At 60.5% G+C, this 227,883-nt stretch carries 204 protein-coding genes and 1 riboswitch (2 of these 205 cut by a window edge); of the genes, 108 read left to right on the top strand and 96 right to left on the bottom strand.

The window, feature by feature from the left end; translation table 11 throughout:
* On the bottom strand, positions 1–615 hold the beginning of the coding sequence (locus ACQZ5N_RS04810; protein ID WP_003519920.1) for a dicarboxylate/amino acid:cation symporter. It extends 732 nt beyond the left edge of the window; the window shows 615 of its 1,347 coding nt (coding positions 1–615); the start codon lies at positions 613–615; the stop codon falls past the left edge of the window.
* Between the two features lie 236 nt (positions 616–851).
* Here ACQZ5N_RS04810 and ACQZ5N_RS04805 point away from each other — a divergent pair, with 236 nt between their 5' ends.
* The gene (locus ACQZ5N_RS04805) at positions 852–2,693 is read left to right on the top strand and encodes a sensor histidine kinase (RefSeq protein WP_448732262.1); all 1,842 of its coding nucleotides are present in this window, start codon (positions 852–854) and stop codon (positions 2,691–2,693) included.
* Position 2,694: 1 nt separating this feature from the next.
* A complete protein-coding gene (locus ACQZ5N_RS04800) occupies positions 2,695–4,059 on the top strand; it encodes a sigma-54-dependent transcriptional regulator (protein WP_448732261.1) in 1,365 nt (454 codons plus the stop codon).
* 221 nt (positions 4,060–4,280) lie between these two features.
* Here the strand turns inward: ACQZ5N_RS04800 and ACQZ5N_RS04795 are convergent, their stop codons facing one another.
* Positions 4,281–4,757 carry a BA14K family protein gene (locus tag ACQZ5N_RS04795; protein ID WP_448732260.1) on the bottom strand — a complete coding sequence of 159 codons (477 nt, stop codon included), beginning with the start codon at positions 4,755–4,757 and terminating at the stop codon, positions 4,281–4,283.
* A gap of 179 nt (positions 4,758–4,936) precedes the next feature.
* Here ACQZ5N_RS04795 and ACQZ5N_RS04790 point away from each other — a divergent pair, with 179 nt between their 5' ends.
* Entirely contained in the window at positions 4,937–5,647 is a 711-nt protein-coding gene (locus tag ACQZ5N_RS04790; protein ID WP_448732259.1) for a GntR family transcriptional regulator, read from the top strand.
* A 48-nt stretch (positions 5,648–5,695) separates the two neighbouring features.
* Here the strand turns inward: ACQZ5N_RS04790 and ACQZ5N_RS04785 are convergent, their stop codons facing one another.
* The gene (locus ACQZ5N_RS04785; RefSeq protein WP_065655608.1) at positions 5,696–6,952 is read right to left on the bottom strand and encodes a D-amino acid dehydrogenase; all 1,257 of its coding nucleotides are present in this window, start codon (positions 6,950–6,952) and stop codon (positions 5,696–5,698) included.
* 7 nt (positions 6,953–6,959) lie between these two features.
* Positions 6,960–8,126 (bottom strand): alanine racemase, encoded by a 1,167-nt coding sequence (alr, locus tag ACQZ5N_RS04780; protein ID WP_448732258.1) that lies wholly within the window; start codon positions 8,124–8,126, stop codon positions 6,960–6,962.
* Positions 8,127–8,253: 127 nt separating this feature from the next.
* Between alr and ACQZ5N_RS04775 the strand changes: the two genes are divergently transcribed.
* Positions 8,254–8,712 (top strand): Lrp/AsnC family transcriptional regulator, encoded by a 459-nt coding sequence (locus ACQZ5N_RS04775; protein ID WP_003500727.1) that lies wholly within the window; start codon positions 8,254–8,256, stop codon positions 8,710–8,712.
* Between the two features lie 230 nt (positions 8,713–8,942).
* On the opposite strand, the gene thiD is transcribed toward ACQZ5N_RS04775, so the two are convergent.
* From thiD to ACQZ5N_RS04750, 5 genes are read right to left on the bottom strand one after another with little or no spacing between them, the layout of a single operon-like run.
* Positions 8,943–9,740 (bottom strand): bifunctional hydroxymethylpyrimidine kinase/phosphomethylpyrimidine kinase, encoded by a 798-nt coding sequence (gene thiD / locus ACQZ5N_RS04770; protein ID WP_448732257.1) that lies wholly within the window; start codon positions 9,738–9,740, stop codon positions 8,943–8,945.
* Positions 9,737–10,399 carry a thiamine phosphate synthase gene (thiE, locus tag ACQZ5N_RS04765; RefSeq protein WP_448732256.1) on the bottom strand — a complete coding sequence of 221 codons (663 nt, stop codon included), beginning with the start codon at positions 10,397–10,399 and terminating at the stop codon, positions 9,737–9,739. Before thiE ends, thiD begins: the two co-directional genes overlap by 4 nt.
* A complete protein-coding gene (locus ACQZ5N_RS04760; protein ID WP_448732255.1) occupies positions 10,386–11,126 on the bottom strand; it encodes a hydroxyethylthiazole kinase in 741 nt (246 codons plus the stop codon). Before ACQZ5N_RS04760 ends, thiE begins: the two co-directional genes overlap by 14 nt.
* The gene (locus ACQZ5N_RS04755) at positions 11,123–12,073 is read right to left on the bottom strand and encodes an ABC transporter substrate-binding protein (protein WP_448732254.1); all 951 of its coding nucleotides are present in this window, start codon (positions 12,071–12,073) and stop codon (positions 11,123–11,125) included. The genes ACQZ5N_RS04760 and ACQZ5N_RS04755 overlap by 4 nt, the downstream gene beginning before the upstream one ends.
* Positions 12,070–12,855 carry an ABC transporter permease gene (locus tag ACQZ5N_RS04750; RefSeq protein ID WP_448732253.1) on the bottom strand — a complete coding sequence of 262 codons (786 nt, stop codon included), beginning with the start codon at positions 12,853–12,855 and terminating at the stop codon, positions 12,070–12,072. The genes ACQZ5N_RS04755 and ACQZ5N_RS04750 overlap by 4 nt, the downstream gene beginning before the upstream one ends.
* Before the next feature lie 124 nt (positions 12,856–12,979).
* A riboswitch (TPP riboswitch) is annotated at positions 12,980–13,082 on the bottom strand.
* Between the two features lie 219 nt (positions 13,083–13,301).
* On the opposite strand from ACQZ5N_RS04750, the gene ACQZ5N_RS04745 reads away from it, so the two are divergent.
* A complete protein-coding gene (locus ACQZ5N_RS04745) occupies positions 13,302–14,591 on the top strand; it encodes a pilus assembly protein TadG-related protein (RefSeq protein ID WP_196379055.1) in 1,290 nt (429 codons plus the stop codon).
* 22 nt (positions 14,592–14,613) lie between these two features.
* On the opposite strand, the gene ACQZ5N_RS04740 is transcribed toward ACQZ5N_RS04745, so the two are convergent.
* The 6 genes from ACQZ5N_RS04740 to ACQZ5N_RS04715 form a co-directional block, all read right to left on the bottom strand.
* Positions 14,614–16,608: an alpha-glucosidase gene (locus ACQZ5N_RS04740; RefSeq protein ID WP_448732252.1), complete on the bottom strand. Its 1,995-nt coding sequence runs from the start codon at positions 16,606–16,608 to the stop codon at positions 14,614–14,616.
* A 12-nt stretch (positions 16,609–16,620) separates the two neighbouring features.
* The gene (locus ACQZ5N_RS04735; RefSeq protein ID WP_003519886.1) at positions 16,621–17,475 is read right to left on the bottom strand and encodes a carbohydrate ABC transporter permease; all 855 of its coding nucleotides are present in this window, start codon (positions 17,473–17,475) and stop codon (positions 16,621–16,623) included.
* Positions 17,476–17,479: 4 nt separating this feature from the next.
* Positions 17,480–18,391, bottom strand: coding sequence for a carbohydrate ABC transporter permease (locus tag ACQZ5N_RS04730; protein ID WP_020810525.1), 912 nt, complete (start codon positions 18,389–18,391; stop codon positions 17,480–17,482).
* Between the two features lie 174 nt (positions 18,392–18,565).
* Entirely contained in the window at positions 18,566–19,831 is a 1,266-nt protein-coding gene (locus ACQZ5N_RS04725; RefSeq protein ID WP_448732251.1) for an ABC transporter substrate-binding protein, read from the bottom strand.
* Between the two features lie 50 nt (positions 19,832–19,881).
* Positions 19,882–20,958, bottom strand: a complete 1,077-nt coding sequence (locus tag ACQZ5N_RS04720) for an ABC transporter ATP-binding protein (protein WP_448732250.1) — start codon at positions 20,956–20,958, stop codon at positions 19,882–19,884.
* A 335-nt stretch (positions 20,959–21,293) separates the two neighbouring features.
* Complete coding sequence (locus ACQZ5N_RS04715; protein ID WP_448732249.1) at positions 21,294–21,998, bottom strand: GntR family transcriptional regulator; 705 nt, start codon at positions 21,996–21,998, stop codon at positions 21,294–21,296.
* 100 nt (positions 21,999–22,098) lie between these two features.
* On the opposite strand from ACQZ5N_RS04715, the gene ACQZ5N_RS04710 reads away from it, so the two are divergent.
* The 5 genes from ACQZ5N_RS04710 (at position 22,099) to ACQZ5N_RS04690 (ending at position 29,602) form a co-directional block, all read left to right on the top strand.
* Entirely contained in the window at positions 22,099–23,256 is a 1,158-nt protein-coding gene (locus ACQZ5N_RS04710) for an LLM class flavin-dependent oxidoreductase (RefSeq protein WP_003519880.1), read from the top strand.
* Complete coding sequence (locus ACQZ5N_RS04705; RefSeq protein ID WP_065655621.1) at positions 23,256–24,149, top strand: aldo/keto reductase; 894 nt, start codon at positions 23,256–23,258, stop codon at positions 24,147–24,149. The genes ACQZ5N_RS04710 and ACQZ5N_RS04705 overlap by 1 nt, the downstream gene beginning before the upstream one ends.
* The gene (locus tag ACQZ5N_RS04700) at positions 24,149–24,673 is read left to right on the top strand and encodes a flavin reductase family protein (protein ID WP_059758197.1); all 525 of its coding nucleotides are present in this window, start codon (positions 24,149–24,151) and stop codon (positions 24,671–24,673) included. Before ACQZ5N_RS04705 ends, ACQZ5N_RS04700 begins: the two co-directional genes overlap by 1 nt.
* 475 nt (positions 24,674–25,148) lie before the next feature.
* Positions 25,149–29,042: an autotransporter domain-containing protein gene (locus ACQZ5N_RS04695; protein WP_448732248.1), complete on the top strand. Its 3,894-nt coding sequence runs from the start codon at positions 25,149–25,151 to the stop codon at positions 29,040–29,042.
* On the top strand, positions 29,042–29,602 hold the full coding sequence (locus ACQZ5N_RS04690; RefSeq protein ID WP_448732247.1) for an invasion associated locus B family protein: 561 nt from the start codon (positions 29,042–29,044) through the stop codon (positions 29,600–29,602). Before ACQZ5N_RS04695 ends, ACQZ5N_RS04690 begins: the two co-directional genes overlap by 1 nt.
* On the opposite strand, the gene ACQZ5N_RS04685 is transcribed toward ACQZ5N_RS04690, so the two are convergent.
* From ACQZ5N_RS04685 to ACQZ5N_RS04665, 5 genes are all read right to left on the bottom strand, one after another.
* Entirely contained in the window at positions 29,599–32,739 is a 3,141-nt protein-coding gene (locus ACQZ5N_RS04685) for an efflux RND transporter permease subunit (RefSeq protein ID WP_448732246.1), read from the bottom strand. The two genes, ACQZ5N_RS04690 and ACQZ5N_RS04685, sit on opposite strands and share 4 nt — an antisense overlap.
* A complete protein-coding gene (locus ACQZ5N_RS04680; protein WP_448732245.1) occupies positions 32,736–34,013 on the bottom strand; it encodes an efflux RND transporter periplasmic adaptor subunit in 1,278 nt (425 codons plus the stop codon). Before ACQZ5N_RS04680 ends, ACQZ5N_RS04685 begins: the two co-directional genes overlap by 4 nt.
* Positions 34,014–34,302: 289 nt before the next feature.
* A complete protein-coding gene (locus tag ACQZ5N_RS04675) occupies positions 34,303–35,499 on the bottom strand; it encodes a polysaccharide biosynthesis/export family protein (RefSeq protein ID WP_003519875.1) in 1,197 nt (398 codons plus the stop codon).
* 522 nt (positions 35,500–36,021) lie between these two features.
* Entirely contained in the window at positions 36,022–37,029 is a 1,008-nt protein-coding gene (locus ACQZ5N_RS04670) for an acyltransferase family protein (RefSeq protein WP_448732244.1), read from the bottom strand.
* Positions 37,030–37,084: 55 nt separating this feature from the next.
* A complete protein-coding gene (locus tag ACQZ5N_RS04665) occupies positions 37,085–38,209 on the bottom strand; it encodes a glycosyltransferase family 4 protein (protein ID WP_448732243.1) in 1,125 nt (374 codons plus the stop codon).
* Positions 38,210–38,712: 503 nt separating this feature from the next.
* Between ACQZ5N_RS04665 and ACQZ5N_RS04660 the strand changes: the two genes are divergently transcribed.
* The 5 genes from ACQZ5N_RS04660 to ACQZ5N_RS04640 all read left to right on the top strand — a co-directional run bounded on the left by ACQZ5N_RS04660 (position 38,713) and on the right by ACQZ5N_RS04640 (position 44,099).
* Positions 38,713–40,239: an ABC transporter substrate-binding protein gene (locus tag ACQZ5N_RS04660; RefSeq protein WP_448732242.1), complete on the top strand. Its 1,527-nt coding sequence runs from the start codon at positions 38,713–38,715 to the stop codon at positions 40,237–40,239.
* A 235-nt stretch (positions 40,240–40,474) separates the two neighbouring features.
* Positions 40,475–41,416, top strand: coding sequence for an ABC transporter permease (locus ACQZ5N_RS04655; RefSeq protein ID WP_035220817.1), 942 nt, complete (start codon positions 40,475–40,477; stop codon positions 41,414–41,416).
* The gene (locus tag ACQZ5N_RS04650) at positions 41,416–42,291 is read left to right on the top strand and encodes an ABC transporter permease (RefSeq protein ID WP_080837379.1); all 876 of its coding nucleotides are present in this window, start codon (positions 41,416–41,418) and stop codon (positions 42,289–42,291) included. The genes ACQZ5N_RS04655 and ACQZ5N_RS04650 overlap by 1 nt, the downstream gene beginning before the upstream one ends.
* Before the next feature lies 1 nt (position 42,292).
* Positions 42,293–43,516 carry an amidohydrolase/deacetylase family metallohydrolase gene (locus tag ACQZ5N_RS04645; RefSeq protein ID WP_448732241.1) on the top strand — a complete coding sequence of 408 codons (1,224 nt, stop codon included), beginning with the start codon at positions 42,293–42,295 and terminating at the stop codon, positions 43,514–43,516.
* A gap of 88 nt (positions 43,517–43,604) precedes the next feature.
* Entirely contained in the window at positions 43,605–44,099 is a 495-nt protein-coding gene (locus tag ACQZ5N_RS04640) for a RidA family protein (RefSeq protein ID WP_003519868.1), read from the top strand.
* Between the two features lie 6 nt (positions 44,100–44,105).
* On the opposite strand, the gene ACQZ5N_RS04635 is transcribed toward ACQZ5N_RS04640, so the two are convergent.
* Positions 44,106–44,942, bottom strand: coding sequence for an IclR family transcriptional regulator (locus ACQZ5N_RS04635; RefSeq protein WP_448732240.1), 837 nt, complete (start codon positions 44,940–44,942; stop codon positions 44,106–44,108).
* A gap of 88 nt (positions 44,943–45,030) precedes the next feature.
* Here ACQZ5N_RS04635 and ACQZ5N_RS04630 point away from each other — a divergent pair, with 88 nt between their 5' ends.
* Together ACQZ5N_RS04630 and ACQZ5N_RS04625 are read left to right on the top strand one after the other, a co-directional pair.
* On the top strand, positions 45,031–46,227 hold the full coding sequence (locus tag ACQZ5N_RS04630) for an aminotransferase class V-fold PLP-dependent enzyme (RefSeq protein WP_448732239.1): 1,197 nt from the start codon (positions 45,031–45,033) through the stop codon (positions 46,225–46,227).
* Between the two features lie 209 nt (positions 46,228–46,436).
* A complete protein-coding gene (locus ACQZ5N_RS04625; RefSeq protein ID WP_448732238.1) occupies positions 46,437–48,272 on the top strand; it encodes an ABC transporter ATP-binding protein in 1,836 nt (611 codons plus the stop codon).
* 6 nt (positions 48,273–48,278) lie between these two features.
* Here ACQZ5N_RS04625 and ACQZ5N_RS04620 read toward each other — a convergent pair whose 3' ends face one another.
* Positions 48,279–48,908: a glutathione S-transferase family protein gene (locus tag ACQZ5N_RS04620; protein WP_448732237.1), complete on the bottom strand. Its 630-nt coding sequence runs from the start codon at positions 48,906–48,908 to the stop codon at positions 48,279–48,281.
* Position 48,909: 1 nt separating this feature from the next.
* The gene (locus ACQZ5N_RS04615) at positions 48,910–49,275 is read right to left on the bottom strand and encodes an ArsR/SmtB family transcription factor (RefSeq protein WP_448732236.1); all 366 of its coding nucleotides are present in this window, start codon (positions 49,273–49,275) and stop codon (positions 48,910–48,912) included.
* 211 nt (positions 49,276–49,486) lie between these two features.
* Between ACQZ5N_RS04615 and ACQZ5N_RS04610 the strand changes: the two genes are divergently transcribed.
* The 4 genes from ACQZ5N_RS04610 to ACQZ5N_RS04595 are packed head-to-tail and all read left to right on the top strand — an operon-like array spanning position 49,487 to position 54,338.
* Positions 49,487–50,338 carry an ABC transporter substrate-binding protein gene (locus ACQZ5N_RS04610; RefSeq protein WP_448732235.1) on the top strand — a complete coding sequence of 284 codons (852 nt, stop codon included), beginning with the start codon at positions 49,487–49,489 and terminating at the stop codon, positions 50,336–50,338.
* On the top strand, positions 50,335–51,462 hold the full coding sequence (locus tag ACQZ5N_RS04605) for an LLM class flavin-dependent oxidoreductase (RefSeq protein ID WP_448732234.1): 1,128 nt from the start codon (positions 50,335–50,337) through the stop codon (positions 51,460–51,462). Before ACQZ5N_RS04610 ends, ACQZ5N_RS04605 begins: the two co-directional genes overlap by 4 nt.
* A 28-nt stretch (positions 51,463–51,490) precedes the next feature.
* Positions 51,491–53,323, top strand: a complete 1,833-nt coding sequence (locus ACQZ5N_RS04600) for a TRAP transporter large permease (protein WP_448732233.1) — start codon at positions 51,491–51,493, stop codon at positions 53,321–53,323.
* A gap of 16 nt (positions 53,324–53,339) precedes the next feature.
* A complete protein-coding gene (locus ACQZ5N_RS04595; protein ID WP_448732232.1) occupies positions 53,340–54,338 on the top strand; it encodes a TRAP transporter substrate-binding protein in 999 nt (332 codons plus the stop codon).
* 67 nt (positions 54,339–54,405) lie between these two features.
* On the opposite strand, the gene aztD is transcribed toward ACQZ5N_RS04595, so the two are convergent.
* Together aztD and ACQZ5N_RS04585 are read right to left on the bottom strand one after the other, a co-directional pair.
* A complete protein-coding gene (aztD, locus tag ACQZ5N_RS04590; RefSeq protein ID WP_448732231.1) occupies positions 54,406–55,656 on the bottom strand; it encodes a zinc metallochaperone AztD in 1,251 nt (416 codons plus the stop codon).
* Between the two features lie 278 nt (positions 55,657–55,934).
* Positions 55,935–57,446 (bottom strand): aldehyde dehydrogenase (NADP(+)), encoded by a 1,512-nt coding sequence (locus ACQZ5N_RS04585; RefSeq protein WP_174057735.1) that lies wholly within the window; start codon positions 57,444–57,446, stop codon positions 55,935–55,937.
* 244 nt (positions 57,447–57,690) lie between these two features.
* Between ACQZ5N_RS04585 and ACQZ5N_RS04580 the strand changes: the two genes are divergently transcribed.
* Positions 57,691–58,044, top strand: coding sequence for an antibiotic resistance protein VanZ (locus tag ACQZ5N_RS04580; protein WP_162936101.1), 354 nt, complete (start codon positions 57,691–57,693; stop codon positions 58,042–58,044).
* Positions 58,045–58,072: 28 nt separating this feature from the next.
* On the opposite strand, the gene uxuA is transcribed toward ACQZ5N_RS04580, so the two are convergent.
* From uxuA to ACQZ5N_RS04545, 7 genes are all read right to left on the bottom strand, one after another.
* Entirely contained in the window at positions 58,073–59,281 is a 1,209-nt protein-coding gene (uxuA, locus tag ACQZ5N_RS04575) for a mannonate dehydratase (RefSeq protein ID WP_448732230.1), read from the bottom strand.
* Between the two features lie 16 nt (positions 59,282–59,297).
* Complete coding sequence (locus tag ACQZ5N_RS04570; protein WP_448732229.1) at positions 59,298–60,344, bottom strand: L-idonate 5-dehydrogenase; 1,047 nt, start codon at positions 60,342–60,344, stop codon at positions 59,298–59,300.
* A 70-nt stretch (positions 60,345–60,414) separates the two neighbouring features.
* Complete coding sequence (locus tag ACQZ5N_RS04565) at positions 60,415–61,821, bottom strand: TRAP transporter large permease (protein ID WP_448732228.1); 1,407 nt, start codon at positions 61,819–61,821, stop codon at positions 60,415–60,417.
* Positions 61,822–61,825: 4 nt separating this feature from the next.
* Positions 61,826–62,398 (bottom strand): TRAP transporter small permease, encoded by a 573-nt coding sequence (locus tag ACQZ5N_RS04560; RefSeq protein WP_059758143.1) that lies wholly within the window; start codon positions 62,396–62,398, stop codon positions 61,826–61,828.
* A gap of 60 nt (positions 62,399–62,458) precedes the next feature.
* Positions 62,459–63,433: a sialic acid TRAP transporter substrate-binding protein SiaP gene (locus ACQZ5N_RS04555; protein ID WP_003519848.1), complete on the bottom strand. Its 975-nt coding sequence runs from the start codon at positions 63,431–63,433 to the stop codon at positions 62,459–62,461.
* A gap of 62 nt (positions 63,434–63,495) precedes the next feature.
* Positions 63,496–64,212, bottom strand: a complete 717-nt coding sequence (locus tag ACQZ5N_RS04550; protein WP_020809475.1) for a FadR/GntR family transcriptional regulator — start codon at positions 64,210–64,212, stop codon at positions 63,496–63,498.
* Positions 64,213–64,510: 298 nt separating this feature from the next.
* Complete coding sequence (locus ACQZ5N_RS04545) at positions 64,511–65,197, bottom strand: HAD family hydrolase (protein ID WP_448732227.1); 687 nt, start codon at positions 65,195–65,197, stop codon at positions 64,511–64,513.
* Positions 65,198–65,603: 406 nt separating this feature from the next.
* On the opposite strand from ACQZ5N_RS04545, the gene minC reads away from it, so the two are divergent.
* From minC to minE, 3 genes are read left to right on the top strand one after another with little or no spacing between them, the layout of a single operon-like run.
* Positions 65,604–66,332, top strand: coding sequence for a septum site-determining protein MinC (gene minC, locus ACQZ5N_RS04540; protein WP_003506496.1), 729 nt, complete (start codon positions 65,604–65,606; stop codon positions 66,330–66,332).
* A 34-nt stretch (positions 66,333–66,366) separates the two neighbouring features.
* Positions 66,367–67,182, top strand: a complete 816-nt coding sequence (minD, locus tag ACQZ5N_RS04535; RefSeq protein WP_003506498.1) for a septum site-determining protein MinD — start codon at positions 66,367–66,369, stop codon at positions 67,180–67,182.
* A complete protein-coding gene (gene minE / locus ACQZ5N_RS04530) occupies positions 67,179–67,439 on the top strand; it encodes a cell division topological specificity factor MinE (RefSeq protein WP_020809474.1) in 261 nt (86 codons plus the stop codon). Before minD ends, minE begins: the two co-directional genes overlap by 4 nt.
* Before the next feature lie 41 nt (positions 67,440–67,480).
* Here the strand turns inward: minE and ACQZ5N_RS04525 are convergent, their stop codons facing one another.
* The 3 genes from ACQZ5N_RS04525 to ACQZ5N_RS04515 all read right to left on the bottom strand — a co-directional run bounded on the left by ACQZ5N_RS04525 (position 67,481) and on the right by ACQZ5N_RS04515 (position 71,697).
* Positions 67,481–68,383, bottom strand: a complete 903-nt coding sequence (locus tag ACQZ5N_RS04525) for an amino acid ABC transporter substrate-binding protein (RefSeq protein WP_448732226.1) — start codon at positions 68,381–68,383, stop codon at positions 67,481–67,483.
* Between the two features lie 71 nt (positions 68,384–68,454).
* A complete protein-coding gene (locus ACQZ5N_RS04520) occupies positions 68,455–69,348 on the bottom strand; it encodes an amino acid ABC transporter substrate-binding protein (RefSeq protein ID WP_020809472.1) in 894 nt (297 codons plus the stop codon).
* Between the two features lie 30 nt (positions 69,349–69,378).
* The gene (locus ACQZ5N_RS04515) at positions 69,379–71,697 is read right to left on the bottom strand and encodes an EAL domain-containing protein (protein WP_269832128.1); all 2,319 of its coding nucleotides are present in this window, start codon (positions 71,695–71,697) and stop codon (positions 69,379–69,381) included.
* 343 nt (positions 71,698–72,040) lie between these two features.
* On the opposite strand from ACQZ5N_RS04515, the gene ACQZ5N_RS04510 reads away from it, so the two are divergent.
* A complete protein-coding gene (locus tag ACQZ5N_RS04510; RefSeq protein ID WP_448732225.1) occupies positions 72,041–73,399 on the top strand; it encodes an amidase in 1,359 nt (452 codons plus the stop codon).
* A 173-nt stretch (positions 73,400–73,572) separates the two neighbouring features.
* On the opposite strand, the gene ACQZ5N_RS04505 is transcribed toward ACQZ5N_RS04510, so the two are convergent.
* The 3 genes from ACQZ5N_RS04505 to ACQZ5N_RS04495 are packed head-to-tail and all read right to left on the bottom strand — an operon-like array spanning position 73,573 to position 76,585.
* Entirely contained in the window at positions 73,573–74,214 is a 642-nt protein-coding gene (locus ACQZ5N_RS04505) for a ThuA domain-containing protein (RefSeq protein ID WP_448732224.1), read from the bottom strand.
* 16 nt (positions 74,215–74,230) lie between these two features.
* Positions 74,231–75,331 (bottom strand): Gfo/Idh/MocA family protein, encoded by a 1,101-nt coding sequence (locus tag ACQZ5N_RS04500; protein ID WP_448732223.1) that lies wholly within the window; start codon positions 75,329–75,331, stop codon positions 74,231–74,233.
* A 54-nt stretch (positions 75,332–75,385) separates the two neighbouring features.
* On the bottom strand, positions 75,386–76,585 hold the full coding sequence (locus ACQZ5N_RS04495; RefSeq protein WP_196379089.1) for an ROK family transcriptional regulator: 1,200 nt from the start codon (positions 76,583–76,585) through the stop codon (positions 75,386–75,388).
* Positions 76,586–76,782: 197 nt separating this feature from the next.
* Here ACQZ5N_RS04495 and ACQZ5N_RS04490 point away from each other — a divergent pair, with 197 nt between their 5' ends.
* The 6 genes from ACQZ5N_RS04490 to ACQZ5N_RS04465 all read left to right on the top strand — a co-directional run bounded on the left by ACQZ5N_RS04490 (position 76,783) and on the right by ACQZ5N_RS04465 (position 83,429).
* Positions 76,783–78,084, top strand: coding sequence for an ABC transporter substrate-binding protein (locus ACQZ5N_RS04490; RefSeq protein WP_448732222.1), 1,302 nt, complete (start codon positions 76,783–76,785; stop codon positions 78,082–78,084).
* A gap of 68 nt (positions 78,085–78,152) precedes the next feature.
* Positions 78,153–79,091 carry a carbohydrate ABC transporter permease gene (locus tag ACQZ5N_RS04485; RefSeq protein ID WP_448732221.1) on the top strand — a complete coding sequence of 313 codons (939 nt, stop codon included), beginning with the start codon at positions 78,153–78,155 and terminating at the stop codon, positions 79,089–79,091.
* Positions 79,084–79,932, top strand: a complete 849-nt coding sequence (locus ACQZ5N_RS04480; RefSeq protein ID WP_448732220.1) for a carbohydrate ABC transporter permease — start codon at positions 79,084–79,086, stop codon at positions 79,930–79,932. Before ACQZ5N_RS04485 ends, ACQZ5N_RS04480 begins: the two co-directional genes overlap by 8 nt.
* A 17-nt stretch (positions 79,933–79,949) precedes the next feature.
* Positions 79,950–81,023 (top strand): ABC transporter ATP-binding protein, encoded by a 1,074-nt coding sequence (locus tag ACQZ5N_RS04475; RefSeq protein WP_448732219.1) that lies wholly within the window; start codon positions 79,950–79,952, stop codon positions 81,021–81,023.
* 144 nt (positions 81,024–81,167) lie between these two features.
* On the top strand, positions 81,168–82,220 hold the full coding sequence (locus ACQZ5N_RS04470) for a sugar phosphate isomerase/epimerase family protein (RefSeq protein ID WP_059757362.1): 1,053 nt from the start codon (positions 81,168–81,170) through the stop codon (positions 82,218–82,220).
* A 21-nt stretch (positions 82,221–82,241) separates the two neighbouring features.
* Complete coding sequence (locus ACQZ5N_RS04465; protein WP_448732218.1) at positions 82,242–83,429, top strand: Gfo/Idh/MocA family protein; 1,188 nt, start codon at positions 82,242–82,244, stop codon at positions 83,427–83,429.
* Between the two features lie 261 nt (positions 83,430–83,690).
* Here the strand turns inward: ACQZ5N_RS04465 and ACQZ5N_RS04460 are convergent, their stop codons facing one another.
* From ACQZ5N_RS04460 to ACQZ5N_RS04450, 3 genes are all read right to left on the bottom strand, one after another.
* Positions 83,691–83,939 carry a hypothetical protein gene (locus ACQZ5N_RS04460; protein ID WP_059757328.1) on the bottom strand — a complete coding sequence of 83 codons (249 nt, stop codon included), beginning with the start codon at positions 83,937–83,939 and terminating at the stop codon, positions 83,691–83,693.
* Between the two features lie 118 nt (positions 83,940–84,057).
* Positions 84,058–85,344 (bottom strand): glycerate kinase type-2 family protein, encoded by a 1,287-nt coding sequence (locus ACQZ5N_RS04455; protein WP_448732217.1) that lies wholly within the window; start codon positions 85,342–85,344, stop codon positions 84,058–84,060.
* Between the two features lie 4 nt (positions 85,345–85,348).
* Entirely contained in the window at positions 85,349–85,702 is a 354-nt protein-coding gene (locus tag ACQZ5N_RS04450; RefSeq protein ID WP_003523762.1) for a DUF1304 domain-containing protein, read from the bottom strand.
* Positions 85,703–85,930: 228 nt separating this feature from the next.
* On the opposite strand from ACQZ5N_RS04450, the gene ACQZ5N_RS04445 reads away from it, so the two are divergent.
* The 3 genes from ACQZ5N_RS04445 to ACQZ5N_RS04435 are packed head-to-tail and all read left to right on the top strand — an operon-like array spanning position 85,931 to position 91,399.
* Entirely contained in the window at positions 85,931–86,695 is a 765-nt protein-coding gene (locus ACQZ5N_RS04445) for an ImuA family protein (RefSeq protein WP_448732216.1), read from the top strand.
* On the top strand, positions 86,610–88,127 hold the full coding sequence (locus ACQZ5N_RS04440; RefSeq protein ID WP_448732215.1) for a Y-family DNA polymerase: 1,518 nt from the start codon (positions 86,610–86,612) through the stop codon (positions 88,125–88,127). Before ACQZ5N_RS04445 ends, ACQZ5N_RS04440 begins: the two co-directional genes overlap by 86 nt.
* On the top strand, positions 88,124–91,399 hold the full coding sequence (locus ACQZ5N_RS04435; protein ID WP_448732214.1) for an error-prone DNA polymerase: 3,276 nt from the start codon (positions 88,124–88,126) through the stop codon (positions 91,397–91,399). Before ACQZ5N_RS04440 ends, ACQZ5N_RS04435 begins: the two co-directional genes overlap by 4 nt.
* A gap of 14 nt (positions 91,400–91,413) precedes the next feature.
* Here the strand turns inward: ACQZ5N_RS04435 and ACQZ5N_RS04430 are convergent, their stop codons facing one another.
* Both ACQZ5N_RS04430 and ACQZ5N_RS04425 read right to left on the bottom strand, forming a co-directional pair.
* Positions 91,414–92,052, bottom strand: coding sequence for a class I SAM-dependent methyltransferase (locus tag ACQZ5N_RS04430; RefSeq protein WP_448732213.1), 639 nt, complete (start codon positions 92,050–92,052; stop codon positions 91,414–91,416).
* A gap of 83 nt (positions 92,053–92,135) precedes the next feature.
* Positions 92,136–93,074: an AraC family transcriptional regulator gene (locus ACQZ5N_RS04425; RefSeq protein WP_080854619.1), complete on the bottom strand. Its 939-nt coding sequence runs from the start codon at positions 93,072–93,074 to the stop codon at positions 92,136–92,138.
* A gap of 182 nt (positions 93,075–93,256) precedes the next feature.
* Between ACQZ5N_RS04425 and ACQZ5N_RS04420 the strand changes: the two genes are divergently transcribed.
* On the top strand, positions 93,257–94,474 hold the full coding sequence (locus tag ACQZ5N_RS04420; RefSeq protein WP_269829478.1) for an MFS transporter: 1,218 nt from the start codon (positions 93,257–93,259) through the stop codon (positions 94,472–94,474).
* 46 nt (positions 94,475–94,520) lie between these two features.
* Here ACQZ5N_RS04420 and ACQZ5N_RS04415 read toward each other — a convergent pair whose 3' ends face one another.
* From ACQZ5N_RS04415 to ytfQ, 5 genes are all read right to left on the bottom strand, one after another.
* Complete coding sequence (locus ACQZ5N_RS04415) at positions 94,521–95,255, bottom strand: FadR/GntR family transcriptional regulator (protein WP_003523755.1); 735 nt, start codon at positions 95,253–95,255, stop codon at positions 94,521–94,523.
* 18 nt (positions 95,256–95,273) lie between these two features.
* Positions 95,274–96,254, bottom strand: a complete 981-nt coding sequence (gene yjfF, locus ACQZ5N_RS04410; protein ID WP_080854620.1) for a galactofuranose ABC transporter, permease protein YjfF — start codon at positions 96,252–96,254, stop codon at positions 95,274–95,276.
* Positions 96,251–97,294 (bottom strand): ABC transporter permease, encoded by a 1,044-nt coding sequence (locus ACQZ5N_RS04405; protein ID WP_448732212.1) that lies wholly within the window; start codon positions 97,292–97,294, stop codon positions 96,251–96,253. Before ACQZ5N_RS04405 ends, yjfF begins: the two co-directional genes overlap by 4 nt.
* Positions 97,294–98,817, bottom strand: a complete 1,524-nt coding sequence (locus ACQZ5N_RS04400; protein WP_448732211.1) for a sugar ABC transporter ATP-binding protein — start codon at positions 98,815–98,817, stop codon at positions 97,294–97,296. Before ACQZ5N_RS04400 ends, ACQZ5N_RS04405 begins: the two co-directional genes overlap by 1 nt.
* Before the next feature lie 75 nt (positions 98,818–98,892).
* Positions 98,893–99,852: a galactofuranose ABC transporter, galactofuranose-binding protein YtfQ gene (ytfQ, locus tag ACQZ5N_RS04395; protein ID WP_020809449.1), complete on the bottom strand. Its 960-nt coding sequence runs from the start codon at positions 99,850–99,852 to the stop codon at positions 98,893–98,895.
* 521 nt (positions 99,853–100,373) lie between these two features.
* Between ytfQ and ACQZ5N_RS04390 the strand changes: the two genes are divergently transcribed.
* On the top strand, positions 100,374–102,194 hold the full coding sequence (locus ACQZ5N_RS04390) for an IlvD/Edd family dehydratase (RefSeq protein ID WP_065655500.1): 1,821 nt from the start codon (positions 100,374–100,376) through the stop codon (positions 102,192–102,194).
* Between the two features lie 139 nt (positions 102,195–102,333).
* On the opposite strand, the gene ACQZ5N_RS04385 is transcribed toward ACQZ5N_RS04390, so the two are convergent.
* From ACQZ5N_RS04385 to ACQZ5N_RS04340, 10 genes are all read right to left on the bottom strand, one after another.
* A complete protein-coding gene (locus ACQZ5N_RS04385; protein ID WP_448732370.1) occupies positions 102,334–102,543 on the bottom strand; it encodes a hypothetical protein in 210 nt (69 codons plus the stop codon).
* Between the two features lie 56 nt (positions 102,544–102,599).
* Entirely contained in the window at positions 102,600–103,004 is a 405-nt protein-coding gene (locus tag ACQZ5N_RS04380) for a VOC family protein (RefSeq protein ID WP_003523747.1), read from the bottom strand.
* 14 nt (positions 103,005–103,018) lie between these two features.
* Positions 103,019–103,507: a helix-turn-helix domain-containing protein gene (locus tag ACQZ5N_RS04375; protein WP_448732210.1), complete on the bottom strand. Its 489-nt coding sequence runs from the start codon at positions 103,505–103,507 to the stop codon at positions 103,019–103,021.
* 66 nt (positions 103,508–103,573) lie between these two features.
* Complete coding sequence (locus tag ACQZ5N_RS04370) at positions 103,574–103,768, bottom strand: hypothetical protein (protein WP_003523745.1); 195 nt, start codon at positions 103,766–103,768, stop codon at positions 103,574–103,576.
* 158 nt (positions 103,769–103,926) lie between these two features.
* Complete coding sequence (locus ACQZ5N_RS04365) at positions 103,927–105,045, bottom strand: pyridoxal-phosphate-dependent aminotransferase family protein (RefSeq protein WP_448732209.1); 1,119 nt, start codon at positions 105,043–105,045, stop codon at positions 103,927–103,929.
* Positions 105,046–105,054: 9 nt separating this feature from the next.
* Positions 105,055–105,834: an ABC transporter ATP-binding protein gene (locus ACQZ5N_RS04360; protein WP_448732208.1), complete on the bottom strand. Its 780-nt coding sequence runs from the start codon at positions 105,832–105,834 to the stop codon at positions 105,055–105,057.
* Positions 105,831–106,634 carry an ABC transporter ATP-binding protein gene (locus ACQZ5N_RS04355; protein WP_448732207.1) on the bottom strand — a complete coding sequence of 268 codons (804 nt, stop codon included), beginning with the start codon at positions 106,632–106,634 and terminating at the stop codon, positions 105,831–105,833. Before ACQZ5N_RS04355 ends, ACQZ5N_RS04360 begins: the two co-directional genes overlap by 4 nt.
* Complete coding sequence (locus ACQZ5N_RS04350) at positions 106,631–107,461, bottom strand: ABC transporter permease (protein ID WP_448732206.1); 831 nt, start codon at positions 107,459–107,461, stop codon at positions 106,631–106,633. Before ACQZ5N_RS04350 ends, ACQZ5N_RS04355 begins: the two co-directional genes overlap by 4 nt.
* The gene (locus ACQZ5N_RS04345; RefSeq protein WP_448732205.1) at positions 107,458–108,447 is read right to left on the bottom strand and encodes an ABC transporter permease; all 990 of its coding nucleotides are present in this window, start codon (positions 108,445–108,447) and stop codon (positions 107,458–107,460) included. The genes ACQZ5N_RS04350 and ACQZ5N_RS04345 overlap by 4 nt, the downstream gene beginning before the upstream one ends.
* A 9-nt stretch (positions 108,448–108,456) precedes the next feature.
* Positions 108,457–110,067, bottom strand: coding sequence for an ABC transporter substrate-binding protein (locus ACQZ5N_RS04340; protein ID WP_448732204.1), 1,611 nt, complete (start codon positions 110,065–110,067; stop codon positions 108,457–108,459).
* A 374-nt stretch (positions 110,068–110,441) separates the two neighbouring features.
* Between ACQZ5N_RS04340 and ACQZ5N_RS04335 the strand changes: the two genes are divergently transcribed.
* Together ACQZ5N_RS04335 and ACQZ5N_RS04330 are read left to right on the top strand one after the other, a co-directional pair.
* The gene (locus ACQZ5N_RS04335) at positions 110,442–113,135 is read left to right on the top strand and encodes a DNA translocase FtsK (RefSeq protein WP_448732203.1); all 2,694 of its coding nucleotides are present in this window, start codon (positions 110,442–110,444) and stop codon (positions 113,133–113,135) included.
* Positions 113,136–113,225: 90 nt separating this feature from the next.
* On the top strand, positions 113,226–114,302 hold the full coding sequence (locus ACQZ5N_RS04330) for an Ldh family oxidoreductase (RefSeq protein ID WP_448732202.1): 1,077 nt from the start codon (positions 113,226–113,228) through the stop codon (positions 114,300–114,302).
* A gap of 43 nt (positions 114,303–114,345) precedes the next feature.
* Here the strand turns inward: ACQZ5N_RS04330 and ACQZ5N_RS04325 are convergent, their stop codons facing one another.
* On the bottom strand, positions 114,346–116,340 hold the full coding sequence (locus ACQZ5N_RS04325; RefSeq protein WP_059757281.1) for a putative bifunctional diguanylate cyclase/phosphodiesterase: 1,995 nt from the start codon (positions 116,338–116,340) through the stop codon (positions 114,346–114,348).
* Positions 116,341–116,656: 316 nt separating this feature from the next.
* On the opposite strand from ACQZ5N_RS04325, the gene ACQZ5N_RS04320 reads away from it, so the two are divergent.
* The 9 genes from ACQZ5N_RS04320 to ACQZ5N_RS04280 all read left to right on the top strand — a co-directional run bounded on the left by ACQZ5N_RS04320 (position 116,657) and on the right by ACQZ5N_RS04280 (position 129,582).
* Positions 116,657–117,703 carry a class I SAM-dependent methyltransferase gene (locus ACQZ5N_RS04320; RefSeq protein WP_448732201.1) on the top strand — a complete coding sequence of 349 codons (1,047 nt, stop codon included), beginning with the start codon at positions 116,657–116,659 and terminating at the stop codon, positions 117,701–117,703.
* Positions 117,704–117,795: 92 nt separating this feature from the next.
* Positions 117,796–118,620 (top strand): bifunctional allantoicase/(S)-ureidoglycine aminohydrolase, encoded by an 825-nt coding sequence (locus ACQZ5N_RS04315; protein ID WP_448732200.1) that lies wholly within the window; start codon positions 117,796–117,798, stop codon positions 118,618–118,620.
* 166 nt (positions 118,621–118,786) lie between these two features.
* A complete protein-coding gene (locus ACQZ5N_RS04310; protein ID WP_448732199.1) occupies positions 118,787–120,292 on the top strand; it encodes a diguanylate cyclase domain-containing protein in 1,506 nt (501 codons plus the stop codon).
* A 419-nt stretch (positions 120,293–120,711) separates the two neighbouring features.
* Positions 120,712–121,902, top strand: a complete 1,191-nt coding sequence (locus ACQZ5N_RS04305; protein ID WP_448732198.1) for an efflux RND transporter periplasmic adaptor subunit — start codon at positions 120,712–120,714, stop codon at positions 121,900–121,902.
* Between the two features lie 11 nt (positions 121,903–121,913).
* Complete coding sequence (locus ACQZ5N_RS04300; RefSeq protein ID WP_448732197.1) at positions 121,914–125,048, top strand: multidrug efflux RND transporter permease subunit; 3,135 nt, start codon at positions 121,914–121,916, stop codon at positions 125,046–125,048.
* Positions 125,049–125,166: 118 nt separating this feature from the next.
* Positions 125,167–125,787 (top strand): TetR family transcriptional regulator, encoded by a 621-nt coding sequence (locus ACQZ5N_RS04295; protein WP_020810857.1) that lies wholly within the window; start codon positions 125,167–125,169, stop codon positions 125,785–125,787.
* A gap of 193 nt (positions 125,788–125,980) precedes the next feature.
* On the top strand, positions 125,981–127,504 hold the full coding sequence (locus tag ACQZ5N_RS04290; protein WP_448732196.1) for a sugar ABC transporter ATP-binding protein: 1,524 nt from the start codon (positions 125,981–125,983) through the stop codon (positions 127,502–127,504).
* A 50-nt stretch (positions 127,505–127,554) separates the two neighbouring features.
* A complete protein-coding gene (locus ACQZ5N_RS04285) occupies positions 127,555–128,556 on the top strand; it encodes an ABC transporter permease (RefSeq protein ID WP_020810859.1) in 1,002 nt (333 codons plus the stop codon).
* 72 nt (positions 128,557–128,628) lie between these two features.
* The gene (locus tag ACQZ5N_RS04280) at positions 128,629–129,582 is read left to right on the top strand and encodes a substrate-binding domain-containing protein (RefSeq protein WP_020810860.1); all 954 of its coding nucleotides are present in this window, start codon (positions 128,629–128,631) and stop codon (positions 129,580–129,582) included.
* Between the two features lie 165 nt (positions 129,583–129,747).
* On the opposite strand, the gene ACQZ5N_RS04275 is transcribed toward ACQZ5N_RS04280, so the two are convergent.
* A complete protein-coding gene (locus tag ACQZ5N_RS04275) occupies positions 129,748–130,641 on the bottom strand; it encodes a LysR family transcriptional regulator (protein ID WP_003523361.1) in 894 nt (297 codons plus the stop codon).
* Between the two features lie 537 nt (positions 130,642–131,178).
* Here ACQZ5N_RS04275 and odc2 point away from each other — a divergent pair.
* From odc2 to ACQZ5N_RS04240, 7 genes are all read left to right on the top strand, one after another.
* Positions 131,179–132,312, top strand: a complete 1,134-nt coding sequence (odc2, locus tag ACQZ5N_RS04270) for an ornithine/lysine decarboxylase (protein ID WP_035261035.1) — start codon at positions 131,179–131,181, stop codon at positions 132,310–132,312.
* 249 nt (positions 132,313–132,561) lie between these two features.
* A complete protein-coding gene (locus ACQZ5N_RS04265; protein WP_448732195.1) occupies positions 132,562–133,131 on the top strand; it encodes a GNAT family N-acetyltransferase in 570 nt (189 codons plus the stop codon).
* A gap of 203 nt (positions 133,132–133,334) precedes the next feature.
* Positions 133,335–134,576: an MFS transporter gene (locus tag ACQZ5N_RS04260; protein ID WP_448732194.1), complete on the top strand. Its 1,242-nt coding sequence runs from the start codon at positions 133,335–133,337 to the stop codon at positions 134,574–134,576.
* 95 nt (positions 134,577–134,671) lie between these two features.
* Positions 134,672–135,073 carry a MarR family winged helix-turn-helix transcriptional regulator gene (locus ACQZ5N_RS04255; RefSeq protein WP_020813347.1) on the top strand — a complete coding sequence of 134 codons (402 nt, stop codon included), beginning with the start codon at positions 134,672–134,674 and terminating at the stop codon, positions 135,071–135,073.
* A gap of 89 nt (positions 135,074–135,162) precedes the next feature.
* On the top strand, positions 135,163–136,458 hold the full coding sequence (locus ACQZ5N_RS04250; RefSeq protein ID WP_080820717.1) for an MFS transporter: 1,296 nt from the start codon (positions 135,163–135,165) through the stop codon (positions 136,456–136,458).
* Between the two features lie 310 nt (positions 136,459–136,768).
* Entirely contained in the window at positions 136,769–137,467 is a 699-nt protein-coding gene (locus ACQZ5N_RS04245) for an OmpW/AlkL family protein (RefSeq protein ID WP_448732193.1), read from the top strand.
* 209 nt (positions 137,468–137,676) lie between these two features.
* Positions 137,677–138,120, top strand: a complete 444-nt coding sequence (locus ACQZ5N_RS04240) for a glyoxalase superfamily protein (protein ID WP_077984241.1) — start codon at positions 137,677–137,679, stop codon at positions 138,118–138,120.
* 72 nt (positions 138,121–138,192) lie between these two features.
* On the opposite strand, the gene ACQZ5N_RS04235 is transcribed toward ACQZ5N_RS04240, so the two are convergent.
* The 4 genes from ACQZ5N_RS04235 to ugpB form a co-directional block, all read right to left on the bottom strand.
* On the bottom strand, positions 138,193–139,254 hold the full coding sequence (locus ACQZ5N_RS04235; RefSeq protein ID WP_448732192.1) for a sn-glycerol-3-phosphate import ATP-binding protein UgpC: 1,062 nt from the start codon (positions 139,252–139,254) through the stop codon (positions 138,193–138,195).
* Positions 139,254–140,102, bottom strand: a complete 849-nt coding sequence (gene ugpE, locus ACQZ5N_RS04230; protein WP_448732191.1) for a sn-glycerol-3-phosphate ABC transporter permease UgpE — start codon at positions 140,100–140,102, stop codon at positions 139,254–139,256. Before ugpE ends, ACQZ5N_RS04235 begins: the two co-directional genes overlap by 1 nt.
* A 10-nt stretch (positions 140,103–140,112) precedes the next feature.
* A complete protein-coding gene (gene ugpA, locus ACQZ5N_RS04225; protein WP_003523346.1) occupies positions 140,113–140,994 on the bottom strand; it encodes a sn-glycerol-3-phosphate ABC transporter permease UgpA in 882 nt (293 codons plus the stop codon).
* Positions 140,995–141,063: 69 nt separating this feature from the next.
* Complete coding sequence (ugpB, locus tag ACQZ5N_RS04220) at positions 141,064–142,374, bottom strand: sn-glycerol-3-phosphate ABC transporter substrate-binding protein UgpB (protein WP_003523344.1); 1,311 nt, start codon at positions 142,372–142,374, stop codon at positions 141,064–141,066.
* 338 nt (positions 142,375–142,712) lie between these two features.
* Between ugpB and ACQZ5N_RS04215 the strand changes: the two genes are divergently transcribed.
* From ACQZ5N_RS04215 to ACQZ5N_RS04205, 3 genes are all read left to right on the top strand, one after another.
* On the top strand, positions 142,713–143,819 hold the full coding sequence (locus ACQZ5N_RS04215) for a CobW family GTP-binding protein (protein ID WP_448732190.1): 1,107 nt from the start codon (positions 142,713–142,715) through the stop codon (positions 143,817–143,819).
* Positions 143,816–144,085 (top strand): hypothetical protein, encoded by a 270-nt coding sequence (locus ACQZ5N_RS04210; protein WP_448732189.1) that lies wholly within the window; start codon positions 143,816–143,818, stop codon positions 144,083–144,085. The genes ACQZ5N_RS04215 and ACQZ5N_RS04210 overlap by 4 nt, the downstream gene beginning before the upstream one ends.
* Before the next feature lie 96 nt (positions 144,086–144,181).
* Entirely contained in the window at positions 144,182–144,619 is a 438-nt protein-coding gene (locus tag ACQZ5N_RS04205) for a YqaA family protein (RefSeq protein ID WP_448732369.1), read from the top strand.
* Between the two features lie 192 nt (positions 144,620–144,811).
* Here ACQZ5N_RS04205 and zigA read toward each other — a convergent pair whose 3' ends face one another.
* Complete coding sequence (gene zigA, locus ACQZ5N_RS04200; RefSeq protein ID WP_448732188.1) at positions 144,812–146,017, bottom strand: zinc metallochaperone GTPase ZigA; 1,206 nt, start codon at positions 146,015–146,017, stop codon at positions 144,812–144,814.
* Positions 146,018–146,313: 296 nt separating this feature from the next.
* Between zigA and aztA the strand changes: the two genes are divergently transcribed.
* From aztA to ACQZ5N_RS04150, 10 genes are all read left to right on the top strand, one after another.
* Positions 146,314–147,141, top strand: a complete 828-nt coding sequence (gene aztA, locus ACQZ5N_RS04195; RefSeq protein ID WP_448732187.1) for a zinc ABC transporter ATP-binding protein AztA — start codon at positions 146,314–146,316, stop codon at positions 147,139–147,141.
* On the top strand, positions 147,134–148,000 hold the full coding sequence (aztB, locus tag ACQZ5N_RS04190; protein ID WP_003525097.1) for a zinc ABC transporter permease AztB: 867 nt from the start codon (positions 147,134–147,136) through the stop codon (positions 147,998–148,000). Before aztA ends, aztB begins: the two co-directional genes overlap by 8 nt.
* 28 nt (positions 148,001–148,028) lie before the next feature.
* The gene (gene aztC, locus ACQZ5N_RS04185) at positions 148,029–149,054 is read left to right on the top strand and encodes a zinc ABC transporter substrate-binding protein AztC (protein ID WP_448732186.1); all 1,026 of its coding nucleotides are present in this window, start codon (positions 148,029–148,031) and stop codon (positions 149,052–149,054) included.
* Between the two features lie 124 nt (positions 149,055–149,178).
* Entirely contained in the window at positions 149,179–149,652 is a 474-nt protein-coding gene (locus ACQZ5N_RS04180; RefSeq protein WP_448732185.1) for a ribonuclease H family protein, read from the top strand.
* A 229-nt stretch (positions 149,653–149,881) separates the two neighbouring features.
* Positions 149,882–150,574 carry a FadR/GntR family transcriptional regulator gene (locus ACQZ5N_RS04175; protein ID WP_269829550.1) on the top strand — a complete coding sequence of 231 codons (693 nt, stop codon included), beginning with the start codon at positions 149,882–149,884 and terminating at the stop codon, positions 150,572–150,574.
* Positions 150,571–151,743, top strand: a complete 1,173-nt coding sequence (locus tag ACQZ5N_RS04170; protein WP_448732184.1) for a PLP-dependent transferase — start codon at positions 150,571–150,573, stop codon at positions 151,741–151,743. Before ACQZ5N_RS04175 ends, ACQZ5N_RS04170 begins: the two co-directional genes overlap by 4 nt.
* A gap of 38 nt (positions 151,744–151,781) precedes the next feature.
* Positions 151,782–153,041 carry an ABC transporter substrate-binding protein gene (locus ACQZ5N_RS04165; RefSeq protein WP_142780347.1) on the top strand — a complete coding sequence of 420 codons (1,260 nt, stop codon included), beginning with the start codon at positions 151,782–151,784 and terminating at the stop codon, positions 153,039–153,041.
* Between the two features lie 151 nt (positions 153,042–153,192).
* Entirely contained in the window at positions 153,193–154,137 is a 945-nt protein-coding gene (locus tag ACQZ5N_RS04160; RefSeq protein ID WP_003525091.1) for a carbohydrate ABC transporter permease, read from the top strand.
* A gap of 3 nt (positions 154,138–154,140) precedes the next feature.
* On the top strand, positions 154,141–154,971 hold the full coding sequence (locus ACQZ5N_RS04155) for a carbohydrate ABC transporter permease (protein ID WP_035228147.1): 831 nt from the start codon (positions 154,141–154,143) through the stop codon (positions 154,969–154,971).
* 4 nt (positions 154,972–154,975) lie between these two features.
* Positions 154,976–156,052, top strand: a complete 1,077-nt coding sequence (locus ACQZ5N_RS04150; RefSeq protein ID WP_135399187.1) for an ABC transporter ATP-binding protein — start codon at positions 154,976–154,978, stop codon at positions 156,050–156,052.
* 440 nt (positions 156,053–156,492) lie between these two features.
* Here ACQZ5N_RS04150 and ACQZ5N_RS04145 read toward each other — a convergent pair whose 3' ends face one another.
* From ACQZ5N_RS04145 to ACQZ5N_RS04125, 5 genes are all read right to left on the bottom strand, one after another.
* Entirely contained in the window at positions 156,493–157,491 is a 999-nt protein-coding gene (locus ACQZ5N_RS04145; RefSeq protein WP_448732183.1) for an ABC transporter ATP-binding protein, read from the bottom strand.
* A gap of 12 nt (positions 157,492–157,503) precedes the next feature.
* Complete coding sequence (locus tag ACQZ5N_RS04140) at positions 157,504–158,328, bottom strand: carbohydrate ABC transporter permease (protein ID WP_269830278.1); 825 nt, start codon at positions 158,326–158,328, stop codon at positions 157,504–157,506.
* Positions 158,329–158,340: 12 nt separating this feature from the next.
* The gene (locus tag ACQZ5N_RS04135) at positions 158,341–159,213 is read right to left on the bottom strand and encodes a carbohydrate ABC transporter permease (RefSeq protein WP_082184903.1); all 873 of its coding nucleotides are present in this window, start codon (positions 159,211–159,213) and stop codon (positions 158,341–158,343) included.
* A 67-nt stretch (positions 159,214–159,280) separates the two neighbouring features.
* Positions 159,281–160,558 carry a D-tagatose-bisphosphate aldolase, class II, non-catalytic subunit gene (locus ACQZ5N_RS04130; protein WP_448732182.1) on the bottom strand — a complete coding sequence of 426 codons (1,278 nt, stop codon included), beginning with the start codon at positions 160,556–160,558 and terminating at the stop codon, positions 159,281–159,283.
* Positions 160,555–161,562 carry a tagatose kinase gene (locus tag ACQZ5N_RS04125; RefSeq protein WP_448732181.1) on the bottom strand — a complete coding sequence of 336 codons (1,008 nt, stop codon included), beginning with the start codon at positions 161,560–161,562 and terminating at the stop codon, positions 160,555–160,557. Before ACQZ5N_RS04125 ends, ACQZ5N_RS04130 begins: the two co-directional genes overlap by 4 nt.
* Positions 161,563–161,874: 312 nt before the next feature.
* On the opposite strand from ACQZ5N_RS04125, the gene ACQZ5N_RS04120 reads away from it, so the two are divergent.
* From ACQZ5N_RS04120 to ACQZ5N_RS04075, 10 genes are all read left to right on the top strand, one after another.
* Positions 161,875–163,188 (top strand): ABC transporter substrate-binding protein, encoded by a 1,314-nt coding sequence (locus tag ACQZ5N_RS04120; protein WP_448732180.1) that lies wholly within the window; start codon positions 161,875–161,877, stop codon positions 163,186–163,188.
* Between the two features lie 328 nt (positions 163,189–163,516).
* The gene (locus tag ACQZ5N_RS04115) at positions 163,517–164,287 is read left to right on the top strand and encodes a galactitol 2-dehydrogenase (protein ID WP_448732179.1); all 771 of its coding nucleotides are present in this window, start codon (positions 163,517–163,519) and stop codon (positions 164,285–164,287) included.
* Between the two features lie 16 nt (positions 164,288–164,303).
* Complete coding sequence (locus ACQZ5N_RS04110) at positions 164,304–165,314, top strand: D-altritol 5-dehydrogenase (RefSeq protein ID WP_448732178.1); 1,011 nt, start codon at positions 164,304–164,306, stop codon at positions 165,312–165,314.
* Between the two features lie 116 nt (positions 165,315–165,430).
* Positions 165,431–166,444 carry a LacI family DNA-binding transcriptional regulator gene (locus ACQZ5N_RS04105; protein ID WP_003522707.1) on the top strand — a complete coding sequence of 338 codons (1,014 nt, stop codon included), beginning with the start codon at positions 165,431–165,433 and terminating at the stop codon, positions 166,442–166,444.
* Positions 166,445–166,706: 262 nt separating this feature from the next.
* The gene (locus ACQZ5N_RS04100) at positions 166,707–168,065 is read left to right on the top strand and encodes an NAD(P)H-dependent oxidoreductase (protein WP_448732177.1); all 1,359 of its coding nucleotides are present in this window, start codon (positions 166,707–166,709) and stop codon (positions 168,063–168,065) included.
* 17 nt (positions 168,066–168,082) lie between these two features.
* Entirely contained in the window at positions 168,083–168,385 is a 303-nt protein-coding gene (locus ACQZ5N_RS04095) for a putative quinol monooxygenase (protein ID WP_448732176.1), read from the top strand.
* 12 nt (positions 168,386–168,397) lie between these two features.
* Positions 168,398–169,300 carry an NAD(P)-dependent oxidoreductase gene (locus ACQZ5N_RS04090; protein ID WP_448732175.1) on the top strand — a complete coding sequence of 301 codons (903 nt, stop codon included), beginning with the start codon at positions 168,398–168,400 and terminating at the stop codon, positions 169,298–169,300.
* A gap of 22 nt (positions 169,301–169,322) precedes the next feature.
* Positions 169,323–170,318: a DctP family TRAP transporter solute-binding subunit gene (locus tag ACQZ5N_RS04085; RefSeq protein WP_448732174.1), complete on the top strand. Its 996-nt coding sequence runs from the start codon at positions 169,323–169,325 to the stop codon at positions 170,316–170,318.
* Positions 170,319–170,448: 130 nt separating this feature from the next.
* Positions 170,449–171,000 carry a TRAP transporter small permease gene (locus ACQZ5N_RS04080; protein ID WP_080854702.1) on the top strand — a complete coding sequence of 184 codons (552 nt, stop codon included), beginning with the start codon at positions 170,449–170,451 and terminating at the stop codon, positions 170,998–171,000.
* A 3-nt stretch (positions 171,001–171,003) separates the two neighbouring features.
* The gene (locus tag ACQZ5N_RS04075; protein WP_020812270.1) at positions 171,004–172,284 is read left to right on the top strand and encodes a TRAP transporter large permease; all 1,281 of its coding nucleotides are present in this window, start codon (positions 171,004–171,006) and stop codon (positions 172,282–172,284) included.
* A gap of 24 nt (positions 172,285–172,308) precedes the next feature.
* On the opposite strand, the gene ACQZ5N_RS04070 is transcribed toward ACQZ5N_RS04075, so the two are convergent.
* Together ACQZ5N_RS04070 and ACQZ5N_RS04065 are read right to left on the bottom strand one after the other, a co-directional pair.
* On the bottom strand, positions 172,309–173,205 hold the full coding sequence (locus ACQZ5N_RS04070; protein ID WP_448732173.1) for a LysR substrate-binding domain-containing protein: 897 nt from the start codon (positions 173,203–173,205) through the stop codon (positions 172,309–172,311).
* An 86-nt stretch (positions 173,206–173,291) separates the two neighbouring features.
* Positions 173,292–174,500, bottom strand: a complete 1,209-nt coding sequence (locus ACQZ5N_RS04065) for an MFS transporter (protein WP_448732172.1) — start codon at positions 174,498–174,500, stop codon at positions 173,292–173,294.
* 123 nt (positions 174,501–174,623) lie between these two features.
* On the opposite strand from ACQZ5N_RS04065, the gene ACQZ5N_RS04060 reads away from it, so the two are divergent.
* Entirely contained in the window at positions 174,624–175,469 is an 846-nt protein-coding gene (locus ACQZ5N_RS04060; RefSeq protein WP_448732171.1) for an AraC family transcriptional regulator, read from the top strand.
* Here ACQZ5N_RS04060 and ACQZ5N_RS04055 read toward each other — a convergent pair.
* Positions 175,466–176,362: a helix-turn-helix domain-containing protein gene (locus ACQZ5N_RS04055; RefSeq protein ID WP_269829813.1), complete on the bottom strand. Its 897-nt coding sequence runs from the start codon at positions 176,360–176,362 to the stop codon at positions 175,466–175,468. The genes ACQZ5N_RS04060 and ACQZ5N_RS04055 overlap by 4 nt on opposite strands.
* Positions 176,363–176,448: 86 nt before the next feature.
* Between ACQZ5N_RS04055 and ACQZ5N_RS04050 the strand changes: the two genes are divergently transcribed.
* The 6 genes from ACQZ5N_RS04050 to ACQZ5N_RS04025 all read left to right on the top strand — a co-directional run bounded on the left by ACQZ5N_RS04050 (position 176,449) and on the right by ACQZ5N_RS04025 (position 184,378).
* On the top strand, positions 176,449–177,720 hold the full coding sequence (locus ACQZ5N_RS04050; RefSeq protein WP_304983414.1) for an ABC transporter substrate-binding protein: 1,272 nt from the start codon (positions 176,449–176,451) through the stop codon (positions 177,718–177,720).
* 255 nt (positions 177,721–177,975) lie between these two features.
* Positions 177,976–178,836, top strand: coding sequence for a carbohydrate ABC transporter permease (locus tag ACQZ5N_RS04045; protein ID WP_003523586.1), 861 nt, complete (start codon positions 177,976–177,978; stop codon positions 178,834–178,836).
* Positions 178,833–179,669: a carbohydrate ABC transporter permease gene (locus tag ACQZ5N_RS04040; protein ID WP_174057661.1), complete on the top strand. Its 837-nt coding sequence runs from the start codon at positions 178,833–178,835 to the stop codon at positions 179,667–179,669. The genes ACQZ5N_RS04045 and ACQZ5N_RS04040 overlap by 4 nt, the downstream gene beginning before the upstream one ends.
* Before the next feature lie 11 nt (positions 179,670–179,680).
* A complete protein-coding gene (locus ACQZ5N_RS04035; RefSeq protein WP_448732170.1) occupies positions 179,681–180,766 on the top strand; it encodes an ABC transporter ATP-binding protein in 1,086 nt (361 codons plus the stop codon).
* A 45-nt stretch (positions 180,767–180,811) separates the two neighbouring features.
* Positions 180,812–182,815 carry an aldo/keto reductase gene (locus ACQZ5N_RS04030; RefSeq protein WP_448732169.1) on the top strand — a complete coding sequence of 668 codons (2,004 nt, stop codon included), beginning with the start codon at positions 180,812–180,814 and terminating at the stop codon, positions 182,813–182,815.
* A gap of 330 nt (positions 182,816–183,145) precedes the next feature.
* Positions 183,146–184,378 (top strand): M24 family metallopeptidase, encoded by a 1,233-nt coding sequence (locus ACQZ5N_RS04025; protein ID WP_448732168.1) that lies wholly within the window; start codon positions 183,146–183,148, stop codon positions 184,376–184,378.
* An 8-nt stretch (positions 184,379–184,386) separates the two neighbouring features.
* Here ACQZ5N_RS04025 and ACQZ5N_RS04020 read toward each other — a convergent pair whose 3' ends face one another.
* The 3 genes from ACQZ5N_RS04020 to ACQZ5N_RS04010 all read right to left on the bottom strand — a co-directional run bounded on the left by ACQZ5N_RS04020 (position 184,387) and on the right by ACQZ5N_RS04010 (position 186,391).
* Positions 184,387–184,704: a cupin domain-containing protein gene (locus ACQZ5N_RS04020; protein ID WP_003522691.1), complete on the bottom strand. Its 318-nt coding sequence runs from the start codon at positions 184,702–184,704 to the stop codon at positions 184,387–184,389.
* A 42-nt stretch (positions 184,705–184,746) separates the two neighbouring features.
* On the bottom strand, positions 184,747–185,484 hold the full coding sequence (locus ACQZ5N_RS04015) for a FadR/GntR family transcriptional regulator (protein WP_020812260.1): 738 nt from the start codon (positions 185,482–185,484) through the stop codon (positions 184,747–184,749).
* Positions 185,485–185,593: 109 nt separating this feature from the next.
* Positions 185,594–186,391 (bottom strand): NAD-dependent epimerase/dehydratase family protein, encoded by a 798-nt coding sequence (locus ACQZ5N_RS04010; RefSeq protein WP_448732167.1) that lies wholly within the window; start codon positions 186,389–186,391, stop codon positions 185,594–185,596.
* Positions 186,392–186,529: 138 nt separating this feature from the next.
* Between ACQZ5N_RS04010 and kduI the strand changes: the two genes are divergently transcribed.
* The 8 genes from kduI to ACQZ5N_RS03970 all read left to right on the top strand — a co-directional run bounded on the left by kduI (position 186,530) and on the right by ACQZ5N_RS03970 (position 194,161).
* Positions 186,530–187,354 carry a 5-dehydro-4-deoxy-D-glucuronate isomerase gene (kduI, locus tag ACQZ5N_RS04005; RefSeq protein ID WP_080820777.1) on the top strand — a complete coding sequence of 275 codons (825 nt, stop codon included), beginning with the start codon at positions 186,530–186,532 and terminating at the stop codon, positions 187,352–187,354.
* Positions 187,351–188,094: a 2-dehydro-3-deoxy-D-gluconate 5-dehydrogenase KduD gene (gene kduD / locus ACQZ5N_RS04000; protein WP_078053632.1), complete on the top strand. Its 744-nt coding sequence runs from the start codon at positions 187,351–187,353 to the stop codon at positions 188,092–188,094. Before kduI ends, kduD begins: the two co-directional genes overlap by 4 nt.
* 114 nt (positions 188,095–188,208) lie before the next feature.
* Entirely contained in the window at positions 188,209–189,120 is a 912-nt protein-coding gene (gene kdgD / locus ACQZ5N_RS03995; RefSeq protein WP_003522686.1) for a 5-dehydro-4-deoxyglucarate dehydratase, read from the top strand.
* Positions 189,121–189,156: 36 nt separating this feature from the next.
* Positions 189,157–190,293 (top strand): D-galactarolactone cycloisomerase, encoded by a 1,137-nt coding sequence (locus ACQZ5N_RS03990; RefSeq protein WP_448732166.1) that lies wholly within the window; start codon positions 189,157–189,159, stop codon positions 190,291–190,293.
* Entirely contained in the window at positions 190,290–191,168 is an 879-nt protein-coding gene (locus ACQZ5N_RS03985) for an amidohydrolase family protein (protein WP_448732165.1), read from the top strand. The genes ACQZ5N_RS03990 and ACQZ5N_RS03985 overlap by 4 nt, the downstream gene beginning before the upstream one ends.
* A gap of 143 nt (positions 191,169–191,311) precedes the next feature.
* Complete coding sequence (locus tag ACQZ5N_RS03980) at positions 191,312–192,289, top strand: TRAP transporter substrate-binding protein (RefSeq protein WP_196379846.1); 978 nt, start codon at positions 191,312–191,314, stop codon at positions 192,287–192,289.
* 69 nt (positions 192,290–192,358) lie between these two features.
* Entirely contained in the window at positions 192,359–192,880 is a 522-nt protein-coding gene (locus ACQZ5N_RS03975) for a TRAP transporter small permease (RefSeq protein ID WP_003522682.1), read from the top strand.
* Positions 192,881–194,161: a TRAP transporter large permease gene (locus ACQZ5N_RS03970; protein WP_059757073.1), complete on the top strand. Its 1,281-nt coding sequence runs from the start codon at positions 192,881–192,883 to the stop codon at positions 194,159–194,161.
* Positions 194,162–194,190: 29 nt separating this feature from the next.
* Here ACQZ5N_RS03970 and ACQZ5N_RS03965 read toward each other — a convergent pair whose 3' ends face one another.
* On the bottom strand, positions 194,191–195,117 hold the full coding sequence (locus tag ACQZ5N_RS03965) for an AraC family transcriptional regulator (RefSeq protein ID WP_080854714.1): 927 nt from the start codon (positions 195,115–195,117) through the stop codon (positions 194,191–194,193).
* Between the two features lie 212 nt (positions 195,118–195,329).
* On the opposite strand from ACQZ5N_RS03965, the gene ACQZ5N_RS03960 reads away from it, so the two are divergent.
* The 6 genes from ACQZ5N_RS03960 to ACQZ5N_RS03935 all read left to right on the top strand — a co-directional run bounded on the left by ACQZ5N_RS03960 (position 195,330) and on the right by ACQZ5N_RS03935 (position 202,314).
* Positions 195,330–196,211 (top strand): carbohydrate ABC transporter permease, encoded by an 882-nt coding sequence (locus tag ACQZ5N_RS03960; RefSeq protein ID WP_448732164.1) that lies wholly within the window; start codon positions 195,330–195,332, stop codon positions 196,209–196,211.
* A gap of 4 nt (positions 196,212–196,215) precedes the next feature.
* Positions 196,216–197,100 (top strand): carbohydrate ABC transporter permease, encoded by an 885-nt coding sequence (locus tag ACQZ5N_RS03955; protein WP_448732163.1) that lies wholly within the window; start codon positions 196,216–196,218, stop codon positions 197,098–197,100.
* Positions 197,101–197,102: 2 nt separating this feature from the next.
* On the top strand, positions 197,103–198,203 hold the full coding sequence (locus ACQZ5N_RS03950) for an ABC transporter ATP-binding protein (RefSeq protein ID WP_448732162.1): 1,101 nt from the start codon (positions 197,103–197,105) through the stop codon (positions 198,201–198,203).
* Positions 198,204–198,246: 43 nt separating this feature from the next.
* Positions 198,247–199,515: an ABC transporter substrate-binding protein gene (locus ACQZ5N_RS03945; RefSeq protein WP_020809390.1), complete on the top strand. Its 1,269-nt coding sequence runs from the start codon at positions 198,247–198,249 to the stop codon at positions 199,513–199,515.
* A 112-nt stretch (positions 199,516–199,627) separates the two neighbouring features.
* Positions 199,628–201,181: a polygalacturonase PglA gene (gene pglA, locus ACQZ5N_RS03940; RefSeq protein ID WP_448732161.1), complete on the top strand. Its 1,554-nt coding sequence runs from the start codon at positions 199,628–199,630 to the stop codon at positions 201,179–201,181.
* A gap of 8 nt (positions 201,182–201,189) precedes the next feature.
* Complete coding sequence (locus ACQZ5N_RS03935) at positions 201,190–202,314, top strand: glycoside hydrolase family 88/105 protein (RefSeq protein WP_448732160.1); 1,125 nt, start codon at positions 201,190–201,192, stop codon at positions 202,312–202,314.
* 2 nt (positions 202,315–202,316) lie between these two features.
* On the opposite strand, the gene ACQZ5N_RS03930 is transcribed toward ACQZ5N_RS03935, so the two are convergent.
* Both ACQZ5N_RS03930 and ACQZ5N_RS03925 read right to left on the bottom strand, forming a co-directional pair.
* Complete coding sequence (locus tag ACQZ5N_RS03930; protein WP_448732159.1) at positions 202,317–203,579, bottom strand: ATP-binding protein; 1,263 nt, start codon at positions 203,577–203,579, stop codon at positions 202,317–202,319.
* Positions 203,576–204,307, bottom strand: a complete 732-nt coding sequence (locus ACQZ5N_RS03925) for a response regulator (RefSeq protein WP_448732158.1) — start codon at positions 204,305–204,307, stop codon at positions 203,576–203,578. Before ACQZ5N_RS03925 ends, ACQZ5N_RS03930 begins: the two co-directional genes overlap by 4 nt.
* A gap of 202 nt (positions 204,308–204,509) precedes the next feature.
* Here ACQZ5N_RS03925 and ACQZ5N_RS03920 point away from each other — a divergent pair, with 202 nt between their 5' ends.
* The 4 genes from ACQZ5N_RS03920 to ACQZ5N_RS03905 all read left to right on the top strand — a co-directional run bounded on the left by ACQZ5N_RS03920 (position 204,510) and on the right by ACQZ5N_RS03905 (position 208,783).
* On the top strand, positions 204,510–205,151 hold the full coding sequence (locus ACQZ5N_RS03920) for a hypothetical protein (RefSeq protein WP_448732157.1): 642 nt from the start codon (positions 204,510–204,512) through the stop codon (positions 205,149–205,151).
* Positions 205,152–205,278: 127 nt separating this feature from the next.
* Complete coding sequence (locus ACQZ5N_RS03915) at positions 205,279–205,575, top strand: hypothetical protein (protein ID WP_059757103.1); 297 nt, start codon at positions 205,279–205,281, stop codon at positions 205,573–205,575.
* 22 nt (positions 205,576–205,597) lie between these two features.
* Positions 205,598–206,821 (top strand): efflux RND transporter periplasmic adaptor subunit, encoded by a 1,224-nt coding sequence (locus ACQZ5N_RS03910; RefSeq protein WP_448732156.1) that lies wholly within the window; start codon positions 205,598–205,600, stop codon positions 206,819–206,821.
* 3 nt (positions 206,822–206,824) lie between these two features.
* The gene (locus ACQZ5N_RS03905; protein ID WP_448732155.1) at positions 206,825–208,783 is read left to right on the top strand and encodes a MacB family efflux pump subunit; all 1,959 of its coding nucleotides are present in this window, start codon (positions 206,825–206,827) and stop codon (positions 208,781–208,783) included.
* Between the two features lie 13 nt (positions 208,784–208,796).
* On the opposite strand, the gene ACQZ5N_RS03900 is transcribed toward ACQZ5N_RS03905, so the two are convergent.
* Positions 208,797–209,033: an acyl carrier protein gene (locus tag ACQZ5N_RS03900; protein WP_003520197.1), complete on the bottom strand. Its 237-nt coding sequence runs from the start codon at positions 209,031–209,033 to the stop codon at positions 208,797–208,799.
* Between the two features lie 312 nt (positions 209,034–209,345).
* Here ACQZ5N_RS03900 and ACQZ5N_RS03895 point away from each other — a divergent pair, with 312 nt between their 5' ends.
* Positions 209,346–210,443 carry an acyltransferase family protein gene (locus tag ACQZ5N_RS03895; RefSeq protein WP_448732154.1) on the top strand — a complete coding sequence of 366 codons (1,098 nt, stop codon included), beginning with the start codon at positions 209,346–209,348 and terminating at the stop codon, positions 210,441–210,443.
* 369 nt (positions 210,444–210,812) lie between these two features.
* Here the strand turns inward: ACQZ5N_RS03895 and ACQZ5N_RS03890 are convergent, their stop codons facing one another.
* The 10 genes from ACQZ5N_RS03890 to ACQZ5N_RS03845 all read right to left on the bottom strand — a co-directional run bounded on the left by ACQZ5N_RS03890 (position 210,813) and on the right by ACQZ5N_RS03845 (position 218,720).
* Complete coding sequence (locus ACQZ5N_RS03890; protein ID WP_080854724.1) at positions 210,813–211,100, bottom strand: hypothetical protein; 288 nt, start codon at positions 211,098–211,100, stop codon at positions 210,813–210,815.
* A gap of 548 nt (positions 211,101–211,648) precedes the next feature.
* Positions 211,649–211,786, bottom strand: coding sequence for a hypothetical protein (locus ACQZ5N_RS03885; RefSeq protein WP_020809401.1), 138 nt, complete (start codon positions 211,784–211,786; stop codon positions 211,649–211,651).
* A 95-nt stretch (positions 211,787–211,881) separates the two neighbouring features.
* The gene (locus ACQZ5N_RS03880; protein WP_125146371.1) at positions 211,882–212,097 is read right to left on the bottom strand and encodes a hypothetical protein; all 216 of its coding nucleotides are present in this window, start codon (positions 212,095–212,097) and stop codon (positions 211,882–211,884) included.
* A gap of 253 nt (positions 212,098–212,350) precedes the next feature.
* A complete protein-coding gene (locus ACQZ5N_RS03875) occupies positions 212,351–212,560 on the bottom strand; it encodes a cold-shock protein (RefSeq protein WP_003520191.1) in 210 nt (69 codons plus the stop codon).
* A 281-nt stretch (positions 212,561–212,841) separates the two neighbouring features.
* A complete protein-coding gene (locus ACQZ5N_RS03870) occupies positions 212,842–213,012 on the bottom strand; it encodes a hypothetical protein (RefSeq protein WP_020809249.1) in 171 nt (56 codons plus the stop codon).
* A gap of 335 nt (positions 213,013–213,347) precedes the next feature.
* Entirely contained in the window at positions 213,348–214,583 is a 1,236-nt protein-coding gene (locus ACQZ5N_RS03865) for a Gfo/Idh/MocA family protein (RefSeq protein ID WP_174000102.1), read from the bottom strand.
* Positions 214,584–214,601: 18 nt separating this feature from the next.
* Positions 214,602–215,423, bottom strand: coding sequence for a sugar phosphate isomerase/epimerase family protein (locus tag ACQZ5N_RS03860; RefSeq protein WP_448732153.1), 822 nt, complete (start codon positions 215,421–215,423; stop codon positions 214,602–214,604).
* A gap of 24 nt (positions 215,424–215,447) precedes the next feature.
* Complete coding sequence (locus tag ACQZ5N_RS03855) at positions 215,448–216,611, bottom strand: dihydrodipicolinate synthase family protein (protein WP_448732152.1); 1,164 nt, start codon at positions 216,609–216,611, stop codon at positions 215,448–215,450.
* 10 nt (positions 216,612–216,621) lie between these two features.
* Positions 216,622–217,764: a Gfo/Idh/MocA family protein gene (locus tag ACQZ5N_RS03850; protein WP_448732151.1), complete on the bottom strand. Its 1,143-nt coding sequence runs from the start codon at positions 217,762–217,764 to the stop codon at positions 216,622–216,624.
* Between the two features lie 245 nt (positions 217,765–218,009).
* Positions 218,010–218,720: a TetR/AcrR family transcriptional regulator gene (locus tag ACQZ5N_RS03845; protein ID WP_448732150.1), complete on the bottom strand. Its 711-nt coding sequence runs from the start codon at positions 218,718–218,720 to the stop codon at positions 218,010–218,012.
* A 117-nt stretch (positions 218,721–218,837) separates the two neighbouring features.
* Between ACQZ5N_RS03845 and ACQZ5N_RS03840 the strand changes: the two genes are divergently transcribed.
* The 4 genes from ACQZ5N_RS03840 to ACQZ5N_RS03825 all read left to right on the top strand — a co-directional run bounded on the left by ACQZ5N_RS03840 (position 218,838) and on the right by ACQZ5N_RS03825 (position 223,115).
* Complete coding sequence (locus ACQZ5N_RS03840; RefSeq protein WP_080854729.1) at positions 218,838–220,127, top strand: ABC transporter substrate-binding protein; 1,290 nt, start codon at positions 218,838–218,840, stop codon at positions 220,125–220,127.
* Between the two features lie 6 nt (positions 220,128–220,133).
* Entirely contained in the window at positions 220,134–221,087 is a 954-nt protein-coding gene (locus ACQZ5N_RS03835; protein ID WP_003520181.1) for a carbohydrate ABC transporter permease, read from the top strand.
* Positions 221,080–221,955 (top strand): carbohydrate ABC transporter permease, encoded by an 876-nt coding sequence (locus tag ACQZ5N_RS03830; protein WP_020809242.1) that lies wholly within the window; start codon positions 221,080–221,082, stop codon positions 221,953–221,955. Before ACQZ5N_RS03835 ends, ACQZ5N_RS03830 begins: the two co-directional genes overlap by 8 nt.
* Before the next feature lie 86 nt (positions 221,956–222,041).
* Positions 222,042–223,115 (top strand): ABC transporter ATP-binding protein, encoded by a 1,074-nt coding sequence (locus tag ACQZ5N_RS03825; RefSeq protein WP_059757139.1) that lies wholly within the window; start codon positions 222,042–222,044, stop codon positions 223,113–223,115.
* Between the two features lie 22 nt (positions 223,116–223,137).
* On the opposite strand, the gene ACQZ5N_RS03820 is transcribed toward ACQZ5N_RS03825, so the two are convergent.
* The 6 genes from ACQZ5N_RS03820 to ACQZ5N_RS03795 form a co-directional block, all read right to left on the bottom strand.
* Entirely contained in the window at positions 223,138–223,617 is a 480-nt protein-coding gene (locus ACQZ5N_RS03820) for a hypothetical protein (RefSeq protein ID WP_448732149.1), read from the bottom strand.
* A complete protein-coding gene (locus tag ACQZ5N_RS03815) occupies positions 223,614–223,874 on the bottom strand; it encodes a DUF4160 domain-containing protein (protein WP_448732148.1) in 261 nt (86 codons plus the stop codon). The genes ACQZ5N_RS03820 and ACQZ5N_RS03815 overlap by 4 nt, the downstream gene beginning before the upstream one ends.
* 101 nt (positions 223,875–223,975) lie before the next feature.
* Positions 223,976–224,752, bottom strand: a complete 777-nt coding sequence (locus ACQZ5N_RS03810; protein ID WP_448732147.1) for a sugar phosphate isomerase/epimerase family protein — start codon at positions 224,750–224,752, stop codon at positions 223,976–223,978.
* Positions 224,749–225,765: a hydroxyacid dehydrogenase gene (locus tag ACQZ5N_RS03805; RefSeq protein ID WP_448732146.1), complete on the bottom strand. Its 1,017-nt coding sequence runs from the start codon at positions 225,763–225,765 to the stop codon at positions 224,749–224,751. Before ACQZ5N_RS03805 ends, ACQZ5N_RS03810 begins: the two co-directional genes overlap by 4 nt.
* Positions 225,762–227,639: a DUF2264 domain-containing protein gene (locus tag ACQZ5N_RS03800; RefSeq protein WP_448732145.1), complete on the bottom strand. Its 1,878-nt coding sequence runs from the start codon at positions 227,637–227,639 to the stop codon at positions 225,762–225,764. The genes ACQZ5N_RS03805 and ACQZ5N_RS03800 overlap by 4 nt, the downstream gene beginning before the upstream one ends.
* A protein-coding gene (locus ACQZ5N_RS03795; protein ID WP_142844520.1) for a LacI family DNA-binding transcriptional regulator crosses the window boundary here: on the bottom strand, positions 227,632–227,883 show its 3' end. It continues 813 nt past the right edge of the window; the window shows 252 of its 1,065 coding nt (coding positions 814–1,065); the start codon falls outside the window, past its right edge; its stop codon occupies positions 227,632–227,634. Before ACQZ5N_RS03795 ends, ACQZ5N_RS03800 begins: the two co-directional genes overlap by 8 nt.

Raw genomic sequence — 227,883 nt, 5'->3', positions numbered from 1 at the left:
CTTCATCAGGATCGCGACCAGCTTGAAGATCGGATACATCAGGGCGTGCATGAAATCGGTGACGGGCTTGCCCTTTTCGCCGACGATGCCGAGCGCGATACCGAACAGAACCGAGAAGAACAGCACCTGCAGGATATCGCCGCTGGCGAAAGCGCCGACGATAGTGGTCGGGATGATGTTCATCAGGAAGCCGGTGATGGTCTGCTCATGGGCCTTGTCGGCGTAGGTCGCGACGGCCTTGGCATCCAGCGTGGCCGGATCGATGTTCATGCCGGCGCCCGGCTGCACGGTGTTGGCGACGATGAGGCCAACGATGAGCGCGAGCGTGGAGAATACGAGGAAGTAGATCATGGCCTTGCCGGCCACGCGGCCCACCTTCTTCATGTCGTTCATGCCGGCGATGCCGGTTGCGACGGTGAGGAAGATGACGGGAGCGATGATCATCTTGACGAGGCGGATGAAGCCGTCGCCGAGCGGCTTCAGCTGTTCGCCGAAGGCCGGATAGAAATGGCCGAGCGCGATACCGGCGATGATGGCCACCAGAACCTGGAAATACAGGTGCTTGTAGAATGGCTGCTTGGCGTGGCCTGCGGCCACGGCTGTCGTATCGATCATGTTTTTTCCTCCTCGGCCTCACCCTGCCTTTATTGGCCTCCCGGGATCGCCGTGACGTTGACGGCTTCGCGCCGATTGCGGAGTCATGTGCAATACGCATGCCAGACTTGCTTATTTGGTGTAACTGGCTGATTTCAAAAGTAGTTTTTATTGGCGCTTCATCGGCCGACATGCATTTGTGCGGAATTCCGGACAAAATCTCTTGCGGTCTGTGTGTAAATCCGCACAATTGTCGCATGACCTATCAGGATCAGGCATCTCATTCCCATGCGAAGCGGCGGGCGCAATGGCTGGCGCTGGCGGGCCTGTGGCTGCTCGTCAGTCTTGGCGTTCTGCTGGTGGCCGATGAGTTCGCCCGCAATCAGGCGCTGCGCATGGCCGGTTCCGAAGCCGCTACGGATGCCGAACTGAAGATTGCGCTCCTGAATGTCGCGCTGGAGCGGCCGCGCGCCATTCCGCTTGTCCTCTCCGGAGATCCCGATCTTGCCGCCGCGCTGGATGGCGGCGGTGCTCCTGCCCTCGACCGGTTGAACCGCAAGCTGGAGGGGCTGATTGAAGGCACACAATCCTCGGTGATCTATGTGACCGGGCCGACCGGATTGACCATCGCGTCGAGCAACTGGCGGCAGGACGACAGCTTTGTCGGCTCCAATTATGCTTTCCGCGAATATTTCCAGGCGGCGATGAAGACAGGCATGTCCGAACATTATGCTCTCGGCAATGTCAGCCGTCGGCCGGGTCTTTATATCTCCCGCCGCATCGATGCCGCCGATGGGCGGCCGCTTGGCGTCGTCATTGCCAAGGTCGAGTTCAATCGGCTGGAGACAGACTGGAACATCGGCGGCAAGCCGGTCTATGTGGTCGACAGAAACGGCGTCGTGCTGATGACCAGCGTGCCGGAATGGCGCTTCAAGACTGTTGCGCCGATCGATGAGGCGCGGCGGAAAATCATTTCCGAGAGCCTGCAATTCGGCAATGAGGCGCTTTCAACGCTGCCGTTTCGCGCGGCGCGGCGCGCGAGCGAGGGTGTTCCGCTCATTCATGTCGATGAGCCGGGGAGGGAACGCGGCGATTATCTGCGGCTGGAAGTGCCGGTGCCAACCACTTCATGGACGCTGCACTATCTCCAACCGGTCGCGCCGGCGCTGAACGCGGCCATCCGCGAGGGCAGGGTGGTGGCGCTGGCGACGCTGATGCCGCTGATGGCGCTGTCGGCCCTGTGGCTCTGGCGCAGGCACAAAGCGCTCAAGGAAAAGGAAGAGGAGCAGCGCGCCCGCGCTGAGCTGGAAATGAAGGTGCAGGAGCGGACCCGCGATCTGACCAAGACCCGCGATCATCTGCAGGCCGAAATCGCCCTGCATGAAAAGACCTCGGGCGAGTTGCGTAATGTGCAGCACGAACTGGTGCAGGCCAACCGCCTTTCCATTCTGGGGCAGGTGGCGGCGGGCGTGGCGCACGAAATCAACCAGCCAGTCGCGACGATCCGCGCCTTTGCCGACAATGCCCGCACGCTACTGAAGCGCGACCGCATGTCCGAGGCCAACGAAAATCTCGAAAACATCGCGGCACTGACCGAGCGCATCGGCACGATTACCGGCGACCTGAAGATATTGGCGCGCAAGGGCCGCACCGCCGCCGAGCCTGTCAGTGTCCGACTGGTTATCGAAGGTGCGGTCATGCTGTTGCGCAGCCGCTTCTCCGGGCAGATGGATGCGCTGGATATCGTGTTGCCGGATCAGGACCTGAAAGTGCTCGGCAGCCGTATCCGGCTGGAGCAGATCCTCATCAATCTTCTGCAAAACGCGCTGGAAGCCACGGAAGAGACCGGGGCGGCCCGTGTCGAAGTTCGGGTGCGCGAGGAAGGCGACATGGTCGTGCTTTCCGTCAGCGACAATGGCACGGGCATTGCCGAAGCCATCCGCGCCCAGCTTTTTTCGCCCTTCAATACCTCCAAGGAAAGCGGCCTCGGCCTCGGTCTCGTCATCTCCAACGATATTGCTTCGGATTATGGCGGGCGTATCGAGGTGGCGAGCAGCAAGGCGGGCACATGTTTTTCCGTATTTCTGAAGCGAGCATGACATGAGGGTGGATGGAACCATATTCCTGGTGGACGACGACTCCCAGCTGCGCAAGGCGATGGTGCAGACGCTGGAACTCGATGGATTGCCGGTCACGTCGTTTTCCCGCGCAGAACAGGCGCTTGCGGCCTTGAACGAGGATTTCGACGGCGTCGTCATCACCGATGTGCGCATGCCCGGCATGACCGGGCTCGAATTTTTCGACCATGTCCGCAAGATCGATGCTGATCTGCCGGTTATCCTCATCACCGGCCATGGCGATGTGCCGATGGCGGTCGATGCGCTTCACAATGGCGCCTATGATTTCATCGCCAAGCCATTTCCCGCTGAACGCATGGTGGAAAGCGCCCGCCGGGCGCTGGAAAAACGCCGCCTCGTGCTGGAAAACCGGGCGCTTCGCCGGGCGGCGGGACAGGCTGAGGACGATCTGCCGCTGATCGGCCAGACGCCCGCCATGGAGCGCCTGCGCACCACGCTGCGGCACATTGCCGATACGGATGTGGATGTACTGGTGGCGGGCGAGACGGGCAGCGGCAAGGAAGTGGTGGCGACGGCCCTTCACCGCTGGAGCAAGAAACGCTCAAAGGGTAATTTCGTGGCGTTGAATTGCGGGGCGCTGCCGGAAACGGTGATCGAGAGCGAGCTTTTCGGCCATGAGCCGGGGGCTTTCACCGGCGCGCAGAAAAAGCGCGTCGGCCGCATCGAACATTCGAGCGGCGGCACCCTGTTTCTGGACGAGATCGAAAGCATGCCTCTTGCGGTGCAGGTGAAGATGCTGCGTGTGCTGGAAATGCGCGAGGTCTCGCCGCTTGGGTCGAATGAGGAGCGGCCGGTCGATATTCGCGTGGTCGCGGCGGCCAAGGTCGATCTTGGCGATCCGTCCGAGCGCGGCACGTTTCGCGAGGACCTCTATTACCGGCTGAATGTGGTGACGCTGTCCATTCCGCCGCTGCGCGAACGCAAGGCGGATATTCCGCTCTTGTTTTCCCATTTCGTCACCAAGGCCGCCAACCGTTTTAACATGGCGGTGCCGCAGATCAGCGCCGGCATTTCCCGCCGCCTCAATGACCACGACTGGCCGGGCAATGTGCGCGAACTCGGGCATTTCGCCGAAAGAGTAGTGCTGGGGCTGGAGACGGAACCAGCGGAGCCGCCCGCATTACGATCCGTGATACCCGCCTCCGGCACCTTGCCGGAACGCATGGACGAGATCGAGGCGCGCATCATCCGCGAAACGCTGGAACAATCGAATGGCGACGTGGCCGAAACGATTGCCACCCTCGGCATCGCCCGCAAGACCTTTTACGACAAGCTGCAGCGCCACGGCATCAACCGGGCGGATTATGTGAAGAACGGTGTGGCGTGAAATGGTGCAAGGCGGGACTTATGGCGACGGCCTAGACTCTTGATCGTCATGCTCGGGCCTGTCCCGAGCATCTGCAACTTTTGATTTTACGGACGCGAGTGGATCCTCGGCACAGGGCCGAGGATGACGCAGAGTTCGGGGCGGCTCTCACTGAAAAGCCGCAGACTTTTCCGTCTGCGGCCTGACAATAACAGCTACAAGTGTGCTCAATGGCTGGCGGATCAACCCGCTACGCAGAAATGGCGCTGGCCGTCATAATCCGTATAGGTGCCGGTGCGGGTGTTGAAGCTCCGGTAACGCTGCGAGCAATAGTCGTACCAGGCGTTTGTCCAGGGCTCGATGGTGCGATAGGTGCGGCGCTGGTTGTAGACCGGGCGGCTGTCGTAAACCGGCTGGGCGCGATAGACAGGCGCGGGGCGGTAAATCGGCTGCGGTGCTGCGCGATAATAACGGTAATCCGGCTCTTCATCGACATAGCTCGGCTCGTCGACATAGACGCGCTCGTCGTAGGCTGGAGCCGGACGCGACATTGCGGAGCCGACGGCGACACCGGCGGCAAGGCCGAGCACGCCACCCAGAATGGCAGCATCGCGACGGTCGCGGCGGTCCCAGTCGCCAGCGGATGCGCTGTTGAAGGGCACAATGGTGGCGGCGGCGAGGGCGACAGCCAGAACGGTTTTAGCTGCAAAGGACGACATGGTGTGTTCTTCCATCCAGGTGGCAGGGCGCTGCCAGTTGCAAATTCGATGGTTAAGGAAATACAGCCCGGCTGCTGAACGGGCGCTGAATGAATTGTGGCAGACCGGCGGCGGCCCGCAATTCCTGTTTGCGCGCGACGCACTTCGCGCTAGAACTCAAGAACAAACAGGACGCACCGATGAGCCTTTCCCAGATAACCGTCAATTCCGACACCTCGCATGAAGACCGTGCCCAGGCCATTCGCGATACGCTGCGTGACGCCATTGTCGACCGGCGGCTGGCGCCAGGAACCAAACTGTCGGAATCGGAAGTGGGAACGCTGTTCGATGTCAGCCGCACGGTGGTGCGCGCCGCACTTCAGATGCTGGCCTATGAGGGGTTGGTGAAGGCCGAACGCAACCGGGGCGCCTTCGTCTCCAATCCCACGCCGGATGAAGCGCGGCAGGTGTTCGCGTCGCGCCGGCTGATCGAACCCGGCGTCGTGGATGCCGCAATCGAAAAAATCACGCCGGCGGCGGTGAAGCGGCTGCGTGAGCATCTGGTGCAGGAAAGCCGCCACCAGCATGAGCGCGGCCCGAGCGCCAGACGCGCGGAAATCAAGGCATCGGGCGATTTCCACCTGATGCTGGCCTCGCTTGCCGGCAACGCCATTCTGGAAAAATTCATGGACGAGCTGGTCGCCCGCTCGTCGCTGGTCATTGCGCTTTACGGCCGCTCGGGTGTTTCAAGCTGCGGCCACAACGATCACGCCGATCTCCTGGACGCGCTTGAGGTGAAAGATACGGCAAAGGCGCGTGCGCTGATGTTGCAGCATCTCGACCATATCGAGGCCGATCTCGACCTGCGCATGATGGAAGGTCTGGCGCTGAAGGATGCACTGGCGCTCTGATTGACCGCCATCCCCGTCCCGGGACGGGAATGGCGGGTTGATTGCGTGTCAGGCGGCGTAACGGCTGATCGCCAGATCGTGCGTGTCGATCTCCGGCTTGTTGCCGCTGATGAGATCGGCAAGCACCCGGGCGGAGCCGCAGGACATGGTCCAGCCAAGCGTGCCGTGGCCGGTGTTGAGATAAAGATTGCTGTAGCGGGTGGCGCCGATGACAGGCGTGCCGTCCGGCGTCATCGGGCGCAGGCCGCACCAGAATTTCGCCTGGGTCTGGTCGCCCGCGCCGCCGAACAGGTCTTCCACCGAGTGGGCCAGCGTTTCCTGGCGAGCGGCGGGCAAATCCTTGCTGAAACCGGCGATTTCCGCCATGCCGCCGGCGCGAATGCGTGAGCCGAGCCGGGTAATCGCCACCTTGAACGTCTCGTCCATGACCGTGGAAACGGGTGCGCGCTCCTCTTTCACGATCGGAACCGTAATGGAGTAACCCTTGACAGGGTAAACCGGCAGCGTAAGGCCAAGCTGGCGCACGAACTGCGGCGAATAGCTGCCGAGTGCCGCCACGAAAATATCGGCCTCCACCAGCCCACGGGTGGTCTCCACAGCCTTGACGCGTCCTGCCTCGACGATGGGGCGCATGATGCCGGTATCGTAAAGGAAGGTAACGCCCGCCTCTTCGGCCATACGGGCAAGTTCTGTCGTGAACATGAAGCAGTCGCCGGTTTCATCGCCGGGCAGGCGCAGGCCACCGACGATCTTCTCCTTCGAAGGGGAAAGACCGGGTTCGATGGCGGCGCAGCCGTCGCGGTCGAGAATCTCGAAAGGCACGCCGCCTGCCGTCAGCACGTCGACATCCTTGCCGATGGCATCGAACTGCTTCTGGGTGCGGAACACCTCCAGCGTGCCCTGCATGCGCTGGTCATATTCGATGCCGGTCTCTTCGCGAAGCGCCATCAGGCAATCGCGGCTATATTCGGCAACGCGCACCATGCGGCTCTTGTTGATGGCGTAACGCGCCGAGGTGCAGTTGCGCAGCATCTGGCTCATCCAGCGCCATGCGGCCGGATCTGCCGTCGGGCGGATGATGAGAGGCGCGTGTTTCATGAACAGCCATTTCATCGCCTTGACCGGAATACCGGGGGCGGCCCATGGCGACGAATAGCCGGGCGAAACCTCGCCGGCATTGGCGAAGCTGGTTTCGAGCGCTGCGGCCGGCTGGCGGTCGATCACCGTCACCTTGTGTCCGGCTTTGGCCAGATACCAGGCGGAGGTCACGCCGACGACGCCGGCTCCGAGGATAGTGACGTTCATGATCGTCTCACTTGTGATTGACTGATGTTGAAGCGGCTGCCGGGGTTTCTCCCGGCTGAATATAATTACGACGATAACGGCGTCCGAGGCCGGTCAGGATTTCGTAGGCGATCGTGCCCGCATCCTCGGCAATGTCTTCCAGCGTCTGGTCCGGACCGATCATCTGCACAAGACTGCCCTGGGTCAATGTTCCCTCGGGCAGGGCGGATATGTCGAGAATGATGCTGTCCATCGAAACGCGGCCCGCAATCGGCAGGCGCACGCCGTTATACCACGCCGCGCCGCGATTGCTGAGCGAACGCGGCAGGCCGTCAGCGTAACCGGCGGCGATGGTCGCCAGACGCGTGGGCCCGGCGGCTTCGAACGAGCCGCCGTAACCGACCAGCGAACCGGCGGGAACGGTGCGGGTCTGGATGACGGCCAGATCGAGGCGAACGACCGGCTTCATCGGGTTGGGGCGTGCAACGGAGGGTGCGCCACCATAAAGTGCGATGCCAGGGCGCAGCAGGTGGTTGTGGTAATCATTACCCAGAAAGATGCCGCCGGAATTCGAAAAGCAGACGGGCGCTTCAGGAAAGGCAATGGCGGCTTTGCGCATCACCGCAAGCTGCGCGGCATTGGCGGCATGGTCCGGTTCGTCGGCGCAGGCGAGGTGGCTCATGACGAAGGCGATGTCGATACCATCGAGCAATTGCGGCCGGAAGGCGAGGATTTCGAGCTCTTCGGGAGAGAGGCCGAGACGGCACATGCCGGTATCGATCTGCACGGCGGCGGTGAGCGTCTTGCCAAGCTTTTTGGCGTGGGCCGACCATTGGGCGATTTGCTCCAGCGAATTCAGAACCGGGGTGACGGCCATGGCGGCGCAGGAGGTCTCATTGCCGGGCTGAAGACCGTTAAGGACGAAAATCCGCGCTTCTGCCGAAAGCCGCAGTCGCAACGCCAAGGCTTCATCGATATGGGCAACGAAGAAATTGCGGCAACCCGCCTCGAACAGGACTTGTGAGACGATATCCGCGCCGAGACCATATGCATCGGCCTTGACGACCGCTGCTGTCTGCGATGCGGGCGCCATGGCGGCAAGGGTCAGATAATTGTCGCGCAATGCGCCGAGATCGACGGTTAAATGGCCGCTTGCACCACCGGCGGCCTGCTGGCGGCTGATCTGCATGTCCATGGTCGTTCACCCTCATTTTTATCCCATGAGGGTATTGCAACGATTGTCGAATTTCTTGGCGATTGTTCGAAGAAAATGCGATATAATTCGCAATTGCGCAATTTTCTTTTGCAAATTGGAATCTTCTATGTCGTCACTCGATGCGACCGACCGCCACATCATCCGCCTGCTTCGGCTCAATGCCCGCATCAGCAATGCGAAACTGGCAGCAGAAGTCGGGCTTTCCGCATCCGCCTGCCTTCGCCGGGTCGATATTCTCGAGCGGGAAGGGATTATCAGGGGATATACGGCGCTGACCAGCGGCCTTGCCGGCGGCGAGGTGATTTCGGTTATCGTGCAGATCACGCTCGATCGCCAGACGGAGGATTTTCTCAACCGTTTCGAAAATGCGGTGCGGCGATATCCGGAAATCCGCGAATGTTATCTGATGACGGGCGGTTCGGATTATTTCCTGCGCTGCGAGGCGGAAAGTGCTGGGGATTTCGAGCGGATTCACAAGGAGATTCTGTCGAAGCTGCCGGGGGTTTCGCGTATTCATTCGAGTTTTGCGATCCGGAATGTGTTGGCGACGCCGAAGGCGAGGTAGTCGCATTTTACGAGCGGCGGAATATGCGGCCACCCCCCTCTGTCCTGCCGGACATCTCCCCCTCAAGGGGGGAGATCGGATGGAGCGCCCGCTCGTCCCCCTCGTAGCCATCTTATCAATAAAGTGACGTTGCTGAATGTGGTGGGCAAGCCACTTGTCGATCTCCCCCCTTGAGGGGGAGATGTCCGGCAGGACAGAGGGGGGTAAACCCCACACTCAACGCATTGATGTCACCCCCACCACCGATAAAAATGATGCACCGGCCCCCGCCCGTGCCCCACTGCAAGCCCCCGCCCGGCATCGAGCGCCCCATTCAGATAGTCCTTCGCAAGCCCAACCGCCTCCCGCAACTCACAACCCTTTGCAAGATGAGCCGTAATCGCTGCCGCCAGTGTGCAGCCGGTGCCGTGGTCGTTCTTCGTCTTCACCCGTGGCGCGGAAAGCGTCTGCATAGCGCCATCCGCAAACAGATAGTCCGTGCTCTCCGGCCCATCGCCATGGCCGCCCTTGATGAGCACGGCTTTCGCGCCCGCCTTCAGGATCAGCTCCGCCTGGCGGGCGATCTCTGTCTCCGTCTTCGCCAGCGAAGTGCCGGTCAACAGCGCCGCTTCCGGCAGGTTCGGCGTGACGATGGTGGCGAGCGGCAGCAAGTCGCGCCGCAATGTCTCGATGGCGTCTTCATGCAGCAGCCTGTCACCGGAGGTCGCGACCATGACCGGGTCCAGCACCACCGGCTGCGATTGCCGCCGAAGCCGTTCCGCAATGGCGGCGATGGTTTCGATCCGCGAGACCATGCCGATCTTCACCGCATTGACGGCGAGATCGGAGAATACCGCATCCATCTGCGCGATAATGGTCGCGACCGAAATATCCTCCACCGCCGTCACGCCTTTGGTGTTCTGGGCGGTGATGGCGGTGATGACGCTGGCGGCATAGGCGCCAAGCGCGGAGAAGGTCTTGATGTCCGCCTGAATACCCGCGCCGCCGCCGCTGTCGGAGCCGGCAATGGTCAATGCAATTGATGTCATGGCTGTCTCGCTTTCAGCGTGGCGTCAATTGCGGCGCGGAAGCCCTTGGTCGCGCTGGCAATATCGCCCGCGCGGAAAATGGCGGAAATCACCGCGACACCATCCGCGCCGGCGGCAATGACGGGTGGCACGCGGGCAAGATCGATGCCGGCGATAGCGCCGACCGGCATATCCGGCTTCCACGCCTTCAGCAGGGCGCGCAGCGTGGTAAAACCGTCGATACCGACCGGCTTGTCCGGATTGACCTTCGAAACGGTTTCGAACACGCCGCCAATGCAGGCGTAGTCGACGGGCATCGAGGCCGCCCGTTCGGCATCGGGGCGGTTCTTGACGGTGAGGCCGATGATCGCCTTTTCGCCGAGAATGCGCCTTGCGGTTTTGGCGTCCATGTCGTCGGCGCCGAGATGCACCCCGTCTGCGCCCGAGGCGAGGGCCACATCCACCCGGTCGTTGATGACCAGCGGCACGCCGGTGCCGGCGATGGCCTCGTGAATGGCGCGGGCGTTTTCGATCATCTCGCGCGTCGAGCCGTGCTTGTCGCGATATTGCAGAATGGTCGCGCCGTTGAGTGCGGCGGCCAGAGCAAGCTCCGGCAGGGGCGCAACATCGCCAAGGCTCGCATCGACCAGCGCATTGAGGCGGTAATCAACCTTGTTCATGCTCTATCCTTGCGTGATTTGTGATGTCCTCACCGGAAATTTCGGAAAGCGCATCCAGAAACGCCGGTTCGAAGGTGCCGGGGCCTCTTGCGTGCTTGGCTGCGAGTTCGGCGGAAACGCCGGTGACGGCAAGGGCGGAGGCCGCCGCCGTCAGCGCGTCTTTTTCCACTGCCATGAAGGCGGCGATGACGCCGCCCGAAAGGCACCCCGTTCCCGTCACCTTCGCCATCCACGGATGACCGTTGACGATCCTGACGCTGCGGGTGGCATCGCGCAGATGATCGACCGGCCCGGTCTCAATCCGTACAGCATCCGGCACGTCACCGATCAAGCTCATTTCGGCGCGATTGCCACGCACGATCGTCGGGGAAAGTGCGATGAGTTCGCGCGCGAATTCCAGACGCGACGGCGAATAGTCGCAATGCACAGGGTCGACGATCCACGGCTTGCCGGATGCATTGGCGATTTCGATCGCCAGCCGGATAACCTTGCGCCGCTCGGCATCCAGCGTGCCGAGATTGACGGTCAGCGCATCCGCCTTCGTCACGAAGCTCTCGATTTCCTCGAGCGAGGTGGTCATGGAGGGAATTCCGCCGACGACGGTGATGCCGTCTGCGGTGAATTTCTGCACCACGGTGTTCATCAGGCAATGTACGCGCGGGCGCGTTTTGCGCACGCGCTCCAGAATCTCGGCGGCGATTGCCGCTGTCGGAAAAGTCGTGGTCATGGCTGCTGCAGCTCCACGGCGATGTCGTCCGCCGCCGGCGCCTGCTTGATCAGCTGCATTTCCTGCATGAAAGCGCCGAAACGGGCATAGCGCGCGCGGTCGAGTGCAGCCGGGCGCTTGGCGAAGCGCGGCAGCGTGTCGAAGAAGGCCTGCTTGTTCAGCGCATCGTCAAGGTTCGGATAGGCCTTGATGAAAAGCTGCCAGGATTCCTGAGGATGATTGGTAATGAAGATCGCGGCTTGCTCCACGGCGGAGAGGAAACGCGGCAGCCGGCTGTCCTTTGCGAGATCGCGGTGGGTGACGAAGATCAGCTCGTCATAGGCCGGCACGCCGTGTTCCTCCGGGAAGAAGGAGCGGCCTTCATGTCCCTCGAGCCTCATCTGCGTCAGCTCGAAATTGCGGAAGCCGCCAAGCGTCGCATCCACCTTGCCGGCGATCAGGGACGGCGAGAGAGAGAAATTGACGTTGATGAGTTCGACATCGTCCTTCGTCAGGCCGTCCTTTTCCAGCATGCGCTTCAGCATCGCATCCTCGAAGCCGGAAACGGAAAAGCCGACCTTCTTGCCCTTCAGGTCCTTCAGGCTCTTGATCGGCCCGTCGGCCAGAACGGTGACAGTGTTGAGCGGGGTTTCGACCAGTGTACCGAAACGCACGAGCGGCAGGCCGGCATCGTGATCGAGATAGAGGTTCGGCTGGTAATGCACGCCGATATCGGCCTGTTTGGCCGAGACGAGGCGCGGCACGGCGGAGGGGTCTGCGGGCGGAACCAGTTCCACCTCCAGCCCCACATCGGCAAACAGGCCGCGTTCCCTGGCGATCACCATCGGCGCATGATCGGGGTTCACGAACCACTCGAGCAACACGGTCAGCTTGTCTGCCGCATGCGATTGCATGGGTGAAAGCACGCTTGCTGCCGCGACGACGAGGGAAAGAAGAGTTCGTTTCATGGTGCCGAAAGTCTCCGTAAAGATCTGAAAGGAATGGTGTGTTCTGTTTCCTTGGCCCAGGGGGCCATATTGGCGGTCGCCCGGTCGACGATGAGCCGCAGCAGCACCGCCATGATGGCGAGAATGGCCATGGCGGCGAACATGGTGTCGGTCTGCATGCGGGCATTGGACTGGATCATCACAAACCCAAGCCCGGCCGATGCGCCCACCCATTCGCCGATGACGGCGCCGAGCGGGGCAAGTGGCGCCGCCACCCTCAAGCCCGAAATCAGCGATGGCAACGCCAGCGGCACACGCAACCGGGTGAGGACCTGCCAGTGGCTCGCCTCAGTCAGCGAGGCGGCGTCAAGGATGGCGCGATCGGTGCGGTTGAGGCCATCCGTGAAAGCGGAGGCAACGGGGAAGAAGATGATGATCGCCGTCATGACCACTTTCGAAGCCATGCCGAAACCGAACCAGAGGACGAGGATGGGGGCGAGCACGAAAACCGGAAAGGCCTGCAGCACCAGCACCATCGGCCAGACGAGGCGGCCGAGGCGCGGGATGGCGGCAATCGTGAAAGCGACGAGAATGCCGGCGGCGATGCCCGCCGCAAGCCCGAGCGCCATTTCACCAAGCGTTACCAGTGCCTGCCCGAACAGGAAGCCCGGCTGGCGCCAGAAAGCGCCGGCAACATCGGCGGGCGATGGCAGGATATAGCGGGGCGGCGAAAACAGCCACGTTCCCGCCTGCCAGAAAACCAGCAGAAGACCGACACCGTTCAGCGCATGGGTGGCACGCATGAGCCGGACCTCAGACGCAGACGCACCGTGTGCGAAGGGCGGAAGGTTTCAGCATCATCATTCGTCTCCAGATGTGACAATCTCGGAGATCAGGCAAAGCGGAGAAGAGAAAGGGCAGCGCCTCTTGGCGCGACAGTTCCGTTCCTACGCCGGCATGACCCGGATCAGGTTCAAGGGTCCGGCTCATCGCCATCTCAGCACCGTTCGGTGCTCCCCTCGGAAGAGTTTGTTTTGTAGGTCAAGTTTCATAAATGTCAACGTCCCGCCAGCGATCCGTCGTCAGGCGTGATCGTGAATGCCTGAACGGGTTTGCGCTGATGCGCATCTCCAATTGGCGTATTAGTTATTGAGGAAATTAGATTTATCGAAAATTAGTTATCTCTTGAAACTGCCTTTCAATATTATTCGGCTAACTTTCCCTCCGGGGAAAGGTTCCGGGGGCGAATTTGAAGAACATCTGGCAGGATAAATCGGGAAATTTCGGCATTCTCAGCGCCCTGTTGATGGTGCCGCTGATCGGGGCGGCCGGCGTGGCACTCGATGTGACGCATGGCATGGCTGTCAAATCGGACCTGCAGATGGCGGCGGATGCCGCGGCGCTTGCAGTGGTTGCCGATACGTCGTCGAGCGTTCACAAGGCAAAGGAAATGTCGGGCGACGGTGTCATTTCGCTTGGCACTGATGAAGCCTCCGCATTTTTTGAAAGCAATGAGCGGGCCAATCCCGATTATAAGCTCCTGTCTCTTGATGTGTCGGTGATCAAACACGGTAACGCCATCGAATCCTCGGTCAGCTTCAAGGCATCGGTCGGCACGACGCTTTCACGGATACTCGGAGAGGATCTCATCACCGTTTCGGGCAAGGCGACCGCCAAATACGAGACGGAAACATTCAGCGACTTCTATGTCCTGCTGGATAACACCCCTTCGATGGGCGTTGGCGCGACGCCGACCGACGTTGCTACCATGGTTGCCAATACGAGCGACAAATGTGCTTTCGCCTGTCACATCGTGAAAAACGGGGTGGTCGATACAAACAGCTATTACTACAAAGCCAAAAGCCTCGGGGTCACTACACGCATCAATGTGGTGGCGCAGGCTACGGCAAGCCTGATGGATACGGCAAAGTCCACGCGGAAAAGCAGCAATCAATATCGCATGGCTGTCTATACCTTCGGAGAGAAGGCGGAAGATACGAAGCTGCTCGAAGTCGTTCCCCTGACCTCGGATCTGGCGACCGCGAAGAAAAAAGCGGGCGAAATCGATCTGATGTCCATTCCTTATCAGGGTTATAATAACGACCAGCAGACCGATTTCGACCGGGCGCTGACCCAGATTGGAGACAGGATCGGCTCTTCGGGCACCGGTGCGAGTTCGGCGAGCCCGGAGAAGATCGTTTTCTTCGTGTCAGATGGCGTCGGCGACAGCTACAAGCCATCCTCCTGTACCAAAAAAACGACCAGCGGCCGCTGTCAGGAACCGATCGATATCAAATATTGCACGAAGCTGAAGGAAAAGGGTTTTCGCATCGCCGTGCTTTATACCACCTATCTGCCGCTGCCGACCAATGGCTGGTACAATAGCTGGATCGCGCCCTTTCAGCCGGAAATCGGCGCACGTATGCAGCAATGCGCTTCGCCGGGCCTGTTCTTCGAAGTCAGCCCGTCGCAGGGCATCAGCGATGCGATGACCGCCCTTTTCAAAAAGGCCATCACATCACCCCGCCTGACGGGGTGATGGCAGGGACGAACCCACTAGTTCAGCCGATGGTGCGAAGCTGTTCAAACAGCGAACGATGGCTGCTATCGGCACGATAGAACACCGCCGGCTCGCCGAGCGGCGCTTCGACGGTGACGTCCTGTCCGCCGGGATAATGCGCGCCGCTCCACAGGTGCACCCATTCACCGTCGCCCGGAAGATAGAGCGAGCGTTGCGTTTCGCCCGCTTTCCAGACGGGTGCGACAAGCATGTCCGCGCCGTAGAGATAGCAGTCCTGAATGGTATAGGTCTGCCAGTCATTCTCGTAGTGCAGGAAGAGCGGACGCTGCACCGGCAGGCCCGTCCTGGCCGCTTCCGCCGAGAGCGATTTCAGATAGGGGGCCAGCGCGACATAGATGGATGTCATGCGGGCGAAATGGGCAAGAACCGCCTCATCCTGATCGATCTGGAGATTGTCGCGCGGCCGGTTGCCCTCATGGGTACGCATGACCGGCGTGAAAGCGGCCATCTCCGTCCAGCGCATGATGAGCTCTGCGGTTCTGACATTGCCGAACAGGCTGGTGTAACCGCCAATATCGGAATGGTGATAGGCATTGCCCATGAGGCCGGAGGAGAGCGCCCCGCAGATGACGGTGACCAGACCGTCGTGACGGGAGAAGTCGACAGACTGGTCGCCGCCCCAGATGAGCGGGCAATGGGCCTGCACACCGGTGAAGCCGGCGCGCATGAAGAACAGCGCTTCGCCGGTCTTGCCGCGACTTTCGACGGCCTTGGCGTTGACCTCGGCCCAGAGCGTTGGCCAGGCATTGTGCATCAGCTTGGCGTCGACGCCATTGGAAAGCGTGATGTCGATCGGTAGATATTCGCCGAAATCTGCCATCCAGCCGGAAACGCCGAAATCGAGCATGTTCCTGCCGATGATCTCTTCGGCAAACCAGTCGGCCGCAGCCGGATTGGTGAAATCGACCACGCCGCAATCGAACTCGCCGAAATCCACCAGCGCCGTCTTACCCTCGGCGTCGGTGGCGAAATAACCGGCTTCTTCGGCAACCGGAAAGAGCGGGCCATCGACGCAGAGGTAGGGGTTCACATAACCCAGGAAGCGGATGCCCTGATCGGCAAGCTCGGCGATCTTCTGGCGCAGATGCGGATAACGCGTATCATTCGCCTGCCAGTCCCAGAACAGGCGCGCGCCGAAGGATGTCTGGCGCAGACCCACCCAGTCTTCGCACCAGAGGCCTGAAACCCTGGTGCCTGCCGCACGGATTTTCTCCAGCCGCGCAAAGGAGTTGACGCCGTCCTTTAACCCGATGATCGCGCCGCCATAGATCCATTCCGGCAGTTCCGGCTGGCGTCCGAACCGCAGCGACAGGGCGGAAACGATGTCGGTGAAATGATCGCCGGCGAAGAATTCGATCTTTTCGGGGATGGCCCAGATTTCGATCTCATGGAAATCGCCGTTGCGGAAATCGAAGACCGAATAGGCGCTTGTCTCCACATGGAGGGCGTATCTGCGCGACGACAGGTAAGTCGGCTGCGGGTAGTTGGTGTTGTAGTAATCACCACCCGCCTTGCCGCTCACATCGGCCTTGAAGGTGATCTCCGAGGTCTTGTCGCGGCCGACGCCGGGTTCAGAAGTCCAGAGCGGGAAACGCCGGCCGCGCATGTCGAAATAGGACATCTGCTCGCCGCCGCCCCAGACGTGCTCGCCCGTTTCCGCAACGATGCGCAGCCACAGGCGGTTGATGGTTTCATCCAGCGCCGTCAGCCTGATGGCGTTGCCGTCCAGCGTCAGGCGCAGGCGTGGAGCCTGTCCGGGTGCCGAGGAAAGCGTAACGCTGTCGCCATTCAACTCGGCGTGGCGCAGTGCGGTTCGCTCGATGACATAGTCTTCGATATCGAAATTGCCGCGATACATGTCCATCCGCTCCTTGCCGAAACCGGCGAAGAAGGCCGGGTTTTCGGGGGAATGGGAAAGGATGGTGCGGCCGCCGATGGCGAGTGCGAAGCCGTCTTTGGTCTTTTCGAAATGCATGACTGTACCTGTTTAGCCCTTGAGACCGCCGGCGGTGAGGCCGGAGACAACCCGTTCCTGAAAGATGACGATCAGGATGGCGACCGGCACGATACCTACCACCAGCGCCGCCGAAATGACCGGCCAGGGGAAGGCGAATTCACCCTGATAAAGCTGGATGCCAACGGGAAGCGTGCGGAGCGCCGGATTGGAATTGAAGGACAGCGCCAGCAGGAACTCATCCCAGGCATTCACGAAGGCAAGGATGCCGGCGGTGAAGACGCCCGGCGCGCAGAGCGGCACGACGACCTTGAACAGCGCGCCGATGCGGGTGCAGCCGTCGATCATGGCGGCGTTTTCGAGATCGCGCGGAATGCTTTCGAAGAAGGAGACCAGCATCAGCGTGCAGACCGGCAGCGAAAGCACCGTGTAGGGCAGGATCAGCGCCGTCCAGCTGTTGAGCAGGTTCAAGGCGCGCATGATTTCGAACAGCGGCACCAGAAGCGTGACAAGGGGGAAGGTGGAGACGGCGATGATGAGCGAAAGGATCAGCGCGCGATATTTGAGGTTCAGCCGCGCCAGCGCGTAAGCCGCCAGCACCGAAATCAGGATGGTGAGCGCGGTCGAAAGCAGCGCCACCATGAAGCTGTTGAACAGGAAGAGATGCAGCGGCTGGTCGGAAAAGGCCTGCATGTAATTGGCCAGCGTCGGCGCGTGCGGAAACCAGGTGATCGGCTTGACCGTCAGTTCCGCTTCGGTCTTCAGCGAGGTGAAAAGGATCCAGATCGCCGGAAACAGGCCGTTGACCAGAAGAATGGAGGCCGCGATGAAGCGCAGCGGCTTGCCGGAAAAGAAGGAGGACAGACCGGAATTCGCAACGGTGCTCATGGGATCAGTCCTTCGTCCTGATGATGCGGAGATAAACGGCAGTAACGCACATGGAGAGGGCAAACATCATGACCGCCAAGGCCGAACCGTAACCGAGATCGAGGAAGGAAACGGTGTTCTGGTGGATATACATGGCAAGCGTCGTGGTGGATGTGCCGGGGCCGCCGCCGGTCATCATGTAAGGAATATCAAAAGTCTGCAGCGCCGTGATCGTGCGGAAGATGAGGGCGACGACAATCGAGGGTTTGAGAAGCGGCAGGGTGATTTCGAAGAACTGCCGGATTTTGCCGGCGCCATCCACATCCGCCGCCTCGTAGAGCGAACGCGGAATGGTCTGCAGGCCGGCGAGGATCATCAGCGCCATGAAGGAGGATGTCTTCCAGATGATCGTCAGGCAGATGGCCGCAAAAGCCCAGTTCGGTGAATTGAACCAGATGATGCCTTCGAATCCGAAACGGTTCAGCACATCGTTGACGACGCCATATTCGTAATGGAAGAACCATGCGAAGATGAGACCGGCGAAAGACAACGGCAGCGCCCATGGGATCAGCAGCGAAAGCCGCATCGGCCACTGCATGGAAAAAGGCAGGTTGGCGAGCAGCGCGAGGCCAAGGCCCATGATGAGCGCGCCGGGCACGGTGATCAGCGTGATCAGCACCGTATTCCAGGTCGTTTCCCAGAAGATCGGGTCGTCGAACATCGCCGTATAGTTTTCAAAGCCGATGAATTCCGCCGGCAGGCCGGATGTCAGCGACAGGCTGAAAAACGAGGTGTAGACGAGCCGCGCCACCGGATAGACGATGATGAGCGACAGCAGGATCGCCGCCGGTGCCAGCAGAAGCACGGCCAGCGGCCGGTCGCCGAGATCGAGCCACCGCGTCCAGCGCGGCTGCGGTTTCTCGTCCACCCGAACCATGGTTCTTTCCGGCATTGTCACGTCTGCCACTCCCGCAACTGGATTCACGTCGTCGTCTCCCGATCGGACCGGTTCTTATCCGGCCCGTTTATCGCGCCCTTCAGGCGGCTTTATTCCTGTCAGTCGAAGCGGCCGGAAAGGGCATGGCAGGCATGCCGCTTTCCGGCCCAAAGCTTAGCGCAGAACGCGCCGCAGACGGCTTTCCATCTGCTTTGCGCCATCCTCCGGCGTCATGACGCCGGCAAGCACGCCGTTGACGGTGGTGCGGATCGTCTCGCTGACCTCGTTGTAACGCGGCGTCACGGGGCGGGCCTTGGCGGTCTCGACGACGGGCAGGGCATCCGCGAACCACGGGATCGCCTTGGTCACATCCGCATCCTTGTAGAGAGCGGCATAGGTCGGCAGCAGCGTGGCATTGATGGCCATGAACTTCGAAACATCCTGACCGGAGAGATATTCCACAAGCTTCTTGGCTTCCTCCTGCTGCTTGGAATAGGCCGAAACACCGAATTCCCAGCCGCCGAGGCAGGTCGTCTGCTCGCCGCCCTTGACGGCCGGCAGGCGGGCGACGCCAACCTTGTCATTCACCTGCGATTCCTTGCCCTGGAAATGAGTCCAGGCGTAGGACCAGTTGACGGCGAAGAGCACCTTGCCGGCTTGGAATTCCTTGCGGGTGTCGTCGGTCGCCACTTCGGAAATATTCTTCTTGGAAATGCCTTCATCGACAAAGCTCTTCCAGAGCTTCAGCGAATCCACGGCTGCCTGATTATCGAAGTTCAGCTTGCCGTTTTCGACCAGCGACTTGCCTTCGCTCCAATAGGGCAGGAGGAAGGTGCAGACCGCGCCTTCGATCGCCTTGCCCTGGAAGGACAGGCCCTGAAGCTCGGGATTCTTTTCGCCTTCCATCACCTTCTTGGAGGCTTCCTTCAGCTCGTCCCAGGTGGTTGGCGGCTTGATGCCGTATTTGTCGAGCAGGTCCTTGCGGTAATAAAGGAACATGGAATCGGCAAAGGCAGGCAGCGCCACGATCTTGCCGTCCACGGTGTTGGCTTCCGCATAGGTCGGCAGATAGGCGGACATGTCCTTGCCGGAAAAATCGCTGGTCCAGCCAGCCGTGGCGAATTGCGCCGGGCGGATGACGTCGAGCATCAGCACGTCAAGGCTCGAATCCTTGGCCGACATCACTGTGTTGAGATATTGCGCCTGCATTTCCGAGGTGTTGCCGCCGGTCTCGATGACCACCTTCACACCCGGCGTCTTGGCCTCATATTGATCCAGCGCCTTGCGCCAGACATCGGGCTGATGCTGGCTGGAAACGAAGATCTTCAGTTCGGCATCGGCAAAGGCCTGTCCCGAAAAGGCGAGCATGGTTGCGCAGAGCGTTGCACCCATGAGGGCTTTGCCCCGGATAGATTTGCCCCCGATAGCTTTGAATGTCATGTGTTCCTCCCGTTATTAAATACTTGGCCGCAGCGTTTCTCGCCCGGCAATCAGTGGATCGAGCGTTCCGTTGCTGCATCGAAAAGATGGACCTTGGACGGATCGACGCCGATCTTCAGTTCCTCATTCGGCGCAGGCCGCAGATGCGGCGGCATGCGTGCGGTCAGCGCCGCATCGCCAAGGCTGAAATGGACGAGCGTGTCCGAGCCCAGCGGTTCCACCACCTGCACCTTGACCGCAAGCTGCGTGTCGAAGCCCTCGACGGGGCCGAAATGTTCCGGACGAATGCCGACGATGACTTCACGCCCGTCGAGCCCCGTTTCGCGGGATGACCGGATTGCGGCCATCGGCAAGGAATTGCCGTCAGAAAATGCCAGCCGGTCGCCGCTCACCTTTGCGCGGGCGAAATTCATCGCCGGAGCGCCGACGAAACCGCCGACGAAGACGCTTTCCGGACGGTTATAGACCTCGTCCGGCGTGCCGACCTGCTCGATATCGCCGCCGCGCAGGATGACGATACGGTCCGCCAGCGTCATGGCCTCCACCTGATCGTGGGTAACGTAGATGATGGTCGTGCCGAGCTGCTGGTGCAGCCGCTTGATTTCCGTGCGCACCTGCCCGCGCAGCTTGGCGTCGAGGTTGGAAAGCGGTTCGTCGAACAGAAACACCTGCGGGCGGCGCACGATGGCGCGGCCCATCGCCACGCGCTGGCGCTGGCCGCCGGAAAGCTGGCCGGGCCGACGGTCGAGCAGGTGCTCGATGCCGAGCATCTTCGCCGCTTCATCGATGCTGGCATTGGCCTGCGAGGCGTTGACCCCGCGCACCTTCAGGCTGAAACCCATGTTCTCACGCACCGTCTTGTGCGGATAAAGCGCATAGTCCTGAAACACCATGGCGATGTCACGCTCGCGCGGCGGCAGCCGGTTGACGACGCGGTCGCCGATCTTCACTTCGCCGCCGGTAATGCTCTCCAGCCCCGCGACCATGCGCAGCGTTGTCGATTTGCCGCAGCCGGAAGGGCCGACGAACACGACGAATTCGCCATCGTTGATTTCAAGGTCTATGCCCTTGACGATGCGAAGCGCACCGTAACTCTTGTCCAGCTTGCGCAGGCTGACCGAAGCCATATTTTCCTCCTCACGACCGGCGCGTCCAGAATTCGGATGGACGCCATTGCCGGTATCAACCTTCAAGTTCCACGCATCGCATCGTCGAAAATCGATCCCGATTGTCTGGCGATATCGTGGGATGGCGAAACGCCTGTCTCCCTGAGGACGTGATATTACCTTTCAAAAAAAGGAAATCAATAGTGTATCAATTTTATTTCTGACAGAAATCAAAAACTATTAAGTCATTGATTTAAAGAAATATAGTCGCAAAACTGCCCGCAGGACAGGCCGCTGCTTGCTTGCCTCCCGTCAAATTTCTCCATTCATCTGCATCACGCGAATTTTGCGCAGTCTCAACGTATGCGAGAAACGTATCGGGCAACGCTATGGTCGAACCAGGTCCATGAAACTTCGGCCACCGCACCATCTTGCGCCTGGCTGAGACGCAACACCCGCGGCACCAGCGCGCCTGATTTCTGACCGAAGACCTCGGGTGTCCATTCGGGTACTTCGCCGAGATCGATGCGATCCTCCGCCTTCAATATCCAGAGGTTGAGGCGGGTGCGGTAATAGAGATAGAGGGATTCCGACATGTTCTCGATGGCGATGGTGTCGACGTAAGAACCGTCCAGCCAGATTTCTTCGATGGCCGCCGGTTTGCCGGCAATGCGCCGCAGGCGGCGAATCCTGTGCCCTTCGGCCGATGTGCCGAAGGCGGGCAGGTCGGCGGGCTTGGCAAGACGCGCCACATCCAGAACCTCCGCCGTCGGCAGGCCGCCGCCCTCGATCAGTTCAAGCCGGAAGAAGGCGTAGACGCTTTGCGGATCGCTTACGGCGCGAATGTAATTACCTGAGCCCTGCACCCGCTCCAGAAGGCCGCGCTCCTGCAATTCGGCGAGCGACTTGCGAAGCGTGCCGACGGCGATGCCGAGATCGGCCGCCATGTCGCGCTCCGGCGCGAGCTTCTCGCCATCGATCAGCCGGCCCGCCGCCACCTCGCGCACCAGCATCTCCGCGATCTGCATATACATTGGCAGGCTGCCGCCAGTGTGTTTCATATGCCGTTTCCTCCCCCGAAACAAAAATTGATACATCATTGATTTACATATTTCTTGATGTTATGCAAGAAAAACGAGAGCGGCCCTGAGGAGGAATTGCATGACCGTCGTACCCGTTACATCCGCTGATCTCGATGCTGCCGAGGTCTCCTGGTTTTCCGCTTTGTGTTCCGATGACTACGCCTATCTCGGCGTGCCGGATGGCAGCCTGCGCTCCAGTTTCGAACATTGTTCCGATATCGTCAAAAAGGCCGAGGAACTGGGCTTCCGCAACATTCTCTGCCCCTCATCCTATCAGGTGGGGCAGGATACGCTGAGCTTCGTCGCCGGCTGTGCGCCGATCAGCGACCGCATCAATTTTCTTGCTGCTATCCGTTGCGGCGAGATGCAGCCGATCATGCTGGCGCGCACGGTGGCGACGCTCGACCACATGCTGAAGGGCCGCCTGACGCTCAACGTCATCAGCTCCGATTTCCCCGGCGAAGTGGCCGATAGCGCCTTTCGCTACAAGCGCAGCCATGAGGTGGTTGAGATTCTGCGCCAGGCCTGGACGCGCGACACCATCGACCATGACGGCGAAATCTACCAGTTCAAGGGCGTCTCCACCGAGCCGGCAAGACCCTACCAGCAGAATGGCGGACCGCTCCTTTATTTCGGTGGCTACTCGCCGGATGCGCTGGAGCTCTGTGGCGCGCAATGCGACGTCTATCTGATGTGGCCGGAAACGAAGGACCAGCTTGCGGACCGCATGCGTGCCGCAAATGAGCGCGCCGCCGCCCATGGCCGCACGCTGGATTACGGCCTGCGCGTCCATATGGTGGTGCGCGATACCGAACAGGAAGCCCGCGAATATGCCGAACATCTTGTTTCGAAGCTCGATGACGAATATGGGCAGCTGATCCGCAACCGCGCGCATGACAGCGGCTCGCTCGGCGTGTCGCATCAGGCGCGTGCCCGCGAACTCGCCGATAAGTTCGGTTATGTCGAACCCAATCTGTGGACCGGCATCGGCCGGGCGCGTTCGGGCTGCGGTGCGGCGCTGGTCGGTTCCACCGACAAGGTGCTTTCGGCGCTGGAGGAATACCAGAAGATGGGCATTCGCGCCTTCATCCTTTCCGGTTATCCGCATCTCGATGAGGCGGAGCACTTCGGCACCAAGGTTCTGCCGCAGATGAAAACCTGCTCCCTGCCGCATGCCTATGGCCGGGTGCCTTCTGAAACGCCGGCCACGCCGCTCGGCAACGGGGAACGCCACTGATGGAACGTATCGCTCTTTCCGACAAACTCGAACTCAGCCGCATCGTCTACGGCATGTGGCGCATCGGTGACGATGCCGATACCTCGCCCGCCCACGTGCAGGCCAAGATCGAGGCTTGCCTCGCGCAGGGCATCACCACCATGGATCAGGCCGATATTTACGGCGGATACACGGCGGAGGCCATTCTGGGTGCCGGCCTGAAAGCCGCGCCGGGGCTGCGTGACAGAATAGAAATCGTCACCAAATGCGGCATCGTTGCACCTGCCGGACGTCACGCCGCAGCCCGTGTCAAACATTACGACACGACGGCCGGCCACATCAACGCCTCGGTCGAGGCGTCGCTTCGCGACATGGGTACGGATCACGTCGACCTGCTGCTCATTCACCGTCCCGATCCGTTGATCGATGCGGAAGAAACCGGCAAGGCGCTCGATGCGCTGGTGGCATCCGGCAAGGTCAAGGCCGTCGGCGTCTCCAACTTCCGCCCGTGGGATTTCTCCCTTCTGCAATCGGCGATGAGCAACCGGCTCGTGACCAACCAGATCGAAATGAGCCTTCTTGCCACGGATTGCTTCACCAATGGCGATCTGGCCTTCCTGCAGGAAAAGCGTGTTTCTCCAATGGCATGGTCGCCGCTTGGCGGCGGCTCGCTGTTCTCCGGTGCTCATGGCGGCACCATGGCCGCCTTGCAGCGCATCGGCAAGGAGCAGGGCGTGGATGCCACGGCAGTGGCGATCGCCTGGCTTTTGCGGCATCCGGCCAAGATCGTGCCTGTGCTCGGCACCAACAATATCGAGCGCATCAGAACGGCGGCCGATGCGCTCAACGTGACGATGGACCGCCAGACGTGGTTCGAACTCTACACCCTTGCGATTGGAAAAGAGGTGCCGTGATGACAGTGGCAGAGGCGATCAAAATGCCCAATGAGCATGTATTCGTTCCCGGCGGCGAAAACAGCCGCAGCTTCCGCAATGCGCTCGGCGCTTTCACGACAGGCGTGACGGTGGTGACCGCCACGACGCCGGAAGGGCCGATCGGTATGACGGTCAACAGCTTCGCATCCGTGTCGCTCGATCCGCCGTTGGTACTCTGGTCGCCGGCCAAAAGCTCGTCGCGTTATCAGGCCTTCAGCGGTGCAACCCATTTCGCCATCCATGTGCTGAGCGCGGATCAGGATGTGCTGAGCGCCCGCTTCACCCGCAACGGCCGCGCTTTCGATGATCTCGACTGGGAAATGAACGACGAGGGCGTTCCGGTCATTCCCGGAACGCTTGCCCGGTTCGAATGCCGGCAGGCGGCGTCCCATGATGCGGGCGACCACACCATCATCGTCGGCGAGGTGCTGCGCGCCGCCCATCGCGACGGGGACCCGCTGTGCTTTTCGGGCGGATCCTTTGGCCGGTTTTCGCGGCAATAGGAAATGTCCATTAGTATTTCTTTGAGTGCTTAAAAGCGAATTATTACAGAAATATTTCAATTTCTTCATGGGGTGCACTCGTTGCACTCCATTTTTTATTTTTAAATCATCAATAAATATGAGTTATATTATGATTTATGGCAATTATTTTTCCAAATGGGCTAATTGAGTTGAATATGAGGATGATTCGCCGGATCGAGAGAGGGCGGAGCGAAGCGCCGGTATGGGAGGTTGGATGTCCGGTTGTTTCTACCGTGAAACGGGGAAGCCGCGAAAGACTGGCTTAAGGGCGATAGTTTCGCCCGGGCGTTCCCGGCAGACACCGGCGAGCTTCCTCATTTTGTTGTTTTCCGTTGCAATCGCTCATCCTGCCTTAGCCGAGACGATAGTCTGGCAGGGCTCCGCGACAGACGACTGGTTTTCCACTTCCAATTGGCCTTCTTACCTATGGGTGCCCGGGCCGGATGATGCGGCCATGATCAATGGTGATGGGCCGACGATCGCCGACGGCAAAGAGGCCAAAGCCTACGATTTGTTTGTAGGAATCACGGCGGATGGCACCATGTCGGTCGAAGGTGGCCTGTCGACAGCCTATACCCGTCTCGGAAATTCCTTTGGCGTCTCCGGCACCCTGAATTTTTCTGGAGGAACATGGTCGAACGACCGCGATGTGTCGGTGGGTGAAAGCGGTCTCGGCGAACTCCGCCTCATTGGAGGCACTCAGGCGGTTTCCGGCGGAAATATCTACGTTGGCAAAGATCAGACGGGACAGGGCACCTTCGTGCTGGACGATTCATCCAGTTTCGAGAATTCCGGCACGGTTTTCGTGGGCTACGGCGGTGGCGTCAATCTGCTGGAGGTACTGGGCGCAAGCCGTTTGGAAACCGGCGGGCTGGTCGTGGCCAACGGGGACGGCATGCTCGGAACAGTATCCGTGGAGGGACAGGGCAGCAGCCTGAGCGTTTCCGACGGAATAGTTGTCGGCGGTGGCGGTACTGGAGTTTTCACCATTGCTGGCGGTGGGGTGGTTGCGAGCCGGGGCACGACCGTGATTGGCGATTTGGAGTCGTTGGATTCGAGTGCGCTCACAATAAATGGCGCAGGTTCTCTGCTGGAAACAGAAGGTACTCTGGTCGTCGGTAATTTGGGTGCCGCCACCATGTCGGTCGGCACGGCGGCGATCGTTGACAGCGGAACCGTGGTTATCGGCCGCCATTCGGTAGGTATTGTTACTATAAAAGGTGGCGGCACCAAATGGATGACAGGCGGCTTGCTGATCGGTGGCGATGCTTCTGATCCCATCGGAAATGCCGGGAGTGGCAGGCTTACCGTCGAGACGGGCGGTACGGTGGAAAGCGTCTCCGGGCGCCTCGGCATTGTTGCCGGCTCTACGGGTCACGTGACTGTGGACGGCGGCGGTTCTGCCTGGACGGCTGGAAGCGGCGGCCTTGGCGTGGGCGTTGACGGCGCCGGCGAGCTGGCCATAACCGGTGGGGGGATCGTCGGTTCCGCCCGCACCGTTCTTGCTGCAAACGCTGGCAGCACCGGCTCCGCCGCTGTTTCCGGTTCCGGAACCACCCTGCGTAATGACGGCGACCTCTATGTGGGCGGCGCCGGCGAGGCGTCCCTGCATGTCTGGGCGGGCGGCACTGTCACCAGCGATAATGGATATGTCGCGACGCTCGCCGGTTCGAAGTCCTCCGTGATCGTCTCTGGCGGCGGATCGAGCTGGACGCTGGCCAGGGCCCTGATCGTCGGCGATCAACCGGGTGCGGAAGGAGAGGTTGCGGTCACTACTGGCGGTGATATTCGGGCAGGCGAGGTCAAGCTGGGCTATTTTGCTGGCTCTTCCGGCGCGATGACAATAGACGGGACCGACTCCAATATGACCGTGCGGGTCGACAATAATTTTGCCTATTCCGGCTATATGGATATCGGATACGGTGGTTTCGGCAGGGCTATAGTGTCCGATGGCGGTTCGCTCGATGCCTATCGGCTTTTATTGGGCACGAGGGCGGGTTCGAGCGGGATATTGCGGGTGAGCGGCGTAGGATCGCGCGTCGAAACCGAGAATGCCCTTACTATAGGCCACGCCGGCAGCGGTGCGGTGGAGGTGACGGGCGGTGCTTCGCTTGCTGCGACAATCCTCATCATTGCATCCGAAGCGGGATCGACCGGTGTGCTGAATATTGGCGCCGCTGCCGGGCAGACGGAACGTTCCGCCGGGGAAGTCGAGGCGGAGGCGATCGTGTTCGGTGCCGGCAACGGCCGCATCGTGTTCAACCATTCCGAGACGAATTATACCTTGTCGGCCGATATTTTCGGCGCAGGCCATGTCGATGCGGAAAACGGCGTGACGACGCTCAGCGGCCAGAACACCTATTCCGGTGGTACCAGTGTCTCTGCCGGAACGCTGAAGGGAAGCGCCACGAGTTTCGGTTCGGGCAGGATCGCCAACGATGCGCAGCTTGTCGTGGATGGAGCGGGTACGCTTTCGAATGTCATCAGCGGTTCCGGCGCCATTGAGAAGACGGGCAGCGGCAATCTGGTTCTTACCGGGAACAACAGCTATTCCGGCGGCACCACGATTGCGGCCGGCACATTGACGGGAGGGGCGACAGGCTTCGGTTCGGGAGAAATCATCAATAATGCGCAACTTTTCGTAGAGGGTGCTGGAATTTTTTCGAATGTCGTCAGCGGAACCGGCGCTTTTGAGAAGATGGGCGATGGCAATCTGGTTCTTAGCGGCGACAGCACATATACTGGCATCACCGAGGTTTCGTCCGGTAAGCTCAGCGTCAACGGCTCGCTTGTAAGCACCGTTTTCGTAGATGACGGGGCGACGCTTGGCGGTTCCGGCACCATTGGCGGCCTGACCGTTGCTTCCGGCGGCACGCTTTCGCCTGGCAATTCCATCGGCACGCTCACCTCCACCGGCGATGTGACATTTGCCAACGGCTCGGTCTATGCGGTCGAAATCGATGCGTCCGGCAATTCCGACAGGCTCGATGTCAATGGCACGATCACCATCGGCAACAATGTCAATCTTGTCGTCACGACGCTTTCGAGCCATTCGGCCTATAGTCTCGGCACACGATATACCATCTTGACGGCGACCGGCGGCGTTACCGGCGTTTTTTCCAGCATAGATGAAAATTTCGCCTATTTGATCGCAAGCGTAACCAAGAGCACCGATAGCGGTACCGCCTATCTCTCCTTCACCCGGACGTCGCCGGAGGCAGGGCTCCTTGCCTCCGCGACGTCGACGGAAAATGCGGGCGCGGCGAATGCTGTCGAGGCGCTCGGGGAGGCTGCGCCGCTTTATCAGGCAGCCGTGTTTCTTCAGCAGGGAGAAGCCCAATCCGCCTTCTCGCAGCTTGCCGGTGCACTCCAGCCTTCGCTTGCAATGGCATTGATAAGCCGTAGCCAGCTGACGCGCGACGTTATTCTCGACAGGATGCGCAGCGCCTTTAACGGCATCGATGCGCGACCGATTTTGCCCCTTGCCGGTTCAGGCGGAAGGCAACCAGAGAATATCGGCGAAGACCACCTCACTTTCTGGTCCAGTGGTTTTGGCTCGCGCAGTCGTCTCGGTGGCGATGGTCATGGTTTTTCTGTCGAGACCAAGGGTGGCGGCGTTCTTTTCGGTGTCGATGGAGATTGGGACAACGGCTGGCGCACGGGTCTGGCCGCCGGTTACGGTCACGACACCGTCAGCCAGATCGACCTCGCCGCCTCGGCGAATGTGGACAGCTATTATCTCGCCGCTTATGCGGGCACGGCGATTGGACCCACTTCCCTGCGCCTCGGCGCAATTCACGCCTTCCAGAATGTGGAAACCCAACGGGCGATTTCGTTTTCGACGCTGAAGGGGGAACTCGCTGCCGGTTACGATGCCTCCACCACACAGGCCTTTGCCGAAGCGGCCTGGCGTTTCGATTTCGACCCGACCCATGTCGAGCCCTATGCCAATATCAGCTACGTGAACACCCATACGGATGCTTTTCGGGAGGTTGGCGGCATTGCCGCCGTTTCGTCCGGCCCGGCAAACCACGGCCAGCTCTATACCACGCTTGGCGCGCGCATCAGTCGCAATTTCGCCGTTGAGGGTGGGCTTGGGCGGGCGATGTTCGACGTGGCGTGGCGACATGGCTATGGCGACAGGGCTCTGGAGAGCAGATTGTTTTATGATGGTGGCAGCGGTTTTTCCGTCGCAAGTGCTGCGACGGCGCGTGATGTGGCATTGCTGAATGTCGGCCTGAGCTATGATCTCAATCCCTTCGCCACTTTGACATTCCGTTATGGTGCAGTTTTCGGAGCGGGGGTGCTGGAGCAATCCGCCTTTGCCGAGCTGGGAGTTCGTTTCTGATGACGTGCACTCTAAACCGGCTCTGGAAAGCATTCCTGCTTATTTTCGCCGCCAGCGTTGGAGCGAATGGTTCGACTGCGCAGGAGGCTGCGAAGACGGTTGCGCCCTTGCATGAGGTTTACGGCAGCTGGCAGGTTGCCTGCGCGGCGCTTGCGAAAACAGGGGATGCCGCTGCAACCACAACACCGCTTTGCGCCATCGCCCAGATACAGCTCGAGGAAAAAACGCGCAAGTTGGCCATGTCCGCCGAATTCCGGCTGGACGATGCGGCAAGGTCGGACAGGCTTTCCGCTGCATTGGTGATGCCTTTCGGTCTGGCTGTCACGAAGCTCTTTTCGGTGAAATCCGGAAATGTCCGGTTGCAGGAAGTGCAGGTCAGCACCTGTCTGCCGGTGGGTTGCATTGTTTCCTTCACGCCATTCGTGGAACTCGTGTCGGCTTTGAAGGCGGAGCAGACCTTGACGATTGAGGCCCCTGATCTCGAGGGGCGCATCATTTCGTTCCAGTTGCAGGGCAAGGGATTTGCCGAGGCGCTGAAGCGCCTCGAAAATCTGCGTTAAGCGGCAACGGAATCCGGTTCGCCGGTCCCTTCCGGATTCTGCGGTTCGGCTTGTTTTTCTGCCTTTTTCCGGCGGGAAAACAGCCCGGTGAGGAAATGGCCGAACCGGTCCATTTCCACGAAGATGACGGGCGTGATGAACAGCGTCAGCAATTGCGAGACGATGAGGCCGCCGACCACGGCGATGCCGAGCGGCTGGCGCAGTTCCGAACTCGCGCCCGAGCCGAGCGCGATGGGAAGCGCGCCAAGCAGCGCGCAGAAGGTCGTCATCATGATCGGCCGGAACCGGCGCACGCAGGCCTCGTGAATGGCGGTTGCGGGCGGTTCGGCCTTTTCGCGCATCAGTTCCACCGCGACATCGATCATCATGATCGCGTTTTTCTTGACGATGCCGATCAGCATCAGCAGGCCTATCAGCGCGATGATCGAGAAATCCATGCCCATCACCTTCAGCGCCACCAGCGCGCCGAAGGCCGCCGCCGGCAGGCCGGAGAGGATGGTCAGCGGGTGGATAAAGCTCTCGTAAAGCACGCCGAGAACCACATAGATGGTCAGCACCGCCGCCAGAATGAGGATGCCGGTATTGCCCTGGCTCTGCTGGAAGATCGCCGCCGTGCCGCCATAGCTGGTGAAGACATCCTGCGGCAGGCCTATCGTGCTCTTGATCTGATCGATCCGGCTTGTGGCATCGGAAAGCGCCACGCCGTCAGGCAGGTTGAAGGAGATGGTGGTGGAGACGAGCTGGCCCGTCTGGTTGATGGTAACGGGCGCTTGTGTGCGGGTAAGGGTGGCGAAGTTTGAAAGCGGAACCAGAACGCCCGATTTCGCCGAAAGAATGTTGATATCGCTGAGGAAATCATCATTCCACGGTTTCGAGCTGTCGAATTCCACAATCACGTCGTAGCTGTCGCCGGTCGACTGGATCTGTGCCGCCGTATAACCGCCAAAGGACATTTCCAGCGTCTTGCGCAACTGGTCATTGGTGATGCCGAAGGCGGCGGCCTTTTCCGGGTCGACGGAAATCGTTGCGGCGATCGCGCCGTTCTGGGCGTCCGAGGTGACGGAGGTGAAGGTGTGGTCGCGGCGCATCGCCTCCATCAGCTTGTTCGACCATTCATTGGTCGTGTCGGCGTTCAGGCCCTGAACGACGAGCTGGTATTGGCTGGCGGAGCTGCGCCCGCCGAAACGCAGGCTCTGCTGCGGATTGATATAGGTGCGGATGCCCGCCACTTTCGACGTGGCCTGCCCCAGTTCCGCCAGCACCTGGCTGAGCGGCGCGCGCTCTTCCTTGGGCTTCAGCTCCACGAACATCGAGCCGTTGTTCAGCGGATTGCGTGAATTGCCGCCGACAATGGAGGTGACGTGCACCACGGCCGGATTCTTGCGGATCTGATCGGCGACCTGAGCCTGGAGATCGCGCATCGCCGTATAGGAAATATCCTCACGCGCCTGCGTCGAAACGGAAAGACGGCCAATATCTTCCTGGGGAAAGAAGCTGGAGGGCAGGGTTTCGAAGAGATAGAGCGATGCCGCGACCGAGGCGAGAAACGATGCCAAAACGATGCGGCGATGGGAGAGGCACCAGCCGACGGCGCGGCCATAGGCGCGCAGCGTCCGTTCGAAACCCGCATCGAACCAGCGGATGATCGCCGGTGGTCTGGAGGAGTGGCCGGAGAGGCGAGAAGCGAGCATCGGCGTCACCGTCAGCGAGACCAGCGCCGAGGCCATGATCGCGAGCGTGACGACCATGCCGAATTCGTTGAAGAGCCTGCCGATGACGCCGCCCATCAACAGGATGGGAATGAAGACGGCAACCAGCGAGACGGACATGGAGAGAATGGTGCTGCTGACTTCCGCCGCGCCCTGAAGGGCCGCTTCGCGCATGGGCAGGCCTTTTTCATGCAGGCGCAGGATGTTTTCCAGCATGACGATGGCGTCGTCCACCACCAGCCCCACCGAAAGTGTCAGGCCGAGCAGCGAGATATTGTCGATGCTGTAGCCCAGAACATACATCATGCCGAAGGCGGTGATGAGAGACAGAGGCACGGCAAGGCCCGGAATGATGGTTGCCGTCAGGTGCCCGGTGAAGAGATAGATGACCGCAACCACCAGTCCGATGGTAAGAAACAGCGTGAACTGAACGTCCGAAATCGCGTCCTTGATGGCGGTCGAGGCGTCATTCATGACGTTGATATTGACCGAAGGCGGCAATTGCTGGTGAAGCGCCGGCAGCTTGGCCTTGATGGCGTCCACTACATCGACGGTATTGGCGTCCGGCTGACGTTGCACGGCGAGAACGATGGCCTGTTCACCGTCGAACCAGCTGCCGGCATTGGTGTTGTCGATGCTATCAGTGACATTGGCAATATCGCCGAGATGGATTGGCGCGCCATTGTTCGTCGAGACGACCAGCGAGCGGAAGGCGGCCGCATTGGTGCGCTGGGTATCGGCCTCGATCGTCAGGCGCTGATTGTCGTTCTGCAACGCCCCGACGGGAACCTGATTATTCGCTTGGGCGATGGCAGTGGTGACGGTGTCGACGCCGAGCCCTCTTGCCTGAAGCTGAGCCGGATCGAGGCCGATACGCACGGCGTAGGTCTGCGCGCCATAGATGCTCACCTGCGCGACGCCCGATATGGTGGAAAGAAGCGGCGAGATGATGTTCTCGGCGATTTCATCCACCTTGCTGGTCGGCATCTCCTTGCTGTTGACGGCCAGCAGCAGCACCGGGGCATCGGCCGGGTTGGTCTTGCGATAGCTCGGCGTCGTCGTCATGTTGCTCGGCAATTGCCGCTGTGCGCGGGAAATCGCGGCCTGCACATCGGCCGCCGCTGCATCGATATCGCGGTTGAGATCGAACTGCAGCACGATCGAGCTGTTGCCGAGCGTATTGGTGGCGCTGATTTCGCTGACGCCGGGAATGGTCTCGAACTGCTTGACCAGCGGTGTGGTGACCGATGTGGCCATGGTTTGCGGCGAAGCGCCGGAAAGCGACGAGGAAACGTTGATCGTCGGGAAATCCACCTTCGGCAGGGCGGCGACGGGCAGCAGGCGGAAGCCGGCAAGCCCGGCCAGCACCAGGCCGATGGCGAGAAGTGTGGTGGCGACGGGCCGGTTGATGCAGAAATTCGGGATCATTGGTCGCCAACCTTTTCCTGCGGAATATTGGCGGCCAGATTGCCGGCCACGCCGCCCTTGTCGGAAAATTGCTCGACCACGAACTGGCCGTCGGCAAGTTCGGATTGACCCTCGATAATCACATGCTCGCCACCATTGAGGCCGCTTGCGATGGCGGTAAGGTCGCCGTTCGAGCGGGCGACTTCCACCGGCGTCATATGGGCATGATGCTCGCTATCGACGGTATAGACGAAGTTGCCCTTCGGCCCCGGCCGCACGGCGACCGTCGGCACGACGATCATTTCATCGTCCGACACGAAGTGGGCCGTGACGTTGACGGACTGGCCGGGCCATAAAAGACCACGATCGTTCTTGAATTCCGCCTTGGCCAGCACCGTGCCGGAGGTCTGGTCCACCGTATTGTCGTAGAACCGCAGTACGCCGCTCATCGGTTCGCCCCCCGTCGCCGCGGGGTCAACATCGACTGCGGTATCCTTCGCCACGCCTTCGCGCAATTGCGGCAGATAGCGCTGGGAGAGCCGGAAACTGACCGAAATCGGATCGTATTTGGTGATCGTCACAATGTTGACGCCGGCGCTGAGATAGGCGCCGGGGCTGACGCTGATATCGCCGAGTCGCCCATCGAAGGGGGCACGGATTTCCATATGTTCGAGCGTCACCTGGTCGGAGGCAAGCGTTGCCTTGTCGGCATCGATCTTGGCGCTGGCGCTATCCCGCGCCGCCCTTGCCTGATCCAGCACCTGCTGGGATTCCGCGCTCTGCTTGACGAGATTGGCGGCGCGCTGGAAGGCGGCCTCCGTCTGCTCCAGCGTTGCCTGATCGGCGGCGATATTGGCCTTGTCCTTGTCGACAGCGGCGCGGGCGATGCGGTCATCCATCTTGAGGATAAGGTCGCCCGCCTTGATATGCTGACCGTCCTTCGCCTCGATTTCCATGACAAGGCCGACCTGAAGCGGCGCGATATTAGTGATGTCGGCCGCAACCGCCCAGCCCGTCGCCGTTGCATCCATCGGCAGCGTCGCCTTGCCGACGGCGATGGTGCTGACGGTGGGTGGCCCGCCATTGCGCCGCCCTCCGCCCTGTCTTTGTCCCTGCTGCCGGGCTGGTTGGCCGCCTTGGGAGGGCTGCGTCGCCGTTTCGGCGTCGGCCCTGGGAGACACGCTGGCAAATTGCTTGAGATAGGGGACTTGATCGAGCGGCAGGCGATCCTTGAAATACCAGGCACCGGCGGCTGCGATGGCAAGAACGCTGAGAGCGGTCCAGAAACGTTTCATCTGACGATTCCGCGTAATGAGAGCGATACATGTTTCCCGAACATGTGCGGTAAGCCTTGGGAGCAGCTTTCCCCCACAAGACACCCAATGCGCTGCGAAATCACCTTAAACTTTTGTAATGGCGGCGACAATGACCGTCGCTATATGCCCTGTCTTTTGGGGGCAGACGGTTTTGGTTCCTGCCCCATGCAATGCTTGACCATGTTCCCGTTTCGCCGCTGGTTCCGGCCAAGGAAAAAGCCGCCTCGTTTCCGGGGCGGCTCTGGCATGGATGGTGAAAAGCCTCCGATTAGAAGGCCCGGATGGCGTTGCGGGTCGCCAGCACGTCCTCGGCGACATTGCCCGTCGTTGCCGGTACGGAGCCGACGAGATCCAGGAACTTGTAAAGTTCGGTGGCCTGCGAGTTGGTGACATAGATGATGTCGCGATCCTGCATCGGGAACTTCGTGGCGGCGAAGAAGGTCGACGGATCGCGCAGATTGGCGCGGAAGATGACCGGAACGTCCTGTCCGGGGAACTTCGATGTATTGATGCCGAGCTTCACGAGAAGATCGCGCTTGACGATACGATAGACATAGACCTGAGCCGGGTCGGCACGGGAATCGAGCAGTCCACCCGCTTTGCCGAGTGCATCCGAAAGCTTGAGATCGGCATCCTCGAACTCGAAACGTCCGTTGAGGCCCGAAGCGCCGAAGGCAAGGTAGGTGCGGCGCTCACGTTCCACCATGATCGTGTCGCCCGGAACCACATAGATGTTTTCGGACGGCGTGCTGACGAGATGGTTGTAGTTGACGCGGGCGGTCTTGCCGCGGCGGATCAGCGTGACATAGGACTCGATATTCGGGGCGCTGAGGCCCTTTGCGTAGGAGATGACGTCGAGAACCCGATCGCCCGCTTCCGAAAGCTGAACCTTTGTCGGTTCCTTGACATCGCCCAGCACGGAGGCCTGTGCGGAGCGGCTGGAAATCTTGGTGATGAGAACCTGCGGCTCGATGGCGCGGTTGGCAAGCCGTTCCTCGATTTCGCTCTGCACATCCTCGACGTTTCGGCCGGTGGCGCGAATCTTGCCCGCATAGGGAACGCTGATATTGCCTTCCCGGTCCACGGTCTGGTTCGGCAGGCTGATGAAGTTGCCGGGACGGCTGCCGGCGTCGTTCGGAATGAACAGGCCGCCGGCCTGGCTTTCAAAGATCGCGACCTGTACCACGTCGCCGACGCCCATCGGCAGGGCCGGAACGCCGCCCTTGCCGCCGCCGAAACTGCCGAGCAGGGTGGTGGTTGTGGTGTCGCCGACGTAATTGAGGACGGAACTGTTGATGTCGAGCAGTGCGTAGTCGACACCGGCGGTTTTCTGCTTGTCCTTGGAGGCGAATTTCACCGAAGCGTTTGATTCGATCGAGGCTGCATCGGGGCCGGAGGCCGCAGTAACCGTGCAACCCGCCAGTGCTGCAGAGGCAAGCAGAATCGAAACATTCAATAAACGCATTTGGTCCTCGAAATGAATGCCGTCCGAAAAGCAGAAATAATCCGGACATCGTATAAGTTTTTAAAAATAAGCACTTCATAAATGACACCGGTAAAGGAAATCCAAACCGGCATTACATCCGTTCAGCGGAATCGCATCCCTGGATGTTTACGTCCCCTATCAGGCATATGCCCAATTTCAGACGATGCTTCAAGTTCATCATCGCTCAACTGCGCCGAAAAATTCCGGGCGGGGCACGATGTTCGAACCTTCTGATGGTGTCAGTATTGTTGAGCTTCAATATTCAGTTGGATGCCATAATCTCTTTGATTGCTGCATTGCGCTAGTGCAGTTTTGTCACGCTTGCGCGGTTTCTTTTGCTGTTGACTGACGTGAAGACTAATCAATTGTTTTGTAAAATAATTTTTCCTATTTCAGTATAAATGCTTCTGAAATAAAGAGCCTGCCCGCGACTTCAAGTCGTTCTTTAACTCCCGGAATCGCGAGGTTCGCGTCCACGCTATTCGTCAAACCCTTCGGCTGCTATGCAGCACTGGCATTATGTCGACGATGTGCCGAAGCGGGCAGAGCCACCCATTCATGTATCCCGAAACGTATTGCGGCCATCTGAACAATGGCGGGCAGGGCAACGCCAATGATTGTCGTGATTGCCAACAGGCTAGCTATATCCGTTACATGAAGCAACTTGACCGCGACAGCCCGGCCAAAACCGATGGCGATGATATGCATCACATAAATTCCGACGGACAACTGGCCGAGTGTCTTGAACATCAATGAAATAGGGCTTTCACGAATAACTAGTGCCTGCGAAATTGCGATCATCAAGACTATGCCGAGACCCGCCGATAAGAAAGGAAACCGTTCGGGGATTTCAATTTGCCACGAGATATAGGTGGAAATCGCAAAGGCTGCCAGTAGCGCGAGAAATGAGGGCGTCGTGTATCGCTTCTGCTGAAAGCCGTATTGTTTTGCGAGAACGCCGAGTGTGAAATAAATGAAGCCGTACGCAATGTCCCATGGGACCTGTTGGCCTTGCAGATAAAAGAAAATGAACAGAATAAGCGCGAATGCCGCTCGGACGATGGCCGGCACCCGAACGAATACATGAGAGGCAAGTTGGCAGAAAAATAGTGAGTAAAGAAACCAGAAGGGGCTGATCGGGCTCCATAGGATTTCCAGGACTCTGGTAAAATCGATGGTCGTGTTTGTAAGACCCAAACGCCCCATCACCACCATCAGGCTGCCATGCAGGACTGACCAGAATAGATAGGGATAAACGACATTTTTTACGATCTTGGCGAGAAAATCCCTAGGTGCGGCATCCTGTCCAGAAAAGAACAGTCCCGACACGAAGAAAAAAAACGGCATATGGAAGGTGTAAATTGCATAGTCGGCGAAGCCCATAAGGCTGAAGTGCGGCGGCGCGACAGAACCATTTAGGCCTCTTTCCGCATGGCCGAAAACAACAAGGATTATACACAGGCCTTTGGCGACATCATAACTATAGTCACGCGGATTATTAGGTTTCATCCAAGCACTCAATGGAAGTTTTCATGTGTAGATGTTGGCCGAAGGCATTTCTTAATTACGCCCGCTCAGCCAGTGCGAAATTCACCGTATCCGCGAATTCCCGCAGGAAACGCTCGCGTGAGAAGCGTGCGGCATTGTTGATGCAGGCGTTCTTGTCGAAGCGGTCGGAATTGTCGACGAACTCCTGTACGGCGGCGCAGATCGCCTCCGGTGTCTGCTCACCGAAATAAAGGCCGGTCGGATGGTTGGAGGCCCCGAGCGGAACGACGGTTTCCAGCACGCCGCCCTTGCCATAAGCGATGACCGGTGTGCCGAGCGCCTGGGATTCGACGGGCACGATGCCGAAATCGTCTTCTGCTGCAAAAACAAAGGCCCTGGCCTCGGCCATGTATTTGTGAAGCTCGTCATTGCCGACGAAACCGAGGATTTCGACATTCGGCGTGGCGATTTCGCGGATGCGTTTCATGTCCGGTCCGTCGCCGATGACGACCAGCCGTTTGTCGGGCATCTTTGCAAAGGCTTCAACGATCAGGTGCACCTTCTTGTAGGGCACGAGCCGCGATGCCGTGACGAAATAGTCACCCTTAAGCTCGGACGGGGAAAGATGGGACGTGTCCACCGGCGGATAGATCACGGTGGAATCGCGGCCATAACACTTGCGCACCCGGTTACGGATGAATTTGGAGTTGACCGTCATCAGGTCGACACCGTTGGCGGTGCGGATGTCCCACATGCGGATATAGTGAAGAATGGCGCGCGCGATCCATGAGGCGAAGCCGCGCGTCAGTCTGGTTTCTTTGAGATACTGGTGCTGGAGGTCCCAAGCGTAGCGGATGGGGCTATGGATATAGGAGACGTGAAACTGGCCCGGGCCGGTGATGACGCCCTTGGCGACTGCATAGCTCGAGGAAATCACCAGATCGTAGCCGCTCAGATCGAACTGTTCGATGGCGAGTGGCATCAGCGGCAGATAGGAGCGGTATTTTTTTCGGGCGAAAGGCAGCTTCTGGATGAAGGAGGTGTTGACGGGACGGCCACCGAGAAACCCCCGGTCGCGCTCGCTCATGAAATCGACAAGGCAGTACAGATCCGCGTGAGGATAAATTTCAAGAAGGTTGTGAAGCACTTTTTCGGCCCCGCCTCTGTCGGTGAGCCAGTCATGCACGATTGCCGTCTTCATAATTTCCTCAATAATTTCAACGTAATAAAAATTAATGTTCCGCCATGGAATAAAGTTTGGCGGTGTAGAATATCAGGTCTGTCTGCAGCCCTTGAAAATACGGCTGGCGGCGTCAAATAGCGTAATGATTAATAAGAATGTGCGGGTATGTCTGTGGTGGCCTAGCGTTAGTCCGCTCTTTAATAGCACTTTGTTCGCAAATGCGAAATATCCAACCTTCTTAATTCCCTTTCTTCCTTTGCAGTCAAACGCCGGTCGTCATTCCCGCTTTCCCAGCCGGAAGAGATGGATATCACGGCACACCGCTTTTTTGGCGAAACTCCCGTTTTTTCATTGCCTTAAACGGTGCTGCCACCTCTCCCGAAGACTTCTCTTGCGTTTCGCCGATCATGGAAACCCATCATCGTGCCGCATTGTCATTGACAAGGCGTCTTATCGAGATATTCTGTTATAAAGATGCATATAACATAATAATGGAACACATAAGAGCTGGGAGCTTGACCATGAGACGTAAACTTGCATTTCTCGCCACCGCCGCTTTGCTGCTTGCGCCGGGTGTAATGATGGCTGCGGAGAAGGGTGGCGTCATCAATGTCGCCACCATCGGCGAGCCGCCGACCCTCGATCCCATGGCGTCTACCGCCGATCTCGTCGGCATCGTCACGCAGCATATTTTCGAAACGCTCTATACCTTCGACAAGGGCTGGAAGGTGACGCCGCTTCTGGCGGAAAGCCTGCCCGAGATCAGTTCGGACGGCAAAACCTACACGATCAAGCTCAGGCAGGGCATCAAGTTCCATGACGGCAGCGACATGACGTCCGAAGATGTCGTCGCCTCGCTCGGCCGCTGGATGAAGATCGCCTCGCGCGGCAAGCAGGCCGCCGGTTTCATCGACAATATCTCCGCGCCGGATGCCGGAACGGTAACGATCGCCCTCAAGCAGCCCTATGCGCCGCTCGCTTCGCTGCTCGCCTTCAACAATTCCGCAGCCATCATCCTGCCGGCCGAAAAGCAGGCGGAGCCGATGGCCGAATTCATCGGCACCGGCCCCTATATGCTGAAGGAACGCAAGGCAGACCAGTATATCCAGCTCGTCCGTTTCGATGGCTACAAGTCCCGCGATGGCGAAAGCGACGGTTATGGCGGCGCACGCCATCAGTATCTCGATGAAATCCGCTTCGTTCCGGTGCCCGATCCGAATACCCGCGTCGAAGCCGCCGTTTCCGGGCAATATGATTATGTCGATTCCATTCCGGTCGAATCCTTCGACAAGGTGAAGTCTTCCTCGGCCTCGCAGCCGCTGATGCTGAAGCCCTTCGGTTATCCGGTCTTCGTGTTCAATACGAAGGAGGGGCTTTCTTCCAAGCTGGAGGTTCGCAAGGCGGTGACCGAAGCGCTGAACATGGAAGACATGCTGGCGGCCGCTTTCGGCAGCACGGATTTTTACGCACTTGACGGCGCTTATTATCCGTCCAATTTCTCCTGGCATTCGGAAGAGGGCGTCAAGGGCACTTACAACGTCGGCAACCCGGAAGCCGCTGCCGAAAAGCTGAAGGCCGCCGGTTATAATGGCGAGCCGCTGCGCATCCTCACCAGCCGGCAGTATGAGTTCCACTACAAGATGGCGCAGGTTGCTGCGGAATATCTGAAACTTGCCGGTTTCAAGGTGGATATGCAGGTGGTGGACTGGGCGACGCTGACACAGCGCCGCGCCGACCCGAAGCTCTGGGATGTCTATATCACCCACAGCCCCTTCCTGCCGGAGCCGGCGCTGATCGGTGCGCTCTCAACCGGTTCACCGGGCTGGTGGGATACGCCGGCGCGCAAGGCGGCGGTTGATGCCTTCACCTCCGAAGCCGATCCGGAGAAGCGCGTCGCGCTCTGGGCCAATGTGCAGAAGACGATCTATGCCGAGCTTCCGCTCATCAAGATCGGTGACTTCAACGCCGTGGCGGCCAAGTCCAACAAGCTGGAAGGCGTCGATCCGGCTCCCTGGCCGTATTTCTGGAACGCTTCGGTCACGAAGTAAGACCGGCACCGCTCGCCGTCACCCCGGCCTTGAGCCGGGGTTCAGCGCGATCAGGTCCCTGGTCGCAGAGAATCTTTCACCACGCAGACGCGTGGTGGCTGGATGCCGGATCAAGTCCGGCATGACGGAGGCAAGTGTTTTCCGACCGTGAGTGCCGGAATTATCGGCACCCATCGACAACTCCATTTAACCGTCGCCTGATAGCGGTCCATCACGCGCTTCGGAGCATACATACGTGATACGGTATATTTTCCAGAGACTTGCCGGGATGATCGTGGTGATGTTTCTCGTCGTCACCATCGTCTTCGTCATCCTGCGCGTCACGCCCGGAGACCCGGCGGCCGTGATGCTCGGGCCGGATGCCTCGGCGCAGGACATTGCGGAGCTGCGCAGCCGGCTCGGCCTCGACCAGTCGCTCGGCGTGCAATATGTCTATTATATCGGGCAATTGCTGAAGGGCGATCTCGGCCAGTCGATCTTTCTCAACATGCCGGTTGGCTCAGCGCTGTTGGACCGGGCCGAACCAACCTTTTTCCTGACGATCTTTTCGCTGCTGATCGCCAGTGTCATCGCCCTTCCCATCGGCATCTATGCCGCCTACCGTCGTGGCTCTTTTGTCGATCAGGCAGCGACCACAGTGGCGATGCTGGCGGCAAGCATTCCGAGCTTCTGGCTTGGCCTCATTCTCATGCAGGTCTTCGCCGTCCGGCTCGATATGTTCCCGGTATCGGGTTATGGCGGTCCGGGCGCAAGCTTCCTTGAGCGCATGTATCACCTGACCCTGCCGGCAATCGCGCTCGGCCTCGTCTCCTCCGCCCTCATCCTGCGCTTCACCCGCGCCTCGATGCTGGATGTTTTAGGTGACGACTATGTCCGCACCGCGCGCGCCAAGGGCGTCAAGGAGCGCCGGGTGGTGATGAAACATGCGTTGAAAAACGCGCTTATCCCCATTCTCACCGTACTCGGACTTACCGCCGCCGTGCTGATTTCCGGCGCGGTCGTGACGGAAACCGTCTTTGGCCTGCCGGGCGTCGGCAATCTTGTCGTCTCGGCGGTTCTCAGGCGCGATTATCCGGTCATTCAGGGCGCGCTTCTCGTCATCGCCGGGCTTTACGTGCTCATCAATTTTGCAATCGACATGCTTTATCTGCTGGTCGATCCGAGGGTTCGTTACTGATGGCCGATATTGTTTCCACCGTCCCGCCGGCACGCAACCCGACCGTCCTTTTCATCCGGCGTCTCCTGAAGCGCAAGACGGTTGCCGCCGGTCTCATCGTGCTGTTGGTTTTCGTGCTTCTCGCGGTTTTCGCGCCGATGATTGCGCCCTATTCGCCATCGAAGCTGTCGATTGTGAACCGCCTGAAGCCACCAAGCGAGCTTTACTGGTTCGGCACCGACGAGTTCGGTCGCGACGTCTTCTCGCGCACCATCTATGCCGGAAGACTGTCGCTTCTGGTCGGTGCAGCCGTGGTGGCGCTTTCGGCGCTGATCGGCATCACGCTCGGTTTGCTCGCCGGTTTCTTCCAGAAACTGGATACGCCGATTGCGCGGCTGATCGACGCGATGATGGCCTTTCCGGATATTCTGCTGGCTATTGCGCTGGTGGCGGCGCTCGGCCCGTCGCTGACGACGGTGATCATCGCGCTTGCGGTGGTCTACTCGCCGCGCCTTGCCCGCATCGTGCGCGCCTCGACGCTGGTGATCCGCGAATTGCCCTATGTGGAGGCGGCGAAGGCGCTCGGCATCTCCACCTTCCACATCATGACGCGGCATGTGCTGCGCAATCTGGTCTCGCCGATCCTCGTGCAATGCACCTTCCTCTTTGCCAGCGCCATGCTGGCCGAGGCCGGCCTGTCGTTTCTGGGGCTCGGTGTCAGCCCCGAAATTCCGACCTGGGGAACCATGATCTCCGCCGGCCGCCAATATATCGGCCAGGCGGACTGGATGACCTATTTCCCCGGCTTTGCCATCATTCTTTCCGTGCTGTCGCTGCAAATGGTCGGCGACGGGCTGCGGGACATGCTCGACCCAAGACTGCGAAGGGATTTGTAATATGTCGTCCGGCGAACAGGCGAAAACGCCTCTTCAAGCTCCCATTCTTCTCACCAATGTCAAACCCGTCGGTTTCGGAAAGGGTGCATCACTGGCTTCGACCGATATTCTGATCGGTGGCGATGGCAAGATCGCCGCGGTTGGGCCTGGCATTCAAGCGGCTGCTGATGCGCAGCGCATTGATGCCAAGGGTGCCTTCATCTCGCCCGGCTGGGTGGATCTGCACGTGCATATCTGGCACGGCGGCACCGATATTTCCATCCGCCCCTCCGAGTGCGGGGCGGAACACGGCGTCACGACGCTGGTGGATGCCGGCTCGGCGGGCGAGGCGAATTTCCACGGTTTCCGCGAATATATCATCGAGCCCTCGAGAGAGCGCATCAAGGCCTTTCTCAATCTCGGCTCCATCGGCCTTGTTGCCTGCAACCGCGTGCCGGAACTGCGCGACATCAAGGATATCGATCTCGATCGTATCATCGAATGTTACGCCGAAAACAGCGAACATATTGTCGGCCTCAAGGTGCGGGCGAGCCATGTTATCACCGGCTCCTGGGGTGTTACGCCGGTCAAGCTCGGCAAGAAGATCGCCAAGATCCTGAAAGTGCCGATGATGGTGCATGTGGGCGAACCGCCGGCACTTTATGACGAGGTGCTGGAAATTCTCGGCCCCGGCGATGTCGTGACCCATTGCTTCAACGGCAAGTCGGGCTCCAGCATCATGGAAGACGAGGACCTGTTCAACCTTGCCGAACGCTGCGCCGGTGAAGGCATCCGGCTGGATATCGGCCATGGCGGCGCATCCTTCTCCTTCAAGGTGGCAGAGGCAGCGATTGCACGCGGCCTTTTGCCCTTCTCGATCTCCACGGATTTGCACGGCCACTCGATGAATTTTCCGGTCTGGGATCTGGCGACGACCATGTCGAAGCTGCTGTCGGTCGATATGCCCTTCGAAAATGTCGTCGAGGCCGTTACACACAATCCGGCCTCCGTCATCCGCCTCGATATGGAAAACCGTCTCGATGTTGGCCAGCGCGCCGACTTCACCATTTTCGATCTAGTGGATTCCGATCTGGAAGCGACCGATTCCAACGGCGATGTGGCGCGCCTGACGCGTCTGTTCGAGCCGCGTTACGCGGTCATCGGCGCGGAAGCGATTGCTGCCAGCCGTTATATTCCAAGAGCGCGCAAGCTGGTGCGCCACAGCCATGGTTATTCCTGGCGCTGAACCCAAATGGACAAGGCGGAGGAGGACAATCCCCTCCGTCTTTCGCAGAGATTAAGGGATACCCGTCCCTATATTATGAGGAATTCGCGTGAAACAGTCTTCGCTTGAGGCAGAGGGGCGTCATTCGCCCTATGACCGGCTCGCCGCGCTCGGCATCTCCCTGCCGCCGCCGCCGCCGCCGATTGCCAATTTCGTCACCCATGTGGTGGAAGGCAACATGCTTTATCTTTCGGGGCAGGGGCCGCGGGAGGAAAACGGCCATCTTTACGCCGGCAAGGTGGGCGCGGAAATCGGGCTGGAAGAGGCCTATAACCATGCGCGGCTCACCGGCATCAACCTGCTTGCCGTCATGCATGAGGCGCTGGGGGACCTGTCGCGGGTGAAGAAGGTGGTCAAGCTGCTCGGCATGGTCAATGCGGTCAGCGATTTCCGCGATCACCCGAGCGTCATCAACGGCTGTTCCGATCTCTTCATCGATGTGTTCGGCGATGCGGGACAGCACGCCCGCTCCGCCGTCGGTTTCGGCTCGCTGCCGGGCAACATCACCGTTGAGATAGAAGCCATCGTCGCGCTCAAGGATTGAGGCCGTTCAATGGTTGCGCCAGCCCATCAGCTTTTCGATCCGTTCCGCCGAAACCCTGACCTGTTCGGTATAATGGTTTTCGTCCGCCAGCACCTTCTGTTCCGGCAGAACGATGGAAATCGTCGCAACGCATTCGCCCCTGTTGTCGCAGATCGGCGAGGCGATGCAGGCGACGGCGTAATCGGATTCGGCGACCTGTATCGACAGCCTGTCATGGAAAGCGGCGCCTGCCGATTGCGACAGGGTCTCCGGGTTGATTTCAGCGCGGCCAGTGGGCGAGGTACGGGCGCAGCGCTTGAACAGTTCGACACGCTCCGCCTCCGGCAAATGCCCGACGAGCAGGCGGCCGGACGCCGTCCAGTTCAAGGGAACGCGGGTGCCGACACGCGAGGCGACCTGAAAATGGCTTGGACCATCGGCCATGGCCAGCACCAGCATATGGTCGCCATCGCGGCCGCAAAGCTGCACGGTTTCGCCCGCATGGCGGCACAGATCGTGCATTTCGTGGGTGGCGACACCCATGAAATCCAGCGAGCGGGCATAAGCGAGGCCATAGTGGTAAAGCCTAGCGCCGAGCCAGATATTGCCATCGGCATTACGCGCCAGCATGTTCTTTTCGACGAGATCGTCGATGATCACATAGACGGTGGAAAGCGGCGCCTTGATGGCCTTGGCAATCGCATAAGCGCCGGCCGGCGATCCGGTTTCGTAAAGGTAATCAATAACCTGAAGGGCGCGGTCGATGCCGCTGACGCGCGAGCGCTTGGCCGCCTTCGCGTCTGCGTTTTCGGCGGCGTCGGACAGGGCGGTTGAAGGCGTTTCGTCCAGTTTATGGGCGTCCAATTTTGGCTCCTCATGAATTTTGAGAAGCTATTACATTATTATGGCATATATGTCGATGCCCATCGCATCGCAAAGACAGGAGAAAGACATGACCGAGGATATCAGAAGCAGGATCGGCCTTCGCCCGGTCATCAACGTCTCGGGCACCATGACCTCGCTCGGCGCGTCGATTGTCGTTCCGGAAGCGGTCGAGGCCATGGCGGCCATCCTGCCGCAATTCGTCGAGATCAACGATCTGCAACGCAAGGCAAGCGCGGTGATATCGAGGCTGACGGGCGGCGAGGCCGGTTTCGTCACGGCCTCATGCTCCTCGGGCATCAGCCTTGCGGTTGCGGGTGCGATCACCGGCAACAATCTGCTGGCCATCGAAAAACTGCCCGATGTGACCCCGGAAAAGAACGAAGTGCTGGTGCAGATGGGGCATGTGGTGAGCTATGGCGCGCCGGTGGATCAGGCGATCCGTCTCGGCGGCGGCAAGGTGGTGCTGATCGGGCAGGCGACATCGACCCACCGTTTCCATATGGAAAACGCCATCACCGAAAAGACGGCGGCAGCGGTCTATGTCGTCTCGCACCATGTGGTCGACTACGGCCTGCTGCATCTCTCCGAATTCGTCGAGATCGCCCATGCCAAGGGCGTGCCTGTCATCGTGGATGCGGCTTCTGAATATGATCTGAAGCTGTTTCTGGCGACGGGTGCGGATGTGGTGCTCTATTCCGGCCACAAGTTCCTCGGCGGCCCGACCTCCGGCATCGTCGCCGGCAAGAAGGAACTGGTGCGCAACGCCTTCCTGCAGAACATGGGTATCGGCCGCGGCATGAAGGTCGGCAAGGAAAGCATCTATGGCGTCATGGCGGCGCTTGAAGCCTGGGAAAAGCGCGATCATGCCGGCATTCGCGAGCGCGAAACCGGCTATCTTAATCTCTGGAAAAAGACGCTGGACGGACGCCCCGGCGTGACGGCGCTGATCGAGCCCGACCCGACCAATAACCCGCTCGACCGGCTGCGTGTCATCATCGACGCCGAAGAAGCCCATATCACCGCCTGGGACCTGACGACGGCGCTTGCCAAAGGCAGCCCGCCGATCATTGTCCGCGACCACGAGGTGGAGCACCGTTATTTCTATCTCGATCCCTGCAACCTGCATCCCGGCCAGGAAACCATCGTGGCTGCCCGTCTGGCCGAGGAGCTGGACAAGGCGCGCGCCTCCAACGAGGTGATTGCGACGCCGTTCGAAGACCGCAGCCGCCACCGTTTCGACGGCATGCTGCGCTGGCCTGACTAAGTAACGACTGCATGTGGAACGAGCGGGTGCCGCGAGCTTCTTCTCCCCGAGGGGGAGAAGTCCGCGGCAGCGGGATGAGGGGGCAAGGGTGCGACCTATCGCTGGCGTCGCCCCTTCATCCGACCCTTCGGGCCACCTTCTCCCCGGCGGGGAGAAGAAATTTGCCGCAACGCCGTGCTTGAGTTGAAACATAAAAGAAGGGAACGATCATGACCATGCCGCAGGCAGCGCCGCTTAGTGCAGAAGATGCCGTGCTTTCCGTCCGCAATCTCACCACGTCCTTTCACGTGGATGGCGGCTGGAAACCCGTGGTGCGTGATATTTCCTTTGATGTCGGGCCGGGCGAGACGGTTGCGATCGTCGGTGAAAGCGGTTCGGGCAAAAGCGTGACATCGCTTTCCATCATGCGGCTGCTGGACCGCGAAAGCAGCAGGGTGCAGGGTGAAATCCTGCTCGGAGGTCGCAATCTGCTCTCCCTTTCCGAAGACGCCATGCGGCGGGTGCGGGGCAATGAAGTGGCGATGATCTTTCAGGAGCCGATGACCAGCCTCAATCCGCTCTTCACCATCGGCGACCAGATTTCCGAGGCTCTGCTGTGCCATCAGTCGATGTCGAAAGCCGATGCGCGGGCCGAGACGATCCGCCTGCTGGAAAAGGTCCGCATACCCTCCGCCGCCTCGCGTTTCGATGAATATCCGCACCGCTTTTCCGGCGGCATGCGCCAGCGCGTGATGATCGCCATGGCGCTCGCTTCCCGGCCGAAGCTCCTGATCGCCGACGAGCCGACGACGGCGCTCGATGTGACCATTCAGGGCCAGATTCTCGACCTCATCAAGACGCTTCAGGAAGAGGAGGGCACATCGGTCCTCTTCATTACCCATGATATGGGTGTGGTCGCCGAAATCGCCGACCGTACGGTCGTCATGTATCGCGGCGAGCAGGTGGAAGTCGGTGCGACGGCGGATATTTTCCATCGCGGCAAACATCCCTATACGCGCGCACTTTTGTCCGCCGTTCCGGTTCTGGGGTCGATGAAAGGCGAGGAAAGACCGCTCCGTTTTCCCATCGTCAACACCATCACGGGAGAGACGCAGGAGCCGGCGCGTCCGGCCGATACCGTCGACGCCGCTGCACAGCCCGTGCTCAAGGTGGAGGGACTGACCAAGCGTTTCGATATTCACTCCGGTCTTCTGGGGCGCCTCAGCGGCCGGGTGCACGCGGTGGAAAACGTGTCCTTCGATCTCAGGGCCGGTGAAACATTGTCATTGGTGGGCGAAAGCGGCTGCGGCAAATCCACCACCGGACGCGCCATCATGCGGCTGATAGAGCCGGATGCCGGTTCGGTCGTAGTCAACGGCGAAAACATTCTCGCGCTCGACAAGACGGGCATGCGGGACATGCGCAAGACGGTTCAGATGATCTTTCAGGATCCTTTCGCCTCGCTCAATCCGCGTATGACGGTGGGTGCGGCGATTGCCGAACCTTTTCTGGAGCACCGCATGGGAAGCGCCCGCGAGGCGAAGGAAGTGGTGGCCGACATGCTCAAAAAGGTCGGTCTCTCGCCAGACATGGCTTCGCGTTACCCGCATGAATTTTCCGGTGGCCAGCGCCAGCGCATCTGCATAGCGCGCGCGCTCGCGCTCCAGCCCAAGGTAATCGTCGCCGATGAGAGCGTGTCGGCGCTGGATGTTTCCATCAAGGCGCAGGTCATCAACCTGATGCTGGACCTGCAACAGAGCCTCGACCTTGCCTTCCTGTTCATTAGCCATGACATGGCGGTGGTGGAGCGCGTCAGCCATCGGGTGGCGGTGATGTATCTCGGCGAGATCGTCGAAATCGGCCCACGCGCCGCTGTCTTCGACAATCCGCAGCATGACTATACCCGCAAGCTGATGGCGGCCGTGCCGGTGCCCGATCCGGATCGCCGCAACACAAGGCGCGGTGCGGCGAATGACGAGCTGAAAAGCCCGATCCGCGCGGTCGATTATGTCGTCAAGCCGCGTGAATATCGTGAGGTTTCGCCCGGCCACCTCGTTGCCTGCTGAAGCTGGTTACAGGCCCGGCACATCCGGTGTCACGAAAGGTATACGGTAACCGCGCTGAAAACTTTCCCGCTGTCCGAGATGGCGATACCATGTCTGCACGGCTGGAAAGTCGTCGAGGTTGATCCTGTGGCGCGCGAAACGCGAGACCCATGGCCAGATGGCGATATCGGCGATGGAGAAATCGCCGGCCACGAACTCCCGCTCGTTCAGGCGGTCGTTCAATGTCCGGTAGAGGCGCTCCACATCAGCGGCAAAACGCGTCTCGGCAAAGGGGGCCTTTCCGGCATGATAGGTCAGGAAATAATGGGCATAACCGAGTGTCGGGCCGAAATTGGCGGCCTGCCACATCAGCCATTCGGTGACGATCAGTCGCTCGGTCGCGGCGACGGGCAGAAGCCGGCCCGCTTTTTCGGCAAGATAGATCAGGATCGCGTTCGATTCCGTCAGGACGGTGCCGTTTTCATCGTCGACGATCGCAGGGATTTTCGAGCCGGGATTGATGCGGACGTAATCGGCGGCAAATTGCTCGCCTTTTTCGATGTCGATGGCGTGGCTGGTATAGGGCAGTCCAAACTCTTCCAGCGCAATCGAGATTTTAAGACCGTTGGGCGTGATCCAGGTGTAAAGGTCGATCATTCTAGTCGAACATCGCCTCATCAAGCGGCAGTGCCCGTCTGCCTTTCTTGCCGGTCACGTCGGAAAGGTCCGCGTAAAGACCGCGCAGCGTCAGAACCAATTGGACGATACGCGGATCGGTGACACGATAGATCACCGCCTTGCCTTCCCGCGAGCCTTCGATCACACCGGCGTCGCGCAATTCGGCAAGTTGCTGCGAAAGCGTTGGCTGCTGGATGCCGAGTTCATATTCCAGCGCGGAAACGGAAGCCTCCGTTTCCATGAGATAACAGACGATGGCCAGACGATTGGCGTTGGCGACAAGCTTCAAAAGCTCGCTCGCTTCCACCACGCTGCGGCAGATGAGATTGGAAACCGGTTTCGTCACGACTACAGGCCCATTTTTCAAACTACAAAAAAGTAGAATGTATGACGATAAATTTCAATGGCTTGATGAAAGCTAGTTCGACCCGATCAAGCATTTTTCAAAATCTACAGGATTGGTAGATTTCTCTTTCGCTTTCCGGCCGAGGATCGCCAAAACGTTCCTCGAAAACATTCTATAAAAAAGTAGATTGATTGCGAAATGAGGTGTCGACATGAAAATCGGGGTTCATCCCAACAATCTGCATTTACGGCTCGCCCGGCTCTGGCCCGGCGCCTTTGAAGAATTCGATCCGGAATTCGTGGCCTATCGTGAAGGCCGCGATACGGCGGCGCTTCTGGAAAAGGGCGAAATCCATTTCGGCGGCACGGGTTCGACGCCGCCCATCGAGGCGGATGCACGCGGACTTTCAGCGGTCTATATTGCCGCTTCCGCACCGAGGCCCGCCAATGGCGCGATTCTCGTGCGGCGCGACAGCCCGATCCGCTCCGCAGCGGATCTTGCGGGAAAACGCATATCGCTGATTGACGGATCGTTTCACACCTATCTTCTGGCGCGCAGCCTGGAAGGCGCGGGGCTTGGCCTTGCGGATGTGACCCGTATTGAAAGCGGCGACAGCGATAGCCTGCGCGATCTCGTGGAAGGCCGCGTCGATGCCTGGGTGACAATGTCGCCGCGGCTGGAAAAGGCCCTGACCCATGAGGAGATCAGCCTTCTGGTTCGCTGTGGCTCCACCATTCCCAACCGTTCGCTGTTCTGGACGCTTGAACGTCACAATATAGCGCCGGAGAAAAGGCTGGCGATCGCCGCTGAGTTGGATCGCGTCGGCCGCGCCGTCATGGCGGATATAGATAGGGCCGCAGCCCTTCTCGCCGCCGAGCCGGGTAGCGAGGGCGACGCGCAGTCATGGGCAAAGGTGCTGCGCTCGCGCGACCTTTCGGTCGTGGCCGCTGCCGAAAATATCCTTGCCGAACAGCAGGAGGAGGCCGATACGCTTTACAGGCACGGTCATTTCTCTTTACCGGTTCTGACCGGGCAATCAGCCAGCGTGGGAGGCGGCAGATGAATGTTTTCTGGTACATGTGCGCGCCCGACGGCGCTTATCCCTGGCAGCCGGAAGGGTCCCGCAAGGTCGATCTCGGTTATTATAAACAGCTGGCGCTCGCTTATGACCAGCTGGGTTATACCGGTGCGCTGTTTGCCACCGGCGCGCATGACGTCTGGGTTCTGGCGGGCGCGCTGCTTTCCTATACCGAGCGGCTGAAGTTTCTGGTCGCCATTCATCCGGGCCTTGTCGCGCCGACGCTGCTTGCCAAGATGGCGGCGACGCTTCAGGAGTTTTCGCGTGGCCGCCTGCTGATAAATGTCGTCTCGGGCGATGCCAAGATGCTCGGCGCATACGGCATGACCATGCCGCATGATGAGCGTTACGATATGGCGGATGAATATCTGCAGATCTGGCACCGTCTTTTTGCCGGCGAAACAGTCGATTTCAAGGGGCGGCATTTCCAGACGGAGGGCGCAAAGCTGGCGCTGCCGGTTGGGCAGGGCATAGAGCCGCCGCCTTTGTGGTTCGGCGGTTCCTCGGATAAGGCCATCGACGTTGCCGCCAAACATGTCGAGACCTATCTTTCCTGGGGGGAAACGCCGGATCAGATCGGCGCGAAGGTCGATCTCGTCAAGGCGCGGGCGGAGAAGCTCGGTCGCGAACTGGAATACGGCATTCGCCTTTATGTCATCGTACGCGATACGGATGAAGAGGCCTGGTCCGCCGCCGCCGATCTCTACGGGCGCATGGATGAGCGTGCCATTGCCGCCAATCAGCGTTTCGTCAGCAGGACCGATTCCGTCGGCCAGCAGCGCATGACGGCGATGCATGGCGGGCAGAAACCGGAGAACCTGCGCGATCTGGAAATCGCGCCCAATCTCTGGGCCGGCATCGGTCTTGTGCGGCCGGGGCCGGGAACCGCGATTGTCGGTTCGCCGGATACTGTCATCCGCACGCTGGAGGCTTATAAGAAGGCGGGCGTGACTACCTTCATCCTTTCCGGCATGCCATTGCTGGAAGAGGCTTTCCGCTTCGGCGAAAAGGTTCTGCCGCGTCTTGATGTATCGCGTGAGGTCTCGACGGCAAAACAATTCACATGGTCGACCCTGTTCGATCGCGACCTCTCGGTCAAGGCCTCCTGAGCATGGTGCGGGAGTGGAGAGACAAGACATGACGGCAAGTCCGGCAACAACAATCGCGCAACGGCGCATCGGCCCGCAGCTCGCAGCAGAGCGGGCGCTTGCCATTCTCGACAAGGCGCTCGGCGCAGTCGCCGCCGCGATCCTTGCAACGCTTCTCGTGATGGTGCTGGTCAACGTCACCCTGCGTTACCTGTTCCATACCGGCTTTATCGGCGCGGAAGACCTCGGCATCTGGCTGCATGTGGCCATGATCGCGGTCGGTGCGCCGCTTAGCCTCAAAAGCGCTCTCGCCATGCGGCTCGACGTTTTTGTGCGGTTTTTGCCTCAGCGATTTCACGCGGTAACCGAAGTGCTGGCCGATGCCTTCTCCTTCGTCGCCGCACTCATCCTCGCCTTCGGCGGGGTAGAGATTGCAGCGATGCTCGGCGGCACGTCTCCAACGCTTGGCCTGCCGGAATGGGTGCGTTTCGGCTTTCTGGGTGCAGGCGGCGCGCTTATCCTTCTTTATCTGGCACTTCAGCGTGTCAGTGAAGGCAAGCTGTTTGCCGTTCTCACATCTCTCGCCATCGCAGTTGTGGCCTATGTTGGCCTGCCGGAAGTTTTCGTCGATACGAACCTGCCGCCGAGCCTGTTTCTGGCGCTGACGGCGGCCGTGGGGCTGGTGCTCGCTGCGCCGCTTGCCCATGCCTTCCTTGCCGCCGCTTATGTGGCGATCGCCTTCGGCAGCACCTTGCCGGAACCGGCCATCGTTTCGTCAACCGTGACCGGCATGTCGAAATTCCTGCTGCTCGCCATTCCCTTCTTCCTGCTGGCCGGAAGCCTACTGACGGAATCGGGCGTCGCCAACCAGCTGGTTCGTTTCGCCGCCTCCATGGTCGGCCACCGGCGGGCAGGGTTGGCGCAGACGACGCTTCTGACCAGCGTGCTGTTTTCCGGAGCATCCGGCTCATCGGTCGCCAATGCCGCCTTCGGTGCTTCCACCTTCCAGCCGGAACTCGTCAAGCACGGCTATCCGCCGGCGCAGGCGGGCGCGATCATTGCGGCCACCTCCGTGCTGGACAATGTCATTCCGCCTTCCATCGCATTCCTGATCCTTGCGACGGCCACCAACCTGTCGGTCGGCTCGCTGCTGGTCGGCGGTTTCTTTGCCGGCGGGCTGATGGCGGTCTGCCTTGCGGTGGCAATCCATTTCAGCGTGCGCAGCGTCGATACCTTGCCTCGCGCCACGGGTGCGGAGCGCTGGCGCTCGGCCATCGCCGCCATACCGGCCTTCGGTCTTGGCGTCATCGTGGTGGTCGGCATCCGCATCGGCATCGTCACCACCACGGAAGCGGCAGCGCTTGCCGCACTTTACACGCTGCTTCTCGGCTTCGGTTACCGGCTGGGCGCGGGCCGCATTTTCGCGATTTTCCGGCAGTCGGCCGGTGAGGCGGCGGCCATCGGTCTTCTGATCGGCACGGCCGGGCCTTTCGCCTTCCTGCTAGCGGTCGACAATGTCTCGGGGCTCGTCACGGATTTCGTGACGTTGCTCGGCGTCAGCAAGATCGCTGTGCTGCTGCTCTCCAACCTCATCCTGCTCGTGGTGGGACTGGTGCTGGATATCGGCGCGGCCATCCTGCTGTTCGGGCCGATCCTGCTGCCTGCGGCCGTGGCCGCCGGCATCGATCCGATCCATTTCGGCGTCATTCTCGTGGTCAATCTGATGATCCATGGCCTGACACCGCCGCTCGGCATGCTGATCTTCGTGGTCAGCGGCGTCACCCGTATTCCGGCGACAGCACTTTTCCGGGCCGTCGTTCCCTATCTCGTCTCTCTTCTTGTTTCCCTCGCCATTCTGTGCGCCTGGGCCATTTTCTTCTAAATCCGGGGTTTTATTCATGACTATTATCGATCGCCGCAATCTCCTCAAACTTTCCGCCATTGGCGCGGCAACGCTTGCCGCACCCGCCTTCGTGCGGACGGCACATGCCAGAACCCGCAGCCTCACCGTCGCGTCGCTTTTCGCCGACGACAAGCCGGAGACGAAAATCTGGGTGAAGATCAGCGGGCTGGTGGAGGCAAAGCTGCCCGGCCGCTTCCGCTTCAACATCGTCAAGAGCGGCGCGCTGGGCGGCGAAAAGGAAGTGGCGGAAAACATCCGTCTGGGATCGGTTCAGGCGAGCCTTTCCACCGTCTCCTCGCTTTCCGGCTGGGTGCCGGAATTGCAGATCCTCGATCTGCCGTTCCTGTTCCGCGATGCCGAGCATGTGCGCAAGGTGGTCACGGGAGAGACCGGCAACGAGCTGAAGACGAAACTCGGTGCGCAGCAATTCGTCGCCGCGGATTTCATCAATTACGGCGCTCGCCATCTTCTGACCAAGGAGCCTGTTACCCGACCGGAGCAGTTGGAGGGCAAGAAGATCCGCGTCATCCAGAGCCCGCTGCACACCAAGCTCTGGAGCGCCTTCGGCACCACGCCGGTCGGTATTCCGATCACAGAGACTTATAATGCGCTGGCGACCGGCGTGGCCGATGCCATGGACCTTACCAAGTCCGCCTATGCCGGCTTCAAGCTTTACGAGGTCGTGCCCTATATGACCGAGACCGGCCATATCTGGGCCTCGGGCGTCGTCTATTACGGCGCGACCTTCTGGAACCAGCTGGACGACGAAGAAAAGAAGGTTCTTTCGGAAGCCTCCAGCGAGGGCGCACAATATTTCAACCAGCTGATCGTTGAGGACGAAACGAAGTCCGTTGAGCTTGCGCTCTCCAAGGGCGGCAAGGTGCTGCAGCCGGAAGCGTTGGATGAATGGCGCAAGGGGGCTCAGGGCGTCTGGCAGGATTTTGCCGGAACGGTCGGCGGCATCGACAAGATCGAGGCGATCCAGTCCGCCTGAGGATAGGGTCTTTGAAATTGAAGAACCCCGTGCGCCAGTCGGCGCACGGGGTTTTCTTTGTTCAGGATCAGTGAGAAGCGCCGGAACCGCCGACGGCGACGATGGAGAAGGGCTGGCCTTCCACCGCAACCGTGCGGGTTTCCTTCAGGCTTTCCGCATCCACCACGCGGATCAGGGAATGGCGCGGATCGGAGATCGCGACCTGCCCATCGGCAACGGCGAGACGTGGGCGCGGATCGCGCCAATGGCCGTCCTTGCTGTAGGGCTCGGTCACCTTTGCCTTGCGGGTGATGGCGCCTTCCAGCACGTCAAGCACATGCAGATCGCCGTCTTCCGTCAGAATATAGGCGTTGCGCGGATTGGCGGGATCGAGAATGAAATCGACGCGCCGGGTCGGCAGTTCCACCAGACGGAAGGCGTCCTTGCTGTCCGGATCGATCAGGACGACCTTGTCCTCGCCGTAATTGCCGAGGAAGAACTGCATGGATTTGCCGCCGAGCAGCGTGCCGGTATAGGCTTTCGGGAAATCCTCCGGATAGGCCAGCATTTCCAGCTTCGGGCCATCCGTGCCGCCCGGGCGGGCAACGAGAATGCCTTCCTTGCAGCCGAAAGCGACAAGCCGCGCGGATGTCGCCTCGCCATGCAGATCGGTGCATGCCGCCTGTTCGCCGACCTGCTTGCCCTCCCTGTCGAGAACACGCAGCCCAATGCGGGGCGGCAGCGTATCGGGTTTCGTTTCGACCTCGGTATTCGGCACGGAAACCAGAACGTAACGTCCCATCGTCACCGCCACGCCATGGTGCGGCGCAGTCGTGTCGACGGTGCGGACCTTGGCCTTGCCGTCCAGCAGGGCCGCCTCGTCGATGATCTCCGCCTTGCCGCCGCGGTCATAGAAAAGGATCGCATGATCGTCATGCGGCACGACGTGGAAAGGGCGCTTGCCTTCGAAGGTGACGGGCAAAAGCGCCGCATCCTCCACGTCCAGATCGCGATGTTCGCCGTGATCTGAGAAAACGATGCCGGTCTTGATGACATGCACCATGTCGGCATCCGATTGCGTCGCGAAGACCGTCTTGCCGGAGGCGCTGGCGGTCAGCGCCGCATAGCCCTTGAGATCGTAGCGTCCGAGTTCCTTGCCGGTTTCGAAATCGATTGCGCGCACCACCGGCTGGCTGTGATCGGCGACGAACAGCCGCCATTCCTTGACGCTGTCGCTGCTTTCTTCGGCCAGCGCCATGCCTGGGGCAAGGGGCATGACGAGGGCAAGGCATGTTGCGAGCGCGCTCATGCCGAGATGGTGATGAAGGGAAAATCTCATGGTGTTCCTTCCAGACGTTGTCATCCTCTTGCGGAGTTGAACCGATGGCGGTCTTTTGAGGATGATTGTAATGTTATTACGTTACGAGTCACGTATTAGCATTACGTGCAGGGCCAATGTCAACCGAGCAGAACGTCGCGACGTGGAAAATCTGGAAGAGGCTGGAAGAAGCAGATGACGCGCCGGCGTCGGGCCGCGTCTTTCGAAAGGCCGATAGCCTTCTTCAAAGGCCGGCTGAAAGAGTGGCAGGCGCGTTGCCGCGCCTGCCGTCGTTCAATTTAGCGAATGTCTTCCGGCAGAACGTCCGAAGGGATGTTCTGGTAGGAAACCGGGCGCGTGAAGCGGCGGATCGACATGGTGCCGACCGAAGTTGCGCCGAAGTTCGTGGAGGCCGGGTAGGGGCCGCCGTGAACCATGGCGTCGCAGACTTCAACGCCGGTCGGGAAACCGTTGGCGAGAACGCGGCCGGCCTTGCGCTCGAGGATCGGCAGCAGCTTGCGGCCGAGTTCGGCGTCGCCGGCATCGAGATGCAGGGTGGCGGTCAGCTGGCCTTCGAAGCTTTTCGCAACCGCGATCATCTCTTCCGGGCTCTCGACCGTTACGATCAGGCCGAGCGGTCCGAAGACCTCTTCGGCAAGCGCGTGGTTCGCAATCCAGTCCTTGCCGGAAACGCGGTAGAGATAAGGCGTGGCGTTGCGCAGGTTGCAGGTGGTGGTCAGCACGTCACGCACGCCATTGCCGGCGGCGATGCGGTCGCGGCCGTCGCGATAGGCGGCAGCGATGCCGTCGGTCAGCATGACCTGCGGGCCGACTTCCGACAGGGCTGCACGGGCGGTTTCAGCAACGGCATCCGCCTGCGAGGCGAGAATGACGGCGATGCCGGGATTGGTGCAGAACTGGCCCGCACCCATGGTGAGCGAACCAGCCCAGCCTTTGGCGATGGCCTCGCCGCGGGCAGCAACGGCTTCCGGCAACAGGAACATCGGGTTGACGGAACCGAGTTCGCCGAAGAAGGGGATCGGCTCGGGGCGCTGGGCGCAGAGATCGAACAGCGCGCGGCCGCCGGCGAGCGAACCGGTAAAACCGACCGCCTTGATGCGCGGATGCTGCACGAGCGCGGAACCGACATCGCGGCGGCCGCCCTGGATCAGCGAGAAGACGCCGGGATGCAGATTGTGCTTCTTGACGGCGGCGAGAACGGCTTCGGCAACGATTTCGCCGGTGCCGGGATGGGCGGAATGGCCCTTGACGACGACCGGGCAGCCGGCTGCCAGAGCTGCTGCCGTATCACCGCCGGCCGTGGAGAAGGCGAGCGGGAAATTGGAGGCGCCGAAGACCGCAACGGGGCCGATCGGACGCTGCATCAGGCGGATATCCGGGCGCGGCAGGGGCTGGCGGTCCGGCAGCGCCTCATCGTGGCGGCGGTCGAGATAGTCGCCCTTGCGGATATGCGAGGCGAAAAGGCGCAGCTGGCCAACGGTGCGGCCGCGTTCGCCCTGCAGGCGTCCTGCGGGCAGGCCGGTCTCGGAGGAGCCGATTTCGGTGATGGCGTCGGCGCGGGCTTCGATCTCGTCGGCAATGGTGTCGAGGAATGCGGCGCGCTCTTCGCGGGTGGTGTAACCATAGCTCCAGAAGGCGTCTTCGGCTGCTTCACAGGCTGCATTCACCAGATCGACGGTGCCGACTGAAAAATCGAAAGCTTCGCCATGTGCAGGCTCGCTGCGGAATTTAGCTTCCGTTGCGACCCATTCTCCTGCAACCAGATGTTTGCCATGCGGCTTGAAACTCATTTTGCTCTTCCCTGAAAATCTGATCCTGTGTGGAAAATCCACCCGACACCGTGACGTTGCACCGAAGGGCGACAGCGCAAACGCCATCAGCCGCGATCCTCGCCCGGTTGCCTTCTGCCTTAGCCCGTGTGGGGCCTGAGCGAAAGCCGGTTTTTCAACTATCTGACCGAAAAGTGTGATTAATTGGGCGAGGCGTGAAAAAGACCCGCTTCCGTTTACGCGCACGGCGCTCTATTGTGACGCCATGATGACAAATAGACTTCCGAAATATGTCGCCTGGTCGGTTTTTCTGCTGATCGTGATCGTTACAGTTTGCCCTATCGGCTTTCGTCCGCACACGCTGACGACGGTGGGCCTGGACCGCGCCGCGGCCTTCGCCTTCTGCTCGGCAGCCTTCGTGCTCGCCTATCCGCGTTACTGGCTGGCGATCATCGTGGCAGGCATCGCGGCGGCTTTTGGCATCGAGGCGCTGCAATTCCTGTCGCCCACTCGCCATCCGCATCTGATGGACGCCGCCGTGAAAGCCGCCGGCGTCATCGCCGGCGGGCTAGGGGCTTTTTCCTATCTTCTGTACAGGGCGAGGTTGGCCGCAGGCTGACGGAACGCCTCCCAGCCGGGAACATTGTTCAGCGTGTCCCACCCGTCAGCCCGAAACGGCCGTGCGACAGCGTGCGTTCGATGCCACGCAGCTCAGCCAATCCCTTCAGCCGGCCAATGGCGGGGTAACCGGGTTGTGCGCCGCGCGTCAGGTCATCGAGGATTTCCTGGCCGTGATCGGGCCGCATCGGAATGGTGCGGTCTTCGCGGCCCTCCGCCCGGCGGCGCGCCTCTTCGGTGAGGAGTGCTGCGATGACGGCGACCATGTCGGTTCCGCCTTCCAGATGTTCATTCTCGAAGAAGGAGCATGGCACGGTGTCGGTGTCACGCGTCACGTTGCGCAGATGTACGAAATGGATGCGATCGGCAAAACGGCTGGCGATGAAGGGCAGGTCGTTATCCGCCCGCGCGCCGAGGGAGCCGGTGCAGAGTGTCACGCCATTGGCGCGGCTATCGACCTGCGAGAGCATATGGGCGTAGTCGGCTTCGGTGGAGAGAATACGCGGCAGGCCGAGCAGCGCCCATGGCGGATCGTCGCCATGGGCGCAGATATTGATACCCACCTCCTCGGCAACCGGCGTCACTTCCGAGAGAAAGTCGATGAGGTTCTGTTGCAGCCTTTCGCGGTCGATGCCGTGATAGGACCGCAGCTTTTCCAGAAGCTGGGCAAGCGTATAGCCATCCGCCGAGCCGGGCAGACCCGCGCCGATATTGCGCCCGAGGGCGGCGATTTTCGTGTCCGGCATGTCGGCGAAACGTTTTGCCGCTTCCTCCGCCAGCCAGTCCGGATAATCGGCCTTTGCCCCGGGGCGTTTCAGGATGTGGATGTCGAAGGCGGCGAAATCGGGAAGATCGAAACGCATCGCCTTTGCGCCGTGTCTGGTTTCCCAGCGCAGATCGGTGCGGGTCCAGTCCAGCACGGGCATGAAATTATAGCAGACGGTGCGGATGCCGGAGGCGGAGAGGCGGCGCAGCGTTTCCTGCCAGTTGGTTATATGGGTTTTCCAGTCACCGGTCTGGGTCTTGATATCCTCGGAGACCGGCACGCTTTCCACCACGTCCCAATAAAGCCCGCCGGCCTTGATCGCCTCATGCCGTTTGGCGATTTCATCCACCGGCCAGACATCGCCGGTGGCGATGTGGTGCAGCGCGCTGACGATGCCTTCCGCACCCGCCTGAGCCGCATCCTGAACCGTGACCTTGTCGACCGGGCCGAACCAGCGCCATGTATGTCTCATCTTTAATCCTCAAATATCAGTCTGCTGAAAATGTCAGTTGCACCTTGCAGGCGGCGGAGCGGTCTCCGGCCTGTTCGAATGCCGCCTTCGCCTCGCCGAGCGGGAAGCTGTGGGAAATGATCGGCCGTACATCGATCCTGCGGGTGGAGATCAGCCCGGCGGCAATGGCGAATTCGTCGTGGAAACGCTGTGAGCCGCGCCAGAGAATTTCCTTGCCGACCAGCGCGTTGAGCGGAATGGTGATGTCACCGGTGACGCCGACCTGCACGATGGTGCCGCGTGGACGCACGCAGGCAAAGGCGGTGCGAAGTGCTGGACCGGCCGCGGAGCAATCGAAAATGACGTCGAAGTAACCCTTATTGTCCTGATAGGGCAAAAGCGCCTCGGCGTCTTTCGCGACATTGATCGTGCGGTCGGCGCCCATGGCGGGCGCGCGTTCAAGTGCGGCATCGGTGAGGTCGGTGGCGACAATGGTGGCCGCACCGGCATGGCGGGCGGCGGCGATGGTCAGTAGGCCGATGGGGCCTGCGCCCGTCACGAGTACGTTTGCACCTTTCAGGTCGCCGGCCTGAGCCACGGCATGCAGGCAGACGGCGAGCGGCTCGGTGCAGGCGGCTTCGGCGGGTGAGGTATCCTCTGAAAATGTCGCGCATAGTTTGGCGGGAACCACCAGCCGGTCGCGGAACATGCCCTGTTCGTGCGGCAGGCGCATGGCGCTGCCCATGAAGCGCATTTCGAGGCAATGGATCGGCTGGCCCTTCAGGCAGAAATGGCAATGGCCGCAGGGCTGGGATGGATTGACGGCGACGAGCTGGCCGATGGCAAGCCCGCTGACACCCTCTCCCAGCGCCCGCACATGGCCGGATGCCTCATGCCCGCAGATGATCGGCTCGCGCACCCGGACCGGGCCGAAGCCGCCATCCTGATAATAGTGGAGATCGGAGCCGCAGATGCCGCCCGCCGCCATGGCAAGCAGCACTTCGCCGGGTCCCGGTGCGGGAAGGTCCTGCGTTTCGACGCGAATGTCCTTCTGGCCGTATAGACGTGCCACGCGTGTCTGCATGACGATGCCCTCATATGTGTATGGGATGAAGAAGCCCGCGCGGGAAAACGCGCGGGCGATGATGTTGGCGTTAGCGGATCAGGCCCATTTCGGTCGGCAGCCACAGCGTGATGGCCGGAACGAAGGTGATCAGCAGCAGCGCCACGAACAGCGGCACCAGCCAGGGCAGGATGGCCATTGTCGTGCGTTCGACGGAGAGTTTCGCCACGCGCGAGAGCACGAACAGCACCATGCCGAGCGGCGGATGCAGCAGCCCTATCATCAGGTTGAGCGTGATGATGAGGCCGAAATGTACCGGGTCGATATGGAACTGCAGCACCAGCGGCAGCAGGATCGGCACGAGGATGGTGATGGCCGCAATCGTATCGAGGAAGCAGCCGACGAACAGCATCAGGAGATTGACCAGCACGAGGAAAATCCACTTGCTGTCGGTGATCGTCAGGATCGCCGCCGACAGAAGCTGTGCCGCCTGACTGACCGTGAGCAGCCATGCGAAGACCGATGCCGCCGCGACGATGAAGAGCACCGAAGCGGTCGTTTCAATCGTATCGAAGGTCGATTTCGCCAGCGTCTTGAAAGTCATCGTCCGGTAACGGACAAGCCCGAGGAACAGCGACCACAACACGGCCGCGACAGCGGCTTCCGTTGGTGTGAACCAGCCCATGGTCATGCCGCCGATCAGGATCACCGGCGTCATCAGCGCCATCACGGCGGAAAAGTCGAAATACCAGTCGCAGGCGAGCAGGATCACCAGCACGATCAGGATCGACAGGTTGAGCGACAGGCCGAACGCCGTGAGAATGTAGATGCCAAGCGGCACCATCATCACCACGAAGACTTCGATTGATGCGCCGAAGATGGTTCTGAGGCTGAACGGCGTATCGGAGCCCCAGCCCTTGATATCGGCGAAGACCGCAACCGTGATCATCATCAGAAGCGTCATGACGACGCCCGGAACGATGCCGGCCATGAACAGCGCACCGATGGAGACATTCGCCATCATGCCGTAGATGACGAAGGGCAGCGATGGCGGGAAGATCGGGCCGAGCGTTGCGGAAGCGGCGGTGACGCCGACGGCCGCTTCGACCGGATAACCGTGATCCTTCATGGCCTTGATCTCGATGGTGCCGATACCGGCCGCATCGGCAAGCGCGGTGCCGGACATGCCGGAAAAGATCACCGAGCCGATGATGTTGACCTGCGCGAGGCCGCCCTTCATCCAGCCGACGAGCGCGACGGCGAAGGAATAGATGCGTCCTGTCACACCTGCCGTATTCATCAGGTTGCCGGCAAGGATGAAGAAGGGAACGGCCAGAAGCGGGAAGCTTTCCACACCCGCAATCAGGCGCTGCGCGGCGATGATGTCAGGCGCGACATTGTAAAACACGATGTAGAGCAGCGAGGCCGAGGCCATGGAAATGGCGACCGGAAGGCCGATCAGCATCAGGAGAAGAAAGGAGCCGATAAGAAGCAGCATGTGATCAATCCCCCGCGCTCTGGAATTCTTCGGGCCGTTCCAGAACGGAGTAGCCACGCTGCATATTGGCGATGAAGACCTGCACTGAGCGGAAGAACATCAGAACGAAAGCGGCCAGAACCGTGTAGAAAACGATGTTGCGCGGCAGCGCCACGGTGACCATCTCCTCATCGGCGACGATTTCCAGATAACGCCACATCAGCCAGGAGGTGTAGGCGAAGAAGAGGATGCGCAGCACGTCGACGAGGATCGACATGGCGCGGGCCACCTGTGGCGGCACATAGTGATAAAGCACGTCCACCTGAATGTGGCGCGACATGCGCACGCACATGACCGAACCCAAAAAGACGACGCCGATCAGGCAGTTGACGGCGATTTCTTCCGTCCAGGCGTAGCTGTCGTTGAGCACGTAGCGGGTGAAGAACTGAAGGAACACGCAGCCCGTCATCAGCCAGAAGAGGCCGAGCGTGACCCAGTCTTCGAATGAATAGACCTTGAGATCGACCTCCGGCGGCGCCTCGTCGAACGTATGGGCGAGTTCCTCAGGCGTGACCTGAGTATGGATTTCCTGCGACATTGAGATATCCCGTCTGGAGAGAAAGGGCGGTGCGGCAACGGGGCCGCACCGGATCTTGGCTCACTTGACGGCGCGAATGGCTTCCCAGTCGGCCTTGTCGTAACCGAAGTCCTCGAACTTCACTTTTTCGAGGACGTTCTTCTCGAAGTCGGCCTTGTCGACCTCGGCGACGGTGAGGCCGCGCTTCTTGAAGTCTTCGACGAGGCTTTTTTCGCGGCCTTCGATGGTCTTGGTGGTGCGCTCGGCGGCCTGCTGCATGACTTCGGTGAAGATTTTCTTGTCTTCATCGGAGAGCTGCGACCACAGGTTCTTGGAGATCACCGTGTTGAGGTGGTCGACGATGTGGCCGGTCAGGACGATGTTCTTCTGCACTTCGAAGAACTTTTTCGCCTCGATGGTGGTCAGCGGGTTTTCCTGAGCGTCGACCGTGCCGTTCTGGAGTGCCAGATAGACTTCCGCAAAGGCAATCGGGGTCGTGTTGGCGCCGCAGGCGCGCGGCATGGCGAGATAGGCCGGAACGTCGGGAACGCGCATCTTCAACCCCGCCATGTCGGCGCAGGCGGCAATCGGCTTGTTCGATGTGGTGTGACGTGTGCCGTAATAGCTGACGGCGGCGATGTGGTTGCCGGTCTTGTCTTCGTAACCCTTGGCAAGACGCTTGAAGATATCGCTCTTGGTATAGGCGATCAGATGGCTCGGATCGCGGAAGATGTAAGGGAAATAGGTAACGCCGATCGGCTTGAAGTCACGCGCGGCAAAGCTGGAACCGGAAATGATGATATCGACGGTGCCGATCTTCAGGCCCTGGTTGATATCGGCTTCCTTACCGAGCTGCGAGGCGGGGAAAACATCCACCTTGTAACGGCCGTCGGTGCGCTTGGCGATTTCTTCCGCGGCCCAGACCGAATCCGTATGGAAAGGTTCGGAGGTCTCGTAGACATGCGCCCATTTCAGCGTGGTCTGCGCCTGCGCCGCCAGGGCGGAAAGCAGGATGGCGGCTGTTGCGCCCATCAAAGTCGACAATCTGATTTTCATTCTTAACTCCTCCCGAATTAAAGCCAGATTTCTCATTTTTCCCGTCGCCGGTTGCGGCGCGGTCACTCTTCTCCGATCGTTTCCTCCCCGAAACTTTCGGAAAATCTCTTTTGCGACAGCGTCAGATGCTGCCGCATCGCCTCACGCGCACCTTCCGGGTCGTTGGCGGCAATGGCGTCGCGGATTGCGCGGTGTTCCTGAACGGCAAGGTTCCATGTATGCGGACCCTCGAAATAGCTGGCGAGCTTTTCGAAAAAGGGTGACAGGCTGCGCTCGTCATAGATTAGGCCGGTAAAGCGGTTCAGCGCCGAATTGCCGATGATATCGGCAATCGCGGTGTGGAAGGCCCGGTCGAAATTGAGCGCCTGTGGCGAGCTGTCGAGCGCGCCGGCCATGCGTTCGATGATGTCATCGAGCTTGGCGATGCATTCCGGCGTGGCAAGCCGTGCTGCCTCCTCTGCAATCGCACTCTCAATGATGCAGCGCGCCTGCAGGATTTCGAATGGCCCATGCGCATCCGGCACCGGCGGCTTTTCCTTGGCCTGCTTGCCGGCTGCGCTGACATAAACGCCCGAACCCATGCGGATATGGATATGGCCTTCCACTTCCAGAACGATCAGCGCTTCGCGAACCGTCGGGCGCGATACGCCGAAGCGTTCGGCAAGATCCCGTTCCGCCGGCAAGCGCTGGCCTTCGGTCAGTTCTCCGCTTTCGATGAGCAAACGAATTTGTTCCGCGACCAGCCGGTAAAGGCGGCGCGGCTCCAGAGCCACAAACATGATATCCTCCCAGCGCGAAAGTCTCCCCCGATCGCGCAAGCGGTAAGATGGTCTTACCAATTTTATTAGGACGCATTTATGCGGTGCTGTCAATTGGCCGCTGGTGGAAAAGTGTGGGGAGGAGTTTGAGGCGGTTCAGCAGGTCGGGCGTTGTCTTATTCCGGGGCTTTTACCACTTCCGTCATTCCGGCCTTGAGCCGGAATGACGGGAAAAGGTTGCGCCGGACAGTCTGAAGCGACTGACTTACCCCTGTAAGGTTGAAAATAGTGCCGAGGCCTTAAACGCAAGCAGCCTTCTTCAGCCTCTATTGCCCATGAGCCTCAGAGCGCCATTCTCACCGATGACAACATTCAGCTCACCATAGCCGCCTATGGAAAGATGCGGCGTTTCGATGAGATGGGAATGGGTGGCGTTGATAACGACCACGGTTGCGCCCATGCTTTCCCCGGCCTGAATGCCGGCGGGGGCGTCCTCGAAGACGACACAGTTTTCAGGCGCGACGCCGAGCTTTTCCGCCGCCTTTTTATATCCTTCCGGATCAGGCTTGCCGTTCACCACATCCTCGGCGCAGATCATCACCGGAGGCGGGGTGAGGCCTGCGGCCGCCAGCCGGCGTTCGGCGAGCGCGCGGGCGGCGGAGGTGACGATGGCCCATTTGCCGGCCGGCAATTTTTCGAGAAATGCCGCAGCCTCGGGAATCTGGAGGATGCCGTCGACATCGTCCATTTCCTTCTGCAGCAGCATCGCCGCCTGTTCCGCGACATCGAGACCGGGAACGGCTTCGCGGCGCACCACTTCCGACGCGCGCATGCCATGGATGCGCTGCAGAAAAGCGTTCGGCTCTATGCCGTTGTCCACGGCCCATTCGCGCCAGACCCGCTCCACCACCGCAATCGAGTTGAGCAATGTTCCATCCATGTCGAACAGGAAGGCCGCATAGTCTTGCGAAAATATCTGGTTCTGCGGCGGGACTTTGCTGTGCATCTCATTCTTCCGTTGAAGCTGTCGGGACGCCTCTCTCTACAGCATCGGCGGACACAACGGAATCGCTTTTCCACCTTGAAGGCATAATGCGGTCATCTGGCCGAAGGCGGATATTGTCCCGGAATCGGACGTTCGCGTGTTCCGCGACTCGCCGGGTTAGGGTAGGGGAGAAGGCGTGCCCATCTCGCGATGCCGGGCGTCAGGTTGCAGCAAGGATGAGCTGCTATCGTGAGTTTTCGCAAGTACCGGAAACGCGCTAAATCAAAAGGTAATGAGGGATTTTGAATGTTTCGCATGAAGTTTTTCGGGGCGGAATTTTCTTAACGAATCCGCCGCTTCAGGGGCGACGTTAACCATTTGTTAACCATATTCGAGGTACCTAATTGTCAACGATTTGTTTACCAAGATGACCAAAGTGCTAACAGACCAGCGTTCGATCCGTATCAAAGGCCGCTCCTTCCTCGCAGTCGTCCTGTCCCCCGAATCTCCGGTCGATCAATGGCTGGAAAGGCTCGATGATCTCGCCGCCCGTTCGGCGGGCTTCTTCCTGTCGCGTCCGGTGGTTCTGGATGTGTCGGAGCTGTCGCTCGACAAGGCGGGGCTGAAGGAGCTGCTGGCGGCGCTGACGGAACGCAATGTCGGCATCATGGGTATCGAGGGCGTTCGCCCCTCGATGATCGAGCCGGGCATGCCGCCGTCGCTGAAGGGCGGAAAGCCCGCTTCCGATGTCGAGGTTGAGCCGGTCGCCATCGCCGCCGAGTTGCCGGAGGAAAAGCCGCGCGCTGCCGGTGAGGTCAGGGCCGTGGTGCCGTCGCTGGTCATCAACGAGCCGGTTCGCTCCGGCCAGTCGATCATGTTTCCCGAGGGTGACGTGACTGTCATCGGTTCTGTCGCCTCGGGGGCGGAAATCATCGCCGGCGGTTCGGTGCATATTTACGGCGCCCTGCGCGGTCGCGCCATGGCCGGTTCGCTCGGCAATGTTTCGGCGCGCATCTTCTGCCGCAAGCTCGAAGCGGAGCTTCTGGCCATCGACGGCGTCTACAAGGTGGCCGAGGACATTGACGACAAGCTGCGCGGCCAGCCCGTTCAGCTCTGGCTGGAAAACGATACGATCAAGGCCGCAAAGCTTGGCTGATAACAGAGAAACAACACAGGAACAGGAGAGCCATATGGGGAAGGTAGTCGTTGTAACTTCCGGCAAGGGCGGGGTGGGAAAGACCACCTCGACCGCAGCGCTTGGCGCCGCACTGGCGCAGAACAAGGAGAAGGTCGTGGTCGTCGATTTCGATGTCGGCCTGCGCAACCTCGATCTCGTCATGGGTGCTGAACGCCGCGTGGTTTACGATCTCGTCAACGTCATCCAGGGCGATGCCAAGCTGACGCAGGCGCTGATCCGCGACAAGCGCCTCGAGACGCTGTTCCTCCTGCCTGCCTCGCAGACGCGCGACAAGGACAATCTGACGCCGGAAGGTGTCGAATGGGTCATCAACGAGCTGAAGAAACATTTCGACTGGGTGATCTGCGACAGCCCCGCCGGCATCGAACGCGGTGCGACGCTGGCCATGCGCCATGCGGATGTGGCCGTCGTCGTCACCAATCCGGAAGTCTCCTCGGTGCGCGACAGCGACCGCATCATCGGTCTGCTGGATTCCAAGACGCTGAAGGCGGAACGCGGCGAGCGCATGGAGAAGCACCTGCTTCTGACGCGTTACGACGCTTCCCGCGCCGAGCGTGGCGACATGCTGAAGGTCGACGACGTTCTGGAAATCCTTTCCATTCCGCTGCTCGGCATCATTCCGGAAAGCACGGATGTGCTGCGGGCCTCGAACGTCGGTGCGCCTGTTACGCTGGCGGATGCCCGCTGCGCGCCGGCCATGGCCTATTTCGACGCCGCCCGCCGCCTGTCCGGTGAGGATATTCCGGTGGTCATTCCGGGCGAGAAGCGTGGCATCTTCTCCAAGATCTTCGCAAGGAGGGCTGCATGAGCATCTTCAGTCTTTTCCGCAAACAGAAGTCGGCACCGCTTGCGCGTGAACGCCTGCAGGTGCTGCTCGCCCACGAAAGGGCATCCTCCGGCTCCGATCTGGTCGCCATCCTCAGGGAAGAAATTCTCGGCGTCATCGCCAAACATGTGCAGATCGACAATGATCGGGTGCATGTGAAGATGGATCGCGACGAGCATGTCTCCATCTTGGAGATCGATGTCGAGATTCCTCTGGGTGCCGATCTGCGCGCCGCGTAAGATACGTCTTGAAAAACGCCGCCCGCCACCGGGCGGCGTTTTTATTCCGCTGTCGTATCGACGGGTTTTCGAAATGCCTCGGCCAGATCGCCGGGCAGCGGGCGCTTCAGGTTGATGCCGTTTGGCGGGATCGGCGCGTTGAACCATTTGTCGTAGATTTTATCGATTTCGCCGCTCTCATAGATTTGGCCGAGCGCCTCGTTGACGGCGTCGCGGAAGCCGGTATCGCCGTGGCGGAGCATCAGGCCATAGGGCTGCGGCGGAGCGAGATATTCATCGGAGATGACGTAGTCTTCCGGCTTGCCGGTCTCGGCAACGAAGGATCGCAGAAGTATATCGTCCATGACGAAGGCCGAGGCACGGTTTTCCGTCACCATGTCGAAACTGCCCTCGGTGCTGTCATTCTGCAGAACCGCGACGTTCAGCCCCAGTTTACGATTGAGCACGTTGAGTTGGGTGATGTTGATGGTTCCCGTCGTCACCACCACCGTTCGCCCGGCGAGATCGGCGACGGTGTTCAGGCCGCTCGATTTCAGCGCCACATAACGGGTGCCGGTGATGAAGTGGCTGTAGGAGAACCACACGGCCTTGCGCCGCTCCTCGGTATTCGTGCTCGCCACGCATTCCATGTCCATCGTGCCGTCATTGAGAAGCATGATGCGGTTGCTGGGTGTGCGCTTGACGAACTCGACCTTCAGTTCCGACAGGCCGAGCTTTTTCTTGATGGAATCCGCCACTCTCAGGCATAGCTCGATGCTGTAGCCGATAGGCTCCGGCCCGGTACCGAGATAGGAAAAGGGAATATTGCGATCTGCATAACCGAGCTTGATGGTGCCGGTTCTGGCAATGGTTTCAAGTGTCGGCGGTTGGGCATCCTCGCTCACCGCCTGGGCGGGGAGAAGACTTGAAAAAACGAGCATAAGCCATAATGTCGATCTCTGCATCGCGCATCTCCAGCCAAATAATCCGTCAAAACATTTTCATGAAAATCGATACGGGTGGACGCCTTGCGCTCTCAGTCCTGGTATTCGCTCGGATGTTCGTATGCCTGTTTCAGAGAGGCGGCCATCGGCAGGTTCAGGTTCATGCCGTTTGGGGGAATGGGCTTGGTGAACCACTTTTCATAAAGGCCATGAATGACCGGCCCGGTGAAAATATGCCGAAGGCTTTCATTGACCGCCGCCTTGAAACCGGGGTCGTTGCGCCGGAAAACCAGGCCATAAGGCTCGGGGGCGCTCAGCGTTTCCTCAGAAAGCGCATAGAGGTCCGGATTCTCTGAGGTTGCCGCCAGCGCCGCGAGCAATATGCCATCCATGACAAAGGCGGAGGCCTTGCCGGAGACCACGAGTTCGAAGGCCTCCTCATTGGTTTTCGTCGGCATCACCGAGATATTGAGGTTCTTCGCCCGGTTGACGGCATTGAGTTGCTCGATATTGACGGTGCCGGAGGCGGATGTGACGGACCGCCCGGCGAGATCGGCGAGGCTTTTCAGATTGTCCTGCTTGCGGGAGAGAAACTGCGTCGCGGTCATGAAGTTGGGATAGGAGAAATCCACGATCTTGCGGCGTTCGCTATTGTTGGTCGTGGCCGCGCATTCAATGTCGATCTGGCCGCCGCGGACAAGGATGAAACGGGTCGCGGGTGTCGCCTTGACGTATTCGAGTTCGATCCTGTCGAGCTTCAGTTTCCTGCGAATATCTTCGCTGATCGCCCGACAAAGATCGGTCGAGAAACCGGTGACCTCCCCATTCGGCAATTGATAGGAAAAGGGCGGTTCGGCTTCGCGATAGCCGATGCGGATCTTTGCGGTTTTGGCGATCTGCTGAAGCGTATCGCCTTCGCCGGCAGCCTGAAGAGGCGTGATGGGAGCAAGGCATGTGAGGAAAAGGCAAAATACTGAAAGACGCATTTTATGTCCTCTGGGCCGGCGGCCGGTTTCTCAAATGGCTTTTTGTGGCGGGCAATAGGTTTCCTGTGTCGGTCGACCGATATCGCCGAATTCATCTTTCGCAATCGGCGCGATGACGGCGCGGTTCTTGAGAATGCGGGCAAGCGGCGCGGGCTCGGCAAAATAATAGCCCTGCGCTTCGTCGCAGCCGGAAAGCTTGAGCGCTTCGACCTGCTCCCTGTTTTCAACGCCCTCGGCGGTGACCTTCAGGCCGATCTGTTCAGCCATGTCGATGACGGTGTTGACGATGGCGGAACACATGGGATTGGACGGCAGGCCGGAGACGAATTCCCGGTCGATCTTGATCTTGTCGAAGGCGACATGGGTGAGCGTGCTGAGGCCCGCATAGCCGGTGCCGAAATCGTCAAGCGCGAGGCGAACGCCCCTTTCCTTCAGCAGTTTCAGGGCTCGGGCGCTGTTATCGCGCTCCAGCATGACCGTTTCCGTCACTTCCAGTTCAAGCCGTTCCGCCGGGAAGCCGGATGTTTCCAGCGCCCGGTCCACTATCGGTACGATGTCGTCATTGCTGAGCTGAACGGCGGATAGATTGACGGCGAGCCTGATATCCTTCGGCCATGTCATCGCATCTCTGCAGGCCTGCGCCAGAACCCATTCGCCCAACGGCTTGATGAAGTTGTTTTCTTCGGCAAGCGCGATGAAGCGGTCCGGTGCGATGAGGCCAAGCTTGCTGTGCCGCCAGCGGGCCAGCGCTTCATAAGCGACGATGCGACCGCTCTGCAGATTGACGACCGGCTGGTAATGCAGCTCGAATTCCTGGTTTTCGAGCGCGGATTTCATGTCTATTTCCAGCGCATGCTTGTGCTGCGCCGCCATGTCCATGCCAGGCTCATAAAAGACGAAATAGCCGCAGCCCATGGATTTCGCCCGGTAAAGGCCGAGATCGGCATGTTGCAGAAGCTGCGTTGCGGATGTGCCGTGGCCCGGCGCGCAGGCGATGCCGATGCTGGTATCGATGCTGATATCGCTGCCTTCGAGACTGAAACTGCGCGAGACGGCATGCACCACCCGCGCGGCCAGCATCGCCGCATCGCTCTCGCAGTCGCCGTTTGCCGATTGTATGATCGCAAATTCGTCGCCGCCGAGACGGCTCACCATGTCGTTTTCACCCAGCACGGCGGAAATCCGTGAGGCCACCGCCACCAGCAGGGCATCGCCGGCGGCATGTCCGAGTGTATCATTGACGGCCTTGAAGCGGTCCAGATCGAGCAGCATGACATTGAACGGCTGGCCTGACGCGGCAAGCTGTTCGAGACGGTTTTCCAGCGTCTTCATCAGCAATACGCGATTGGGCAGCCCGGTCAGCGCATCGTGATGGGCCATATGTTCCAGCTGCTGCGCCATATCGCGAATCTGCCGCAGGCGTCCGCGTTCCAGAACAGCTTCGCGCAACGTCTCGATGGCGGTGGCCATGTCGCCGATCTCGTCCCGCCGCTCCTGAAACGGCGTGGCGACATCCGTTTCCTCGCGGGCGATCCGAAGCGTCGCCTGCACCAGCGCCGGGACCGGTTTCAGGAAATGCCGGGCGATGACGGTCACCAGCACGCCGGTGACGGTCAAAACCACGATCAGCGCGGCGAGCGAATTATAAATGAGCTTGCGCTGCGCGCCATAAAGCGCGTCCGAGCCGCCGATGCTGACGGCGACCGCGCCGATGGGTTTCTTCGTTTCCGTGCTGATGATCGGCAGCAGGCCGATATAATGGCTGGATTCGCCGATGGTCGCAAAACCGGTGGAAAAACGCGCGGCGACCGCATCCCGGGAAAAGATGGGATCGGTGGCGAGCGGCTTTTCATCGTCATCGGTGGCGTTGTCGAAAGCCGCCGCGATCTGTCGGAAGCCGGAATCCGCCTCGTCATAACGGAAAAGCCAGACGGCATTCTTGGTCTGTGCGCCGATAAGCGCGAGAACGTCGCTGGGGTTGAAGCCAGTGACGAGAATGGATTCGTCGTCGCCGATGGGCTTGTCGGTCAAGATGCCGTTGACCTGCCCGTCGGCATCGGCGGTGACGCTGACATAGGTGTAGATGCTGCGAAGCGTGGCGCTGGCGATCTGCGAATTGACGCGCGCCTGGTTGAGCCATTGCTCGCTGGCGGCGGCGACGAACATATACCAGCCGACAAGTGCGCCGATGCTGTAGGAAAAGATCACGCCGCCGAGGAATATCAGGGTTATCTTGCTGGCGAGCGAACGCCGCCGCGAAAACCGGCCTGTTTCCGGCTGCGTTGGCGAGCGAAGCGTGTGGCCCGGTTCAACCTGTCTATCTGTCCCGCGATAGGCAGTCTCTTCCATTCGCGATAGTCCCCCGCGATGTCGCGTTATAATTGTTTTATGGAATTTTATAGGGCATGCATTTCAATGCTGTCTGCTAAATAATTCAACAAAGTTTAGATGCGATTAAGAATTAATCCGTCTTTTTATAGTCGTAGCTTATATAAGAGATGGCGTTCCTGCACCTCAGGTTGAAAAAATCGGAGGTTAGAAATGAATCGTCAAGGATAAACTCCAAAATTCTGCGATCTCCGCCATGTTTCCCAATCCGGTATGTCTCTCATCGATAGCGCGGCGATTGGCCTTGCCAACTGGCCGATAAACGGCATGTTGTGCGCAACATGCCGCTTTCAGGGAAGATATCATGGCTCATAAAGGCAAAAACATCGCGCAGCTTTCCGTTCTCCTCCAGAGCGGCCATCTCGATCCGCGTGCCCTGGTGGAAGAGACGCTGGATGCGGTTGGCGGAGAGGACGATCAGGCGATTTTTGTCGAGTTGACGGCAGCGCGGGCGATGTCGGAGGCGGAAGCTGCGGCAAAACGCATTGGTGATGGCCGTTCCTGTGGTGTGCTCGATGGTATTCCGGTGGCCTGGAAGGATCTGTTTGACCTTGAAGGCATGGCAACCACGGCCGGATCGACGGTGCTTGCGAACGATAAGCCTGCGTCTCGCGACGCGGATGTGGTGACGGCGCTGAAACAGGCGGGCATGATCTGCATCGGCCGCACCAATATGAGCGAATTCGCGTTTTCCGGTCTCGGCATCAATCCGCATTACGGTACGCCCCGCAATCCTGCTTCTACGGATGGTCACCGTCTGCCGGGCGGCTCTTCGTCGGGTGCGGGCGTCGCCGTGGCTGCCGGTCTGGTGCCGGCGGCGATAGGCACCGATACCGGCGGATCGGTGCGTATTCCCGCTGCCTTCAACGGCGTGGTGGGTTACAAGGCAAGCCGTGGCCGTTATTCGATGCGCGGCGTTTATCCCTTGGCGAAAAGCCTCGATTCACTCGGTCCGCTCACGCATACCGTACAGGACGCCGTCTGGGTGGATGCCGCCATGCGCGGCAAGGCGGCTGCCGATCTCACGCGCGCGCCTCTTTCCGGCCTGTCGTTGGTGGTGCCGGAAACCGTCTTTTTCGATGGCATCGAGGATGGCGTCGCAGCCGCTTTCGAGCGGGCGGTGGAACGTCTTGTCCGCGCCGGTGCCTCGGTGCGGCGGCAGGCATTCCCGATTTTTTCGGAACTGTTCGATCTTATCAAGGAGAAGGGTGCGCTGGTGACGGCGGAGGCCTTCGCCCTGCACAAGACCCGGCTGGAAGGTGCCGACGCCGCCCACATGGACCCGCGCGTGGTGGCCAGAGCAGGGCTCGGCGCGAATATTTCCATGCCGGACTATATCGCCATCATCGAGGCGCGCGAACGCATGACGGCGGCGTTTTCCGGCATGATTGGCAGGCAAGAACTGCTGGTGTCGCCGACATTGCCGCATGTCGCGGCCAAGGTCGCGCCGCTTCTCGAGAGTGACGATGCCTTTTTCGCCATGAATGCGAAGACCCTGCGCAACACCCAGATCGGCAATTTTTTCGATCTCTGCGGTGTTTCGATTCCTTGCGGAACCGGCGATGCGGGCATGCCGGTCGGCCTGCTGCTTTCCGGCCTGCACGGCACTGATGACCATGTGCTGGGTGTCGCGATGACGGCGGAAGAAATCGTTCGGGGTTGAGGAGAGGGCGGTTCACACAGCCATTCTCCGTCACCCCGGACTTGATCCGGGGTCCAGCGCGATCAAGTCCTTGATCGTGAAAGACTCCTGACGCCGCGCAGACGCGCGGCTGCTGGATGCCGGATCAAGTCCGGCATGACGGGGAGAGTACTTGGCCGCCTCCTCCCATAGCCTCAACGCGCTGCCCAATTCGCGCCACGGCGGAACATGGTTTTCATCTGCGGCACGGAGAACTCCTTGGCCTGATGGCCGAGCGCCGAATAGAAGACGCGGCCCTTGCCGTATTTGCGTTTCCAGACCACCGGCATCACCACGCCGTCGATCCACCAGGCATGGTCGCCTGTAAACTTTGTCGTCGCGAGAACCTCGTTTGAGGGGTCGACATGCATATAATATTGCTCCGACGTATAGGGGAAATCGGAAATCCCCTCCATCAGCGGATCGTCGGGGCGGGTGATGTTGATGTGGTAGTCGATGATATTGCCGGGATGGGCGACCCACTGGCCGCCGATCATGAACTGATATTCGACGCATTCGCGGAAACTGTCGCCTGCACCGCCATGAAAACCGGCAATGCCGACGCCGTTTTCCACGGCGGCGGTGAGATTCTTGATCTCTTCCTTCTCGATCTTCGACATGGTGACGATGGGTACGACGAGGCTAAGATCATGTACTGAAGGATCGGCGAAGGCCTCCGTGCTGTGCTCGACATAGACCTTGAAACCGTCCTCCTCCAGCATGTCCTTGACGATGGTGGCGCATTCCTGCGGCTCGTGGCCGCTCCAGCCGCCCCAGACGATGAGTGCTTCGCGCATTATTTCCTCCTCCGGATTATTTGCCGAGCTGGCCGTCGACCAGCGATGTTTCGAGCGGAGCAGGGCGCTCCGCCTTGGTGGTGATGGAAACTGTGGTGCCGCTGTCCGATGCCGTCTGGAAGGCTTCCATGACCTCCAGCACATGCAGGGCAAGATCGCCATTGGCGCGATGCGGGCGGTTTTCGCGGATCGCATGGGCCATATCCGCTACGCCTATCGAGCGGTAATTGCCGTCCGCATAGGGTGATGAGAGCGCTTGCGGCTCGAACTGGCCGCCCTTTTTCAGCAATTGCACCTCGCCGCCAAAATGGTTTGGATCTGGCACGATCAGCGTGCCTTCGGTGCCGTAGAGTTCCAGCGGCACATGTTTGTGGCCCGCCACATCGAAGCTCATGCCCACCTGCACCACGGCACCATTCTGGAACGCCAGCACGCCGGACACATGAGTGGCAACATGAACGGGGATTTTTTCGCCGTTTTTCGGCTCGCTGGTGATGAGGCGCTCATTGCGCGGCGCGATGGCAAAACCCGCGACTTTGGCGACCGGGCCGAACAGGTTGACGAGATCGGTGATGTAATAGGGTCCCATATCCAGCATCGGCCCGCCGCCAACCTCGTAATAAAAGGCCGGGTTGGGATGCCAGCGCTCATGGCCGGGGCACATAAAGGTGGCCGTTCCGCCGACCGGCTGGCCCAGCACGCCCTCATCGATCAGCCGGCGTGCGGTCTGGTGCCCGCCGCCGAGGAATGTATCCGGAGCCGAGCCGATGCGCAGGCCCTTGGCCTTTGCCGCATCCGCAAGGCGTTTGCCCTCGGCGAAATTGATGCCGAGCGGCTTTTCGGAATAGGCGTGTTTGCCGGCGTCAAGCGCGCGCAGTCCCACCTCCACATGCGCCTTGGGGATCGTCAGGTTGACGATGATCTCCACGGAAGGATCGGCGAGAAGCGCGTCGATGCTGGTTGCCTTAAGGCCGAATTCATCGGCGCGGGCTTTCGCGGCCTCCGCGTTCATATCCGCAAGACCGCGAATGTCGAGAATGGGAAACGACGCCATGGCCTTGAGATAGGCGCTGGAGATGTTGCCGCAGCCGATGATGCCGATACCGACCCTGTTCATGTGATTTCCTCCCGTAAATCAGAAATGTCGAAGCCCGCCGCTCTGCCCTGATGGCTAAAGCGCCGGCCCCGTTGTGTTCCATGGCGATTCGTAAAGCTCGTAGAGCGCGACCGCCGCAGCCCCCTGCGCCCAGAGCTCGTCGCTCGCAATGTCGAAAACCAGCTCGGCGACGCCGGCCAGTGAAGGCGGCACGGCGGCGTTGTAGCTGTCACGAATACTGGCGATGAAGGGTTCGCCAAGCTCGAGGCTGGAGCCGGTGATGATGACCCGCGGCGGCGCAAACAGCGTGACGATATTGGCAAGCGTCAGGCCCAGCGCCGCGCCGGCGCGCAGGGCTGCCGCAATGAGATCGTGATCTTCAGCTGCAATCAGCGCATGGGCGTGCTGCATGCCGCGACCAAGCCGGATCGCCTCGGCAAAGCGCCCGTCCACCGGGCGCGAGCCTAAAATGGCGTTTTCACCCGCCTGGCTCGCCAGCCGTACCGTGCCATCATTGGCAAGGCCGATGACGAGATCGCCGAGATTGTGGCTGAGGCCGCCGGCGCCGCGAAACAGCTGGTTCTGGTGCAGAACGCCAAGCCCGAGTGTCTGTTCGAGCGAAATCAGCACCATGTCCTCCAGATCGCGGGCATGGCCGAACCAGTGGTGGGCGAGCGTGATGGCGTGGGCGTCGCTTTCGATGATGGTCGGCGAATTCAGCCGCGCTGTCATTTCCTCGGCAAAATTGACGTTCACTTCCCGCAAAATCGGGCTGCTGCGGATTTTCCCGGTGCGATGTTCGATAACGCCGGGCAGGCCAAGGCAGACCATGTCCACATCTTCCAGCGACAGCCCGGCATCGACCACACAGCGCCGCACACCGTCCTCCACCAGGTCGGCGATGACGCCGATGGGCTGGCGGTCGACACGGATCGGCAGAGCAAGCGTCGAAAGCACGTTGCCGCAGAAATCGGTGACGACGAAGACCATGCGGCTTGCGGCGATCTTGGCGCCCACCACGCGGGCGGCATCCGGGTTTAGTTCCAGCATCACGCGCGGCCTGCCGCGCGCGCCTTCAGTGCGGATATCGCCGATATGACGGGTAAGAATCAGCCCGTCATCGAGCAGCGAGGCGGTGATCGCCGAAACGGTGGTGGTGGAGAGTTGTGTTCTTTCGCTGATTTCCACACGCGAGATCGGCCCGTGACGGCGGATGCTATCCAGCACGCTCAGCCTGTTGATCGCGCGCATCAGTTCTGGGTCTGCGGTCTTCATGGGGGTCCTGCTGCGATCGATGCCTGTTCGTGAAGCCGATTTATATCGGGTTGCGGATTAAATAACGGTGTAGGGGAGGGGTGTGTCAAGCTGTTTGGGCAAAAAATCGGCATAGCGCCTTGACATTGGGCGAGGCCTAATGTGAATTAATCCGCATTGGGGAATAAATGAGGAAATCCCCAGGGAGGATCACAATCATGACGATTTGGCACGCAGGCGCAAGCCTGAGCGGCAGGCTGACAGGCTTTGCCACAACGACAAGCATTGCTCTCATGCTCGGCGCGGCCAGCGCCTCGGCCGCAACGGTCGTTAAATGGATGCATGTGGAACTGGACCCGAAAGCCGTGGCCGTCTGGGAGGAAATTGCCAAGGATTTCGAGACCAAGCATCCTGATGTGGATGTACAGCTGCAATTTCTGGAAAACGAAGCCTTCAAGGCGAAATTGCCGACCCTCCTACAATCCAACGACGTGCCGGATTTCTTCTATAGCTGGGGTGGCGGCGTTCTCGAAGAACAGTCTAAAACCGGTGCGCTGAAGGATCTGACCGAGGTTTTCGACGCCGATGGCGGCAAGCTCCGGCAGGCCTATAACTCCTCCGCAATCGACGGCCTGTCTTTTGATGGCAAGGTCTGGGCCGTGCCCTACAAGGTCAGCCTCGTCAGCTTCTTTTATAACAAGGAGCTGTTTGCCAAGGCTGGCGTGAAGGCGGAAGACATCAAGAGCTGGGATGATCTCGGCGCCACGGTCAAGAAGATCAAAGAAGCCGGCATCGTGCCGATCGCCGGTGGCGGCGGTGAAAAATGGCCGATCCATTTCTACTGGAGCTATCTCGTCATGCGCAATGGCGGGCAGGCCGTGTTCGATGCCGCCCGCAAGGGCGAGGGCGAAGGTTTCATGGATCCGGCCATTATCAAGGCCGGCGAGCAGCTGGCCGAATTTGGCAAGCTGGAACCCTTCCAGCCCGGCTATCTCGGCTCCACCTGGCCGCAGGCGCTCGGCGTCTTCGGTGACGGCAAGGCGGCGATGATCCTCGGTTTCGACAATACCGAAGCCAACCAGCGCAAAAATGCCGGTGACGGCAAGGGGCTGGCCGCCGACAATATCGGCCGCTTCGCCTTCCCCGTCATCGAGGGCGGCGCGGGCAAGGCCACCGATACGCTGGGCGGCCTGAATGGCTGGGCGGTCACGAAAAACGCGTCCAAGGAAGCAATCGATTTCGCGGCCTTCCTGACCAGCAAGGAAAGCGAAGAAAAGATGGCGGCTGCCGGCATGATCCTGCCGGTTGCTACGGGTGCGGACGGTGCGGTGAAAAACCCGCTGTTGGCGGATTCGGCCAAGCAGCTTGCCGGTTCCACCTGGCACCAGAACTTCTTCGACCAGACGCTGGGCGCAGCCGTCGGCCGCGTCGTCAACGACGTCTCCGTCGAGATCGTCTCCGGCCAGATGAGCGCGGAAGAGGGCGCCAAGCAGATTCAGGATGCTTTCGAGCTTCGCTGATTGTTTTCCATGACGGCGCCGCGCAGGACGCGGCGCCGCAATATCTGCCTCAATGAAAGCGGATAGATATGACGGATATTTCCATGACTTCTGCGTCGATACCGGCGCGCGGCGCGGCGAAGACCAAGCGCAAGCAAAGCTCGGTCGCGCATGACCGGTCGCTGACCCTTCTGGTCTTCCTGCCGCCCGCCCTGCTGCTCTTTACCCTGTTCGTCATCCTGCCCATGGGCGAGGCGGCATGGTACAGCCTTTACCGCTGGAACGGCTATGGCACGCCGACCGATTTTGTGGGCCTGCGGAATTTTCAGGTCCTGTTCGGCAATGCTGCCTTCTCGCAGGCCTTGATCAATAACGGCCTCATCATCCTGATTTCCGTATTGATCCAGATCCCGTTGGCGATCTGGCTTGCGATGATGCTGGCGCACCGCATTCCCGGCGTCGTTGCCTTCCGGCTGGTTTTCTTCCTGCCCTATGTGCTGGCGGATGTCGCAGCCGGTCTGATCTGGCGTTTCGTTTATGACGGCGATTACGGCCTGTTTGCCGCCATCTCCAATTTCTTCGGCTTTGCCAATCCTTACGTGCTGGCCGACAAGGATGTGGCGATCTATGCCGTGCTCGGCGTCATCGTCTGGAAATATTTCGGATTTCACATGATGCTGTTCATCGCCGGCCTCCAATCCGTCGACAAGAATGTGCTGGAAGCCGCCGAAATCGATGGCGCTTCCGGCTGGCAGAAGTTTCGTTATGTCACCTTGCCGATGCTCGGCTCCACCGTTCGCCTGTCCGTCTTCTTCGCGGTTATCGGCTCATTGCAGTTGTTCGACATGATCATGCCGCTCACCGGCGGCGGGCCGTCCAACTCCACGCAGACCATGGTTACCTTCCTCTACACCTACGGCGTCATGCGTATGCAGGTGGGGCTTGGCAGCGCGGTCGGCGTCGTTCTTTTCATCATCTGCGTGACGCTCGCCTTCGGTTACAAAAGGATTTTCATGCGCCATGACTGATACATCCGCCTCCGTCCGCATGCCGCTGCAAACCAAGCTTTATCTTTACATATCGCTGAGCCTGATTGCGGCCATTGTGCTCATACCGTTGCTCACCACCGCGCTTGGCGGCTTCAAGACGCTGGGAGACCTGCGCGTCAACCCGTTCGGCATTCCTGCCGAATGGCAATGGGCCAATTATGGCGATATCCTCTTCGGCAAACGCTACTGGCTGCAAATCTTCAACTCGCTGGTCATCGCGCTGTTGACGGTGTTCCTGACGCTGACCGTTTCGGCCATGGCCGCCTTCACGTTCGCGCATGTGAAGTTCTTCGGCTCGTCCTTCCTGCTCAATTATTTCCTGCTGGGACTGATGTTTCCTGCGGCCACGGCCATCCTGCCACTGTTCATCCGCATCCGCGATCTGGGCCTGCTCGATACCTATTGGGGTGTGGTGCTGCCGCAGGTGGCCTTCGGGCTTGGCATGAGCATTCTCCTGTTCCGCAATTATTTTCGCAATCTGCCGGAAGAGCTGTTTCAGGCAGCCTTCGTGGATGGCTGCGGTTATCTGCGGTTCTTCTGGCACATTTCCGTGCCGCTATCGCGGCCGATCGTGGCGACCGTCGGCATCGTGTCCTTCGTCGGCAGCTGGAACAGCTATATCCTGCCGCTGATCATGCTGAATTCGGAATCGAAATATCCCTGGCCGCTCGGCATCATGGTGTATCGCGGTGAATTCGGCACCGAATGGCAGCTCGTTCTCGCCTTCATCACGCTGACGATCCTGCCGACCGTCATCGTCTTCTTCCTCGCACAGAAACACATCATCGCGGGCCTGACGGCCGGTGCCGTCAAATCGTGACTTGAAAGGAGCAAAACATGGCTTCCGTCGAACTTAGGGATATCGCCAAGTCCTACGCCGCGCTCGATGTCATTCACGGCATCTCGCTTGATATTACGGATGGCGAATTCATCGCGCTGGTCGGTCCTTCCGGCTGCGGCAAGTCCACCCTGCTGCGTATGATCGCCGGGCTGGAGGAAATCACCGATGGAGATATTCTCATCGGCGACAAGGTGGTCAACGGTATGACCCCGCGTGAGCGCAACATCGCCATGGTGTTCCAGTCCTATGCGCTTTATCCGCATATGACGGTGGCCGAAAACATGGGCTTCAACCTGAAGCTCGCCGGCCAGCCGAAAAATGTGATCGAGGAGCGCGTGGCGGAAGCCGCTCGCATGCTCGATCTCGGCAAGCTTCTCGACCGCAAGCCCTCGCAGCTCTCCGGCGGCCAGCGCCAGCGTGTCGCCATGGGTCGCGCGGTGGTGCGCAATCCGGCCGTCTTCCTGTTCGATGAGCCGCTGTCCAACCTGGACGCCAAGCTTCGCGTGCAGATGCGCAGCGAAATCAAGGCGCTTCATCAGAAAGTCGGCACCACCTCCATCTATGTCACCCATGACCAGATCGAGGCGATGACACTGGCGGACCGGGTCGTGGTGCTCAATCATGGCCGCATCGAGCAGCAGGGTACGCCGCTCGAACTTTACAAGACACCCGCCAATCTCTTCGTCGCCGCCTTCATCGGCTCACCGGCCATGAACCTCATCGAATGCGTGGTCGATGGCGAGGGAGACCAGCCGGCGGCCCGGCTGAAGGACGGAACCGCGATCCGCATTGCCGCCTCTCGAAAGGTCAAACGCGGCCAGCCGGTGACGATTGGCTTGAGGCCGGAACATATCGGCTCGGCCATCGGCGGCGATGTGTCGCTCTCCGGCCGGACACTGCTGGTGGAGCCGACAGGTGCGCAGACCCATGTGATCTTCGAACTGGCGGGCGATCAGGTGACGGCGGTGGTGGATGGCGAGCAGCCGGTCAAGGTCAACACTCCCTTTGCCGCCACCGTGCACCATGAGCGTGTGCACGTCTTCGACAGGGCGAGCGGACTGGCGCTTTAAGCGCCTTCCGCATTTTCAACGAAATGCGGAAATTCTCTCGTCCCTCCGCTTTTGGGGCTTGTTTGAAAATCACGAGCGGTTAGCTTGGCGCTTGGGAAAAAAGCGGATTACCGCGAAACTGTATCGATGCAGGAGGAGATTTTTATGAGAACGATCAAGGGACCGGGTCTTTTTCTCGGCCAGTTTGCCGGTGATGCCGCACCCTTCAACAGCTGGGACGGCATTACCAAATGGGCGGCGGAAAAAGGCTACCTCGGCGTGCAGGTGCCGACTTGGGCCGGGCAGCTGATCGATCTCAAAAAAGCAGCGGAATCGAAAGACTATTGCGACGAGTTCGCTGGTGTCGCACGCCAGAACGGCGTGGAAGTGACCGAGCTTTCCACCCATCTGCAGGGCCAGCTTGTCGCCGTTCATCCCGCCTATGACGAGGCCTTTGACGGTTTTGCCGCACCGGAAGTGCGCGGCAACCCCAAGGCGCGTCAGCAATGGGCGGTGGAGCAGGTGAAGCTGGCGCTGAAGGCGTCGAAAAATCTCGGCATCAAGGCGCATGCGACCTTCTCCGGTGCGCTTGCCTGGCCCTTCGTTTACCCGTGGCCGCAGCGCCCGGCTGGTCTGGTGGAAACGGCCTTCGACGAACTGGCGAAACGCTGGACGCCGATCCTCGATTACGCCGATGAGCAGGGTGTGGATGTCTGCTACGAAATCCATCCCGGTGAAGACCTGCATGATGGCGTGACCTTCGAGATGTTCCTGGAGCGGGTGAAGAACCACAAGCGCGCCAACATGCTCTACGATCCCTCGCATTACATTCTGCAATGCCTCGATTATCTCGACAATATCGACATCTACAAGGACCGCATCAAGATGTTCCACGTCAAGGATGCGGAGTTCAACCCGACCGGACGGCAGGGCGTTTATGGCGGTTATCAGGGCTGGGTCAACCGCGCGGGCCGGTTCCGTTCGCTGGGCGACGGGCAGGTGGATTTCGGTGCGGTTTTCTCGAAAATGGCGGCCAATGATTTCGATGGCTGGGCCGTGGTCGAGTGGGAATGCGCGCTGAAGCACCCTGAAGACGGTGCTCGGGAAGGAGCCGAATTCGTCAAGGCGCATATCATCCGCGTCACGGAAAAAGCCTTTGACGATTTCGCATCGAGCGGCACGGACGATGCGGCTAACCGCCGTATGCTTGGGCTTTGAGAGCATTTCAGGGGAGATATTATGGCTATTGAAGGAAAGACAACCGACAAGGCGAACAAGCGGATTCGCCTTGGCATGGTGGGCGGCGGTTCGGGTGCATTTATCGGCGGCGTTCACCGCATGGCCGCGCGGCTCGACAATCGTTTCGATCTCGTGGCGGGGGCCCTGTCCTCGACGCCGGAAAAATCCCTCGCCTCCGGCCGTGAGCTGGGGCTCGATCCCGAGCGTTGCTACGGTTCGTTCGAGGAGATGGCCGAAAAGGAAGCGCTGCGCGAGGATGGCATCGAGGCGGTGGCGATCGTCACGCCCAACCATGTGCATTATCCGGCCGCCAAGGCGTTTCTGGAGCGCGGTATTCATGTCATCTGCGACAAGCCGCTGACCTCCAATCTGGAAGATGCCAAAAAGCTGAAGCAGGTGGCCGACAAGGCCGATGCCCTGTTTATCCTGACGCATAATTATACCGGCTATCCCATGGTGCGGCACGCGCGGGAACTGGTGGAGGCCGGTGAACTCGGCAATATCCGTCTGGTGCAGATGGAATATCCGCAGGACTGGCTGACGGAGGCGGTGGAACAGACCGGTGCGAAACAGGCTGTCTGGCGTACCGATCCGGCGCAATCGGGCGTCGGCGGCTCCACCGGCGATATTGGCACCCATGCCTATAATCTCGGCTGCTTCATTTCCGGTCTGGAAGCGGATGAGCTGGCGGCGGATGTGCACACTTTTGTCGAAGGCCGCCGGCTGGACGACAATGCGCATGTGATGCTGCGCTTCAAGCAAAAGGGCGGCAAGCAGGCGGCCAAGGGGCTGCTCTGGTGCAGCCAGGTTGCGGTCGGTCACGAAAACGGGCTGAAGGTTCGTGTTTATGGCGACAAGGCCGGCATCGAGTGGACGCAGGCGGACCCTAACTATCTCTGGTTCACGAGGCTTGGCGAACCCAAGCAGTTGATCACCCGCGGCGGCGCCGGGGCAGGGGCTGCCGCAGCACGCGTCACCCGCATTCCGTCCGGCCACCCGGAAGGTTATCTCGAAGCCTTCGCCACCATCTATACCGAGGCAGCGCATGCCATCGAAGCCCGCCGCACCGGCTCGACGCTCGACAAGGCGGTGATTTACCCCACCGTGGATGACGGGGTTAAAGGTGTCGCTTTCGTCACTGCCTGCATCGAGTCCGGCAAGAAGAATGGCGGCTGGGTGAAGCTGTAAGATTGTGCGCGGCGTATTTCTTCTCCCCGCCGGGGAAAAGGTGGCCCGAAGGGTCGGATGAGGGGGCAAGCTCTCGGTTTATCTCTACCGGTGCCCCTCATCCCGCTGCCGCGACCTTCTCCCCCTCGGGGAGAAGAAACAAGCGGCGCGCGCTTGCGTCATCGCGCAGCTCTTTGGGCTTAGGACTATCGGTTAACGGCAGAAGTTGACGGCGGTAGGGTGGCCGGGATGTGGAGCTTGGTCTGCCATCTGACGACGTTATCAATTAACGCGTGTCGTCTGCTGCTGCACCCTTTCCGTTATGGGGCAACCGTCCTGAAGCTTGGTCCAGGACGAAACGTTGAGCTTCATCTCGCAGCGCGCAAGATAAGAGCCGCCATCGACCTTCAGGCAGGATGTCTGGCCGAGCTGGAACATGACACCGCGATTTCGGCATTTGCAATTGTGGGCATCCGCCAAAGTCGGAATAAGGGCCATGATCAGGCCAAGTATGAGCACTCCAGGTCGCATGGCTGAGGCTCCAAAGAATATCCCGCCAGATTACTCCTGTCCGAGGGCATAGTCAAAACGTCTTCCCTCCGCGATCCACGCGCGGGAAAGCCCGTAGTCGCTGCAAACTTCTCCGCTATCACCCGATCAAAATCGCGCGGATATCATTCACATTCGTCAGCGTCGGCCCCGTCACGACAAGGTCTCCTGCTGCCCTGAAAGCGGTGTAGCTGTCGTGGCCCACGAGCGACTGACGCGGATCGACACCGGCTTCGCGCATGCGGGCAAGCGTGTCCGGTGTTACTACCGCACCTGCCGCATCCTCCACGCCGTCTATGCCGTCGCTATCGCCGGCAATGGCCCAGATGCCGTCCGCACCTTTGAGCGTCAGCGCAAGGCTTAGCAGGAATTCCGTATTGCGGCCGCCCTTGCCGGCCGGTCCTTTGTCGCCAACGCCCCTGTTCAGCGTCACTGTGGTTTCGCCGCCGGAAAGCAGCACGGCCGGGCCTTTGACAGGCAGGCCCTTACGGCTGGCGGAAAGCGCGATGCCGGCCATGACAGCGCCGACATCTTTTGACTCACCCTCCAGTGAATCTCCGAGGATGAGCGGCGTAAGGCCAAGTTTCACCGCCTCATCCGCTGCGGCCTGCAGGGCGAGCGAAGGAGCCGCGATGAGCCGGATATCCTCGTCGATATCGCCCGCCTTCGGGGTTTCCTCGCCTTTTTCCAGCGCCTTGCGCACGTTTTCGGGAAGATCGAGCGCATAACGGGAGACGATTTCCCGCACGGTTTCAATATCGCTCGGATCTGCAACCGTCGGGCCGGAGGCGATTTCGGAGGGATCGTCTCCCGGCACATCGGAAATCAGCAGCGAAACAACCCTGGCCGGTTTGGCAGCCAGCGCCAGCCGCCCGCCCTTGATGCGGGAGAGATGTTTGCGCACGGCGTTCATTTCGGAAATCGTCGCGCCGCTGGCCAAAAGGGCACGATTGACGGCCATCTTGTCGGCAAGCGTCATGCCTTCGGCCGGCGCGACCATCAGCGCCGAACCGCCGCCGGAAATCAGGGCGATGACCATGTCGTCGGCGGTCAGGCCTTCAACGGCGGCGAGAATGCGTTTTGCCGCTTCCGCGCTTTTATCGTCCGGCACGGGGTGCGAGGCCTCGATGATCTCGATGCGTGTGGTCGGGACGGCATGGCCGTAACGTGTCACCACCACACCGGAAAGATCGACATGCGGCCATGCCGCTTCGAGCGCGGCAGCCATGGCGGCGGAAGCCTTGCCGGCGCCCACCACCACGCAGCGGCCTTTGGGCGGGGAGGGAAGGTGGTGTTGCAGCACCTTTGCCGGATCGGCGCTTGCCACTGCCGCCATGAAAATCCGGTTGAGGGCGTCTTTTGCGCTGTGATCGTTCCATGCCCTCATCGGTTCATGCTCCGATCCAGAGGAAGCCGAGCGCGAACAATGCCGGCAATGCCTGAATGAACAGGATCTTCATATTGGCGGTGATGGCGCCGAAAATACCGGCCACCAGAACGCAGACGAGGAAGAAAACCTTGAAGCTCAGCCCTTCATCGCCCTGCATCAGCCCATAGATCAGCCCCGCTGCGAGAAAACCGTTATACAGTCCCTGATTGGCGGCCAGTACTTTCGTCTGCCGGGCGAAATCCGCCGAAAGACCGAAGGCCTTGCGGCCGGCTGGTTTTTCCCACAGCAGCATTTCCAGAATGACGATGTAAATATGGATGGCCGCAACCACGGCAATCAGAATGCTGGCGATCATCGGCGATTTCCTCCAAACCATGATGTCCGTTGCCGGCGGCTGTCAGGGTAAAACAGGTGGCGAGCGGACAATTCCGTTTTAACGGCAGGACAGAGGGCCGCAAGGTCAGAATCCTCTCTTCCCGTGCAAACTGTTGAAGACCGGCAGCCTATTGCTTGACTCTTTGCTGAAATAGGAACAAAACAGGAACAATAAAGATGAATAACCGGAATTGAAACCTGTCATGCCATGCAAAAGCGCGCGGATCAGTTGCTCGTTGTCGAAGAGCTGCATGAAAGGCTGGAAAGGATCGGTAACGGCGCTCCGCGCCTGCACGAGACCTTGCCTTTCGGCGTGGATGCCATCGACCATCGCCTGCCGGGAGGCGGGCTGAAGCTCGGTTGTCTGCATGAGGTGAGCGGCGGCGGCAATGGCGCTGCCGATGGCGCGGCGGCGGCCCTTTTTTCGGCCGGCGTGGCGGCAAGGCTTTCCGGCAAGGTTTTATGGTGCGTCACCCGCCGGGATCTGTTCATGCCGGGGCTGACGCAGGCCGGCCTGTCGCAGAACCGGCTCATCATCGTTGAATGCCGCGATGAGAAAGGCGTGCTCGACTGTTTCGAGGAGGGACTGCGCTGCAATGGTTTCGGCGCGGTGATGGGTGAGGTGGCGAAACTGCCAATGAACGCCTCGCGGCGGCTGCAACTGGCAGCGGAAACCTCTGGCGTTACCGGCATCGCCATCCGTCGTTTCCGGCGTCTGGCCGATGCGGCGCTGTTCGGAGAGCCGACGGCGGCGGTGACCCGCTGGCGCATCTCCGTCCGGCCCTCTTCTCCCTTGCCGGTGCCGGGGGTGGGCAGGCCGCGCTGGTTCCTGGAACTTTTGCGATGTCGCGGCGGCGAAAGTGCCGAATTTGAAGTGGAAGCCTGTGATGCAAAGGGTCGTCTCGCTCTACCTGCCGACATGGCCGACGGATCGTTTCCGGCGTCTTTCGGGCAAGGACGCGCCGCCGGTTGAAAAACCTCTGGTCATGATCGGCCGCCAGGGCAGCCGCCGGCTGGTGCTGGCGCTCGACAAGGCGGCAAAGGCGGCGGGCATCCGGCCCGGCACGCCGGTCAGCAAGGCGCAGGCGCTGGTGCCGGGCCTTATCGTGGAAGATATGGATACGGCTGGTGATGCCTGCGCCCTGCAGCAGCTGGCCTTTCATTTCCTGCGCATCTATGCCCCCATCGTTGCCGCCGACCCGCCGGACGGGCTGGTGCTGGACACGGGGGGGGCGGACCATCTGCACGGCAATGAGGCGCTGATGCTGAGCGGCATGGTCAACCGCCTGCATGCCGCCGGTTTTGCCGCCCGCGCCGCCATTGCCGATAGCTGGGGGGCTGCCCATGCGCTGGCCCGTTTCGGCCGTGAGGAAATCAGCATCGTGCCACCGGGCGGGCAACGGGCGGCGGTTAGCGTTTTGCCATTGGCCGCGCTCAGGCTGGAAGAGCGTATTGTTTCCGGGCTGAAAGCGCTTGGTTTCCGCAGCATCGGCGAGCTGGCCGATGCGCCGCGCGCACCGCTGACCCTGCGTTTCGGGCCCGAACTCGTGCGCCGTCTTTCCCAGGCTTCCGGAGAAATCGGCGAACCCATTGAACCGGTGCGCGTGGCCGAGCTGGTGGAGGTGCGCCGCGCCTTTCCCGAGCCGATTGCGGCGGCGGAAACGATTGCCCGTTATACGCAGAAGCTGGTTGCGGAGCTTTGTGTCGCGCTGGAAAAGCGCGGCCTCGGCGCCCGCCGTGTCGATCTGGTGCTGCACCGGGTGGATAGCGGCCTGCAGGCGGTGCGGGCCGGCACCTCCAGACCGGTGCGCGATGTCAAACAGCTTGTCCGGCTGCTGACCGACCGTATCGACACCATCGATCCCGGTTTCGGCATCGAAATGATGGTGCTGACCGCCACCCATGCCGAGCCGCTTGTCGCCGCACAGGCCCGTTCTTCGCTTCTGGAGGAGGGACGTGCGGACATCGCCGATACGGTCGATGTCATTCTCAATCGCGGCCACAGGGTCTATCGTTATGCGGCGGTGGCGAGCGATGTGCCAGAACGCTCCGTTGCCCGCGTTGCGGCCCTTGCGCCTGGGGATACGCTCGGCTGGCTCGGCCACTGGCCGCGCCCGGTCAGGCTTTTTTCAAGGCCGGAACCCATCGAGACGCTGGCGCTGCTGCCGGATCATCCGCCCCGTTATTTCCTCTGGAAGGGCGTGCGCCACAATGTGCGGCGCGCCGACGGGCCGGAGCGGGTGTTCGGCGAATGGTGGAAACGCGACCGGGAAAAGGCCGCCGTGCGCGATTATTTCACGGTGGAAAATGAAAGCGGCGAGCGCTTCTGGATTTTCCGCTCCGGCGACGGCGAACATGCCGAAACAGGCTCGCAGGGATGGTTCATCCACGGGGTTTTCGCATGAGCATGCCGCTTTATGCCGAACTGCAGGTGACCACGCATTTCTCCTTCCTGCGCGGTGCAAGCTCCTGTGAGGAGCTGTTCGAACAGGCCAAAAATCTCGGCATCGAGACGCTGGGCATCGTGGATCGCAACAGCCTTGCGGGCATTCCCCGCGCTTACGAAGCCGCCAATAATCATGGCATCCGCCTCGTCATCGGCTGCCGGCTTGATCTGGATGATGATATCTCCGTGCTTGCCTATCCCATGGATCGCCCGGCCTACGGCCGGCTTTGCCGGCTGCTTTCCGTTGGCAAGAAAAGGGGTGGCAAGGGCAAATGCCGGCTGACATGGGATGACCTCGTCGCCTATGGCGAAGGCCTGATCGTGGTGCTGCTCGCCGATCTGGCCGACGATCTCTGCGCCTTTCGCCTGCGGCGACTGAAGACAGCCTTTGCGGACCGGGCTTATATGGCGCTTAGCCTCCGAAGGCGGCCCAACGACCAGATGCGGCTTTTCGAATTGTCGAACATGGCGGAAGCGGCTGGTGTGCCGACCGTGGTGACCAATGACGTGCTGTTTCATGTGCCCGAGCGGCGCATGCTGCAGGATGTCGTCACCTGCATCCGGCATAATTGCACCATCGACGAGGCGGGTTTTCGGCGCGAACGCCATGCCGACCGCTATATGAAGCCGCCGCAGGAAATGCACCGGCTGTTTGCCCGCTACCCCGAGGCGCTGGCCCGCAGTCTTGAAATCGCGAAGCGCTGCACCTTTTCGCTGAAGGAACTGGTCTATCAATATCCAGAGGAGCGCACCCTGCCGGGGCTGACAGCGCAGCAGGCGTTGGAAAAGCTCGTCTGGGAGGCGGTATCGGAGCGCTATTCGGATGGCGTGCCGGAAAAGGTGGAAAAAGCGCTGCATCACGAGTTGGACCTGATCGGCAGGCTGGAATATGCGCCGTATTTCCTGACGGTGAATGCCATCGTCCAATTTGCGCGCGGGGAAGATATTCTGTGTCAGGGTCGCGGTTCTGCGGCCAATTCGGTGGTGTGTTACGTGCTCGGTATCACCGCCATTGATCCTCTCAAGGTCGATCTCCTGTTCGAGCGTTTCGTTTCGGAAGAACGGCGCGAACCGCCTGACATCGACGTGGATTTCGAACATCAGCGGCGCGAGGAGGTCATCCAGTGGGTTTATAAAACCTATGGCCATGACAAAGCCGCGCTGTGTTCTGTCGTCACCCGTTATCGCGGGCGCGGGGCGCTACGCGATGTTGGCAAGGTTCTCGGCCTGCCGGAAGATTTGACCAAACTTCTGTCCTCGCAGGTCTGGCGTTGGAGCGAGGGTGTGGATGAAAAGCAGGTGAAGGAGCTGAACCTCAATATGGAGGATCGCCGCCTGAAGCTCGCTTTCGAGCTTGCCAACCAGCTTGTCGGCACGCCACGCCATCACAGCCAGCATCCGGGGGGCTTCGTTTTGACCCATGACCGGCTGGACGAACTGGTCCCGATCGAACCCGCTGCCATGGATAAGCGGCAGATCATCGAATGGGACAAGGACGATATCGATATCATGAAGTTCATGAAGATGGACTGTCTGGCGCTCGGCATGCTCTCTTGCATGAAGCGCGGCTTCGATATTCTGGAGGAGCGGACAGGCAAGAAGCACGATCTGACTTCCATGCCTGATGATGATCCCGCAACCTTCAAAATGATCCAGAAGGCCGATACGCTTGGCACCTTCCAGATCGAAAGCCGGGCGCAGATGTCGATGCTGCCACGCCTGAAGCCCGCAAAATTCTACGACCTCGTCATTCAAGTGGCCATTGTCCGCCCCGGCCCCATCCAGGGAGATATGGTACACCCCTATCTGCGCCGCCGTGACAAAAAAGAGGAGGAGCACTATCCGAAAGAGGAACTGAGAGGTGTGCTGGGCAAGACGCTCGGCGTGCCGCTGTTTCAGGAACAAGCCATGCGCGTCGCCATCGAATGCGCGGGTTTTTCACCCGGCAAGGCGGATCAGTTGCGCCGTGCCATGGCAACCTTCAAGAATGTCGGCACCATCTCCAAATTCAGGCAGGATCTGATTGATGGCATGGTGGAGCGCGGTTATGAGCAGGACTTCGCCGAACGTATCTTCAAACAGCTCGAAGGTTTCGGCAGCTATGGTTTCCCCGAAAGCCATGCGGCCTCCTTCGCGCTGATCGCCTATGCTTCCTCATGGCTGAAGTGCCATCATCCCGATATTTTCTGCACGGCGCTTCTCAATTCGCAGCCCATGGGGTTTTACGCCCCGGCGCAGATCGTGCGCGATGCGCGTGATCATGGCGTGGAGGTGCGCCCGGTCTGCGTCAATAACAGCCGCTTCGATTGCACACTGGAACCGACTGGCAAGAGGGATGCCAATGGCAAAGAACGTTATGCCGTGCGGCTCGGCATGCGTCTGGTGAAGGGGCTTTCCAATAATCATGCTGCCGATATCGTCGCCGGCCGGCAGGACCGGGCTTTTGCCTCGGTGGATGATCTCTGGCGAAGGGCCGGCGTTCCCGCCGCTGCCCTCGTCTGCCTTGCGGAAGCGGATGCCTTTCTGCCGTCGCTTTCGCTTGCCAGACGCGAGGCGCTGTGGGCCATCAAGGCTTTGCGGGATGAGCCGCTGCCGCTTTTTGCCGCCGCCGCCAGCCGGGAAAATACTGTCGTGGACGAACTTCAGGAACCCGCCGTCGCGCTCAGGCCGATGACGGATGGCGGCGAGGTGGTGCAGGATTACGGTCATGTGGGGCTCACCCTGCGCGAACATCCCATGTGCTTCCTGCGGCGCGATCTTTCCCGCCGGCGCATCGTTACCTGTGCGGAGGCGGTGCGCGTCCGTGATGGTACATGGCTGGAAACGGCGGGTCTGGTGCTGGTGCGCCAGCGTCCCGGTTCGGCCAAGGGCGTGATTTTCATGACGCTGGAGGACGAGACGGGCATTGCCAATGCGGTGCTGTGGGTAAAAACCTTCGAAAAGTACCGGCGGGTGGTGCTTTCAGCCGGCATGGTCGGCATTTACGGCAAGATCCAGCGGGAAGGCGAGGTGGTGCATCTGGTCGCCCACCGGCTGACCGATCTGTCGGAAGCGCTGGCAAGCGTGGGCGAGCGCAACCGTGCCTTTCCCCTGCCGCATGGGCGTGGCGATGAGTTCCACCACGGCATGCCGCCGGAGGATCATCGCACTATTAGGAAACGCCCGCCGGCTACAGTCGATGATGACGATGAGGTGGAGCGGATAAAGGTCATTTCCCGCAATTTTCATTGAAAAGGCAGTTCAGATTATCTTTTTCGCGCCACGATATAAGGCCGCTTGTCATTGCCCTTTGTCGCGTGGAATTCCGTGGCCAGAATGTCGAAGCCTCCGGCTGTTATATGCCGGCTCAACTCGGTGGCGGTGAAGATGCCGGCATAGGGCGCCTTGCCGATTGCGCGCATGGCCGGCAACACAAGGCGGATGAGTGGGTTCATATCGCCGACGCAGGGTGTCTTGGTGATGAGAAGCCCCTGCGCGGCGAGCAGGGAATGGATGCGCTGCAATGTACCGGGCAGATCGCGGACCAGATGAAGGTAATTGAAACCCAGCACCGCGTTAAACTGCGCAGGGTTGGGCACAAGCGTTTCCACGGTCGCCATGCTGAAAACGAGGTTGGTGAGAGAGCCGGCGGCGTGTTTTCTTTCCTCGGCAATCGCGATCATGTCGGCGGAAATATCCGTCGCAAGATAGTTTTTGACGCCGCCTGCCAGCCGGATTGCCGTTGTCCCGGTGCCGCAGCCCAGTTCCAATACCCTGTCATCCGGGTTCAGCAGGGCGAGGGTCCGTTCCAGCGTGCGCGCATATCCGGTTTCGTCCGAAATCCTGCCTCCGGCATATTTCCGGGCAGTCCGGTTCCAGAAACGGGCGTCGTCGGCAATGCTCATGGTGGATGCTCCCCGAACCGAGCGCTTTCGCGTCAAGCGGATCTGATTTCACCCCGTATCCATATCCGTTTTATTTGAAGCTTTTAAGCCGCATCCTCCAGCCCGGCCGTGTCCTTCCTGCGGAACTGGCTGGGCGGCGCACCGAGCACGCGTTTGAAGGCGCGGCTGAAGGAGGCTTCGGAATCGTAACCGAGCTTTTCCGCCGCCAGCGTTACGCGCATGCCTTCGCGCAGCCACAGCCGCGCCTGATGCATGCGCACGCGCACCACATAACGGGCCGGGCTTTCGCCCACCACGCGGGTGAAACGTTCCGCGAAACTGGAGCGGGATGCGCCCATCAACGAGGCAAGCTCCTCCACGCTCCAGTCCTTTTCGGGGTTGAGGTGGATGGCGGCCAATACCCGCCCGAGTTCGGGATTGCGCACGGCGGCCAGCCAGCCGCTGGAATCGCCGCAGCCATATTCCACCCATGTGCGGATCAAGGTCGCCGTCAGCACATCGGCAAGCCGTGCCAGAATGCCGCCCGCGCCGACACGGTTCAGTTCCACCTCGCGCGTCATGGCTTCCAGCAGATGGGGGATAGCCGGGTCGCTTTTGGCCAGATCGCTGGTCAGCATCACATCCGGCATCAGCTGCAGCAGCGGGTGCAGATTGTCCATGTTGAAACGCATCGAGGCGGTAAAGGCGACGGTATCGCCGCCGGCGCTCGCACATTCCATGTCGAAGATGCCCTGGCAGACTTCCTTCTTGCCGAAGCGGTCGAAAAGGGTGGGCTTCACATCCTCGCCGCTGCCCAGCACATGGGCGTGCCCTCGCGGCAGAAGCACGGCGTCGCCGCAGGTCAGCGTCAGCCATTCCCCGGAAGGTTTCTGCAATTTCGCCTGACCGACGCCGATGAAATGAAACCGCGCGGCTTCCTGTTCGGGAAAGGCCGTCGCCCAGGGTGTGGCCATGCGGCACCGGCCGTATTCGACACCATCGAGCCTCAGGCCACGCAACATTTCGGTCAGGGCATCATTCATGGCTTGCTCGCAAATTCGGATGTTTGGTTAAGGAATATGGATTTTCTAGCATGGAAACGCCGGGATGTCACGCATAGCTTATGTGCATCGATTTGCGGTTGTTGAACCGGACTCCCACCGGTTTCACCATTTCGCCTTTCCGTTTCAGGACGCATTCCGGGAATGCGCATCAGGAGATTTTCATGAACAACCGGACCATAAACGAGCTTGAATATGTGCCGCGCAAGACAGAGCCGGATGCGAAATGGGCGGCCGTGGTTTCGCTTTCGCTCGGCGTTTTCGGGCTGGTGACGGCGGAGTTCCTGCCGGTCAGCCTTCTTACGCCGCTTTCAGCCGATCTCGCCGTCAGCTCCGGCATCGCCGGTCAATCCATCACCGTTACGGCGCTGGTCGCGGCGGTCGCCGGCCCTGGCGTCGTCATCGGCACACGCAGCATCGACCGCCGCTGGACATTGCTTGGGCTGACCACGTTGCTGATCATTTCCAGCACGCTGGCCGCCTTCGCCAACGGTCTTTTCATGCTGTTCGCCTCGCGCGTCCTGCTCGGCATCGGCCTTGGCGGCTTCTGGGCTATGTCGGCGGCGCTGGCACTGAGGCTCGTGCCGCTTGAGAAGATGCCGCGCGCCATGGCCATCATCCTGACAGGGGTTTCGGTTGCCACCGTCTGTGCAGCGCCGGTGGGCGCGTGGATCGGCGCGACGCTTGGCTGGCGCTCGGCCTTTGTGGTTGCGGGTGCACTCGGTGTCATCGCACTTTTCGTGCAATTGCTCACCGTTCCGTCGCTGCCGCCGGCTGGCGCACCCGGTCTTTCCACAATGTTCCGCCTGTTGCAGCGGCCGCAGGTCCGGATCGGCCTTCTGACGACGCTGTTCATCGTTGCGGGTCACTTTGCCGGTTTCACCTATGTCCGTCCATTCCTGGAGGATGTGACGCTTCTTGGCGTCGAGGCGATTTCCCTCGTCCTTCTGGTTTATGGTGTCGGCGGCTTTTTCGGCAATCTTTTCGGCGGTTTCCTCTCCGAGAAAAACACGGCATGGGCAGTGACGTTCGCCGCGACTCTCATCGCGGCATCGGCCTCCGTTCTGGTCGTTGCGGGTGCGTCGCCCCTCGTTGCGGGTCTTGCCATCGCCTCCTGGGGCTTTGCCTTCGGGGCGCTTCCGGTCAGTGTGCAGAGCTTCATCACGCGGGCCGCTTCCGATGAAGCGGAAAGCGCCGGTGCGCTGCTGCTCACCACGTTCCAGATCGCCATTTCCAGCGGTGCGGTTCTGGGCGGCCTGCTGATCGATCTTCAGGGGGCGACGATGGTTTTCGTCTTCGTGGCGATTGCCGCCCTTCTCGGCGCATCGCTGATGGCGTCGCGCCGTGGCGTGGTGCCGCAGGTCGAGGCATCGCAGGGGTAATTGGTTGGAGAAAACGGACTCGCATCCCTGCGGGTCCTACTACTCCTCAAACCGTCTTGATTGCCTTCTGCGTCCGGTCTTTACCGACCTCGATCACGTGGCGCATGGCTTTCACCGCCGCATCCGCGTCACGCGCTGCAATCGCATGCACGATACGTAAATGATTGGACGCGATTTCGGCGATGGTGCCCGGCGAAGCGGCCGGCGACGAGAGCTGGAAGGAAATGGCAAGTGCTGCTTCGATCAGCCCGCTTGCCGAGCGCATGAAGGGATTGCCGGACATATGCGCCACGGCAAGGTGGAATTCGAGATCGACCTTGGCAATGCTTTCGGGCGTATGTTTCGGATTGTCGAATTTGGCGGCGATGACGTAAAGCGAAACGATATCGTCATTGGAGGCCTGCAGGGCCGCCGCCGCTGCCGCCGCCGGTTCCAGCGCCAGGCGGATCTCCGCCAGATGCGTGACGAATTCCTGGTCTATGCCGGCTTCGCAGCGCCAGCCCAGCACATCCGGATCGAAGAAGTTCCAGCTTGAGCGGTCGAGAACGCGGGTGCCGACCTTCGCCTTGGGCTCCACCAGCCGCTTGGCCGCCAGCGTCTTCATGGTTTCGCGCAGCACGGTGCGCGAGACGCCGAAGCGCATGGAGAGTTCCGCGTCATTGGGCAGCAGGGAGCCTTCCGCAATTCTGCCCGAAACGATGGCGCTGCCGAGTTCGGAGACCACATGGGCGTGGCTGTTCCGGCGTTTTCGCCCGCTTATCGTCGTTTCGAGCAGCCCCAAGCAAGCCTCCCTTGGCAATTATGCCGGATGCGGTCCGGCCAGTCTCCTGTTTGAATACCAGATGATTGCGCGCTGCAACACGATGAAGATGAAAAGCAGCACACCGATGACGATTTTCGTCCACCAGGAGGAAAGAGTCCCGTCAAAAACGATGTAGGTCTGGATCAAGCCCTGGATCAGAAGGCCGATGAAGGTTCCTGCCACCAGCCCCGTGCCGCCGGTCAAAAGCGTGCCGCCAATGACGACGGCGGCGATGGCGTCGAGCTCCACCCCCACCGTCGCCAGCGAATAACCCGACGAGGTGTAGAGCGTATAGACGATGCCGGCGAGGCCCGACAGGAAACCGGAAAGCGCATAGATGCCGATGGTCGTCGCCCCGATCGGCACGCCCATCAACTCGGCCGATTGCGGGTTGCCACCGAGCGCATAGACATTGGCGCCAAAGCGGGTGCGGCTGGCGATCAGCATGCCGGCAGCAAAGACGAGAAGCATCAGCATGGCCAGCGCCGTCAGCCTGCCGCCGCCGGGAAAGCGGTAATAGAAGCCCTGTATCGCATCGATGAAGGGATGCGAGATCGGCACGGACTGGGTGGAGATGAGGTAAGCCGCGCCGCGCGCCAGAAACATGCCCGCCAGCGTCACCACGAAGGGCGGGATGGCGAGGAAGCGGATCATCGCCCCCATCAGGCAGCCGAACAATGTCGAGACAACCAGCACGATGGCGAAGGCGAGCAGCGGGTGGATGTTATAGGTGCCGACCATGACCGCCACGAAGACGCTGGTAAAGGCGATGACCGAACCGATGGACAGATCGATGCCGCCAGACAGGATGACGAAGGTCATGCCGACGGCCGCGATGCCGAGAAAGGCGTTGTCAGTCAGAAGATTGCCGATCACCCGCGTCGACAGGATCGCCGGATATTGCAGCACGCAGAGGAGATAGGCGATGACGAAGATCGTCAGTGTGGTGAGGAAGGGCAGGTTGCGGCTGTGGATCATCGCGCGGTTCCTTCCTTGGTCATGCCATTGGCGGCGGCCGGTTTGACGTGTGGCTTGGGCGCTTTCACGAAGCCAAGCACCGTCATGATTGCCGGCGATTGCAGCGTCAGCACCACCATGATGATGCCGGCCTTGATGATGAGGTTGAATTCCGGCGGAAAGCCCGAGACGAGAATGCCGGTATTGATGGTCTGGATGATGAGCGCGCCGATCAGCGAGGCGGTGATGGAGAAGCGCCCGCCATTCAGCGAGGTGCCGCCGATGACCACGGCGAGGATGGCGTCCAGTTCCAGCCACAGCCCGGCATTATTGGCATCCGCGCCGCGTATATCGGCGGTGACGATCATGCCGGCGATGGCTGCGCAGAGGCCGGAAACGGCATAGACGAAGAACAGCAGGAAGCGCGCCCGCACACCGGCGAGAGCTGCGGCGCGACGATTGATGCCGGTCGCCTCGATCAGGAAACCGAGCGCGCTCTTGCGCACCAGCAGGCCGATCACCAGCGCGGCCGCCACCCAGATGATGACGGGCAGTGGAATGCCTGCGAACGAGCCGGAGCCGATGGCGGAAAAGCTGTCATTGTTGAAGGTGAGAATGACACCTTCGGTAATGAGCTGGGCGATGCCGCGCCCCGCCACCATCAGGATCAGCGTGGCAATGATCGGCTGTATGTCGAGAAGGGCGACCAACACGCCGTTCCAGAGGCCGCAGGCGATGCCGACGGCAAGCGAAATGACGATGACCGAAGGAATGGAATGGCCGTTGCTGATGAGCGTGGCCGCGACCGCGCCGCAGATGGCGATGACTGCGCCGATGGAAAGATCGATGCCCTTGGTGGCGATGACCAGCGTCATGCCGATGGTCAAAAGCGCCACGGGTGCGGCGCGCACGAGAATATCCACCAGACTGCCATAGAGCCGGCCGTTCTGGAAGGAGACATGCAGGAAACCCGGCGAAAGGATTGTAATCGCTGCCAGAATGATGAATAGCGCGGCAAGCTGGGGAGCAAGCCTTTTGAAGCGTCGTGTCACAGCCGCCATCACGCCGCCTCCGTTTTCGCCGCATCGGCAATCGCCCGCATGATGTTGTCGGCGGTCACTTCGCCGCCCTTCAACTCGCTGACATGGCGGCGGTCGGAGAGCACGACCACACGATGGGCGACGGCGGTAAGCTCTTCCAGCTCGGAGGAGATGACGACGAGCGACATGCCTTCGCTGCAGAGTTTTTCGATCATTTTCAGGATTTCCGCATGCGCGCCGATATCGATGCCGCGTGTCGGCTCGTCGAGGATCAGCAGCCGGGGGTGGGTGGCGAGCCAGCGCGCCAGAATGGCCTTCTGCTGGTTGCCGCCGGACAGGAATTTGATCGGTCGGTTGGGGTCGGCCGGGCGGATATCGAGCGACTTGATGAAGCTTTCGGCCAGTTCCGCCTTCTGCCGGCGCGAGAGTGGCCGTGCCCAGCCCTGCCGCGCCTGAAGCGCCAGCGCGATATTATCGGTGACGGAAAAGTCGCCGATGATGCCGTCCGTCTTGCGCTCTTCCGGACAGAAGCCGAACCCGGCCGAGATGGCGGCTTCAGGAGACGAAATTGCCGCCGTCTTTCCGTCGATTGTCGCCGTGCCGGTATCGGGCCGGTCGATGCCGAACAGCAGGAAGGCGGTTTCGGTTCGGCCGGAGCCAAGGAGACCGGCGACGCCGACGATTTCTCCCGGCCGGATGCCGAGATCGAAGGGCGCGATGCTGCCGCGTTTGCCGTAACCTTCGAAACGGATCGGCGGCTCACCCTCGGCAACCGTATCTTCGGTCGCCTGATGGTCATGGGTAATGTGCTGAAGCTCGCGACCGAGCATCATCGAAATGAGTTCGGACCTCGGCAAGCTGCCGATGTCGCGGGTGCCGACGAGGCGGCCATTGCGCAGCACCGTCACCCGGTCGGCGATATCATAGACCTGGTTGAGGAAGTGGGTGATGATGACGATGCCGATGCCGCGGGCGCGCAGGTTTTTCAAAACCCCGAACAGCATCTCGACCTCATGGGCGTCAAGGCTGGCAGTCGGCTCGTCCAGCACCAGCACCTTGCCGGAAAGATCGACGGCGCGGGCAATGGCGATGATTTGCCGGATGGCGACGGAATAACTGGAGAGAAGCGCGTTGACGTCGATGGAAAGCCCGTATTGCGCAAGCAGCGCCTGCGAATTCTTCTGCATCGTGCTGCGGTCGATCAGCCCGAAGCGGCGCGGCTGGCGCCCAAGAAACAGGTTTTCGGCAACCGTCAGGTTTTCGAGAAGATTCACCTCCTGATAGACCGTGCCGATGCCAAGCGCCTGCGCCTCGCCCACATTGGCGGGCGAAATCTCGCTGCCCTCCAGAAAGATCGAGCCGCTGTCGCGGTGATAAACGCCGGTCAGGATTTTGATGAGCGTCGATTTACCCGCGCCGTTTTCGCCGAGCAGGGCATGGATTTCACCATGCCCAAGCGAAAAATCGACGCCATCGAGCGCCGTGATCCCCAGAAAGGATTTGCCGATGGCGCGTGCTTCCAGAAGTGGTGCCGTTTCGGACATTGAGCAGGTTCCGCATGAAAAATGCCATGATGGAGCGGCACGAACGACGCGCCGCTCCTTCCGAAGAATGGGGTATCAGTAACCCAGACCCTTCTTCGCCTCGTAGACCTTCATCGGGTCGTCGGACGCCGTGTAGAGCTTGGATTCGGTCTGAATCCATTTCGGCGGGGCCTTCTTGTCCTTCAGATAGGCTTCGAGCGCGTCGAAGGCGGGGCCGGCCATGTCAGGCGTCAGTTCGACGGTGGCGTTGGCTTCGCCAGCCGCCATGGCCTTGAAGATATCAGGCACGGCATCGATGGAAACGACCTTGATGTCGGTTCCGGGTTTCAGGCCGGCTTCCTTGATCGCCTGGATCGCGCCGACGGCCATGTCGTCATTATGAGCGTAGACCGCACAGATATCCTTGCCGCCGCCTTCGGCCTTGATGAAGCTTTCCATCACTTCCTTGCCCTTGGTGCGGGTGAAGTCACCCGTCTGCGAGCGCGCGATCTTGATGTTCTTGTGCGAGGCAATCGCCTCTTCGAAGCCCTTCTTGCGGTTGATGGCGGGCGAAGAGCCGGTCGTGCCCTGCAATTCAACGACCTTGCAGTCCTTGGAACCGACATCCTTGACCAGCCAGTCGCCGGCAACCTTGCCTTCATGAACCTGATCGGAGGTCACGGCGGTGAGGTAAAGATCGTCCGAAGCCTCGATCTGGCGGTCGAGCAGGATGACAGGGATTTTTTCTTCCTTGGCTTCCTTCAGCACGGCGTCCCAGCCGGTTGCGACGACCGGAGCGATCAGGATCGCATCGACGCCCTGCGCGATGAAGCCGCGAACGGCCTTGATCTGGTTTTCCTGCTTCTGCTGTGCGTCGGCGAATTTAAGCGTGACGCCGCGCTTCTCCGCCTGCTGCTTGGTGACGGTGGTTTCAGCCGCGCGCCAGCCGGATTCCGAACCGATCTGCGAGAAGCCGACGGTAAGCGATTGTGCGGAAACACTGGATGCAAGGCATGCGGAAACGGCGACAGTGAATGCCGCAAGAGCTTTTCTCATCTTATCCTCCCAGAGATGATGTCAGCGTGACGGCGACACTATGAGCATATAGTAATACTCTTGAAAAGTGGTTTTTTAGCCTTTTCGCAATTTGGCTTTCGCGAGTTACTGCGAAATTTTGTCATAAAATACGATGAATCAATGGTTTGTGCGGAAATAAATTGCACTGTTTCCCTGTCTGGATGCGCCGAAAATGGCCCGTGATGTGGCTTGACAGCCAATGATGGCATCTAATAGTAATACAAATAAAGAGATCAGACTGAGGCGGAGTGCCGGGCCATCGGGCCAGACGCATTCCGGCAAGGCAGGGAGGAAGAGGACGTTGCGCGACACCGGTATCATCGTAAATGCCGAAAAATATTCGGCTAAAGCCGAAGAACAGCTCCAAATCACTCGTCTGGGGCTGCTCTGTCGGTTATGCGTGATCTCCGAAAGCTGATTCCATTTTCCTTGCGCACAACATAAGCTTGTCGCATTTCGTAATATTTTACCGTTGGCCACTTCCGGCTGGAGACCGCATCATGACTACATCCGACAATCTTCCCGCAACCCAGGGCAAGGGAGGCAAGCTTCGCTCGCGCGCGTGGTTCGACAATCCCGCCAACGCGGATATGACCGCGCTTTATCTCGAGCGTTACATGAACTTCGGCCTGAGCCAGGCCGAGCTTCAGTCCGACCGCCCGATCATCGGCATTGCGCAGACCGGTTCGGACCTTTCGCCCTGCAACCGCCACCATCTGGAACTGGCGAACCGCCTGCGCGAAGGCATCCGTGAAGCGGGCGGCATCGCCATCGAATTCCCGGTGCATCCGATCCAGGAAACCGGCAAGCGCCCGACCGCCGGTCTCGACCGTAACCTTGCCTATCTCGGCCTCGTGGAAGTGCTTTATGGCTATCCGCTCGATGGCGTCGTTCTGACCATCGGCTGCGACAAGACCACGCCTGCCTGTCTTATGGCGGCGGCCACCGTCAACATTCCGGCCATCGCCCTTTCCGTAGGCCCCATGCTGAACGGCTGGTTCCGTGGCGAACGCACCGGTTCCGGCACCATCGTCTGGAAGGCGCGCGAATTGCTGGCGAAGGGCGAGATCGATTACCAGGGCTTTGTCAAGCTCGTCGCCTCGTCGGCTCCCTCCACCGGTTATTGCAACACCATGGGCACGGCGACGACCATGAACTCGCTTGCCGAAGCGCTCGGTATGCAGCTTCCGGGCTCCGCCGCCATTCCGGCGCCTTACCGCGACCGTCAGGAAGTCTCCTACCTGACCGGCCTGCGCATCGTCGAAATGGTCAAGGAAGATCTGAAGCCTTCCGATATCATGACCAAGGATGCCTTCATCAACGCCATCCGCGTCAATTCGGCGATTGGCGGCTCCACCAATGCGCCGATCCATCTGAACGGCCTCGCACGCCACGTCGGCGTCGAGTTGACGGTGGATGACTGGCAGACCTATGGCGAAGACGTGCCGCTGCTCGTCAACCTGCAGCCGGCCGGCGAATATCTCGGCGAGGATTATTACCATGCCGGCGGTGTTCCCGCTGTCGTCAATCAGCTGATGAATCAGGGACTGATCATGGAAGATGCCATGACCGTCAACGGCAAGACCATCGGCGAAAACTGCCGTGGCGCGATCATCGAGGACGAGAAGGTCATCCGCCCCTATGAACAGCCGCTCAAGGAGCGCGCCGGCTTCCGCGTTCTGCGCGGTAACCTGTTCTCCTCCGCCATCATGAAGACCAGCGTGATTTCGGAAGAGTTCCGCAACCGTTACCTCTCCAACCCGAACGACCCGGAGGCCTTCGAAGGCCGCGCCGTAGTGTTCGACGGTCCGGAGGACTACCATCACCGCATCGACGATCCGTCGCTGAAGATCGACGCCAATACCATCCTTTTCATGCGCGGCGCAGGCCCCATCGGTTATCCGGGTGCGGCGGAAGTGGTGAACATGCGCGCGCCGGATTATCTCCTGAAGGAAGGCGTCAATTCGCTGCCCTGCATCGGCGATGGTCGCCAGTCCGGCACTTCGGGCAGCCCGTCCATCCTCAACGCTTCGCCCGAAGCGGCGGCTGGCGGCGGTCTCGCCATTCTGCAGACGGGTGATCGCGTCCGCATCGATGTGGGCCGCGGCAAGGCGGATATCCTGATTTCCGGCGAGGAACTGGCCAAGCGTTACGAGGCGCTGTCGGCTGAGGGCGGTTACAAGTTCCCCGACCACCAGACGCCATGGCAGGAAATCCAGCGCGGTATCGTCAGCCAGATGGAAACCGGCGCGGTTCTGGAACCGGCCGTGAAGTATCAGCGCATCGCCCAGACCAAGGGCCTGCCGCGCGACAACCACTAAGGTCAGGTAGTTTCGGCCGACCGCTTTTTAATCGGCCCCGGGGTAAAACCCGGGGCCGAAACATTTTGAATACCGTGCTTCGCAACCGCGTAAACCGTGCGGGCGGCCGAAGAGCGCGATAGCATCATTGCTTACCTGCCTACTTCCCCGATGGGGCTGGCGGCTTTCCCAGATATGGCAGGAAGAACATGTAAAGCCCGCTGAAAACAAGCAAAGTCAGCGGAATCAGCGGAGCATAGACGATCATCGGTGGCGTCGGGCCGAAGGCCATCGAAGCGAAGTTCGCCAGAATGGTGACGGTCAGCAGAATGCCCAGCCACCGATGGCCCTGCCTTATCCAGTTTTGCAAGATCAAAGTCGCCCCCAAGAAAAAACATCCATGATGGAATGTGACACATCGGCGCTTCAGCGGGCCTGAACGAGCTTCCAGCCATTGCCGGAAGGATCGCGGAAGCTCGCATCCACCGAGCCGTAGCGGGCGATCGGTTCCTGGGTGAATTCGACGCCGCGTTTGTGCATGGCGTCAAAGGCTTTCTGGCAATCCTCGACCACCAGAACCAGTGGCGGCATGGCGCCTTTGGCCACGGCTTCATTCAGATCCTGCGCCGTCGCCTCGTCAACGGTCGGGGCCTGCGGCCGAAACAGACCCAGCTGGAAATCCGGCTGGTCCGGGTGCTGCACGGTCAACCAACGATAATCGCCGTTGCGTGCGTCCGTATGCAGACGAAATCCGACTTTTTCGACATAAAATTGCAGCGCTTCGTCCTGGTCATGGACATAAAGCCCGACAAGTTGAACACCATTTTTCATGAGCTATCTCCCTTTCACTCACCGTGCCTATCGCTTTCCGTTCGCCGGCGCTTCTCCGAAACTGCGATTGTGAGATGGGGACGATGCGCGGCGCTGACGAAGCAATGGGGAACCTGCTCAAGGTCGGCAGGCAAAAACCGCATTCTGCGCCGCAATTCACTCGGGTTTTCCCCCGTCACGTCGCGGAAAACACGGCCGAACGTGCCGATGCTGTTCCAGCCGGTTTGCAGCGCGATGTCGATGACCGGAAGATCCGTGTCACGCAACAGCGCCACGGCGCGCTCCACCCGGCGGGTCAGCAGATAACGGTGAGGAGGTATGCCGAAAGCATCGCGAAACGATCTCGCGAAGTGCGCCTGCGAGGCGCCGCTGACGCTTGCAAGACGTGAAACAGGCCACGCCTCATGGGGCGCCGCGTCCATATGATCCTTGGCCCGCAGAAGGCGGCGCAACAGTTGCAAGTCTCTGTTCGCAGAGTTCTTTTCATTTCCGGACCGGCGCATGCGGCAATCATTGAATGAACCCGCGGTCCTTGGCAAGGTTCATGCCTACAAGCCGCTGTGAATGGCTCAGATCACCGGGTAAAGCGACCAGAAGAACAGTTCATATTCCTGATCGCGATCGTCGTCGTGCGACTCGTCGTCGGGTCTGCGCGGCGTTTTGTCCTGAAACTCGGTCTCCACCCGCTCATTAACGACGGGCATCCTTCGGCCGATGCCAAAGAGGTCAAAGGAGAGCATGTTGAACCCTGCTACCATGGCCATTTCCCTTCTTCACGCGAGTTAACGTAGCGTTAAGTTTCGCGCGTTGCCACGATTTCGTCAAGATTGGCCGAGGAATTTGTCTACCATTTTTAACAACAATGTCGTGACTGACATTCCAACGCTGCCGGATTTGGCGCAATGAACGTTTATTAGCGGCGTTAAACGCCGTTCGCAGGGGCGTCAGAATAGGCTTTTTCAGTCGCTTCCAGTGCGGAATCGGTATCTGCGGCATGGCCGAGGCTCTTCAGGGCGCTGGAGAAGGCCGCGATATTGGCTTTCACCGCCTCCGGATGCGCCCTCCGACCGGTGTGATTGAGCCTTATCAGCCGTTCCGCGCCGGGGCCGACACCGGCGGAAAGATCTGCGCCCTGCTTTTGGGATGCAGCGGCGAGGAACGCTCCGGCTTCCACGGTATCCGGCAGGATCGCCGTGGAAACGAGGGCGGAGGCGTGTGCCTCTTCCACCCAGGTCGGGATACCGAGCGCCCTGATGCCGTTCCGGGTGGCCGCCGCCGCCCTTTCATGGCGTTCATTGGCGGATGCCAGACCTTCCGCCTCTATCCTGTCAAGGGCGGCCTCCAGCGCGTAGAATTCCAGCGGAGCGGGCGTTCCGGGCAGTGCGCCGCGGCCGGCATCGAGCCAGAGTTTCTTCTGGTCCAGAAGCGAGAGCATGGAGTTTGCCGGCGCACTACCATGGGAAAGTAGCTCCCACGCTTTTTCGCTGACGGAAATGGCGGAAACCCCGGCCGGGCCGGCCAACGCCTTTTGCGGGCCGATGACGGCGATATCGATGCCCAGCCGGTCGACCTCGAAGGCATGGCCGCCGATGGAGGCGACGGCATCGACAAGGGTCACTATGCCCCTTTGCCGAGCGAGCGCGGCAATGGCGGGCAGGGGGTTGAGAATGCCGCTTGCCGATTCCGCATGGACGATGGCGAGAAGATCGAAGCCCGGACCCTCGTTCAGCGCCCGCTCCACCTCCTCCAGCGTGACCGGCTTTGCCGGGCTGGCGGTCAGGTTGCGCACCGTCGCGCCGCCTCTCGCGAGCCAGTCGCCGAACCATGCGCCATAGGGGCTGGTGACAATGTTGAGCGCTCTAAGACCCGGTCGGGCAAGGCTCGTCGCCGCCGCCTCAAGCGCCAGCACGGCTTCCGCCTGTATGAGAAGGACGTCGTTCCCCGTGCCCATCAAGGCTGCCAGCCGGTCAGAAAGAATGGCGTAACGCTCCGCGGGAAAAGCGGATGGGTCGAGCAGCAATGCATAATCCGGAACGGGCATGTCTTTTCCTTACGTGGCGATGGTCAGGCGCGGTGCGGCGTCGATCAGGGTTCTGGCGGTCGAGGATTGCGGCGCCGAGACGATATTTCCCGTCCTGCCGATTTCAACGATCCGCCCCGCTTCCATGATGGCGACGCGGTGGCAGACGGCCCGGATGACCGCGAGATCATGGGAAACGAAAATACAGGAAACGGCCGTCTCCCGCTGTATTTCCACCAGCAGTTCGAGGATTTGCCGGCGAACGGAAACATCGAGCGCGGATACGGCTTCGTCCAGAATGAGAAGCGACGGTTTAAGCGCAATGGCCCGTGCAATCGCGACACGCTGCCTTTGGCCGCCGGAAAGCTCGAAGACCGAGCGGCCGGCATAACTGGCGGGCAGGCCCACGCGTTCGAGAAGGCGGCGTATTTCCGCCGCACGCTCGCGCCTTTTGACCATGCGATGGATGCGTAACGGTTCGTCAATGGCATCCTCGACGCTGGCGCGCGGATTGAAGGCGCCATGCGTGTCCTGAAACACCATCTGCATGTGCCGGCGGGCGGCGCGAAGCTTGCCGTCGTCAAGCGCCAGCCAGTCACGGCCTTTGAAATGGATCGTGCCTTCGTCGGCCGGGATCAGCCGCATCAGAATGCGCGCCAGCGTCGATTTCCCGCAGCCGGAGGGACCGGCAAGCCCCAGGGTCTCGCCGGGCTGAAGCGAAAAGGAGATGTCGGAAAGCGCCGCCACCGTTCTTGCGCCGGTGCGATAGGTTTTCGACAGTCCGTCGACACTCAGAAGGGCTTCGTTCATGACGCGGCCTCGCTGATGAGCGGCGGAGTGGAGAGATCGAGATAATCGGCAAGCAGCACACGCGTATAGTCATGGGCGGGTGTGGAAAGCACCCGCCGCGTCGGGCCGTGTTCCACCAGCAGCCCCGCGCGTAGAATCGCGATCTCGTCGGCAAGGCTGGAGGCAAGGCCGATATCATGGGTGATGAACACCAGCGTTTTGTTTTCCTGCCGCACCAGATCGTCCAGCAGCGTGGCGATGGCGGCCTGACTGACCGTATCGAGCGCGCTCGTGGCCTCGTCGGCAATCAGGATCGAAGGACTGGCGGCAATGGCGGCGGCAATCGCCACGCGCTGCCTCTGGCCGCCGGAAAGTTGGTGCGGATAGGCGGTGAGCAGATGGGAAGGATGCGGCAGCCGCACCCGGTCCAGAAGATCGCGGGCAAGATCGCGCGCTTGCCTCCATGACAGGCCGAGATGCCGCACGGCGCCTTCCGCCACCTGTTCTCCGATGGTGAGAACCGGGTTCAGCGTCGCGCCGGTATCCTGAAAGATCGTGCCGATATCGCGTCCGGGCTGTGGCCTGCCGTGAAACAGGCCGCTATCGCGGCTCCAGGAAATATCGCCGGAAACCCGCGCATTGCCAGGAAGAAGCCCGGCAATGGCTCTGCCGAGCGTGGATTTTCCCGAACCGCTTTCGCCGATGATCGCCAGCCTCTGCCCCTGCCGGATCGTCAGCGAGACATTCTGCAAGGCCGGTGCATCGCCCGCGGTATAAAAAACGCTGAGATCGTCGATCCGGCACAGCGCATTTCCGCTCATGGCGCTTGCCTCCTCGTCGCCATCGCCCTGTTGATGCCTTCTGCGAGAAGATAAACGCCGAGAACGGTGACCAGAAGGCCGATGCCGGGGATGACGGACAAAAACGCGGCCGAGCGCAGGACGTTGCGTCCTTCGGCGATCATCGAACCCCAGGTGACGATATTGGGATCGCCAAGCCCGAGGAAGGACAGTGCCGCTTCGGTGAGGATGGCTGCCGCGACGATGATGGCGGCGAGCGCCAGAACCGGCGGCAGGGCATTCGGTAAAATCTGCCGGAAGGCGATTTCCAGCGGATGCATGCCGATGGCGCGGGCAGATTGCACGTAGTCGCGCTCGCGGATGCTCAACACCTGCGCCCGCATCAGCCGCGCCGGATCCGCCCATGCGCCGAGCGCAATGGCGAGAATGACGATGGGCATTGAGGGGCCGATGGTGCTGACGAAGGCGAGCGCGAGCAGGAAATTCGGCACGATCTGGAAGGCGTCGGTGACGCGCATCAATGCTTCGTCCACGAGACCGCCGGCAAAACCGGCAATGGTGCCGATGACGGTGCCGATCACCAATGCGGCGGCAGCAGCGCCCATGCCGACGAGCAGGGAGGCCTGCGCGCCATGGGCAAGCTCGGCCAGCACATTGCGGCCCAGCCGGTCGGTGCCCAGCGGCAGGGCGGCATCCGTAAAGGGCGCAATCAGCGGCTCGCCGACAATGGCCAGCGGGTCTCCCGGAAAGAGGAGGGGGGCGGCAAGCGCTGTCATGGCAAGCAGCACCAGAATGATGGTGCCAGTGGCGCCTTCGAAACTGCGCAGCAGCCGGAGAGCGAAACTCATGCCTGTCGCTCCCCGCTGCCGATGCGCGGATCGAGAACGGCATAGACAATATCGACGGCGAGATTGACGAGGATGACGAAGACGGCGCTTGTCAGAATAATGCCCATCAAAAGCGGCGTGTCGCGGCCGCTGACCGCCTCCTGCGCTAGCCGGCCGAAACCGGGAATCGCGAAGACGCTTTCGATCACCACGCTGCCGCCCAGCATGGTTGCGGCCTGCAGGCCAAGCACGGTGACAAGCGGAAGAGCGGCATTGCGCGCGACATGGCGCAGCACGATCCGTCTCCTGGAAAGTCCCTTGGATTGAGCAAAAAGCACGAAGTCCAGCGGCCAGACTGCCGCCATGGCAGTGCGCATGACGCGCAGGAACAGCGCGAGATAAATGAGGCCGAGGCTGGCGACCGGCAGCACGAGATGGCGGGCAATATCGAGCGCCCTTGCAAATCCCTGCTTGCCCGAGGCGATGGTTTCAATGCCTGAGGTGGGCAGCCATTTGAGTTGAACGGCAAAGACGACGGCCAGCACGAGGCCGAGCCAGAAGCCGGGCGTGGCGTAAAGCGCCAGCGAAAGCGTTGAAAGCAGGCGATCAGTCAGCCCCCCGGGACGCGCGCCGGCCACGATGCCAAGCCCGGTGCCGAGGATGAAGGCGAATGCGGTGGCGCTGCCCATCAGGAGAAGCGTGTTCGGCAGTCGCTCGAGGATCAGCCCCAGCACCGGCCGGTCGAAGGCAAGCGACCAGCCGAGATCGAGCCGCAGCACCGAGCTGGCATAGAGCCAGAAACGGGCCAGCACCGAACCGTTCAGGCCATATTGCTCGCGCAACACATCCCGCAGCCCGGCATCGCCGCCGCCGATGGAGACGAGATAGGCGTCTACCGCGTCTCCGGATGCATTTTCAAGCAGTACGAAAGTGAAGATGAGAACGATCAGCAGCACCGGAATGGCGCTGACTGCCCTTCGCTTCAGCAATGTTACTGCACGCTTCACGACGCGTCCTTACGTATCGACCGCCGTATCCGCCCAGTTGGAAACGGCCCAGCGGGGATTGCTGGCGACATGTTTGACGGTATCGCGCGCCACCGTGATGAAGCCCCATTCGGCAACGTTGATCAGCGGCAGATCGGCGGCGACCTGCTTCTGGAAATCCTTGTAAAGTGCCGTGCGCGCGGCGGTGTCGACCGTTATCGCCGCCTTGTCGATCAATTCGTCCAGCGTCCTGTTCTCGTAACCGCCCTGGTTGGAGAAGCCGACGCCCGCCGGAATGCCGGAACGCACGAGAATGGTGGTGGAAATTGCCGGGTCGCCGCGGAAGACCGGCGGCGCGATGGCGAGATCGAAGGCATGATCGGTGTAGACAGCCTTTTGGTGAGCGGCTGAATCATTATTGACCAACTCGGCATCGATGCCGATTTCCTGCAGCGCCTGACGAAGATAGGAGCCGAACTGCCTGGTTTCGTTGAAATACGGCGCCGGCAGAAGTTTCAGCGAGAAACGGGTTCCGTTCGGGCCGCGCGCATAACCCGCCTCGTCCAGCAGGGCATTGGCCTTGGCCACATCGAAATCATAGGTCTCGACATCGTCGGTATAGAATTCAGGGGCGTTCTTCGGCACCGGTCCTGTGGATGCCGTGGCGTAACCGAGGAAGACCTTGTCGATGACGAATTTTTTGTCGATGGCGTGGGCGATGGCCTTTCTGACCTTGAGATCGGCCAGTTCCTTGCGGCGATGGTTGATTTCGACCACCAGCTGATAGGTAAGCGCCTCGTAGCCATCGGCAATGACCTTGATGCCCGCCACCTTTGAGATGCGGTCGAGATCGGCCAGAGGTACGGCGGAGAAGGCGGCGAGCTGGATTTCCTCTGCTTCGAGCGCGGAGGCCGCACCGGCCCGGTCCGGCAGGACGCGGTAGATGATCTCTTCGAGCTGCGGTTCTTCCTTGCCCCAGTAATTGGGATTGCGGGTCAGGCGATAATATTCGCCGGGCTTGTATTCGGCAAAGACGAAAGGCCCGGTGCCGACCGGCTTGGTATTGGCCGGGTTGGTGGCGATATCGGTGCCTTCATAAAGATGTTTCGGCACGACGCTGGTAACGACCGGCAGCGCGTTGCGGATGAGCTGGAAGGGCGTCGGCTTGGAGAAGCGGAAAATCGCCGTGTGTTCATCCGGCGTGTCCACCTTCTCGAGATTGGCGAAGACCAGCCGTCCGAGATTCTGTAACGGCTTCCAGATGGAGAGCGCCGAAAAGGCCACATCCGCCGAGGTAAACGGCTTGCCGTCATGCCAGGACACGCCTTCGCGCAGCTTGAAAGTGGCGCTGAGACCGTCATCCGATCCCTGCCATTCGGTCGCAAGCCGCGGCGCGAGCCCGTCCTTGCCATCGAAGGAGGCTTCGGCCAGCGGCTCGATGATCTTGCTGGCGATATAAAACACGCCGTTTGAGGCGACGATCGCCGGGTTGAGGTTCTTCGGCTCCGAATCGGCCGCGACGATCAGCCTTCCGCCGGGTGCCGCCTGCTGCGCGGTGGCGATGCCCGCCAAACCCGTGGTTGCGGCAAGAAGGAGTGACGTCTTGAGAAGCGAGCGGCGGGACAGGTGGGCAGGCGACATGATTCACTCCGGAAATGAGGGCTGGGCGGGCCTTTCCACTTGGTCCGCGGCGGCCGATCTTAAGACTGCAACCTCGGCAGTGTCCACGTTAATTCGCCGGCTTTACAGCAATGATTTTACGTTGCGCGGGCCTTTGCGGAAACAATATGCTTTCCGGCGGCAATGCGCTTTTCTCCTGTTGCGGTCCTACCGGCGGCGATGTTCCGGAAAATTGATTTAACGTAATGAAATTAGGTGGTTGGGATACCGATGCTTCGGCCGTGTGTGCCCCGTTGCGCCTGTGGGCGGAGCGAAAATCTGCCGCGGCGGCCCCGTTTGGAAAGGGGTAATTAACCTTTATTTTCTATTTCAGGGAGACCGAAATATGTACGTTTATGATGAGTGTGCACGCTGCCATGAGTTTCTCCCGATCCAGATTCCAGAATTCGTCCAATAGCGTAGGGGAGGGGAGCGAGAAGGCTCGTCATGCCGGCGGCCAGTCGGTTGCCGGTCAGCAGACGGCGGGAATGAAGGCCGGCGCGGCACCCCGGCCGAATGCCGATGTCAGCGCAGCCGACGCCATTGAAGGCCGCGCCGAGATGCCCGGCTGGCAGAATGCTTTCGTGCTTGGCCCGAATGTGCGTTTCACCCGCACGCCGGAAAGCGCCTTTGCCCGGCGCATGCCTGTCGAGACACCCAATATTCCGGAAGAGGAAATCCCGGCTGCCGCTCCGCCTGAAACGGTGGAGCAGGAAGCGTTGGCGCAGCAGCAGGCTGTACAGCAGGAGGTTGCTCCTGTCTCCCAACCCGTCGTGAAGCCGGCGGAGCAGCGCGTGCCGCCGCCGCGCATGCCGTTTCTGCCGCAGCCGCCGGAGGCCCGGGGAGCCAGAGCGCTGACTTACAAATTGCGGCTGGAGCTTGCCCGCAAGCAGGCGGAAGAGGCGGCTGCCGCTGCGCAGATGCCGGTTCAGGAGGGTGTCTCCGTAGCCGTGGAAGAGCCCGTGCCGCAGATATTCCCGTCGGTTCAGCCGCAATCCGTAGCACCTGCTGTCGAGGCCGCTCAGGCCGTCATTCCTGCTTTCGCCGCCCATCTGCCGGATGAGCTTTTCTGGGAAGTGATGACGCTCGATCTGCCGGGCAGTGCCGGCGAGGGCGTTTCCGCGTCCACGCGCGCCGTTCTTGCAAATTCGGTCGTCACGGCGCCAGCGATAGTCGCGCCGGTCGCCGTCGTATCGCCGGCAGCCGCTGCGATCGTGCTTTCGTCCGAACCTCCTGTCGTCACCGTGCCGGGCGGTTCGGCAATCCGGCTTTACCGCGAGATCGGCGTGCGTCAGTCCGTCGTTCCTGCCGCCCTTCCGGTCGTGGAACAGGAAGTCGCGCCGCCGCCCGCCGCGGAAGCGCCGATGGTCGTCGAGACGCCGAGACCTGTGGAGCAGGTTCAGCCGGTTGAGAGAATTGCGGCCGAGCCGCGCTTCACGCCGCGCGCGCCCATCCAGGCCTCGCAACCGATGTTCCGCGAAGCGCCTGTCTTCGCCGAGGGGGAATATGAATACCCCTCCATCGATCTTCTGCAGGAGGCCCGCGTCCAGCAGACCACGACCATGACGCCGGAAGCGCTGGAGCAGAGCGCCGGGCTTCTCGAAAGCGTGCTGGAGGATTTCGGCATCAAGGGCGAGATCATCGACGTTCGTCCCGGCCCGGTCGTCACGCTGTACGAGTTCGAACCCGCCCCCGGCGTCAAGTCCTCGCGCGTCATCGGTCTCTCGGACGATATCGCCCGCTCCATGTCGGCGCTCTCGGCGCGCGTCGCCGTGGTGCCCGGCCGCAATGTCATCGGCATCGAACTGCCGAACCCGGTGCGCGAGACGGTTTATCTGCGCGAACTGATCGAAGCGACCGACTACGCCGAGACCCGCCAGAAGCTCGCGCTTTGCCTCGGCAAAACCATCGGCGGCGAACCTGTCATCGCCGAACTGGCGAAGATGCCGCATCTGCTGGTCGCCGGCACCACCGGTTCCGGCAAGTCGGTCGCCATCAACACCATGATCCTTTCGCTGCTCTATCGTCTGAAGCCGGAAGAATGCCGTCTCATCATGGTCGATCCCAAGATGCTGGAGCTTTCCGTTTATGACGGTATTCCGCATCTGTTGACGCCTGTAGTCACCGATCCGAAAAAGGCGGTCATGGCGCTGAAATGGGCCGTGCGCGAAATGGAAGACCGTTATCGCAAGATGTCGCGTCTCGGCGTGCGCAATATCGACGGCTACAATGCAAGGGCAGCTGCCGCCCGCGCCAAGGGCGAGACGGTGTTCTGCAACGTGCAGAGCGGCTTTGACCGCGCCACCGGCGAAGCGGTCTACGAGCAGGAGGAAATGGACCTCACGGCCATGCCTTATATCGTCGTCATCGTCGACGAAATGGCCGACCTGATGATGGTCGCGGGCAAGGAAATCGAAGGTGCGATCCAGCGTCTGGCGCAGATGGCGCGTGCCGCCGGCATCCATCTCATCATGGCAACCCAGCGCCCGTCGGTCGATGTCATCACCGGTACGATCAAGGCGAACTTCCCGACCCGCATCTCCTTCCAGGTGACCTCGAAGATCGACAGCCGCACCATCCTCGGTGAACAGGGCGCGGAGCATCTGCTCGGCCAGGGCGATATGCTGCACATGATGGGCGGCGGCCGCATCGCCCGTGTCCACGGTCCCTTCGTTTCGGATGAGGAAGTGGAGAAGGTGGTCGCGCATCTGAAGACGCAGGGACGTCCGGAATATCTCGGCACCGTTACCGAAGACGCCGACGAAACCGACGAAGAGGTGGAAGAGGAAGCCGCTGTTTTCGACAAGACCGCCATGGGCGAGGACGATAGCGACGATCTCTATGAAAAGGCCGTCAAGGTGGTGATGCGCGACAAGAAGTGCTCCACATCCTATATCCAGCGCCGCCTGTCCGTCGGTTATAATCGTGCCGCTTCGCTGGTCGAGCGCATGGAACAGGAAGGCATTGTCGGGCCTGCCAACCATGTCGGCAAACGCGCGATCATCGCCGGCGAACGCTCTTCTTACGATGCCATGGGAGCGGAAGACTGATTGAACCTTCGGGGCGCGATATTCGATTGCAAAAAAGCGCCCCGTGAATAGCTTGTGCGGCATGGATTCTGGAATTGGGAGGATTCCCTCATGGCGCACAGCAATGAAAAAGCCACCGTTCTGGCGAGTCTGGATGAGCTGGAGCGGTTTTGCCGCACCGTTTTCCTGGCAGCCGGCACCGATGACGAAACGGCCGATGCGGCGACACGCGCCATGATGCACGGCACAAGGCTCGGTGTGGACAGCCACGGCGTCCGCCTGCTCGCCCATTATATTACCGCGCTAGAAGGCGGGCGTCTCAATCGGCGGCCGCAGATCCGCCGCGTTTCGGGCTTCGGCGCGGTGGAGACGATCGACGCCGACCACGCCCATGGTGCCCGCGCCACCTATGCGGCGATGGACAGCGCCATGGCGCTCGCGGAAAAATTCGGCATTGGCGCGGTGGCGATCCGCAACTCATCGCATTTCGGCCCGGCCGGCGCTTATGCGCTGGAAGCGGCGCGGCAGGGCTATATCGGCCTCACCTTCTGCAATTCCGACAGTTTCGTGCGCCTGCATGATGGCGCCATGCGTTTCCACGGCACCAATCCCATCGCCATCGGTGTGCCGGCAGCGGATGACATGCCCTGGCTGCTGGATATGGCCACCAGCGCGGTGCCCTATAACCGTGTCCTGCTTTATCGGAGCCTCGGCCAGCAACTGCCGCAAGGTGTCGCCTCGGATGGTGATGGTGTCGATACCCGCGATCCCCATGCCGTTGAAATGCTTGCCCCGGTCGGCGGCGAGTTCGGTTTCAAGGGGGCGGCACTTGCGGGAATGGTCGAGATTTTCAGCGCTGTTCTTACGGGCATGAAACTCAGCTTCGATATCGCTCCGATGGGCGGGCCGGATTTTTCCACGCCGCGTGGGCTTGGGGCCTTCGTTCTGGCGCTGAAGCCGGAAGCCTTCCTGGAGCGCGAGGTGTTCGACGAGGGCATGAAGCGTTATCTCGAGGTCCTGCGCGGATCCCCCGTGCGGGAGGATTGCAAGGTCATGGCGCCGGGTGACCGGGAGTGGGCGGTGGCGGCAAGGCGAGAGAGGGAAGGGGCTCCTGTCGATCCCGTCACGCGGGCGGCCTTCTCGGAGCTTGCTGCAAAATTCTCGGTCAACCCGCCCGCCTATCATTAAAGCGGCCTGCGGCTAACGGCGGCGTTCCGCCGTCATCCCATGATCAGGCGGGCCGCAGCAGCATATTCGGGCGCGGATAGGGCGCTGCCGCCGCGCCCAGCCTTTCGGCCCCGATGGGGCGGCCGATATAATAACCCTGCGCGTAGTCGATCTCCATCTGACGCACGAGCCTCAGCTGTTCCTCGGTCTCGACGCCTTCGATCAGGATCTTGTGGCCGCGATTGCGGATGAGGCGGATCATGTCCTGCAGCATCGCGCGGCCACGCGGGGTCTTGCTGTCGTGCAGGAAGGAGCGGTCGATCTTGACGGTATCGAAATCCGTCATGCGCAGCCAGGAAAGGCCGGCAAAACCCGTTCCGAAATCATCCAGCCAGATATTGATGCCGAGCGTTTTCAGGTCGTTCAGACAACGCAGCACGTCCGAATGCATTTCCATGTCGACGCCTTCGGTAATTTCGAAGGCAAGCCTGTTGCCGGCAATTCCCGCCTCCACGAGAATGGCCGCCACCGAGGTGGCGAAACCCGGATTTTTTAATTGCATCGGCGATACGTTGACACTGACGACCGCCACCTTGTCATCGGCCAGTATCTGCTTGCAGACGGTCTTGATAGTCCACAGGCCCAGTTCCATGATCGTGCCGGTGCGTTCGGCAATCGGAATGAAAATACCGGGTGCGACAGGATTGCCATCCAGCAGGCGAAGCCGCATCAGCGCTTCGACCCCCGCGGTCTCGTTGGTCGAAATGTTGAGAATAGGCTGATAGACGAGGGAAACGAGATCTTCCGCGACGGCGATTTTCAGCAGGGCGGCAATGTTTTCCGTCTCGTCGCTGGTCTGCGGATCGTCCGGATCGAACAGCTTCATGCAGTTGCGGCCATTGCCCTTGGCTATATAGAGCGCGCGGTCGGCCTCGTTGATGATCTTTTCCAGCTTGCCGTCCGCATTGGGACGGGTGAAGGATGCACCGATGCTGACGGTGACGATAAAGGTGCCATCCCGGCGCTGGTCATGCGCAAGCGACAGGTCTTCAACGGTGTGGCGGATCGTCTCGGCAAGCTCACCCACCTGCTGCTTGGACTTGAACGGCGCCAGCACGATGAATTCCTCCCCGCCATAGCGGCCGATGGAAGCGCCGTGTTCGGTGATCGCATCCTGCAGGGCGTTGCCCACCGTCACCAGGCACTTGTCGCCTTCCTGGTGGCCGTAACGGTCGTTGTATTTCTTGAAGAAGTCGACGTCGATCAGGAAAACGGCAAAGCCTTCTTCCTTCCTGATCCAGTTGTCCCACAGCAGGCGCAGATGGTGGTCGATGGCGCGGCGGTTCTGCAGGCCCGTCAGGGAGTCGGTATTGGAAAGCCGCAGCAGCGCCTGGCCACGTTCGTCCGCCGCCTTCTGCTGGGCCTTCGCTTCCAGCCCGTTGACGAAGACGTGGTAGCGCTCCCGGTTCAGGTTCCAGTTCACGTAAGAGGTGAAGACGAAACAGGATATGTAGAAGGTGCCGAAGGCGAACTTGTAGAAGCTGTCTTCGGGAAACTGCGTTGCCGCCAGAAAATAGGTAACGAGAATGATGCCTGAAGACACCAGCGACAGATGGAAGCGGAAGGTGAAAAACAGATTGGCGCCCATCATGAAGATCGCCCCGAAAACCATGTAATAGGACATGTTTTCGGTATTGTCGGTCAACAGCGAAGGCAGCAGCCAGCCGATATAGCCCATGACGAGAGCGGTGGCGCAGGTGAGATCGAGCGCGGTGGTGCTGGCGCCCTTGCTTAGCTGAATCTCCAGCGTCAGCAGGGATGACAGGACAACAATCAGACGTGCGATAATGGTGTAAAAAGCGACGTCGGGTATCAGAATGATGTCGGTTGCGGCAAACAGCAGATAGATGAAGACAGCGGTCCACAGGCCCCGCCGGATCGAACCGCGGCGGCTGCGCTCACCTTCCTGCTGGTAAAGGGCAAGGAGTTCATCAGAAAACCGGGAGTCCGGCCGCCGATAGTCTTGCTGTCCACTCACCTCTCCCAATGTGTGCTTCATGCACTTTCCCATAGTGTTGCGTATACTTTATTAAGTAACTGCTTATTCCACTTTTCCGTGTGCTGTCGCACCCAGTGAGGGTTCCCGTCGATCTCTGCCGATGCGTGCGGAGAACATGGAAAGGAAGAACGCATCATACGTTCGCAACATTAAGTTTCACTAAATCGCGTATCTGCTTTCTCCCGTCCTCACGAGTGTGACCAAAAAAATACGCTAATCTACTAATGTATCCCTACACCGCTCAAAAATCGAAAGCGAGTGGCCTTCCGCCTCCCAGAAACGTATAGTTAACAATGTGTTAATACTGGAGGCTGAAGTGGTGCGGGTAAAGAAGAAAAATCTTGACGGGGCAAGTCTGATTACCCCGGATACTGTCGCAAAAGAGATTTTTGCACGCAGAACGGAAACATTCGATGAGCAGTTCGCAGTTGCGAAAGCAGAGATTGCGCTCATTCTCGAATTGGCACAGCAGCAATTCGACAATCGTGTTTCAGCACGTGAGATAATACATAGAACGGCGGGTGCACTGCATGGCTTGCGGGAGAAGCTCCACTCCAGCGTGTGGGCTGAACTGATTCCGCTGGTGCAGAATCACCCCGTTTCGGTCCATTTTCTGGAGGACCCGTTCACGCGCTGGTCTTTCGAAAAGCCGCGGGGTTATTCGGGCGATGCGCAGCTGCTCGATTTCATTTATGGCCACGACAGTGTTGCCGAACTGGTAAATAATGCCACGCCGCTCGGTGCGGCCCTTTACGACTACACCAAGGATGCCAGTTCCTCGGTTGCCGTGCGCGAGCGGCGCGATTTGCTGACGCGGTTCGTCGACGAGGCCGCGGCCCGGCATGGCAATGAGACGGAAATCCTCACCATCGCTTCCGGCCATCTGCGCGAGGCGGATGCCTCCGTGGCGCTGAAAGAGGGCAAAATCAAGCGCTGGGTGGCGCTCGATCAGGACCCCTTGAGCGTCGGTTCCGTCGCCCGCGATTTCAATGGCAGCTGCATCGAGGCGATCGACGGTTCGGTGCGCGATATCGTCCTGCGCACGCAGGAACTCGGTACTTTCGATCTGATTTACGCGGCCGGTCTCTACGATTATCTGAACGACCGCGTGGCGATCAAACTCACGCGGCGCTGCATGGAAATGCTGAAACCCGGCGGCATGTTCCTCTTCGCCAATTTCTCGGAAGACATCGTCGTCGACGGTTACATGGAAACCTTCATGAACTGGGCGCTGCTGTTGCGCTCCAAGGCGGATATGTGGCGGATCGTCAATGCCAGCGCCGATCCTGCAAGCATCGAGGCGGATGTGTTCTTCGGGGAGAACCACAATATCGTCTACGCCACGATGCGTAAGAAGGTGTGACATCCTTCGGGCCAGTCTCTGCTTGCCAATAACCATTTGATTAAACCTCGGCGCGGGCCTAAGAATCCGCGCCGAATGCGTTGCAGAATGGAATGGCTGAAATGAAGAGATATTATTCGGATATGGGCGGTCTGCCGGGACAGACGGAACTTCTGTCGAGCAAGGCGGTGTTCAAGACCGCCTATGCGGTCATCCCCAAAACCGTCATGTCCGATATCGTAACGAGCGTGCTGCCGCACTGGACCGGCACTCGCGCGTGGATCATCGCCCGGCCGATGACGGGTTTTTCCGAAACCTTCGCGCAATATATCGTCGAGGTGCAGCCGGGCGGCGGCAGTGAGCGGCCGGAACCGGACGCACGGGCCGAAGCGGCGATCTTCGTTGTCGACGGCGAAATGACCGTGGAATTCGAGGGCGTGCAGCATGCGTTGCGGGAGGGCTCCTTCGCCTTCCTTCCTGCCGGTTCCCGCTGGCAGATTCGCAATTCGGGCAAGGCGCCCGTCAAGTTCCACTGGGTCCGCAAAGCGTTTCAGGCGGTCGACGGACTGGAGCCGCCGCCGGCGATCTTCACGCATGAGGATGAGCACGCTTTGTCGGCCATGCCGGATACGGACGGCAAATGGGCGACGACCCGCTTCATCGATCCGGAAGACGTGCGTTACGACATGCATCTCAACATCGTCACCTTCGAGCCGGGTGCGACCATTCCTTTCATGGAAACCCATGTAATGGAACACGGCCTTTATGTGCTGGAAGGCAAGGCCGTCTACCGGCTGAACGAGGACTGGGTGGAAGTGCAGGCGGGCGACTTCATGTGGCTGCGCGCCTATTGCCCGCAGGCCTGCTATGCGGGTGGACCGGGCCGCTTCCGTTACCTGCTTTACAAGGATGTGAACCGGCACGTGAAGCTCTGGTAACGGGCGTCATATCCGCAAAACCCATGAATTATCGCGCAATCCGGCGGTTTGCGCGATAAATGCTTGCGTTAAATCGAATATCACTAATAAATCCGGTTATGCGGGCGGCTATCGCCGTTCCGCACCGTTTCGGCATTCGCCTGCTATCCTTGAGAAGACCTCCCGTATGAATGAGATAATCGATACCAATGTCTTCAATCTTGCCCCCGTGGCGATGTGGATCGAGGATTTCAGCGAGGTGAAAAGCCAGTTCGATATCTGGCGATCGCAGGGCGTCGAGGATATCCGGGCGTTTCTTCTGGAAGATTTATCGAGAGTGGCGGCCTGCTCGCAGAAAATCCGCGTGATCAAGGTCAACGCCAGGACGCTGGAACTGTTCGAGGCCCGCGATCAGGCGCATCTCGTCGACAATCTCCACCGGATTTTTCGTGACGACATGCTGGAAAGCCATGTGAACGAGCTTTCCGAACTCTGGGCGGGCAAGACGGAATTCACCAGCAACGCGGTCAATTATTCAATCGGCGGCAAGCGGCTGGATATCCAGTTGCGCGGCGCGGTCATACCCGGCCATGAGGAAACGCTCGGACGGCTGCTTTTGACCACCGAGGATGTGACGGAGCGGGAGGAGGCGCGCCGCAAGGAGCTTCTCAACCGCCGTTACGCCGAAGGCATGTTCAAACATTCGCCCGTTTCCCTGTGGGTGGAGGATTTCAGTCGCGTGCGGCGGCTGATCGAGGAGGTCAGGGACCGCGGCATCGTCGATTTCCGCGTGTTCATGGATGTGCATCCCGAATTCGTGCGGCAATGCATGAGCGAAATCCGCGTCATCGACGTCAACCGCGCGACGCTCGACCTGTTCTGCGCGCCGGACCGGCAGGTTCTGTTGCAGCGGCTCGGCGATATTTTTCGCGGCGAGATGGAAAAACCGTTCCGGGAACAGCTGATGGAGCTTTGGAACGGCAATCTCACCCACCATCGCGAGGTGGTGAATTACGCGCTTGACGGTTCGGAGCGGCACGTGCTCCTGCATTTTTCCGTCTTCCCCGGCCATGAGCGCGACTGGTCGCTGGTGCAGGTGGCGCTGACGGACATTACCGCGCGCAAGAAGGCGGAAGCCTATCTCGAATATCTCGGCAAGCACGATGTACTGACCAAGCTGCACAATCGCGCCTTTTATTCGGATGAGCTGAACCGGCTGGAGCGCAGCGCGCTCAGGCCGGTTTCGGCCATTGTCATCGATCTCAACGGCCTGAAGGACGCCAATGACAAGCTGGGGCACGATGCCGGCGACGCATTGTTGCGGCGTGTGGGCGAGGTGCTGAACGGCGTGGTGACCGCGCCGAACCATGCTGCGCGCATCGGCGGCGACGAATTCGCGATCCTTCTTCCCGGCGCCGACAGGCAGATTGCCGCCGCCATGGTCGAGACCGTTTATGAATTGCTGAAGATCAACAACCAGTTCTATTCCAGCGCGCCGCTCAGCCTGTCGCTGGGCGTGGCGACCAGCGAGGCCGGCGAGACGATGGAATCGCTGGTGCGCCGCGCCGATATGAATATGTACGAGCAGAAGAACGCCTATTATGCGGCCCTGCGCAGCAGATCCGCCGACAATAATGACACGACGAAACTTGACCCACAGTCGGAAGCCTCCTCGCTGAAGCGTCTGTCCTAACGGGGAGTGAGAGCGTCGTGGGGCATTCCCTTAGCCCCGACGTCATTCTCGGCCCCGTGCCGAGGATCTAATCACGTCGAATAAAATCAATCGGTTGCAGATCCTCGGGACGGGCCCGAGGATGACGTCGAGAGAATGTTTATCCCCGGAATCTAAACCGCACAGCGGTGGTTTGGACGTGACGGAAGCTGCGGAAAGCTTCATTCGGCTGGCTGTCGCCTCCGGCCTGTCGCGATATGTCCTGCCTCGAACGCCAGTTAGTCCTCCGTTCCCAATTACAGCGCTCTCCGCAAGCCGTCTCACACGCCTTCACAAGCGCGTGAGACGGCTTTTGCGCTGCAACAATTTTATTGCCGAAGTTTTACATACGTCTTAGTATGTATGTAAATGTGACATTTTTTACGGATTCGGAGCGCAGTATGGCGAAGAGATTGGGGCAGATCGCGGCGGTGTTGTTGACGGGCATCGTTTTGGTCGGATGTAGCGATGAGCAGGCGTCCGCGCCCGGCGCGCCGCCGCCCGGTGCGGTGAAGATCGTGACGGTGAGCCAGGAAGAACTGCCCATCACCAACGAATTGCCGGGACGCATTGCGCCGACGCGGCTTGCCGAAGTGCGCCCGCGTGTCTCCGGCATCATCGTGGAGCGGGTGTTCGAACAGGGCTCGCTGGTGACGGAAGGCGATGTTCTCTACCGGATCGATCCCGCGCCGTTCCAAGTGCGCGTCGACAGCGCCGAGGGCACGCTGCGCCGGGCGCAGGCCGCGCAGCTTCAGGCGCGGCAGACGGCCGACAGGCAGCAGCAGCTGCGCCGTTCCAACGTCGGTTCCCAGCAGGAATTCGACAACGCCATCGCCCAGCTGGCGCAGGCGGATGCCGAGGTGGCCGTGGCCGAAGCCGGCGTCGCGGAAGCGAAGCTCAATCTGCAATATGCCGATGTCAAAGCCCCGATCAGCGGCCACATCGGTCGCGCGCGTATTACGGAAGGCGCCCTTGTCAGCGCAACCGGCTCTGAAAATCTGGCGACGATCCAGCAGCTCGATCCGATCTATGCCGACTTCACCCAGCCGGCGGCCGATCTTATCCGCCTGCGCAAGGCCCTGCAGGATGGCAAGCTGATGACCGGCCCGAACGAAGCCGAAGTCAACCTTCTGTTCGATGACGGCAGCCGTTACCCGCTGCCCGGCCGCCTGCTGTTTTCCGAAGCGGCGGTAGATGAAACCACCGGTCAGGTGACGCTGCGCGGTGAGTTCCCGAACCCGAACGGCGATCTGCTGCCGGGCATGTATGTCCGTGTGCAGATCCAGCAGGGTATCCAGAAGGCGGCCTTCGCCGTGCCGCAGCAGGCGGTTCAGCGCGATGCCGGCGGTCAGGCGAGCGTGCTTGTCGTCAATGCCGAAGACACGGTGGAGCAGCGTCGCGTCAGCGTCGGCCGTTCCATCGGCGATCGCTGGGTGATTTCCGAGGGTCTGAAGGACGGCGACCGCGTCGTGGCCGAAGGTTTCCAGAAGACCGCTCCGGGCGCGAAAGTGAAGCCGGAACCGTGGTCCGATGAGGCCGATGTCGCAACCGCCGCTGACAGCGAGAGCGCGGCTCCGGCTGCGAAGCAATAAGGACCGATTTCATGGCACGTTTTTTCATCGATCGGCCCATTTTTGCCTGGGTCGTCGCCATCTTCATCATGCTGGCGGGCCTGCTCGCCATTCCCATGCTGCCGATTGCGCAATATCCGAATGTCGCCCCGCCGCAGATCTCTGTCTCGACGACCTATCCGGGCGCGTCGCCGGAGGATATTTACCAGAGCGTCACGCGTCCTATCGAAGAAGAGCTGAACGGCGTTCCAGGCCTGATCTATTTCGAATCCACGTCGGAATCCTCGGGGCGCATTTCCATCAACGTTACCTTTGCGCCGGGCTCCAACATCGGTGAAGCCCAGGTGGAGGTTCAAAACCGCATTGCGCGCGTCGAACCCCGCCTGCCGCAGGCGGTGACGCAGCAGGGCCTGCGCGTGGAGCAGGCGGGCACGTCGTTCCTGATGATGGTGGCGCTCACCTCCGTCGACGGCAACACGGACGCCATCGGTCTCGGCGATTATCTCAGCCGCAATGTGCTCGGCGAATTGCGCCGCGTTCCCGGCGTCGGCAGCGCGCAGCTCTTCGCCACCCAGCGCTCCATGCGCATCTGGATGGACCCGGACAAGATGCTGGGCCTCAGCCTCACCTCGAACGACGTCATCGGCGCCATTCAGGCGCAGAATTCGCAGGTTGCCGCCGGCCGCATCGGCGCATCGCCAAATCCCATCGGTCAGCAGATTTCCGCAACCGTCAATGTGCAGGGTCAGCTCACCTCGCCGGAAGAATTCGGCTCCATCGTGCTGCGCGCCAATCCGGACGGCTCATCCGTGCGGCTGCGCGATGTCGCACGCGTGGAAGTGGGCGGCGAAAGCTATAACTTCTCGAGCCGCCTGAACGGCAAGCCGAGCGCCGCCATCGGCGTGCAGCTTTCGCCCACTGGCAATGCGCTGCAGACCTCCGAGGGCGTTCGCGCCACCATGGAGGAACTGTCCCGATATTTCCCGCCGGGTCTGGAATATGAAATTCCCTATGACACCAGCCCCTTCGTGAAAATCTCGATCCAGAAGGTGATCAACACGCTGGTGGAGGCGATCATCCTCGTCTTCGTGGTGATGTTCGTCTTCCTGCAGAATATCCGCTACACCATCATCCCGACACTGGTGGTGCCCGTGGCGCTGCTCGGCACCTGCGCCATCATGTATGTCTCGGGTTTCTCGATCAACGTTCTGACCATGTTCGCCATGGTTCTCGCCATCGGCATTCTGGTGGACGACGCGATTGTCGTCGTCGAGAATGTCGAGCGCATCATGGCGGAAGAGCATTTGTCGCCCAAGGAGGCCACCCGCAAGGCGATGGGCCAGATTTCCGGCGCGATCATCGGCATCACGCTGGTGCTGACCGCCGTGTTCGTGCCCATGGCCTTCTTCCCGGGCGCCGTCGGCATCATCTATCAGCAGTTCAGCCTGACCATGGTGGTGTCGATCCTGTTTTCGGGCTTCCTTGCTTTGTCGCTCACGCCGGCGCTCTGCGCATCGTTTCTGAAGCCCATCAAGGCCGGACACCATGAGAAGAAAGGCTTCTTCGGCTGGTTCAACCGCGGCTTCGACAAGGCGTCGCACAAATATTCCTCGTCCGTCGGCGGCATCATCAAGCGTTCCGGTCGCTTCATGGTCATCTACGCGGCTTTGCTGGTCGGTCTTGGCTGGGCGTATATGCAACTGCCGAGCTCGTTCCTTCCGAACGAAGATCAGGGCTATCTGATCGTCGACATTCAGGCGCCGGCGGAAGCCAGCAGCGACCGCACCCTGCAATCCATCCAGCAGATCGAAAAGATCTTCATGGAAGAGCCGGCGGTGGATCGTGTGATTGCGGTTTCGGGTTTCTCCTTCTCCGGCTCCGGCCAGAATGCGGGTCTCGCCTTCGCCACCCTGAAAGACTGGAGCGAACGCGGACCGAACGATTCCGCCGCCGCCATATCGGCGCGCGTCAACGCCAAGCTGTGGGGTCTTCCGGACGCCATGTCGTTTGCGCTGTCGCCGCCACCGATCCAGGGCCTCGGCAATTCCAGCGGCTTCACCTTCCGCTTGCAGGATCGTTCGGGCGCGGGACAGGCGGCTCTCAGCGCCGCCGGTGCGCAACTGATGGCCGCCGCCCGTCAGAGCCCCATCCTTGCCGGCCTTCGCATCGAAGGCATGCCGGATGCGGCGCAGGTCAATCTCATCATCGACCGTGAGAAGGCCAATACGTTCGGCGTCACCTTCAGCGACATCAACGCCACCATCTCGGCCAATATGGGGTCGTCCTACGTCAACGACTTCCCCAATGCCGGCCGCATGCAGCGCGTGATGGTGCAGGCGGAACAGGGCCAGCGCATGAAGACGGAGGATCTCCTGAACCTCAACGTCCGCAATGCCAATGGCGGCATGGTGCCGGTTAGCTCATTCGCCACGGTGGAATGGGTGCGCGGTCCCTCGCAGGTGGTCGGTTACAACGGCTATCCGGCGGTCCGTATCGGCGGCCAGTCCGCGCCCGGTTATTCGTCTGGTGACGCCATTGCCGAAATGGAGCGCTTAGCGGGTGAGTTGCCGAGCGGCTTCGGTTTCGAATGGACCGGCCAGTCGCTGCAGGAAATCCAGTCCGGGTCGCAGGCGCCGGCATTGATCGGGCTCAGCGTTCTGTTCGTCTTCCTGCTGCTGGCAGCACTTTACGAAAGCTGGTCCATTCCGCTCTCCGTCATGCTGGTGGTGCCGCTCGGCGTCATCGGCTCGGTGGCGGCAGTGATGCTGCGCGGCATGCCGAACGACGTCTATTTCCTCGTAGGCCTCGTCGCGATCATCGGCCTGTCCGCCAAGAATGCGATCCTGATCATCGAATTCGCCAAGGATTTGCGGGCGGAAGGAAAATCCACCTATGATGCGACGGTGGAGGCGGCGCACCTGCGCTTCCGGCCGATCCTGATGACGTCGCTCGCCTTCTCGCTCGGCGTGCTGCCGATGGCGATTGCTTCGGGCGCCAGTGCGGCGAGCCAGAACGCTATCGGCACCGGCGTGCTCGGCGGCATGATCTCGGCGACGATCCTCGCGATCTTCTTCGTTCCCGTCTTCTTCGTCTTCGTCATGAAGATTTTCGGGGATCGGAAGAAGGAGAATGAGATTGCTGCTGACGCGGTATCGCCGGCGGAATAAAACGGGTGTGACGGCTGGGCGAAAAGTCACGTGAATGCGTTCATCTGACTGACAGCCCGGCATCGCAAACAAGGCACGGTGCGAAAGCGCCGTGCCGCGACTGGAAGGAGACATCAGCATGCGCCGAACCAAGGCCGAGGCAGAAGAGACGCGTCAGGCGATCCTTGCCGCTGCCGAGCGGGTGTTCTTCAAGAAGGGCGTGGCCAACAGCTCTCTGGATGAGGTGGCGGCTGCGGCCGGCGTTACGCGCGGGGCGATCTACTGGCATTTTTCCAGCAAGAGCGACCTTTTCATCGGCCTTTACGAATCGGTGGCGCTGCCGGAATCGGACCTGCTCGATTTCGGCGATCCGGACCTCAAGGGGGAGGCGCTGCTGGCCAAGATCGAGGACGCCGCGTGCAACTGGCTTTCGCTTCTTTCAAAAGACGAACAGCGCCAGCGCATCATGACCATCAGCCTGCGCACCAATTATTCCGATGAATTCGCCCCCGTGCTGCGCGCGCAGGAGGAACTGGACCGTTACCATAAGCGGCTGCTCGAGGAGGCTTTCGAACGGGCGCAGGCGGAAGGGGCTTTCAACGATAACTGGACAGCCGAGTCCGCGCTCGGGGCGCTCTACTGGCTGCTGAAAGGCATGTGCTCGGACTGGCTGCTGTTCGGCAAGCGTTTCGATCTGGCCAATGAGGGTGCGGAAGCGGTGCATCGTCTCATGAAGGCTTTTCGACGCTCCCCGACATAGCGACCGGATTTCCCAGACCCGGCGCGGCGGTCAAATTTGAGTGTATTCTAAAACACCAGCGAAATTTGCTTTACGTACCTCAAAACGAAGGCTAGCTTCTTCCTCGAGCTTTGGGAGGAGTTCGCAGATGGTCGTTTCAGATAAAATCAAGGGGCAAGCGCCGTCCGTTCACGCCGGATTCCGGTGACGGCACATGGCTTTTACTGACGAATCTCCAGACCACGCCCTTATCCGGACGGTTGGGCTGTCCAAGTCTTTCGGGCCGGTACAGGTTCTCAAGGATATAGAGATCGCGGTGCGCGCCGGTGAGGTCCATGCGATCATTGGCGAGAATGGCGCCGGCAAGTCGACGCTGATGAAGCTGCTGGCCGGCAATGAAAAGCCGTCAGGCGGCGAAATCCGCATCGATGGCGACGCCGTTACGCTGAGCGGTCCGGTGGATGCCGAACATCGCGGCATCGTTCTCGTGCATCAGGAAATATTGCTGGCCCCGGATTTGACGGTGGCGCAGAACATCTATCTCGGCCGCGAAGTGCGCAGGGGCGCCATGGTGGACGACCGCGCCATGCGCGCCGGCGCCCGCAAGGCAATCGCCGATCTCGGCGCTACGATCGATCCGGACGCCATTGTCGGCAGCCTGTCGATTGCCCAGCGGCAGCTGGTGCAGATCGCCCGTGTGCTGCTCGTGCCGCATCGTGTGGTGATTTTCGATGAGCCGACGGCGAGCCTTACGCCCATCGAAACGGATGCGCTGCTGAATGTCATCAGGGACATCCGGGCGAAAGGCGTGGCCGTGCTTTATATTTCGCATCGTCTGCCGGAGGTGAAGGAGATCGCCGACCGTGTGACGGTTCTGCGAGACGGCAGGCTGGTCGCCTCCCATCCGGCATCGGCGCTGGAGCCTGCCGATATGGCGCGGCTGATGGTGGGGCGCGATGTCGCCAAGCTTTATCCGGACCGCGCCGCCGGCGGCGAGCACGAGCCGGTTCTGCAGGTGGAGCGTTTTACTGTTCCGGGTTATGCTCAGGATGCCGGTTTCAGCCTGCGCAGGGGCGAAATCCTCGGTTTCGCCGGTCTGGTCGGCGCGGGCAGAACGGAGCTCATGGAAGGAATACTCGGCCTGCGCGCCGGTCGGGGAACGGTGCGACACCACGGCAGGCCGGTGCATTTCGCAAAGGCGGAAGACAGCCTGAAGGCCGGCATCGTTTATCTGAGCGAGGATCGCAAGGGCAAGGGCCTGCTGCTTACCAAGGATTTGCGTGTCAATCTCACGCTTGCTTCGCTGAAGAAATTCAGCCGGCTGTTCCAGATCGATACCCGCCGGGAAACGGCGGCGCTCGATGATGCTGTCCGCGATTTCGACATCCGCACCGGCCGCAAGGATCTGCTGGCGGGCCAGCTTTCCGGCGGCAACCAGCAGAAGCTGCTGCTGGCCAAGATGATGCTCATCGATCCGTCCATCGTCATCATCGACGAACCGACGCGCGGTATCGATATCGGCACCAAGGAACAGATTTACCGCTTCATCGCCAGGCTCGCGGATGAGGGGCGCTCGATCATCGTCGTTTCCTCGGAGATGCCGGAGCTGATCGGCATCTGCGACCGCATTCTGGTGATGCGGTCGGGCCGGATCGTCGGCGAGGTGACGGGTGAGCGCATGACCGAAAACGACATCGTGGCGCTGGCGACGGGCGTTCATACGCAGGAACCCGCCTGAGCGCCCGTGTGCCGGGAAACATGGCCTGACAAAAGAGACTGAGGGGAAACATGACTGAGGCCGCATTTGACAACGGCAAAACGCCGAAGACCTCGAAGGACTGGGACCTGCGCGCCGTCGCGCCTTTCGTGGCGCTGGCCCTGCTGCTGGTTCTCGGCACCATCGCCAATCCCAATTTTATCGGCATCGACAATCTCCTGAACGTCATCACCCGCAGCGCCTTCATCGCCATCATCGCGCTCGGCGCAACTTACGTCATCACCTCGGGCGGGCTCGATCTTTCGGTTGGCGCGATGGTGGCTTTCGTCGCCAGCCTGATGATCCTGTTCATGAATAGCGGCGTCATCGCCAGTCCGCTTTTGATGCTGCTCACCGCCATGGCGCTGGCGCTCGCCATCGGGGCTGCCTGCGGGCTGACGAACGGCCTCATCACCACCATCGGCCGTATCGAACCCTTCATCGCCACGCTCGGCACCATGGGCATCTATCGCGGCTTGACCACATGGCTGTCGCAGGGCGGGGCGATCACGCTGCGCAATCCGGAAATCCAGACGCTTTATCGTCCGGTCTATTTCGGCAATGTTCTGGGCGTGCCGGTGCCGGTCATCGTCATCTTCGTCACCGCTGCGATAGCCGCCTTCGTGCTTTACCGCACCCGTTACGGGCGGCATCTGACCGCAGTAGGGTCGAGCGAGGATGTGGCGCGATATTCCGGCATTTCGGTCGCGCGGGTGCGCACCATCGCTTATGTGGTGCAGGGGCTGTGTGTCGCCGTTGCGGTGCTGCTTTACGTGCCGCGCCTCGCTTCCACTTCGGCCACCACAGGCATGTTGTGGGAGTTGCAGGCCATCACCGCCGTCGTGGTCGGCGGCACGGCGCTGAGGGGCGGGGTAGGGCGCATCTGGGGGACGATCTGCGGCGCCTTCATTCTGGAGATCGTCGGCAACATCATGATCCTCTCGAACTTCGTCAGCGAATATCTGATCGGCGCCATTCAGGGGGCCATCATCATCATCGCCATGCTGGTGCAGCGTTCGCTCAGCCGCAGGTGACGTATCACGCCGCGCCATGTGGGGCAGGCGCGGTCGAAGGAGGAACGCCCCGGTCTTGGGAGGAAAGAGACTATGCGTAGTAAATTCATCGGCGTGGCCTTTGCCGCGCTGGCCACGGTGCTTGCCGCTTCAGCGCATGCGCAGGACAAGAAGGTCACCATCGGCGTATCCATTCCAGCGGCCGACCATGGCTGGACGGCGGGCGTCGTCTACCATGCCGAGCGTGTGGCGAAGCTTTTGATGCAGGAACATCCGGGGCTCAATGTCATCGTCAAGACGTCACCGGATGCCGCCAATCAGGCGAATGCGCTGCAGGACCTTGCCGTGCAGGGGCTCGATGCGCTGGTCGTGTTGCCGTCCGATCCCGATCCGCTGGTCAACGCCATCAAGGAGATCAAGGACAAGGGCACCTTCGTCGCGCTGGTCGACCGCGCGCCGAGCGTCAACGACAATTCCATCCGCGATCTCTATGTTGCCGGCAACAACCCCGCACTTGGCCAGGTGGCCGGCGAATACATCAAGAAGACGACGCCTGACGCCGAAGTCGTGGTCATTCGCGGCCTGCCGATCCCGATCGATCAGCAGCGGCAGGACGGTTTCGACAAGGGTATCGCGGGTTCCAGCGTCAAGGTTCTCGACCGTCAATACGGCAACTGGAACCGCGACGACGCCTTCCGCGTGATGCAGGACTATCTGACCAAGTACAAGAAGATCGACGTGGTCTGGTGTCAGGATGACGACATGGCTATCGGCGTGCTGGAAGCCATCCAGCAGGCGAAACGCACCGATATCCAGTATATCGTTGCGGGCGCCGGTTCCAAGGACATGATCAAGAAGGTCATGGATGGCGACAAGCTGGTGCCGGTCGATGTGCTCTACCCGCCGGCGATGGTGGCGACAGCCATGCAGCTGACGGCTGGGCATTTCTACGATCAGGTGCCGGTCGCGGGTGAATATATCCTCGATGCGACGCTCATCACCAAGGACAATGCCGAGCAGTTCTACTTCCCGGATTCGCCGTTCTGACGAACTGGCTTCTGCCATGCGACGCCCGCTGAAACGCGGGCGTCGATGCTGCTAAAAGTTTGCCGAGGTTTGGATTTGGCGAGACGGCTGCATCCCCACTCCGTACTGGATGCCGGATAAAGTCCGGCATGACGGAGGGACGCTCGGCGAATGCCGCCCGGCCCTTCACCCGTTTTTCCTGAACCACGCCGAGAGATAATCCACGAAGCTGCGCACCTTGGCCGGCAGGTAGCGGCGATGCGGATAGACCGCATAGATACCCCTGTCCTTGGAAATAAAATCGTCGAACAGCGTCACCAGCTCGCCGGACTGGATATAGGGTCTGGCGATGAAATCGGGCACCAGCGCAATGCCAAGGCCGGCGCGGGCGGCGCGCAGCGTTGCCTGCGGGCTGTTGACCTCGATAGGCCCGCTGATGGTGACCGAATTCGAGCCGCCATCCGGCTCGAGATAGCGCACTGTATTGTGGAAACGCGTATTGGTGTCGATGATGAAGGGAACGCGGGAGAAATCCTGCGGTCCGTCGAGCGGCCCGTGCTGCGCCACGAAATCCGCCGTCGCCACCGCGTAGACCCGGAAATCGGAGAGCTTGCGGGCGATGAGGCCCGAATCCTCCAGCCGGGTTATCCGAACCGCAAGGTCGAAACCTTCCTCGATCAGGTCGACGAACCGGTCCTCGGCGACGATTTCCAGCGACAGTTCCGGATTTTCCTTGGCGAAGTCGATCAGGCTCTGGCCGACATCGGCATCGATGAAGGTGCGGGGAACGGAAATCCTGAGCTTGCCCTTCAGATCGGCATTCTTTTCGCGCACCAGATCGGCGAGATTGTCGATCTCCTTCAAAATATCGGAAGCGGTGCGGTAATAGGTGTGCCCGGCTTCCGTCAGAGAAAACTGCCGGGTGGTGCGGTTGAGGAGCAGCGCGCCGAGATCGTCCTCCAGTTCCCGCACATATTTGGACAGAAGCGCCTTGGAACGCCCCGTCTTGCGCGCAGCGGCGGAAAAACCCTCCGCTTCGACGACATCGATAAAGGCGCGGATGCGGGTGAGCGTGTCCATGAAAATCCTCCAGTTCGTTCCATATAATTGAACGGCGAGGGCGGACTGTTCAACCCTTAATTCATTGCCGAAAAAATCCGCTCTTTGGTGAAAAAATCCTCTTGATTATGACTGCGAATATTCTTATTTCCCGTGCTGCCCAAAGTCGCACGTGCCCATGTGTGTCCGCCGATTCCTCGATGTGGTGAGGATTTAGGTAAGGTACCTGGAACTAACCCCTCCAGTCGCTATTCCGGCCAACCGGAAAATGCGAGGACATACGAAGCAACGACGGTGCGGGCCTTTCTGGTTCTCTGCCGGCTTTCCATCAGCCGGGGTACTAAAGAGGCACACCATCATTGCCTGAAGTGCGGTCGGGTCATTCCCTCCAATCCATGGCAGACAAAGCCGAATGATGCTCTGGCAGGGCATCGTTCACATTCGCGCCTTGAGCGTATGCTATCGATTCTGCGCCTCCACCGGCTGATTCGAATGCATATCTCGAGCGTCCTTTGTCCTCCGGATTTTTCCGGAGCCGGTTTAACAGGGAATACATCGATGACGACTGCACGCATTCTCGACTTCATCAAGACCCGACGTCCCGAAGGCCCTTGCCTCGTGGTTGATCTCGACGTCGTGCGCGACAATTTCAACGCTTTCCGGCATTCCCTGCCGAACAGCGCCATCTATTACGCCGTCAAGGCAAACCCGGCTCCCGAAATCCTGAAGCTGCTCGCTTCGCTCGGCTCCAACTTCGATTGCGCCTCCGTGGCTGAAATCCAGATGGCGCTCGATGCCGGTGCGACGGCCGACCGTATCTCCTTCGGCAACACCATCAAGAAGGAACGCGATGTTGCACGCGCCCATGCGCTCGGCATCGATCTTTTCGCCGTGGACAGCCATGAGGAAGTCGAGAAGGTTGCCCGTGCCGCTCCCGGCGCGCGCGTCTTCTGCCGCGTGCTGACGGATGGCGAAGGTGCCGAATGGCCGCTGTCGCGCAAGTTCGGCTGCGTTCCGCAGATGGCTGTCGACGTTCTCGTCTACGCACATCAGCTGGGTCTCGAATCCTACGGCGTTTCCTTCCATGTCGGTTCGCAGATGATGAATCTCGACGCATGGGATGCCGCACTTGCCGATGCCAAGCGCGTCTTCGCTTCGCTTGCCAAGCAGGGCATCCACCTGCAGATGGTCAACATGGGCGGTGGTTTCCCGACCAAGTACCTGCGCGACGTTCCGGCTGCCGAAGAATACGGCCAGGCGATCGACACGGCGCTGCGCAAGCACTTCGGCAACCAGATCCCGAAGACGATCATCGAGCCGGGCCGCGGCATGGTCGGCAATGCCGGCGTCATCAAGGCGGAAGTAGTTCTGGTGTCGCGCAAGTCCGACAATGACAACCACCGCTGGGTGTTCCTCGACATCGGCAAGTTCGGCGGTCTCGCCGAGACGATGGACGAGGCTATCCGTTACCCGATCCGCACGACACGCGATCAGGACGAGATGGAGCCCTGCGTTCTGGCCGGCCCGACCTGCGACAGTGCCGATGTGCTGTATGAAAAGAACATGTATCCGCTGCCGGTCTCGCTGACCATCGGCGACGAAGTTCTGATCGAAGGCACGGGCGCTTACACGACCACCTATTCGGCGGTCGCGTTCAACGGTTTCGAGCCGCTGAAGGCCTACGTCATCTAAAGCATCGAACCGAAAAGCGTTACGCGGTTTTCGGAAAATCCGATGCTTCTTAAAAGTCCGAGTGCCGTCCGCTGAGCAGGGCGGCGTCTCGACCAAGCTTCCGTTCCGGCCCTGCCGATTGTGCTGATGCGCAAATCCCTGCTTGCTGCACCTCTTCCAGCCGAGGAAAGCGTGTCGGCGGGCCGGAACGGCTCCACCAATTTTTCATCAAGGGCCGCGTGTGGGCGGTAGTGTGACGGGAGGCCAAGGATGGCCGCTCTTTTGAATTCGGTACGGGCATTTTTCACGCCGCAGACATTTCATGTCGATCAGGAAAATCCGGGCGATGTCGTTGCCCGTGAGAACCTGCTGGACCGCGCCATGGGCGCCGGCCGCCGCCGCAAGTCTTCCGAAAAGCTGCGCGCCGGTCGCGTTCCGGCCGAAGGCCTCGCGCTTGTCGCCCGCGATGAGGACGGCCATGTCATCGGCACGGTGCGCCTTTGGAACGTCGAGGCCGGCATCTCGCGCGAAGGCCGCGCCGTCGAAGCGCTGCTGCTCGGCCCGCTGGCCGTCGATGCCGCCCATGAGGGCAAGGGTATCGGCTCGGCGCTGATGCGCGCCGCCATTGCCGAAGCCACCAAGCGTGGCCACGGCGCCGTTCTTCTGGTTGGCGATGCGCCCTATTACGAGCGCTTCGGCTTTTTCGCCGACAAGGCCCAGCACCTCATCATGCCCGGCCCGTTCGAGCGCAGCCGTTTCCTGGCGCTGGAACTGAAATCCGGCTGGCTTGAAGGCGCTGCCGGCCTGCTGGTGGCAAGCGGCCGCAGGCTGTTTGCCTGAGACCGTCAACCGTTGATTTCGTGCTCCGGCCGGGTGGCCGGAGCCGATCCAGCGAAATTGTATTGCTGCAAAATATTCTTTCATGCGAGGCTGCGGAATCGGATGCGATACCGGTTCGGCGGCGATAGGGTCGCAATTGCCTCTTTGGCCATTGCGACAGTTTATGTCTGCTCCGGCGTGATTTCAGCAGCAGGGGATCAGGCATGCAGGCAGCTCTACTCCGAACCAATCGCGACTACCGCCTGCTATTCTCCGCGAGCGCCGTATCCAATCTTGCCGATGGTATTTCGATGGTGGCGATACCATGGCTAGGCACCTTGCTGACCAGCGATCCGCTGCTGATTTCCATGATCGCGGTGGCGCAACGGCTGCCCTGGCTGCTTTTTGCACTGCCGGTCGGTGTCTGGACGGATCGAAGCGACCGGCGTCTGCTGATGGTGCGGGCGGACATGGTGCGGCTGGCGCTGATGGTATGCGCCGTCGCGATGATCTCCGCTACCACAAACCCGCCATTGCCGACGCAATCTGGTTCGGCAGCGATTTTTTCGCTGGCGGTAATAGCCTTCCTGTTCGGCTGCGCCGAGGTCGTTCGGGACAATGCGGCTCAGACGATTCTGCCTTCACTTGTCGCGCCGGGTGATCTTGAACATGCCAATGGCCAGATGTGGAGCGCCGAACAGATCACTGGCCAGTTCATCGGCCTGCCGCTGGCCGGCCTGTTGATTGCGGCGGGCATCGCCATTCCCTTCGGTTTCGATGCCGGTTTTTATGGGGTTTCGGCGGCGTTGATCTGGCTCGTCGTGCTGCCGCCGCGCAGGCCCTCCAGCCCCGTTTCTTTCTGGCCCGCATTGCAGGAAGGACTTGGCTGGATGCGGCGCAATACCATGATCCTTCGGCTGGCTATCATGCTGGGAGCAATCAACGCCGTATTTGTCGGGGGAATGACGATCCTCGTTCTCTATGCGCAGGAGGTGCTCAATCTATCCGCGACCGCCTATGGCGTGCTGTTGACATGCGGCGCTGCGGGCGGCGTTCTTGGCGGGCTGATCTCTCCATGGTTTGCCCGCCAACTGGGGGCGAGAGCAAGCCTCTTTCTGGCGCTTTGCGCATTTGCACTGTTCAATCTGGTTCTCGGCCTGTCGGCCTCCGTGCCGCTGGTTGCGACCGGCCTGTTTTTCGAGGCCGCAGCGGGCATGTTGTGGAATGTGGTGACCGTCAGCTACAGGCAAAGGCTTATTCCGGATGAGCTGCTTGGGCGCGTCAATTCCGTCTATCGGTTTTTCGGTTGGGGGGCGATGTCGTTTGGCGCGTTTGCCGCCGGCATACTGGTTAGTTTTGCCGAGCCGGGGGTCGGCCGCATTGCGGCACTGCATATGCCTTATCTGGTCGGAGCCTTTATCTGCGCGGTTCTGGCCGTTTATGGCTTCTTCCGACTGCGCTTTTGACGCCCTCCTGCGCGGTGACCTGCCGGCCGTTTTATCGCCTCATCGCGCTCCATGCCTCTTGCGCACAGAAATTTACGGGTATATACCCGAGACAAATGCCAAACGATAGTTGCCATTGCATCCTGTTGCGCAAAGCATCCCGCAAGGTTTCGTCCTATTATGACGAGGCCCTGGCGCCGCTTGGCGTGAATATCGGCCAGTTCAGTCTGTTGCGGAATATCAATCGCACCGCGCCTGTCTCGCTGACCGATCTGGCCGCGAGGGTGGAACTGGATCGCTCCACTGTCGGCCGCAACGCCAAGGTGCTGGCGCGCATGGGTCTGGTGGCCATCGGTCACGGCGAGGATCAGCGGGAAGCGATGCTGACCGTGACGAAGGAAGGCCACGCGATCCTGAAAGCGGGCGCGCCGCTCTGGGATGGGGTGCAGGATGAAATCGAGGCCCGGCTTGGGCCTGAGAAGACAGCACAATTGCAGGAGCTGCTCGCAGCCCTGTGATTTTTGGGGACATAAGCGGGTATCTGCCCGCAATACAGGGTATATACCCGTAAAATATCGGCCGCGGCCGCTGGAAAGGGAATTTGAACATGCTCTCCACACGCCTCGCCAGCTGGATGGCCGGCAGAAATCTGCATTATGGCTGGCTCGTTGCCGCAACCACCTTTTTGACCATGCTGGCCACCGCCGGTGCGATGGGGTCCGCCGGGGTGATGATCCAGCCGCTGCATCAGGAATTCGGCTGGGATATTGCCGATATTTCCTCCGCAATGGCCGTCAGGCTGGTGCTTTTTGGTCTGCTCGGGCCTTTTGCCGCCGCCTTCATGAATCATTTCGGCGTCCGGCAGGTGGTTTCCACCGCGCTTGCCCTGATCATGGGCGGCATTGTCGCCTCCTTCTTCATGACCGAGGTATGGCAATTGCTGCTGCTCTGGGGCGTGGTGATCGGCGTCGGCACCGGCATGACCGCGCTGGTATTGGGCGCCACCGTGGCGACACGCTGGTTTTCCAAGCGTCGCGGACTGGTGATCGGCCTCATGACGGCGAGCAACGCCACCGGTCAGCTGGTTTTCCTGCCGCTGCTGGCGGCGCTGACGGAAGCCTATGGCTGGCGAACCGCCTTGACCCTGTCCGTTGCGGTAATCGCAACCGCCATGGTCCTCGTCCTGCTTTTGATGCGTGACCATCCTGCCGATGTCGGCCTGCCGGCCTATGGCGAGACGGCGGTGGCAAAGCCGGTCAAGCAGGATCACAATCTTCTCGCCACACTGGTATCGCCGCTGGTGACCCTGAAGAGCGTATCGGGCAACCCGGTATTCTGGGTGCTTTTCGGCACCTTCTTTGTCTGCGGGCTTTCGACCAACGGTCTCATCCAGACACACTGGATTTCGATCTGCGGCGATTTCGGCATGGCTGCGGTGACGGCGGCGGGCACGCTGGCGGTGATCGGCATTTTCGATTTCTTCGGCACGATCTTCGCCGGCTGGCTTTCCGACCGGTTCGACAATCGCTTCCTGCTGTTCTGGTTCTACGGTCTGCGCGGCCTGTCCTTGCTTTACCTCTCATTCTCGGGGTTCAGCTTCGTGGAGCTTTCGGTCTTCGCCGTCTTTTACGGTCTGGACTGGGTGGCGACCGTGCCGCCGACGGTGAAGCTCGCTGCCGAGAATTTCGGTCGCGAAAAGGCGGGTCTCGTTTTCGGCTGGGTGTTTGCCGGCCATCAGCTGGGAGCCGCCACCGCCGCCTTTGGCGCCGGTTTCTTCAAGAGCGACTTCGATACCTATATGCCCGCGCTGCAGATTGCCGGTCTGATGTGCATGATCGCGGCCGTCTCGGTTCTGCTTCTGCGCAAGCCGGGTTCCGCAACCCTGACGCCCCAGGCCGCGTGATAGAGGTGATGCACTGGAAGGAGGCCTGCAAATGCAGGCCTTTTTCGTATTTTTCCGGCATCTGCCGGGCGCGTTGTGCATCCGCTTCTCTATCGCTGGATGGCATTTGTTGCGTAATTGTCACAATGCTTGTCGGTTAATCGTTCCGATCCATGATCGGGGTCCCGGTTTGATCCATCTCAATCGGCCCGTCTCTCCCTTCGTCATAGTGGCCCCAAGCGGTTGCGGCAGGCGAAGATTCGCGAAAGCCCGCCGTCATCAGCCGGTTCCGGGGACTTGCCCGGCTGCGGTGCGCTATAGGAGAGATGGAATGACGAACAGAAACAAAAAAACCGCCTTGCTTGCCAGTGTCGCAGTCGGTGTTGCGGCCATGCTGGTATCCGCCAATGCCATGGCCGCCGATCTGGCCCAGGCAGCGCCGGCCCCCACCGCCGAAGAGGCGATTGCGGCGGCAAGCCCGTGGATGCTGCGCGTGCGCGGCCTCGGCGTCATCACCCATGATAGCGGTAGCGTCGACGGTTTGCCGGGAGCGGGCCTGTCCTATTCGGACACCGTGATCCCGGAACTCGACATCAGCTATTTCTTCACCGAAAACTTCGCCGCAGAGCTTATCCTCGGCACCACCTATGCCAAGATCAATGGCGAGGGTTTGCTGGCCGGCACGCCCGTCGGCAAGACGTGGTTGCTGCCGCCGACACTGACGCTGCAATATCACTTCACCGATTTCGGCGCTTTCAAGCCCTATATCGGCGCGGGCGTGAACTATTCGCTGTTCTATAATCAGACGGAAAAGCCCGGTTTCAGCAATCTCGACGTCAAGAACAAGGTCGGTGCAGCCGTGCAGGTCGGTTTCGACTATATGCTGGACGAGCATTGGGGCGTGAACTTCGACGTGAAGAAGATCTTCCTCAAGACCGACTGGACGGCGGAACTCGGCGGCACACCGATCAGCGGCAAGGCGAAGCTCGATCCATGGCTGATCGGCGCGGGTATCACCTATCGCTTCTGATCACCGGATCGGCTGAGCGCCGCCTTTGACGGGCGGCGCTTTCTGGGCTATAGGGACGGCCACGGGCATAAGAGCCCCGGCCGTCCGCAGGCGTTTGCGCCCCTGGTGAAGCTCTTTCTTTAATAACGGTCATCCCATGTTTTGCATGTCGTCGATGGCAACGCGGACCCCCTTCGGAATAGTCGGCATGCGCATGTTGGAGAACCGTTATGAACGTGTCCAAACCGCTCCCCGCCCTTGAGGGGCTGAAAGAACAGGCAAAGCGCCTGCGCGCCGCCCTTGAGGATCAGGGGCAGGCAATCACCCATTCGAAAGCGCTGGAACTCATCGCCGCGCAATATGGCTTCCGCGACTGGAACACCCTCCACGCATCGGCCGGCAATCGCCCCGCCTTCAACCCCTATCTTCTGGGGTCTAGGGTGGAAGGTTTTTACCTCGGCCAGCCTTTTGTGGCCTCCGTTCTGGGCGTGCAGGCGCTCGGCGGCGATCCCGAACGTTACCGGCTGACCCTGCATCTCGATGATCCGGTGGATGTGGTGACTTTCGAAAGCTTTTCCGCCTTTCGCCAACGCGTCCACTGCAATGTTGATACATCCGGCCGCACCGTGGAGAAAACCTCCAATGGTCGGCCGCAGGTGGAACTGGTGTGGTAGGGAGCTGGCGGAGATTCTAGCTATAGTGTGAGCACCCGCCCAGTGGCGGGTGTCCCGTTTCTGCGACCAAGCCTAAATCCGCTTCCCCGACGCGTCGAACAGATGGAAATCCTTTGCCTGTGCGGCGATCCGCAGCGTCTCGCCGATGCGAAGCTGCGAGCGGCCGTGGACGCGGAAGACGATTGTTGTGCCGTCGGCGAAGGAGCCGTGCACGTAGCTTTCCGCACCCACCAGTTCCACGGCGTCCACCTGCACGGTGCCGGTGAAGGCGGCGTCTGCGGGGGCTTCATCGGCAAGGGTGATGTCTTCGGGGCGAATGCCGAGCGTGGCGACGCCCTGCGGCAGTGCCGCGGTTCCCTGCACCGACCAGCCGGAAGAGCCGTTTGCCGATGTCGCGCCATGGCTCAGCAGGTTCATGGAAGGTGAACCGATAAAGGTGGCGACAAAGGTGGTCGCCGGCTTTTCGTAAAGCTCGATCGGCGTGCCCATCTGCTCGATGCGGCCGGCATTCAGCACCACCAGCCGGTCGGCCAGCGTCATGGCCTCCATCTGGTCATGGGTGACATAAACGCTGGTGGTGGCGAGCGAACGCTGCAGGCGGCGGATTTCCACCCGCATCTGCACGCGCAGCTTGGCGTCGAGGTTGGAGAGCGGCTCGTCGAACAGGAAGGCCGCGGGCTTGCGCACGATGGCGCGGCCCATGGCCACGCGCTGGCGCTGGCCGCCGGAAAGCTGGCGCGGCTTGCGCTCCAGGAACTGTTCGATCTCCAGCGCCTTGGCCGCCTCGGTGATGCGCCGTTCGATCTCCTCTTTCGGCGTGTTGCGGTTCTTCAGGCCATAGGCAAGGTTCTGGCGCACCGTCATATGCGGATAAAGCGCATAATTCTGGAACACCATGGCGATGTCGCGGTCGGAGGGTTCGAGATCGTTGACGACACGGTCGCCGATGATGATCTGGCCGCCGGATATGCCTTCCAGCCCGGCGATCATGCGCAGCAGGGTGGATTTTCCGCAGCCGGAGGGGCCGACGAGCACGATCATTTCGCCGTCGGCGATATCCATCGATACGCCCTTGATGGCCTCGACATTGCCGCCATAAACCTTGCGGACGTCTTTCAGCGCAATTTTTGCCATTACTTTTCGGTCTCCACCAAACCTTTGACGAACCAGCGCTGCATCAGCACCACAACGATAATCGGGGGGATGATGGCGAGGATCGCCGTCACCATCACATAATTCCAGGGCGTCGAAGCGTCGGTGAAATCCACCATGCGCTTGAGGCCGATGATGATTGTGTTCATCTTGGCGTCGTTGGTCACGAGCAGCGGCCAGAGATATTGGGTCCAGCCATAGATGAACAGGATCACGAATAGGGCGGCGATATTGGTTCTCGACAGCGGCAGCAGAATATCGCGCATGAAGCGAAACGGCCCTGCATTATCGATACGCGCCGCCTCGACCAGCTCACCGGGAATGGTCAGGAAGAACTGCCGGAACAGGAAGGTTGCCGTTGCCGACGCCATTAGCGGCAGCGTCAATCCCGCATAGGTGTCGATAAGCCCAAGATCGACGATGACCTTGTAGGTGGGCAGGATGCGCACTTCCACCGGCAGCATGAGCGTGATGAAGATCATCCAGAAAAAGCCCATGCGGAAGGGAAAGCGGAAGAAGACGATGGCAAAGGCCGACAGGAACGAGATGACGATCTTGCCGATGGCGATGGCGAGCGCTACGACGAAGCTGTTGAACAGCAGCCGCTCGAGGCTGACGCCTACGACCCTTTCGACACCGCCAACCATGGCATCGGTGTAATTAGCGCCAAGATGGTCGCCGGGCAAAAGCGACATGGGCGGGCGGATGATATCCGTCGAGGTCATGGAGGAGGCGACGAAGGTGTAATAGATCGGGAAGGCCACGATGATGATGCCGAGAGCCAGCATCAGATGGGCGATCACGCGGGCGACCGGGCGATTTTCAATCATCAGTAAATCCTCAGCCGTAATGCACGCGCTTCTCGACGAAGCGGAACTGGAAGGCGGTGAGCGCGATGACGATCACCATAAGGATCACGGATTGCGCGGCGGAAGAGCCGAGATTGAGGTTCACGAAACCATCATTATAGACCTTGTAGACCAACGTTTCCGTCGCCTTGGCCGGGCCGCCGCCGGTGACGGCATGGATGATGCCGAAGGTATCGAAGAAGGCGTAAACCGTGTTGACGACCAGAAGGAAGAAGGTTGTCGGCGCAAGCAGCGGGAAAACGATGGTCCAGAAGCGCCGCGAACCGCGCGCGCCGTCGATGGAGGCCGCCTCCAGCAATGATTTAGGAATTGCCTGCAAGCCTGCGACAAAAAACAGAAAATTATAACTGATCTGCTTCCACGCGGCAGCCGCGACGACGAGCAGCATGGCCTGATCGCCATTGAGCAGCGGGTCCCACATGATGCCGTTGCGGCGCAGAATGTAGGAGAAGGTGCCCATGGCCGGGTTGAACATGAAGAGCCACAACATGCCGGCCACCGCAGGGGCAACGGCATAGGGCATGATCATCATGGTGCGGTAAAAACCCTTGCCGCGCACCACGCGGTCCGCCGCCGTCGCCAGAAGCAGCGCCAGCCCCATGGAGACGAGCGCGGTCAGGATGCTGAAGATGACGGTGACCTGCAGCGAGTTCAGATAGCTTTCATCCGACAGCACGGCGGAAAAATTCGCCAGCCCGACGAAATTGCTGTTCAGCCCGAAGGCGTCCTCGCGCATGGTCGACTGGTAAAGCGCCTGGCTTGCCGGCCAGAAGAAAAAGATCACCGTGAGGATGATCTGCGGCGCGACCAGCAGATAGGGCAGGATCTTGTTGGGGAATACGACGCTTTGCACGGCGATCTCCTGATGAGATGGGAATGCCGCCCGCACCTGTTCGAGGATGCGGGCGGGGCAGGGGATCGTTTAGTTGCCGGCAGCCTGTTTGATGGCCGCATCGCCGCGCTCGACGATCTTGTCGAGTGCTGCTTTCGCGTCCTGCTTGCCGGCCAGCATCGCCTCGAACTCCTCATTCATGATGTCGCGCACCTGCGGCAGGTTCACGAGGCGCACGCCCTTGGAGTTTTCTGTCGGCGGCTTGCCCATCATCTGCAGCAGCGGCGTTTCACGGGCGGGGTTCTTGTCGTAGAAGCCGGATTTCTTGGTTTCCTCATAGGCCGCGATGGTCACGGGCATATAGCCGGAGACCTGATGCAGGCGTGCCTGAATCTTGGTCTGGGAGAGGAAGTGGAAGAACTCGGCCACGCCCTTATATTCGGCGTCGCTCTTGCCGCCGAAGACCCAGAGGCTGGCGCCGCCGGGAATGGTGTTCTGCGGACCATGGCCCTCATAATAGGGAAGCTGGCCGATGCCGTAATTCATGCCGGTCTTGACGATATCGCCAAGGCCGCCGGAAGATTCGGTCAGGATGCCGCATTCGCCGGACATGAACAGCTGCTTGGCCTCCGAGGTGCGGCCGCCATAACGGAAGGTGCCGTCTTTCGCGAGGTCGGCAATCGCCTGGAAATGCTCTACGAAGAGCGGTGCATTGACCGCAAGCTTCACATCCGTGCCGCCAAGGCCGTTTTCATTGCTGCCATAGGAGACGTTGTTCCAGGCGGCGAAGTTTTCGGTCTGAATCCAGGTGAGCCAGGTGGAGGTGAAACCGCATTGGGCCGCACCGCTGGTCTTGATCTTCTTGGCAGCTTCGAAAACTTCCGGCCAGGTCTTCGGCGGGTTGGCGGCATCGAGGCCGGCCTTCTGGAAGACATCCTTGTTGTAATAGAGGATCGGCGAGGACGAATTGTAAGGGAAGGACAGCATGGTGCCGTCAGGCTTGGAATAATAGGCCACGATGCCGGCCAGATAGTCGGCCTTGTTGAAAGTGTAGCCGCCTTCCTTCAGCACGTCCGCCACCGGCTTGATGGCGCCGGCAGCACCCATCATCACGCCCGAACCGGCGTCGAAGACCTGAATGATCGCCGGCGGCTGCTTGGCGCGGAACGCCGCAATGCCGGCATTCAGCGTTTCCGGATAGGTGCCCTTGAAGACGGGCGTGATCTTGTATTCTTTCTGGCTATCGTTGAATTCTTTGGCAAGCGTATCCACGACCTCGTTGTTGGCGCCGGTCATGGCGTGCCACCACTGAATGTCCGTTACTGCATATGCATTCGATGTGACAAAAAACGAAAGCGCGGATGCCGCGGCGAGGCGGTAGCTGAGTTTTTTCAAGGTCATTCCTCCCGTTATGAAAACAGTAAAAGATACAGCCCCTTATTGCAGTCGTTCCTCCTCGATCCGGCTGCGGGCGATCTTTTCTGTACTAGCGATCTGATTAAAAGCGAACTCTAACGAAAATGCAAGAGAACGTGGAACGATTAAAACGAAAGTGAAGGAAACGGATTTATTATTCCATTTCCTTCGTTCCATGGTTTTTTCATGCGCCCGGCTGTTAGGGGCATGCCGGCGCGGGATCAGCTCCCGGCGGAAATCCAACAATCGGCATTGATATGTTATTACATTACGTATTATGGTGCGGCGAATTTATGAATGTCGAAGGTGCGGATGTGTTCGGAATGAAGCGGAAGAAGACGGTCGATTCCAGGGACGTTTCGGCCGTCGCGCCACCTGTCCGCACGGTGCCGGTTACCCTGCTGACCGGTTTTCTGGGCGCGGGCAAGACGACGTTGCTGAACGCGCTTCTGACTGAGCCCGCCATGCGCGATGCCGCGGTCATCGTCAATGAATTCGGCTCGGTGCCCATCGATCACGGTCTGGTGCGAACGGGTTCTGAACGATATTTCAGAACGACGACGGGCTGCATCTGCTGTACGGCCACCAGCGATATCCGCACCTCGCTTTATGAGCTGCATCAGGCCTTTCTGGAAGGGATGATGCCGGAAGTATCGCGGGTCGTCATCGAAACCACCGGCCTTGCCGATCCCGCGCCGATCATCAACAGCCTGATCGCCGGCGGCACGCCGGCGCTTGGCCTGCGCGATCACATCGTCGCCCGGCATTTCCATCTTTCAGGCGTGGTCACGGCTTTCGACGTTGTCTCCGGTCCGGCGATGCTCGACAGCTTTATCGAAGGCTGGAAACAGCTTGCCTTTGCCGACCATATCGTTCTGACGAAAACCGATCTTGCCGATGCTGCGGCCGTAGACCGCGAAAGCCTCGCGGATCTCAATCCTGCGGCCTTGTTTCACGACCGTAATGCCGCCGATTTCGATCTGATGTCGTTATTTGCAGCCTCGGATTATTCGCTGCGCGGCAAGCCGGAGGATGCGCCGGGATGGCTTGCGGCCGACAGGCTGAGCCTTCATGCCGCCCACCAGCACGATATCAACCGCCATGGCGTCGGGGTCGAGGCTTTCGATCTCACTTTTGACGGCGCTTTCGATCCGCAGGCGATCGTCACTTTTCTGGAGCTCGTCACCAGCAATGTGCATTCCGGCCTGTTGCGGCTCAAGGGAATTTTCGGCGCGACGGATGACGCGGAGCGGCCGGTTGTCGCCCACGCGGTGCAGCACCGGCTTTATCCATTGACCCGCCTGGAGCGCTGGCCGGATGGCAATCGTTCCACGCGCATCGTGCTGATCGGCATGGACATGCCGCAGCAGCCGATCCGCGCTCTCTTCGATACATTGGCCTCGCAGGCGGGGCGAAAGGGCAGGGCATGAACAATCCGCTTGCGCGCAGCGGCTCCGCAATCGTCTCGCAGGCCCGTCTTCTGAAGCAATGGTCCCGCGATCTGCTGCATCTCCACCCCGAAGATATTCTCACCGTCAGCGAGCTTTCCTGCGCCCTGCCGGATTGCCCGCCGCGCGAAACGGTGATCGTCATCCTGTCGGCTTCCGGTATCAGCCGGCAACTATCCATCCACAAGCCGCTTCTCGCGGTGGATCATGACGATATCGTGCGCGCCATTGCCGCGAATTCGGCTTGAGAACCCGTTTTCAGGCTCAAGATGCGCTTGACCGCCGACGCCCTCATCCGCCACTTCAGGGGCAGCGCGGGATTCGCGGATGATGAAGGGCGGGCAATGGCCGATCTGGCGGTATATGCGGGTTTGTTCCTGACGGCGTTTATCGCGGCGACCATTCTGCCCATGCAGTCGGAGGCCGCACTGGCCGGCCTCATCGTTTTGAAATCACAGCCCGTCTGGCTGCTGGTCGCCGTGGCCAGCGCCGGCAATGTCGCCGGCTCCTTTGCGAACTGGCTGCTCGGCCGCGGCATCGAGCGCTTTCGGCAAGAACGCTGGTTTCCGGTCGGGGAGGCGGCGCTGGAGCGCGCCCAGAACTGGTATCGTCGTCATGGCAAATGGTCACTGCTCATCAGCTGGGCACCGCTGATCGGCGATCCGCTGACGGTTGCCGCCGGCATCATGAAGGAACCGCTGCCTGTCTTCCTGCTGCTGGTCACCATCGCCAAGGTCGGGCGTTATCTCGTTCTGGCGCTGGTGACGCTGAATTTTCTGTAGTGTTTCGCAAGAAACGGTGTGGCCTGTTTCTTCTCCCCGCCGGGGAGAAGATGGCCCGAAGGGTCAGATGAGGGGGCAAGCTTACCGCATATCACTACCCTCGCCCCCTCATCCCGCTGCCGCGACCTTCTCCCCGGCGGGGAGAAGGCAAAAGACGCAACCGCTCGGCTGAAATGCGGGCGGTGGAGACAATCAAGCCGCCTGCCGGTCCCAGCTTGCGAAAGGATCCGGCAGATGCCGCCATGCATCCGGTGTGAATGCCTCGGTATCAATCAGGCAGGCATCGAGCTGGGCGCGGATGCGCGCCTCGTTCATCGGGTCTGAACCGATGAAGACGATTTCCTGTCGCCGGTCGCCGAAGACCGGATCGAGATAGGGCTTCATCATATCGAGGAACTGCTTTTCGCGCGGCCATTGCTCCTTCGGCACGGCGGACCACCATAGGCCCATCTTGCCGGTGCGCACCAACGCGCCGGCCTGGCTGATCTCGCCGACATAACGCGGACGCGTCGCCAGCCAGAAGAAGCCCTTGGCGCGCACCACGCCTGGCCAGGCGCGGTCGATGAAGCGCTGGAACAGCACGGGGTCGAAGGGTTTTTGGGCGCGGTAAACGAAGGAGCGGATGCCATATTCCTCGGTTTCGGGAATGTGGTCCTTGAAGCCGTGCAATTCCTTGAACCACAGGGGGTGTTCTTCGGCCCTGGCGAAATCGAAACGGCCGGTGCCGAGAACCTCATTCAGCGCCACCTTGCCGAAATCGGCCTCGATGAGCTTCGCATCCGGGTTCAGCCCGACGATGATCTTGCGGGCGGCGTCCCGTTCCTCCGGCGTCGCGGTGCCGATCTTGTTGAGGACGACGACATCGGCAAATTCGATCTGCTCCACCAGAAGGTCGACGATGGTGCGGTTGTCGCCATCGCCCGCCGTTTCGCCCCGGTCGGCCAGAAAATCGGACGAACCGTAATCGTTGAGAAGATTGGCGGCATCCACCACCGTCACCATGGTGTCGAGACGCGCGACATCGGAAAGGCTGCGGCCGTTTTCATCGCGAAAATCGAAGGTCGCGGCGACCGGAAGCGGCTCGGCGATGCCGGTGGATTCGATCAGCAGGTAGTCGAAACGGCCCTGTTCGGCCAGCGCCCGCACCTCCGTCAGGAGGTCGTCGCGCAGCGTGCAACAGATGCAGCCATTGGTCATTTCCACCAATTGCTCTTCCGTGCGGGAGAGATTGGCGCCGCCATCGCGCACCAGTGCGGCGTCGATATTGATCTCGCTCATGTCGTTGACGATCAACGCCACGCGCAGACCATCGCGATTGGCGAGAATATAGTTGAGAAGCGTCGTCTTGCCGGCGCCGAGAAAGCCGGAAAGCACGGTGACGGGAAGTTTTTGCGACATATGGACCTCGTTTTTTGGCAACGCTCGCGTGGACCTCATCGCGGCCACGCGCACGATCTGAAAACGACGGGTTCGGTGCTGCCCCGTCTTGGTTTTGTAACGTAATAACATTACATAGCGGTTGCCTGTCAACGGGCGACAGAAAAAAAGCGTCCCCGCAATGCGGAGCTGCGGCTTATGCGAAGCGCAACGTATCTTTCCGATAGTTAATGTTATTTCATTACATATTCGTTTGACGAATGTAATAACATTACATATCAAGGGCCATCGAATGACATCCTGCCCCGGAGGGATCGATGAGCGATCCGTGCCTCGCCTTCAAAAACCTGACGCTTGGATATGCCGGCCGCGCGGCCGTGCATCATCTGAACGGCGATATCGCCAAAGGCTCGCTCACTGCGGTGGTCGGCGCCAATGGCTCGGGAAAATCGACGCTGATGAAAGGCATTGCCGGCATTTTGAAGCCGCTCGGCGGCGAATGCCGGGTAAGCCCAAATCTGTCCGTCGCTTATCTGCCGCAGCAATCGGAACTCGACCGTTCCTTTCCAGCGCAGGTGCGGGATCTGGTGGCGCTTGGTCTCTGGCCGAAACGCGGCCTGCTTGGCCGCCACCGTCCCGAAGACCGGGCGGCGATGGGCCGCGTGATGGAGGCGGTCGGGCTTTCCGGTTTTGAAAAGCGCAATATCGACTCGCTTTCCGGCGGCCAGATGCAGCGCGCCCTGTTTGCCCGCGCCATGTTGCAGGATGCGCAGCTGATCCTGCTCGACGAACCCTTCAATGCCGTCGACGAGCGCACCGTTTCCGACCTTATGGTCCTGATCAAATCATGGGTGGCGGAGGGACGCACGGTTCTGGCCGTCCTTCATGATTTCCAGCTCGTGCGGCAGCATTTTCCGGAGACCCTGTTCCTTGCCCGAAAGCTTGTCGGGCTGGGTCCTACGGCCGAGGTCCTACAGGCGGAGAACATCCGGCAGGCGCGGCATTTCCACGAGGCGTGGGAGGAGAATGCGCCCTGGTGCGAGCCGGCCGAGGCGCCTTCGCTGCAGATCGTCGGGGCAAGTCCGCAGGCGGCATCCGTCCATTCCCATGCCCACTCCCACGCGAATTCGAATATCCATGGCTGATATCTTCATCCAACCCTTCGTCCAATATGTCTTCATGCAGCGTGCGCTTGCCGGTGCGCTGATCCTTGCCGTCAGCTGTGGCCCGGTCGGTGTGTTTCTGATGCTGCGCCGCATGAGCCTGACGGGCGACGCCATGTCCCACGCCATCCTGCCGGGAGCGGCGGTCGGGTTTCTGTTCTACGGGCTGGAAATCCTGCCCATGACCATCGGCGGGCTGGCCGTCGGCCTTTTGGTCGCGCTGGGTGCAGGCGCTGTGTCACGCTTCACCATCCAGAAGGAAGACGCCTCGCTTGCCGCTTTTTATCTCATCTCGCTGGCGCTCGGCGTGCTGCTCGTCTCATGGCGCGGTTCCAGCGTCGATCTGATGCATGTGCTGTTCGGCACGGTGCTGGCGCTGAACAATGAGGCGCTCGGCCTGATCGGCGGCATCTGCATCGTGACGTTGGTGGTGATGATCACTTTCTGGCGGGCGCTGCTGGCGGAATGCCTCGATCCCCTGTTTTTGCGCTCGGTCAGCAATTGGGGCAGCCCGGTGCATTTCCTCTTCCTTGCCATCGTCGTGCTCAATCTGGTCGGTGGCTTTCAGGCGCTGGGAACATTGCTCTCGGTCGGGCTGATGATGCTGCCCGCCGCCGCCAGCCGCTTCTGGTCCAACCGTGTCGCGCCCATGTGCTTCATTTCCATCGGCATCGGCATGGTGTCCTGTTTCGCCGGCCTGCTTCTGTCCTATCACGCGTCGCTGCCATCCGGCCCGGCGATCATCCTTTCTGCGGGCGTCATCTATGCGCTCTCCATCCTCATCGGCACGCGCGGCGTGCTCAGCGATCTTCTCGGTTCCGGCCGTCACAGGACGGCCTGAAAACAGCGTTCGAAAAAGGAGAACCTTCATGTTCAAAACCTTCCGTCTGGCCACCTGCGCCAGCCTTCTTTCCCTCTCCCCGGTTCTGATGGCGCAGGCGTCCGCCGCCGAACTCAAGGTCGTTGCCAGTTTCTCGATCATCGCCGATTTTGCGAAAAACGTCGGCGGCGACCGTGTCGAAATCACCACGCTGGTCGGGCCGGATGGCGACGCCCATGTCTATGAACCCCGCCCGGCCGATGCCGTCGCCGTCAGCAAGGCGGATGTGGTGCTGGTCAACGGTCTGGAATTCGAAGGCTTCCTGAAGCGGCTGATCGACACCAGCGGCACCAAGGCGCCGGTGGTGGAGCTGACCAAGGGTGTGGAGCCGCTCAAGCTTTCCGAAGAGCCGGCAGGTCACGCCCATCCGGAAGCCGAGGAAGAGGAAGGTCACGACCACAAGGCAGAGAAAGCCGGCCACAGCCATGAGACCGCCGAGGCTCATGATCACGACCACGGCCATGAGGGCCATCACCATCACGGCGAGTTCGATCCGCATGCCTGGCAGTCGATCAAGAACGCCGAAATCTACGTGAAGAACATTGCCGGCGCCTTTTGCGAGGTCGACAAGGCCGGTTGCGCGACCTACACCGCCAATTCGGATGCCTATATCGCCAAGCTTGTCGCACTGAACGAGAAGGTGAAGACCGAGATCGCCGCCATCCCGCCGGAAAAGCGCGTCATCATCACCTCGCATGACGCCTTCGGTTATTTCGAGCATGCCTATGGTCTGAATTTCCTCGCACCTGAAGGCGTATCGACGGAATCCGAAGCCTCGGCCGCCGATGTCGCCAAGCTGGTGGATCAGGTAAAGCATGACAAGGCCTCGGCGATCTTCGTCGAAAACATCACCGACAAGCGGTTGATCGACCAGATCGCCAGCGAAACCGGCCTGAAGGTTGGCGGCACGCTCTATTCCGACGCGCTTTCGACTGCCGACGGCCCGGCTGCAACCTATATCGACATGATCAACCACAATATCGAGACGATCACGGCGGCCGTGCTCGGCCAGTAAGTTCGACCATATCGCTGTGAGTTCGGGGAGGGTGGCCTGTGCCGCCCTCTCTGCTTTTGTGTTCATGCAATGGCCCTGGAACTCTTCCTTTAGCGATTTCCATATCGGTGCTACAAAGCCTCCTATGTCCGATGCGCTTCACATCTTCACCGACGGCTCCTTCGACGATGCTTCCAGATCCGGAGGATGGGCGTTCGTGGTTCATGAAGCGGGCTACCAAGTCCATTCCGCCTCGGGCAGGACTGTCGGCACATCGAACAATACGTTCGAGGTCCTCGCCGTCCTCAACGCACTATCCTGGATCGCCGTCGAGGCGCCAACGCGGGCAGTCACGCTCTGGACGGATGCCGTTCATGTCATCGAAGGCTGCCGCCGATATAGAGCAATCTGGCGCAACAACGGCTGGAAGCGGATCACGCCCAACCAGCGCACTCGCCGAAGACCGATCCCCGACAGGGACATCTGGCAGCAGCTCGACAGCCTGCTGGAGCGGCATCCCCATGTGGTTGTAGAATGGTGCAAAGGGCATTCCGGCACTGTCGGCAACGAGCATGCCGATGCTTTGGCGCGTGCAGTTTCCTGCGCGACGGTGACTTAGCCGGCGGCTGTCAGTCGCCGTGATCCGGCGCTTTAATCTCTTCACTTCAGCCATCTCCCGTCTCGACCTTTTTCCGTATCGAGCGGTCGCGCCGGTACTCTTTCGCGACTCCAACCGAATGGTGTGCACGCACGGCCGCTTGCCGGTTGACAATCGACATCCCGTTTGAAATGGTAAGATGTCAGACCAATTTAGAGGGTGTGTCTTGGACAGGTCCAGCCGGGAACTCATGCAGCCAATTCCGCCGAGCGACCGCGTGCGCCAGGTCGAGGCCGCGCTTTCCGACTATGTGGAGCGGGCAGGGCTGAAGGCGGGAGACCGGCTGCCGGCGGAGCGGGAACTGATGGCGGCGCTGGGCGTCGGCCGGTCCACCATCCGTGAAGTCATTCGCAAGTTTCAGGCGCTGGGCGTCATCGACAGCCGCAAGGGCAGCGGCAATTATCTGCTGAAGCCGATCTCCGCCGCCACCGTGCATATGCCGATTTCCATCGATGCCGAAAGCCTGCGCGATGCGCTGCTGATGACGCTGGAAGTGCGGCGTGGCATCGAGGTGGAGGCCTCCATGGCGGCCGCCCGCCGCCGCACGCCGGAGGATATCGCCATCATGGAAACGCGGCTCGATGAGATGGAGCGGGTGCATCTGGCCGAAGGCACCTCCGGTAAAGCCGACCTTGCCTTCCATCTGTCGATTTATGACGCCACCCACAATACGCTGTTCAAGCAGCTTCTGGAGCAGATGCGCGAAGGTTTCGAACGTTTCTGGTCGAAGCCCTTCGACCGCCCGGATTTCGCCGGCCGCTCCTTCCCCTTTCACCGCACGCTGTTCAACGCCATCGCCGCCGGTGATGCCGAGACCGCCCGTGAAGAAACACTGAAAATCCTCGCTGTCGTCGAGGAGGATATCAAGGACATGTCGAAATGAACCATGGCAACGATTTCTTCGATCCCGCCTCATTTATCGTTGCGCATGACGAGGCCCACGCTTTTGAAGCCGTGGTGCCGCCCATCGTGCAGACTTCGCTTTTCACCTTTTCCAGCTATGACGAAATGGTCTCCACCTATCGCGGCGAAAAGGTGCGGCCGGTCTATACGCGCGGGCTGAACCCCACCGTGCGGCTGTTTGAGGAGATGCTGGCGAAGCTCGAAGGGGCGGAAGATGCGCTTGGTTTTGCAAGCGGGATGTCGGCCATTTCCTCCACCGTGCTCTCCTTCGTTTCGCCGGGCGACCGGATCGTCGCCGTGCGCCATGTCTATCCCGATGCATTCCGCCTGTTCGGCACCTTCATGCAGCGCATGAATATCGAGGTGGTCTATGTCGACGGCCGCGATGAGGCGGCGGTTGAAAAGGCGATGCCGGGCGCAAAGCTGTTTTACATGGAAAGCCCGACGAGCTGGGTGATGGAAGCCCATGATGTCGGTGCGCTCGCCGCCATCGGCAAGCGTCATGGCGCCGTCACCGTCATCGACAATTCCTGGGCAAGCCCGGTCTTCCAGCAGCCGATTTCGCTCGGCGTCGATCTCGTCGTGCATTCCGCCTCGAAATATCTGGGCGGCCATAGCGATGTGGTCTCCGGCGTGGTGGCCGGTTCGAAGGCGATGATCGACCGCATCCGGGCGGAAACCTATCCCTATCTCGGTGGCAAGATGTCGCCTTTCGATGCCTGGCTGCTCATTCGCGGGCTTCGCACCCTGCCGCTGCGCATGAAGGCGCATCAGGCCTCGGCGCTTGAGATCGCAACCCGCCTGCAGGCGCTGGATGTGGTGGAGAAGGTCTGCCATCCGGGACTGGCGAACCGCCTGCCACCCGGCCTTAACGGCACGTCGGGCCTGTTTTCCTTCATCTTCAAGGAAGGGGTGGATGTGCGCGCTTTTGCCGACCGCCTCAAGCTTTTCAAACTGGGTGTTTCCTGGGGCGGGCATGAAAGCCTGATCGTTCCGGGGGAAGTGGTGCTCGAACAGAAGGCGCAGCCAAACTCCGCCCACACCTTCGGCATCAGCGCGCGTTCGGTGCGCCTGCATGTCGGGCTGGAGGGCACGGAAGCCCTCTGGAACGATCTCGAACCCGCGATCAAGGCGGCCTCCGTCGCCTGACGTGTTTTTAAACTGACGACAAAAAAGGGGAGAACGACATGAAAAAACTGGTAACAGCAGCAATCTTCACCGCCCTGATGACCGGAACGGCGCTGGCGGACACGACCTTGAAACTGGTCGAGGTCATCACAAGTCCCGAGCGGACGGAAACGCTGAAAGGCATCGTTTCGAAATTCGAGGCCGCCAATCCCGGCACCAAGGTGGAAATCATTTCGCTTCCCTGGAGCGAGGCCTTCCAGAAATTCGCCACCATGGTCTCTGCGGGCGATATTCCCGATGTGATGGAAATGCCCGACACATGGCTGTCTCTCTATGCCAATAACGGCATGCTCGAAAGCCTTGAGCCCTATCTCGCAAAGTGGGAACACACCGCGGGCCTCAGCGACCGCACGCTGGAACTCGGCCGCGACGTGAAGGACACGGCCTATATGCTGCCCTACGGCTTTTATCTCCGCGCCATGTTCTACAACAAGAAACTGCTGGAACAGGCAGGCGTGAAGGAGCCACCGAAGACGCTCGACGAATTCGCCGATGCCTCGAAGAAGGTCGCGGCCCTTCCCGGCAAATATGGCTATTGCCTGCGCGGCGGTCCGGGCGGCCTCAACGGCTGGGTCATGTTCGGCGCATCCATGGCCGGTTCGAACGAGTTCTTCACCAAGGACGGCACCTCCACCTTCGACAGCCCCGGCTGGGTGAAGGGCCTGACCTATGTGGTCGATCTCTACAAGAACGGTTATGCGCCGAAGGACAGCGTCAACTGGGGCTTCAACGAGATCGTCGCCGGCTTTTATTCCGGCACCTGCGCCTTCCTCGATCAGGACCCGGACGCGCTGATCGCCATTGCCCAGCGCATGAAGCCGGAAGATTTCGGCGTCATGACCATGCCCAAGGGCCCCGACGGCAAGACCTTCCCGACGATCGGTTTCGCCGGCTGGTCGATGATGTCGAAATCCGAAAACAAGGACCTTTCCTGGAAGCTGATCGAGACGCTCGAAGGGCCGGAAGGCAATATCGAGTGGAACAAGAAGACCGGCGCGCTGCCGGTGCACAAGTCGGCGGAGAAGGACCCCTTCTATGCCAGCGAGCAGTTCAAGGGCTGGTTCGACGAACTGGCCGACAAGAACGCCGTGCCGACGACGATGCCGACCTATCTTGAGGAATTCGCCTTCTTCAAGGATTCGCTTGTGATCAAGACATCGCAGGAAGCGCTGCTCGGCGATATCACGCCGGAAGACCTCGCCAAGCAATGGGCTGATTACATGACCAAGGCGCAGCAGAAGTTCCTGGCCTCGAAGTAACGACATTGACCGGCCGTGCGGGCGCAAATGCCCGTGCGGCGGGTCTTGCCGACCTTCGCTGCGACAGGCCTTTTCATAGAAATTTTTCGGACCGGTAAGCCGAATGGCTGGAAAAGCTGTCCGTTCCATCGTCCGATCAGGGAGCGATACAATGTCCTATGCCCATGGCGCCGGGCCGGTGGCCGCGCGCAAACCGGCTGGCAAGCCCGCGATGCGGCGGTTTGCCGATTGGGCCGAACCCTGGCTTTACAGCGCGCCGGTGCTGGTGCTCATCGTCGCCGTCATGCTGGTGCCGCTGGTGCTTGGCCTCTCCTATGCGTTTCGTGATGTGCAGTTGCTCAACCCGTTCTCCGGCGGTTTCGTTGGCCTCAAACATCTGGAGGCGCTGTCGCAGGATGCGGCTTTTTACCGGGCGCTGAAAAATACGCTGTGGTGGACCGGCGCTTCGGTTTTCCTGCAATTCTTCTTCGGCCTCATTCTGGCGCTGCTGCTGGATAAGCCCTTCGCGGGCAGGGGGCTGGCGCAGGCGCTGGTATTCCTGCCATGGGCGGTGCCGACCTTCCTTGCCGGCCTCAACTGGGCGTGGCTGTTCAACCCGGTCATCGGGCCGCTGCCGCACTGGATGGTCTCGCTCGGGCTGTTATCCGCACCCAACAATATCCTCGCCGATCCGCAGCTTGCCATGTGGGGGCCGATCATCGCCAATGTCTGGTGGGGCATTCCCTTCTTCGCCATCACTTTGCTTGCGGCACTTCAGGCCATCCCGCGCGATCTTTACGAGGCGGCGGAAATTGACGGGGCGAACCCGCTGCAGCGTTTCACCTCCATCACCCTGCCGTTTCTGGCGCCCACCATCGCCATCACCATCCTGCTGCGCACCGTCTGGATCGCCAATTTCGCCGATCTCATCATCGTCATGACCAATGGCGGACCGGCCGACCGCACGCAGATCGTCGCCAGCTACATCTTCACGCAGGCCTTCAGGCGTCTCGATTTCGGTTATGCCTCGGCCATCGCGCTGGTGCTGCTGGTGCTGCTGCTTGCCTATTCCATGCTGATCGTGCTGCTGCGCCAGCGCCTGATCGAGAAGGACTGACCGATGACCTCAAGGATATTTCTCACCCTTGCGCATCGTCTGGCGATCCTTGCCTATATCGCCTTTGCGCTGTTCCCACTCTTCTGGCTGCTGAAGGTATCCGTCACGCCGAATGATCTGCTCTATAGCGAAGGTGTCAGGATGTGGCCATCGCGGGCGACATGGGATCATTATCGTTTCGTCATAGAAAACAGTGCCTTCCCGACGTTTTTTAAGAACAGCGTCATCGTCGCGGGCTCCACGGCAATTGCCGTAACGATACTCTCGTCGCTGTCGGGTTACGCGCTGTCACGCTTCCGTTTCAAGGGCAAATACTGGATCGTCGCCCTGATGCTGATCACCCAGATGTTTCCGCTGGTCATGCTGGTCGCGCCGATCTTCAAGATGCTGTCGCCGCTCGGCCTCACCAACAGCCTGACGGGCCTCGTCATCGTATACACCGCCTTCAATGTGCCCTTCGCCACCTTCCTCATGCAGTCGTTCTTCGATGGCATTCCGAAGGATCTGGAAGAGGCGGCGATGATTGACGGGGCAAGCCGGTTTACGGCCTTCCGCCAGATCATCCTGCCGCTGACGCTGCCGGGCATCGCCGCGACGCTCGGTTTCGTCTTCACCGCCGCGTGGAGCGAGCTTCTGTTTGCGCTGATGCTGATCTCCGGCAACCAGAGCGCCACTTTCCCGGTTGGCCTTCTGACCTTCGTTTCTAAATTCTCCGTCGATTTCGGGCAGATGATGGCGGCGGGCGTTCTGGCGCTCATTCCGGCCTGCCTCTTCTTCCTGCTCATTCAACGTTATCTCGTGCAGGGCCTGACGGCCGGCGCGGTGAAAGGATAATCCCATGGCTTCCATCGAGCTGAAGAATGTCGGCAAGACCTATGGCGACCTCGCCGTGCTGCATGGTGTCGATCTTGATATCAGGGATGGCGAGTTCATCGTCCTCGTCGGCCCCTCCGGCTGCGGAAAATCGACGCTGCTGCGCATGATCGCAGGCCTTGAAGAGATAACATCCGGCGACCTTTCCATCGATGGCGAACGCGTCAATGATCGCCGGCCGAAGGATCGCGATATCGCCATGGTGTTCCAGTCCTATGCGCTCTATCCGCATATGAGCGTCGCCGACAATATGAGTTATAGCCTGCGCCTGCGCCGCAGCCCGAAGGAAACCATCGCGGCGGCGGTGGCCGGTGCTTCCGCGAAACTTGGCCTCGATCCCTATCTCGCCCGCCGCCCGAAGGCGCTCTCCGGCGGCCAGCGCCAGCGCGTCGCCATGGGCCGCGCCATCGTGCGCCAGCCAAAGGCCTTCCTGTTCGATGAGCCGCTATCCAACCTCGATGCCCGGCTGCGCGAGCAGATGCGCGCCGAGATCAAACGCATGCATGCCGATCTTGGCGCAACCTCGGTTTACGTCACCCATGACCAGATCGAGGCGATGACGCTTGCATCCCGTATCGTCGCCATGAATGCCGGCCATGTGCAGCAGATCGGCGCGCCGCTCGATCTTTACGATCGTCCCGCCAATCTCTTCGTTGCCGGCTTCATCGGTTCGCCCGGCATGAATTTCCTCGAAGGACGGCTCGTGCAGGAGAATGGCGGCAGTTTCGTCGTGCTGGGTGACGGCACGCGCCTTGCGCTTGGCCGGGAAGTGGACCTCGCCGATGGCGAGCCGGTCACGCTCGGTATCCGCCCGGAACATGTGACCGTAGCGCCGGCTGAAGGCGGTGTGGAAGCGACGGTCGATCTCGTCGAACCGACCGGCCTCGGCGTCATCCTGCACCTCACCGTGCATGGATTGCCCTTCAAGCTGTTTTCATCGGACCGGGCATTGTTGCAGCCGGGCAAGTCCCTGCGGGTCGGTTTCCCGCAGGAAAGGCTGCATGTCTTCGACAGGAATGGCGTCAGGATCGGCGAGGCGTGAGGTTTGGCATAGTACTCGGCGGGAAGGTTTCCTGTGCCGTTGTATGCCTCCTCCGTCATTTTGGCTAAAGCCGGAGCGACGGAAAGCTGGAAACGTTGAGAACCTTCGCAAACGCGCCAACCGTGGCATCAGATTGCCCTTCGTTCGTCTATCGTGGAGGCTCCGGCTGGATGGAGCTTTCACAGGATTTTTCGTTCACGCGGACCCGCAGGCGCCTGGAGCTTGCACCCCCCTCTGCCCTGCCGGGCATCTCCCCCTCAAGGGGGGAGATCGGCAGGAGGCTCTTTCATCGCTTCATTCGCAAGCTTCCAGATGTGCGAGACTTTGCCGCAGATCGATCTCCCCCCTTGAGGGGGAGATGCCCGGCAGGGCAGAGGGGGGTGCAAGCTCCAGGCGCCTGCGGGTCCGCTGTGAATGAAAAACCTTGTGAAAGCCAGCACCTAGATCGCCACACCCTTTTCTTCGAACCTGTGGATCTTGGTCTCATCCGGCGTGATGAAGACGGTATCGCCGTGTTTGCATTCGAACTCACCGTCCGTGCGGGCAGTGATCGGTCCGATGCCATCGACCTCGAGATGCAGGAAGGTATCCGATCCGAGATGTTCGGCGACCGTCACCTTGCCCTGCCACAGTCCGCTTTCCTTCGACAGCACCAGATGCTCGGGCCGCACGCCGGCGGTGGTCGCGCCCTTTTGGCGGGCGTAATCGCCGGTCACCAGGTTCATGCGCGGCGAGCCGATGAAGCCGGCGACGAAGAGGTTGGCGGGGGAGCGGTAAAGCTCCATCGGCGAGCCGACCTGCTCGATATTGCCGCGGTTCAAGACGACGATCTTGTCGGCCATGGTCATGGCTTCCACCTGGTCATGGGTGACATAGATCATCGTCGTCTTCAGCGTGTTGTGCAGCTCGGAGATTTCCAGCCGCATGGTGCCGCGCAGCGCCGCATCGAGGTTGGAAAGCGGTTCGTCGAACAGGAAGGCGGAGGGTTCGCGCACGATGGCGCGGCCGATGGCGACACGCTGGCGCTGGCCGCCCGACAGCTGCGAGGGCCGGCGTTCGAGATAATCGGTGAGGTTCAGCACCCGGGCGGCGTCTTCCACCTTTTTATCGATGATCGCCTTGTCGAGCTTGGCCATCTTCAGCGGGAAGGCGATGTTGTTGCGCACACTCATATGCGGATAAAGCGCATAGGACTGGAACACCATGGCAAGGCCGCGCTCGGCCGGCGCCTTTTCGGTGACATCCTTGCCGTCGATGACGATCTTGCCGCCGGAGACGTCCTCCAGCCCGGCGATCAGCCGCAGCAGCGTGGACTTGCCGCAGCCCGACGGGCCGACGAAGACGACGAATTCGCCGTCGTTGATATCGAGATCGATCGACGGGATGACTTTCGCCTCACCGAAGAGCTTGGACACGTTCTGAAGGGAAATGCTGCCCATGTTTGTCGTTCCTTATTTCACGGCGCCGAAGGTCAGGCCACGCACGAGTTGTTTCTGCGAGAACCAGCCGATGACGAGAATGGGGGCGATCGCCATCATCGAGGCGGCCGAGAGTTTTGCCCAGAACAGCCCCTGCGGTGAGGAGAAGGAGGCGATGAAGGCCGTCAGCGGGGCTGCATTGGTGGTCGTCAGCCGGATGGTCCAGAAGGCTTCGTTCCAGGCAAGGATGACGTTGAGGAGCAGCGTCGAGGCAATGCCCGGCACCGCCATCGGGGTCAGCACATGGACGATCTCGTTCCACAGCGATGCGCCATCCATGCGGGCGGCTTCCAGAATCTCGCCGGGGATTTCCCGAAAGTAAGTGTAGAGCATCCAGATGACGATCGGCAGGTTGATGAAGGTGAGCATGACGGTGAGCCCGATGCGGGTATCGAGCAGGCCGGCATTGCGGAAGATCAGATAGATCGGCACCAGCACGGCGACAGCCGGCATCATCTTGGTGGAGAGCATCCACATCAAAATGTCCTTGGTGCGTTTGGTCGGCGAGAACGCCATGGCCCAGGCGGCGGGAATGGCGATGATCAGCGCGATGATCGTCGAGCCGAGCGACAGCACCACCGAGTTCATGAACGGCTTGAAGTAATCGCGCTGGGTCTGCACCGTCACGTAATTCTCAAGCGTGCCCGAGGGAATGAGGCTGAAGCCGGCGATCGCCTCCGGTTCGGTCTTGATCGAGGTGAGGAAGGCATAGAGGATCGGGAAGAACAGCAGGAGCGCCACGGCCCAGGCCGCGATGGAAAAGCCGATCTTCGCACGTGTGGTTGTCTTGCGGGCCATGATGTTTCCCCCTTACCGGTCGAGGTTCTTGCCGACGGCGCGCATCAGGAAGATGGCGACGATATTGGCGAGGATGACGGCGATGATGCCGCCGGCCGAAGCGCCGCCGACGTCGTAGCCCAGAAGCGCCGTGCGATAGATGAGGAAGGCGAGGTTGGTGGAGGCATAACCGGGGCCGCCATTGGTGGTGACGAGGATTTCCGCATAGACGCCGAGCAGGAAGATCGTCTGGATCAAAATGACGACGGTGATGGCGCGGGAAAGATGCGGCAGGGTCAGATAGACGAAGCGGTTGACGAAGTTGGCGCCATCCATCTCGGCGGCTTCCTTCTGTTCGCCATCGAGCGACTGCAGGGCGGTCAAGAGGATCAGCGTCGCGAACGGCAGCCATTGCCAGGCGACGATGATGATGATGGAGAGCAGCGGAAACTGCGCGAACCAGTCGACCGGCTGGAAACCGAAGAAGCGGGAGAGATCGGCAAGCACGCCGTAGCCGGGATGCATGATCATGTTCTTCCACACCAAAGCTGCCACCGGCGGCATGACGAAGAAGGGCGAGATGATCATGATGCGCACGATGCCCTGGCCGAAAATGTCATTGTCGAGCAGAAGCGCAATGGCGATGCCGCCGATGACCGTGATCAGAAGGACACCGCCGACGATCAAAAGCGTGTTCCAGATCGACTGGAAGAAGGCCGGGTCGGTGTAGAAATACTGGTAATTGAACAGACCGGCGAAGCTGACATTGGCCGGGTTGAGGAGATTGTAGTTCTGGAACGAGAACCACAGGGTCATCGCCAGAGGCACGATCATCCACACCAGCAACAACAGCACCGATGGCGCAAGCATTACCCGCGCTAATCCGCTTGTGTTTCGGGTTGCCATGAGTTTCCCCGTCCCTGACCGATACCCGCAACGTCTCCCGCCGGGGCATCCGAATTTAACGATTATCTTACTGGCGGCCTTCGCCCGTCGCCGCATGGTAGGTCGCCAGCACCTGATCCACTGCCGCGACCAGAACCTCCTCCATATCCTTTCCTGCAACTGCCGCGAGCGGCAATTCGCCGAGATACTGGCGCAGCAAGGGTTCGGGAATTGTCTTCCCATCCAGCGCCTTATGCAAGGCGGAAACGGCCGCAAGCGCTTCCGGCCGCGTCCAGTAATAGCGGATGCGGTCGCTGTAGCTGTAGTGGCGCTGCAATCGCAGCGTGATATCATCGCCATGATAATGTCCGCGCCAGTCACCGGGTGAGGACAGCATCAGCTCCTCCATGGTGCGCGCCAAAGGACGGTCGCCATAATCGCCGATCATCTCGGAGGCGATCATGTCGAGAGCGTAAAGCGCTTCGCGATAGGCGAAGGTCAGGCCGGGGCCTACTTTCAGGATGGGATATCCATCGCATACCAGTGTCGTGAGGGCGGCCTGCGTCTGGTAATCGGTGGAATGGGCCTCGAAGACCAGTTGCGGTTCGGCGTCCAGCACGGCGCTCAAGGCGGTGGCCGCTTGCGGATCGTAAGCGACGACATTGTCGCTGCCGAATTCCACGCCGGGCTGCACGACAAAGGCGATGACCCGTTCGAACGCATCGGAAAGGCCGTGTCGCGCGAATATTTCGCGGTGAAGGTCGATGGTCTGGCGCGCTGCCTGCGGCTGCGTCGGCGCGACCGTATCGAGCACATGGTCCGCCCCGCCTGGCACCGGCACCTCGGTGCCGAGAATATAAAGCGGTTTCGGCAGGCCGGCAGCCGTGGCGACCTTTTCGGCGACGGCCGCAAGTTTGGCGGCGCGGTTGGCTATCGTGTCGTCGTCCAGCGCCGCCGGTTCACCGGCGCAGCCCATCGAGGCATCGAGATGGATCTTGCGAAAACCAGCCGTCACATAGGCCTCGACCATGGCGGCGGCTTTTGTCAGCGCCTCCTCGGCCGGTTCCTTGCGCCAGGGATTGGGGCCGAGATGGTCTCCGCCAAAAATCACCAGTTCGCGGGGCAACCCTTCTTCCTCGGCAATGCTGTTGACGAAGCTGACGAAGTCCCGTGGCGTCATGCCGGTATAACCGCCGAGATGATTGACCTGATTGCAGGTTGCCTCGATCAGCACCGGTGTCCTGCCGGCGGCGGCACGGCGAATTGCGGCGCGCAGAACCACGGGATGGGCGGAGCAGACGGAGGTGATGCCGGCGGGCTTGCCGGAGCGGCGCGCGGAGGCGAGATTTTCGAGTATACCGGTCACAGGATTTCCTCCGACAGTTGCGCGGCCAGAAAGGCGTCGAGTTCGGAAAGGCTGGCGGCGCCCTCCATCGGGCCGCGGCGGGTGACATTGTGCGCGCCGGCGGCATTGGCATAGGCGAGCGCCTTTTGCGGGTGCATGCCGAGGCGGCGGCAGGTGAGATAGGTCGCACCGAAACAGTCGCCGGCACCGGTCGGGTCGATTTCGCGGACCCGCAAGCCGGGGACGTCGATGCGCCCATGGGCGCGGCTGAAATGGCTTGCACCATCTGCGCCGCGCTTCAGCACGATCTCGCCGATACCGGAGGCAAGCAGCTTTTCGATAGCTGCGTCCTCGTCATCCAGCCCGGAGGCTGCCTGAAGCTCCTCACCGGAGGGCAGGAGAAGATCGGTGACACCAAGCAGATCGTCGATCAGCCTGCGGCCGGCGTCGCCCTGCGCCAGTTCCTTGCGGATGTTGGGATCGAAGGAGACCGAGCCGCCACGCGCCCTGACGCGTCTGATGGCTTCGAGAATGATTTCGCCAATGCCGGCAATCGCAAAGGCCGATCCCATGACATGCACATGGCCGGCTTTTTCGATAAGAGCCTGCGCTTCATCGGTCATATGCGTTTCGCTGGCCGCCGAATGGGCGATGTTGAAAACGAAGTCCCGTGCGCCGTTTTCCCGGTAACGCACGAAGGCGCTGCCCGTCGGCCGGTCGGCTATGGTGGCGATGGCCGATACGTCGACGCCGTCGCCGCGCAGCCTCTCGACATTGAGACGGCCGAAATCATCGTCACCCACCGCCGCAATGATGCCGGCGGCTCCGCCGCAGCGCGCCACCTGATCGATGAAGATGGCCGGCGCGCCGCTCGGGAAGGGGCCGATCAGTGCCTGCGGCTCCAGAAAGCCGTCGCCCACCGTCGTCGCCATGATTTCCACGAGGATTTCCCCCGCCGTGATGGTCGGGCCTTTCGTGTGCGGCGCCAGTGCGGATGTCTGCCTCATCGTCTCCTCCATATGCATTCGGCTCCCGTCCTTTTGGCGGATGAAAATCCGCCGTCCCGAGGGCTTCTGGTTTTCGGATATCATTCAAAAATTTACGCGCGTCAATATATGAGATGATGAAAATTTTGTTGCATCGCAGCAAGCAGGACGCCTCTGGAAATAATTTTTTATGATATTATTCGCTTTAAAACAGTGGTTTATTGGCGCGCGTGACGATATCTCCATGCTCCGATTTATTTTCGGATGTTGACAAGAGAGCGGATTTTGCGAGATAAAAAATTTACGCATGTATTGTTATGCGTAGACATCCGTAAAGGAGGAGCGGGTCTCATGAGCAAATTTATTGGAATTCTGTCATCGTCCGTGGTTGGCATCGGCCTTTTCGCCGGTCTGGCGCAGGCGGAAGAAATCAACATCGCCACCGTCAACAATGGCGACATGATCATCATGCAGAAGCTTTCCAGCGCCTGGGAGAAGGAGACGGGCAACAAGATCAACTGGATCGTGCTGGAAGAGAATGTCCTGCGCGAACGTGTCACCACCGATATCGCTACCAATGGCGGCCAGTTCGACATCATGACCATCGGCGGTTACGAAGCGCCGATCTGGGGCAAGCAGGGCTGGCTGGCGCCGGTCAACGATCTCGGCGACGACTACGATTACGCCGATCTGCTTGATCCGATCAAAAAGGGCCTGACTGTCGACGGCAAGCTTTACGCCGTGCCGTTTTACACCGAAAGCTCGTTCACGCTTTACCGCAAGGACCTGTTCGATGCGGCCGGCCTGAAGATGCCTGACAATCCGACCTACGACCAAATCAAGGATTTCGCCGCCAAGCTGACCGACAAGTCTAAGCAGCAATATGGCATATGCCTGCGCGGCAAGCCGGGCTGGGGCGAGAACATGGCTTTCCTCGGCACCATGATCAACACCTATGGCGGCCGTTGGTTCGACATGGACTGGAAACCGCAACTGACGAGCGAGCCTTGGAAAAAGGCGATCTCTGACTATGTGGCGCTGATGACCTCCTACGGCCCGCCCGGTGCGGCCGCCAACGGCTTCAACGAAAACCAGACGCTGTTTTCATCCGGCCGTTGCGCCATGTGGATCGACGCCACTTCGGCGGCGGGCCGTGTTTATGACCCCAAGCAGAGCCAGGTCGCAGACAAGACCGCGTTTACGCGTGCTCCGGTCGAGGCGACGCCGAACGGGTCGAGCTGGTCGTGGTCGTGGAACCTCGCCATTCCGAACACCACGAAGAAGCTTGAAACCGCCAAGTCCTTCGTCAAATGGGCGACGTCGAAGAACTATGTGAAGACGGTCGGTGAAAGCGAAGGCTGGGTGGCCGTGCCGCCGGGCACGCGCAAATCCACCTATGAGCTGCCGGAATACAAGAAGGCCGCGCCCTTTGCGGATACCGTGCTGAAGGCGATCATGTCGGCCGATCCGTCCAAGCCGACCAAGGATCCGGTGCCCTATACCGGCGTGCAGTTCGTCGCCATACCGGAGTTCCAGTCCATCGGTACGGTTGTCGGCCAGCAGATCGCGGCTGCCCTTTCCGGCCAGCAGACCGTCGATGCGGCGCTCGAAGGCGCACAGAAACAGGTCGAGCGTGACATGACCCGCGCGGGCTACATCAAGTAGCCGCGTCCTCCCGGCGTGCCGCCCGTTCACCTTTCGGGGGCGGGCGGCATGGGTGGAGTGTGAGTTACAGCACCTGCTTCCTCATTCCTGTGCTTGTCACAGGAATCCAGCCAGCCCAAGTCCTTGGGCTGAAAAAGACTCCTCCCGCCGCGCCGACGCGCGTCGGCTGGATTCCTGTGACAAGCACAGGAATGAGGGAGTGTGGGGTGCGCTGGCATATCAAATCTTTACCCGGTGTACCGTGTTCGGGTTTGCCGGAAAAAATGCATCTAACAACAAACGCATGACCGGGTTCATCCAGTGCCCACCATGCATCACGGAGATCGACATGAGATTGAACAACAAGGTCGCGCTGATCACCGGCGCTGCCCGCGGTATCGGCCTTGGTTTCGCACAGGCTTTCGCAGATGAGGGTGCAAAGGTCATCATCGCCGATATCGATATTGCCCGCGCGACGGCTTCCGCCGCCGCCATCGGCTCTGCCGCCAAGGCCGTGAAGCTGGATGTGACCGATCTTTCCGAGATCGATGCCGTGGTGAAGGCGGTGGATGAGGAATTCGGCGGCATCGACATTCTCGTCAACAATGCCGCGATCTTCGATATGGCGCCGATCAACGGCATTACCGAACAGAGTTATGAGCGGGTCTTCGACATCAATCTCAAGGGACCGTTGTTCATGATGAAGGCGGTCTCGAATGTGATGATCGAGCGGGCGCGCGGTGGCAAGATCATCAATATGGCGAGCCAGGCCGGCCGCCGCGGCGAGGCGCTCGTCACGCTTTATTGCGCCTCCAAGGCGGCGATCATTTCCGCCACGCAGTCGGCGGCGCTGGCGCTCGTCAAGCACGGCATCAATGTCAACGCCATTGCACCCGGCGTCGTGGATGGCGAGCATTGGGAAGTGGTCGATGCGGAGTTCGCCAAATGGGAAGGCCTGAAGCCGGGTGAGAAGAAGGCGGCGGTGGCGAAATCCGTGCCGATCGGCCGTTTTGCGACGCCCGACGACATCAAGGGGCTTGCGGTTTTCCTCGCCTCTTCCGACAGCGACTATATTCTCGCCCAGACATATAATGTCGACGGCGGCAACTGGATGAGCTGAAAAGCCGGAGATGACCATGCATGCCATTCAATTCGTCGAGAAGGGACAGGCCGTTCTGGCGGAAGTTCCCGTTGCCGATCTACCGCTGGGCCACGCGCTGGTGCGGGTCAAGGCTTCGGGGCTTTGCCACACCGATATCGATGTGCTCCACGCGCGTTACGGCGACGGTGCCTTTCCGGTCATTCCGGGGCATGAATATGCCGGTGAAGTCGCGGCCGTGGCCGCCGATGTGACGGGCATAAAGACCGGCGACCGGGTGGTGGTCGATCCCAATCTGCCGTGTGGCACCTGCCCGAGTTGCAGGAAGGGGTTGACCAATCTTTGCAGCACGCTGAAGGCCTATGGCGTTTCCCATAATGGCGGTTTCGCGGAATTCAGCGTCGTACACGCCGATCACCTGCATGGCATCGGCTCCATGCCCTATCATGTCGCGGCGCTGGCCGAACCGCTCGCCTGCGTCGTCAACGGCATGCAGAGCGCGGGTATCGGCGAGAACGGAACGGTGGCTGAAAATGCGCTCGTTTTCGGAGCCGGTCCCATCGGCCTGCTGCTTGCCCTGTCGCTGAAAGCGCGCGGCATCGAGACGGTGACGATTGCCGATATCAACGAAAGCAGGCTGGCTTTTGCCGAAGGTCTCGGGCTTCAGGTGGCGGTTTCCGGCTCAGAAGCGCTCCTGCGGCAACAGAAGTCTTTCGATGTCGTGGCGGATGCGACCGGCATTGCCCCCGTTGCGGAAGCGATGATCCCGCTGGTTGCCGATGGCGGCACGGCGCTGTTCTTCGGCGTCTGCGCGCCGGATGCCCGCATTTCGGTTGCGCCCTTCGAAATCTTCCGCCGTCAGCTGAAGCTTGTCGGCTCGCATTCGCTGAACCGCAACATACCGCAGGCGCTTGCCATTCTGGAAACGGATGGCGATGTCATGGCGCGGCTCGTCTCGCACCGGCTGCCGCTTTCGGAAATGCTGCCGTTCTTTACGAAGAAACCATCCGATCCGGCCACCATGAAAGTGCAATTTGCAGCCGAATGATCGTTTGGTGGTTGATAACCGCAGTCGACCGGCTTTTCGTGCGAAGGCCGGTCGATATAAAGTACCACATGTAATATTTCATGGGGGCAAGCACTTTGGCCAAATCTATCAGGACGATGGAAGAGTTTTCGGAATTCGTCGGCCTTTCGCGCCCGACTGTTTCGAAATACTTCAATGATCCGGCCTCGGTCCGCAAGAAGACGCGGGATGCCATCGAGGATGCGCTGAAGAAATCGGGCTTCCGGCCCAATATTTTCGCCGTCAATCTCAACCGCCGCCGCTCCAATATCATCGGCATCATCATCCCGAATTCCACCGATCCCTTCTATATGGCGCTGACGAGCCGCATCGAGCTCATCGCCAACGAGGCGGGCTTCCTTGCCTTCGTGCTGTCATCGGATGGCAAGGCGGAAATCGAAGACCGCGCCATCCGCACCTTCAAGTCGATGAATGTTGCCGGTGCGATCATCGCTCCGCTCGGCGTCAAATCCCACCGCGCCACGCTGGAGCAGCTCGCGGCCAGCATTCCGATCGTTTATGTCGATTCGCCGCTCGACGAGACCTCGGCCTTTGTCGGCACCGACAACCGCCAGAGTGTCGGGCTGATGGTGGATTATCTCTGCCGCTCGGGCGAGCCGCCCTGTTTCTTCGACATGCCGCAGGTCAATACCAATGCCGCCACGCGTCGCACCGCCTATGAGGAGGCCATGCGGCGCCTTGGTTTCGAGCCGCAGGTGATCAACGTTCCGGATATCGTCACCTGGGATTTCGAGCGTTTCGCCTTCGATGAGGCGGGCCGGCTGCTGGAAGGGGCGGGGTCTCTGCCATCGCGTACGATTCTATGCGCCAACGACCGTATCGCCTTCGGCGTCATCGCCGCCGCCTTTCAGAAGGGCATCAGGGTCGGCCATGGTGCGGATTATGACCTCAGGGTCGCCGGTCATGACGATCATCCGCTGTCGCGTTACGCCTGCCCGCCAATCACCACGGTGGCGCAGAACTATAACGAGATCGGCAGGCTGTCGATCGAGCTTCTGTTGCAGAAGCTGGACGAGGAGGCGGATGACACGACGCGGATGCGCGAGCGCATTCTCCTCAGCGCCGATCTGATGCTGCGCAAATCGGCCTGATGATTTGTTAGATAAGCTAAATAAAGAATCTGATTTTCTAAATAGAACTAATATTTGAACGCTCCTACTCTGTTCTCAAGGTTGCTTTGGGAGGCGACCGCGAGAGCCGGCGCAAAGGCGTGCCGGTATCCGGGAGGAACGTTGGATAGTCATGCCGTCGGTGCCGCGAGGGATACGCCTTCGCTGCCTCGGTATCGCATGGCCTTCGCCGGGCTGACTGGACATTCTCGCCAGCAATTTCCCCAGCGAAGGATGTCAAAACATGAATCTCTATTCTCTTCTGTCAGCGCGTGCAGCCGGCGGCAAACCCGTGCGGGTCGGCCTCATCGGCGCGGGCAAGTTCGGCTCCATGGTGCTGGCGCAGGCGCAGCGCATCGCCGGTTTCCACATGGTCGCCGTCGCAGACCTCAATGTCGGCAAGGCGAAGGAATCGCTGGATCGCGTCGGCTGGCCGAAGGAGCGTTACGATGCGAAGAGCTGCGCCGAGGCGCTGAAGAGCGGCAAGACCTATGTGACCGACGATGTGAACGAGCTTTTCGCCTGCGGCGAGATCGAATGCGTGATCGAGGCCACCGGCCATCCGCTGGCCGGCGCGCGCCACGCGCTCGGCGCCATCGACCACAACAAACATGTCGTCATGGTCAATGTCGAAGCCGATGTCATGGTCGGGCCGATCCTTGCCGAAAAGGCCCGTGCCAAGGGCCTGATCTATTCGATGGCTTACGGTGACCAGCCGGCGCTGATCTGCGAACTGGTCGACTGGGCCCGCGCCACCGGTTTCGAGGTCGTCTCCGCCGGCAAGGGCATGAATTTCGAGCCGCGTTACCGTTATTCGACGCCGGACACGGTCTGGGGTTATTTCGGTTGGACGGAAGAGGAAGTGGCCAAGGGCGACTTCAATCCGAAAATGTACAATTCCTTCACCGACGGCACCAAGGCGGCCATCGAAATGGCGGCCGTCGCCAACGGCACGGGGCTGGATTGCCCGGATGACGGTCTGGCTTTCCCGCCCGCCGGCCTGCATGATCTCGCCCGCGTCTTCCGTCCCGCTGCCGATGGCGGCCGTATGTCGCGCTCCGGTCTCGTCGACATTGCCGCAAGCCAGGAGCCGGATGGCCGCGAGGTGTTCAACAACATCCGATACGGTGTTTTCGTCACCTTCAAGGCGCATAATGAATATGCCCGCGCCTGCTTCAAACAATATGGCCTGCTGACCGATCCGTCCGGCTGGTACGCCTCCATGTGGCGTCCGTTCCACATCATCGGCCTCGAAACCTCGATCAGCGTGCTCTCCGCCGTGCTGCGCAACGAAGCCACCGGTTGCTCGAAAGAATTTCGCGGCGATGCGGTTGCGACCGCGAAGAAGGACATGCAGCCCGGCGAGATGCTGGACGGCGAGGGCGGTTACGCGGTCTGGGCCAATGCCATTCCCGCCACCCGCAGCCTCGATATGAAGGCGCTACCGATTGGCCTTGCGCATAATGTCAAGCTGAAGCGCGCCATCAAGAAGGACCAGATCGTCAGCTTCGACGATGTGGAGCTGGTGAACGACCTTGACGTGGTGAAGTTGCGTCAGGACATGGAAAACCGCTTCCGTCCGCAAAAAGACGCAGCCGCGTGATGGGCGGAGAACGGGACATGCCGAAGGGAGCTTTCGTGGTAATCGCGGAATTTCGGGTGAAGCCTGACGCGATGGATGCCTTTCTCGACGCCGCGCGCGATGACGCCACCCATTCGGTTCAGGATGAACCGGGTTGCCGCCAATTCGACGTGGTGCGGCCGGAAACGGGAAACAATGTGGTGTTCTATGAAGTCTACGACGACCGGCAGGCTTTCGACGATCATCTTAAAACACCGCATCTCGACCGGTTTCGCGAGGCGTTTCCCGCCCTTATCGAAGAAGAACTGCCGGTGCGTTTCCTGAACCGGCAATGGCTTTGAAGGATGGGGACGATGGCAGACATCCGCCGGATCGCCGTTATCGGGACGGGTATCATGGGTGCTCCCATGGCGGCGCGTTTGGCGGAGGCCGGATTTTCCGTCAAGGTCTGGAACCGCAGCGCTGAAAAAGCTGCGGTTCTGGCCGACAAGGGCGTGCTGGCGGTAACAACGGCAGCCGAGGCCGCGTCCGAAGCGGATGCCGTGCTCTGCATGCTGAGTTCCGGGCCGGTCTGCAACGAGGTTCTGCTCGGCCCCTCGGGCGTCGTTTCAGCCATGAAGCCCGGCGCGGTTCTGCTGGTCATGAGTTCTATTCCCGTTGAGATCGCAATGGAACAGGCGGAGGCGACCAGGGCATGCGGGGTCAGATATGTCGATGCGCCCGTATCCGGCGGTGAAAAGGGAGCGATCGAAGGAGCGCTCGCCATCATGGCCGGCGGCGAACAGCAGGATGTGGATGCGCTGCGGCCGCTCCTCGGTTGTCTCGGGCGCGTCACCCATGTCGGTCCGGTGGGCTGCGGTTCTCTGGCCAAGCTCGCCAACCAGTTGATCGTCGCCTCGACGATCTGCGCCGTCGCCGAAGCTCTCACCCTCGTGGAAGAGGGGGGAGCAGACCCGGCGCAGGTGCGCCACGCCCTGCTTGGCGGCTTTGCCGATTCCACCGTCTTCCGCCAGCACGGAAAACGCATGGTGGAAGGCGATTTCCGTCCCGGCGGGCCGGCGAAATATCAGGTGAAGGATACGTCCACGGCGCTGGCCTTCGCCAGAAGCCGTGGCCTCAGACTACCGGTCGGCGAGGAGGTTGACCGGCTGTTCCGCTCCATGGTCGAGCATGGCGCGGGCGAGCTTGATCACAGCGGTGTGATCCTTGAAATTAAGCGCATGAATGCGTTCGGAGGAACGCTCGAAACTGTTTGAGATACAACAAAGGGAGGAACACATGAAAATTTCAAAACTTTACGGGCTGGCTCTGGCCGCCACCATGCTCGTAGCATCCATCGCACAGGCGGAAACGCTGACACTTTCGACGCCCGACGCGGATACGTCCGAAATCACGCTCGCCGCCAACAAATTTGCCGAGATCGTTTCGAAAAAGACCGACGGCAAACTCAAGATCAAGGTGTTTCCGAACGGCACGCTTTATGGCGGCGATCCTTCGGCGGGCGTCAAGCAGCTGGCCGGCGGTTCGCTGGACATGCTGTTGAACTCGACCTCGCTTTACGCGACCTTCAATCCGAAGTTCACGGCCATCGCCATTCCTTACCAGTTCCGCGATATCGACCAGCTCAGGGTCTATCTCGACAGCGATCTCGGCAAGGAGCTTTCCACCGATCTCAGCAAGATCGGCATTCTCGGGCTCGATCTATGGTCGCGGCCGCTGCGCCAGATCACCAATTCGAAGGCGCCGATCAAGTCGCCGGCCGATCTCAAGGGCATGAAGCTGCGCGTGCCGAACAATCCGCTCTGGGTCGAATTTTTCGGCGCCATGGGGGCGGCCCCGACACCGATGGCCTTTGCCGAGGTCTATAACGCCCTCCAGCTCAAGGTGGTCGATGGACAGGAAAATCCGGTCAACGTGCCGGTCAGCGCCAAGCTTTACGAGGTGCAGAAGTATCTGACGATCAGCAATCACATTGCTGACGCCTGGGTGCTTGGAATGAACCCGGCCCGCTTCGAAGGTCTCGATGAGAACTTCAAGGCCGCGCTGAAGGAAGCCGCCACCGAGACCGAGGCCTGGAAGGCGCAGAATGACGCTGCCGATATCGACAAGTCGCTCGAAACGCTGAAGAAGAACGGCATGGAGGTCAACACGCTGACGGACGACGAGCGCAAGGCTTTCGTGGCGGTGGCGGCCGGTCTTTCGGCAAAGTTCTCCGCGCTGGTGAAAGATCAGGCGTTCTTCGACAAGACGCAGGCTTTCCTCAAGACGAACTGACGTTTTGCGCCGGTGGATGGCCGGATCTCGGTCCGGCCTTCCCCAACGTCAGCAAGGGTTGCTTTGCCGCAGAGGCAGGGCGGCATTCGTTTTACCGGATATCCGGTTTCAGCAGTGGAAGGGTATTGTCATGAACGATACGAAACCTTCGGTGCTCGGCACCATCGTTAAACTCATCGCCGATGTGGCCGCAGGGGCAGCCTGTGCCGGCATTCTCATCGTCGTTCTTCTTCAGGTCATCGGCCGCCTGACCGGCAGCCCGCTTCCCTGGACCGAGGAGGCGACGCGTTTCCTCTTCATCTGGATGGTGTTTCTCGGCCTCGCCGCCGGCTTCCGCACCGTTGAAAGCGCCCGTGTCGTGGTGTTTCTGGTGCTGTTTCACCGCTTCTTCCGGCGGCTGGCGGTGCCGATCTATGTCGGTTCCTCGGTGTTCTTTTTCGGCATGATGGGCTGGACGGGTCTGACCCTGGTGCGCCAGCAGATCATGATGAACGAGACCGCCGCGACCCTGCCGATCCCCATGTGGACCATCGGCATCGTGTTGCCGGTCTCCGCCATCATCGCCGTGCTGGCCATCATCGAATCGCTGCGCAGCCGCCGGGAGCTCATCGCGCTTCCCGAACTTGGTCTGCCGGCGGATGAGATCGCCCATGCCGATATCTCCATTTCAGCAGGACATTGAGCCATGTCGGTCTTTCTTCTCGTCGCCTTTTTCGGTCTCAGCATGCTTGGCGTGCCGCTCGCCATTGCGCTGGCGCTCGCCAGTGTCGGCACGCTGTGGCTCTTCACCTCCATGCCCATGGACCTGCTGTCGCAGACGATGTTCTCGTCGATGAACTCCTTCCTCCTCGTCGCCGTGCCGCTGTTCATCCTCGTCGGCACCGTCATGGAACGGGGACGTGTGGCGGAGCGTATCTTCGATTTTGCCGAGGCCATGGTCGGCTGGCTTCCCGGCGGGCTTGGCCATGTCAACGTCATCTCATCGGTGATCTTTTCCGGCGTCTCCGGCTCCTCCGTCGCCGATATCGCCTCGGTCGGCGCCATCGAGATCAAGGCCATGGAGCGGCATGGATTTCCGAAGGGTTATGCCGTCGGCATGACGCTCTGCACCTCGACGCTCTCCTCGATCATTCCGCCGTCGATCCTGATCGTGATTGCCGGTTCCATCGCCAACGTGTCGATCGGCACGCTGCTGATCGCGGGTCTGGTGCCAGGCCTTTTCATTGCCTTCGCCTTTCTGGTCTTTAACCACTTCTATTCGGTGCATTACGGTTACAATCCGCCGACGCCTTTCAATTTCCGTCTGGTCGTCGTCACGGGTCTGCGCGCCATCCTGCCGATGCTGACGCCGTTGATCCTCATCATCGGCATTGCCAGCGGCCTGTTCACGCCAACGGAGGCTGCAGCCATCGCGGTGGTTTACGTAGCGGTGCTCGGCGTCATCGTTTACCGCACCCTGCCGGTACGCGAACTGCCGGAAATATTGATCTCGACGGCACGTATCTCGGGAACCATCCTGTTCATCGCCGCCACCTCACAGCTCGCCGCCTGGGTCTTCACCTTCGATGGTCTGCCGGAACAGGTCGCCGATCTCCTGAAGGCCATGAATCTCGGGCCAATGACCGGCATGCTCGTCATCTTCGTCTTCCTGCTCATCATCGGCATCTTCATGGAAGCGATTCCGGCCATGTTCATCCTCATTCCGGTGCTGATGCCGCCGGTGGAGGCGCTGGGCATCGATCCGATTCATTTCCTGATCGTGACTGTCATGACGCTGACACTCGGGCTGGTGACGCCGCCGGTCGGGGTCTGCCTGTTTGCCGCAGCCCAGGTTGCCAACATGAAGATCGAGGATGTCATTCGCGGTTCGCTGGCGCCGATGACGGTGCTGACGCTCGCTATCTTCGCGCTGGTGCTTTTCCCGGTGCTGACGCTCGGGCCGATACGGCTGATGGGGCTTTATTGACGCGAAAACTGATTGCCTGAAACCTCAGACAACGCGGCGGGCTTGCCACTCGTCGCGTTGTTTTCGCATCCACTCCAGAAACAGCATGACTTTTCTCTGCCGCAGATGGGAATGCGGGCAAACGATCCATTGGGTGACGAGCTTGATGCGCGGTGCGTCCGTCACGGCCGGGATCAGCATTTTGTCCTGCAGCTCCCGCTCCATCATCAAGGTGCTTTCCAACGCCACGCCGATGCCGAGAACGGCGGCATCGATGGCCATGTGGCTGCGGTCGAACAGGACCCGCCGCCAGCGCTTTTCGGCTGTCACGCCAGCCAGCGGGAACCAGTGGTTCCATTGCGCCTGCGCCTTGACCGAATGAATCAGCCGCTGGTTCTGCAATTCCTCGGGCAGAAATTTACCCGCACCGGGATACTTCGGCGAACAGACCGGCAGGAATTCCTCCTCCACCAGCCCTTCCACGAAGAGGCCCGGCCAGCGGCCATCGCCATGGCGCAATTCTATATCGACGAGTTCCTGCGAAAAGTCGGTCGGCTCGTTGGTGCCGTCGAGGCGTACTTCAAGTTCGGGATGTTCCTCCAGAAACGAGCCGAGACGCGGCAGCAGCCATTTGTTGGAGATTGTCGGCGTCGCCCGGATCGTCAGCGTGGTGACCGAGCGGAAGCCGCGAATACTGTCGGTGGCGTCTGATATCTGCTCGATCTGTGCGGTGATCATCGAGAAATAGCGCTCGCCCGCTTCGGTCAATGTCACCTTGCGGCCGGTTCGCGCCATCAGGGTCGTGCCGAGCTGGCCTTCCAGCAGCTGGATTTGCTGGGAAACGGCCGAAGGCGTGACGCTCAACTCTTCTGCCGCCCGCGAAATGCTGCCCGCCCTTGCCGCGGCGTGGAAAACGAGGATTGATTTTATCGGGATCTGCATGGGTTAGGGCTTTGCTCAACGGAATACGGCGGTCACCTGAGTATCACAGGTGACCGCCGTGTTGAAAAGCGTTGAAGGCTCAGCTTTTAGCGGTGGCTCGGCAGTTTCGGTAGGAACACCGTGAGCAGGCCGAGGAGCGGCATGTAGGAGCAGATGCGGTAGACGAATTCGATGCCTTCCTTATCCGCATAGACGCCCAGAACAGCAGCCCCGATGCCGCCGAAACCGAAGGCGAAACCGAAGAACATGCCGGCGATGAGGCCGACGCGGCCCGGCACCAGTTCCTGCGCGAACACGACGATGGCCGAGAAAGCGGAGGAGAAGACGAAGCCGATGACGACGACCAGAACCGCCGTCCAGAACAGGTTCGCATAGGGCAGCAGCAGCGCGAAGGGAATGACGCCGAGGATCGAGAACCAGATGACGACGCGCGAGCCGAAACGGTCGCCGATCGGGCCGCCGAAGAACACGCCCAGTGCCGAAGCGCCGAGGAAGAGGAACAGCAGAACCTGCGCGTCCTGTACGCCAAGACCGAACTTGTCGATGGTGTAGAAGGTGAAGTAGCTGGACAGGCTGGCGAGATAGGCGTTCTTGGTGGCGGTCAGAACCACCAGCACCAGAAGCGTCATGATCACCGTGCCACGGGCAAGGGGAAGGGTGCGGCTGGCCGGAGCCTTGCCGACCGTTGCGCGGCGGTGGCGGGTGTACCAGACGCCAACCCAGGAAAGCACGCCAAAACCGACGAGCGCGATCAGCGAGAACCAGCTGAGGCTGGACTGGCCGAGCGGGATGACGATGAAGGCGGCAAGCAGCGGGCCGATAGCCGTGCCGGTATTGCCGCCCACCTGGAAGAAGGACTGCGCCAGACCGTGGCGGCCGCCGGATGCGAGGCGCGCGACGCGGGAAGCTTCGGGATGGAAGATCGCCGAACCGATGCCGATGAGGCAGGCGCCGATCACCAGAACCTCGAAACTATGGGCGAAGGCGAGCGTGATGAGGCCGGCGCAGGTGGACAGCATGGCGACGGGCAGGGAAAACGGCATGGGCCAGCGATCCGTCACCATGCCGACGACCGGCTGCAGCAGCGATGCGGTGACCTGAAAGGCGAAGGTGAGCAGGCCGATCTGCACGAAATCGAGCGCGTAATTGGCTTTCAGCAGCGGGTAAAGCGACGTCAGCAGCGATTGCATGATGTCGTTCAGCATATGGCAGAAGCTGGCGGCTGCGATGATCGAAAACGCCGTGCGTTGCGGGTTGAACCCGGTGCTGGTGCTGGCGCTGGTAACAGTGGCCATGATGAAGTCCTCTTCGGTTCCCGGCGGAAGGCGGGAAACATGTCTTTATTTCTTCCCGCTTTTATTCATATTGTTTCTGGCCTGCATTTGTGTTCTGGACGATTTTCTTTGTGAGTGGGCCAAATGGCAAAAATCAATTCCATGATGTTCGGTTCCTTTTCGGCCGAAGACCATAGCTACATGCTGAAACTGATCGATGGCACCAACGAGCCGGTGCTGGCGATTTGCCGCACCTATGCCACGGGACATCGGGCGCCGGTCCACAGCCATCTCCGGGCGCAGATCTGGCACGCCCGCCGGGGCGTGGTTCTGGTCAGCACCGCGGATGGTCGCTGGATGATACCGCCCGGCCATGGGCTGATTATTCCCGCCGGACTGGAACACGAGTCAGAGACCATCTCGACGGTGGAAATGCAATCGATATACGTGCATCCCGACCTGTTTCAGGCCGAAGTGCCGCGGGTGGTGGAAATCACCGATCTCGCCTCCAGCCTGATTGCGGAACTGCTGGGCGAAGAGCATGAGCCGCCCGCCTTTCATCGGCGCGGTCTGGTGCGGGCGCTGTTGCTGGATGAGATCAATCGTCTGCCGGAACGGCCGCTCGGACTGCCATTTCCCGATAATGAGCGTCTGGCGGCGTTGTGCCGCGATTTCCTGAAAAAGCCGGTGGCGCGGGTGGAGATCGACGACTGGGCGGCGGCCATGGGCATCAGCCGGCGCTCGTTTACGCGGCTGTTCCGCAAGGAATTGGGGTTGAGTTTCGTCACCTGGCGCCAGCAGGCCTGTATCTTCGCCTCCCTGCCGAGGCTGGCAGCCGGCGAAGCGGTGACGAATGTGGCGCTCGATGCCGGTTATGAAAACATCCCGGCCTTCACCACCATGTTCCGGCGAATGCTAGGCAGCTCGCCGCGAGCTTACCGTCATGCGGCGCGGCAGCGCAGCGCCGCTTTCGCCGATAATGAAGATTAAGCCGCCGTCGCCCGCATGTCGCGACGGAAATCGGAAGGTGACATGCCGGCGATCTGGCGGAATGCCTTGTTGAAGGCGCTGACCGAGCCGAACCCGCTTTCCATGGCGATTTGCAGGATATTGTCCTTGCCGGTCATCAGCATCGCCTGCGCGCGGGAAAGCCGCAGCAGGGTCAGATATTTGATCAGCGTCATGCCCGTGGATTTGCGAAACAGGTTCATCGCATATTTCGGGTGCAGCGAGGCGGCGCGGGCGATTTCAGTCGCGTCGATATCGTCGAGAAAATTGGCGGCGATGAAATCGCACATGCGCACCACGCCGATGGAGGGCGCCATGCCCTCGTCATCCTGTCTGCGTTTTCCATCGAGAGCCGAGGATATGACCGAGTAAGGCTCCAGAAACATCCGCTCGACCCGGAGCAGCAATTCCTCCACCGCGTGCTGGGCTTTCGCCGGATCGCCCGAGGTGACGTAACGGAACCAGCGGCCGAAATTTTCCGCATCGGCCCTGTCCGTCTCGGCACTCACCATTGTCGCACCGCCCATCAGCTGGCTGGAGACGGCGGCCGGCAGGCGCATGCGGAAGAAATGCACGAGCGGCAGGTGCGCACCGGCATAAAAGGAATCGTCGGAGGAATGGTCCATCTGATGCGGCTGGCCGCCCCAGAAAATGCACATCTGGCCGGCGTTGAGCGTCATGTCATGGTCGCCCATGCGGTAATGCACCGATCCCGACATGACGTAATTTACCTCCACCTGCGCGTGCCAGTGAGGCCTGAGCATGATGGGCGGATGATTGTGAAAAAGCTGAAGCGTCGTCGGCATGCCTTCGATGCTGCTCGCACCCGGCTGGTAGAAGGCTCTTTCGGCAATCTTACTTTCCGCCAAATCGATGTTCCCTTTTTACGAGACAGATTTCCTGCCGCCGCTAATGTGCCCATGTTCGCTGAAGAACGGCAATTGAAAAAGGGAGGTTTTCAATGTGCTTGAAATTTCTTGGCGCGTCTACGGCTATGCTGCTTCTCGCAGCCCCGGCTTTCGCGCAAACAGAAACCGTCACCATCTGGAGCTGGAATGTCGCGGCTTCCGCGCTGAAATCCACGGTAGAGGGCTTCAACAAGCAGAATCCGGATATCAAGATCGTCGTTGAAGACCTTGGAAACAATCAGGTTTTTGACAAGACGCTGGCTGCTTGCGCAGCCGGAGGCGATGGTCTTCCTGATATCGTCACCATTGAAAATTTCGAGGCGGAACTGTTCTGGAGTCGTTTTCCCGATTGTTTCGCCAATCTGACCGAGCTTGGCTATACGCCTGAGAAACAGGCGCTTTTCCCTGATTTCAAGCGCACGGAACTGGAGGTTGACGGCGTCGCCTATGCGGTTCCGTGGGATTCTGGTCCGGTGGCGGTTTTTTATCGCCGCGACTTCTACGAAAAGGCCGGCGTCGATCCGGCCGCCATCAAAAGCTGGGACGACTTCATCGCCGCCGGCAAGAAGGTCATGGCCGCCAATCCCGGCACCGTCATGGCGCAGGCCGATTTCAACGGCGACAGCGAATGGTTTCGCATGATCGCCAATGAGCAGGGATGCGGTTACTTTTCGACCGATGGCCAGAACATCACCATCAACCAGCCCGCCTGTGTCGCGACCCTTGAAAAGGTCAAGGAGATGAAGGACGCCGGCATTATCACGGCGGCGATCTGGGATGAAAAAATCCAGGCCAATACGGCCGGCAAGGCCGCCAGCCAGATGTATGGCGCCTGGTATGAAGGCACTGTTCGTTCCGGTTCCCCCGATCTTTCCGGCAAATGGGGCGTCTATCTGATGCCGAGCCTGACGGCGGATGGCCCGCACGCCGCCAATCTCGGCGGTTCTTCGCTGGCGATCAGCTCGACATCCCAGCACAAGGAAGCCGCGTGGAAATATATCGATTACGCGCTCACCACCAATGAAGGGCAGGTGACGATGCTAAAATCCTTCGGCCTCGTTCCCTCGCTGCTCTCCGCCATCGACGATCCTTTCGTCAAGGAAAAGCAGGCCTATTGGGGCGGGCAGGCGGTGTGGACCGATATTCTCGCCACCCTGCCGAAGATCGTGCCGAGCCGTGGCACGGCTTTCCAGTCGGATGCCGATGCGATCTACAAGGCGACGCAGACGAAATATTTCGCGGGCGGATATCCCGATGCGAAAGCGGCGCTTGACGATGCGGCCAAGCAGATCGAAACGGCCACGGGGCTGCCCGTCGCGCAGTAAGTCGGCGGTTAAGACCGAGCGGGTGCCACAAGTTTCTTCTCCCCGTGGGGGAGAAGTCCGCGGCAGCGGGATGAGGGGGCGAGGGTAGAGATGTACGGAGAGCTTGCCCCCTCATCCGACCCTTCGGGCCACCTTCTCCCCCTCGGGGAGAAGAAATAGGCCGTGCCGTTTTGCAAAGGCATTCCCCTCATAGGGGCGCGCTCTTTCTGAAGCTTTTCCATTTATCCGGCCATCGTCCGGCATATGGAGGTCGTCATGCCGTCTAGGAACAGGATCGCTTATGCGTTCCTTGCGCCCTATCTCCTGATTTTCGCCACCTTCTGGGTCTGGCCGATCATCAGCTCGTTCATGCTGTCGTTCCAGAACACGCGGATCAATCCGTGGCGGTTTGCGCCTTCCATGAACTGGGGGCGGCTCGTTTCCGATCCGGCTTTTTATAATGCGCTCTACAATACGCTGATCATTCTGGTCATTCAGGTGCCCGTGATGATCGCGCTCGCCACCGTCATGGCGGTGCTGCTGAACTCGCCGCTCCTGAAGGCGCGGCCGCTTTACCGCTTTGCCTTTTTCGCGCCTGTCGTCGTTGGCGAGGTGGCCTATGCGGCGGTCTTCCGGCTGATGTTCAGCGCCGATTTCGGCATCATCAACAAGCTCATCACGTCAGTCGGCCTGTCGCCCATCTCGTGGTTCGACAATGCCAATGCGGCCATGGCGCTCGTCATCATCGCGGTGACCTGGCGCTGGGCGGGTTATAACGCCATCATCATTCTGGCCGGGCTACAATCCATCCCCGGCGATGTCTATGAAGCGGCGACGCTGGACAAGGTGAGCAAGCGCCAGCAGTTCTTTTATATCACCCTGCCGCTCCTCAAACCCATCATCCTCTTCTGCGTCGTGCTCTCGGTCATCGGCACCATGCAGCTGTTTGCCGAACCCTTCCTCATCACCAACAGGGGTGGACCGGGCGGCGGCACGGAGACGCTGGGGCTGTTCCTTTATCGCCAGGGCTTCACCTCGCTCAATTTCGGTTATGCCTCGGCCATTGCCTACACCATGGCTGCGCTCGCCATCGCCATTTCGCTGCTTAATCTCTGGGTCGGGAGGGAGCCGAAATGAGATCGAAATCGAGATCGCTTTTCTGGCAGAAGATCGCGCTGCATGCGGCGCTGACACCGCTTGCCATCGTCTGGCTGTTTCCGCTCTGGATGATGTTCGTGTTTTCGACCATGCCGGATTACGGCATTTTCAGCCCTGATATCGTGCTGGTGCCCTCCACCAACTTCATCGAGAATTTCAATAACCTGCAGGCGGATACCAATTTCCTCAGGGCCATGTTCATCTCGATCACCGTCGCCGTCATTTACACCGTGCTTTCGGTGTTTCTGACGTCGATGGCCGGCTGGGCGCTGGCGCGTTACCGCTTTGCGGGGCGCGGGGTGGTGATCGCCATCATTCTCGGCACCATCACTTTGCCTTTCGCCGTTGTCGTCATTCCGCAATTCATCATGGTGGCGCGGGAATTCAAGCTCGCCAACACCTGGGTGGCGCTGATCGTGCCGCCGTTGTTCAACTCGCTCGGCGTGCTGTTCATGCGGCAATCCTTCTCGATGATGCCGACGGAACTCTTCGATGCGGCACGGGTGGAGGGCGTGAAGGAATGGCAGATCTTCCTGCGCATCGCCCTGCCATTGGCGCGGCCCACCATGGCGGCGCTGTCGATCATTCTCTTCCTGGCCTCGTGGAACAATTACCTCTGGCCGCTTCTCATCAATTCCCGCCCAGGAATGATGACCGCACCCGTGGCGCTTGGCACCCTCATCGGGCTCACCAAAGTGTCATGGGGCGGCATCATGGCCGGCGCGGTGCTGCTCACCGCACCCATCCTCGTGGTTTTCGTGGCTTTGCAGCGCCACTTCATCGCCGGCATTTCCGCCGGCGCAGTCAAGTAAGGGGAGGCCGCATGGCGGAACTTTCGCTCAACAACGTGGTTAAGCGTTACGGCGCGCTGGAAGTGATCCATGGCGCAAATCTGGAGGTAAAGGATGGGGAGTTCGTCGTTTTCGTCGGCCCCTCCGGCTGCGGCAAATCCACGCTTCTCAGAATGATTGCCGGGCTGGAAGATATTTCCGGCGGCGATATCGTGATTGGCGGCAAGACGGTCAGCGATGCCGACCCGGCGGATCGTGGCATTGCCATGGTGTTCCAGTCCTATGCGCTTTATCCGCATATGACGGTGGCGGAAAACCTCTCCTTCGGCCTTAGAATGAACGGTAACCCCAAGGCCGATACGCAAAAGCGGGTCAACCGCGCGGCCGAAATTCTGCAGATCAACGAGTTGATGCAGCGCCGGCCGAAACAGCTTTCCGGCGGCCAGCGCCAGCGCGTCGCCATCGGCCGCGCCATCGTGCGCGAACCGCAGGTCTTCCTGTTCGACGAGCCGCTGTCCAATCTCGATGCGGAATTGCGGGTGCAGATGCGCGTGGAAATCTCCCGCCTGCACAAGCAGCTCGGCACCACGATGATCTATGTGACGCATGACCAGACCGAGGCGATGACGCTGGCCGACAAGATCGTTGTGCTGCGGGCGGGCAATATCGAACAGGTCGGTGCGCCGCTCGATCTCTATGACGACCCCGCCAACCGCTTCGTTGCCGGTTTCGTCGGTTCGCCGAAGATGAATTTTCTCGAAGCCACCATCGTCGGCAGCAGCGCGGAGGGCGTTAAGCTTTCGCTCGACAGCGACCCTGCGGTGCGGCTGAGCCTGCCGGTCACGGCCGGTTTGAACGAGGGAGCCAGGGTGTCGCTCGGCATCCGGCCGGAGCATTTTGCCGATGCGGGCGGGGGCGATGCCGATCTCACCGTGCATATCGATGTCGCCGAGCATCTCGGCAATACCAGCTATGTCTATGCCCGGACCGAAGGCGGCGAGCAGCTCATCATCGAGCGGCCGGAATCGCGCGATGTCGGCAATCGCGATCGGCTGACGGTTGGCCTCTCCGCCCGCCGGGCTTTCCTTTTCGACAGCAAGGGCGACCGCCTGCGCTGAACCCTTTCCCAAGCACCCAAGACTGATATGAAGGACGAGGATTTCATGACGACCGAACAACCGATCCGCTGGGGCATCATCGGCCCGGGCACCATTGCCAGAACTTTTGCCGATGGTATCGCCCATTCCCGCACCGGCAGGTTAGAGGCCATCGCCACCCGCAATCCGGACAAGCCCGGCCTTGCCGAGGCCTTTGCCGGTGCGCGCATTATCAAGGGTTACGATGCGCTGCTTGCCGATCCCGATATCGACGCCGTCTATATCGCCACACCCCATACCGGCCATGCCGAATGGGCGATCAAGGCCATCCGGGCGGGTAAAAACGTGCTGGTGGAAAAGCCCATCGCGCTTTCCGCCTATGATGCCGACGCTATTTTCCACGAAGCGAAAAAGGCCGGCGTCTTCGCGGGCGAAGCCTATATGTATCGCCTGCATCCGCAGACGGCGAAACTGCTGGAACTGGTGAAAGCCCGTGCTGTTGGCGATATCCGCATCATCCGCTCCAGCTTCGGTTTCAACATGGGTTCGTTCCGGGCCGATCACCGGCTTTTCGCCAATGAAACGGCGGGCGGCGGCATTCTCGATGTCGGCGGTTATCCGGTTTCCATGGTGCGGATGATCGCCGGCGCCGTGGACGGCAAACCCTTCGCCGAACCGGAAAAGGTGGCGGGCGTCGCCCATCTCGGCCAGTCGGGCGTCGATGAATGGGCCTCGGCGGTGCTGAAATTCGCTAACGGCATTGTCGCCGAAGTCTCGTGCTCGATCATGGCGGCGCAGGACAATGTGCTGCGCATCATCGGCTCGGAAGGCCGTATCGAGGTCAAGGATTTCTGGTTCGCCGCCGGCCACAAGGGCGGCACCGGGCGGATCGATATCATCAGGGGCGACAAGGTCGAAACCATCGAGTTGCCGGAGGATCGCTGGCTTTATTCCTTCGAAGTCGATGCGGCCGGCGAGGCGATCCGCCAGGGCAGACATGAATTCGATGCGCCCGGCATGGCCTGGGCCGACAGTCTCGGCAATCTGCGTGTCATGGATCAATGGCGGGCTTCCGTCGGGCTCGAATACAGCATTGAAAAAGCAACGTCGCGCGTTGCCAATATTGCCGGTGGCAAGGTCGTGGCCGGAAACGCAGTGCCGAAGCGGCAGATTCCGGGCCTTGCCAAACCCGCTTCCGTGGTCGCGCTCGGTTTCGAATTCTTCCCCAATTTCGCCTCCGCATCCCTGACGCTGGATGCCTTCTATGAAGCGGGCGGCAATCTCTTTGATACGGCCTATGTCTATGGTGCAGGAAAGACCGAGGCGATCTTCGGCGACTGGCACACCAGCCGCAACGTGCCGCGCGAAGAGATCGTGCTGATCGGCAAGGGGGCACATTCGCCGCTCTGCTATCCCGATATGATCGCCAAACAGCTCGATCAGTCGCTTGCGCGGCTGAAGACGGATTATGTCGACGCCTATTTCATGCATCGCGATAATCTGGACGTGCCGGTCGGCGAATTCGTCGACGCCATGGATGCTGAAGTCCGGCGCGGGCGCATTCGCGGCATTTTCGGCGGTTCGAACTGGACGCGCGAGCGCATGGACGAGGCGGCCGCCTATGCTGCGAAGAACGGCAAACAGGCTCCGGCCGCGCTTTCCAACAATTTCTCGCTGGCGGAAATGCTCGATCCCATCTGGGCGGGCTGCGTCGCGGCATCCGATGACGAGTGGAAGGAATGGCTTAAATCCCGCCAGATTCCCAATTTCGCCTGGTCCAGCCAGGGGCGCGGATTTTTCACGGACAGGGCAGGGCGCGACAAGCATGACGATGAAGAAATCGTCCGCGTCTGGTATTCCGACCGCAATTTCGTTCGCCGCGACCGGGCGATCGAGCTTGCGCAAAACCTCGGGCGGCACCCGATCCATATCGCGCTCGCCTATGTCATCGCCCAGCCTTTCCCGGTCATTCCGCTGATCGGGCCGCGCACGCTTGCGGAGCTGGAGGATAGTCTTTCGGCGCTGGATATCAGGCTGACGGCCGAGCAGGTGAAGTGGCTGGAGGCGTGAAAGACAACGAGACGGCGGATTTATCCGCCGTCTTAACGATATTGGGCAAGACGTCGCCGCCCGTTTCTTCTCCCCGCCGGGGAGAAGGTGGCCCGAAGGGTCGGATGAGGGGGCTAGCTCTCCGCATATCTCGACCCTTGCCCCCTCATCCCGCTGCCGCGGACTTCTCCCCGGCGGGCAGAAGAAACAGGCGGTAACCGCTCGCTCGAACTGACGATCTTCGGGGTGGAGATGTCATCTTCCACCTTCATTCCTCTCCCGGCGACTGCTAAAGCGTAGGTCCATAAACGTGTCGCGAAACACGGCAGCCAAACAATCACCGGGGTTCCCATGAGCGATATCGACCGAAGCCGTGCCCAGCAGTTGATGCGGGAAGCGGATATCGACGCGCTGGTGCTGTTCCAGCCCGAAGCCTTCCGTTATGCGGTCGGCGCCCATGCCGGTGTCGCGACCATGTGGGGCAGGGCCGGTTCGGCAATTGCGCTTGTGCCGGCCGATGCCGATGCGCGGCTTGCCGCTGTCGTCAGCGATCATGCCGCCCCGCTTGTCAGGAGGGCCGCGCCGGAGATCGATCTGCGCTGCCATCGCATCTGGATCGATATGGTAGATCTGTCGGGCGTCGAAACCATCGCGCAGGTAGACGATGCCTATCGCCACAACAATTCCGGTGGTCCGAGGCCGGAGACATTCGACCGTACTGCCTGTTTCGGCCTGCTGGCCGACCTGCTGCGGGAGCGTGGGCTGTCGGCGGCGCGCATTGGCGCAGACCTCGAATTCATGCCCGCCGCCGATTTTTTTGCGCTGCGTCAGGTGCTGCCCGATGTCGACTGGGTTGACGGATCGCCCGTGCTGCGCCGCCTGCGCGCCGTGAAATCCGAGCGCGAGATCGAGCTTCTGAGGCGCGCGACGACGGCTGCGGAGGCCGGGCTGGTCGCGATGGCCGCTGCCGTCAGGCCCGGCGCTGCACTCGGCGGGCTTTCTGCCGCCTGGAAGGCCGGCGCACAGGCCCATGCCGCGAAATCCGGGTTTTCGCTGAGCGGCCATTGGGATTACATATCCGTCGGACCCGCTTTGTCGGATATGGCGGCGGTTGTCACGCCGGGTGCGCTCATCAAGGCCGATGTTGGCACGCTGGTCGACGGTTATTCATCGGATGGCGCGCGGAGTTTTTCGTGGGGGCCGGTCTCGCCGCTGGCCGCCGATGTTTTCAGCGCGCTGGAAGTGGCCTTTGCCCGTGGGCTGGAAGCGCTTCGTCCGGGCAATACATTCGGTGCTGTGCACGCCGCCATGCTGGCCTCGATGCGCAGGCAAGGTTTCAGCGAATATTATCGCGGCCATTTCGGCCATTCCGTCGGCGGTGGCGTGGGTATCGAGGAATGGCCGTTCTTTTCCCATGACAATCCGGAAATCATTCTTCCCGGCATGGTCGTCGCGCTCGAAGCGCCGTTTTATGGCGAAGGGCTGGGCGCGCTGATGATCGAGGACCAGTTCCTCGTCACCTCCTCCGGCGCGGAATGCATGAACAGCCTGCCGCGCAGCCTGCGGGATTTATCGGCGGACTGAGCGCCGGATCAGAGGAAATCGTCGCGGCGCGGGGTAAAGCAGTCGATCAGCTCGCCCTCTTCCAGACACAGGCAGCCATGCTCGATATGGCCGGGAATGACGAGGCTATCGCCCTTCTGAAGGTCGTAGGCTTCGCCGTCGCGGTAAAAGCGGAAGCTGCCGCTGGCGACATAGGTGGATTGCACATGCGGATGGCTGTGCAGCCTGCCTTCGGCGCCGGTCTTGAAGCGGAAGGAGACCACCATCAGTTCCGGCGCTTCGGAAAGCACGGTGCGCTCCACGCCATCGTCGGGGGAAACGGTGGGGAAGGTCGGAAGCTGCTGCATATCGTTCTCCTCAGTCATGCAATGCGGTTTAAACAGGTAGTCTCAGCGCGGCGCGCGCAGCATGGAGCGATAGCGCGTCTGGCTGCTTTTCAGGTGGCTGCGCATGGCGCTGCGCGCCGCCTCCTCGTCGCCGTCCTGTATCGCGATCAGGATCGCTTCGTGTTCACCGACGAGCCGGGCGAGATCGGCGGGGGAAAGCACGGTTTCCGTGCCGTTTTCGGCCACGGCGCGGCGTGGAATGAGGGTAGGGCCGAGCACCTGCAGAAACTCGCTGAAGCGGGGATTGTTGGTCGCTTCGGCAATGGCGAGATGGAAGGCGAAATCGGCCTCCGCCGTCGGCACGCCCTTGGTGGCGCTGGCGCGGAAGGCATCGAAGGCCTCGATGATCTTTTCCTCCTGCGCCGGCGAACGGCGAATGGCGGCAAGACCGGCGGCGTCACCTTCCACGGCGGTGCGCAATTCCAGCATTTCGATCAGCGACGAGACGCGCGCAAGATCGACATTGTGGAAGGGACGCCGCTCAGTGGGTGCGGGTTCCAGTACGAAAACACCCGCGCCCTGACGCGGCTCGACCAGACCGTCGGATCGCAGCGAGGCGATTGCCTCCCGCACCACGGTACGGCTGACACCGAATTCCTGCGTCATCTGCGCTTCGGAGGGCAGGCGTTCGCCCGTCTTGTAACGACCCTTGGCGATCTGGCTGCGGAGTTCCTCCGAAACCTTCACCACAAGCGTTCTGCCTTGTGGAGCTGCCGGTTCGGAGCTTGTCGCTTTTGTCATCTTGGTCGCCGTTCTAAAAAATGTCGGTTGCGTGCACCGTTCCTCGATACGTCATTCGCGGCCTGGCATGCAATCCCGCCTTTTTAGCGGGAAAGGTCCGTGCGACATTTCACGTCTCCTTGAAGATCGGGTTGTCGACAAACACGCCACCCTGAAAGCGGACTACCGCGTCGCTCGGGTCCGGTTTGGGAGCTGTCCGGGCGATGTGCTCCCGGAAGGCCTCGGCATTGTCCTTCGGTTTCCATCCAAGAAAGCCGAGATGTGAATTGTCCCACCAGCTGGCATCATTGGCCGACGCGCCCCAGACGACCGGGCAGCCGAGAACGGGTGCGCGGAACGCCGCTTCGATCAGCGAGACGAAATCGTCATGCGAGAACCATGTGGACAGCATGCGGTAATTGTTGGGTTCCGGGGTGCAGGAGCCGATACGCACAAGCGCCGTCTCCTGTCCGAATTTCTCGAAATACAGGCGGGCGAGGTTTTCGCCGAAACATTTGGAAACGCCGTAGAGGCCGTCCGGGCGGAACGGAACGTCGGGACCAAGCCGTTCGGTCTGGGGATAATAGCCGATCGTATGGTTGGAACTGGCGAAAACAATTCGCGGCTGGCCGTGGGCGCGTGCGGCCTCGTAGAGATTATAAAGTCCGATGATGTTGCCCTGAAGGATTTGTTCGAAAGGCTTCTCCACCGATATGCCGCCCAGATGCACGATGCCGTCGCAACCGGCAACCATGGCATCCACGGCGTCTGCATCCGCAAGGTCGCATTGCATGCATTCCTCATTCGGGCCTGCCGGATCGAGCGGGGCGAGATCGGCAAGGCGAACGATCTCGGCCATCGATGCAAGGCGTTTACGCATAACGCGGCCAAGCTGGCCCGCAGCACCGGTAACAAGAAGCCGTTTCATTGCCATTCTCCCTCAGCGTCGCACGTCTCTGGCGTGGTCGAGATATGCCTATGCCTCTTGACCTTGTCATACAGATCGTACAAAAAGCGGATAACATATATTATGTGCCATACGCAACAATCATGAAGGATGAGTTTGATGTTGACCGTCGAAACAAGGCAGGCCGTGAACCCGGAATATGCAAAAACGCTGGATACCGAAGGGCTCCGCCGGCATTTCCTCGCCAACGACATGTTTCGTTCCGGCGAAATCAGGCTGATCTATACCCATTATGACCGCTTCGTGATGGGCGGCGCGGTGCCGAACGGCGCGCCGCTGACGCTGGACAAGGTGGAAGAAACCAAAACGCCGTCCTTCCTCGACCGGCGTGAGATGGGCATCGTCAATATCGGCGAGACCGGCACGGTCAGCGCCGGCGGCGAGACCTATACCCTCAATCGCGGCGACGTGCTTTATCTCGGTGCAGGCAGCGGTGCGGTGACCTTTGACGGGGCAGGGCGATTCTACATCACCTCCTGCCCGGCGCATCGCAGCCTGCCGGCGAAGCTCGTGACACTGGCCAACAGCAAGGAGGTCAAGCTCGGCGCGACCGAAACCTCCAACAAGCGCACCATCAACCAGTTCATCCATCCGCTGGTCATGGAAAGCTGCCAGCTGGTGCTGGGGTATACGACGCTGGAGGACGGTTCCGTCTGGAACACCATTCCTTCCCACATTCACGATCGCCGCATGGAGGCCTATCTCTATTTCGGCATGGATGAGAAGTCGCGCGTGCTGCATCTGATGGGTGAGCCGCAGGAAACACGGCATCTGTTCATTTCGAATGAAGAGGGTGCGATTTCCCCGCCCTGGTCCATCCATTCCGGCGCCGGCATCGGTTCTTACACCTTCATCTGGGCCATGGCGGGAGACAATGTCGATTACACCGACATGGACTTCATTCAGCCGGGAGATCTGAAATGAAGAATCCCTTTTCGCTTCAGGGGCGTAAGGCGCTAGTCACCGGCGCGAATACAGGGCTTGGCCAGGCAATTGCGGTGGGGCTCGCCGCTGCCGGCGCGGAGGTGGTCTGCGCCGCCCGCCGCGCGCCGGATGAAACGCTGGAGATGATCGCCAGGGACGGCGGCAAGGCCAGCGCATTGTCTATCGATTTTGCCGATCCGCTGGCGGCGAAGGACAGTTTTGCCGGCGCCGGTTTCGATATTCTCGTCAACAATGCCGGCATCATCCGCCGTGCCGATTCCGTCGAGTTTTCCGAACTCGACTGGGACGAGGTGATGGACGTCAATCTCAAGGCGCTGTTTTTCACCACCCAGGCTTTTGCGAAAGAGTTGCTGGCGAAAGGCCGGTCCGGCAAGGTGGTCAATATCGCTTCGCTCCTCTCCTTTCAGGGTGGCATTCGCGTGCCGTCCTATACGGCGGCGAAACATGGCGTCGCCGGCCTCACCAAGCTTCTGGCGAATGAGTGGGCGGCAAAGGGTATCAATGTGAATGCGATTGCGCCCGGCTACATCGAAACCAACAATACCGAGGCGCTGCGTGCGGATGCGGCCCGCAACAAGGCCATTCTCGAGCGTATTCCGGCCGGCCGCTGGGGCCATTCCGACGACATAGCCGGGGCGGCGGTTTTCCTTGCCTCGCCGGCGGCGGATTATGTGCATGGCGCCATTCTCAATGTCGACGGCGGCTGGCTGGCGCGCTGATCTGTTACAGATTTCAACAATTCATCATACAACATGTATGATGAATTGTTGACAAGCATGCGGCAACCGGGTTAGGTGGCTTCCAGTCAATGAATTTGCAAAGGAATACCAAACATGAACCCTGAACAAATCAAGGCGGCGCTCGGCTCCGGCCTGTTGTCTTTCCCGGTCACTCATTTCGATTCCGAGGGCCGTTTCGCCCAGGACAGTTACAGGGCGCATGTCGAATGGCTTGCCGGTTATAAAGCGCCGGTGCTGTTTGCCGCCGGCGGCACGGGCGAGTTCTTCTCGCTGAAGCCGGATGAAATTCCGACCATCGTTTCCGCCGCCAAGGATGTGGCCGGTGAAACCGCCATCGTTTCCGGCTGCGGTTACGGCACCGAGATCGCCGTCGATATCGCCCGCTCGGTCGAAAAGGTCGGCGCGGACGGCATCCTGCTTCTGCCGCATTATCTCATCGATGCGCCGCAGGAAGGCCTTTACGCCCACATCAAGAAGGTGTGTCAGTCGGTCGGTATCGGCGTCATGGTTTATAACCGTGACAATTCCGTGCTGCAGGCCGATACGCTGGCGCGTCTCTGCGACGAATGCCCGAACCTCGTCGGCTTCAAGGACGGCACCGGCGATATCGGTCTCGTTCGCCAGATCACCGCCAAGATGGGCGACCGCCTGATGTATCTCGGCGGTATGCCGACGGCGGAACTGTTTGCCGAAGCCTATCTCGGCGCCGGTTTCACCACCTATTCCTCGGCTGTCTTCAACTTTGTGCCGGGTCTTGCCAATGAGTTCTACGCCGCCCTGCGCGCCGGCGAACGCGCCACCTGTGAGCGTATCCTGACGGAATTCTTCTATCCGTTCATGGCGATCCGCAACCGCGCCAAGGGTTATGCCGTCTCCGCCGTCAAGGCCGGTGTTCGCCTGCAGGGCTTCAATGCCGGTCCGGTGCGTGCGCCGCTGAAGGACCTGACCAATGAGGAAATCGGCATGCTCGACGCCTTGATCGGCACGCACAAGCGCAAAGCCTGATTTGGAGGCCTGATCGAGACAAGCGGGAGGGGAGCCATGAAGATCACAGCGGTGCGCACGCATCTGCTCGAACACCGGCTGGACACGCCGTTCGAAAGCGCATCCATGCGTTTTGATCGCCGCGCCCATATTCTGGTGGAAATCGAATGCGACGACGGAACCGTCGGCTGGGGCGAATGCCTCGGCCCGGCGCGGCCCAACGCCGCCGTGGTTCAGGCTTACTCCGGCTGGCTCATCGGCCAGGACCCGCGTGAGACCGAGAAGATCTGGGCCGTGCTTTATAACGCCCTGCGCGATCAGGGCCAGCGCGGCCTCAGCCTCACGGCCCTGTCCGGCATCGATATCGCGCTGTGGGACATCAAGGGCAAGCATTATGGCGCTTCGATCTCGATGCTGCTCGGCGGGCGCTGGCGCGAAAGCGTGCGGGCCTATGCCACCGGCAGCTTCAAGCGCGATGGCGTCGACCGCGTGTCCGACAACGCCTCCGAGATGGCGGATCGCCGGGCGGACGGCTTTCATGCCTGCAAGATCAAGATCGGCTTCGGCATTGAGGAAGACCTCCGCGTCATCGCCGCCGTGCGCGAGGCGATTGGGCCGGATATGCGGCTGATGATCGACGCCAATCACGGCTACACCGTCACCGAGGCCATCGCGCTCGGCAACCGCGCCGCCGACTATGGTATCGACTGGTTCGAGGAGCCGGTGGTTCCCGAACAGCTCGATGCCTACGCCCGGGTGCGGGCCGGCCAGCCGATACCGGTTGCGGGCGGCGAGACCTGGCACGGGCGTTATGGCATGTGGCAGGCGCTTTCCGCCGGTGCCGTGGATATTCTCCAGCCCGATCTCTGCGGCTGCGGCGGTTTTTCCGAAACGCAGAAGATCGCGGCGCTCGCCACGCTGCACGGCGTGCGCATCGTGCCGCATGTCTGGGGCACCGGCGTACAGATTGCGGCAGCCCTGCAATTCATGGCGGCGATGACGCCCGATCCGGTGCGGGTCAATCCCATCGAGCCGATCATGGAATTCGACCGCACCTATAATCCGTTCCGGCAGGCCGTGCTGAGCGAGCCGATAGAGGCGGTAAACGGCGTCGTCACCATCCCGAACGGCCCCGGCCTCGGCATAGAGATCAACCGCGACGCATTGGTTGAATTCAGGATGCCAGACCCGTGAGCGAACTTGTCAGAAAACTGAGCGGCACAGCGCCCCGGCCCGCTTTCCCGAAAGGCGCCGTCGATACGCAGATGCATCTCTATCTGCGCCACTATCCCGCCCTGCCGGGTGGACCGGGTCTGCCGCCGGGCGCTCTGCCCGGACCGGAGGATTATCGCAGCCTCATGCAATGGCTCGGCATCGACCGGGTCATCATCACCCAGGGCAACGCCCATCAGCGCGATAACGGCAACACACTCGCCTGTGTCGCGGAAATGGGCGAGGCGGCCCGCGCGGTGGTTATCATCGATGCGGGCACGACCGAAAAGGACATGGAAAAGCTTGCCGCCGCAGGCGCTGTCGGTGCGCGTATCATGGATTTGCCGGGCGGTGCGGTGAACCTGTCCGAGCTGGAAGCCGTGGACGAGCGCGCGCATGCGGCCGACTGGATGGTGGCGGTGCAATTCGACGGCAATACGCTGCTCGATCACCTGCCGCGCCTTCAGAACATCCGCTCGCGCTGGGTGTTCGATCACCACGGCAAGTTCTTCAAGGGCATCAAAACCGATGGCCCGGAAATGGCGGCGCTTCTGAAACTCATCGACCGCGGCAATCTCTGGTTCAAGTTCGCCGGCGTCTACGAAAGCTCACGCGAGAGCTGGCCCTATGAGGACGTCGCTGCCTTTTCGCGCGTCATCGCCGCCCATGCGCCGGGGCGCATCGTCTGGGGCACCAACTGGCCGCATAATTCCATCCGCGAGACGGCGGCCTATCCCGACGATGCCCGCCTTGCGGAACTCATACTCGGCTGGCTACCGGATGAAGCGGCGCGCCACCGTGCGCTGGTGGAAAACCCGGAAGCGCTGTTCAAGCTGCCGCCAGTCACGGCGGCATAGGTCAATCCGGGATGGCTGAGGAAGGGAGGTCCCCATCATCCTTTTAAAGTGAAAGGTCTTTGCATGCCGGCCCGGATGGGCGTGAAAAATCGGTCCGATAGCCTTGGAGGGGCTGGATCGTTTCAACAATGGAGGAGGAAAGCATGAAAAAGATTGCAAGCATGATGTGCGTCGCGATGGGGATCGCGCTCGCCGGTGTTTCCGCCAAGGCGCAGGAAATCACCCTGCGTTCGGCCGATATTCATCCCGACGGTTATCCGACGGTCGAAGCCGTGAAATATATGGGCGAGCTTCTGGCCGAGCGCACCAAGGGCCGCATCAAGATACAGGTCATGAACAATTCCGTTCTCGGCGGCGAGAAGGATACGATCGAGCAGACCCGCTTCGGCGTCATCGACATGAACCGCGTCAATGCCGCGCCCTTCAACAATCTGGTCAAGGAAACCACCGTCCTCGGCCTGCCTTTCCTGTTCCGCTCGACGGAACACATGCACAACACGGTCGACGGCCCGATCGGCGATGAGGTTCTGGCGGCCTTCGAACCGCACGGCCTCATCGGCCTCGCCTTTTACGATTCCGGCGCGCGGTCCTTCTACACCACCAAAAAGCCCATTGAAAAACTCGCGGACCTGAAGGGCCTGAAAATCCGCGTGCAGCAGTCGGATCTGTGGATTTCGATGATGCAGGCCTTTGGCGCCAATCCGACGCCGATGCCGATGGGCGAAGTCTATTCCTCGCTTGAAACCGGTGTCGTCGACGGTGCGGAAAACAACTGGCCCTCTTACGAATCCGCCCGTCACTACGAGGTTGCGAAGAACTACTCCCTGACGGAACATTCGCTGAACCCGGAAATCCTCGTCATTTCCAAGGTCTCTTACGACAAGCTCTCTCCGGAAGATCAGAAGCTCTTGCGTCAGGCGGCCAAGGATTCCGTGGGCAAGATGCGTGAACTCTGGAGCGCCCGCGAAAAGGCGTCGGAAGAAAAGGTCCGCGCCGGCGGCGTCAACGTCATCAAGGTCGACAAGGAGGAATTCGCTGCCGCGATGGGTCCCGTCTACGACAAGTTCGTCACCGATCCGAAGATGAAAGACCTTCTGGAACGGGTGAAAGCGGTCAAGTAATGCGCGGAAAACCGGCCCTGGGAACAGGGCCGGTTTTCTTTTGTCGCCGTTGACGCGGAGGAACAGACAATGCGAAATTTCATGCGGGCCATTCGCCCCTTTCTCGGCGCGCTTAGCCACGCGTCGCTTTATATTGCCGGTATCGGCATGATCGCCATGACGCTTATCGTCGGCTGGCAGGTTTTTGCGCGGTATATTCTGAACGATTCACCCAGCTGGTCGGAGCCGCTGTCGCTGCATCTCATGTCATGGTTCATCATGCTGGGGGCGGCGGTGGGCGTGCGCGAAAGCGTGCATCTGGGGCTGGATATATTGCGCTACATGATGCCGCCACGCGTGCAGAAGGGAATGGACCTTACTAGCCTTGCCCTGATCTTTTTCTTCGGCGCCGGCATGGCCTGGTATGGCACCTCGCTTTCCATGGGCACATGGACGGCGACGATCCCGGTTCTCGGCTGGCCGGGCGGCACGGATTTCTTCCCACTGATAGGCGGCGGTTTCCTCATCGCGCTGTTTGCGGCTGAACGTTTCGTCGATCTCGCCATTGGCGAGGAGATTGCGGCGGATGTGATCGTGCAGGAGGCAGCGTAGATGGCTTACACCATTCTCTTCGGGGTCTTCACCCTGCTGATGCTGATCGGCACGCCGATAGCATTTTGCCTCGGCATTGCCTCTTTCGCCACGGTTCTTTATCTCGGCCTGCCGCCCATTGTCGTGTTCCAGCAGATGAATTCCGGCATGAACGTGTTTGCGATGATGGCGATACCGTTTTTCATCTTCGCCGGCGACCTGATGGTGCGCGGTGGCATCGCCCATCGCCTCATCCGCTTTGCGGCCGGCCTCGTGGGACACCTGCGCGGCGGTCTTGGCCAGGTCAACATCGTGGCCTCGACGCTGTTCGGCGGCATTTCCGGTTCGGCCGTGGCCGATGCCTCGGCCGTCGGCGGGCTGATGATCCCGCAAATGGCCAAGCGCGGTTATGACAGGGACTATGCGGTCAATGTCACGGTCAATGCGGCCATCATCGCGCTGATGATACCGCCCTCGCATAATATGATCCTTTATTCGATTGCGGCGGGCGGCAATGTTTCGGTGGCCGATCTCTTCACCGCCGGCATCGTTCCGGGTTTCCTGCTTGCAGCGGCGCTGATGGTGACGGCCTATATCGTTGCCCGGCGCAAGGGTTATCCTTCCGAGCCGTTCCCGGGTTTCTCGAAGCTGATGTATTATCTCTTGGCCTCGTTCCCCGGCATCCTGTTGATCGGCATCATCTTCGGCGGCGTGCGTTCGGGCATCTTCACCGCGACGGAAAGTTCCTGCATCGCGGTTCTCTACGCCTTCCTCGTTGCGATGCTCGTCTATCGCGAGCTGGACTGGAGCGGTTTCGTAGAGGCGGTGATGGGCGCGGTGCGCACGACGGCCATGGTTCTGCTGGTTATCGGCACGGCGGCGTCCTTCGGCTGGCTGATGGCCTTCCTGCAGGTGCAGACGCTGATGATTGCCGCAATCAGCGCGATTTCGGACAATCCGATCATCGTGCTGCTCGTCATCAATGTCATCCTGCTTTTGCTCGGCACATTCATGGATATGGCACCGATGGTCATCATCTCCACGCCGGTGCTTCTGCCCGTCGTGAAGGCCTTCGGCATCGACCCCGTGCATTTCGGCGTCGTGATGATCCTGAACGCCGGTATCGGGCTCAACACGCCGCCGGTCGGAACGGTGCTTTTCGTCGGCTGCGCGGTCGGCGGCATATCGATACGGGAAGCGATGCGGACGATCTGGCCGTTCTTCGGGGCCAGCATCGCGGTGCTGCTTGCAGTCACCTATATTCCGTCGCTGTCCCTGTGGTTGCCGTCACTGTTCCGGTAATTCCAGCGCTTTCAAACGAGAAGGCCCCGCTATGCCGGGGCCTTTTCCGTTTCAGTGGCAAGCAGCCTCTGCTGTTCGTGTTCGTCAAAGGCCATGAGATTGCCGTGCCGGCTGCGGCGTATGCGGTTCATATGGTCGCGCGGGCTTAACCCCAATGTCCGTTTGAACATGCGCGAGAAATAATAGGGATCGCCATATCCTACTTCGGCCGCCGCCGCCGTAACCGAAAGCCCCGCCTCGAGAAAATGCATGGCGCGTTCCATGCGTTTGAACTCCTGATATTTCCTTGGTGTACGTCCGACGCGTTTTTGAAATTCGCGCAGAAAATAATCGCGATTATAGGGAGCCGCCTCGGTCGCCCGGCCGGCAATGTCGGGGTCGAGCGGATTGGCGGAAATCATGGTGATCGCCTTCATCACCGCAAGGTCGAGGCCTTCCGTGCCCTCCGGCTGGAAACTCGGCCGGTCCACCCATCCGAGGAAGGCGTCATCGATGAAGGCGATGAGAAGCACCATGAAAAGATGATGCTGGCCAAGCGTGACGGAGGAGGGCGGGGCGCTCTGCCGGTAGTGGCGCACCAGCGGTTCCAGCAGTGGCCAGCGGCTTAGCTTCACTTTGGGCTTCAGATCCATCTGCGCGATCAGGTTGTGGCGGCCGTAAATATCCAGCGTGAAATGTTGCGCCACGCCGCGATAGGTGACGGCCTGCTCGTTCCAGCCGACAAAGCGCTGCCCCCGGAAAATCAGCATGGCATCACCCGGCTCCAGCACCCGCGCCTCGCCATCGACGAGATAATGCCCGCGCCCTTCCAGGCAGATGATGAGATCGTCCACCTGATTGGATTTGTCGATCTGCCAGGTGCGCGAATGCTCCATCTTGATCGTTGCGCGCGTCAGGTTGAGGTTGAGCGCCGCAGGCGGAACGGACGATAGAATGCCACCTTCGATTTCGTCCATCTTTTTCCTCGTCTTTGTTAATTCACCTTGGCGCGGAAATTTGGTTTTGTCATCGCATAAATTGCTTTTACGCGCCGTATCAATGAGGGAGGAGATCGGTCGCGGCGAGAAATTGCGCCATCACGCGCCTGCCGCCTGCCGTTCCGGGAGAATCACTTGTACGAAATTGTATTCTGTCATTCGCGTTCCAGCGGGACGCGGGGAGGAGCATTATGAAATCTCAGCGCTTCCTCGGGCTGGGATATCTGACGCCTTATATCGTCGGGCTTTTGGTCTTCACGGCCATCCCGTTCCTTGGCTCGCTCTATCTCAGCTTCACCCGTTACGATCTGATGAGCGATCCCAGCTGGGCGGGGCTGGCCAATTACGAGCGGCTGTTCACCCGCGACCGCACCTTCATGAAATCGCTGAACGTTACCCTGTTCTACGTGTTTCTGACGGTGCCGCTGAAGCTTGCCTTCGCGCTGTTCATTGCGGCCATACTCAATTATAAGCTGCAATTCATCAACTTCTTCCGCACCGCCTTTTACGTGCCGTCCATTCTCGGCGGCTCCATCGCGATTGCGGTTCTGTGGCGCTATATCTTCGCAAGCGAGGGACTTGCCAATATGGCGCTGGCCGCCATCGGCCTGTCGCCGGTGGACTGGTTCGGCGATCCGGGCAACGCGCTTTTCACCATCACGCTGCTGCGCTGCTGGCAGTTCGGTTCGGCCATGGTGATCTTCCTCGCTGCGCTGCAATCCATCGACAAGTCGCTTTATGAGGCCGCGGCCATCGATGGCGCGGGCAAGGTGAGAACATTCTTCTTCATCACGCTGCCGCTTCTGACGCCGGTGATCTTCTTCAACCTCATCATGCAGATGGTTCAGGCATTCCAGGAGTTCAACGGGCCTTACATCATCACCCAGGGCGGACCGCTGAAGTCCACTTATCTGCTGCCTCTTTACATCTATGACGAGGCTTTCAAGAAGTTCAACATGGGCTATGCCTCCGCCATCGCCTGGGTGCTCTTCACCATCATCACCCTGCTGACCCTCGTGGCCTTCTGGTCCTCGAAGAAGTGGGTCTATTACGCCGGCGACAAGCGGAACTGATGCCATGACCGATATCGCAATCCTAAACGACATGCAGGCGGCCCGCCGGGCGCGGCTGAGGCTCGTCTCCACCTCGGTCCGCTACGTGCTTCTCTTCGCGGTCGGCCTCATCATGCTCTACCCGCTGATCTGGCTGGTGGGCGCAAGTTTCAAGACCAATTCGGAAATCTTCTCCGGCGCGGGCTTCATCCCCGAAAACCCGACGCTGGATGGTTATATCCGCGGCTGGGAGACCTCGACGCCTTATACCTTCGGCCGGTTCTTCTGGAATTCGTTCCTGATCATCCTGCCGAAAGTCATCGGCACGGCGATTTCCTGCACCATGGCGGCCTATGCCTTTGCCCGCTTCGATTTCCCGCTGAAGAAGATCCTGTTCGGTTCTGTCATCGCCATCCTGCTGCTGCCGAATGTCGTTACCCGCATTCCGCAATATATCCTGTTTCGCGATCTCGGCTGGCTGGACAGTTTCCTGCCGCTCTGGGTGCCCTCGGCGCTCGCCGGCGATGCCTTCTTCGTTTTCATGCTGGTGCAGTTCCTGCGCTCGCTGCCATCGGACATGGAAGAGGCCGCCAGGGTAGATGGCGCCAACAGCCTGCAGACGCTGATTTACATCGTCGTGCCGATGCTGGCCCCGGCGCTGATCTCGGTCTGCCTGTTCCAGTTCATGTGGACGATGAACGATTTCCTCGGGCCGCTGATCTACCTGTCCTCGGTCGACAAATATCCGGTGAGCCTCGCGCTCAAACTCTCCATCGACACCACCGAAGCCTTCGAATGGAACCGCATCCTGGCGATGTCGGTGCTGACGATCGCGCCTGCGCTGATCGTGTTCTTCGCGGCGCAACGGTATTTCATTGAAGGGATCTCGTCTGGCGGGGTCAAGGGCTGAAAATGGCAAGCGTTCAACTTAAAAATCTCGAAAAAATCTATGGCGGCAGCTTCAAGGCCGTGCACGGCATCAATCTCGATGTCGAGGATGGTGAGTTCATGGTGTTCGTCGGCCCTTCCGGCTGCGCCAAATCCACGACGCTGCGCATGGTGGCGGGGCTGGAGGAAATCACCGGCGGCGAAATCCTGATCGGAGACCAGCGCGTCAACGACCTGCCGCCCGGCAAGCGCTCCATCGCCATGGTGTTCCAGAATTACGCGCTTTATCCGCATATGAAGGTGCGCGGCAATCTCGCCTTCGGCCTGAAGATCGCCGGTGTCGCCAAGCCAGAGATCGAAAAGGCAATCGACAATGTCGCTCGCATTCTCGAAATCGAGCCGCTGCTCGACCGTCTGCCGAAGCAGCTCTCGGGCGGGCAGGCGCAGCGTGTAGCGCTGGGCCGCGCGCTCATCAAGAAGCCCGGCGTGTTCCTGTTCGATGAGCCGCTGTCCAATCTCGACGCCAAGCTGCGCGCCTCCATGCGGGTGCGCATCACCGATCTGCACCGTCAGTTGAAGGCGGAAGGCCTGTCCTCGACGGTCATTTACGTCACCCATGACCAGACGGAGGCCATGACCATGGGCGACCGTATTTGCGTCATGCAGGCGGGTCGCATCATGCAGGTCGCGACGCCGAAGGAGCTTTACAACCACCCCGCCAATCTTTTCGTCGCCGGCTTTATCGGCACGCCGGAAATGAATCTGGTGGATGTGGCAATCGACGGCGCGGAATTCGTCATCGCCGGCCAGCGGCTGCCCATCGGTACGCATCTGGAGCAACGGCTATCGGCGAGACCCGCAGATGCCGTCATCGGCATCCGCCCGCAGCATCTTTCGCTGGCGGGAGAAGCCGATGGCCCGGCGCTGCAGGCGAAACTCACCAATGCGGAATTCATGGGTCACGAGGTCTATCTGCACGCCGATCTCGGCGGTCAGAAAGTCGTCAGCGTCGTTGGCGCGGCCGAATTCGAGGCGCTCGGGCGCGATGGCATCCTGCGGCTGAAGCCGGATCCGGAGAAGCTGCATATTTTCGACAAGGCCGACGGTCGCAACGTCTCGCTGTGAGAAGGGGACGGGCGTGCCTGATTTTTCGAGGAGGAGAAGAACAATGAAGACGATGACAAGAATGATGGCGATGCTCGCCGGCGCCGCTTATGTGGCGATGGCAACCGCCCCGGCGGCGGGTGCTGCGGAACTGCGCATGTCGTGGTGGGGCGGCGAAAGCCGCCATGTCGCAACCCAGAAGGCCATTGCCGCCTGCGGTGAAAAATACGGCCACACCGTCAAGGGCGAATTCACCGGCTTCGACGGTTATCTGGAGAAGCTCACCACGCAGATGGCGGGCAAGACGGAGGCCGATATCGTTCAGGTCAACTGGCCTTGGCTACCGCTGTTTTCCAAGAACGGCGAAGGTTTTGCCGATCTGCGCCAGCTGAAGCCGCTCGATCTTTCGCAATGGGCCGAGAGCGATCTGGACGCCGGTTCGATGAACGGCGTGTTGCAGGGGCTTTCCGTTTCCACTACCGGCCGCGTCTTCTTCTTCAACGCCACCACCTTCGAAAAGGCCGGCGTGGAAATTCCGAAGACCTGGGACGAGTTTTTCGCGGCAACGAAAACCATCAAGGAAAAGCTCGGCAAGGACTATTACACCTTCAATGCCGTGAAGGAGACTGCCCAGCTGCTGGTGACACTGGCTGTCGTGCAGAAGACCGGCAAGGATCTGGTCGATCCCAAGACCAACCGCGTGGCCTGGACGCCGGAGGAACTGGCCGAGGGTATCTCTTTCGTCGGCAAGCTGGTCGAAACCGGCTCCATTCGCTCACAGAAAGAGGAAGCGGCCGATGGTAACGTCAATCTCTATGAAAAGCCGTCCTGGTCGGAAGGCCGCATCGCCGGATCCTATGAATGGGATTCGACCTATTCGAAATATGCCGATCCGCTCAAGGAAGGGCAGGTTCTGAAACCGTTCCCGATGCTGAAGCTTGCCGATGCCGTGACAGAGGGCGTCTATCGCAAGCCTTCCATGGTGTTTTCGATCTCGAAAAACTCCAGGAACCCGGAAGCGGCCGCGCAAATCCTGAACTGCCTGCTGAACGAACCGGAAGGCATCGATGCGCTCGGCACCTCACGCGGCCTGCCCGCCTCGAAGGCCGCGGCGGCGCGTCTGGGCGACAAGGGCGAGCCGGAAGTGCGGGCCGCAAACGCCATCGTCATGGCGGCATCGGGACCGGTGGTGTCACCCTTCAACGAACATCCTGAAATCCGCTCGGGCTTCATCGATACGCTCGAGGAATATGCCTATGGCCAATTGACGGCGGAAGAGGCGGCCGAGCAGATCATCGATACGACCAACGATGTTCTCGCCAAATTCGATTGACGACAATGGCCTGCCGTCTGCATGGCGGCGGGCTCCCTATCCGGCTGCCGGATGATGTGAGGCGTGTCCGCCAAGGGTTTGGCCGGACAGGCACCAAAGACGAGAAAAGAGCATGAACGAACCCCTTATCATCGCGTCTTCGGCGCGAACAGCAGCGCTTTGCCTTGCCGTTCCCGGCGCTCGATATTTCCTTCCGTACAAAACGGCATGGCGTCTGACGTCGGCGGATGGCGGCGAAAGGCGCGGTGAAACAGCGACCGTGGTGAAGCTGCTGCATGACCTCTCCCCGAATACGCGCTATGTCTTCGAAGCGGAAGGGTTCGGACGGCTGGAGTTCAGAACCGCCCCCTGTGCCGGGCTTGTCGAGGCTGCGGCGTTCTCCCTCATGCCGGATGTTGCGCTTGATGATGAGACACGCGCGCGCGCCAATGCACAGGCGCTGGAAGGGGCCGTGGCCGCGGTGCCGCACGGCGGCACGTTGCGTCTCGGGGCCGGTCTCTGGACAGCCTTTCCCGTTCGCCTGAAAAGCAACATGACCTTCCACCTTGCCGAAGGAGCCGTGCTGCGCGCGCCCTCCACCCGCAGGGGCTGGCCGATCCTGCCTGCCCGCGATGAGGTAGGCCATATGCTCGGAAGCTGGGAAGGCTTGCCGGATGCCTGTTTTGCCGCGCTGGTTCATGCCATCGCAGCAGACAATCTCGTCATCGAGGGCAGGGGCGTTCTCGATGGCTCCGGCGACAGCGGCGACTGGTGGAGCTGGCCGAAAGAGACCCGCGACGGAGCGCGCCGGCCACGCGGCCTGCATCTCGTTTCCTGCCGGAAGACAAAACTGCTCGGTTTCACGATCCGGAACGCCGCCTCCTGGACGATTCATCCGCAGGGCTGCGAAGACTTGATCGCCGCTGGCCTCAGCATCGTCGCACCCCATGACAGCCCGAATACCGATGGTTTCAACCCCGAGAGCTGCCGTAACGTCACGATATCAGGCGTGCGCTTTTCCGTCGGCGACGATTGCATCGCGGTGAAGGCGGGAAAGCGGGGCCCCGATGGCGAGGACGATCATCTCGCGGAAACGCGCGGCATTCGGGTGCGCCACTGCCTGATGCAGCGCGGCCATGGCGGGCTCGTGATCGGTTCGGAAATGTCCGGCGGTGTACATGATGTGGCGGTCGAGGATTGCGACATGGTCGGCACGGATCGCGGCCTGCGCCTCAAGACACGGCGCGGGCGGGGCGGCACCGTCAGCAACATTGCCATGCGCCGGGTGCTGCTGGATGGCGTGCAGACCGCGCTTTCCGCCAATGCCCATTACCATTGCGATGCGGATGGACATGACGACTGGGTGCAGTCGCGAAACCCGGCGCCGGTCGATGGCGGCACGCCCTTTATCGACGGCATTAGCGTGGAGGACGTTGAAATCCGCAATCTCTCCCATGCGGCCGGCGCTTTTCTCGGCCTTCCCGAAGCGCCTATCCGCAACATCGCCATCCGCAATCTCACCATCGTCTCGCGCGATCCTTCGGCCATCGCAACGCCGCCGATCATGGCCGACCGGGTGCGTCCCATGCGCCATGAGGCGATTGTTTTCGAGCAGGCGCATATAGTCTGCGATAATCCCGCCCTGTTGAGCGATGCTTCCGTTTCCATTGTGTCAGATTCCGATTGAGAAAACCGATGAAAGCCACTGAATATTTTGATCAATTCTCCAGTCGTTATAAACATTACAAGGACGGAAGCTGGTGTTACGAGGATGGATGTGTCTATCGCGGCCTGCAGCAGCTATTCGAGGCGACCGGCGAGGTGCGCTGGAACGACCATCTGCATCGTCTCGCCGATGCGCAGATAGCGCCAGACGGCACGCTCGCCGGTTACGATCCGCAGGAATATAATATCGACCATATCCTCGCCGGCCGTATCCTCTTTCCCCTTGCGGCGGAAACGGGCGATCCGCGTTACCTCGCTGCGGCGGAACATCTGGCGGGGCAACTGCGCAGCCATCCGCGCATCGCATCCGGGAATTACTGGCACAAGAAGCGTTATCCGCATCAGGTCTGGCTGGATGGGCTTTATATGGGGCTTCCTTTCCAGATCGAATACGCGCAGGCGACGGGTCGGGCGGAACTGATCGACGATGCGCTGCGGCAGTTTTCAGCGGCGCTCGCGGCGACGGAGGATAGCGGTGGGCTCTATGCCCATGGTTACGACCACAGCCGCAGCCAGCGCTGGGCCGATCCTCAAAGCGGCAAGTCTCCCGCCATATGGGCGCGTGCGGTCGGCTGGCTCGCCATGGCGCTGGTGGACGCGCTGGCCATCCTGCCGGATGACGGCGCGACGGCGCCGCTTCGCAACAAGACGCAGTTGCTTCTGGCCGGCATCATCGCACGGCAGACCGAGACGGGGCTCTGGATGCAGGTTCTCGACAAACCGGGCCTTGCGGGCAATTACGAGGAAACATCCGCCTCGGCCATGTTTGCCTATGCCTTGCTGCACGCAGTGCGGTTGAAGCTCGTGCAGGGCGAAGAGGCGAATGCCGCCCTTTCGGCGGGTCGTCGCACGCTTGATGCGCTTCTGGAAACGCGGCTGAAAGCCGATGAAGAAGGCGTGACGCGCCTCACCGGCATCGTTCATGTCGCGGGCCTTGGCGGCTTTGAGGGCAATTATCGCGATGGAACGCCGGAATATTATCTGACCGAGCCGGTGGTGTCCGACGATGCCAAGGGCGTCGGGCCGCTGATGATGGCCTATGCCGAAAGCCTGCTTCTGGCCAAGCCGCAGGCGCAGGCTGTTTCAGCGGCGTGACGTCACGCCGCCCTTGTGAAGATCACGGTCTGGATCAGGCCCTGTTTCTTGTGGTTGGCAATGGTGATTGTGCCGCCGAAGCGCTCGATGATTTCCCTGGCGATGGCAAGACCAAGACCGACGCCGGGGATTGATTTGCGCCGCGCGAGATCCACCCGGAAGAAGGGTTCGAAAACCCGGCCGATCAGTTCCTGCGGAATGCCGGGGCCTTCATCCCTGATCGTTACGACGATTTCGCTCTCGTCTCCGGTCAGATCGATATGCGCCTTCTTGCCATGCGTGACGGCGTTCAGGATGAGGTTGCGCAGGGCTCTCTTCAGCGCCAGCGGGGCCGCCTTGATGGTCATGGCGGCTTCCGGCTCGATGAAGTCGAGCGCACCCGCGTGACCGAGATCGGAAACATCGTTGACGATTTCGCTGAGAAGCGTGCCGATGTCGATCGTCTTGACGCTGTCCTGGCTGACCTCTTCCCGCACCAGAAGAATGGCGCTGTCGGCGATGGCGTCCAGCTCCTCAAGGTCCGCCAGCCATTTGGCCCGTTCCTCGTCGTTCTCGATGAATTCCGCCCTCAGCCGCATGCGGGTCATCGGGGTTCTGAGATCGTGGCCGGCGGCGGCGACGAGGCGCATGCGGCTTTCCATCGCCGCCTTCAGTCGGGTGGCGAGTTCGTTCAGCGCCCGCGCCGTGGCGCGGATTTCGCCCGGTCCGGTTTCCGGCAGGTGCGGCAGCGAACCGTCAGGCCCGATGCTGGCGGCGGCATTTTCCAGCATGTCGAGCGGGCGGGTGATCTTGCTGGCGGCAAAGATCGAAACGGCGGCGCTGCCGAGAATGATCAGCCCGATCCACATGCCAAAAATTTTCCAGCCGCCCGGCGGTGGACCCATATGTGGGATTTCCGCGACCAGCCAGCCGCCTTTTTCCAGCGCGATGGCCGCCAAGGGCGCAGGATTTCCCGGCGAGCGGATGACCATCGCGGTGCGCGGCTCTCCGACGCGGGCCAGCGCCTTTTCCAGAAATTCCGAAAGCATGCCGTCGAGATCGCCTTCCGGCGGCTTCTGTTCGATCTGGAAATAACCGGGCTGCTGCAGGGAGGGATCACGCTCGGCCATGGTCACGGCAAAGGCGAGGCTGCGGGCCAGCGGCTCGATGGTGGCGTCGGGCGGCGGTGGCTGCAACGTCCGGTCGGCCACAACAGTCGCAAGCGCGATGACGGCGATGATGGAGACGATCATCAGCGCCGTGATGCGGTTTTTAAGCGAGCTCATCGCTGCACCGGCAGGGTTTTGACCTGAACCGTCATCTGGTAACCGCCATTGCGCACGGTCTTGAAGATCGGCGTTTGCGTGTCTGCGTCCAGCTTCTTGCGCAACCGGCTCATCAGTACGTCGATGGAGCGGTCGAACGGGCCGCGATCCTTGCCCTGCGTGAGATCGAGAAGCTGATCGCGGGAAAGCAGCCGGCCGGGCCTGTCGAGAAAGACTTTCAGAAGATCGAATTCCGCTCCCGTCAAATCTATCTTTTCACCGCTGTCGCGGATGACGGAGCGCTGCTCGGGATCGGCGGTGAAATCCGCAAAACCATAGGCGGCGGATGAGGGGCGGGGGGCTTCCTGCGGCGTGGCGCGGCGCAGCACGGCCTTGATGCGCGCGGTCAGTTCGCGCGGATTGAAGGGTTTGCCGAGATAGTCGTCGGCGCCGATTTCCAGCCCGACGATCCGGTCGACATCTTCCTTCAGCGCAGTCAGGAGAATGACCGGCGTGCGCGGCCGGCGACCCTGCAGATCGCGGCAGATATCGAGGCCGGAGCCATCGGGCAGCATCACGTCGAGCACGATGAGATCGGGATCGGAGCTGGCGATCTTTTCCTCGAACTCACGCCTGTCGGCGGCCATCGACACGCGAAACCCCTGCGAGCCGAGATATTTCGCGAGCAATGTGCGTATTTCCGGATCGTCATCGACGATCAATATATGTGTCACCGAAACTGTCGTCATATCGTCCAACCTTTTGATGCCACTATACATAAGCGCTGAAAAGAAACGGCGGATTTTTGCAACGAAAGCTTTCCGGGGCCGTTCTGGCAACATTCGGTTACAAATAGGCGGTTTGCGGAAGCAGCTCGGAAACATTCGGACCAAAGCCGGAAACGCGATGCACCTATCGTCCTTTCATGTTGGAAAACGGAAGGAAGGTAAGATGAGAAACTCGCTACTGGCCACCGCCGTCATCGCGACAGCAATTATCGGCGTTTCCGCCGCCGCGCAGGCAGCGGAAGAGAATGCGTCCGCACCCCAGGCGACCGAACAGGCTGCGCCGCCGCCCGCCAATCTCGATCTCGGCCCGGACATCGGCCCGGATCGGGGTCCGGATGAAAGGCCGCTGCCGCCCCATATGCGCAGAATGCCCGGCCCGGATGTTCTCGGGCTGGCGACGAAGCTTTCGGCGGCCGAAATCTATCTCGGCGTCACGCCGGAACAGCTAGGTCCCTGGCGCGCCTATACCACGGCGCTGATCGATCTTGTTTCCCTCGGTCCGGAGCGCAATCCGCCTCCGCCGGTGGCGGGTGAAAGCAAGGCCAAGCCCGAGCCGCGTCTTGCGGGAGAGGAGCTGGCAGGCATCATCGCGCAGAAGGCGGAAAAGGCCAAAGCCCTGCAGGACGCCGTTGCGGCGCTGAAACCGAAGCTTTCGCCGCAGCAGGTGCTGAAGCTTGCCGAACTCGAGCGTGCGCTGATGCTGCCTCCGCCTCCCGGCCCGCGTCATGGCCCCGCAGCGCGCGGTGGCTTTGCTCCCCCGCATGGCGATATGAGGCAGCCGGTTCCCAATGTGGAACGGGGCTGAGGCAACTATTCGAAGTTTCCTCCTTTAATCTGCCCCCCAGTAAAGGAGGAAATCAGCCGGCAACGGCTGGAGCCGGGGGATCGCACGCCTGCGATCCCCCGCGTGATTTTCAAGCAGGAAGACGATGATGAGATATTTCTATCTGGTGCTGGCAACGGCTTTTGGTTTGAGCTTTGCCTGGTCGGTGGCCGTGGCAAAGGACAAGCCCGTGCAACAGCCGGCGGCCAAATCCCGGCAGGATGAACAGCGGCGTCAGCCCGCCTGTGCGAAGGATCAGCGCGAAAAGACGGATTCCAGACGTCTTCGCAGCACCTGCCGTAAGGCCGCGGCGCGAAAATCCGCCTCTGCCTATGAATGGATCGAAGCGGACAGGGGTTTCATCCTCGTGAAACACGAGATGACGCCGGTTTCTTCCTTCGAATGAACCGGCTGGACAGGACATCAAGATGAAAACGGCACGCAAGGCAGGCGCATTGCTGGCGGTTGTCGCTCTCGCTGTGGGCGGCTACTGGCTGTCCTCGCAATATACGCGGGCGGCCACACCCGGCTATATCACCGCACCGGTGACGCGCGGCGATATCGAGCAGACGGTGCTGGCGACGGGAACGCTGAAACCCGTTCGCCTTGTCGCTGTCGGCGCGCAGGCCTCCGGCCGCATCACCGCCGTCAAGGTGGCGCTCGGCGATACGGTCAAGACGGGCGATCTGATCGCCGAAATCGATTCCGTTACCCAGACGAACAGCCTGCGCACGGCGCAGGCGGCTCTGGCGAACGTGAAGGCGCAGCGCGTGGAGAAACAGGCGACGCTTCTTCTCAACCGCCAGAGCCTTGCCCGTCAGCAGGAGATGGTGTCGAAGAACGCGGCCTCCCGCGCCGATTTCGAAAGCGCCACCGCAGCCCTTGCCGTCACCGAGGCGCAGATCGAAGCCATCGACGCCCAGATCGAGGAAGCGCAGGTCGCGGTGGAAACGGCCGAGGCCAATCTTGGCTATACCAAGATCACCGCGCCCATCGAAGGCACGGTTCTGTCGATCGTCAGCCAGGAAGGGCAGACCGTCAACGCCACCCAATCCGCACCAACCATCGTCATTCTCGGCCAGCTCGACCGGATGACGGTGCGCACGGAAATTTCCGAGGCGGATGTAACGCGGGTCAAGCCGGACCTGCCGGTCTATTTCACGGTGCTGGGTGAGCCGCAGCAGCGTTACGACGCGATGCTTGCCTCGATAGAGCCGGCGCCGGAATCGGTGCGCAGCGATTCCAGCTTCAGTTCCTCGACCTCTTCATCCTCCAGCTCATCCTCTTCCAGCACGTCGTCCTCCGAGGCGATCTATTATAATGGCGTGTTCGAAGTGCCGAACCCGGACGGCAAGCTGCGCACCTATATGACGGCGGAGGTCCATATCGTTCTTGGCGAAGCGAAGGACGTGCTGACCGTCCCCTCGGCAGCCCTTGGCAGCATGGACAGCGACGGCAGCTATGCCGTGCGTGTGGCCGGTGCCGATGGCCGGGTTTCCGAGCGCAAGGTCGAAATCGGGCTCAACAACAAGGTCACGGCGGAAGTGCGTTCCGGCCTTGCCGAGAACGAGCGGGTGGTGACCGGCGAACGTTCCACCGACATCACCACAAACGCCATGCCGGGGCCGGGCGGCCCGCCGATGGGGCTTTGAACCATGGCTGAACCTTTGATTTCGCTTAAATCCGTGCGGCGGGATTATCCCTCCGGCGAAGGCACGATCAGCGTGCTCAAGAACATCGACCTCACCATCGAGGCCGGTGAGATGGTGGCGATCGTCGGTGCGTCCGGGTCGGGCAAGTCGACGCTGATGAATATTCTCGGCTGCCTCGACCGGCCGACATCGGGTAGCTACAGCATCAGGGGCCGGGAAACGGGCAATCTCGATGCCGACGCGCTTTCGGCGCTCAGGCGTGAAAATCTCGGCTTCATCTTCCAGCGCTACCATCTGCTGGCCGAATTGACGGCGCTCGGCAATGTCGAAATTCCGGCGATCTATGCCGGCAAGACGCAGGGCGACCGCAGGCACAATGCCGCAAGGCTGCTTGGCCGCCTCGGCATGGCGGAACGCCTCGATCACCGTCCCGGCCAGCTTTCCGGCGGCCAGCAGCAGCGCGTTTCCATCGCCCGCGCCCTGATGAACGGTGCCGAGATCATTCTTGCCGACGAACCGACCGGCGCGCTCGACAGCGCCAGCGGTGACGAGGTGCTGCGCATCCTCGGCGAGCTGCATGCCGAAGGCCGCACTGTCATCATCGTCACCCATGACATGTCGATTGCCAGACGCGCCGGCCGGATCATCGAAATCAGCGACGGCACGATCATTTCCGACTGCAGGACGGATGCAACGCCCGTACCGCAGGACGATGCCAAACCCGCTGCCGTTTCCGGCGGGTCTTCCGGTCTTGCGGGTCTCGTTTCGTCTCTGCGCGAGGCGTTGCGCATGGCGCTTCTGTCGATGCGGGCGCACAAGTTGCGCACCTTTCTCACCATGCTCGGCATCATCATCGGCATCGCCTCGGTCATCAGCGTCGTGGCGCTGGGGCAGGGGTCGCAGCAGCGGGTGCTGCAGAACATATCGAGCCTCGGCACCAACACGCTGGAAATCTTCGCCGGCAAGGATTTCGGCGACATAAGGTCGGGCAAGATCACCACGCTCGTCGTTTCCGATGCCGAAGCGCTTGCCAAGCAATCCTATGTCGCGGCGGTGACGCCGACGGTCTCGACCTCCAGCACGGTGCGTTTCGGCGCGAAGGAGGCGAATGCGCTGGTGAACGGCGTCAGCGAGCGCTATTTCGTCGCCAAGGGCACCAAGCTGTCGCAGGGCCGCTTTTTCGATGGCGGAAGCGTCGCGCAGAAGGCGCAGGAAGTGGTGATCGACGAAAATACCCGCAAATCGCTGTTTGCGGATTTCGACGGCAGCCCTGTGGGCCAGGTCATTCTCATCGGCAAGGTGCCGGCCCGCATCGTCGGCGTCACGCAGGCGCAGCAGGGCGGTTTCGGCTCAAGCCAGAATCTGTCGCTCTACCTGCCCTATACCGCTGTCCAGTCACGCTTTCTCGGCAGCCTGTCGCTGCGCAGCATCACGGTGCAGGTGGCCGACGATGTCGATGCCTCAATCGCCGAACAGGCGGTGACGACGCTTCTGACCCAGCGGCACGGCACACGGGATTTCTACATTCTCAACACCGACGATATCCGCCAGACCATCACCAGCACCACGCAGACGCTGACCCTTCTGATTGCGGCCATTGCGGTGATTTCGCTGCTGGTCGGCGGCATCGGGGTGATGAACATCATGCTCGTTTCTGTGTCTGAACGCGTGTCGGAAATCGGCGTGCGCATGGCGGTGGGCGCACGGCGCACCGATATTCTGCGGCAGTTCCTCATCGAAGCGGTGCTGGTCTGCATTATCGGCGGCACGCTGGGCGTGCTCGGCAGCCTCGGCTTCGGCGCGCTTTTCTCCGCCTTCAGCAGCAATTTCGCCATGGTCTATTCCACGGCGTCGATCATCGCCGCCTTCGTCTGCTCGACGCTGATCGGCGTTGTCTTCGGTTATCTGCCGGCGCGCAACGCGTCGAAGCTCGATCCCGTCGCGGCTTTGTCTGCGGGGTAAATCCCCCCGCCGGTCACGCCTTGTTTTTTTCGACGAAGCGAATGGCGTCGCCAACGGTCAGGATCGTGCTTGCAGCGGAATCTGGAATTTCGACCCCGAATTCCTCTTCGATTTCCATGACGATCTGAACGGTCTCGAGCGAATCCGCACCGAGATCGTCAGCAAAACTGGCCTCGTCCACGATGGTGGCAGGGTCTGCGCCAAGCTGGTCCACGATGATTTTTCTGATACGTTCTGCAATGGTGGACATGGTGAGACTCCGCGAAAGTTGCCTGCCGTCGAACGCCGCCCCATCTGAATTTGCGCCGAAGATATCCAAGCGAAATCAAACTGAAGTTTCGAACGGACAGGGCACAGAGTCAAAGGCTCGGAAGATCGATGACATCCGGACGTAGCACGCCTTTCGCGGCCGCGAAAGGGTGTCGATCACCCGTTAGTATTCCATAATAATATGGGACGTTCGCCACGTTAAACAGTTTGTGACTGGCAGCGGTGAACCGCAACGCGGTAAAGCTCGTTGCCTGTGAACCTTAAATCCGTCAGCCACACCGAGCCTCATGCCATGGTCCAGTCGTCCCCGGAACGCTTCATATTGCTCGACGGCATGAGGGGCGTGGCCGCCCTTTTCATCGTCCACCGCCACGCCGAGGATCTGTTCGGGAAAAGCACGGCTTCGAGCTATCTCGCCGTGGATCTGTTCTTTGCGCTCAGCGGTTTTGTGCTCGCGCATGCCTATAGCCGGAAACTGGCCGAAGGGGCGATTACGCCAGGCTTTTTCATGAAGGCGCGCTTCGCACGTCTTTACCCTCTTTATGGGCTGGCGCTGGCCCTGATGGCGGCCTATTTCATCTGTCTCTACGTGCTGGGTCTGCCGACTCCGATCGACGATCTGCATCGTCCCATCGATCCCGGCGAGCTTGCTTTCGCCTTGGTAACGGGGCTGCTCTTTTTGCCGGCACCCTTCACGCTCACCCTGAACGGTGCGCTGTTTCTCGTCAGCCCGGCATGGTCGCTTTTCAATGAGCTGGTGGTGAATGCGTTTTACGCCCGCTTCGGTGTCCGGGCCACGACGAAACAGACCGCCGCGGTGCTCATTGTCAGCGCCCTTGTGCTGATGGTGGCTGCAGCCGAGTTCGGCCGTCTGCATGCCGGTTTTCGCTGGCATGAAATGTATGCCGGCATGGGGCGGGTGTTCTTCTCGTTTTTTGCCGGCGTGCTGATTTACCGTTTCCGCAATCGCATACCGCAGTTGAAACCTTTTCAGGCGGCGCTTTGCCTTCTGCTGGTCTGTTTCATTCTGGCCGTGCCGATGTCGCGCGAGCTTCGGCCGTTCTTCGATCTTGCGGTTGTCCTCGTCGCCTGGCCGCTGCTGCTGTTCGTCGCCAGCAAGACGGTTCCGGGGCGCGGGGTGGGAATGGTGTCGGTTTTTCTCGGCACGGCGTCCTACGCGGTCTATGTGCTGCACATTCCGCTTCTGGCCTGGACGGAGCTTCTGATCCCCGCGGTACACCGGGCAAACCTCGCTTTGCCGGCCGGCATTGTTTTCCTCATCGGCACGACGTGCCTGTCATGGTGGCTGACGGTCCATTACGATCAGCCCGTTCAGAAATGGCTGAAGAACCGGTTGAGAAAGCGAAGCGAAATCCGCCAGCCGGTATGACCCTGCCTCGCGGCTGAAAACCTCAGTAATGGGCGAAAATCGGGGCAGTCAGCACGAAAGCTGCGACGAGACTGATGATCGTCAGTTTCGCCGCTCGCATGCGGCGCATTTTGCGGCCGCTCCAGTCATACGTCATACTCACCTCCACGCAGACGCAAAACTTACCGGTATGGGAAACAACCCAAGCTTTGCCCGGACCGGTCATGGTCCCGCAACGCATCGGATGCACATTCCATACCCAAGCTTCCCGGGACGCGCCTGATCGCGCGCGGGAGGCTCAATTTCAGTGTTGCCTGATATACGGCTTTTGCCAAGCCGTTATTTTCATCGGTGATTTTGAAGGCCGCCACGAAAAGGGCGGCAAGTCCATCACCGGTAAAGAGGCGGCAGGCCCTGAATGGCGTAACGCGGCAGCGGTTTCCACGGTTTGACGCGTTCATGTTTGTGAACGCCGAACAGGAACAGCATTTCCTCCGAAATATCGGCGGGGTCGGTCAAGCCATCCTGAAAGAGCTGGATCACCTTGCGGGCGGCACTGTTGTAGAGAATGACTTCGTCGTCCATGGTGTGGCTATCATAACCGAGACCTTCCAGCACTGACTGGAGCATTTTCAGGTCCTGCGATGTGATGATGCAATTTTCATATGCGGAAGACATGACGTCCTCCTTTCCTGTGGGGTTCACAAAAGCCGGAGCGTCGCGCTACCGTCCAGAGGCGGTGCGGGGACGCTTCAACGCCTTGAAACGCGGGCGACGTCAGGGAAACCGTTTCCGGCCCGTGCCGTCATGCATGTCGCGTGAATTCCGGATCGTTCCCGCCGGACAACGGGCTGGACAGGGCTTGGGGTGCAACAGGCCTGACGGCGGCAACGCCCTTTAATTACCGATGAAGAAGCCTGCGCTGATTAAGGGGAATAGGCAAGTTAATTCCGCCGACGACGGCGGAAGATGCAGCAGCCGCTGCCGCAGGCAACAAAAAAGGCCGGGGCAATATTGCACCGACCTTCCTCATATCGCTCTCAACACCCGTGCCAGTACATCCGTGGTCAAAAGTCTGAAGCGACTAAAACAACTGCGAACGTCGATTTCATTCGCGCTCACCAGCAGTTGCCATGTGAGCTGTCTAAATGGGCAATGTGGCCAAAACAAGTCCGGTATCCATGGTAATACTTTTATTCGCCATGACATGCCGGCCCGCACGACGCTTATTTCTTTTTGGCATCCGCTGTCGTGGCGTTTGCGAACTTGACCTGCGAACCGGCGGGCGGCGCGGCAGGTGCTTTCGTCTTGTCCTTCTTCGGTTTGCGGATTTCCTTGTTGCTGCGCAATTGACCCTTGGCCATGGTGTCCTCCTCCTGTTGGATCGATACGGCCTCGAGCGGCTATAAGACAATCCGTTCAAGGCCCTTCGCTCGGGCGATGCTGGAAATCCGGCCAGTCAGTTCTTGCCGGATCGTTTTTTTGCGGAAACCGGCGCGTCGGCGATAATCGTCGCTTCCTGTGCTTCGCGAAGCTGGCGAAGGCGTTCCGTTTTGCGGGCGCGCTGGTCGGCCTCGGCGTTTATGATCTGCTTTGCGGCGTTATCCGTCAATGACGCCCTGTCCTGTGCGGATAGTTTGCCGGGTTTGAAAAAAGCTTCCTTTGACGCGGCCATGGCATTCTCCTTTATGGAAGAGCGGTATCGGACGGCTGGCGGGGGCGGGTAGCCTTTTTGGGGGCAGACAGCAGCCCTTCGCGCTGAATTTTCTTCTTTACCCCTTGCGGCGGTGGCGCATGGCTTGGGCTTCTTCACGGACGCGCTTTTTCCCTGGCCCAAAAACAAAAGGCCGGGCTTTGACCCGACCTCTCACAATCATTCTAACCGGCAGCCAGTACATCCGTGGTCTGCGGGGGTCAAATGACGAATATCAAGCTGCCTGAAGGTTATCAGCCGAGCTCTTGCCGGACCGACGGTCCTGGACGATCTCGTAGCTGATCTTCTGGCCGTCGTTCAGCGAACGCATGCCAGCGCGCTCAACAGCGGAAATGTGAACGAAAACGTCCGCGCCGCCATTGTCAGGCTGAATGAAGCCGAAGCCCTTGGTGGCGTTGAACCACTTTACAGTACCAGTGTTCATAACGATTTCCTTTCGTAGAATCGTTGTGGTTCCCGCGATACCTTGCGGGATAAGATCGATTATTTGAGAGGAAATCCGACGGGGAACACAGCGTTCCAGAACGACGTCACAAGCAATGGTCGATGAAGAAAATATAGGCGCAATTTTTGATTTTGCAATGGGCCCTGAAGGAAAAAGCGCCGGCGAGCGCCGGCTCATCGGCTAAGTATCTGGTTCACGGCACTATTTCCCGCTGACCCAAACGTGCGCCCGGTCTGGCGCAGCCCTTGGTCTCGCGCGCATCAACCTCCGCCGGGAGACACGTCTTTCGCACCGTCATCCGGCAGGCTGCCCGCGCCCGGCGTCTTGTCATAATCGGTGAGGGACGGTTTGGCGTGCGGGCCGGCGGGAGGAATGTCGTTCGGGCTGGAAGGCCCTTTGTCGACTGTCTTCGGCTTCGTTTTCTTCGTCATGTCGCGTCCTCCTTTTTAAGGGAAAACGCAGGGGAAAAGGCGCGGGTTCCGTTTCCACGCCGCGCGGGCGCGCTTTTCCGCCGTCAGCGGCGGGAACGCGGCTTTTTCTCTTCCCGGTTCATATCTCGCCCGACCCATTTGAAAAATACGACGAGGCTGACGCCGATGATGATGAGCGGAACGAAGGATTCAAAACTGGACATGACTCACTCTTTCTTCCCCCGGCGACCATTTTACCGGCATGGAAGAAGCGCGTAATCTGCGGAATATCGTCCGTTCTTTTTTGGCAATTGCCGTCTGCGGCCCAGCTGCCGATGGGCCGCAGATGAAGGCGGTTAAACCGGCAGCGATTTCACCGCCGCCGTGCCGCCTTCACGGGCGCTTTTCAGCGCCGCCACGCCTGTCAGAACGGACATGGCGCCGGCGCGCGAACCCGCCCGCTGCCGCAGCCGGTCGTTGGAGCCGGGCTTGAAGATCATGTCGCGCATGCGGTTGTCGCCGCCATAATGGCCGCCCGGCTCATGCGGCACCCAGATATGTTCGACACCGCCGCCGAAGCTTTTCACCAGCAGGATTTCATCGGCCGGCGGTTCCGTCCAGGGCTGCTTTTCATACTGGCGCATCTCGATGCGGCCCTTATGGCCGTTGAAGGCGATGTGGTGGCCCTCGATCGGCATATAGGTGTTGAGCGAATAGGAAACCTGCACGCCGCTGGCATAGCGGATCGAGGCGCTCATCGTGTCGGGAATGTCGATCTCCTCGCGGAAGACGCAGGCATCGCGCACATAACCGTCCACCGTCGAAGGGTCTTCATAAAGCGCATCGAGGAAAGGATCGGCGCCGAGATCCATGAAATAATCGCACTCGCTTTTGTGCGGACAGGTGCGACAGCGCGTTCCGCGGAACGGACCGTTCTTGCCATAATGCAGCAATTGCCCGAAGCCCTTCACTTCCACGGGATCGGAATCGAGATACCAGTTCAGCAGATCGAAATGGTGCGTGGCCTTGTGTACGAACAGGCTGCCGGAATGTTCGGTAAAGGCGTGCCAGCGGCGGAAATAATCCGCGCCGTGCTGGTTATCGAGATACCAGTGGAAATCGACCGAAGTGACGGTGCCGATGGCGCCTTCGTCGATCAGCTCCTTGATGCGGGCAGCGGTGGGAGAGAAACGGTAATTGAAGGAGACGTCGACCCGGCGGCCGCTTTTGGCCTCCGCCGCGCGAATGCGGTCGATCTTTTCCGGGGTGGTGGTCATGGGCTTTTCGCTGATGACATCGGCCCCGCCTTCGAGCGCGCGGATGATGATGTCGTCATGGGTGTCGTCAGGTGTGCAGACGATCACCAGTTCGGGTCGCTGCTCCTCCATCATCCGGTCGAAATCGTCGTAGAGCGGCGCGTTCGATCCCATCATGGCGCGGGCGCGTTCGGCGCGCATCAGGTTCAGGTCGCAAATGCCGACCAGTTCGACATAGTCGCTCCAGCCGGCCAGCAATTCGCGGCCCCACATGGTGGTGCCGCGATTGCCGGTGCCGACCAGCGCATAGCGTTTGCGTTTCACCTTTTCAGGCATTGTCTCTCTCCCGGATAATCAACAAACAGTCTTGAAACGCTCGACCACGGTGGCGAGGACCTCGTCCATCGGGCGCGCCTGCCAGCGATGCGAAAAGATTTCCACTTCCTGCGGGCCGTGGAAGCCGGCGGCTTCGATCATGGCGCGAAATGCCTTGAGGTCAATCACGCCGTCGCCCATCATGCCGCGATCATTGAGCGGATCGGTGGTCGGCACCAGCCAGTCGCAGATGTGGTGGGCGAGAATTTGCCCGTTCCTGCCGGCGCGCGCCACCTGTTCCTCCAGTTCCGGATCCCACCAGACATGGTAGACATCGATGGCGACGCCGGTGCCAGACCCCAGCCTGTCGCAGAGATCGAGCGACTGTTTCAGCGTGTTGAAGCAGGCGCGGTCGGCGGCATAAAAGGGATGTAGCGGCTCGATGGCGAGCGGTACGCCGGCGGCCCGCGCATAGGGAAGAAGCTCGGCCATGCCGTCCTCCACCATCTGCCGGGCGCCTTTCAGGTCGCGTGAGCCGGCGGGCAGGCCGCCCACGACCAGCACAAGGCAATCGGCCTTCATGGCGGCTGCCTCATCGACGGCACGTTTATTGTCCTCGATGGCGAGGCGGCGGCCTTCGGCATTGGGCGCGGGGAAAAAGCCGCCCCGGCAATGGCCGCTGAGGCGCAGCCCGTTCCGTTCGACAATACGGACGGCTTCAGCAAGGCCAACACCATGCACCTGCTCGCGCCAGGGCGAGATGGCGGTGATGCCATGCGCGAGGCAGGCATCGACGATTGCGCCGAAATCGCCGCCCTGCCGCACGGTGGCGAAATTGATGGAAAGGCCTTCAAGGCTCATCTCGGTATCTCCCCTTATTTTGCTTCACCCAATGCCACGGACGGCCAGAAACGCCTTCATGCGATGCGTCGCCAGATCCGGTTCGGCCAGCACATTGGCCTTGTCCGCAAGCCGGAAAAGCTCGGCGAAATGCTGGGTGGAACGGGTACTTTCCTGCCCGCCGACCATGGTGAAATGGTCCTGCAACCCGTTGAGATAGGCGAGGAACACCACGCCGGTCTTGTAGAAGCGGGTCGGGGCCTTGAAGATATGGCGCGATAGCGCCACCGTCGGCTCCAGAATATCGAAAAACTCGTTGTCCGCGCCGCGCTTCAGGCAGGCCAGAGCTTTCGAAGCAGCAGGCGCTATGGCGTCGAAAATGCCGAGCAGCGCGTCCGAATGGCCCTTTTCGTCACCGGCGATCAGTTCGGCATAGTTGAAATCGTCACCGGTATACATGCGCACCCCGGCGGGCAGGCGGCGGCGCATGACGATTTCCTTTTCCTTGGAGAGAAGCGAAATCTTGATGCCGTCGATCCTGTTGGCATTCTCCTCGATCATGGCAAGGCAGGTTTCCATGGCCTGCATGTGGTCGCCGGAACCCCAATAGCCCTCAAGCGCCGGGTCGAACATTTCGCCCAGCCAGTGAATCACCACTTTCTGGTCGGCATGGGATAAAACTCTGGCATAAGCCTTGAGATAATCATCCGGCGAACGGGCGGCAGCGGCCAGAGCGCGGCTCGCCATCAGGATCACACGTCCGCCTTCTCCCTGAACAAAATCAAGCTGTTCGAGATAAGAGTCGACAATATGGTTCAGGTCATGATTGCCGCCATTCAGATGGTCGGTTCCGACGCCGCAGGCGATCAGCGCATCCTTGCGGCTGGCCGCTTCCTTCAGCGAACGGGAAATCAGTTCCTGCGCCTGCGGCCATGCCAGCCCCATGCCGCGCTGCGCCGTATCCATCGCCTCGGCGACACCGAGGCCGAGATCCCACAGGCGGTGGCGGAAACGTAAGGTGGCGTCCCAGTCGATGGCGGGCGTGAGCCATGGGTCGTTATCGGCAAGGGGATCGGCCACCACATGGGCGGCGGCGAAGGCGACGCGGTTGAAATCCGCCGCACTTCGTTTCTCAACCGCGACCGGCGTGCCTGATAGTCTGTAGACCTCGATGCTGCGGTCGTCCTTCGGAAGCTTGAGTTCGCTCACCGTCGCCTCCTTAGGAAAGGGCGGGAACGTCGAGCCAGCGGCGTTCCTTCCAGGATTTCAGTCCAAGCTCCGCAAGCTGTACGCCCTTCACGCCTTCCATGAGGCCATAGGGCCACGGGTCGTTGTCGACGAGGTGGCGCACGAACATTTCCCACTGTGCCTTGAAGCCGTTGTCATAAACGACATTGTCCGGCACCTCCTGCCAGGTCTTGTAGAAATCGATGGTCTGCGGCTGGTCGGGGTTCCACACCGGCTTCGGCGTGTTGGTGCGATGCTGGGTAAAGCATTTTGTCAGGCCCGCCACCGCCGAACCATGGGTGCCGTCCACCTGAAAGGTCACGAGATCGTCGCGGCGCACCCGCACCGCCCATGAAGAATTGATATGGGCGATCACGCCGCCTTCCAGCTCGAAGGTGGCATAGGCGGCATCGTCCGCATCCGCCTTATAGGCTTTGCCCTGCTCATCGAAACGTTCCGGAATATGGGTCGCGCCGAGGCAGCTCACCGATTTCACCGGTCCGAACAGGTTGTCGAGCACATAACGCCAGTGGCACAGCATATCGAGAATGATGCCGCCGCCATCTTTCAGACGGTAGTTCCAGGAGGGGCGCTGCGCCGGCTGCCAGTCGCCTTCGAAAACCCAGTAACCGAACTCGCCGCGCACCGAGAGGATTTTCCCGAAGAAGCCGCTGTCGCGCAGCATGGCGAGCTTGCGAAGGCCGGGCAGGAAGAGCTTGTCCTGCACCACGCCGTGCTTGATGCCGGCGCTTTCGGCCAGCCGCGCAATCGCCAGCGCCTCTTCCATCGTGTCGGAAATCGGCTTTTCGCAATAGACGTTCTTGCCCGCCTTGATGGCTTTCTCCAGCAGGCTGCCGCGCATCTGCGTCGTGCCGGCATCGAAGAACAGCGTATCGTCGGGGTTCGCCAGCGCCGCATCGATATCGGTCGTCCAGCGCGCGACATTGTGCTTTCTGGCGATTTCCTCGATCTTTGCGCCGTTGCGGCCGACCAGTATGGGGTCGAGCATGACCCTTTCGCCGCTCTTCAAAACCACGCCGCCCTGATCGCGAATGGCGAGAACGGAGCGCACGAGATGCTGGTTGTAACCCATGCGGCCGGTGATGCCGTGCATGATGACGCCGATACGTTTCATGAATTTCCTCCCAAGGCGGCCTCTTCCCGAAAGCCGCTTCCGTCAAATATGGCAATTTGTAACTATTTGGTTATTTGTGGTCGTGAAGGATGCGATCTGTCAAGGTGTTTTTGACAGGAAAAATTCATGGCCTGACGACGGTTGCGTTTTCGCGTTTCCACCGCGCCGCAAAAGAAAACGACGCGCTTCGCGGATGCGAATGGCGCGTCGTCGCTGTTGTTAAAGAGGAATTCGGTTTGGCCGGCTCAGACCGGCCGCACTGCAGCAAGCAGGGTGTCGACGATATGCTGGCCCCAGCGTTCGAGTTCGGCGGGGTCTGTCAGGTCGCGCTGGAAGATGGTCGACAGCGTGAACCGGTTCGAAAGATAAAAAGCGCCGAGCGAAGCGATGGTCAGATAGACGTCGATCGGATCGAGGCCGTCACGGAATTCGCCCGCGTTGCTGCCGCGCCGCAGAACGTCTTCCAGCTCCGAAATGAAGTTCGAATGCATCGCCGTAATCGTCGGGGATTGCCTGAGATAGCGGGCTTTATTGAGGTTTTCCGTGGCGAGGATGCTGAGGAATTCGGGGTGGTCGAGGAAGTAGTGCCAGGTGAAAAGCGCAAGCTCGCGCAAGCCCTCCGAAGGGGCCTTGCGGGCCAGGTCAAGCCGTCTTTCGGTGTGGCGGATATGGCGATAGGCGTCTTCCAGAACGGCGAGATAAAGCGCATCTTTGTCGCCGAAATAATGGTAGATCATCCGCTTGTTGGTGCCGGCGCGGCGGGCGACGACATCGATTCGAGCTCCCGCCAGCCCCTTGGCGGCCACCTCGCGGCGGGCGGCTTCGAGAATGGCGGCGCGCGTTCTTTCCGGGTTTCGCACCTGTGTCGTCGCGCGTTTGCGCTTGGGTGACGGCGTTTTCTCCATGGCCGCATCGGGGGCCGGATCGGACGGCTGGTTTTTTGTCGTTTCTTCCATTTCAGCACCCGCTTGACAATGTTTGCGATCAGTGTTCCCATGTAACCAATTAGTTATAAAACGGCAAGTGTCGTTTACGTTCATCATCAATTGGCAGTCAATAGGGAGGAGTTGCCAATGCCCATGATGCTTCAGAGGAGAGGTGTGCTTTCAGCAGGGCTTGCGGCCCTGTCGCTTGCAACACTGGGAGGTGGTTCAGCGCAGGCCCAGGCCGCGCGCCTTCGTATGTTGTGGTGGGGTTCGCAGGAGCGCGCCGACCGCACCAACAAGGCGATAGCAGCCTATAAGCAGGTCAAGCCGGATCTCGATATTGCCGGTGAATTCGCAGGATGGAGCGATTATTGGCCGCGCCTTGCCACGCAGGTTGCGGGCCGCAATGCGCCTGACCTGATCCAGATGGATTATCGCTATATCTTCGAATATGGCCGCCGCGGAGCGCTGGCGCCGCTGGACGATTATATCGGCAAGAGCCTGAAGATCGAGGATTTCGGCAAGATGAACATCGATTCCGGCCGGGTCGATGGCAAGCTTTACGGCATCAATCTCGGCGTCAATTCAAGCGCCGTCTTCTTCGACAAGGCGGCCTGGGAAAAATCCGGTGCGACGCCGCCGGCGATCGGCCAGACCTGGGAGGAGTTTGCCGAAAACGCCGCCAAGCTCAGCAAGAACAAGCCGAAGCCCGGCTATTATGCCACGGCCGATGCCAGCGGCGTGGAGCCGAGCTTCGAGAACTGGCTGCGCCAGAACGGCAAGTCGCTTTACACGCAGGATGGCGGCATCGGCTTCGATCCTGCCGATGCGACCAAGTGGTTCACTTTGTGGGCGGATCTGCGCAAGAGCGGCGCCTGTGTGCCGGCCGATGTGCAGGCGCTCGACCAGCTCAACATCGAAACGAACCCTTTGACGACGGGCAAGGCGGCAACCGCATTCGCCCATTCCAACCAGTTCGTCGGTTATCAGAAGCTCAACAAGTCCAAGCTTGCCATAAGCTCCTATCCGAAGAGCACGAAGGATGGTCCTTCCGGCCATTATCTGAAACCCTCCATGCTCATCAGCGTCGCCAATGGCAGCGCCGGCATCGAGCAGGCCGTCGGTTTCATCAACTTCCTTGTGGCTGAACCGCAGGGCATCGATATTCTCGGCGTCGAGCGCGGCGTTCCGGCCTCGGAATCCATGCGTAGCCAGTTGAGCAGCAAGCTCGACGAGGTGAGCAAGACGATGGTGGACTATATTGCCGAGATTACCCCCGGCGTCGGCGATCTGCCGCCGGCGCCGCCTCCGGGTGCGGGCGAATTCGCCTTCGTCCTCAAACGCACGGCGGAGGAAATCGGCTTCGGCAAGATCACGCCGGAAGAGGGCGGTGACCGCCTCGTCAAGGAATCCGAAACCGTTATCAAACGGAAGTGATGGTTTATGGCCTTTCGATCTGAAACTCTTGTGGGGGAGAGCCGTGGCGCGGCTCTCCCGAAGCGGGGCGGTGTGAAGCGGATTTTCGACCGCAACATTCATGCCTACCTGTTTCTGCTGCCCTGGCTGATTGGCTTTTTCGGCCTCACCCTCGGTCCCGCGCTTGCGTCGCTTTACCTGTCTTTCACCAATTACGACCTGTTGCAGTCGCCGGACTGGGTGGGGGCGGCAAACTATGTGCGCATCGCCACGGCCGATCCGAAATTCGCCGCAGCCATGCAGGTCACCTTTACCTATGTGCTGCTGTCGGTGCCGCTGAAGTTGATCTTCGCGCTGCTCGTCGCGCTCGCCTTCAACCGCGGCATCAAGGGGCTGACGCTCTATCGGGCGATCTTCTATCTGCCGTCGCTGCTGGGTTCGAGCGTCGCGATTGCCGTGCTCTGGCGCCAGCTTTTCGCCTCTGACGGTCTCGTCAACATGATCCTCTGGCAGGCCTTCGGTTACGAAGGGCCAAGCTGGATTTCCAATCCGGATTATTCGATCTACACGCTGGTCATCCTGTCCGTCTGGCAGTTCGGCTCGCCGATGATCATCTTCCTCGCGGGTCTGAGACAAATCCCGCAGGACATGTATGAGGCCGCCGAAATCGACGGTGCGAGCAAGGTGCGGCAGTTCTTCCGCATTACCCTGCCGCTTTTGACGCCGGTGATCTTCTTCAACGCGGTGATCCAGACCATCGATGCCTTCAAGGCCTTCACGCCGGCCTTCATCATTTCCGAAGGCACCGGCGGGCCGATCAACTCGACGCTGTTCTATACGCTTTATCTCTACCAGGAGGCCTTCGGTTTCTTCCGCATGGGTTATGCCTCGGCGCTTGCCTGGATTTTGGTGATCATCATCTCGCTGTTCACGGCCTTCTCGTTCCTCAGCGCGAAATACTGGGTGCACTACGATGACTGATGCTGTTACCGCCCCCCGGCCGGGCCAGGGCCCGCAACGTTCGCCGCTGAAATCGGTGATGCTCCACACGGCGCTGATCATCGCGTCCTTCGCGATGCTCTATCCGATCCTGTGGATGATCTCGGGTTCCTTCCGGCCGCAGGACGAGCTGTTCGGCTCCTCCTCGCTCATCCCCTCGGCGGTGGATGTCGGCGGATATATTCGCGGCTGGACGGGGCTCCAGGTGAGCTTCGGACAGTTCTTCTGGAACTCCTTCTTCATCTCGGTGCTGGCCACCATAGGCAACGTGGTCGGTTGCTCGCTCGCCGCCTTCGCTTTTGCCCGGCTTCGCTTCGGAGGGCGCAATTTCTGGTTTGCGCTGATGCTCGGCACCCTGATGCTGCCCTATCACGTCGTGCTCATCCCGCAATATATCCTGTTTCTGGAAATGGGCTGGGTGAACACCTCGCTGCCGCTGATCGTACCGAAATATCTGGCGACGGACGCCTTCTTTATCTTCCTGATGGTGCAATTTTTCCGCGGTATCCCGCGTGAACTGGACGAGGCGGCCGTGATGGATGGCTGCTCGCCCTTCCGCATCTACTGGAAGATCATGTTGCCCCTGTCGCTGCCGGTTCTGGCGACGGCCGCGATCTTTTCCTTCATCTGGACCTGGGACGATTTCTTCGGTCCGCTGATCTATCTGAACGACATCAACACCTACACCGTGCAGCTTGGCCTCAGATCCTTCGTGGATTCCACCGGCAGCTCGGACTGGACCTCGCTTTTCGCCATGTCCAACCTGTCGCTGGTGCCGGTCTTCCTGTTCTTCCTGTTCTTCCAGCGGCTGCTGATCGAAGGCATCGCCACCACCGGAATGAAACGCTGAACGGAACCCGCATCGGGAACGCATTTTAAGACAATCAATACTGTCGCTGCCGCCTTGCATGCGGCGCGACAGTCGGGAGAAACAGCATGGCAAGCAGCATTACGCTCGAAAAAATCGTCAAGCGGTTCGGCGCCTTTCCGGTCGTTCACGGCATCGATCTCAAGATCGAGCCGGGCGAGTTCACCGTTTTCGTCGGCCCCTCGGGCTGTGGCAAATCCACGCTTCTGCGCATGATCGCGGGGCTTGAGGAAATCTCCGAAGGCGATCTGCGTATCGATGGCGAAAGGGTCAATGAAACCGCCGCCTCCAAGCGCGGCATCGCCATGGTCTTCCAGTCCTATGCGCTTTATCCGCATATGAGCGTTTACAAGAACCTCGCCTTCGGTCTGGAAACGGCGGGTTACAAGAAACCGGAAGTCCAGGCGCGGGTGCAGAAGGCCGCCGATATCCTGCAGATCGGCCCGCTGTTGCAGCGCAAGCCGAAGGCGCTTTCGGGCGGCCAGCGCCAGCGTGTCGCCATCGGCCGCGCGATCGTGCGCGAACCGAAAATCTTCCTGTTCGACGAGCCTTTGTCCAACCTCGATGCGGAACTGCGCGTGCAGATGCGTGTCGAAATCGCCAAGCTGCACCAGACGCTCGGTAGCACCATGATCTATGTGACGCACGACCAGGTGGAAGCCATGACCATGGCCGACAAGATCGTCGTGCTGCGCGACGGCCGCATCATGCAGGTCGGCCGCCCGCTCGATCTCTACAACAACCCGGCCAACCAGTTCGTCGCCGGTTTCATCGGCTCGCCGAAGATGAATTTCCTCTCCGCGAAAGTCTCATCCGGCGACAGTTCCAATCGTACCATCGAGGTCGCCGGCCAGCGCATCGTGCTCGAAAAGCCGGTGGCTGCGCAGGAAGGTGAGCCGCTCACCTTCGGCGTGCGCCCCGAACACGTCAACCCGCAGGCGCAATCCTCGCTGGGCGAAGCCTCCATCCAACTCGTCGAACATCTCGGCGGCTCAACGGTGGTTTACACCGCCACACCCGACGGTCAGCCTGCCACCGTACTTCTCGATGGCCAGCGCCAGATCCGCATCGGCGAGACCATTCCCTTTGCGTTTGATTTGGCAAAGACGCATCTGTTCGGAGCGGATGGGCGGAGGATATAACCTGCTGCTCCTGCTCGCCGCCTTAAGCGGCGTGTTTCGGGCGCCCTGGCCGGCGGGGACGGAAATGCGCATGCATCAGAAGCGGGTCGCGCTGGGTGGCCCGCAACAGCATCTTGACCGCGTGGCTTACGGGCGTGCCTGCACGATAGTTGTTCCACGTCCGTAAAGTGACGCCGAGAAAATCCGCCGCCTCATTATTGGAAAGGCCGATTTCCTCCTGCCATTTACGCAGGTCGTCCACATCGAAGTCCCGCTGGTCCTCTGCGATCTGGTAAAGGTGATAGGCATCGATTGCCAGGTCGTCTCCGTCCCATTCCACAGTCGCGCCATAGTCGGCGACTGTCGCGGTCTGCCAGATATCTGCCGAAAGGAGCGGATTGAGCAATTCTCCTCCGGTCGCTATCCATCCGGTCAGATCGGCGGTCGACTGGCTTCCGTCCGCCCAGTCGATGATGAGCGTGCAAGGCGGATTGGGCAGGATGGTTTTGATGCGTGGTGTCATGACTTCTTTCCCTTTCCTGAAATGGGAAAACGCGGGTTCGTCCGATTCCATTCATCGACAATCAGGTTCCCATTGCTTCTCGCCCATGCCAAAGCTTCGGTTTCCGCCCTGCGGGATAGCTTGCCGCGCAGGATTTCCAGAGTTTCGATGTCGACAAGGGCATCGGCATCCGGTGTTATGATGTGAAAATGCGGTGGCAAATGATCGTTCGCATAGACGCGTATGATGATGTTCCCGATCTGAACCAGTTTGCCCATGCAGCCTCCACGGCACCAATAAAACATAGTGCATAAATTTCACTATGTGAAGGGAGGCAAAGAAGCATATTTCCAGTCAGTGCGCAGTCAGAGGGCGGGTTCTATGTTCTATAAAGAATGTCGCTGAGAACCGCCGCATCTTCCGCAAACTGTCCGGCATCGTCACCCTTGACGAATTCGAGCATCGCGAAAGCCGGTTTTTTCCAGTCGCCTTCCGGCAATGCATCCACGCACGTCCGCCAATAATCCGCTCGTTCGTGAAGCGGCAGGCGGCTGGCGTCGGCGAGCCAGGCGAAGACGTGGAGATGGCAGATGCGTGGGCCGAGTGCGGATATTTCCGCAAGCGCGTCCTCCAGCGGCAGGCCGGGGGCGGGTTGCCAGTAGAAAAACAGGTTGGGCATCGGCAAATCCTGCATGAGTTGCAGGGCCGAGGGCAGGGTGTCCGTCAGTGAGTTGGGGTGATATTCGAGGCCGATTGTGATGCCATGGTCGAGCGCCCGGCGAGCGATTGTCGCCAGCGCTTCCGTTGCCGCGCGGCGTTCGCCGGGGGAGTAATCGGCAGATGGGCGTTTGCGGCTGCCGGGCCAGATGCGGATATGGCCGGCGCCGAGCGCTTTTGCTGTTTCCAGCACGGCGGTCACATCTTCCGGCGCAAAATCCGGCGCAAAGATATAGGAGCCGTAGGACGAGACGGAGAGGCCGGCTTCCGCCGTTCGCGCGGCCACATCCCTTGCATTGGCAAGGTTGCCGGGCGGTACATGGATATCCGCACCCCATTCGATGGACCTGATGCCGTTTGCGGCGGCAAGCTCGATGACGGTCTGTGGCGACAGGGAGCGGAAGGTGACGGAGCAGAGGCCCGGCTCGAAAATTCTCATGCGATCAGTTCCAGATGTTCCGGCCGCACCTGCTGTTGCAAGGGTGCCGCGCGGCAGAAGCGTTCGATTTCGGCAATCGCCATGTCGCCGAGCCTTGCGCGTTCAAGGCCGGTGGCGCCGGCGATATGCGGCGTCAGGAAGACGTTCGGCAGGCTGTAAAAGGGTGAGTCCGGCGGCGGCACTTCCGGGTCGGTGACGTCGATGACGGCTTCGATGCGTCCGGTTTTCACTTCGGCCAGAAGCGCGTCTTCATCCACCAGCGCGCCGCGCGCCGTGTTGATCAGGGTCGCGCCGTCCTTCATGCGGGCAAGCGCTGCCGCGCCGATCATATGCCGCGTCTGCGGCAGGGAGGGTGCATGTAGCGAAATGACATCGCTCACCGCCATCAGCTCCTCGAGCGAGACGAGACGTACACCGAGCTTTTCCGCCTCCGCAGCGCTTAGAAGCGGATCGAAAAGGATGAGGTTGAGATCGAAGGGCTGCAACAGATTGATGACGCGACGTCCGATGCGCGATGCGCCGACGATGCCGACCGTAAGGCCGAGATTGCCGATGGCCTGCGCCTGCAATCGCTCGACAGGGGCGCGGTCGCGATGCTCCAGATAAAGGCGTCGGAAACCGAAGGTGCGCTTGCCGGCCAGCAGGATCATCGCGAGCGAAAATTCGGCGACCGGCTGCGCATTCGCCTCCGCCGCGCTGCACACGGTAACGCCACGATCGAACACCGCTTGCGACAGGAAATATTTGACCGTGCCGGCGGCATGGGAAATCAACCTGAGGCGCGGCATCAGCGCCAGTTCCCGCGCGCCGATATCCGGACAGCCCCAGCCGGTCAGAAGAATGTCCGTCCGCGCCAGCTGCTCCTTCACGGAAGCGGCGTGGAAATCGCAGATCCGCCCCGTGTCGAGAATATCGACACTCTGCGACAGCCTTTCGAGCGCCTGCGGTGTCAGCACATGCTGGGTTCGCTCCGGGTCCATGGCAAGGCTGAGACGCGGAAGCGGGCTCGTCATTGCGGCTCTCCCGTTGCCGCCATGCTGCTGACCGGAACGCCCCGTTCCGCAAACAGGCGGTCGAGCGCCTCCATATCCGGAAGTGCCGGTACTGTCGCCAACGCTGTTTCGCTTTCTGGCCCAGTCACCCCGGCAAAGACCGCGCAGGCAAGCAGGGTTTCGCCCGCCGGAATCTCGCCCCGCAGTTGCGGCACCGTGGTCTTGGCGTTGACGAGATTGGTGTTGGGCAGCGCCTTCAGCGCCACGCCGTGGCGGGTAACGCTCGAACCGAGATCGACGATGGCGGATATGTCTGTGCCGCAATCGGCGGTCGCCCGGCCGGTCTCTTCGCGCACGGCATCGCGGTCGCCATCGTTGCGATTGATCGCGAAGCCGCCTTCTGTCACCGAAAGGGCGCGGGCGGAGGTGATCCGGTGCAGTCTGATATGCCAGCCGCCAGCCGCAACCAGCGTCGTTTCAACCGCCACATCCGGGAACGGCTTCCATGTCGCCCGCAGACTTTCCCCGGCCAGCAGAACCTTCTCGTTGGTCTCGCGCACGCGGTAGTGCAGGCCGTCTTCGGAGAAGGCCAGCATATTGTCGAAACCGTTGGTCCTGAAACCGCGCTCATCCACTTCGACGCCGAAACCGTAACGGGAGGAATAGGCGAATTTGGCATATTTCTCCGGCCCGCCGCGCATGGAGAGGTTTTCCTGCCCGCTGGAAAGCGCCGTGACATTGCCGCTGGTCCGCATCATCACCATGCCGGGATGAATGAGCGGCTTCGGTTTTGCCGATGTTTCAGGCTGCTTTTCCTCCGCCTGCCAGAAGGGATGGCTTTCCGGCAGGGCGAGCGGCAGGAAGGCCTTGAAGGCCCAATAGGGCGAGCCCGCTGAATTATAGCTTTCCGACATGGTGAGCTGCGGATAGGCGTAGCCGATGGAAAGCACGCCGTCGCGGTCGGCAATCGGCTTTTTCGCCCACCAGCGCAGATGTTGCAGATAAAGCCCCTTGATCTCGCCCCAGGGCAACGCCTCCTCATCGGCAAAAGCGAGACCGGCCCAGAAGCCGCCGCAGGCGAAGCGGTAGGTCATGGAGCGGCCGAAGGCGAGCGTGCCGCCATCCTCATCGAACCAGCTGGCGAAATCGCCGGCGAAGAGGCGCGCTCGCTCACGGTAGCGTGCGGCGTAGGCATCGTCAGGCTTGCTGAGTTTCGCGTAGATCAGGCCGTAAAAATGCATGGCAAAGGCGATGTAATGGTCGATGCGGCGGTAATTGCCGTCGCGATACCAGCCGTCGGCGATATAGAATTCGTCCAGTTCCTTCTGGAATGTTTCGGTCAAGCTGCGGTCGAAAGCGATGCCGAGATGATCCAGCGCCATATCGACCATCACCCGGAAGAACTTCCAGTTATTATCGGCGTAATTGCGCTCGCGCGCCGTCAGCAGATAACGGCGCACATTGTCTTTCTGTGCGTCGGACAGCGGTTCCCACAGGTGCTGAGGCGCAAGCCGCAGCGCAAAACCGAGGGCTGCAAGCTCCACCAGCCGCTGATCCCTTTGGCGCACGTCGCCCCAATATTCGGGATGGGAAGGATCGGTGCCGTTGGCTATTCCCCGTGCCAGAAGCGGCCAGTGGTCGAAATGATCGCCGCTCAGCGCAAGCGGTGCGATGCCCCAGAGCGGCCGGGCAAAACCTTCAAGATCGGCCGCCGCCCGGTCGAAATGCGCGGCGGCCCCGCTGAGCGTCACTCTTGCGCCGCCCGGCGAAAAATAAGGAAGGAGCGGCGCAAAACTGTCGTCGAGCGCTCGTCGGACATCGGCGCGGCTTTTGAGCGGATTGCCATGCAGCGGATTGAATCTGGCCATGGTGGGCTTACTCATGGTGTCATGCATCGCGTGCCGCCTTTCCTGTCTTTTTCGCCTTACCGGCCGTCTGTCCTTCCACCAGCTGCACGCCAAGCTGCACCTGCCGGGCGTTGGCCGATGGCTCCGTCAGCCGGCGGCGCATCAGCTCCACCGCCTCGCGGGCGATTTCTCGTCGGTCGACGCGGATCGTGCTGAGACGGGGCGTGGAAAGCTCGGCAAAGGGCAGATCGTCGAAGCCGATAATGGAAAGATCGTCCGGCACGGCGAGGCC

The sequence above is a fragment of the Agrobacterium sp. 22-221-1 genome (assembly GCF_053522445.1).
The sequence above is the reverse complement of the archived record's forward strand: the minus strand, read 5'-3'. Positions and strand labels throughout refer to the sequence as shown.

Excerpts from the sequence above, each read along its gene's own strand:
- ACQZ5N_RS03975 (WP_003522682.1), top strand. The coding sequence starts at position 192,359 with ATGCGAAATTTCATGCGGGCCATTCGCCCCTTTCTCGGCGCGCTTAGC.
- ACQZ5N_RS04030 (WP_448732169.1), top strand. The coding sequence starts at position 180,812 with ATGACGACCGAACAACCGATCCGCTGGGGCATCATCGGCCCGGGCACC.
- ACQZ5N_RS03990 (WP_448732166.1), top strand. The coding sequence starts at position 189,157 with ATGAAGATCACAGCGGTGCGCACGCATCTGCTCGAACACCGGCTGGAC.
- ACQZ5N_RS04135 (WP_082184903.1), bottom strand. The coding sequence starts at position 159,213 with ATGGCAACCCGAAACACAAGCGGATTAGCGCGGGTAATGCTTGCGCCA.
- aztA (WP_448732187.1), top strand. The coding sequence starts at position 146,314 with ATGAGCGATCCGTGCCTCGCCTTCAAAAACCTGACGCTTGGATATGCC.
- aztB (WP_003525097.1), top strand. The coding sequence starts at position 147,134 with ATGGCTGATATCTTCATCCAACCCTTCGTCCAATATGTCTTCATGCAG.
- ACQZ5N_RS04475 (WP_448732219.1), top strand. The coding sequence starts at position 79,950 with ATGGCTTCCGTCGAACTTAGGGATATCGCCAAGTCCTACGCCGCGCTC.
- ACQZ5N_RS04325 (WP_059757281.1), bottom strand. The coding sequence starts at position 116,340 with ATGAAGCACACATTGGGAGAGGTGAGTGGACAGCAAGACTATCGGCGG.
- ACQZ5N_RS04685 (WP_448732246.1), bottom strand. The coding sequence starts at position 32,739 with ATGATCCCGAATTTCTGCATCAACCGGCCCGTCGCCACCACACTTCTC.
- ACQZ5N_RS03800 (WP_448732145.1), bottom strand. The coding sequence starts at position 227,639 with ATGCATGACACCATGAGTAAGCCCACCATGGCCAGATTCAATCCGCTG.
- ACQZ5N_RS04790 (WP_448732259.1), top strand. The coding sequence starts at position 4,937 with ATGAGCCTTTCCCAGATAACCGTCAATTCCGACACCTCGCATGAAGAC.
- ACQZ5N_RS03805 (WP_448732146.1), bottom strand. The coding sequence starts at position 225,765 with ATGACGAGCCCGCTTCCGCGTCTCAGCCTTGCCATGGACCCGGAGCGA.
- ACQZ5N_RS03815 (WP_448732148.1), bottom strand. The coding sequence starts at position 223,874 with ATGGGCAAACTGGTTCAGATCGGGAACATCATCATACGCGTCTATGCG.
- ACQZ5N_RS04355 (WP_448732207.1), bottom strand. The coding sequence starts at position 106,634 with ATGAGCGGAAATGCGCTGTGCCGGATCGACGATCTCAGCGTTTTTTAT.
- ACQZ5N_RS04290 (WP_448732196.1), top strand. The coding sequence starts at position 125,981 with ATGGCTTTTACTGACGAATCTCCAGACCACGCCCTTATCCGGACGGTT.
- ACQZ5N_RS04035 (WP_448732170.1), top strand. The coding sequence starts at position 179,681 with ATGGCGGAACTTTCGCTCAACAACGTGGTTAAGCGTTACGGCGCGCTG.
- ACQZ5N_RS03945 (WP_020809390.1), top strand. The coding sequence starts at position 198,247 with ATGAAGACGATGACAAGAATGATGGCGATGCTCGCCGGCGCCGCTTAT.
- ACQZ5N_RS04740 (WP_448732252.1), bottom strand. The coding sequence starts at position 16,608 with ATGCATTTCGAAAAGACCAAAGACGGCTTCGCACTCGCCATCGGCGGC.
- ACQZ5N_RS04675 (WP_003519875.1), bottom strand. The coding sequence starts at position 35,499 with ATGCGTTTATTGAATGTTTCGATTCTGCTTGCCTCTGCAGCACTGGCG.
- ugpB (WP_003523344.1), bottom strand. The coding sequence starts at position 142,374 with ATGACCTTGAAAAAACTCAGCTACCGCCTCGCCGCGGCATCCGCGCTT.
- ACQZ5N_RS04515 (WP_269832128.1), bottom strand. The coding sequence starts at position 71,697 with ATGGAAGAGACTGCCTATCGCGGGACAGATAGACAGGTTGAACCGGGC.
- ACQZ5N_RS04025 (WP_448732168.1), top strand. The coding sequence starts at position 183,146 with ATGAGCGATATCGACCGAAGCCGTGCCCAGCAGTTGATGCGGGAAGCG.
- ACQZ5N_RS04520 (WP_020809472.1), bottom strand. The coding sequence starts at position 69,348 with ATGCGTCTTTCAGTATTTTGCCTTTTCCTCACATGCCTTGCTCCCATC.
- ACQZ5N_RS04695 (WP_448732248.1), top strand. The coding sequence starts at position 25,149 with ATGATCAATGGTGATGGGCCGACGATCGCCGACGGCAAAGAGGCCAAA.
- aztC (WP_448732186.1), top strand. The coding sequence starts at position 148,029 with ATGTTCAAAACCTTCCGTCTGGCCACCTGCGCCAGCCTTCTTTCCCTC.
- ACQZ5N_RS04015 (WP_020812260.1), bottom strand. The coding sequence starts at position 185,484 with ATGACAAAAGCGACAAGCTCCGAACCGGCAGCTCCACAAGGCAGAACG.
- ACQZ5N_RS04295 (WP_020810857.1), top strand. The coding sequence starts at position 125,167 with ATGCGCCGAACCAAGGCCGAGGCAGAAGAGACGCGTCAGGCGATCCTT.
- ACQZ5N_RS04080 (WP_080854702.1), top strand. The coding sequence starts at position 170,449 with ATGAACGATACGAAACCTTCGGTGCTCGGCACCATCGTTAAACTCATC.
- ACQZ5N_RS04550 (WP_020809475.1), bottom strand. The coding sequence starts at position 64,212 with ATGTTTGTGGCTCTGGAGCCGCGCCGCCTTTACCGGCTGGTCGCGGAA.
- ACQZ5N_RS04150 (WP_135399187.1), top strand. The coding sequence starts at position 154,976 with ATGGCTTCCATCGAGCTGAAGAATGTCGGCAAGACCTATGGCGACCTC.
- ACQZ5N_RS04155 (WP_035228147.1), top strand. The coding sequence starts at position 154,141 with ATGACCTCAAGGATATTTCTCACCCTTGCGCATCGTCTGGCGATCCTT.
- ACQZ5N_RS04735 (WP_003519886.1), bottom strand. The coding sequence starts at position 17,475 with ATGAGCACCGTTGCGAATTCCGGTCTGTCCTCCTTCTTTTCCGGCAAG.
- ACQZ5N_RS04240 (WP_077984241.1), top strand. The coding sequence starts at position 137,677 with ATGAACGTGTCCAAACCGCTCCCCGCCCTTGAGGGGCTGAAAGAACAG.
- ACQZ5N_RS04020 (WP_003522691.1), bottom strand. The coding sequence starts at position 184,704 with ATGCAGCAGCTTCCGACCTTCCCCACCGTTTCCCCCGACGATGGCGTG.
- ACQZ5N_RS04430 (WP_448732213.1), bottom strand. The coding sequence starts at position 92,052 with ATGAGCATTGCCGACGACGCCCGTTTCTGGAACCGGACTGCCCGGAAA.
- ACQZ5N_RS04095 (WP_448732176.1), top strand. The coding sequence starts at position 168,083 with ATGCCGAAGGGAGCTTTCGTGGTAATCGCGGAATTTCGGGTGAAGCCT.
- thiD (WP_448732257.1), bottom strand. The coding sequence starts at position 9,740 with ATGACATCAATTGCATTGACCATTGCCGGCTCCGACAGCGGCGGCGGC.
- ACQZ5N_RS04715 (WP_448732249.1), bottom strand. The coding sequence starts at position 21,998 with ATGAAACACACTGGCGGCAGCCTGCCAATGTATATGCAGATCGCGGAG.
- ACQZ5N_RS04245 (WP_448732193.1), top strand. The coding sequence starts at position 136,769 with ATGACGAACAGAAACAAAAAAACCGCCTTGCTTGCCAGTGTCGCAGTC.
- ACQZ5N_RS04680 (WP_448732245.1), bottom strand. The coding sequence starts at position 34,013 with ATGAAACGTTTCTGGACCGCTCTCAGCGTTCTTGCCATCGCAGCCGCC.
- ACQZ5N_RS03950 (WP_448732162.1), top strand. The coding sequence starts at position 197,103 with ATGGCAAGCGTTCAACTTAAAAATCTCGAAAAAATCTATGGCGGCAGC.
- ACQZ5N_RS04755 (WP_448732254.1), bottom strand. The coding sequence starts at position 12,073 with ATGAAACGAACTCTTCTTTCCCTCGTCGTCGCGGCAGCAAGCGTGCTT.
- ACQZ5N_RS03875 (WP_003520191.1), bottom strand. The coding sequence starts at position 212,560 with ATGAACACTGGTACTGTAAAGTGGTTCAACGCCACCAAGGGCTTCGGC.
- ACQZ5N_RS03850 (WP_448732151.1), bottom strand. The coding sequence starts at position 217,764 with ATGAAACGTATCGGCGTCATCATGCACGGCATCACCGGCCGCATGGGT.
- ACQZ5N_RS04125 (WP_448732181.1), bottom strand. The coding sequence starts at position 161,562 with ATGCATATGGAGGAGACGATGAGGCAGACATCCGCACTGGCGCCGCAC.
- ACQZ5N_RS04650 (WP_080837379.1), top strand. The coding sequence starts at position 41,416 with ATGGCCGATATTGTTTCCACCGTCCCGCCGGCACGCAACCCGACCGTC.
- ACQZ5N_RS04720 (WP_448732250.1), bottom strand. The coding sequence starts at position 20,958 with ATGGCTTCGGTCAGCCTGCGCAAGCTGGACAAGAGTTACGGTGCGCTT.
- ACQZ5N_RS03810 (WP_448732147.1), bottom strand. The coding sequence starts at position 224,752 with ATGAGAATTTTCGAGCCGGGCCTCTGCTCCGTCACCTTCCGCTCCCTG.
- ACQZ5N_RS03890 (WP_080854724.1), bottom strand. The coding sequence starts at position 211,100 with ATGTCTTCCGCATATGAAAATTGCATCATCACATCGCAGGACCTGAAA.
- ACQZ5N_RS03935 (WP_448732160.1), top strand. The coding sequence starts at position 201,190 with ATGAAAGCCACTGAATATTTTGATCAATTCTCCAGTCGTTATAAACAT.
- ACQZ5N_RS03970 (WP_059757073.1), top strand. The coding sequence starts at position 192,881 with ATGGCTTACACCATTCTCTTCGGGGTCTTCACCCTGCTGATGCTGATC.
- ACQZ5N_RS03955 (WP_448732163.1), top strand. The coding sequence starts at position 196,216 with ATGACCGATATCGCAATCCTAAACGACATGCAGGCGGCCCGCCGGGCG.
- ACQZ5N_RS04560 (WP_059758143.1), bottom strand. The coding sequence starts at position 62,398 with ATGTCGCAGGAAATCCATACTCAGGTCACGCCTGAGGAACTCGCCCAT.
- ACQZ5N_RS04670 (WP_448732244.1), bottom strand. The coding sequence starts at position 37,029 with ATGAAACCTAATAATCCGCGTGACTATAGTTATGATGTCGCCAAAGGC.
- ACQZ5N_RS04165 (WP_142780347.1), top strand. The coding sequence starts at position 151,782 with ATGAAAAAACTGGTAACAGCAGCAATCTTCACCGCCCTGATGACCGGA.
- ACQZ5N_RS04470 (WP_059757362.1), top strand. The coding sequence starts at position 81,168 with ATGAGAACGATCAAGGGACCGGGTCTTTTTCTCGGCCAGTTTGCCGGT.
- ACQZ5N_RS04160 (WP_003525091.1), top strand. The coding sequence starts at position 153,193 with ATGTCCTATGCCCATGGCGCCGGGCCGGTGGCCGCGCGCAAACCGGCT.
- ACQZ5N_RS03900 (WP_003520197.1), bottom strand. The coding sequence starts at position 209,033 with ATGTCCACCATTGCAGAACGTATCAGAAAAATCATCGTGGACCAGCTT.
- aztD (WP_448732231.1), bottom strand. The coding sequence starts at position 55,656 with ATGAGATTTTCCCTTCATCACCATCTCGGCATGAGCGCGCTCGCAACA.
- ACQZ5N_RS04775 (WP_003500727.1), top strand. The coding sequence starts at position 8,254 with ATGTCGTCACTCGATGCGACCGACCGCCACATCATCCGCCTGCTTCGG.
- ACQZ5N_RS04460 (WP_059757328.1), bottom strand. The coding sequence starts at position 83,939 with ATGCGACCTGGAGTGCTCATACTTGGCCTGATCATGGCCCTTATTCCG.
- ACQZ5N_RS04365 (WP_448732209.1), bottom strand. The coding sequence starts at position 105,045 with ATGCCCGTTCCGGATTATGCATTGCTGCTCGACCCATCCGCTTTTCCC.
- ACQZ5N_RS04340 (WP_448732204.1), bottom strand. The coding sequence starts at position 110,067 with ATGTCGCCTGCCCACCTGTCCCGCCGCTCGCTTCTCAAGACGTCACTC.
- ACQZ5N_RS04280 (WP_020810860.1), top strand. The coding sequence starts at position 128,629 with ATGCGTAGTAAATTCATCGGCGTGGCCTTTGCCGCGCTGGCCACGGTG.
- ACQZ5N_RS04800 (WP_448732261.1), top strand. The coding sequence starts at position 2,695 with ATGAGGGTGGATGGAACCATATTCCTGGTGGACGACGACTCCCAGCTG.
- ACQZ5N_RS04405 (WP_448732212.1), bottom strand. The coding sequence starts at position 97,294 with ATGGCGGCTGTGACACGACGCTTCAAAAGGCTTGCTCCCCAGCTTGCC.
- ACQZ5N_RS04070 (WP_448732173.1), bottom strand. The coding sequence starts at position 173,205 with ATGCAGATCCCGATAAAATCAATCCTCGTTTTCCACGCCGCGGCAAGG.
- ACQZ5N_RS04570 (WP_448732229.1), bottom strand. The coding sequence starts at position 60,344 with ATGCAGACACGCGTGGCACGTCTATACGGCCAGAAGGACATTCGCGTC.
- ACQZ5N_RS04750 (WP_448732253.1), bottom strand. The coding sequence starts at position 12,855 with ATGCGTGCCACCCATGCGCTGAACGGTGTCGGTCTTCTGCTGGTTTTC.
- ACQZ5N_RS03845 (WP_448732150.1), bottom strand. The coding sequence starts at position 218,720 with ATGGAAGAAACGACAAAAAACCAGCCGTCCGATCCGGCCCCCGATGCG.
- ACQZ5N_RS04075 (WP_020812270.1), top strand. The coding sequence starts at position 171,004 with ATGTCGGTCTTTCTTCTCGTCGCCTTTTTCGGTCTCAGCATGCTTGGC.
- ugpE (WP_448732191.1), bottom strand. The coding sequence starts at position 140,102 with ATGATTGAAAATCGCCCGGTCGCCCGCGTGATCGCCCATCTGATGCTG.
- ACQZ5N_RS04390 (WP_065655500.1), top strand. The coding sequence starts at position 100,374 with ATGACTACATCCGACAATCTTCCCGCAACCCAGGGCAAGGGAGGCAAG.
- ACQZ5N_RS04450 (WP_003523762.1), bottom strand. The coding sequence starts at position 85,702 with ATGATCGCCAGCATTCTGATTGCCGTGGTTGCGGCCATCCATATTTAC.
- ACQZ5N_RS04275 (WP_003523361.1), bottom strand. The coding sequence starts at position 130,641 with ATGGACACGCTCACCCGCATCCGCGCCTTTATCGATGTCGTCGAAGCG.
- ACQZ5N_RS03830 (WP_020809242.1), top strand. The coding sequence starts at position 221,080 with ATGACTGATGCTGTTACCGCCCCCCGGCCGGGCCAGGGCCCGCAACGT.
- ACQZ5N_RS04120 (WP_448732180.1), top strand. The coding sequence starts at position 161,875 with ATGAGCAAATTTATTGGAATTCTGTCATCGTCCGTGGTTGGCATCGGC.
- ACQZ5N_RS03825 (WP_059757139.1), top strand. The coding sequence starts at position 222,042 with ATGGCAAGCAGCATTACGCTCGAAAAAATCGTCAAGCGGTTCGGCGCC.
- ACQZ5N_RS04665 (WP_448732243.1), bottom strand. The coding sequence starts at position 38,209 with ATGAAGACGGCAATCGTGCATGACTGGCTCACCGACAGAGGCGGGGCC.
- ACQZ5N_RS04045 (WP_003523586.1), top strand. The coding sequence starts at position 177,976 with ATGCCGTCTAGGAACAGGATCGCTTATGCGTTCCTTGCGCCCTATCTC.
- ACQZ5N_RS04435 (WP_448732214.1), top strand. The coding sequence starts at position 88,124 with ATGAGCATGCCGCTTTATGCCGAACTGCAGGTGACCACGCATTTCTCC.
- ACQZ5N_RS04725 (WP_448732251.1), bottom strand. The coding sequence starts at position 19,831 with ATGACATTCAAAGCTATCGGGGGCAAATCTATCCGGGGCAAAGCCCTC.
- ACQZ5N_RS03895 (WP_448732154.1), top strand. The coding sequence starts at position 209,346 with ATGGTCCAGTCGTCCCCGGAACGCTTCATATTGCTCGACGGCATGAGG.
- thiE (WP_448732256.1), bottom strand. The coding sequence starts at position 10,399 with ATGAACAAGGTTGATTACCGCCTCAATGCGCTGGTCGATGCGAGCCTT.
- ACQZ5N_RS04040 (WP_174057661.1), top strand. The coding sequence starts at position 178,833 with ATGAGATCGAAATCGAGATCGCTTTTCTGGCAGAAGATCGCGCTGCAT.
- ACQZ5N_RS04145 (WP_448732183.1), bottom strand. The coding sequence starts at position 157,491 with ATGGGCAGCATTTCCCTTCAGAACGTGTCCAAGCTCTTCGGTGAGGCG.
- ACQZ5N_RS03965 (WP_080854714.1), bottom strand. The coding sequence starts at position 195,117 with ATGGACGAAATCGAAGGTGGCATTCTATCGTCCGTTCCGCCTGCGGCG.
- ACQZ5N_RS04350 (WP_448732206.1), bottom strand. The coding sequence starts at position 107,461 with ATGAGTTTCGCTCTCCGGCTGCTGCGCAGTTTCGAAGGCGCCACTGGC.
- ACQZ5N_RS04215 (WP_448732190.1), top strand. The coding sequence starts at position 142,713 with ATGAAGCGGAAGAAGACGGTCGATTCCAGGGACGTTTCGGCCGTCGCG.
- minE (WP_020809474.1), top strand. The coding sequence starts at position 67,179 with ATGAGCATCTTCAGTCTTTTCCGCAAACAGAAGTCGGCACCGCTTGCG.
- ACQZ5N_RS04510 (WP_448732225.1), top strand. The coding sequence starts at position 72,041 with ATGGCTCATAAAGGCAAAAACATCGCGCAGCTTTCCGTTCTCCTCCAG.
- ACQZ5N_RS04565 (WP_448732228.1), bottom strand. The coding sequence starts at position 61,821 with ATGCTGCTTCTTATCGGCTCCTTTCTTCTCCTGATGCTGATCGGCCTT.
- ACQZ5N_RS04505 (WP_448732224.1), bottom strand. The coding sequence starts at position 74,214 with ATGCGCGAAGCACTCATCGTCTGGGGCGGCTGGAGCGGCCACGAGCCG.
- ACQZ5N_RS04760 (WP_448732255.1), bottom strand. The coding sequence starts at position 11,126 with ATGACCACGACTTTTCCGACAGCGGCAATCGCCGCCGAGATTCTGGAG.
- minD (WP_003506498.1), top strand. The coding sequence starts at position 66,367 with ATGGGGAAGGTAGTCGTTGTAACTTCCGGCAAGGGCGGGGTGGGAAAG.
- ACQZ5N_RS04600 (WP_448732233.1), top strand. The coding sequence starts at position 51,491 with ATGACGGCAAGTCCGGCAACAACAATCGCGCAACGGCGCATCGGCCCG.
- odc2 (WP_035261035.1), top strand. The coding sequence starts at position 131,179 with ATGACGACTGCACGCATTCTCGACTTCATCAAGACCCGACGTCCCGAA.
- ACQZ5N_RS04260 (WP_448732194.1), top strand. The coding sequence starts at position 133,335 with ATGCAGGCAGCTCTACTCCGAACCAATCGCGACTACCGCCTGCTATTC.
- ACQZ5N_RS04210 (WP_448732189.1), top strand. The coding sequence starts at position 143,816 with ATGAACAATCCGCTTGCGCGCAGCGGCTCCGCAATCGTCTCGCAGGCC.
- yjfF (WP_080854620.1), bottom strand. The coding sequence starts at position 96,254 with ATGATCCACAGCCGCAACCTGCCCTTCCTCACCACACTGACGATCTTC.
- ACQZ5N_RS04730 (WP_020810525.1), bottom strand. The coding sequence starts at position 18,391 with ATGGTTCGGGTGGACGAGAAACCGCAGCCGCGCTGGACGCGGTGGCTC.
- ACQZ5N_RS04455 (WP_448732217.1), bottom strand. The coding sequence starts at position 85,344 with ATGAGGGCATGGAACGATCACAGCGCAAAAGACGCCCTCAACCGGATT.
- minC (WP_003506496.1), top strand. The coding sequence starts at position 65,604 with ATGACCAAAGTGCTAACAGACCAGCGTTCGATCCGTATCAAAGGCCGC.
- uxuA (WP_448732230.1), bottom strand. The coding sequence starts at position 59,281 with ATGAGACATACATGGCGCTGGTTCGGCCCGGTCGACAAGGTCACGGTT.
- ACQZ5N_RS03905 (WP_448732155.1), top strand. The coding sequence starts at position 206,825 with ATGGCTGAACCTTTGATTTCGCTTAAATCCGTGCGGCGGGATTATCCC.
- ACQZ5N_RS04585 (WP_174057735.1), bottom strand. The coding sequence starts at position 57,446 with ATGAGTTTCAAGCCGCATGGCAAACATCTGGTTGCAGGAGAATGGGTC.
- ACQZ5N_RS04105 (WP_003522707.1), top strand. The coding sequence starts at position 165,431 with ATGGAAGAGTTTTCGGAATTCGTCGGCCTTTCGCGCCCGACTGTTTCG.
- ACQZ5N_RS04465 (WP_448732218.1), top strand. The coding sequence starts at position 82,242 with ATGGCTATTGAAGGAAAGACAACCGACAAGGCGAACAAGCGGATTCGC.
- ACQZ5N_RS03885 (WP_020809401.1), bottom strand. The coding sequence starts at position 211,786 with ATGGCCAAGGGTCAATTGCGCAGCAACAAGGAAATCCGCAAACCGAAG.
- ACQZ5N_RS04300 (WP_448732197.1), top strand. The coding sequence starts at position 121,914 with ATGGCACGTTTTTTCATCGATCGGCCCATTTTTGCCTGGGTCGTCGCC.
- ACQZ5N_RS04140 (WP_269830278.1), bottom strand. The coding sequence starts at position 158,328 with ATGGCCCGCAAGACAACCACACGTGCGAAGATCGGCTTTTCCATCGCG.
- ACQZ5N_RS04060 (WP_448732171.1), top strand. The coding sequence starts at position 174,624 with ATGGCAAAAATCAATTCCATGATGTTCGGTTCCTTTTCGGCCGAAGAC.
- ACQZ5N_RS04710 (WP_003519880.1), top strand. The coding sequence starts at position 22,099 with ATGACCGTCGTACCCGTTACATCCGCTGATCTCGATGCTGCCGAGGTC.
- ACQZ5N_RS04175 (WP_269829550.1), top strand. The coding sequence starts at position 149,882 with ATGCAGCCAATTCCGCCGAGCGACCGCGTGCGCCAGGTCGAGGCCGCG.
- ACQZ5N_RS04170 (WP_448732184.1), top strand. The coding sequence starts at position 150,571 with ATGAACCATGGCAACGATTTCTTCGATCCCGCCTCATTTATCGTTGCG.
- ACQZ5N_RS04050 (WP_304983414.1), top strand. The coding sequence starts at position 176,449 with ATGTGCTTGAAATTTCTTGGCGCGTCTACGGCTATGCTGCTTCTCGCA.
- ACQZ5N_RS04625 (WP_448732238.1), top strand. The coding sequence starts at position 46,437 with ATGACCATGCCGCAGGCAGCGCCGCTTAGTGCAGAAGATGCCGTGCTT.
- ACQZ5N_RS04335 (WP_448732203.1), top strand. The coding sequence starts at position 110,442 with ATGATGAGTGTGCACGCTGCCATGAGTTTCTCCCGATCCAGATTCCAG.
- ACQZ5N_RS04645 (WP_448732241.1), top strand. The coding sequence starts at position 42,293 with ATGTCGTCCGGCGAACAGGCGAAAACGCCTCTTCAAGCTCCCATTCTT.
- ACQZ5N_RS03915 (WP_059757103.1), top strand. The coding sequence starts at position 205,279 with ATGAGATATTTCTATCTGGTGCTGGCAACGGCTTTTGGTTTGAGCTTT.
- ACQZ5N_RS04555 (WP_003519848.1), bottom strand. The coding sequence starts at position 63,433 with ATGAAAATCAGATTGTCGACTTTGATGGGCGCAACAGCCGCCATCCTG.
- ACQZ5N_RS03930 (WP_448732159.1), bottom strand. The coding sequence starts at position 203,579 with ATGAGCTCGCTTAAAAACCGCATCACGGCGCTGATGATCGTCTCCATC.
- ACQZ5N_RS03870 (WP_020809249.1), bottom strand. The coding sequence starts at position 213,012 with ATGACGAAGAAAACGAAGCCGAAGACAGTCGACAAAGGGCCTTCCAGC.
- ACQZ5N_RS04110 (WP_448732178.1), top strand. The coding sequence starts at position 164,304 with ATGCATGCCATTCAATTCGTCGAGAAGGGACAGGCCGTTCTGGCGGAA.
- zigA (WP_448732188.1), bottom strand. The coding sequence starts at position 146,017 with ATGTCGCAAAAACTTCCCGTCACCGTGCTTTCCGGCTTTCTCGGCGCC.
- ACQZ5N_RS04370 (WP_003523745.1), bottom strand. The coding sequence starts at position 103,768 with ATGGCCATGGTAGCAGGGTTCAACATGCTCTCCTTTGACCTCTTTGGC.
- kduI (WP_080820777.1), top strand. The coding sequence starts at position 186,530 with ATGTTGACCGTCGAAACAAGGCAGGCCGTGAACCCGGAATATGCAAAA.
- ACQZ5N_RS04480 (WP_448732220.1), top strand. The coding sequence starts at position 79,084 with ATGACTGATACATCCGCCTCCGTCCGCATGCCGCTGCAAACCAAGCTT.
- ACQZ5N_RS04785 (WP_065655608.1), bottom strand. The coding sequence starts at position 6,952 with ATGAACGTCACTATCCTCGGAGCCGGCGTCGTCGGCGTGACCTCCGCC.
- ACQZ5N_RS04265 (WP_448732195.1), top strand. The coding sequence starts at position 132,562 with ATGGCCGCTCTTTTGAATTCGGTACGGGCATTTTTCACGCCGCAGACA.
- ACQZ5N_RS03860 (WP_448732153.1), bottom strand. The coding sequence starts at position 215,423 with ATGAGCCTTGAAGGCCTTTCCATCAATTTCGCCACCGTGCGGCAGGGC.
- ACQZ5N_RS04610 (WP_448732235.1), top strand. The coding sequence starts at position 49,487 with ATGAAAATCGGGGTTCATCCCAACAATCTGCATTTACGGCTCGCCCGG.
- ACQZ5N_RS03920 (WP_448732157.1), top strand. The coding sequence starts at position 204,510 with ATGAGAAACTCGCTACTGGCCACCGCCGTCATCGCGACAGCAATTATC.
- ACQZ5N_RS04500 (WP_448732223.1), bottom strand. The coding sequence starts at position 75,331 with ATGAACAGGGTCGGTATCGGCATCATCGGCTGCGGCAACATCTCCAGC.
- ACQZ5N_RS04305 (WP_448732198.1), top strand. The coding sequence starts at position 120,712 with ATGGCGAAGAGATTGGGGCAGATCGCGGCGGTGTTGTTGACGGGCATC.
- alr (WP_448732258.1), bottom strand. The coding sequence starts at position 8,126 with ATGGACATGCAGATCAGCCGCCAGCAGGCCGCCGGTGGTGCAAGCGGC.
- ACQZ5N_RS04375 (WP_448732210.1), bottom strand. The coding sequence starts at position 103,507 with ATGCGCCGGTCCGGAAATGAAAAGAACTCTGCGAACAGAGACTTGCAA.
- ACQZ5N_RS04255 (WP_020813347.1), top strand. The coding sequence starts at position 134,672 with ATGCCAAACGATAGTTGCCATTGCATCCTGTTGCGCAAAGCATCCCGC.
- ACQZ5N_RS03925 (WP_448732158.1), bottom strand. The coding sequence starts at position 204,307 with ATGACGACAGTTTCGGTGACACATATATTGATCGTCGATGACGATCCG.
- ACQZ5N_RS04090 (WP_448732175.1), top strand. The coding sequence starts at position 168,398 with ATGGCAGACATCCGCCGGATCGCCGTTATCGGGACGGGTATCATGGGT.
- kduD (WP_078053632.1), top strand. The coding sequence starts at position 187,351 with ATGAAGAATCCCTTTTCGCTTCAGGGGCGTAAGGCGCTAGTCACCGGC.
- ACQZ5N_RS04595 (WP_448732232.1), top strand. The coding sequence starts at position 53,340 with ATGACTATTATCGATCGCCGCAATCTCCTCAAACTTTCCGCCATTGGC.
- ACQZ5N_RS04440 (WP_448732215.1), top strand. The coding sequence starts at position 86,610 with ATGCAAAGGGTCGTCTCGCTCTACCTGCCGACATGGCCGACGGATCGT.
- ACQZ5N_RS04085 (WP_448732174.1), top strand. The coding sequence starts at position 169,323 with ATGAAAATTTCAAAACTTTACGGGCTGGCTCTGGCCGCCACCATGCTC.
- ACQZ5N_RS04420 (WP_269829478.1), top strand. The coding sequence starts at position 93,257 with ATGAACAACCGGACCATAAACGAGCTTGAATATGTGCCGCGCAAGACA.
- ACQZ5N_RS04485 (WP_448732221.1), top strand. The coding sequence starts at position 78,153 with ATGACGGATATTTCCATGACTTCTGCGTCGATACCGGCGCGCGGCGCG.
- pglA (WP_448732161.1), top strand. The coding sequence starts at position 199,628 with ATGAACGAACCCCTTATCATCGCGTCTTCGGCGCGAACAGCAGCGCTT.
- ACQZ5N_RS04690 (WP_448732247.1), top strand. The coding sequence starts at position 29,042 with ATGACGTGCACTCTAAACCGGCTCTGGAAAGCATTCCTGCTTATTTTC.
- ACQZ5N_RS04525 (WP_448732226.1), bottom strand. The coding sequence starts at position 68,383 with ATGCAGAGATCGACATTATGGCTTATGCTCGTTTTTTCAAGTCTTCTC.
- ACQZ5N_RS04400 (WP_448732211.1), bottom strand. The coding sequence starts at position 98,817 with ATGTCCGAAACGGCACCACTTCTGGAAGCACGCGCCATCGGCAAATCC.
- ytfQ (WP_020809449.1), bottom strand. The coding sequence starts at position 99,852 with ATGAGAAAAGCTCTTGCGGCATTCACTGTCGCCGTTTCCGCATGCCTT.
- kdgD (WP_003522686.1), top strand. The coding sequence starts at position 188,209 with ATGAACCCTGAACAAATCAAGGCGGCGCTCGGCTCCGGCCTGTTGTCT.
- ACQZ5N_RS03865 (WP_174000102.1), bottom strand. The coding sequence starts at position 214,583 with ATGCCTGAAAAGGTGAAACGCAAACGCTATGCGCTGGTCGGCACCGGC.
- ACQZ5N_RS04620 (WP_448732237.1), bottom strand. The coding sequence starts at position 48,908 with ATGATCGACCTTTACACCTGGATCACGCCCAACGGTCTTAAAATCTCG.
- ACQZ5N_RS04115 (WP_448732179.1), top strand. The coding sequence starts at position 163,517 with ATGAGATTGAACAACAAGGTCGCGCTGATCACCGGCGCTGCCCGCGGT.
- ACQZ5N_RS04010 (WP_448732167.1), bottom strand. The coding sequence starts at position 186,391 with ATGAAACGGCTTCTTGTTACCGGTGCTGCGGGCCAGCTTGGCCGCGTT.
- ACQZ5N_RS04380 (WP_003523747.1), bottom strand. The coding sequence starts at position 103,004 with ATGAAAAATGGTGTTCAACTTGTCGGGCTTTATGTCCATGACCAGGAC.
- ACQZ5N_RS04285 (WP_020810859.1), top strand. The coding sequence starts at position 127,555 with ATGACTGAGGCCGCATTTGACAACGGCAAAACGCCGAAGACCTCGAAG.
- ACQZ5N_RS04250 (WP_080820717.1), top strand. The coding sequence starts at position 135,163 with ATGCTCTCCACACGCCTCGCCAGCTGGATGGCCGGCAGAAATCTGCAT.
- ACQZ5N_RS04630 (WP_448732239.1), top strand. The coding sequence starts at position 45,031 with ATGACCGAGGATATCAGAAGCAGGATCGGCCTTCGCCCGGTCATCAAC.
- ACQZ5N_RS04235 (WP_448732192.1), bottom strand. The coding sequence starts at position 139,254 with ATGGCAAAAATTGCGCTGAAAGACGTCCGCAAGGTTTATGGCGGCAAT.
- ACQZ5N_RS04605 (WP_448732234.1), top strand. The coding sequence starts at position 50,335 with ATGAATGTTTTCTGGTACATGTGCGCGCCCGACGGCGCTTATCCCTGG.
- ACQZ5N_RS04795 (WP_448732260.1), bottom strand. The coding sequence starts at position 4,757 with ATGTCGTCCTTTGCAGCTAAAACCGTTCTGGCTGTCGCCCTCGCCGCC.
- ACQZ5N_RS04065 (WP_448732172.1), bottom strand. The coding sequence starts at position 174,500 with ATGGCCACTGTTACCAGCGCCAGCACCAGCACCGGGTTCAACCCGCAA.
- ACQZ5N_RS04330 (WP_448732202.1), top strand. The coding sequence starts at position 113,226 with ATGGCGCACAGCAATGAAAAAGCCACCGTTCTGGCGAGTCTGGATGAG.
- ACQZ5N_RS03840 (WP_080854729.1), top strand. The coding sequence starts at position 218,838 with ATGCCCATGATGCTTCAGAGGAGAGGTGTGCTTTCAGCAGGGCTTGCG.
- ACQZ5N_RS04100 (WP_448732177.1), top strand. The coding sequence starts at position 166,707 with ATGAATCTCTATTCTCTTCTGTCAGCGCGTGCAGCCGGCGGCAAACCC.
- ACQZ5N_RS04310 (WP_448732199.1), top strand. The coding sequence starts at position 118,787 with ATGAATGAGATAATCGATACCAATGTCTTCAATCTTGCCCCCGTGGCG.
- ACQZ5N_RS04495 (WP_196379089.1), bottom strand. The coding sequence starts at position 76,585 with ATGAAGACCGCAGACCCAGAACTGATGCGCGCGATCAACAGGCTGAGC.
- ACQZ5N_RS04705 (WP_065655621.1), top strand. The coding sequence starts at position 23,256 with ATGGAACGTATCGCTCTTTCCGACAAACTCGAACTCAGCCGCATCGTC.
- ACQZ5N_RS04425 (WP_080854619.1), bottom strand. The coding sequence starts at position 93,074 with ATGAATGATGCCCTGACCGAAATGTTGCGTGGCCTGAGGCTCGATGGT.
- ACQZ5N_RS04180 (WP_448732185.1), top strand. The coding sequence starts at position 149,179 with ATGTCCGATGCGCTTCACATCTTCACCGACGGCTCCTTCGACGATGCT.
- ACQZ5N_RS04545 (WP_448732227.1), bottom strand. The coding sequence starts at position 65,197 with ATGCACAGCAAAGTCCCGCCGCAGAACCAGATATTTTCGCAAGACTAT.
- ACQZ5N_RS04580 (WP_162936101.1), top strand. The coding sequence starts at position 57,691 with ATGATGACAAATAGACTTCCGAAATATGTCGCCTGGTCGGTTTTTCTG.
- ACQZ5N_RS03880 (WP_125146371.1), bottom strand. The coding sequence starts at position 212,097 with ATGGCCGCGTCAAAGGAAGCTTTTTTCAAACCCGGCAAACTATCCGCA.
- ACQZ5N_RS04490 (WP_448732222.1), top strand. The coding sequence starts at position 76,783 with ATGACGATTTGGCACGCAGGCGCAAGCCTGAGCGGCAGGCTGACAGGC.
- ACQZ5N_RS03820 (WP_448732149.1), bottom strand. The coding sequence starts at position 223,617 with ATGACACCACGCATCAAAACCATCCTGCCCAATCCGCCTTGCACGCTC.
- ACQZ5N_RS04205 (WP_448732369.1), top strand. The coding sequence starts at position 144,182 with ATGGCCGATCTGGCGGTATATGCGGGTTTGTTCCTGACGGCGTTTATC.
- ACQZ5N_RS04660 (WP_448732242.1), top strand. The coding sequence starts at position 38,713 with ATGAGACGTAAACTTGCATTTCTCGCCACCGCCGCTTTGCTGCTTGCG.
- ACQZ5N_RS03835 (WP_003520181.1), top strand. The coding sequence starts at position 220,134 with ATGGCCTTTCGATCTGAAACTCTTGTGGGGGAGAGCCGTGGCGCGGCT.
- ACQZ5N_RS03980 (WP_196379846.1), top strand. The coding sequence starts at position 191,312 with ATGAAAAAGATTGCAAGCATGATGTGCGTCGCGATGGGGATCGCGCTC.
- ACQZ5N_RS04445 (WP_448732216.1), top strand. The coding sequence starts at position 85,931 with ATGCAAAAGCGCGCGGATCAGTTGCTCGTTGTCGAAGAGCTGCATGAA.
- ACQZ5N_RS04805 (WP_448732262.1), top strand. The coding sequence starts at position 852 with ATGACCTATCAGGATCAGGCATCTCATTCCCATGCGAAGCGGCGGGCG.
- ACQZ5N_RS04700 (WP_059758197.1), top strand. The coding sequence starts at position 24,149 with ATGACAGTGGCAGAGGCGATCAAAATGCCCAATGAGCATGTATTCGTT.
- ACQZ5N_RS04315 (WP_448732200.1), top strand. The coding sequence starts at position 117,796 with ATGGCTGAAATGAAGAGATATTATTCGGATATGGGCGGTCTGCCGGGA.
- ACQZ5N_RS03960 (WP_448732164.1), top strand. The coding sequence starts at position 195,330 with ATGAAATCTCAGCGCTTCCTCGGGCTGGGATATCTGACGCCTTATATC.
- ACQZ5N_RS03910 (WP_448732156.1), top strand. The coding sequence starts at position 205,598 with ATGAAAACGGCACGCAAGGCAGGCGCATTGCTGGCGGTTGTCGCTCTC.
- ACQZ5N_RS04360 (WP_448732208.1), bottom strand. The coding sequence starts at position 105,834 with ATGAACGAAGCCCTTCTGAGTGTCGACGGACTGTCGAAAACCTATCGC.